Origin of the sequence: Cupriavidus sp. NPDC089707 (genome assembly GCF_044748965.1) — a bacterium.
In the GTDB taxonomy this organism is placed as follows: domain Bacteria; phylum Pseudomonadota; class Gammaproteobacteria; order Burkholderiales; family Burkholderiaceae; genus Cupriavidus.
Map to the genome: position 1 here is coordinate 1 of NZ_JBIVHB010000001.1, position 222,131 is coordinate 222,131.

At 66.7% G+C, this 222,131-nt stretch carries 210 protein-coding genes, 1 tRNA gene, 1 other RNA gene and 2 pseudogenes (1 of these 214 running past the window's edge); 123 read left to right on the forward strand and 91 right to left on the reverse strand.

The annotated features are described in order from the left end of the window. Positions 1–133: 133 nt before the first annotated feature. From ACIP1U_RS00005 to ACIP1U_RS00015, 3 genes are all read right to left on the reverse strand, one after another. The gene (locus tag ACIP1U_RS00005; RefSeq protein WP_400311692.1) at positions 134–2,245 is read right to left on the reverse strand and encodes an ATP-dependent helicase; all 2,112 of its coding nucleotides are present in this window, start codon (positions 2,243–2,245) and stop codon (positions 134–136) included. Positions 2,246–2,398: 153 nt separating this feature from the next. After that, on the reverse strand, positions 2,399–2,932 hold the full coding sequence (locus ACIP1U_RS00010) for a TlpA disulfide reductase family protein (RefSeq protein ID WP_400310171.1): 534 nt from the start codon (positions 2,930–2,932) through the stop codon (positions 2,399–2,401). Between the two features lie 132 nt (positions 2,933–3,064). Beyond that, positions 3,065–3,574 carry a SoxW family protein gene (locus tag ACIP1U_RS00015; RefSeq protein WP_400310174.1) on the reverse strand — a complete coding sequence of 170 codons (510 nt, stop codon included), beginning with the start codon at positions 3,572–3,574 and terminating at the stop codon, positions 3,065–3,067. A 140-nt stretch (positions 3,575–3,714) separates the two neighbouring features. On the opposite strand from ACIP1U_RS00015, the gene ACIP1U_RS00020 reads away from it, so the two are divergent. The 5 genes from ACIP1U_RS00020 to zwf all read left to right on the forward strand — a co-directional run bounded on the left by ACIP1U_RS00020 (position 3,715) and on the right by zwf (position 8,432). Continuing rightward, positions 3,715–4,335: a hypothetical protein gene (locus ACIP1U_RS00020; RefSeq protein ID WP_400310177.1), complete on the forward strand. Its 621-nt coding sequence runs from the start codon at positions 3,715–3,717 to the stop codon at positions 4,333–4,335. Positions 4,336–4,422: 87 nt separating this feature from the next. Then, positions 4,423–5,064 (forward strand): LysE family transporter, encoded by a 642-nt coding sequence (locus ACIP1U_RS00025; protein WP_063236625.1) that lies wholly within the window; start codon positions 4,423–4,425, stop codon positions 5,062–5,064. Between the two features lie 72 nt (positions 5,065–5,136). Next, the gene (locus ACIP1U_RS00030) at positions 5,137–5,307 is read left to right on the forward strand and encodes a hypothetical protein (RefSeq protein ID WP_400310181.1); all 171 of its coding nucleotides are present in this window, start codon (positions 5,137–5,139) and stop codon (positions 5,305–5,307) included. 380 nt (positions 5,308–5,687) lie between these two features. After that, on the forward strand, positions 5,688–6,791 hold the full coding sequence (nagA, locus tag ACIP1U_RS00035; RefSeq protein ID WP_400310184.1) for an N-acetylglucosamine-6-phosphate deacetylase: 1,104 nt from the start codon (positions 5,688–5,690) through the stop codon (positions 6,789–6,791). A 153-nt stretch (positions 6,792–6,944) separates the two neighbouring features. Beyond that, positions 6,945–8,432 carry a glucose-6-phosphate dehydrogenase gene (gene zwf / locus ACIP1U_RS00040; protein WP_400310186.1) on the forward strand — a complete coding sequence of 496 codons (1,488 nt, stop codon included), beginning with the start codon at positions 6,945–6,947 and terminating at the stop codon, positions 8,430–8,432. A gap of 67 nt (positions 8,433–8,499) precedes the next feature. On the opposite strand, the gene ACIP1U_RS00045 is transcribed toward zwf, so the two are convergent. Both ACIP1U_RS00045 and ACIP1U_RS00050 read right to left on the reverse strand, forming a co-directional pair. After that, positions 8,500–10,044, reverse strand: a complete 1,545-nt coding sequence (locus ACIP1U_RS00045; RefSeq protein ID WP_400310189.1) for a YifB family Mg chelatase-like AAA ATPase — start codon at positions 10,042–10,044, stop codon at positions 8,500–8,502. A gap of 106 nt (positions 10,045–10,150) precedes the next feature. Continuing rightward, a complete protein-coding gene (locus ACIP1U_RS00050) occupies positions 10,151–10,429 on the reverse strand; it encodes an accessory factor UbiK family protein (RefSeq protein WP_029046713.1) in 279 nt (92 codons plus the stop codon). A 390-nt stretch (positions 10,430–10,819) separates the two neighbouring features. Here ACIP1U_RS00050 and ACIP1U_RS00055 point away from each other — a divergent pair, with 390 nt between their 5' ends. The 3 genes from ACIP1U_RS00055 to ACIP1U_RS00065 are packed head-to-tail and all read left to right on the forward strand — an operon-like array spanning position 10,820 to position 13,589. Then, on the forward strand, positions 10,820–11,605 hold the full coding sequence (locus ACIP1U_RS00055) for a TorF family putative porin (protein ID WP_400310193.1): 786 nt from the start codon (positions 10,820–10,822) through the stop codon (positions 11,603–11,605). Between the two features lie 53 nt (positions 11,606–11,658). Beyond that, complete coding sequence (locus tag ACIP1U_RS00060; protein ID WP_010814843.1) at positions 11,659–11,997, forward strand: P-II family nitrogen regulator; 339 nt, start codon at positions 11,659–11,661, stop codon at positions 11,995–11,997. A gap of 32 nt (positions 11,998–12,029) precedes the next feature. Beyond that, positions 12,030–13,589 carry an ammonium transporter gene (locus ACIP1U_RS00065; RefSeq protein ID WP_400310199.1) on the forward strand — a complete coding sequence of 520 codons (1,560 nt, stop codon included), beginning with the start codon at positions 12,030–12,032 and terminating at the stop codon, positions 13,587–13,589. Between the two features lie 245 nt (positions 13,590–13,834). On the opposite strand, the gene ACIP1U_RS00070 is transcribed toward ACIP1U_RS00065, so the two are convergent. Continuing rightward, the gene (locus tag ACIP1U_RS00070; RefSeq protein WP_400310202.1) at positions 13,835–13,975 is read right to left on the reverse strand and encodes a hypothetical protein; all 141 of its coding nucleotides are present in this window, start codon (positions 13,973–13,975) and stop codon (positions 13,835–13,837) included. Positions 13,976–14,130: 155 nt separating this feature from the next. Between ACIP1U_RS00070 and gshA the strand changes: the two genes are divergently transcribed. The 9 genes from gshA to mnmH all read left to right on the forward strand — a co-directional run bounded on the left by gshA (position 14,131) and on the right by mnmH (position 22,518). Continuing rightward, a complete protein-coding gene (gene gshA / locus ACIP1U_RS00075; RefSeq protein WP_400310204.1) occupies positions 14,131–15,426 on the forward strand; it encodes a glutamate--cysteine ligase in 1,296 nt (431 codons plus the stop codon). Positions 15,427–15,449: 23 nt separating this feature from the next. After that, positions 15,450–16,403 (forward strand): glutathione synthase, encoded by a 954-nt coding sequence (gene gshB / locus ACIP1U_RS00080; protein ID WP_400310207.1) that lies wholly within the window; start codon positions 15,450–15,452, stop codon positions 16,401–16,403. A 78-nt stretch (positions 16,404–16,481) separates the two neighbouring features. Next, the gene (locus ACIP1U_RS00085; protein WP_063236634.1) at positions 16,482–16,937 is read left to right on the forward strand and encodes a PTS sugar transporter subunit IIA; all 456 of its coding nucleotides are present in this window, start codon (positions 16,482–16,484) and stop codon (positions 16,935–16,937) included. Further along, a complete protein-coding gene (locus tag ACIP1U_RS00090; RefSeq protein ID WP_029046719.1) occupies positions 16,906–17,175 on the forward strand; it encodes an HPr family phosphocarrier protein in 270 nt (89 codons plus the stop codon). Before ACIP1U_RS00085 ends, ACIP1U_RS00090 begins: the two co-directional genes overlap by 32 nt. Positions 17,176–17,233: 58 nt before the next feature. Continuing rightward, a complete protein-coding gene (gene ptsP, locus ACIP1U_RS00095; protein WP_400310211.1) occupies positions 17,234–19,024 on the forward strand; it encodes a phosphoenolpyruvate--protein phosphotransferase in 1,791 nt (596 codons plus the stop codon). 224 nt (positions 19,025–19,248) lie between these two features. After that, entirely contained in the window at positions 19,249–19,554 is a 306-nt protein-coding gene (locus tag ACIP1U_RS00100) for a bacterioferritin-associated ferredoxin (protein ID WP_400310213.1), read from the forward strand. Positions 19,555–19,681: 127 nt separating this feature from the next. Beyond that, positions 19,682–20,161, forward strand: a complete 480-nt coding sequence (gene bfr / locus ACIP1U_RS00105) for a bacterioferritin (RefSeq protein WP_061957256.1) — start codon at positions 19,682–19,684, stop codon at positions 20,159–20,161. Between the two features lie 195 nt (positions 20,162–20,356). After that, entirely contained in the window at positions 20,357–21,403 is a 1,047-nt protein-coding gene (gene selD, locus ACIP1U_RS00110) for a selenide, water dikinase SelD (RefSeq protein ID WP_400310215.1), read from the forward strand. Positions 21,404–21,414: 11 nt separating this feature from the next. Further along, a complete protein-coding gene (gene mnmH / locus ACIP1U_RS00115) occupies positions 21,415–22,518 on the forward strand; it encodes a tRNA 2-selenouridine(34) synthase MnmH (RefSeq protein WP_400310218.1) in 1,104 nt (367 codons plus the stop codon). A gap of 21 nt (positions 22,519–22,539) precedes the next feature. Here mnmH and ACIP1U_RS00120 read toward each other — a convergent pair whose 3' ends face one another. The 3 genes from ACIP1U_RS00120 to gpmA form a co-directional block, all read right to left on the reverse strand. Next, positions 22,540–23,316 carry a HesA/MoeB/ThiF family protein gene (locus tag ACIP1U_RS00120; protein WP_400310220.1) on the reverse strand — a complete coding sequence of 259 codons (777 nt, stop codon included), beginning with the start codon at positions 23,314–23,316 and terminating at the stop codon, positions 22,540–22,542. 257 nt (positions 23,317–23,573) lie between these two features. After that, positions 23,574–25,163 (reverse strand): S41 family peptidase, encoded by a 1,590-nt coding sequence (locus tag ACIP1U_RS00125; protein WP_400310223.1) that lies wholly within the window; start codon positions 25,161–25,163, stop codon positions 23,574–23,576. Positions 25,164–25,363: 200 nt separating this feature from the next. Then, the gene (gene gpmA / locus ACIP1U_RS00130) at positions 25,364–26,110 is read right to left on the reverse strand and encodes a 2,3-diphosphoglycerate-dependent phosphoglycerate mutase (protein WP_400310226.1); all 747 of its coding nucleotides are present in this window, start codon (positions 26,108–26,110) and stop codon (positions 25,364–25,366) included. A 180-nt stretch (positions 26,111–26,290) separates the two neighbouring features. Between gpmA and ACIP1U_RS00135 the strand changes: the two genes are divergently transcribed. The 5 genes from ACIP1U_RS00135 to ACIP1U_RS00155 all read left to right on the forward strand — a co-directional run bounded on the left by ACIP1U_RS00135 (position 26,291) and on the right by ACIP1U_RS00155 (position 29,919). Further along, the gene (locus tag ACIP1U_RS00135) at positions 26,291–26,704 is read left to right on the forward strand and encodes a rhodanese-like domain-containing protein (RefSeq protein ID WP_342916706.1); all 414 of its coding nucleotides are present in this window, start codon (positions 26,291–26,293) and stop codon (positions 26,702–26,704) included. Between the two features lie 103 nt (positions 26,705–26,807). Continuing rightward, positions 26,808–27,065 carry a glutaredoxin 3 gene (gene grxC / locus ACIP1U_RS00140; protein ID WP_063236644.1) on the forward strand — a complete coding sequence of 86 codons (258 nt, stop codon included), beginning with the start codon at positions 26,808–26,810 and terminating at the stop codon, positions 27,063–27,065. Between the two features lie 181 nt (positions 27,066–27,246). Then, positions 27,247–27,765: a protein-export chaperone SecB gene (gene secB, locus ACIP1U_RS00145; protein ID WP_029046730.1), complete on the forward strand. Its 519-nt coding sequence runs from the start codon at positions 27,247–27,249 to the stop codon at positions 27,763–27,765. 120 nt (positions 27,766–27,885) lie between these two features. Further along, positions 27,886–28,902 (forward strand): NAD(P)H-dependent glycerol-3-phosphate dehydrogenase, encoded by a 1,017-nt coding sequence (locus ACIP1U_RS00150; RefSeq protein ID WP_400310229.1) that lies wholly within the window; start codon positions 27,886–27,888, stop codon positions 28,900–28,902. Positions 28,903–28,941: 39 nt separating this feature from the next. Further along, complete coding sequence (locus ACIP1U_RS00155; RefSeq protein ID WP_400310231.1) at positions 28,942–29,919, forward strand: Bug family tripartite tricarboxylate transporter substrate binding protein; 978 nt, start codon at positions 28,942–28,944, stop codon at positions 29,917–29,919. Between the two features lie 37 nt (positions 29,920–29,956). On the opposite strand, the gene trmL is transcribed toward ACIP1U_RS00155, so the two are convergent. Beyond that, complete coding sequence (gene trmL / locus ACIP1U_RS00160; protein ID WP_029046733.1) at positions 29,957–30,427, reverse strand: tRNA (uridine(34)/cytosine(34)/5-carboxymethylaminomethyluridine(34)-2'-O)-methyltransferase TrmL; 471 nt, start codon at positions 30,425–30,427, stop codon at positions 29,957–29,959. A gap of 63 nt (positions 30,428–30,490) precedes the next feature. Continuing rightward, a complete protein-coding gene (locus ACIP1U_RS00165) occupies positions 30,491–31,198 on the reverse strand; it encodes a ComF family protein (RefSeq protein ID WP_400310234.1) in 708 nt (235 codons plus the stop codon). Between the two features lie 117 nt (positions 31,199–31,315). Between ACIP1U_RS00165 and ACIP1U_RS00170 the strand changes: the two genes are divergently transcribed. From ACIP1U_RS00170 to ACIP1U_RS00205, 8 genes are all read left to right on the forward strand, one after another. Continuing rightward, positions 31,316–32,302, forward strand: a complete 987-nt coding sequence (locus tag ACIP1U_RS00170; protein WP_400310236.1) for a methyltransferase domain-containing protein — start codon at positions 31,316–31,318, stop codon at positions 32,300–32,302. A gap of 261 nt (positions 32,303–32,563) precedes the next feature. Continuing rightward, a complete protein-coding gene (locus tag ACIP1U_RS00175) occupies positions 32,564–33,073 on the forward strand; it encodes a DUF2244 domain-containing protein (RefSeq protein WP_400311695.1) in 510 nt (169 codons plus the stop codon). Positions 33,074–33,131: 58 nt separating this feature from the next. Next, the gene (gene coxB, locus ACIP1U_RS00180) at positions 33,132–34,391 is read left to right on the forward strand and encodes a cytochrome c oxidase subunit II (protein WP_400310239.1); all 1,260 of its coding nucleotides are present in this window, start codon (positions 33,132–33,134) and stop codon (positions 34,389–34,391) included. Between the two features lie 38 nt (positions 34,392–34,429). After that, complete coding sequence (ctaD, locus tag ACIP1U_RS00185; protein WP_400310242.1) at positions 34,430–36,037, forward strand: cytochrome c oxidase subunit I; 1,608 nt, start codon at positions 34,430–34,432, stop codon at positions 36,035–36,037. A 68-nt stretch (positions 36,038–36,105) separates the two neighbouring features. Further along, a complete protein-coding gene (locus tag ACIP1U_RS00190) occupies positions 36,106–36,237 on the forward strand; it encodes a cytochrome oxidase small assembly protein (RefSeq protein WP_400310245.1) in 132 nt (43 codons plus the stop codon). Positions 36,238–36,254: 17 nt separating this feature from the next. Next, entirely contained in the window at positions 36,255–36,887 is a 633-nt protein-coding gene (locus ACIP1U_RS00195) for a cytochrome c oxidase assembly protein (protein ID WP_400310247.1), read from the forward strand. Between the two features lie 13 nt (positions 36,888–36,900). Next, the gene (locus ACIP1U_RS00200; RefSeq protein WP_342916718.1) at positions 36,901–37,125 is read left to right on the forward strand and encodes a DUF2970 domain-containing protein; all 225 of its coding nucleotides are present in this window, start codon (positions 36,901–36,903) and stop codon (positions 37,123–37,125) included. Positions 37,126–37,265: 140 nt separating this feature from the next. Beyond that, on the forward strand, positions 37,266–38,126 hold the full coding sequence (locus ACIP1U_RS00205) for a cytochrome c oxidase subunit 3 (RefSeq protein WP_400310250.1): 861 nt from the start codon (positions 37,266–37,268) through the stop codon (positions 38,124–38,126). Positions 38,127–38,252: 126 nt separating this feature from the next. Here ACIP1U_RS00205 and ACIP1U_RS00210 read toward each other — a convergent pair whose 3' ends face one another. Continuing rightward, positions 38,253–38,462 carry a twin transmembrane helix small protein gene (locus tag ACIP1U_RS00210; RefSeq protein WP_029046742.1) on the reverse strand — a complete coding sequence of 70 codons (210 nt, stop codon included), beginning with the start codon at positions 38,460–38,462 and terminating at the stop codon, positions 38,253–38,255. A gap of 117 nt (positions 38,463–38,579) precedes the next feature. On the opposite strand from ACIP1U_RS00210, the gene ACIP1U_RS00215 reads away from it, so the two are divergent. The 5 genes from ACIP1U_RS00215 to ACIP1U_RS00235 all read left to right on the forward strand — a co-directional run bounded on the left by ACIP1U_RS00215 (position 38,580) and on the right by ACIP1U_RS00235 (position 42,926). Then, a complete protein-coding gene (locus ACIP1U_RS00215) occupies positions 38,580–39,362 on the forward strand; it encodes an SURF1 family protein (RefSeq protein WP_400310253.1) in 783 nt (260 codons plus the stop codon). Between the two features lie 73 nt (positions 39,363–39,435). Next, the gene (locus tag ACIP1U_RS00220) at positions 39,436–40,113 is read left to right on the forward strand and encodes an SCO family protein (RefSeq protein WP_400310256.1); all 678 of its coding nucleotides are present in this window, start codon (positions 39,436–39,438) and stop codon (positions 40,111–40,113) included. An 18-nt stretch (positions 40,114–40,131) separates the two neighbouring features. Beyond that, positions 40,132–41,244, forward strand: coding sequence for a heme A synthase (locus ACIP1U_RS00225; RefSeq protein WP_400310258.1), 1,113 nt, complete (start codon positions 40,132–40,134; stop codon positions 41,242–41,244). Continuing rightward, the gene (gene cyoE / locus ACIP1U_RS00230; protein ID WP_400310261.1) at positions 41,241–42,185 is read left to right on the forward strand and encodes a heme o synthase; all 945 of its coding nucleotides are present in this window, start codon (positions 41,241–41,243) and stop codon (positions 42,183–42,185) included. The genes ACIP1U_RS00225 and cyoE overlap by 4 nt, the downstream gene beginning before the upstream one ends. A 126-nt stretch (positions 42,186–42,311) precedes the next feature. After that, complete coding sequence (locus ACIP1U_RS00235) at positions 42,312–42,926, forward strand: SCO family protein (protein ID WP_400310264.1); 615 nt, start codon at positions 42,312–42,314, stop codon at positions 42,924–42,926. A 107-nt stretch (positions 42,927–43,033) separates the two neighbouring features. Here ACIP1U_RS00235 and rpoH read toward each other — a convergent pair whose 3' ends face one another. Next, entirely contained in the window at positions 43,034–43,963 is a 930-nt protein-coding gene (gene rpoH, locus ACIP1U_RS00240) for an RNA polymerase sigma factor RpoH (RefSeq protein ID WP_400310266.1), read from the reverse strand. Positions 43,964–44,314: 351 nt separating this feature from the next. Here rpoH and ACIP1U_RS00245 point away from each other — a divergent pair, with 351 nt between their 5' ends. After that, positions 44,315–45,190 (forward strand): pirin family protein, encoded by an 876-nt coding sequence (locus ACIP1U_RS00245; RefSeq protein ID WP_400310269.1) that lies wholly within the window; start codon positions 44,315–44,317, stop codon positions 45,188–45,190. Between the two features lie 10 nt (positions 45,191–45,200). Here the strand turns inward: ACIP1U_RS00245 and ybiB are convergent, their stop codons facing one another. The 5 genes from ybiB to ACIP1U_RS00270 all read right to left on the reverse strand — a co-directional run bounded on the left by ybiB (position 45,201) and on the right by ACIP1U_RS00270 (position 50,440). Beyond that, a complete protein-coding gene (gene ybiB, locus ACIP1U_RS00250; RefSeq protein WP_400311697.1) occupies positions 45,201–46,193 on the reverse strand; it encodes a DNA-binding protein YbiB in 993 nt (330 codons plus the stop codon). 94 nt (positions 46,194–46,287) lie between these two features. Beyond that, positions 46,288–47,091, reverse strand: coding sequence for an ABC transporter ATP-binding protein (locus ACIP1U_RS00255; protein ID WP_400310272.1), 804 nt, complete (start codon positions 47,089–47,091; stop codon positions 46,288–46,290). Between the two features lie 18 nt (positions 47,092–47,109). After that, positions 47,110–48,021, reverse strand: a complete 912-nt coding sequence (ntrB, locus tag ACIP1U_RS00260; RefSeq protein WP_400310275.1) for a nitrate ABC transporter permease — start codon at positions 48,019–48,021, stop codon at positions 47,110–47,112. Between the two features lie 56 nt (positions 48,022–48,077). Next, positions 48,078–49,418, reverse strand: a complete 1,341-nt coding sequence (locus ACIP1U_RS00265) for a CmpA/NrtA family ABC transporter substrate-binding protein (RefSeq protein WP_400310277.1) — start codon at positions 49,416–49,418, stop codon at positions 48,078–48,080. A 392-nt stretch (positions 49,419–49,810) separates the two neighbouring features. Next, positions 49,811–50,440 carry an ANTAR domain-containing response regulator gene (locus ACIP1U_RS00270; protein WP_400310280.1) on the reverse strand — a complete coding sequence of 210 codons (630 nt, stop codon included), beginning with the start codon at positions 50,438–50,440 and terminating at the stop codon, positions 49,811–49,813. Positions 50,441–50,683: 243 nt separating this feature from the next. Between ACIP1U_RS00270 and ACIP1U_RS00275 the strand changes: the two genes are divergently transcribed. Both ACIP1U_RS00275 and maiA read left to right on the forward strand, forming a co-directional pair. Then, positions 50,684–51,385 carry a fumarylacetoacetate hydrolase family protein gene (locus ACIP1U_RS00275; RefSeq protein ID WP_400310282.1) on the forward strand — a complete coding sequence of 234 codons (702 nt, stop codon included), beginning with the start codon at positions 50,684–50,686 and terminating at the stop codon, positions 51,383–51,385. A gap of 4 nt (positions 51,386–51,389) precedes the next feature. Further along, a complete protein-coding gene (gene maiA / locus ACIP1U_RS00280) occupies positions 51,390–52,037 on the forward strand; it encodes a maleylacetoacetate isomerase (protein WP_400310285.1) in 648 nt (215 codons plus the stop codon). 283 nt (positions 52,038–52,320) lie between these two features. Here the strand turns inward: maiA and ftsY are convergent, their stop codons facing one another. Further along, positions 52,321–53,478: a signal recognition particle-docking protein FtsY gene (gene ftsY, locus ACIP1U_RS00285; protein WP_400310287.1), complete on the reverse strand. Its 1,158-nt coding sequence runs from the start codon at positions 53,476–53,478 to the stop codon at positions 52,321–52,323. A 228-nt stretch (positions 53,479–53,706) separates the two neighbouring features. On the opposite strand from ftsY, the gene ACIP1U_RS00290 reads away from it, so the two are divergent. The 5 genes from ACIP1U_RS00290 (at position 53,707) to ACIP1U_RS00310 (ending at position 58,515) form a co-directional block, all read left to right on the forward strand. Then, entirely contained in the window at positions 53,707–55,257 is a 1,551-nt protein-coding gene (locus ACIP1U_RS00290; protein ID WP_400310290.1) for a M16 family metallopeptidase, read from the forward strand. A gap of 9 nt (positions 55,258–55,266) precedes the next feature. Then, positions 55,267–56,658: a M16 family metallopeptidase gene (locus tag ACIP1U_RS00295; protein ID WP_400310292.1), complete on the forward strand. Its 1,392-nt coding sequence runs from the start codon at positions 55,267–55,269 to the stop codon at positions 56,656–56,658. Between the two features lie 88 nt (positions 56,659–56,746). Next, on the forward strand, positions 56,747–57,463 hold the full coding sequence (rsmD, locus tag ACIP1U_RS00300) for a 16S rRNA (guanine(966)-N(2))-methyltransferase RsmD (protein ID WP_400310295.1): 717 nt from the start codon (positions 56,747–56,749) through the stop codon (positions 57,461–57,463). A gap of 238 nt (positions 57,464–57,701) precedes the next feature. After that, positions 57,702–58,187 carry a pantetheine-phosphate adenylyltransferase gene (coaD, locus tag ACIP1U_RS00305; protein ID WP_029046761.1) on the forward strand — a complete coding sequence of 162 codons (486 nt, stop codon included), beginning with the start codon at positions 57,702–57,704 and terminating at the stop codon, positions 58,185–58,187. Between the two features lie 67 nt (positions 58,188–58,254). Next, positions 58,255–58,515, forward strand: a complete 261-nt coding sequence (locus ACIP1U_RS00310) for a YfhL family 4Fe-4S dicluster ferredoxin (protein WP_209756388.1) — start codon at positions 58,255–58,257, stop codon at positions 58,513–58,515. A 144-nt stretch (positions 58,516–58,659) separates the two neighbouring features. Here ACIP1U_RS00310 and ACIP1U_RS00315 read toward each other — a convergent pair whose 3' ends face one another. The 8 genes from ACIP1U_RS00315 to ACIP1U_RS00350 all read right to left on the reverse strand — a co-directional run bounded on the left by ACIP1U_RS00315 (position 58,660) and on the right by ACIP1U_RS00350 (position 66,969). Next, positions 58,660–60,510 (reverse strand): PhoX family protein, encoded by a 1,851-nt coding sequence (locus ACIP1U_RS00315; RefSeq protein ID WP_400310299.1) that lies wholly within the window; start codon positions 60,508–60,510, stop codon positions 58,660–58,662. Positions 60,511–60,715: 205 nt separating this feature from the next. Continuing rightward, complete coding sequence (gene pth, locus ACIP1U_RS00320; RefSeq protein ID WP_400310301.1) at positions 60,716–61,312, reverse strand: aminoacyl-tRNA hydrolase; 597 nt, start codon at positions 61,310–61,312, stop codon at positions 60,716–60,718. A gap of 150 nt (positions 61,313–61,462) precedes the next feature. After that, positions 61,463–62,077 carry a 50S ribosomal protein L25/general stress protein Ctc gene (locus ACIP1U_RS00325; RefSeq protein ID WP_400310304.1) on the reverse strand — a complete coding sequence of 205 codons (615 nt, stop codon included), beginning with the start codon at positions 62,075–62,077 and terminating at the stop codon, positions 61,463–61,465. A 133-nt stretch (positions 62,078–62,210) separates the two neighbouring features. After that, positions 62,211–63,164, reverse strand: a complete 954-nt coding sequence (locus ACIP1U_RS00330; RefSeq protein WP_171514278.1) for a ribose-phosphate pyrophosphokinase — start codon at positions 63,162–63,164, stop codon at positions 62,211–62,213. A 97-nt stretch (positions 63,165–63,261) separates the two neighbouring features. Further along, positions 63,262–63,338 (reverse strand) — tRNA-Gln (locus tag ACIP1U_RS00335). Positions 63,339–63,412: 74 nt separating this feature from the next. Next, complete coding sequence (ispE, locus tag ACIP1U_RS00340; RefSeq protein ID WP_400310307.1) at positions 63,413–64,297, reverse strand: 4-(cytidine 5'-diphospho)-2-C-methyl-D-erythritol kinase; 885 nt, start codon at positions 64,295–64,297, stop codon at positions 63,413–63,415. Continuing rightward, on the reverse strand, positions 64,294–64,902 hold the full coding sequence (lolB, locus tag ACIP1U_RS00345; RefSeq protein WP_400310309.1) for a lipoprotein insertase outer membrane protein LolB: 609 nt from the start codon (positions 64,900–64,902) through the stop codon (positions 64,294–64,296). Before lolB ends, ispE begins: the two co-directional genes overlap by 4 nt. A 105-nt stretch (positions 64,903–65,007) precedes the next feature. Next, positions 65,008–66,969 (reverse strand): tetratricopeptide repeat protein, encoded by a 1,962-nt coding sequence (locus ACIP1U_RS00350; protein WP_400310311.1) that lies wholly within the window; start codon positions 66,967–66,969, stop codon positions 65,008–65,010. A 152-nt stretch (positions 66,970–67,121) separates the two neighbouring features. Between ACIP1U_RS00350 and mutM the strand changes: the two genes are divergently transcribed. The 3 genes from mutM to mutY all read left to right on the forward strand — a co-directional run bounded on the left by mutM (position 67,122) and on the right by mutY (position 71,576). After that, positions 67,122–67,997, forward strand: coding sequence for a bifunctional DNA-formamidopyrimidine glycosylase/DNA-(apurinic or apyrimidinic site) lyase (gene mutM / locus ACIP1U_RS00355; protein ID WP_400311701.1), 876 nt, complete (start codon positions 67,122–67,124; stop codon positions 67,995–67,997). Between the two features lie 292 nt (positions 67,998–68,289). After that, positions 68,290–70,239 carry a dynamin family protein gene (locus ACIP1U_RS00360; RefSeq protein ID WP_400310314.1) on the forward strand — a complete coding sequence of 650 codons (1,950 nt, stop codon included), beginning with the start codon at positions 68,290–68,292 and terminating at the stop codon, positions 70,237–70,239. A 152-nt stretch (positions 70,240–70,391) separates the two neighbouring features. Continuing rightward, positions 70,392–71,576 (forward strand): A/G-specific adenine glycosylase, encoded by a 1,185-nt coding sequence (gene mutY, locus ACIP1U_RS00365; protein WP_400310317.1) that lies wholly within the window; start codon positions 70,392–70,394, stop codon positions 71,574–71,576. A 24-nt stretch (positions 71,577–71,600) separates the two neighbouring features. Here the strand turns inward: mutY and ACIP1U_RS00370 are convergent, their stop codons facing one another. The 11 genes from ACIP1U_RS00370 to ACIP1U_RS00420 form a co-directional block, all read right to left on the reverse strand. After that, a complete protein-coding gene (locus ACIP1U_RS00370) occupies positions 71,601–72,269 on the reverse strand; it encodes an LON peptidase substrate-binding domain-containing protein (protein WP_400310320.1) in 669 nt (222 codons plus the stop codon). A gap of 109 nt (positions 72,270–72,378) precedes the next feature. Beyond that, entirely contained in the window at positions 72,379–73,266 is an 888-nt protein-coding gene (gene rapZ, locus ACIP1U_RS00375) for an RNase adapter RapZ (protein WP_400310322.1), read from the reverse strand. 124 nt (positions 73,267–73,390) lie between these two features. Next, positions 73,391–73,723, reverse strand: coding sequence for a PsiF family protein (locus tag ACIP1U_RS00380; RefSeq protein WP_400310325.1), 333 nt, complete (start codon positions 73,721–73,723; stop codon positions 73,391–73,393). Between the two features lie 207 nt (positions 73,724–73,930). Next, on the reverse strand, positions 73,931–74,902 hold the full coding sequence (hprK, locus tag ACIP1U_RS00385) for an HPr(Ser) kinase/phosphatase (RefSeq protein WP_063236682.1): 972 nt from the start codon (positions 74,900–74,902) through the stop codon (positions 73,931–73,933). 79 nt (positions 74,903–74,981) lie between these two features. Then, entirely contained in the window at positions 74,982–75,437 is a 456-nt protein-coding gene (gene ptsN, locus ACIP1U_RS00390) for a PTS IIA-like nitrogen regulatory protein PtsN (RefSeq protein ID WP_029046777.1), read from the reverse strand. A gap of 367 nt (positions 75,438–75,804) precedes the next feature. Beyond that, positions 75,805–76,155: a ribosome hibernation-promoting factor, HPF/YfiA family gene (gene hpf / locus ACIP1U_RS00395; protein WP_029046778.1), complete on the reverse strand. Its 351-nt coding sequence runs from the start codon at positions 76,153–76,155 to the stop codon at positions 75,805–75,807. Positions 76,156–76,203: 48 nt separating this feature from the next. Further along, on the reverse strand, positions 76,204–77,682 hold the full coding sequence (locus ACIP1U_RS00400; protein ID WP_400310330.1) for an RNA polymerase factor sigma-54: 1,479 nt from the start codon (positions 77,680–77,682) through the stop codon (positions 76,204–76,206). Between the two features lie 154 nt (positions 77,683–77,836). Further along, on the reverse strand, positions 77,837–78,637 hold the full coding sequence (gene lptB / locus ACIP1U_RS00405) for an LPS export ABC transporter ATP-binding protein (RefSeq protein ID WP_400310333.1): 801 nt from the start codon (positions 78,635–78,637) through the stop codon (positions 77,837–77,839). 53 nt (positions 78,638–78,690) lie between these two features. Next, a complete protein-coding gene (gene lptA, locus ACIP1U_RS00410; RefSeq protein ID WP_400310336.1) occupies positions 78,691–79,338 on the reverse strand; it encodes a lipopolysaccharide transport periplasmic protein LptA in 648 nt (215 codons plus the stop codon). Positions 79,339–79,465: 127 nt separating this feature from the next. Next, positions 79,466–80,095: an LPS export ABC transporter periplasmic protein LptC gene (gene lptC / locus ACIP1U_RS00415; RefSeq protein WP_209756422.1), complete on the reverse strand. Its 630-nt coding sequence runs from the start codon at positions 80,093–80,095 to the stop codon at positions 79,466–79,468. A gap of 22 nt (positions 80,096–80,117) precedes the next feature. Further along, on the reverse strand, positions 80,118–81,101 hold the full coding sequence (locus ACIP1U_RS00420; protein WP_400310338.1) for an SIS domain-containing protein: 984 nt from the start codon (positions 81,099–81,101) through the stop codon (positions 80,118–80,120). A gap of 150 nt (positions 81,102–81,251) precedes the next feature. Here ACIP1U_RS00420 and ACIP1U_RS00425 point away from each other — a divergent pair, with 150 nt between their 5' ends. After that, positions 81,252–83,231, forward strand: a complete 1,980-nt coding sequence (locus ACIP1U_RS00425; RefSeq protein ID WP_400310341.1) for a monovalent cation:proton antiporter-2 (CPA2) family protein — start codon at positions 81,252–81,254, stop codon at positions 83,229–83,231. 19 nt (positions 83,232–83,250) lie between these two features. Here the strand turns inward: ACIP1U_RS00425 and ACIP1U_RS00430 are convergent, their stop codons facing one another. Together ACIP1U_RS00430 and ACIP1U_RS00435 are read right to left on the reverse strand one after the other, a co-directional pair. Next, positions 83,251–83,640 (reverse strand): ribbon-helix-helix domain-containing protein, encoded by a 390-nt coding sequence (locus tag ACIP1U_RS00430; RefSeq protein ID WP_400310344.1) that lies wholly within the window; start codon positions 83,638–83,640, stop codon positions 83,251–83,253. 86 nt (positions 83,641–83,726) lie between these two features. After that, complete coding sequence (locus tag ACIP1U_RS00435) at positions 83,727–84,305, reverse strand: DJ-1/PfpI family protein (protein WP_400310346.1); 579 nt, start codon at positions 84,303–84,305, stop codon at positions 83,727–83,729. Positions 84,306–84,457: 152 nt separating this feature from the next. Between ACIP1U_RS00435 and ACIP1U_RS00440 the strand changes: the two genes are divergently transcribed. From ACIP1U_RS00440 to ACIP1U_RS00450, 3 genes are all read left to right on the forward strand, one after another. Next, a complete protein-coding gene (locus ACIP1U_RS00440) occupies positions 84,458–85,030 on the forward strand; it encodes an adenine phosphoribosyltransferase (RefSeq protein WP_400310350.1) in 573 nt (190 codons plus the stop codon). Positions 85,031–85,076: 46 nt separating this feature from the next. Continuing rightward, positions 85,077–85,688 (forward strand): LysE family translocator, encoded by a 612-nt coding sequence (locus ACIP1U_RS00445; RefSeq protein WP_400310353.1) that lies wholly within the window; start codon positions 85,077–85,079, stop codon positions 85,686–85,688. Between the two features lie 182 nt (positions 85,689–85,870). Then, positions 85,871–87,550 (forward strand): Na/Pi cotransporter family protein, encoded by a 1,680-nt coding sequence (locus ACIP1U_RS00450; protein WP_400310356.1) that lies wholly within the window; start codon positions 85,871–85,873, stop codon positions 87,548–87,550. Between the two features lie 9 nt (positions 87,551–87,559). On the opposite strand, the gene ACIP1U_RS00455 is transcribed toward ACIP1U_RS00450, so the two are convergent. Further along, on the reverse strand, positions 87,560–88,045 hold the full coding sequence (locus ACIP1U_RS00455) for an adenosine-specific kinase (RefSeq protein WP_400310358.1): 486 nt from the start codon (positions 88,043–88,045) through the stop codon (positions 87,560–87,562). 114 nt (positions 88,046–88,159) lie between these two features. Here ACIP1U_RS00455 and ACIP1U_RS00460 point away from each other — a divergent pair, with 114 nt between their 5' ends. Next, complete coding sequence (locus ACIP1U_RS00460; RefSeq protein WP_400310360.1) at positions 88,160–88,753, forward strand: histidine phosphatase family protein; 594 nt, start codon at positions 88,160–88,162, stop codon at positions 88,751–88,753. Positions 88,754–88,779: 26 nt separating this feature from the next. Here the strand turns inward: ACIP1U_RS00460 and uvrA are convergent, their stop codons facing one another. After that, positions 88,780–91,644, reverse strand: a complete 2,865-nt coding sequence (gene uvrA, locus ACIP1U_RS00465) for an excinuclease ABC subunit UvrA (RefSeq protein ID WP_400310362.1) — start codon at positions 91,642–91,644, stop codon at positions 88,780–88,782. Between the two features lie 408 nt (positions 91,645–92,052). Between uvrA and ACIP1U_RS00470 the strand changes: the two genes are divergently transcribed. Together ACIP1U_RS00470 and ACIP1U_RS00475 are read left to right on the forward strand one after the other, a co-directional pair. Beyond that, positions 92,053–93,303 (forward strand): MFS transporter, encoded by a 1,251-nt coding sequence (locus ACIP1U_RS00470; protein WP_400310365.1) that lies wholly within the window; start codon positions 92,053–92,055, stop codon positions 93,301–93,303. 265 nt (positions 93,304–93,568) lie between these two features. Continuing rightward, entirely contained in the window at positions 93,569–94,129 is a 561-nt protein-coding gene (locus ACIP1U_RS00475; protein ID WP_400310368.1) for a single-stranded DNA-binding protein, read from the forward strand. A 216-nt stretch (positions 94,130–94,345) separates the two neighbouring features. Here the strand turns inward: ACIP1U_RS00475 and ACIP1U_RS00480 are convergent, their stop codons facing one another. From ACIP1U_RS00480 to ACIP1U_RS00505, 6 genes and pseudogenes are all read right to left on the reverse strand, one after another. After that, positions 94,346–95,338, reverse strand: coding sequence for a Bug family tripartite tricarboxylate transporter substrate binding protein (locus tag ACIP1U_RS00480; protein WP_400310370.1), 993 nt, complete (start codon positions 95,336–95,338; stop codon positions 94,346–94,348). Positions 95,339–95,382: 44 nt separating this feature from the next. Next, entirely contained in the window at positions 95,383–96,669 is a 1,287-nt protein-coding gene (eno, locus tag ACIP1U_RS00485; RefSeq protein WP_400311704.1) for a phosphopyruvate hydratase, read from the reverse strand. 10 nt (positions 96,670–96,679) lie between these two features. After that, positions 96,680–98,098 (reverse strand): pyruvate kinase, encoded by a 1,419-nt coding sequence (gene pyk / locus ACIP1U_RS00490; RefSeq protein WP_400310373.1) that lies wholly within the window; start codon positions 98,096–98,098, stop codon positions 96,680–96,682. A 12-nt stretch (positions 98,099–98,110) separates the two neighbouring features. Beyond that, a complete protein-coding gene (locus ACIP1U_RS00495; RefSeq protein ID WP_400310376.1) occupies positions 98,111–99,340 on the reverse strand; it encodes a glycerate kinase in 1,230 nt (409 codons plus the stop codon). A 199-nt stretch (positions 99,341–99,539) separates the two neighbouring features. Then, a pseudogene (locus tag ACIP1U_RS00500) lies at positions 99,540–100,127 on the reverse strand (cation:dicarboxylate symporter family transporter); the annotation flags it as partial. A 168-nt stretch (positions 100,128–100,295) separates the two neighbouring features. Then, entirely contained in the window at positions 100,296–101,384 is a 1,089-nt protein-coding gene (locus tag ACIP1U_RS00505) for a tartrate dehydrogenase (RefSeq protein WP_400310378.1), read from the reverse strand. Between the two features lie 142 nt (positions 101,385–101,526). Between ACIP1U_RS00505 and ACIP1U_RS00510 the strand changes: the two genes are divergently transcribed. Further along, entirely contained in the window at positions 101,527–102,450 is a 924-nt protein-coding gene (locus tag ACIP1U_RS00510; RefSeq protein WP_400310380.1) for a LysR family transcriptional regulator, read from the forward strand. A 48-nt stretch (positions 102,451–102,498) separates the two neighbouring features. Here ACIP1U_RS00510 and arsH read toward each other — a convergent pair whose 3' ends face one another. Both arsH and ACIP1U_RS00520 read right to left on the reverse strand, forming a co-directional pair. Next, positions 102,499–103,263 carry an arsenical resistance protein ArsH gene (gene arsH / locus ACIP1U_RS00515; protein ID WP_400310383.1) on the reverse strand — a complete coding sequence of 255 codons (765 nt, stop codon included), beginning with the start codon at positions 103,261–103,263 and terminating at the stop codon, positions 102,499–102,501. Positions 103,264–103,280: 17 nt separating this feature from the next. Next, positions 103,281–103,610: an ArsR/SmtB family transcription factor gene (locus tag ACIP1U_RS00520; protein WP_400310386.1), complete on the reverse strand. Its 330-nt coding sequence runs from the start codon at positions 103,608–103,610 to the stop codon at positions 103,281–103,283. 260 nt (positions 103,611–103,870) lie between these two features. Here ACIP1U_RS00520 and ACIP1U_RS00525 point away from each other — a divergent pair, with 260 nt between their 5' ends. Both ACIP1U_RS00525 and kdpE read left to right on the forward strand, forming a co-directional pair. Then, the gene (locus ACIP1U_RS00525) at positions 103,871–106,780 is read left to right on the forward strand and encodes a DUF4118 domain-containing protein (protein ID WP_400310388.1); all 2,910 of its coding nucleotides are present in this window, start codon (positions 103,871–103,873) and stop codon (positions 106,778–106,780) included. Next, positions 106,781–107,476, forward strand: a complete 696-nt coding sequence (gene kdpE, locus ACIP1U_RS00530) for a two-component system response regulator KdpE (RefSeq protein WP_400310391.1) — start codon at positions 106,781–106,783, stop codon at positions 107,474–107,476. It begins immediately after the preceding gene. A gap of 87 nt (positions 107,477–107,563) precedes the next feature. On the opposite strand, the gene ACIP1U_RS00535 is transcribed toward kdpE, so the two are convergent. After that, on the reverse strand, positions 107,564–108,481 hold the full coding sequence (locus ACIP1U_RS00535; RefSeq protein ID WP_400310394.1) for a LysR family transcriptional regulator: 918 nt from the start codon (positions 108,479–108,481) through the stop codon (positions 107,564–107,566). A 102-nt stretch (positions 108,482–108,583) separates the two neighbouring features. On the opposite strand from ACIP1U_RS00535, the gene ACIP1U_RS00540 reads away from it, so the two are divergent. The 4 genes from ACIP1U_RS00540 (at position 108,584) to ACIP1U_RS00555 (ending at position 113,332) form a co-directional block, all read left to right on the forward strand. Next, positions 108,584–109,558, forward strand: coding sequence for a tripartite tricarboxylate transporter substrate binding protein (locus ACIP1U_RS00540; protein WP_400310397.1), 975 nt, complete (start codon positions 108,584–108,586; stop codon positions 109,556–109,558). Positions 109,559–109,586: 28 nt separating this feature from the next. Continuing rightward, complete coding sequence (gene leuC / locus ACIP1U_RS00545) at positions 109,587–111,017, forward strand: 3-isopropylmalate dehydratase large subunit (RefSeq protein WP_400310400.1); 1,431 nt, start codon at positions 109,587–109,589, stop codon at positions 111,015–111,017. Then, complete coding sequence (gene leuD / locus ACIP1U_RS00550) at positions 111,010–111,654, forward strand: 3-isopropylmalate dehydratase small subunit (protein WP_400310403.1); 645 nt, start codon at positions 111,010–111,012, stop codon at positions 111,652–111,654. The genes leuC and leuD overlap by 8 nt, the downstream gene beginning before the upstream one ends. Before the next feature lie 187 nt (positions 111,655–111,841). Next, positions 111,842–113,332 (forward strand): ATP-binding protein, encoded by a 1,491-nt coding sequence (locus ACIP1U_RS00555; protein WP_400310406.1) that lies wholly within the window; start codon positions 111,842–111,844, stop codon positions 113,330–113,332. A 137-nt stretch (positions 113,333–113,469) separates the two neighbouring features. Here the strand turns inward: ACIP1U_RS00555 and ACIP1U_RS00560 are convergent, their stop codons facing one another. Then, positions 113,470–114,651, reverse strand: a complete 1,182-nt coding sequence (locus tag ACIP1U_RS00560; protein WP_400310408.1) for a diguanylate cyclase — start codon at positions 114,649–114,651, stop codon at positions 113,470–113,472. A gap of 382 nt (positions 114,652–115,033) precedes the next feature. On the opposite strand from ACIP1U_RS00560, the gene ACIP1U_RS00565 reads away from it, so the two are divergent. Next, a complete protein-coding gene (locus tag ACIP1U_RS00565) occupies positions 115,034–115,378 on the forward strand; it encodes an RcnB family protein (protein WP_400310410.1) in 345 nt (114 codons plus the stop codon). 93 nt (positions 115,379–115,471) lie between these two features. Here the strand turns inward: ACIP1U_RS00565 and ACIP1U_RS00570 are convergent, their stop codons facing one another. Further along, on the reverse strand, positions 115,472–115,720 hold the full coding sequence (locus tag ACIP1U_RS00570; protein WP_400310413.1) for a hypothetical protein: 249 nt from the start codon (positions 115,718–115,720) through the stop codon (positions 115,472–115,474). Positions 115,721–115,895: 175 nt separating this feature from the next. Between ACIP1U_RS00570 and ACIP1U_RS00575 the strand changes: the two genes are divergently transcribed. The 3 genes from ACIP1U_RS00575 (at position 115,896) to ACIP1U_RS00585 (ending at position 118,168) form a co-directional block, all read left to right on the forward strand. Beyond that, the gene (locus tag ACIP1U_RS00575; protein ID WP_400310415.1) at positions 115,896–116,390 is read left to right on the forward strand and encodes a two pore domain potassium channel family protein; all 495 of its coding nucleotides are present in this window, start codon (positions 115,896–115,898) and stop codon (positions 116,388–116,390) included. A gap of 133 nt (positions 116,391–116,523) precedes the next feature. Continuing rightward, positions 116,524–116,877, forward strand: coding sequence for a hypothetical protein (locus ACIP1U_RS00580; RefSeq protein ID WP_400310418.1), 354 nt, complete (start codon positions 116,524–116,526; stop codon positions 116,875–116,877). A 331-nt stretch (positions 116,878–117,208) separates the two neighbouring features. Beyond that, positions 117,209–118,168 (forward strand): glutamate/aspartate ABC transporter substrate-binding protein, encoded by a 960-nt coding sequence (locus tag ACIP1U_RS00585; protein ID WP_400310421.1) that lies wholly within the window; start codon positions 117,209–117,211, stop codon positions 118,166–118,168. A gap of 32 nt (positions 118,169–118,200) precedes the next feature. Here ACIP1U_RS00585 and ACIP1U_RS00590 read toward each other — a convergent pair whose 3' ends face one another. Further along, positions 118,201–119,130 (reverse strand): MurR/RpiR family transcriptional regulator, encoded by a 930-nt coding sequence (locus tag ACIP1U_RS00590; protein WP_400310424.1) that lies wholly within the window; start codon positions 119,128–119,130, stop codon positions 118,201–118,203. A 307-nt stretch (positions 119,131–119,437) separates the two neighbouring features. On the opposite strand from ACIP1U_RS00590, the gene ACIP1U_RS00595 reads away from it, so the two are divergent. From ACIP1U_RS00595 to ACIP1U_RS00620, 6 genes are read left to right on the forward strand one after another with little or no spacing between them, the layout of a single operon-like run. Next, positions 119,438–119,956 carry a type IV pilin protein gene (locus ACIP1U_RS00595; protein WP_400310427.1) on the forward strand — a complete coding sequence of 173 codons (519 nt, stop codon included), beginning with the start codon at positions 119,438–119,440 and terminating at the stop codon, positions 119,954–119,956. Positions 119,957–119,958: 2 nt separating this feature from the next. Continuing rightward, on the forward strand, positions 119,959–120,456 hold the full coding sequence (locus tag ACIP1U_RS00600; RefSeq protein WP_400310430.1) for a GspH/FimT family pseudopilin: 498 nt from the start codon (positions 119,959–119,961) through the stop codon (positions 120,454–120,456). Between the two features lie 17 nt (positions 120,457–120,473). After that, positions 120,474–121,121 (forward strand): type IV pilus modification protein PilV, encoded by a 648-nt coding sequence (locus tag ACIP1U_RS00605; protein WP_400311707.1) that lies wholly within the window; start codon positions 120,474–120,476, stop codon positions 121,119–121,121. Further along, the gene (locus tag ACIP1U_RS00610) at positions 121,118–122,161 is read left to right on the forward strand and encodes a PilW family protein (protein ID WP_400310431.1); all 1,044 of its coding nucleotides are present in this window, start codon (positions 121,118–121,120) and stop codon (positions 122,159–122,161) included. Before ACIP1U_RS00605 ends, ACIP1U_RS00610 begins: the two co-directional genes overlap by 4 nt. Before the next feature lie 23 nt (positions 122,162–122,184). Next, positions 122,185–122,736, forward strand: coding sequence for a pilus assembly protein (locus tag ACIP1U_RS00615; protein ID WP_400310433.1), 552 nt, complete (start codon positions 122,185–122,187; stop codon positions 122,734–122,736). 48 nt (positions 122,737–122,784) lie between these two features. Next, positions 122,785–126,036 (forward strand): pilus assembly protein, encoded by a 3,252-nt coding sequence (locus ACIP1U_RS00620; protein ID WP_400310436.1) that lies wholly within the window; start codon positions 122,785–122,787, stop codon positions 126,034–126,036. A gap of 15 nt (positions 126,037–126,051) precedes the next feature. Here the strand turns inward: ACIP1U_RS00620 and ACIP1U_RS00625 are convergent, their stop codons facing one another. From ACIP1U_RS00625 to ACIP1U_RS00645, 5 genes are read right to left on the reverse strand one after another with little or no spacing between them, the layout of a single operon-like run. After that, the gene (locus ACIP1U_RS00625; protein ID WP_400310439.1) at positions 126,052–127,542 is read right to left on the reverse strand and encodes an efflux transporter outer membrane subunit; all 1,491 of its coding nucleotides are present in this window, start codon (positions 127,540–127,542) and stop codon (positions 126,052–126,054) included. A gap of 12 nt (positions 127,543–127,554) precedes the next feature. After that, positions 127,555–128,733 carry an ABC transporter permease gene (locus ACIP1U_RS00630; protein WP_400310442.1) on the reverse strand — a complete coding sequence of 393 codons (1,179 nt, stop codon included), beginning with the start codon at positions 128,731–128,733 and terminating at the stop codon, positions 127,555–127,557. After that, positions 128,730–129,716, reverse strand: coding sequence for an ABC transporter ATP-binding protein (locus ACIP1U_RS00635; RefSeq protein WP_400310445.1), 987 nt, complete (start codon positions 129,714–129,716; stop codon positions 128,730–128,732). The genes ACIP1U_RS00630 and ACIP1U_RS00635 overlap by 4 nt, the downstream gene beginning before the upstream one ends. Then, positions 129,713–130,699, reverse strand: a complete 987-nt coding sequence (locus ACIP1U_RS00640; RefSeq protein ID WP_400310447.1) for an HlyD family secretion protein — start codon at positions 130,697–130,699, stop codon at positions 129,713–129,715. The genes ACIP1U_RS00635 and ACIP1U_RS00640 overlap by 4 nt, the downstream gene beginning before the upstream one ends. Continuing rightward, a complete protein-coding gene (locus tag ACIP1U_RS00645) occupies positions 130,696–131,439 on the reverse strand; it encodes a TetR/AcrR family transcriptional regulator (RefSeq protein ID WP_400310450.1) in 744 nt (247 codons plus the stop codon). Before ACIP1U_RS00645 ends, ACIP1U_RS00640 begins: the two co-directional genes overlap by 4 nt. A gap of 117 nt (positions 131,440–131,556) precedes the next feature. Here ACIP1U_RS00645 and ACIP1U_RS00650 point away from each other — a divergent pair. Continuing rightward, positions 131,557–131,981: pseudogene (locus ACIP1U_RS00650) on the forward strand (carbohydrate porin); the annotation flags it as partial. A 210-nt stretch (positions 131,982–132,191) separates the two neighbouring features. Here ACIP1U_RS00650 and queF read toward each other — a convergent pair. Further along, positions 132,192–133,025: an NADPH-dependent 7-cyano-7-deazaguanine reductase QueF gene (gene queF, locus ACIP1U_RS00655; protein WP_400310452.1), complete on the reverse strand. Its 834-nt coding sequence runs from the start codon at positions 133,023–133,025 to the stop codon at positions 132,192–132,194. Positions 133,026–133,064: 39 nt separating this feature from the next. Beyond that, a complete protein-coding gene (gene ilvA / locus ACIP1U_RS00660; protein ID WP_400310454.1) occupies positions 133,065–134,603 on the reverse strand; it encodes a threonine ammonia-lyase, biosynthetic in 1,539 nt (512 codons plus the stop codon). 299 nt (positions 134,604–134,902) lie between these two features. Between ilvA and otsB the strand changes: the two genes are divergently transcribed. The 4 genes from otsB (at position 134,903) to ACIP1U_RS00680 (ending at position 139,431) form a co-directional block, all read left to right on the forward strand. Next, positions 134,903–135,730, forward strand: coding sequence for a trehalose-phosphatase (otsB, locus tag ACIP1U_RS00665; RefSeq protein WP_400310457.1), 828 nt, complete (start codon positions 134,903–134,905; stop codon positions 135,728–135,730). 13 nt (positions 135,731–135,743) lie between these two features. Then, positions 135,744–137,609: a glycoside hydrolase family 15 protein gene (locus tag ACIP1U_RS00670; RefSeq protein ID WP_400310460.1), complete on the forward strand. Its 1,866-nt coding sequence runs from the start codon at positions 135,744–135,746 to the stop codon at positions 137,607–137,609. A gap of 61 nt (positions 137,610–137,670) precedes the next feature. After that, positions 137,671–139,062 carry an alpha,alpha-trehalose-phosphate synthase (UDP-forming) gene (otsA, locus tag ACIP1U_RS00675; RefSeq protein WP_400310463.1) on the forward strand — a complete coding sequence of 464 codons (1,392 nt, stop codon included), beginning with the start codon at positions 137,671–137,673 and terminating at the stop codon, positions 139,060–139,062. 33 nt (positions 139,063–139,095) lie between these two features. Next, positions 139,096–139,431, forward strand: a complete 336-nt coding sequence (locus ACIP1U_RS00680; protein WP_400310466.1) for a 4a-hydroxytetrahydrobiopterin dehydratase — start codon at positions 139,096–139,098, stop codon at positions 139,429–139,431. A 70-nt stretch (positions 139,432–139,501) separates the two neighbouring features. On the opposite strand, the gene ACIP1U_RS00685 is transcribed toward ACIP1U_RS00680, so the two are convergent. The 8 genes from ACIP1U_RS00685 to ACIP1U_RS00720 all read right to left on the reverse strand — a co-directional run bounded on the left by ACIP1U_RS00685 (position 139,502) and on the right by ACIP1U_RS00720 (position 147,755). Next, positions 139,502–140,107, reverse strand: coding sequence for an NTP transferase domain-containing protein (locus ACIP1U_RS00685; protein ID WP_400310468.1), 606 nt, complete (start codon positions 140,105–140,107; stop codon positions 139,502–139,504). 23 nt (positions 140,108–140,130) lie between these two features. Beyond that, positions 140,131–141,168, reverse strand: a complete 1,038-nt coding sequence (locus ACIP1U_RS00690; RefSeq protein WP_400310470.1) for an XdhC family protein — start codon at positions 141,166–141,168, stop codon at positions 140,131–140,133. Next, entirely contained in the window at positions 141,141–141,698 is a 558-nt protein-coding gene (locus tag ACIP1U_RS00695) for a CoxG family protein (protein ID WP_400310474.1), read from the reverse strand. The genes ACIP1U_RS00690 and ACIP1U_RS00695 overlap by 28 nt, the downstream gene beginning before the upstream one ends. After that, the gene (locus ACIP1U_RS00700) at positions 141,689–142,939 is read right to left on the reverse strand and encodes a VWA domain-containing protein (protein ID WP_400311708.1); all 1,251 of its coding nucleotides are present in this window, start codon (positions 142,937–142,939) and stop codon (positions 141,689–141,691) included. Before ACIP1U_RS00700 ends, ACIP1U_RS00695 begins: the two co-directional genes overlap by 10 nt. Positions 142,940–142,948: 9 nt before the next feature. Next, positions 142,949–143,845: an AAA family ATPase gene (locus ACIP1U_RS00705; protein ID WP_400310477.1), complete on the reverse strand. Its 897-nt coding sequence runs from the start codon at positions 143,843–143,845 to the stop codon at positions 142,949–142,951. Between the two features lie 190 nt (positions 143,846–144,035). Next, on the reverse strand, positions 144,036–144,836 hold the full coding sequence (locus tag ACIP1U_RS00710; RefSeq protein WP_400310479.1) for an FAD binding domain-containing protein: 801 nt from the start codon (positions 144,834–144,836) through the stop codon (positions 144,036–144,038). Positions 144,837–144,863: 27 nt separating this feature from the next. Beyond that, positions 144,864–147,245, reverse strand: coding sequence for a xanthine dehydrogenase family protein molybdopterin-binding subunit (locus tag ACIP1U_RS00715; protein ID WP_400310481.1), 2,382 nt, complete (start codon positions 147,243–147,245; stop codon positions 144,864–144,866). A gap of 12 nt (positions 147,246–147,257) precedes the next feature. Then, entirely contained in the window at positions 147,258–147,755 is a 498-nt protein-coding gene (locus ACIP1U_RS00720) for a (2Fe-2S)-binding protein (RefSeq protein ID WP_400310484.1), read from the reverse strand. Positions 147,756–148,100: 345 nt separating this feature from the next. Between ACIP1U_RS00720 and ACIP1U_RS00725 the strand changes: the two genes are divergently transcribed. The 17 genes from ACIP1U_RS00725 (at position 148,101) to ACIP1U_RS00805 (ending at position 167,758) form a co-directional block, all read left to right on the forward strand. Then, the gene (locus tag ACIP1U_RS00725; RefSeq protein ID WP_400310487.1) at positions 148,101–148,679 is read left to right on the forward strand and encodes a YqaA family protein; all 579 of its coding nucleotides are present in this window, start codon (positions 148,101–148,103) and stop codon (positions 148,677–148,679) included. A 181-nt stretch (positions 148,680–148,860) separates the two neighbouring features. Further along, entirely contained in the window at positions 148,861–152,835 is a 3,975-nt protein-coding gene (locus ACIP1U_RS00730) for a DUF3683 domain-containing protein (protein ID WP_400310489.1), read from the forward strand. A gap of 190 nt (positions 152,836–153,025) precedes the next feature. Then, the gene (locus ACIP1U_RS00735) at positions 153,026–153,463 is read left to right on the forward strand and encodes an HIT family protein (RefSeq protein ID WP_400310492.1); all 438 of its coding nucleotides are present in this window, start codon (positions 153,026–153,028) and stop codon (positions 153,461–153,463) included. Positions 153,464–153,595: 132 nt separating this feature from the next. Continuing rightward, entirely contained in the window at positions 153,596–155,461 is a 1,866-nt protein-coding gene (locus ACIP1U_RS00740; RefSeq protein ID WP_400310495.1) for an ABC transporter ATP-binding protein/permease, read from the forward strand. Between the two features lie 92 nt (positions 155,462–155,553). Continuing rightward, positions 155,554–155,979, forward strand: coding sequence for a gamma-butyrobetaine hydroxylase-like domain-containing protein (locus ACIP1U_RS00745; RefSeq protein ID WP_400311710.1), 426 nt, complete (start codon positions 155,554–155,556; stop codon positions 155,977–155,979). Between the two features lie 30 nt (positions 155,980–156,009). Next, complete coding sequence (gene ubiE, locus ACIP1U_RS00750) at positions 156,010–156,741, forward strand: bifunctional demethylmenaquinone methyltransferase/2-methoxy-6-polyprenyl-1,4-benzoquinol methylase UbiE (RefSeq protein WP_400310497.1); 732 nt, start codon at positions 156,010–156,012, stop codon at positions 156,739–156,741. 62 nt (positions 156,742–156,803) lie between these two features. Continuing rightward, a complete protein-coding gene (locus tag ACIP1U_RS00755) occupies positions 156,804–157,775 on the forward strand; it encodes a Tim44 domain-containing protein (protein WP_400310500.1) in 972 nt (323 codons plus the stop codon). A gap of 141 nt (positions 157,776–157,916) precedes the next feature. Next, positions 157,917–158,621: an SCP2 domain-containing protein gene (locus ACIP1U_RS00760; protein ID WP_400310502.1), complete on the forward strand. Its 705-nt coding sequence runs from the start codon at positions 157,917–157,919 to the stop codon at positions 158,619–158,621. A gap of 75 nt (positions 158,622–158,696) precedes the next feature. Next, positions 158,697–160,274, forward strand: a complete 1,578-nt coding sequence (gene ubiB / locus ACIP1U_RS00765; RefSeq protein WP_400310504.1) for a ubiquinone biosynthesis regulatory protein kinase UbiB — start codon at positions 158,697–158,699, stop codon at positions 160,272–160,274. Positions 160,275–160,315: 41 nt separating this feature from the next. Beyond that, positions 160,316–160,936: a methyltransferase domain-containing protein gene (locus ACIP1U_RS00770; RefSeq protein WP_400310507.1), complete on the forward strand. Its 621-nt coding sequence runs from the start codon at positions 160,316–160,318 to the stop codon at positions 160,934–160,936. Positions 160,937–161,226: 290 nt separating this feature from the next. Then, positions 161,227–162,135, forward strand: coding sequence for a hypothetical protein (locus tag ACIP1U_RS00775; protein WP_400310510.1), 909 nt, complete (start codon positions 161,227–161,229; stop codon positions 162,133–162,135). A 194-nt stretch (positions 162,136–162,329) separates the two neighbouring features. Then, positions 162,330–162,677: an FmdB family zinc ribbon protein gene (locus ACIP1U_RS00780; RefSeq protein WP_400310512.1), complete on the forward strand. Its 348-nt coding sequence runs from the start codon at positions 162,330–162,332 to the stop codon at positions 162,675–162,677. A 13-nt stretch (positions 162,678–162,690) separates the two neighbouring features. Next, complete coding sequence (locus ACIP1U_RS00785) at positions 162,691–163,398, forward strand: DUF502 domain-containing protein (protein ID WP_400310515.1); 708 nt, start codon at positions 162,691–162,693, stop codon at positions 163,396–163,398. A gap of 66 nt (positions 163,399–163,464) precedes the next feature. Next, positions 163,465–165,270: an aspartate--tRNA ligase gene (gene aspS / locus ACIP1U_RS00790; RefSeq protein WP_400310518.1), complete on the forward strand. Its 1,806-nt coding sequence runs from the start codon at positions 163,465–163,467 to the stop codon at positions 165,268–165,270. Between the two features lie 219 nt (positions 165,271–165,489). Continuing rightward, positions 165,490–166,404: a hypothetical protein gene (locus ACIP1U_RS00795; protein WP_400310521.1), complete on the forward strand. Its 915-nt coding sequence runs from the start codon at positions 165,490–165,492 to the stop codon at positions 166,402–166,404. Positions 166,405–166,493: 89 nt separating this feature from the next. Next, the gene (gene nudB / locus ACIP1U_RS00800; protein WP_400310524.1) at positions 166,494–166,976 is read left to right on the forward strand and encodes a dihydroneopterin triphosphate diphosphatase; all 483 of its coding nucleotides are present in this window, start codon (positions 166,494–166,496) and stop codon (positions 166,974–166,976) included. Then, a complete protein-coding gene (locus ACIP1U_RS00805; protein ID WP_400310527.1) occupies positions 166,973–167,758 on the forward strand; it encodes an endonuclease/exonuclease/phosphatase family protein in 786 nt (261 codons plus the stop codon). Before nudB ends, ACIP1U_RS00805 begins: the two co-directional genes overlap by 4 nt. A 69-nt stretch (positions 167,759–167,827) precedes the next feature. Here ACIP1U_RS00805 and mobB read toward each other — a convergent pair whose 3' ends face one another. After that, entirely contained in the window at positions 167,828–168,337 is a 510-nt protein-coding gene (mobB, locus tag ACIP1U_RS00810) for a molybdopterin-guanine dinucleotide biosynthesis protein B (RefSeq protein ID WP_400310530.1), read from the reverse strand. Between the two features lie 59 nt (positions 168,338–168,396). Here mobB and clsB point away from each other — a divergent pair, with 59 nt between their 5' ends. From clsB to ACIP1U_RS00845, 7 genes are all read left to right on the forward strand, one after another. Next, positions 168,397–169,752, forward strand: coding sequence for a cardiolipin synthase ClsB (clsB, locus tag ACIP1U_RS00815; protein WP_400310532.1), 1,356 nt, complete (start codon positions 168,397–168,399; stop codon positions 169,750–169,752). 349 nt (positions 169,753–170,101) lie between these two features. Continuing rightward, complete coding sequence (locus ACIP1U_RS00820; RefSeq protein WP_209768496.1) at positions 170,102–170,692, forward strand: TetR/AcrR family transcriptional regulator; 591 nt, start codon at positions 170,102–170,104, stop codon at positions 170,690–170,692. Positions 170,693–170,768: 76 nt separating this feature from the next. Next, on the forward strand, positions 170,769–172,556 hold the full coding sequence (locus ACIP1U_RS00825; RefSeq protein ID WP_400310535.1) for an acyl-CoA dehydrogenase C-terminal domain-containing protein: 1,788 nt from the start codon (positions 170,769–170,771) through the stop codon (positions 172,554–172,556). Between the two features lie 220 nt (positions 172,557–172,776). After that, positions 172,777–175,245 (forward strand): 3-hydroxyacyl-CoA dehydrogenase/enoyl-CoA hydratase family protein, encoded by a 2,469-nt coding sequence (locus ACIP1U_RS00830; protein WP_400310538.1) that lies wholly within the window; start codon positions 172,777–172,779, stop codon positions 175,243–175,245. Between the two features lie 20 nt (positions 175,246–175,265). Further along, complete coding sequence (locus ACIP1U_RS00835; RefSeq protein ID WP_400311713.1) at positions 175,266–176,465, forward strand: acetyl-CoA C-acyltransferase; 1,200 nt, start codon at positions 175,266–175,268, stop codon at positions 176,463–176,465. Positions 176,466–176,583: 118 nt separating this feature from the next. Beyond that, positions 176,584–177,540, forward strand: coding sequence for a DegV family protein (locus ACIP1U_RS00840; protein ID WP_400310541.1), 957 nt, complete (start codon positions 176,584–176,586; stop codon positions 177,538–177,540). A 20-nt stretch (positions 177,541–177,560) separates the two neighbouring features. Further along, positions 177,561–178,337 carry an enoyl-CoA hydratase gene (locus tag ACIP1U_RS00845; RefSeq protein ID WP_400310543.1) on the forward strand — a complete coding sequence of 259 codons (777 nt, stop codon included), beginning with the start codon at positions 177,561–177,563 and terminating at the stop codon, positions 178,335–178,337. 170 nt (positions 178,338–178,507) lie between these two features. Here the strand turns inward: ACIP1U_RS00845 and ACIP1U_RS00850 are convergent, their stop codons facing one another. Further along, a complete protein-coding gene (locus ACIP1U_RS00850; protein WP_400310546.1) occupies positions 178,508–178,912 on the reverse strand; it encodes an acyl-CoA thioesterase in 405 nt (134 codons plus the stop codon). Between the two features lie 112 nt (positions 178,913–179,024). Here ACIP1U_RS00850 and ACIP1U_RS00855 point away from each other — a divergent pair, with 112 nt between their 5' ends. From ACIP1U_RS00855 to ACIP1U_RS00900, 10 genes are all read left to right on the forward strand, one after another. Beyond that, positions 179,025–180,926 carry an ABCB family ABC transporter ATP-binding protein/permease gene (locus ACIP1U_RS00855; RefSeq protein WP_400310547.1) on the forward strand — a complete coding sequence of 634 codons (1,902 nt, stop codon included), beginning with the start codon at positions 179,025–179,027 and terminating at the stop codon, positions 180,924–180,926. Between the two features lie 216 nt (positions 180,927–181,142). Next, complete coding sequence (locus tag ACIP1U_RS00860) at positions 181,143–182,243, forward strand: ABC transporter substrate-binding protein (RefSeq protein ID WP_400310550.1); 1,101 nt, start codon at positions 181,143–181,145, stop codon at positions 182,241–182,243. After that, positions 182,240–183,106 carry an ABC transporter ATP-binding protein gene (locus ACIP1U_RS00865; protein WP_400310553.1) on the forward strand — a complete coding sequence of 289 codons (867 nt, stop codon included), beginning with the start codon at positions 182,240–182,242 and terminating at the stop codon, positions 183,104–183,106. Before ACIP1U_RS00860 ends, ACIP1U_RS00865 begins: the two co-directional genes overlap by 4 nt. A 12-nt stretch (positions 183,107–183,118) precedes the next feature. Then, positions 183,119–183,892 carry an ABC transporter permease gene (locus ACIP1U_RS00870; RefSeq protein WP_400310555.1) on the forward strand — a complete coding sequence of 258 codons (774 nt, stop codon included), beginning with the start codon at positions 183,119–183,121 and terminating at the stop codon, positions 183,890–183,892. 55 nt (positions 183,893–183,947) lie between these two features. Then, a complete protein-coding gene (locus ACIP1U_RS00875; RefSeq protein WP_400310558.1) occupies positions 183,948–184,895 on the forward strand; it encodes a LysR family transcriptional regulator in 948 nt (315 codons plus the stop codon). 150 nt (positions 184,896–185,045) lie between these two features. Next, entirely contained in the window at positions 185,046–186,353 is a 1,308-nt protein-coding gene (locus ACIP1U_RS00880; protein WP_316152923.1) for a Glu/Leu/Phe/Val dehydrogenase, read from the forward strand. Positions 186,354–186,642: 289 nt separating this feature from the next. Further along, positions 186,643–187,542 carry a glutamate/aspartate ABC transporter substrate-binding protein gene (locus ACIP1U_RS00885; protein WP_400310561.1) on the forward strand — a complete coding sequence of 300 codons (900 nt, stop codon included), beginning with the start codon at positions 186,643–186,645 and terminating at the stop codon, positions 187,540–187,542. A gap of 75 nt (positions 187,543–187,617) precedes the next feature. Next, positions 187,618–188,346, forward strand: a complete 729-nt coding sequence (locus ACIP1U_RS00890; protein WP_400310563.1) for an amino acid ABC transporter permease — start codon at positions 187,618–187,620, stop codon at positions 188,344–188,346. Positions 188,347–188,355: 9 nt separating this feature from the next. Beyond that, entirely contained in the window at positions 188,356–189,039 is a 684-nt protein-coding gene (gltK, locus tag ACIP1U_RS00895) for a glutamate/aspartate ABC transporter permease GltK (protein WP_400310566.1), read from the forward strand. After that, the gene (locus ACIP1U_RS00900; RefSeq protein WP_400310567.1) at positions 189,036–189,770 is read left to right on the forward strand and encodes an amino acid ABC transporter ATP-binding protein; all 735 of its coding nucleotides are present in this window, start codon (positions 189,036–189,038) and stop codon (positions 189,768–189,770) included. The genes gltK and ACIP1U_RS00900 overlap by 4 nt, the downstream gene beginning before the upstream one ends. A gap of 64 nt (positions 189,771–189,834) precedes the next feature. On the opposite strand, the gene ACIP1U_RS00905 is transcribed toward ACIP1U_RS00900, so the two are convergent. Beyond that, positions 189,835–190,665 (reverse strand): class II glutamine amidotransferase, encoded by an 831-nt coding sequence (locus tag ACIP1U_RS00905; RefSeq protein WP_029048545.1) that lies wholly within the window; start codon positions 190,663–190,665, stop codon positions 189,835–189,837. A 144-nt stretch (positions 190,666–190,809) separates the two neighbouring features. Here ACIP1U_RS00905 and ACIP1U_RS00910 point away from each other — a divergent pair, with 144 nt between their 5' ends. From ACIP1U_RS00910 to rnpB, 5 genes are all read left to right on the forward strand, one after another. After that, entirely contained in the window at positions 190,810–191,883 is a 1,074-nt protein-coding gene (locus tag ACIP1U_RS00910) for a tartrate dehydrogenase (RefSeq protein WP_400310570.1), read from the forward strand. Continuing rightward, the gene (locus ACIP1U_RS00915) at positions 191,880–193,187 is read left to right on the forward strand and encodes a glycerate kinase (protein WP_400310572.1); all 1,308 of its coding nucleotides are present in this window, start codon (positions 191,880–191,882) and stop codon (positions 193,185–193,187) included. The genes ACIP1U_RS00910 and ACIP1U_RS00915 overlap by 4 nt, the downstream gene beginning before the upstream one ends. A gap of 49 nt (positions 193,188–193,236) precedes the next feature. Beyond that, positions 193,237–194,271, forward strand: coding sequence for a dihydroorotase (pyrC, locus tag ACIP1U_RS00920; RefSeq protein ID WP_400310575.1), 1,035 nt, complete (start codon positions 193,237–193,239; stop codon positions 194,269–194,271). A gap of 29 nt (positions 194,272–194,300) precedes the next feature. Further along, positions 194,301–195,122: a DUF3025 domain-containing protein gene (locus ACIP1U_RS00925; RefSeq protein ID WP_400310577.1), complete on the forward strand. Its 822-nt coding sequence runs from the start codon at positions 194,301–194,303 to the stop codon at positions 195,120–195,122. 23 nt (positions 195,123–195,145) lie between these two features. Then, an RNA gene (gene rnpB / locus ACIP1U_RS00930) (RNase P RNA component class A) lies at positions 195,146–195,486 on the forward strand. Between the two features lie 64 nt (positions 195,487–195,550). Here rnpB and ACIP1U_RS00935 read toward each other — a convergent pair. Next, on the reverse strand, positions 195,551–195,973 hold the full coding sequence (locus tag ACIP1U_RS00935) for an OsmC family protein (protein ID WP_400310580.1): 423 nt from the start codon (positions 195,971–195,973) through the stop codon (positions 195,551–195,553). A gap of 727 nt (positions 195,974–196,700) precedes the next feature. Here ACIP1U_RS00935 and rplM point away from each other — a divergent pair. The 4 genes from rplM (at position 196,701) to erpA (ending at position 198,753) form a co-directional block, all read left to right on the forward strand. Continuing rightward, entirely contained in the window at positions 196,701–197,129 is a 429-nt protein-coding gene (gene rplM / locus ACIP1U_RS00940; protein ID WP_010813907.1) for a 50S ribosomal protein L13, read from the forward strand. Positions 197,130–197,141: 12 nt separating this feature from the next. Beyond that, a complete protein-coding gene (gene rpsI, locus ACIP1U_RS00945) occupies positions 197,142–197,534 on the forward strand; it encodes a 30S ribosomal protein S9 (protein WP_018312775.1) in 393 nt (130 codons plus the stop codon). Positions 197,535–197,785: 251 nt separating this feature from the next. Further along, complete coding sequence (locus ACIP1U_RS00950; RefSeq protein ID WP_400310585.1) at positions 197,786–198,283, forward strand: polymer-forming cytoskeletal protein; 498 nt, start codon at positions 197,786–197,788, stop codon at positions 198,281–198,283. A gap of 101 nt (positions 198,284–198,384) precedes the next feature. Further along, positions 198,385–198,753, forward strand: a complete 369-nt coding sequence (erpA, locus tag ACIP1U_RS00955; protein WP_010813904.1) for an iron-sulfur cluster insertion protein ErpA — start codon at positions 198,385–198,387, stop codon at positions 198,751–198,753. 58 nt (positions 198,754–198,811) lie between these two features. Here the strand turns inward: erpA and ACIP1U_RS00960 are convergent, their stop codons facing one another. Next, complete coding sequence (locus tag ACIP1U_RS00960) at positions 198,812–199,621, reverse strand: phytanoyl-CoA dioxygenase family protein (RefSeq protein ID WP_400310588.1); 810 nt, start codon at positions 199,619–199,621, stop codon at positions 198,812–198,814. Between the two features lie 89 nt (positions 199,622–199,710). Here ACIP1U_RS00960 and ACIP1U_RS00965 point away from each other — a divergent pair, with 89 nt between their 5' ends. Further along, a complete protein-coding gene (locus ACIP1U_RS00965; protein ID WP_400310590.1) occupies positions 199,711–200,628 on the forward strand; it encodes a LysR family transcriptional regulator in 918 nt (305 codons plus the stop codon). Here ACIP1U_RS00965 and ACIP1U_RS00970 read toward each other — a convergent pair. Both ACIP1U_RS00970 and ACIP1U_RS00975 read right to left on the reverse strand, forming a co-directional pair. Beyond that, on the reverse strand, positions 200,616–201,701 hold the full coding sequence (locus ACIP1U_RS00970) for an anhydro-N-acetylmuramic acid kinase (protein ID WP_400311716.1): 1,086 nt from the start codon (positions 201,699–201,701) through the stop codon (positions 200,616–200,618). The genes ACIP1U_RS00965 and ACIP1U_RS00970 overlap by 13 nt on opposite strands. A 52-nt stretch (positions 201,702–201,753) precedes the next feature. Then, positions 201,754–203,148 carry a M23 family metallopeptidase gene (locus ACIP1U_RS00975; protein ID WP_400310592.1) on the reverse strand — a complete coding sequence of 465 codons (1,395 nt, stop codon included), beginning with the start codon at positions 203,146–203,148 and terminating at the stop codon, positions 201,754–201,756. Between the two features lie 282 nt (positions 203,149–203,430). Between ACIP1U_RS00975 and tyrS the strand changes: the two genes are divergently transcribed. The 4 genes from tyrS (at position 203,431) to ACIP1U_RS00995 (ending at position 206,575) form a co-directional block, all read left to right on the forward strand. Continuing rightward, positions 203,431–204,672 carry a tyrosine--tRNA ligase gene (gene tyrS, locus ACIP1U_RS00980; protein ID WP_400310595.1) on the forward strand — a complete coding sequence of 414 codons (1,242 nt, stop codon included), beginning with the start codon at positions 203,431–203,433 and terminating at the stop codon, positions 204,670–204,672. A 10-nt stretch (positions 204,673–204,682) separates the two neighbouring features. Then, positions 204,683–205,144, forward strand: coding sequence for a D-aminoacyl-tRNA deacylase (dtd, locus tag ACIP1U_RS00985; RefSeq protein ID WP_400310597.1), 462 nt, complete (start codon positions 204,683–204,685; stop codon positions 205,142–205,144). A gap of 79 nt (positions 205,145–205,223) precedes the next feature. Next, entirely contained in the window at positions 205,224–205,871 is a 648-nt protein-coding gene (locus ACIP1U_RS00990) for a YbhB/YbcL family Raf kinase inhibitor-like protein (RefSeq protein WP_400310600.1), read from the forward strand. Positions 205,872–205,900: 29 nt separating this feature from the next. Then, positions 205,901–206,575, forward strand: coding sequence for a histidine phosphatase family protein (locus tag ACIP1U_RS00995; RefSeq protein WP_400310603.1), 675 nt, complete (start codon positions 205,901–205,903; stop codon positions 206,573–206,575). 39 nt (positions 206,576–206,614) lie between these two features. Here ACIP1U_RS00995 and ACIP1U_RS01000 read toward each other — a convergent pair whose 3' ends face one another. The 15 genes from ACIP1U_RS01000 to murU all read right to left on the reverse strand — a co-directional run. Further along, positions 206,615–207,340 (reverse strand): queuosine precursor transporter, encoded by a 726-nt coding sequence (locus ACIP1U_RS01000; protein ID WP_400310606.1) that lies wholly within the window; start codon positions 207,338–207,340, stop codon positions 206,615–206,617. A gap of 176 nt (positions 207,341–207,516) precedes the next feature. Continuing rightward, entirely contained in the window at positions 207,517–208,101 is a 585-nt protein-coding gene (locus ACIP1U_RS01005; protein ID WP_400310608.1) for a YSC84-related protein, read from the reverse strand. A gap of 45 nt (positions 208,102–208,146) precedes the next feature. Then, positions 208,147–208,761 (reverse strand): hypothetical protein, encoded by a 615-nt coding sequence (locus tag ACIP1U_RS01010; protein ID WP_400310610.1) that lies wholly within the window; start codon positions 208,759–208,761, stop codon positions 208,147–208,149. 218 nt (positions 208,762–208,979) lie between these two features. Further along, positions 208,980–210,038, reverse strand: coding sequence for a Holliday junction branch migration DNA helicase RuvB (gene ruvB / locus ACIP1U_RS01015; protein WP_400310612.1), 1,059 nt, complete (start codon positions 210,036–210,038; stop codon positions 208,980–208,982). A 34-nt stretch (positions 210,039–210,072) separates the two neighbouring features. Further along, positions 210,073–210,654, reverse strand: a complete 582-nt coding sequence (ruvA, locus tag ACIP1U_RS01020) for a Holliday junction branch migration protein RuvA (protein WP_400310615.1) — start codon at positions 210,652–210,654, stop codon at positions 210,073–210,075. Positions 210,655–210,728: 74 nt separating this feature from the next. Beyond that, complete coding sequence (locus tag ACIP1U_RS01025; protein WP_400310617.1) at positions 210,729–211,958, reverse strand: glycerophosphodiester phosphodiesterase; 1,230 nt, start codon at positions 211,956–211,958, stop codon at positions 210,729–210,731. Between the two features lie 55 nt (positions 211,959–212,013). After that, positions 212,014–212,559, reverse strand: a complete 546-nt coding sequence (gene ruvC / locus ACIP1U_RS01030) for a crossover junction endodeoxyribonuclease RuvC (RefSeq protein ID WP_209756628.1) — start codon at positions 212,557–212,559, stop codon at positions 212,014–212,016. Positions 212,560–213,004: 445 nt separating this feature from the next. Further along, the gene (locus ACIP1U_RS01035) at positions 213,005–214,126 is read right to left on the reverse strand and encodes an IS110 family transposase (protein ID WP_400310620.1); all 1,122 of its coding nucleotides are present in this window, start codon (positions 214,124–214,126) and stop codon (positions 213,005–213,007) included. Between the two features lie 825 nt (positions 214,127–214,951). After that, entirely contained in the window at positions 214,952–216,526 is a 1,575-nt protein-coding gene (gene purH, locus ACIP1U_RS01040) for a bifunctional phosphoribosylaminoimidazolecarboxamide formyltransferase/IMP cyclohydrolase (RefSeq protein WP_400310622.1), read from the reverse strand. Positions 216,527–216,548: 22 nt separating this feature from the next. Continuing rightward, complete coding sequence (locus ACIP1U_RS01045; RefSeq protein WP_019447044.1) at positions 216,549–216,782, reverse strand: Fis family transcriptional regulator; 234 nt, start codon at positions 216,780–216,782, stop codon at positions 216,549–216,551. Further along, positions 216,779–217,846 (reverse strand): tRNA dihydrouridine synthase DusB, encoded by a 1,068-nt coding sequence (dusB, locus tag ACIP1U_RS01050; protein ID WP_400310625.1) that lies wholly within the window; start codon positions 217,844–217,846, stop codon positions 216,779–216,781. The genes ACIP1U_RS01045 and dusB overlap by 4 nt, the downstream gene beginning before the upstream one ends. A 399-nt stretch (positions 217,847–218,245) precedes the next feature. Beyond that, positions 218,246–219,475, reverse strand: coding sequence for a UbiH/UbiF/VisC/COQ6 family ubiquinone biosynthesis hydroxylase (locus tag ACIP1U_RS01055; protein WP_400310627.1), 1,230 nt, complete (start codon positions 219,473–219,475; stop codon positions 218,246–218,248). Next, complete coding sequence (locus ACIP1U_RS01060; RefSeq protein ID WP_400310629.1) at positions 219,456–219,938, reverse strand: hypothetical protein; 483 nt, start codon at positions 219,936–219,938, stop codon at positions 219,456–219,458. Before ACIP1U_RS01060 ends, ACIP1U_RS01055 begins: the two co-directional genes overlap by 20 nt. Continuing rightward, complete coding sequence (locus tag ACIP1U_RS01065) at positions 219,935–221,326, reverse strand: aminopeptidase P N-terminal domain-containing protein (RefSeq protein WP_400310632.1); 1,392 nt, start codon at positions 221,324–221,326, stop codon at positions 219,935–219,937. Before ACIP1U_RS01065 ends, ACIP1U_RS01060 begins: the two co-directional genes overlap by 4 nt. A gap of 117 nt (positions 221,327–221,443) precedes the next feature. Continuing rightward, positions 221,444–222,131 carry the 3' portion of an N-acetylmuramate alpha-1-phosphate uridylyltransferase MurU gene (gene murU, locus ACIP1U_RS01070; RefSeq protein WP_400310635.1) on the reverse strand. Its footprint extends 50 nt past the window's final position, so the window shows 688 of its 738 coding nt (coding positions 51–738); its start codon lies beyond the right edge, outside the window — the gene reads right to left on this strand; its stop codon occupies positions 221,444–221,446.

Genomic DNA, 222,131 nt, shown 5'->3' on the forward strand with positions numbered 1-222,131 from the left:
TGAATGCGATGGCCAGAGACGGCGCAATGTGGGACCCGGCTAAGCATGTTCTGCCTTCCGTTACGCCTTGACTTTAAACACAGTTGCTCTCCCGCAAGCGGGAAAGGGGAGCAAACCGGCGCGAAGGCACAACTCACCGCCACATATTCCGCATCCGGCTGGCCAGATCCACCGGCGCCAGCGCCGGTTTCACCGTCCCTTCGCCAGGCATCGGCGGCGGCGGCCATGACCGGCTGTGGAAATTCGGCATCACGCGATTCGGAATGAATCGCGTACGCGACGCATACACATGCCGGTCGCCAAATCCCACCTGCTGGTGCACGTAGAACCGCTGCGGCACGATGACGTCCAGATGATCCTTGGCCCGCGTCATCGCCACATACATCAGCCGCCGTTCTTCCTCGATCTCTTCCGTCGTGCCCGTCGCCAGGTCGCTCGGCATGCAGCCATCGACGGCATTCAGCACATACACCGCCTTCCACTCCTGCCCCTTGGCCGAGTGGATGGTCGACAGGATCAGGTAGTCCTCGTCGCGCGAAGGCACGCCGGATTCATCGCTCGACGCACTGGGCGGGTCCAGCGTCAGTTCGGTCAGGAAGCGCTCGCGCGCGCCGTAGGTGGCGGCGATGCGTTCCAGTTGCTGCAGGTCGGCCTGGCGCGCTGCGGCGTCGTCGTGCAGGCGTTCGAGGTGCGGCGTGTACCAGGCCAGCACCTGCTCGAATTCCGAAGGCCACGGCGAGGCCGGCGCCATCAGCGCGCGCGCCAGCGTCAGCAGGTCGGCCCACGCGGGTGCGGCGGCCGGCGGCGGTTCGAATTCCTGCAGCGAGAACAGCGGCTCGGTGGCCAGCGCCAGCGCATCGAGCACGCGTGCCGCGGTCTTGGGGCCGATGCCCGGCAGCAGTTGCAGCGTGCGAAAGCCTGCCATGCGGTCGCGCGGGTTTTCCAGCCAGCGCACCACGGCCAGCACGTCCTTCACGTGCGTCGATTCCAGGAACTTGAGCCCGCCGAACTTCACGAACGGGATGTTGCGGCGCGCCAGTTCGATCTCCACCTGCGCGCTGTGGTCGGCGGCACGGAACAGCACCGCTTGCGCCATCAGCGCCAGGCCGGCCTCGCGCCGCGCCAGCACCTGCTCGACCACGTAGCGCGCCTGGGCGGCCTCGTCGTTGACGACGATGATGCCGGGCTTCTCGGCTGACAGCCGCTCGGACCAGAGATCCTTGGTATAGCGCTCGGCCGCCAGTCCGATCACGGCGTTGGCGGCCTGCAGGATCGGCTGCGTCGAGCGGTAGTTCTGCGACAGCGTCACCTGCTGCGCGGGCGGCGTGAACTGCTGCGGAAAATCGAGGATATTGCGCACGGTCGCGCCGCGGAACGCGTAGATCGACTGCGCATCGTCGCCGACCACGGTCAGGCCGCGGCCATCGGGCCGCATCGCCAGCAGGATCGACGCCTGCAGCGCGTTGGTGTCCTGGTATTCGTCGACCAGGATATGGTCGAAGCGCGCGCCAATGTCCTGCGCGATGGCCGGTTCGGCCATGGCCTGCGCCCAGTACAGCAGCAGGTCGTCGTAATCGAGCACGTGCTGCTTCTGCTTGGCCTCGACATAGCCGGCAAACAGCGCGCGCAGCGCATCGGCCCACATCGCGTAGCGCGGGAACTGCTGCTTGAGCACGTCCTCCAGCGGCGCCTGCGTGTTGACCACGCGCGAGTAGATCGACAGGCAGGTCTCTTTCTTGGGGAAGCGGCTGGCGGTCTCGGACAGGCCCAGGTCGTGGCGCACCACGTGCATCAGGTCGGCCGCATCGCCGCGGTCGCTGATCGTGAAGGCGGGCGACAGGCCCAGCGTCTCGGCGTATTCGCGCAGCAGGCGCGCGCCGATGGCATGGAAGGTGCCCGACCATTGCATCGCCGCGCGGCCCGCGCCGGTCTGCGTGCCCAGCGCCTGGTCGACGATGCGCTCGACGCGCCGGCCCATTTCGGCGGCGGCGCGGCGCGAGAAGGTCAGCAGCAGGATGCGGCGCGGATCGGCGCCGCCCAGCACCAGGTGCGCGACCCGGTGCGCCAGCGTGTTGGTCTTGCCCGATCCCGCGCCGGCGATGACCAGCAGCGGCCCGTCGCTGCCATGCTCTACCGCGGCGCGCTGCTCCGGGTTGAGTCTTGACAGGTAGGTGGGGCCTTTGTCGGCCGCATCGGGGGCAAGGGCGGATTCAAGATCCGCGGCGGGGGCAAGGTCCAGTGACACAGGCAGCAAAGAGGATTGGGCTGGCAAAAAAGCTGGCGCTAACTGTATATCCATACAGCCCGGCAGTGCAAGCCGCTTCGCGCGGGATCGGGCACGAACCAACAAAAAAGGTGCTCGATGAGCACCTTTTCCTGAATGTTGCGGGCGACAGCGTTACGCAGACTTTGCCAGCGCGCCGTCCAGCAGCTTGTGCAGCGCATCCCACTCGGGCTCGCCCACATAGCGCTTGAGGATGCGTCCGTCCTTGTCGACCACGAAGGTGGTCGGCGTCAGCTGCACATTGCCGAAGGCCCTAGCAGCGGAGCCATCCGAATCCATCGCGACTTTGAATGGCAGCCCACGCGTTTTGGCGTAGTTCATCACGTACATCGGCGGATCATAGTTCATCGCCACGGCGACGAACTCCAGCCCCTTGCCCTTGAACTGCTCGTAGGTCTTGACCATGTCGGGCATTTCCTTGATGCAGGTGGCGCAGCTGGTGGCCCAGAAATTGACCAGGTAGACCTTGCCCTTCAGGTCGGCGGTGCTGAGCTTTTCCCCCGACAGCAGCGTGAACGTGGCGGCCGGCGCGGCATTGGCCGGCGCCAGCGCGCGGTAGCCAAACCAGCCCAGCAGCGCCAGCACGACGACGGCGGCGACGATGGGCCAGGGCTTGCGGGAGGACTCGGCGGAAGCGGAAGTGGTCATGGGAAGGGGGAAGGCGGAAGGCGGGAAAGCGAATTCTCTTCGGGCAATGCCACATTCTAATGCCGCAGGCGCCGCCGTGCTGCCCGGAGTGTACTGCGGCAATCTGCCGCGATGCCGGCGCCGCGGCGCGGTTCAGCGCCGGGTGGCGATGGCGGCGCGTGCCTGGTCCAGCGCCTGCTCCAGGTAGGCGCCGTAGAAATCGGGCTGCATGCCGCGCAGCGGACTGGCGGCGGCGCGGCCCTGCCGATCGAGGAACAGCACCGTCGGCGCCACCCGCACCTGGTGCGCCCGCGCCCAGTCGCGCGCGGTGGTCACGCTGCCGTCGGCATCGCGCAGCGGCGTGGCGGCGGTCAGGTCCAGCTCGCGCACCGCGATTTCGCCGGCGGCGGCCTGCGGGCCGAGATAGTTGCGGCGCACCGCGTCGCAATAGCCGCATCCCGGCATCGACACCAGCACCACCAGCGGCTCGCCGCGCCGCGCGGCCTCTGCACCGTGCGCGGCCAGGTCGGTGGCGGCAGGCAGGTGCGCCGTGCCCGCGGCCTGCGCCGTGCCGGCGGCCGTTGCCAGCAGCGCGCAGGCGGCCACACGGAACAGGGCGGTCCGGGCTGGTACGGCGAGGCGGGGCAGGGCGGGAGCAGGCATGCGGTCAGGAAAAAGCTGTCAGGCGGCGCACCATGCACCGGGACGCCGCTTCCGCGATAATACCGGTTTCCGCCCGAAGGCGACGGCGGCCGCCAGAGCCGCTCCATGGCCTGCGCGCGCTGTCCGCCACACGCTTCCCCATGCGTCCTCTTTCGCCCCCGTCGAGCCCTGCCGCTGCCACCCGCAGTCTGGCCCGCAGTCCCATGTTGCGCCGCGCCGCCGCATGCGTAGCGCTGGCGCTCTGCGCCTGTTCGCCCCGCTATGACTGGCGCACGATCCAGTCCGGCGAGGGCGCCTATGCCGCGCTCTACCCCGGCAAGCCCAGCAGCGCCGCTCGCGATGTCACCATCGCCGGCCGCAAGCTGCCGATGACGATGGATGCCGCGCGCGTCGACGACACGCTGTTCGCCGTGGGCGTGGTCACGCTGCCCGCCGACGACGAAGCGCTGCGGCGCGAGGCGTTGGCGGCGATGCAGGCGGGCCTGCTGGCCAATCTGGGCACGGCGTCGGGCGAGCCGCCGCGCACGCGACCGGTCACGATCACGACCGCCGACAAGCCGGGGCGGCCGCTTGCCGGCGTGGAAATGCAGGCCAGCGGCGTGTCGCCGCAGGACCAGTCGCCACGGCGGCTGACCGCGCGGCTGGTGGCGGTGGGCACGCGTGCCTACCAGGCGGTGGTGCTGGAGTCCGGCGACGCCGCGCGCAACCAGCGCCAGGCCGAGCAGGTGGAGCAGTTCCTCGGCGGCTTCCATCCGTTCTGACGTCCCGAAAGGCGCCGCAGGAAAACAGGGTTTGCGCCGAGGCCGCGTCAGTGCGGCGGCGGCAATTGTCGTCAAAGGAGAATCGAAATGCGTTGGGAAGTGTGGCTGGCTTATTTCGCCGCGTGCTGGGTGATTGCGGTGTCGCCGGGATCGGGGGCGGTGCTGTCGATGAGCCACGGCCTGTCGTATGGCCTGCGCAAGACCACCACCACCATCTTCGGGCTGCAGACCGGGTTGGTGATCGTGCTGCTGGTGGCCGGCGGCGGGCTGGGCGCGCTGCTGCTGGCTTCAGAGCAGGCCTTCATGGTGGTGAAGACCGTCGGCGCGCTGTACCTGATCTACCTGGGCTTGCAGCAGTGGCGCGCGAAGGTGCAAAGCAGCGAGGGTGCCAGCGAGGGCCCCGCACGCGTGGCCGTGATGAGCCCACGCCGGCGTTTCGCCACCGGCCTGCTGACCAACGTGACCAATCCCAAGGGCATCATCTTCATGGTCGCAGTGCTGCCGCAGTTTATCGACCCCAACCACCCGCTCGCGCCGCAGCTTGCGATCCTGGCGCTGACCATGTGCTGCGTCGACCTGGTGGTGATGCACGGCTACGCGCTGCTGGCCTCGCGCATGCAGGGCCTGTTCCGCAACGCCCGCGCGGTGCGCTGGCAGAACCGCTTCTTCGGCAGCGTGCTGATGGCGGTTGGCGCCGCGCTGTTTTTCGTGCGCCGGCAGCACGCCTGAGCCGCAGCACTGGCGCGTGCGCGCCGGGTTTGCTTCAATGAGGGGGTGCCCCCGGTCACGGAGATCCCCCATATGCCCGTTTCGCCGAACCCCCGCGCCGGCGCGCGCGTGATGCCGCGCCATACCGTGCCCCCGGTGGAGGAACCGTTGCCACCTGGCGTGCCGCCTGACTTGCCCCTGCCGCCAGAAGAGGACCCGATCCCGCCGCCGGTCGAACCGCCCGTTGCCGCACCTTACCGCTGAAACTACTGCTTCAGTTCGTAGCAGCCGTTCAGGCAGTACCCGTCGGTCAGCTCGACCGGCTCGTCGCCATTGTGTAGCCGGTGCGCCGCGCGATGCCGCAGCGGCTAGCCCGCGGCGTTTTCAGGCGCGCGGCCAATCCTTCGCCGGCGATGACGGCGCGCAGCACCGGCTTGCCGATCGGTCAGAGGCAGCCGGGCCGGCCTGGCGATTCTTTCCCCTCCTGCAATTGGCGCGCCAAGGCCTGCCCCGGCGTGGCGCGGCGGCGCTCGAAATGCACGCTTGTCACACTGGGCGCAAAGTATGACTTGTCGAAGTTGTCGAAGCGCACATTGCTGTACGGCACGTCGAGTCAGTTCGCCGGTGATGTGGAGAGGACTGCCATGAAAGGAAACATCCTGACGCCTGCCGGCTGGGTTCTCGGCGAGATCCACGCCGGCCCGGACGGACGGATCGAGCGCATCGACGGCGTGTCCGCCACGCCAAAGGGCAACGATGCTCCGTATGTGCTGCCGGGGTTTGTCGACCTGCTTAACCACGGCGGCGGCGGCAAGGACTTCATGGACGGTGAGGCAGCGGTCCCGGCGATCCTGCGCACACACGTGCGCTTCGGCACTACCAGCCTGCTGGGCAGCACCATGACCGCTCCGCCGGAGGTGCTGCTGCCGGCACTGCAGGGGCTGGAGCGTGCCAGCCGCGGGCGGCCGCCCGGCGCGGCGCGCATGCTCGGGGTGCATCTGGAGGGGCCGTATATCAATCCCGGCAAGCTCGGCGCGCAGCCCGACGCATCGGCAATCGCCACGCCGGGTCAGCTGGAGCAGTATCTGGACGCGGCGCCGATCCGCGTGGTCACGCTGGCGCCTGAACTGCCTGGCCACCTTGACATCATCCGCACGCTGGCCGCGCGCGGCGTGCGCGTGCAGCTGGGCCATACGCTGGGCTCGTATGAGGACGCGGTCGCCGCGCTCGAGGCCGGCGCGTCTGGTTTTACCCACCTGTTCAACGCCATGACGCCGCTGCAGCACCGCGCGCCGGGCATGGTCGCGGCGGCGCTGGCGCATGCCGAATTCGCCGAGTTGATCCCGGACCTGCTGCATGTGCATCCCGGTGCCATCCGCGCCGCTTTGCGCGCGATCCCGCGGCTGTATGCGGTGACCGATGCCACCGCCGCGGTGGGCATGCCGGACGGCGTGTACCACCTCGGCAGCCAGACCGTCTACAAGTTGGACGGCAGCGTGCGGCTGGCCGATGGCACGCTGGCCGGCAGCGTACTGACGATGGACCAGGCGCTGCGCAATTTCGTGGCGATCGGACTCGACCTGGCGGATGCCGCCCGGCGCGTGTCGCTGTATCCGGCGCAGTACCTTGGCTTGACCGACCGTGGCGCGCTCGCCGCTGGCTGCTGGGCCGACGTGGTCGTGCTGGACCGCGCGCTGTCGGTGCGCAGCGTGCATGTCGAAGGAGAATGCTGTGTCGGCAACGATTGAAGAAGCGCATAGCGCGCCCGCGAAGGTCGCAGCGCAGCTGGCCCGATGCCGCGCGGCATCAATCCTGATCAGTCGCAATTCCTGCGCAAGGTGACCGTGACACGCTGAGCCTTTCCCATTCCGCCGATGCCCCCCGCATGCAAGGAGCCCGCCATGCAATCCACCCGTTCCGCCTCTTCCTTCGGCAGCGCCGACCCGCGGCCGCTGGATCTCGTCATCTTCGGCGGCGCCGGCGACCTGTCGGCGCGCAAACTGCTGCCTTCGCTGTATATGTGCCATCGCGACGGCAACCTGCCCGACGGCACCCGTATCATCGGCGTCGGCCGCCATCCGTGGAATGCCGACGCCTTCGTCCACTTCGCCGACGAGAGCGCGCAGGGCTTTGTCGATGCGCGCTATCTCGATCCGGTCAAGTGGCAGGCCTTCCTGCAGCGGCTCGACTACGTACGCCTGGATGCATCGCAGCCTGGCGACTATCCCGCGCTGGCCGCGCAGCTGCGCAACGACGCGCTGCGCATTTTTTACATGGCAATGCCGCCGGGGCTGTTCGCCGCGACCTGCGACAACCTCGCCGGCCATAGACTGATCGCCGACGACTCGCGCCTGGTGCTGGAGAAACCGCTGGGCGTTGACCTGGCCTCCGCGATCTCTATTGGCGAAGTGGTCAGCCGCTACTTCAGCGAAGACCGCACCTACCGCATCGACCATTACCTCGGCAAGGAAACGGTGCAGAACCTGATGGCGCTGCGCTTCGGGAATTCGATCTTCGAGCCGCTGTGGCGCGCGCCGTTCGTATGCAGCGTGCAGATCACCGTGGCCGAGACGGTCGGCGTGGGCTCGCGCGGCGGCTTCTATGACGAGGCCGGGGCCATGCGCGACATGATCCAGAACCACCTGCTGCAACTGGTCAGCATCCTGGCGATGGAGCCGCCCGCATCGCTCAACTCGGACGCCGTGCGCGACGAGAAGCTCAAGGTCTTGCGCTCATTGCGCCCGATGTCGCCCGAGGACGTGCGCCGCAATACCGTGCGCGGCCAGTACACCGCGGGTGCCATCGGCGGCGAGCTGGTGCGCGGCTACCTGCAGGAAGACGGCATCCCGGCGGACAGCCGCACCGAGACCTTCGTCGCGATGCGCGCGGAGCTGAGTACCTGGCGCTGGAACAAGGTGCCGTTCTACCTGCGCACCGGCAAGCGCATGCAGGAACGGGTGACCGAAGTGGTGATCCAGTTTGCCGGCGTGCCGCACTCGATCTTCGATCCCGGCAGCACGCTGCGCGCCAACCGCATGGTGATCCGGCTGCAGCCGGAGGAGTCGGTGCGGCTGATGCTGATGGTCAAGCAACCGGGCGAAGGCATGAAGCTCAAGCCGCTGAGCCTGGCGCTGGACCTGGACTCGGCCTTCACCACGCGGCGCGCCGAGGCCTATGAGCGGCTGCTGCTCGACGTGATCCGCGGCCGGCTGGCGTTGTTCGTGCGGCACGACGAACTGCAGGCCGCATGGACCTGGGTCGACCCGATCCTGGAGGCGTGGCGGCAGCAGGACGAAGGGCCGCGGCCTTATACCTCAGGCACATGGGGACCGGCGGCGTCGTCGGCATTCATGGCGCGCGAGGGCGTGCAGTGGTCGGAGGAAGCTTGATCGGGCGGACGGTGTGGGTGGGCACGCAGCAAGGCCCGGCGCATGCCAGTGCCGCTTTGCTGCTCGCCTAGCCTGACACTGTCCGCAACGCGCGCCGGTACTGGATTGCCTCGGCCACGTGCCCGGCGGTCGGCACCGCCGCGCCTTCCAGGTCGGCAATCGTGCGCGCCACCTTCAGCACGCGGAAGTACGAGCGTGCCGACCACGCCAGCCGCGTCATCGCCCCGCGCAGCAGCGCCTGTGCCTGCGGCTCCGGCACGCAGTGCTGCTCGATCTCGCGCCCGCCCAGCTCGCTATTGGGCTTGCCTTGCCGCGTCAGCTGCAGCATGCGCGCCGCCAGCACGCGCTCGCGTACCGTGGCGCTGGGTTCGCCGGGCGGGCCGTCGAGCATCTCGCCCTGGTCCTGGGCGGGTACTTCGATCTGCAGGTCGATCCGGTCGAGCATCGGCCCGGAAATGCGCGACTGGTAGCGGCGCACCTGGTCGGGGGTGCAGCGGCAGGGGCGGTCGGGATGGCCAAGGTAGCCGCACGGGCACGGATTCATCGCCGCCACGAACTGGAAGCACGCGGGAAAGTCGACGTGCCCGTTGGCACGCGAGATGGTGATGCGCCCGGACTCCAGCGGCTCGCGCAGGACTTCGAGTACCCGGCGGTCGAATTCTGGTAACTCATCCAGGAACAGGACGCCGTGGTGCGCCAGCGAGATCTCGCCCGGCCGCGGATTGCCGCCGCCGCCGACCATGGCCGGGCCCGACGCGGTGTGGTGCGGCGCGCGGCAGGGCCGCTGGCCCCACAGCGCGGTATGGAAGCCGCCCGGCGTCAGGCTCATGACCGCGGCGGATTCCAGTGCCTCCTGCAGCGACATCGGCGGCAGCAGGCCCGGCAGCCGCTGCGCCAGCATCGACTTGCCGGTGCCGGGCGGGCCGACCAGCAGGGCCGAGTGCCGGCCGGCGGCTGCCAGTTCCATGGCGCGGCGCGCCTGCGCCTGGCCGCGAACATCGCGCATGTCGGGGCCGCTGGCGATTGATTCCGGCAGCGCGGCGGGGACGGCACGCGGCAGACGGGCGTCGGACCGGGCGCCGAGGTGGTCGCATACCTCGCGCAACGTGACGGCGGCGTGGACCGCCAGGTCTTCGATCAATGCCGCTTCGGGACCGTTGTCGCGGGCCACCAGGAAAGCGCGTGGGCCGGCGCCGGCAGCGTGGCGCGCGGCGTTATCCTGCGCCAGGCCCATCGCCATGGCCAACGCGCCACGCACCGGCCGCAGTTCGCCGGACAGGGACAGCTCGGCGGCGAATTCATGGTGGTCGAGCGCATCGGCGGGAATCTGGCCGCTGGCGGCCAGGATGCCCAGCGCGATCGCCAGGTCGAAGCGGCCGGACTCTTTGGGTAAATCGGCCGGGGCCAGGTTGACGGTGATGCGGCGGTTGGGGAACTCGTAGCCGCTGTTGAGGATGGCGGCGCGCACGCGCTCGCGGCTCTCGCGTACGCCGGTGTCGGCCAGGCCGACGATCATGAATACCGGCAGGCCGTTGGCCAGGTGGGTTTCGACGCGCACCGGCGGCGCCGCTATGCCAGTCAGCGCCCGGCTGCCCAGGACGGCGAGGCTCATGCCGGGCCTCCCACGAAGTCGGACTGTCTCCGATTTGTTAACGAAAAAGGCCGCCAGGATTGGCGGCCTTCAGACAGGCTGGTGAAGCGATGCCTGACCGGCGGCCTCATGCGCCTCCGGTCGAGTCCACCGCACCGGCGCCCGGCGGGATCCCGGCACGGCGCTCCAGCTCGGCCACGCGGGCCTCGAGTTCCTCGAGCCGCGAGCGCGTGCGGGCCAGCACCTGCGACTGGACGTCGAATTCCTCGCGGGTGACCAGGTCGAGCCGGGCGAAGCCCTGCGTCATCATGCTGCGCACGTTCTTCTCGATATCCCTTGCCGGCGAATTGCGCAGCGCCTCGCTGACCTTGTTCTGCAGGTCGTTGAAGAGATCGGTCGGTTTCATGGTTTCTCCTTTGTGCACCTGACTGGTGCCAATCCCGGTGGGCATCTGGCGTATAGCGCGCTTTCGCACAGGTTTTGGGCGCCCCCAATGCGGGCGGAACCCCGTGGCAGGGCCGCACGCAGCCACCGTCAGGACTCGATTATCGCCCGTGCGGCACGTGGACGAAAGCTCCGGCGTGCCCGCCTTTACACCTTTTAACGTGATTTGCCTTTGGTGAAAGGCAGATTCAAGCGTGGATTGGGTCACCGCGGTTCACTGCGACGGTGGGACGCCTGCCTGCGCCGGGAACTTTTCAAACGGCTGGCACGGCAGTTGCAGTAGTGATGCCGCCTGCCTCACCGAAATTCAAATAAACGAAATCCGAGCCACAAGGAAAAGGAGAAAAAATCCATGAAGAAGTTGGCCCTTGCAGTCAGCGCGGTCGTCCTGTCCAGCGCCGCCGCCACCGCCGTCGCGCAGAGCACCGACGCGGCCCCGGCGCCCGCTGCCGAGCCGGCATCGCCGCACACCTTTACGGCCAACGTATCGCTGGTCTCTGATTACCGCTATCGCGGCATCAGCCAGACCAACCTGCGTCCGGCCATTCAGGGCGGCTTCGACTACGCGCATGAGAGCGGCTTCTACGTGGGCAACTGGAACTCGAGCATCAGCTGGCTCGAGGACGCCAATCCGGCCGTGTCGGCGCCGGTCGAGATGGACTTCTATGGCGGCTTCAAGAACACGTTCAAGGTGTCGGGCGTGGAACTGAGCTACGACCTGGGCGTGCTCGAGTACTACTACCCGGGCGGCTACAACAACCCGCGCCCGTACACCACCGAGCTGTATGCCGGCATCGGCTGGGGTCCGGTGTTCCTGAAGTACTCGCACTCGGTCACCAACCTGTTCGGCTGGGCCGACAGCAAGAACAGCTACTACGTCGACCTGACCGCCAACGTGCCGCTGAATTTCTGGGACCTGACGCTGAACGCGCACGTCGGCTACCAGGGCGTCAAGCACAACAGCGACGCGTCGTACACCGACTGGAAGATCGGCCTGACCAAGGACCTGGGCAAGGGCTTCGCGCTGGCGGTGGCCTATGTCGACACCAACGCCAAGGAAGTGGCGTACACCAGCGTCAACCGTGGCCGCTACCTCGGCAAGGCGACGGCCTGGGCCTCGATCACCAAGACTTTCTAATCACCGCTGCAGGCCGGGCAGGCTGAAGCAGGCCTGCCCCAAGGAGAATCCGGATGAAACTCATCATCGCAGTCATCAAGCCGTTCAAGCTCGACGAAGTGCGCGAAGCACTGTCGGACGTAGGCGTGTCCGGCATCACCGTCACCGAAGTGAAAGGCTTCGGCCGCCAGAAGGGCCATACCGAGCTCTACCGCGGCGCCGAGTACATCGTCGACTTCCTGCCCAAAGTGAAGATCGAGGTGGCGGTGCCCGACGACGTGGTCGAGCGCGCCATCGAGGCGGTCGAGAAATCGGCCCGCACCGGCAAGATCGGCGACGGCAAGATCTTCGTGGCACCGATCGAGCAGGTCATCCGCATCCGCACCGGCGAGACCGGCGGCGACGCCCTGTGACCCAAGACAGCATAGAGACAGAGGTTAATCACATGAAAACCTGGATCAAGCGATTCCTGACGGCGGGCGCAATGGCGCTGGCCATCGGCACGGCCGGCGTGGGCATGTCCGCGCCGGCCGCCGCACAGGACAAGCCGGCGCCGGAGGCTTCGGCCCCGGCCGCCTCGGCGGCCCCCGCTCCCGCTCCTGCCGCCGCTGCGGCGGCACCCGCGCCCGCTGCCGCCCCCGCGGCGGCGGCCCCGGCCGCTCCAGCCGAAGCCGCCGCCGCACCGGCAGCCCCGCAGCCCAACAAGGGCGACGTGGCCTGGCTGCTGGTGGCCACCGCCTTCGTCATCCTGATGACGCTGCCGGGCCTGGCGCTGTTCTATGGCGGCCTGGTGCGTTCCAAGAACATGCTGTCGGTGCTGATGCAATGCCTGGTGATCTTCTCGCTGGTGGCGCTGCTGTGGGCGATCTACGGCTACAGCTTCGCCTTCACCGAGGGCAACGCCTTCTTCGGCGGCACCGACCGGCTCTTCATGAAGGGCCTGACGGTGGAAGCCATGGCGGCCACCTTCAGCAAGGGCGTGGTGATCCCGGAACTGGGCTTCTTCGCCTTCCAGTGCGCCTTCGCCTGCATCACCTGCGGCCTGATCATCGGCGCCTTCGCCGAGCGCGCCAAGTTCTCGGCCGTGCTGGTGTTCGTGGTGCTGTGGTTCACCTTCGCCTACATCCCGATGGCGCACATGGTCTGGTTCTGGCCGGGTCCTGACGCCTACACCGACGCTGCCGCCGGCGCTGCCGCGACGGCCAAGTCGGGCTGGCTGTTCCAGAAGGGCGCGCTCGACTACGCGGGCGGCACCGTGGTGCACATCAATGCCGCCGTGGCGGGCCTGGTAGGTGCGTACCTGTTCGGCAAGCGCATCGGCTTCGGCCGCGAGGCGATCCGTCCGCACAGCCTGACCTTCACCATGGTCGGTGCCTCGCTGCTGTGGTTCGGCTGGTTTGGCTTCAACGCCGGCTCGGGTCTGGAGGCCAGCGCCGGTGCCGCCCTGGCCTTCGTCAACACCCTCCTGGCGACTTGCGCCGCGGTGCTGTCGTGGACCTTCGGTGAGTGGATCGGCAAGGGCAAGCCGTCGATGCTGGGCGGCGCCTCGGGCGCGGTGGCCGGCCTGGTGGCAATCACCCCCGCAGCCGGCTTCGTCGGCCCGATGGGCTCGATCGTGATGGGGCTGGTGGCTGGCCTGCTGTGCCTCTGGGGCGTGAGCGGCCTGAAGCGCATGCTGGGCATGGACGACTCGCTGGACGTGTTCGGCGTGCACGGCGTGGGCGGCATCGTGGGCGCGCTGCTGACCGGCGTGTTCGCGGCGCCGAGCCTGGGCGGCACCGGCATCTACGACTATGTGGCCAACAAGGTGGCGGAAGACTATTCGATTGCCGGCCAGTTGTGGATCCAGTTCGAGGGCGTGCTGACCACGGTGGTGTGGTCGGGCATCGTGTCCTTCGTGGCCTACAAGCTGGTGGACATGCTGATCGGCCTGCGGGTGCCGGAAGACGAAGAGCGCGAGGGCCTGGATATCACCTCGCACGGCGAGACCGCGTATGAAGCCTGATCGCAAAGGTGTTGTGCTGGAGAGCTGATTGGGAATCGTCTCTCAGGAGTTTTGCCCGGCCGCGTGCCGGGCTTTTTTCCTTGTCTTATCAAGCGGGCATTATGACCGGACGCAACGCTATCCCGGACCGCAAGGCGGCGGGCCGGAGAAAACTCGCAAAAGGCGCCAGCCCAATGCCGGCGCGGGCTGGCGGCCGATCTCCCCGGCACGCGTGCGGGCTTTTCGCAAAGTGCTTAACTCCGATCTTAAAAAGCTTCAATTGTCTTTAATGTGCGGGGCACATACATTGCCAGTGAGGCAGTTTCCTCCACCTGCAGAACGCTCCCCGTATCTGTCAGGCCATTTAAAAGCGCGGCGATGCCGCGCTTTTTTTTGCCCGCTGCCATTGGCCTTTCCCCGGCCCTTTATTTCCCACGCGGCGTCCCCATATCGTTATCCCCTTATGCCATGGCCTGCATATCCTTATCAGGGGGGTGCCAGCGCCTGTTTGGCCGTTCCTCTACAATCGGGGCGAACGATAAAGACGATCTATAGGATGGATATGGTCCCGCATCTCATCACCGCGCTGAACGGTCCTCTGCTCGAACTGGAGAAGAAGGTCCTGGACGCCACCCCGTCGATCGAGCGCTGGTTCAGGCTGGAATGGCAGGAACATACGCCTCCGTTCTATTGTTCGGTGGACCTGCGCAACGCTGGCTTCAAGCTGGCGCCGGTCGACACCAACCTGTTTCCGGGCGGCTTCAACAACCTGGCCCCGGAAATGCTGCCGCTGGCCGTGCAGGCGGCGATGGCGGCGATCGAGAAGATCTGCCCCGATGCCAAGAACTTGCTGCTGATTCCGGAACGTCACACGCGCAACATGTTCTACCTGCAGAACGTGGCGCGGCTGTCGCTGATCATGCGCCAGGCCGGGCTGAATGTGCGCCTGGGCTCGCTGTCCGAGGAAATCACCGAGCCGACCCCGATCGAGCTGCCCGACGGCCAGACCCTGGTGGTCGAGCCACTGGCGCGCCTGGGCACCAAGGGCCGCCGGCTGGGGCTGAAGGACTTCGATCCCTGTTCGATCCTGCTGAACAATGACCTGTCGGCCGGGATCCCGCCGATCCTGGAAAACATCAACGAGCAGTACCTGCTGCCGCCGCTGCATGCCGGCTGGTCGACCCGCCGCAAGACCAGCCACTTTGCCGCCTATGACGAGGTGGCAAAGAAGTTCGCCAAGCTGATCGACATCGACCAGTGGATGGTCAACCCGTACTTTGCCCGCTGCACCGGCGTGGATTTCCACGAGCGCGTGGGCGAGGAAGAGCTGGCCGACGCGGTCGAGGGCGTGCTGAAGAAGATCGCCAAGAAGTACCGCGAGTACGGTATCAAGGAAACGCCGTACGTGGTGGTCAAGGCGGATGCCGGCACCTACGGCATGGGCATCATGACCGTGCGCGACCCGTCCGAGGTCAAGGGCCTGAACCGGAAAGAGCGCAACAAGATGAGCGTCGTCAAGGAAGGCCTCGAGGTCAGCGACGTCATCATCCAGGAAGGCGTGCATACCTTCGAGAAGGTCAACGAGGCGGTGGCCGAACCGGTGGTCTACATGATCGACCGCTACGTGGTGGGCGGCTTCTACCGCGTGCACACCGGCCGCGGCAACGATGAAAACCTGAACGCCCCGGGCATGCATTTCGTGCCGCTGGCGTTCGCCCCCAACGGCATCCCTGACAGCCATGCCAAGCCGGGCGCGGCGGTGCCGAACCGCTTCTATATGTACGGCGTGGTGGCGCGGCTGGCGCTGCTGGCGGCGTCGATCGAACTTGAAAAGACTGACCCGAACCCGATCCTGTGACGAGCCCTGACGAGTCCTGACTGATGCGCATCCTCTTCATCACCGATCCGCTGGAGACCTTCAAGACCTACAAGGACTCCACCTACGCCATGATGACCGAGGCCGCCGCGCGCGGCCACGAGCTGTACTGGTGCCTGCAGCCGCAGCTGTGCCTGTCGGGCAGCACCGTCGAGACGCTGGCCACGCGCCTGCACCTGACGGGTGACGACAAGGTCTGGTACCGCGAAGGCAACAGCGCGCTGGAGCCGCTGTCGGCCTTCGACGCGGTGCTGATGCGCAAGGACCCGCCGTTCGACATGGAGTACGTCACCAGCACCTGGTTGCTGGAGCTGGCCGAGCAGCAGGGCGCGCGCGTCTTCAACAAGCCGCGCGCGATCCGCGACCATTCCGAGAAGCTGGCGATCGCCCAGCATCCGGAATTCATCACGCCGACGCTGGTCACGCGCGACCTGGCGCGTATCCGCGATTTTCATGCGGAGCACCGCGACATCATCGTCAAGCCGCTCGACGGCATGGGCGGCATGGGCGTGTTCCGGGTGGGCGCGGACGGCATGAACCTTGCCGCCATTGTCGAGACGCTGGGCCAGGACGGTGCTCGCACCCTGATGGTGCAGCGCTATATCCCGGCGATCAAGGACGGTGACAAGCGCATCCTGCTGATCGGCGGCGTGCCGGTGCCGTATTCGCTGGCGCGCGTGCCGATGGCCGGCGAAGTGCGCGGCAACCTGGCCGCCGGCGGCAGCGGCCGCGCGCAGGAGCTGAGCCAGCGCGACCGCGAGATTGCCGAGGCGCTGGCGCCAGGGCTGTGGGAGCAGGGCCTGCTGCTGGTGGGCCTGGATGTGATCGGCGACTACCTGACGGAAGTCAATGTGACGAGTCCGACCTGCTTCCAGGAAATCACCCAGCAGACCGGGTTCCACGTCGCGGCGATGTTCATCGACGCGCTGGAACACGCCGTGGGTGCCGCCGGCAGCTGACCGGCAACCATTCCGGCTGGCAGCGGGAGCGCGGGGGGCCGCCTGCTACAATCTGGGCAATCCAACGGATTCACCATCATGGCAGGCATCCTGATCATCGCGCACACCCCGCTGGCTTCGGCCTTGCGCGATTGCGCCGCCCACGTCTACTGCGGCCAGCCGCAGCGGCTGGAAGCCATCGACGTCCTTCCCGACGCGGACCCCGCCGCGGTGCTGGCCGAGGCCAGGCGCCGCCTGGCCGCCGTTTGCGAAGACAACGGCGCGCTGGTCCTGACCGATATCTTTGGCGCGACCCCGGCCAATATCGCCGCGCGCCTGGCCGAGCCGGGCCGCGTGCGCGTGCTGGCCGGCGTCAATCTCCCCATGCTCGTGCGCGCCATCTGCTACCGCACCGAAAAGCTCGACCAGCTCGTCAACAAGGCGCTCGCGGGCGGCTCACAGGGCGTGCTGCAGGTCGGCACCACCACCGTACAGAACCAAACCGCCAACCATCCCGACAAATATGCTGCAGAGGGACACCACCATCATCAATAAGCTCGGACTGCATGCACGCGCGTCCGCAAAGCTGACTCAGCTCGCAGGCAGCTTCGTCAGCCAGGTCAAGATGTCCCGCAACGGGCGCCAGGTCGATGCCAAGAGCATCATGGGCGTGATGATGCTGGCGGCCGGCATCGGCTCCACGGTGACCCTCGAGACCGACGGGCCCGACGAGCAGGAAGCCATGGACGCGTTGCTGGCGCTGATCGCCAACCGGTTTGGTGAGGGGGAGTGAGGCCGGCGGCCCCGATCCCGCAACTCCGAATTCTTAAACGTTCCTGACGGAGCGGTACATGCCTTTCGCCCTGCACGGCATCCCGGTCTCGCGCGGCGTCGCCATCGGGCGCGCGCACCTGCTCGCGCCCGCGGCGCTGGACGTGTCGCACTACCTGGTCGATGAAGACCAACTCGATGCCGAGGTCGAGCGGCTGCGCTCCGCTCGCGCCGCGGTGCGCGCGGAACTGGCGGCGCTCAAGCGCGACCTGCCGCGCGACGCGCCCGAGGAGATGGGCGCCTTCCTTGACGTGCACGCGATGATCCTCGATGACGAGGCGCTGGCACGCGAACCCGAGGCGCTGATCCGGGGCCGCCGCTACAACGCAGAGTGGGCACTCACCACGCGGCTCGAAGAACTGATGCGCCAGTTCGACGAGATCGAGGACGAATACCTGCGCGAGCGCAAGGCCGATATCCAGCAGGTGGTCGAGCGCATCCTGAAGGCGCTGGCCGGCGCCCCCGTGCTGGTGCCCGCGCCGGTGCCGGCACTGGCGGCGGACGGCGAGCCGGCGCCGGGCGTGATCGTGGTGGCCCACGACATCGCCCCGGCCGACATGCTGCAGTTCCGCCACACCGTGTTCCACGGCTTCGTTACCGACCTGGGCGGGCGCACCTCGCACACCGCCATCGTCGCGCGCAGCCTGGACATCCCGGCCGCGGTGGGGGTGCAGAGTGCGAGCGAGCTGATCCGCCAGGACGACTGGATCATCCTCGACGGCGATGCCGGCCTGGTGATCGTCGACCCGACCGCCATCATCCTCGAGGAATACCGCCACCGGCAGAGCGAGCGTGCTCTGGAGAAGAAGCGCCTGCAGCGGCTGCGCCATACCCCGGCGGTGACGCTGGACGGGCTCGAGATCGAGCTGCTGGCCAATATCGAGATGGCCGAGGACGCCGGCGCCGCGCTGTCTGCGGGCGCGGTGGGCGTCGGCCTGTTCCGTTCCGAGTTCCTGTTCATGAACCGGCGTGGCGATTTGCCGGACGAGGAAGAGCAGTTCCAGGCCTACCGCGGCGCGGTGGATGCCATGCACGGGCTGCCGGTGACCATCCGCACCATCGATATCGGCGCGGACAAGCCGCTCGACGGCCGCGACGGACGCGATGGCCGCGGCGACGGGCGGGGCGATGACTTCGAGACGGCGCTGAACCCGGCGCTGGGGCTGCGCGCGATCCGCTGGTCGCTGTCGGAGCCGACCATGTTCCTGACCCAGTTGCGGGCGCTGCTGCGCGCCTCGGCCTTCGGCCCGGTGCGGCTGCTGGTGCCGATGCTGGCGCACGCCAGCGAGATCGACCAGACCCTGGCGCTGATCGCCAAGGCCAAGCGCCAGCTGGACGAGCGTGGCGAGCCGTACGACCCCGGCATGAAGGTCGGCGCCATGATCGAGATCCCGGCGGCGGTGCTGCTGCTGCCGTTGTTCCTGCGCAAGATGGATTTCCTGTCCATCGGCACCAACGACCTGATCCAGTACACACTGGCGATCGACCGCGCCGACAATGCCGTGGCGCACCTGTTCGATCCGCTGCACCCGGCCGTGCTGCAGCTGGTGGCGCGCACCATCCGCGAGGCCAACCGCGCCGGCGTTCCGGTGGCCGTGTGCGGCGAAATGGCGGGCGATCCTTCCATGACGCGGCTGCTGCTGGGCATGGGCCTGCGCGAATTCTCGATGCACCCGGCGCAGTTGCTGCGGGTCAAGCAGGAAATCCTGCATGCCAATTGCCAGCACCTCGAGCCTCTGGTCGACCAGGTGCTCAATGCCTATGATCCCGAGGACCTCGCGGCCGCGCTGAGCCAGATCGCCAGACCCTGACAACACCAGGGTTTTCTAAGCGGCAAGGTGGCAAACAAGGCACTTAACTGGATCAATGAGTGCCGCTTCCGCCGCCTTCTTTTCACGCCTCATGCAGTTTGCCGATCCGATGTGCAGAGACGTTCCCATGGTGCTAATGGGAATTGTTATCATTTTCGATCTCTGATATTCTGACGTTCATTCGCAGTGGCATGCCGGTGCCACGCGCCCCAACGGAGGGATTTGTGTACGTCTGCATCTGCAACCAGATCACCGATCGTGAGATCCACGGTGCCGCTCACCTGGGCATCGAGACCCTCGACGAACTGGCCGAGACGCTTGGCGTCGGCACGTGTTGCGGACGCTGCCGCGACTGCGCGCAGCAAGTGTTGCAGGAGGGTGTCGCAGCGGTGCGCAACGTTACCGTGGCCACGCTCGCCAGCATCCAGGTTGTGGAGATTTCTTCCTGTTCCGTGTCGGCCCCATGTACCATAATGGACACTCGGGACCCGGCAGTCGCGAACGACCAGCGCAAGGCGTTGGTTGCCTGAACGCGCCTATGTGAACTGAAAGTCAGTTCGCGGCGCGTTTTGCGCATTTCTATTCTCACCGACTGCACGCGGCGCCAATGGCGCCGCTTCGTGTTTTTGCGCGGGCCCGATGCAACAGGAGCCGCCAATGAAAGGTGACAAGAAGGTCATCCAGCATCTGAACGCCCAGCTCAAGAACGAGCTGACCGCGATCAACCAGTATTTCCTCCACGCTCGCATGTATCGCCACTGGGGCCTGAAAAAGCTCGGTGACGTCGAGTACAAGGAGTCGATCGGCGAAATGAAGCACGCCGACCGCCTGATCGACCGCATCCTGATGCTGGACGGCCTGCCCAACCTGCAGGACCTGCACAAGCTGCTGCTGGGCGAAGACACGCCCGAGATGCTCAAGTGCGACCTGAAGCTGGAGCAGACCGCGCACCAGACCGTCAAGGAAGGCATTGCCTACTGCGAATCGGTCGGCGACTACGTCAGCCGCGAAATCCTGGTCGATATCCTCACCGACACCGAGGAACACATCGAATACCTGGAAACGCAGCTGGACCTGATCGACAAGGTCGGCCTGCAGAACTACCTGCAGTCGCAGATGGAGCCGGGCGAGCAGTAAGCCGTCCGTCCCAGGCGCGGCCGCCGCTGCAGTATGCTGCAAAGGCGGCCAGTCCCACCGCGCGGCGCCACCCGGCGCTGCCACGTTGTCCGGCTGCAGGCAGTAACCCTTCTCATTCCAATTCCTTTCTTCATCCAGGCGTGCCTGGCCGGGTAGTGGCTCCTCCCCGGCCGGCGCGCTGCGACGGAGCCAGCTATGACCACCGGTCCAATCCGCCTGACGCAGTACAGCCACGGGGCTGGCTGCGGCTGCAAGATTTCCCCGAAAGTGCTCGATGTGATCCTCGCGGGCAGCGGTGCGCAGCACCTCGATCCGCGGCTGTGGGTCGGCAATGCCTCGCGCGACGATGCGGCGGTGTATGCGCTCGATGGCACGGATAGCGGCAGGGGCGTGGTGTCGACCACGGACTTCTTCATGCCCATCGTCGACGACCCGTTCGATTTCGGGCGCATCGCCGCCACCAATGCGATCAGCGATATCTATGCAATGGGTGGCGCCCCGCTGATGGCCATCGCCATCCTCGGCTGGCCAGTCAACGTGCTGCCGCCCGAGGTGGCGCGCGAGGTGGTGGCGGGCGGGCGCCGCGCCTGCGACGACGCAGGCATCCCGCTTGCCGGCGGACATTCGATCGATGCGCCGGAGCCGATCTTCGGGCTAGCCGTCACCGGCATCGTCGAGCACGCCCACATGAAGCGCAACGACACCGCTACGCCTGGCTGCCGGCTGTACCTGACCAAGCCGCTGGGCATCGGCGTGCTGACCACGGCCGAGAAGAAGGGCCTGCTGCGGACCGACAACCGCAATCTCGCGCGCGACTGGATGTGCGTGCTGAACCGTCCCGGCAGCGCCTTCGGACGCCTGCCCGGCGTGCGCGCGATGACCGACGTGACCGGCTTCGGGCTGCTCGGCCACCTGGTCGAGATGGCCGACGGCAGCGGACTGACCGCGCGGCTGGATTACGCCGCGGTGCCGGTGCTGGACGACGTGGTCGACTACATCGGCCAGGGCTGCGTGCCGGGCGGCACGCAGCGCAATTTCGACAGCTACGGCCACCGCATCACGCCGTTGACGGAGGTGCAGCGAGCAGTGCTGTGCGATCCGCAGACCAGCGGCGGGCTGCTGGTGGCGGTCGAGCTGGCCGGCGAAGCGGAGTTCGCGGCCGAATGCCAGCGCCTCGGCCTGTCGCTCGCGCCCATCGGAGAAATGGTGGCACGTGCCGCGCTGGCCGTGGAGGTCGCCTGAGGCCGGCTGATATGCGTGCTGATACCGAGGACTTTCGCAGCCTGTTTCTCAGTGGCGTGCCGATGCTGGATGTGCGAGCGCCGCTGGAGTTCGCGCGTGGCGCTTTTCCCGGCGCGGTCAACCTGCCGCTGATGGATGATGCCGAGCGGCACGCCGTCGGCCTGTGCTACGCCCAGAAAGGACAGCAGGCCGCGATCGTGCTGGGGCACCAGCTGGTGTCGGGCGAGCGCAAGGCGGCCCGCATCGCCGCGTGGTCGGACTTTGCCTGTGCGCATCCGGACGGCTACCTGTATTGCTTCCGCGGCGGGCTGCGCTCGCAGCTGGTGCAGCAATGGCTGCATGATGCAGGCGTCGACTATCCGCGCGTGGCTGGCGGCTACAAGGCGATGCGCGCCTTCCTGATCGCCACCCTCGATGCCGCGGCCGCCGAGCAGCAGTGGCTGGTGCTGGGCGGCATGACCGGCAGTGGCAAGACCGACGTGCTGGCCGACGTGCCGGCCGCGCTCGACCTCGAGGGCCATGCGCGGCACCGCGGCTCGGCCTTCGGCAGGCGCGCGCTGGCGCAGCCGCAGCAGGTGGACTTCGAGAACGCGCTGGCGATCGATGTGCTGCGCCGTATCGACGCTCGTTTCCGCGCGCTGGTGGTGGAAGACGAGGGCCGTTTTATCGGCAGCCGCGATGTCCCGAAGGCGCTGACGCAGCGCATGCAGGGCAGTCCGCTGGTGTGGCTGGAGGCGTCTTTCGAGGAACGCGTGGAGCGCGTGCTGCGCGACTACGTGCAGGGGCTGGCGGCGGAATTCATCGCCGGGCATGGCGAAGGCACGGGTTTCGAAGCTTATTCCGCCCGGCTGCGCGACGCCATGGCGGCGATCGCGCCGCGGCTGGGCGGGACGCGCTACGGCAAGTTGTCGGCGTTGCTGGAGCAGGCGCTGGCGCGGCAGGCCGAGTCAGCCGACGTGGCGCTGCACCGCGGCTGGATCGAGATCCTGCTGCGCGATTACTACGATCCCATGTATGCCTACCAGCGCGCGCAGCGCGACGCGCGCATCGTATTCCGCGGCGACCGCGCCGCGGTCACCGACTGGCTGCTCGCGCGCGCAGCGCCGCAGGACTGAGCGTCAGCCCCATTCGAGCGTTCAATGCCCGCCGCAGACCGGGCAATCCGGCGTGCGGGCCAGCCGCATCGTGGTCCATTCCATCGTCAGCGCGTTGACCATCAGCAGTCGTCCCGCCAGGCTCTCGCCCACGCCGGCCAGCAGCTTGAGTGCCTCGGCTGCCTGCACCGTGCCGACCATGCCGACCAGCGGCGCGAACACGCCCATGGTGGCGCAGGCCACTTCGGGCGCGGGCTCTGCCGGCGGGAACAGGCAGGCGTAGCAGGGCGCTTCGGGCTGGCGCCGGTCGAACACGCTAATCTGGCCGTCGAAGCGCAGCGCGGCCCCCGACACCAGCGGCACCTTGTGGTGCACGCAGGCGCGGTTGACCGCCTGGCGCGTGGCGAAGTTGTCGCAGCAGTCCAGCACCACGCTGGCCGAGGCAACCAGCTGTTCCAGCTCGGTATCGCCCACGCGCGCCGGCACCGTGACGATGTCCAGCCCCGGGTTGATGCGCAGCATGCCTTCGCGCGCCGAGTCGACCTTGGGACGGCCCACGTTGGCGGTGGTGTGGATGATCTGGCGCTGCAGGTTGGTCAGATCGACCTCGTCATTGTCGACGATGGTGATGCGGCCCACGCCGGCCGAGGCCAGGAAGGGCAGCGCGGCGGCGCCCAGGCCGCCGGCGCCGATCACCATCGCATGGCCGGACAGCAGGCGCCGCTGCCCTTCGATGCCGAGCTCGTCCAGCAGGATGTGCCGGGAGTAGCGCAGCAATTGTTCGTCGTTGAGGCCGTCGGACTGGTCGTCGTCGCTCATGATTTCGTCCCGCAACAAGTCAAAGGGGAGAGCGGTGTTGGGTGCGCCTAAGCCGTGCGAGCTAGCCTAAGCAAGGTGTTCTCCCTCTCCCCTCACGGGGAGAGGGTTGGGGTGAGGGGTGGTCTGGCTGGGAGCCACATCAAGCGGGGCCAACGGTTTTAGCCCACAGGCGCCAGCCTTTGACACTCCTGCCCTCTCCCCCGGCCCCTCTCCCGCAAGCGGGAGAGGGGAGCACACCGGCGGTGTAAATCAGCGCCTCAGGGCGCCTTGCCCGTCGGCGTCCCCAGCGGCTCGCCGATCGGCGCGCTCGCCGGCGGCTGCTTGCCCGGGGCCGGAGCGGCGGGTTTGGCGGCCGGCTTGGCGCCGCCCTTCGGCTTCGCTGCCTTGCCATTGTCGGCCGGCGGGTTGGTCTCCAGCTTTGACTTGGAGCGCTTGACCGGCTGGCCGTTAAGCTGCGCGATCGCCTGCTGCAGCATGAAGTCTTCGGCCGAGCCGAATTCCACAGGCTTCTTGCGGCGGTCCTTCTCGCGCTCTTCCGGGGTCTTCTTCGCGTTCTCTTCTTCGAGGCGGCGCAGTTCCTCGACACGGCGCTGCTCGCGCTCGGTCATCTCCGGCTCTTCCGATTCCTGCTTGTTGTGCAGGTGGCGCTCGGTATCGATCTCACGCGTGATCAGCGCGTCGTCCGGATCGCCCTCGGGGTTCTGGTCGACCGGGATATCCGGGCGGATGCCCTTGGCCTGGATCGACTTGCCGCTCGGCGTGTAGTAGTACGCGATGGTCAGCTTGATGCCGGTGTCGTTGGTCAGCGGGCGCACGGTCTGCACCGAGCCCTTGCCGAAGGTGGTCTTGCCCATGATCTGGGCGCGGTGGTGGTCCTGCAGCGCGCCCGCGACGATCTCGGAAGCCGAGGCCGAGTAGGCGTTGGTCAGCACCACCATCGGGATCTTCTTGTACAGCGCGGGCAGGCTCTTGAGCGGGTCGTCTTCCAGCGACGACAGGCGGTAGTTGTTGTACGACGCCTTGTAGGTGCGCTTGGCATCGGGCACCTGGCCGTTGGTCGAGACCACGGTGGCGTCTTCCGGCAGGAAGGCCGCGGCCACGCCGACCGCGCCCTGCAGCACGCCGCCGCCGTTGTTGCGCAGGTCCAGCACCAGGCCCTTCATGTTGGGGTTCTTCTGCGCCAGTTCGACCAGCTTGCGCGACAGGTCGGCGACGGTGCGTTCCTGGAAACTGGTCAGGCGCACCCAGCCGATATTGTTGTCGAGCATCTTGGCCTTGACCGACTGCACGCGGATCTCGGCGCGCGTGATCGAGACCGGGAAGGTGCGTTCCTCGCTCTTGCGGTAGATGGTCAGCGTGACCTTGGTGCCCGGCTCGCCGCGCATGCGCTTGACCGCCTGCTCCAGCGGCAAGCCGCGCACCGGCTTGTCGTCGATGCGGGTGATCAGGTCGCCCGGCTGGATGCCGGCGCGGAACGCGGGCGTGTCCTCGATCGGGTTAATCACCTTGACCAGGCCTTCCTCCTGCGAGATCTCGATGCCCAGGCCGGCAAAGCGGCCGCGGGTGCCTTCCTGCAGTTCCTTGAAGTCCTTCTCGTCCAGGTAGGACGAATGCGGGTCGAGGCTGGCGACCATGCCCTTGATGGCTTCGGTCAGCAGCTTCTTGTCATCGACCGGCTCGACGTATTCGCGCTTGATCTGCCCGAAGATATCGGCCATCAGCCGCAACTGGTCCAGCGGCAGGGGGCCCGATGAGTTCTGTGCGGTCGCCGAGATCTGCAGCGTGGCGAGCACGCCGGCGACGAGGCCGACAGAAACTAGACTGATGTTCTTGAGCGTCTTGCGCATGAGGGCTGCCTGAACGTGTACGGATTGTACGTATGGGGATTATGCCGGCTGCGGGCGCCCGGCGCCGGGGAGACCGGAATCGCGGGCGCTTGTGTCCGACAGTATAAGGGCGAGTGGAGAAATGGACCTGCCACGTCCCGGTTCAGGGTGGGCGGCCGCACACCGGCGCTCCGGCGCCGGCGCGGCTGCCCGGGCGGGCGTCAGCGCGCCTTGCCCTGGTTGGCCACGGCCGCCAGCGAGGCGGCGATGGCTTCCTGGTCGCCCAGGTAGTAGTGGCGGATCGGGCGCAGGTCTGCGTCCAGTTCGTACACGAGCGGGGTGCCGTTGGGGATATTGAGTCCGACGATATCGTCATCCGAAATCTGGTCCAGGTACTTCACCAGCGCGCGGATGCTGTTGCCGTGCGCGGCAATGACCACACGCTTGCCGGATTGGATGTCGGGAGCGATCGATTCGTTCCACAGCGGCATCACGCGGGAGACCGTGTCCTTCAGGCATTCGGTCAGCGGGATCTCGTTGCGCGGCACATTGGCGTAGCGCGGATCGTCGAACGAGGCGCGCGGATCGGCCGGCTCCAGCGCCGGGGGCGGCGTGTCATAGCTGCGGCGCCACACCAGCACCTGCTCGTCGCCGAACTTGGCGGCGGTCTCGGCCTTGTTCAGCCCGGCCAGCGCGCCGTAGTGGCGTTCGTTCAGGCGCCATTCGTTGCGCACCGGGATCCACATCAGGTCCATTTCATCCTGCACGTGCCACAGGGTGCGGATGGCGCGCTTGAGCACCGAGGTGTAGGCGATGTCGAAGCCGAAGCCGGCTTCCTTGAGCAGCTTGCCGGACTGACGGGCCTGGGCAGCACCGGTTTCGGTCAGGTCGACGTCGACCCAGCCGGTGAAGCGGTTTTCAAGGTTCCAGGTGGATTCGCCGTGGCGGATAAGGACGAGCTTGTACATGCTGCTGCTTCCAGAGAGTAGGTAACCTGCGTGCGTCCGCGCCGTCACCTGATCCGAAGTGCTTCATGGGGCGTTCATGTCTCGGACAGGCGACAATGACGGGTGGCCCGCTGTGGCAGGGCCCGGACACCAAACCGCGTATTTTATAATGCCGCCGACCCAACCTACCGGAAAGCCAACGTGAATTTCTTTGCCGACTACAACAACCTCGCCCTGATCGCCCTGGCCGTGGTCTCCGGCGGCCTGCTGGCCTGGCCTGCGATCTCTCGCAGCACCGGCGCCAAGTCCGTCAATACGGCCGCCGCCACGCAACTGATCAACAAGCGCGGCGCCGTCGTGGTCGACATCCGCGAGCCCGCCGAGTACGCCAAGGGCCATTTGCCGCAGGCCAAGAGCGCCCCGCTGGCTGACCTGGCCTCGCGCGCAGCGGGTCTTGCAAAGGACAAGGCGGCCCCCATCATCGTGGTATGCCAGAACGGCCAGCGCTCAGGCAAGGCTCAGGCAGCGCTGAAGGAAGCCGGTTACAGTGAGATCTATGCGCTCGAGGGCGGCATCGCCGCCTGGCAGCAGGCGGGGCTGCCGCTGGTCAAGTAAGCGCTGGCTAGTAAGCCCCGGATCCCGCAGGCAATTCCGCCGCATCCGTCACAGCGCGCCCGGTCCGCCTGGCGCGCCGCACTCGCATTGAAGGAGAACCCACATGGCCCGCGTCGTCATGTACAGCACCATGGTGTGCCCGTATTGCAACATGGCTGAACGCCTGCTCAAGTCCCGCGGGGTCGAGGCGATCGAAAAGATCCTGATCGACCGCGAACCGGGCAAGCGCGAAGAGATGATGTCGCGCACCGGGCGCCGTACCGTGCCGCAAATCTACATCGACGAGACCCATGTGGGCGGCTTCGACGACCTCTCGGCGCTGGACCGCAAGGGCGGCCTGATGCCGCTGCTGGCGGCCTGATCGCGCTGCCGGTCAGATCTCTCTGATTCCTGGCCGTCCCGAGCGCCGGCGCGGGTGAAATCGCCACCCGCGTCATGTACCATATGCGCTTTCCACTTTTCCAACCGGGCACCGGCCAGTCCTTGCGCCTCGCAGGCGCTGCCGCCGCCACGCCCAACGCCCATCCTCCCGGAAGCCTTACATGAGCGACCAGCAAAACACCCAGCAGGACGATCAACCCTTCTTCAATATCCAGCGCGTCTACCTGAAGGACATGTCGCTGGAGCAGCCCAATTCGCCCGGCATCTTCCTGGAATCGGAAGCCCCGTCGGTGGAAGTGCAAGTCAACGTTGGCGCTTCGCAGCTGCAGGAAGGCATCTTCGAGGTGGTCGTGACCGGCACCGTGACGACCAAGGTGCAGGACAAGGTGGCATTCCTGGTGGAAGCGCACCAGGCCGGCATTTTCGATATCCGCAACGTGCCGGTGGAGCAGCTGGATCCGCTGCTGGGCATCGCCTGTCCGACCATCCTGTACCCGTACCTGCGCGGCAACATAGCCGACGTGATCACCCGTGCCGGCTTCCAGGCCATCCACCTGTCGGAAATCAATTTCCAGGCCCTGTATGAGCAACGCCTGCAGGCGGCCATGCAGGAAGCCCAGGCGGCCGAAGGCGGCAACAGCGGCATCGTGATGCCCGACGGCAGCCAGGCTCGCCACTGAGCGCCACTGAGCGCCACTGAGCGCCACTGAGCGAGCGGCCTGCCGCGCCATGCTACGGAACGGGGCTGCGGCCCCGTTTTGTTTGTGCGCATGTTCTGATTTCTCTCCGATCGAGCTGCCATGAAACTGACCTTCCTCGGTGCCGGTGCCTGGGGCACCGCTCTCGCCAGCCATGCCGCGGCCACCAATGACGTGGTGCTGTGGGGGCGCGATGCCGCGCAACTGGCTGCCATCGCCGCGACGCGTGAAAACGCGGCCTACCTGCCTGGCGTGAAGCTGTCCGGGCGGCTGGCGGTGCAAGCCGATTTCGAGCAAGCGGTGGCCCATGCCGCGGACGACCCGGACGGCATCGTGGTGGTCGCCACGCCGGTCTCCGGGCTGCGTGAAATGACGCGCCGGCTGGCCACGCGCAGCGCCCGGCCTGTGTCGATGCTGTGGCTGTGCAAGGGTTTCGAGGCCGGCACGCACCTGCTGCCACACCAGATGGTGCGTGCCGAACTGGACGCCGCCGGCCGCACGGAAGGCTTCGACTACGGCGTGCTGACTGGTCCCAGCTTTGCGCGCGAAGTCGCGCAGGGCCTGCCGTGCGCGCTGACGGTGGCGGGCAGCGTGCCGTCGCTGGCGGACCGGGCCCAGCAGGCCTTCCACCACCACGCCATGCGCATCTACGGCAGCGACGACCTGACCGGGGTCGAAGTCGGCGGTGCGGTCAAGAATGTGCTGGCGATCGCCACCGGGGCCAGCGACGGGCTCGGCCTCGGCCTGAATGCGCGGGCCGCGCTGGTGACGCGCGGGCTGGCCGAGATGACGCGGCTGGGGCTGGCGCTGGGCGGACGGGTCGAGACCTTCATGGGCCTGGCCGGCGTCGGCGACCTGATCCTGACCGCGACCGGCGACCTGTCGCGCAACCGCAAGGTCGGGCAGCAGCTGGCCGCCGGGCAGAGCCTGGAGCAGATCCTGGCCGGCCTGGGACACGTGGCCGAAGGCGTGCGCTGCGCGCAGGCCGTGGCCGAGCTGGCCGCCGCGCATGGCGTCGAGATGCCGATTGCGCGCGCGGTGTGCGCCGTGCTGTTCGATGGCCTGGGTGCCGCCGATGCGGTTGCGCAATTGCTCCAGCGCGATGCGCGCGATGAATGACGCCTCGCGCGCTCCAATCTTCCTGACGATATTTTTCGCATGCCTACCCGCCGACACGCGCTGATCGCGCTTGCCGCCGCCTGCGCTGCCGGCGCTTCCGCCGGCGTGCTGGCCCAACCCTGGCCCGCGCACCCGATCCGCATGGTGGTGCCGTTTCCGCCGGGCTCGTCGCCCGACCTGATCGCCCGCATCGTCACCGAGAAGCTGGCCGCCGCGCTGGGCCAGCCGGTGGTGATCGAGAACCGGCCCGGCGCCGGGGGCAATATCGGCACCGGCATGGTGGCGCGCGCCGCGCCGGACGGCTATACGCTTTTGTTCACCATCAACGGCCCGCTGGTCACTGCGCCAACACTGTCGCGTAACCTCAATTACGACCCGTTCCGCCAGCTCTCCCCGGTAACGCTGGTGGCCACTTCGCCCAATGTGCTGGTGGTCGACGCGCGGCTGCCGGTGCATAACCTGCGCGAGTTCGTCGCGCTGGCCAGGTCGAAACCGGGGGCGCTGAACTATGGCTCGCCCGGCAATGGCAGCGCGTCGCACCTGGCGATGGAGCAGCTCAAGGCCATGGCGGGGATCGACCTGCAGCACGTGCCGTATCCCGGCTTCCCGCAGATCACCACGGCGATGGTGGGCGGGCAGGTGCAGGCGGGCTTCATGGTCCCGGCCATCGCGATGCCGCAGGTCAATGCGGGCAAGCTGCGCGTGCTGGCGGTGACGACGACCGGCCGCACCGCGGTGCTGCCGTCGGTGCCGACGGTGGCGGAGTCAGGCTATCCGGGCTTCGAGGCGATCTCCTGGCAGGCCGTGCTGGCGCCCGCCGGTACGCCGCAGCCGGTGATCGATCGGCTTTACCGCGAACTGGTGGCGATCATCGGCAGCGCCGACGTGCGCGACAAGATGCGGGCGCAGTATTTCGTGCCCGCGGGAACGGCGCCGGCGTCGCTGCGCCAGACCATGGTTAGCGAGAAGGCGCGCTGGGACAAGGTCATTCGCGCGGCTGGCGTTCAGCCGGAGTAAACGGGGGCCAGGCGCGGGTCCGGGCGGGGCCGGGTGCTTAGCTACCGCCCGCGAACCCGTTCTGCCGCCACGCTTCGAACACCACCACCGCCACCGTATTCGACAGGTTGAGGCTGCGATTGTCCGGCCGCATCGGCAGCCGGATCCGTTGCGCCGGCGGAAACCACTCGCGCCGCTCCGGCGACAGCCCGCGCGTTTCCGAGCCAAACACGAACCAGTCTCCCGGCCGGAATTCCACCTGGCCGAATGGCGTCGAACCGCGCGTGGTCAGCGCGAACATGCGCGCCGGATCGGGTTGCTCGCTGGCCATCAGCGCATCCCAGTTTTCATGCACCCGCATGGCCGCATACTCGTGGTAGTCCAGACCGGCGCGGCGCATGCGCGCGTCGTCGAGCGGGAACCCCAGGGGTTTGACCAGGTGCAGTTGCGCGCCCGTGTTGGCGCACAGGCGGATCACATTACCGGTATTGGGCGGGATTTCGGGTTCGACCAGGACGACGTTGAACATGATGCGGAGCTTCTTGAGAACGGTGCGCAGCTTAACGCGCGTACCGGGCGGCTGTCATCCGGGCTAGGGCGTACGCAGCGCGACGATGACGCTGACACGTGCCGCGCCGTGCGCCTTGAGCGCAAGCGCCGCCTCATGCAGTGTCGCGCCGGAAGTCATCACATCGTCCACCAACGCCAGATGCAGCCCATCCAGCCGCGCTGGCCGCGTCAGCCGGAATGCATCGCGCAGGTTCACCTGCCGCGCGGCCAGGTCGAGCGCGCGCTGGCTGCCGGTATCGCGCCGGCGCCGCAGCAGCACGGGGTCGGCGCGCAGGCCGAGCCGGCGCGCCAGCGGGCGCGCGATTTCCCAGGCCTGGTTGAAGCCGCGCGCGGCCAGCCGTTGCGGCGCCAGCGGAACGGGGGCGAGCAGGTCGGGCGGCGCCAGCCGCTGCGCTGCCCAAGCCGCCGGCAGTACGGCAGCGAGGCGGGCCGCCAGCCAGTCGGCCAGCGGCAGCGCGTGGCCGAACTTGAGCGACAGCACCAGGTTGTCCTGCGGACTGGCGTAGTCGCCCAGCGTGCAGGCATGGTCGAACGCCGGCGGCATGGCGGCGCAGGCCCGGCAACCGGCATGGCGGCCCAGCACCAGTGCGCAAACGGGACAGCGCCGTACCGGCTGCAGCAGGTCGGCGGCGCAGGGCGCGCACACGACATCCCGCTGCACGCTGCCGCACAGCGCGCAGGCGCTTGGCAGCAGCGCTGGGAGAGCGGCCCGCCAGGCGCCTAGGGCCATCCTGGCACCCGTCTCGGCGCCCATCGCGACGCGCGCGTATACTTGCCGTCCGGCCGCGGCCCATCGGGCGCGGCGGCCGCGTTCGTCCGGCGCGCGCGCCGTTTCCTGGTCTTTTTGATGCCCTGCCTGTCCGTGTCCCTGCATGCCGCCGATCTCCCCGATAGCTCCGCTGGTCCCGATGCCTTCCTGCCGCCCGCGCGCCTGACCCGGCTCGCCTTCGACCGGCGCAGCCGCCATTTCGGCCAGCTGGACTTCCTGCTGGGCGAGATCGGCCGCCGCATGCAGGAGCGCATGGAGGTGATCCGGCTGGCGCCGCAGCGTGCACTGGACATTGGCTGCGGCCATGGCCAGGGACTGGCGGCGCTGCGCGCCCGCTTCCCGGATGCGCAGATCGCTGGCCTGGACATCTCTGGGGCGATGCTGGCCGAAGCCGGCCAGCGCGACCCGCAGCGCCGCCCGGGCTGGCTTGGCCGCATGCTGGGCAAGCGGCCGCTGTTCGACCTGGTCCAGGGCGATCTTGCCACACTGCCGTTTGCGCCCGCGAGCTTCGACTTGCTGTGGTCCAACCTGGCGTTGCACTGGCATCCGGAGCCGCACCGCGTGTTTCCGGAATGGCACCGCGTGACGCGCGAAGAAGGGCTGGTGCTGTTCTCGCTGTTCGGGCCCGATACCCTCGGCGAATTGCGCGCGGCCTTCGCCGAAGTCGACGACGCGCCTCATACGTTGCGCTTTGTCGACATGCACGACATTGGCGACATGCTGGTCCACGGCGGCTGGTCCACGCCGGTCATGGACATGGAAACGGTGACCGTGACCTACGAGTCGCCCGCCACGCTGCTGCACGAGGTACAGGCTTTCGGCGGCCTGCGTGGCCCGGCCGGCGCCCTCCCGCAGGGCCTGCGCGGCCGCCGCTGGCACCAGGCGCTGACGCAGGCGCTGGAGCGGCGCCGCAACGCCGAGGGGGTGATCCCGCTGACCTTCGAGATCGTCTACGGCCATGCGTGGAAGCTGGCGCCGCGTGGCGGCCAGGCGCTGGACGACCAGGGTCGCGCCGTGGTGCCGCTGGACCAGATCGGGCGTGCAAAGCCCCGTCGGGCAGGTTAAAACAGAGTTAACTTGCGCGTGCGACAGATTGCCGCAGACTGAGGGCTGGCGCGGCATTCCGGGCTATTTCCCATGCACAGAATCGAGCGGCGCGCAAGCGCCCTGGTCAAGAACCGCCCTTGTCCGTGTATGGGAAGCGCCCTATAATGCGCCAGTTTGTCGCAGTGGTCCCCTGGCACAAGAACGTCCTGGTTTTGCACCTGCACTGTGCAGCCCGGGCGCCATCGTCCCGGGTGTGCATCCGATGCAGAGTGGTTGGCGATGCAAGACTTGGGTATCGCATTCCAGACGGCAGGTGGTGACTCCGGCGGAAATCACGACGGACCTCCCCCCGCGCCCCACGACTGGCTGATGAAGCGGAATTGCTCGCTGAGTCCACGCCAGGTCGGCTGGTTTTACCTCTCGATCCTCACGGTCTCGCTTGCCATCGCGTTGTTTTTCGCGTGGCAAGGGTCCTGGCTCGTGCTGCCGTTTGCCAGCATCGAGCTGGCCGGGCTGGGGATCGCCCTGCTTGTGTATGCGCGCCATGCGACAGACTATGAGCGCGTCAGCATTACCGACGGCATGCTGGTCGTGGAGACAGCCAGCGGCACGCAGGTGACGCGCCACGAATTCAACCCGCGCTGGGTGCGGGTCGAACTGGGTGAATCGCTACGCGCGCTGGTGACGCTGCGCTCGGGCGGGCGTGAGGTACAGGTGGGGTGTTACGTGGACCCGTACCGGCGACGCAAGTTCGCGCAGGAGCTCGCAGCGGCCTTGCGCCACCTCTGAGAGGGGGCAGGGGCGGCGGCGGGGACAGATTTGAATCTGTAAATTGGGTAGATAACAAATGAAAATGTGGAAGAAGGCATCCGCAGTTTGTCTGGCAGGTGCGTCCCTGCTTGCCAGCCACGCGGCGTTCGCGGTCAGCGACATGCCCGGCGGCCCCGCCGTGCGCCAGCTCAACCTGACCGAGCCCGTTACCAAGATCGCCGAACAGATTCACTGGCTGAACTGGATGATGTTGATCATGTGCACCGTGATCTTCGTCGCGGTGTTCGCGGTGATGTTCTATTCCATCTTCACGCACCGCAAGGCCAAGGGCGCCAAGCCCGCTTCCTTCCACGAAAGCATCACGGTCGAGGTGGTCTGGACCATCGTCCCGTTCCTGATCGTGATCGCGATGGCGCTGCCGGCGACCAAGACCGTGGTCGCGATGAAGGACACCACCAACTCCGACATCACCATCAAGGCCACCGGCTACCAGTGGAAGTGGGGCTATGACTACCTGAAGGGCGAAGGCGAAGGCATCTCCTTCGTGTCGACCCTGACCACCCCGCGCGAGCAGATCAACAACGAGCAGCCCAAGGGCAACACCTACCTGATGGAGGTGGACAACGATCTGGTCGTGCCGGTCAACAAGAAGATCCGCATCGTCACCACCGCCAACGACGTGATCCACGCCTGGATGGTCCCGGCCTTCGGCGTCAAGCAGGATGCGATCCCCGGCTTCGTGCGCGACACCTGGTTCAAGGCAGAGAAGATCGGCGTGTACCGCGGCCAGTGTGCCGAGCTGTGCGGCAAGGAACACGCCTTCATGCCGATCGTGGTGCGCGTGGTTTCCGATGCCGACTACACCAAGTGGGTCGACGGCAAGAAGAAAGAGCTGATGGCCAAGGCCGACGATCCCAACAAGACCTGGACCCTGGACGAGTCCAAGGTCCGTGGCGAGAAGGTCTACGCCGCCAACTGCGCGGTCTGCCACCAGCCCAACGGCAAGGGCGGCGGCGCGTTCCCCGGGCTGGACGGCTCCAAGATGGTCAATGGCCCGAAGGCCGCACAGATGCACATCCTGCTGGAAGGCAAGGGCGGCATGCCATCGTGGAAGCAGCTGTCTGACACCGAGCTGGCCACGGTCATGACCTATACGCGCAACGCCTGGAGCAACAAGACGGGTGAAGTGATCCAGCCGGGCGACTTCGTGGGTGCCCGCGCGGGCAAGTTCCCCGAAGGCGGCGCAGGCGGCGAGGCGCCCAAGGCCGATGCCAAGCCCGCTGACAAGAACGGCGCCAAGCAGGCCAGCCTCGCGGGCGACCGCGTCGCAGGCTGACCCGCTGAAGACAGAACAGGATTAGAGGAGCATTTGCGATGAGTACTGCTACCCCGGACGCGCTCGCCCATCCGCACGATCACGCGCATGACGACCACGCGCACGATCACCCGCATGGCTGGCGCCGCTGGCTGTTCGCCACCAACCACAAGGACATCGGCACGCTGTACCTGCTGTTCTCGTTCATCATGCTGCTGTCGGGCGGCCTGCTGGCGCTGCTGATCCGCCTGGAGCTGTTCGAGCCGGGCCTGCAGTTCTTCCGCCCCGAGCTGTTCAACCAGTTCACCACCATGCACGGCCTGGTGATGGTGTTCGGCGCGATCATGCCGGCCTTCGTCGGCTTCGCCAACTGGATGATCCCGCTGCAGATCGGCGCGTCCGACATGGCGTTCGCGCGCATGAACAACTTCAGCTTCTGGCTGATGCCGCCGGCTGCGCTGCTGCTGGCCGGCTCGTTCCTGGTCCCGGGCGGTGCCACTGCCGCTGGCTGGACCCTGTACGCGCCGCTGTCAGTGCAGATGGGCCCGGGCATGGACATGGCCATCTTCGCGATGCACATCATGGGCGCGTCGTCGATCATGGGTTCGATCAACATCATCGTGACCATCCTCAACATGCGCGCCCCCGGGATGACGCTGATGAAGATGCCGATGTTCTGCTGGACCTGGCTGATCACCGCCTACCTGCTGATCGCCGTGATGCCCGTGCTGGCCGGCGCCATCACGATGGTGCTGACCGACCGCCACTTCGGCACGAGCTTCTTCTCGGCAGCCGGCGGCGGCGACCCGGTGATGTACCAGCACATCTTCTGGTTCTTCGGCCACCCCGAGGTGTACATCATGATCCTGCCGGCGTTCGGGATCGTCTCGCAGGTGGTGCCGGCGTTCGCGCGCAAGCGCCTGTTCGGCTACAGCTCAATGGTGTACGCCACCGCCTCGATCGCCATCCTGTCGTTTATCGTGTGGGCCCACCACATGTTCACGACCGGCATGCCGGTGACCGGCCAGCTGTTCTTCATGTACGCGACCATGCTGATCGCGGTGCCGACGGCCGTGAAGATCTTCAACTGGATCGCAACGATGTGGCGCGGCTCGATGACCTTCGAGACCCCGATGCTGTTCTCGATCGGCTTTATCTTCGTGTTCACCATCGGCGGATTCACCGGCCTGATGCCGGCGGTGGCGCCGATCGACATCCAGCTGCAGGACACCTACTTCATCGTGGCGCACTTCCACTATGTGCTGGTGGCCGGCTCGCTGTTCGCGCTGTTCGCGGGCTTCTACTACTGGGGTCCGAAGTGGAGCGGGTTCATGTACAACGAAGCCCGCGGCAAGGTCCACTTCTGGGGTTCGCTGATCTTCTTCAACGTGACCTTCTTCCCGATGCACTTCCTGGGCCTGGCCGGCATGCCGCGTCGCTATGCCGACTACCCGACCCAGTTCACCGACTTCAACGCGATCGCGTCGATCGGTGCGCTCGGCTTCGGCCTGATGCAGGTGTATTTCTTCTTCTTCGTGGTGCTGCCGTCGTACCGTGGCGGCGAGAAGGCCGCGGACAAGCCGTGGGAAGGCGCCGAAGGGCTGGAATGGACCGTGCCGTCGCCGGCGCCGTTCCACACCTTTGAAACGCCCCCGCAGGTCCGCTAACGCGGTATTGCGCAACAGGCAGCGGGAGGCGGCAGCGTCCGCCTCCCGCGCCGGCAGGTAAGCAAACGATGCAGGCTCCAGACAAAAACCCATCACACCCGGATCCGAAGGCTGCCAACCGGCGCCTTGGCCTGATCCTGCTGTCGATCGTGGTGGTTTTCTTTTTGGGGTTCTTCGCCAAGATGATGTTCCTTGGCTGAGGTGGCAGGGTAGCGAGATGAGCGTCGACCAGCAGGGTAGGGAAGCGCAGGCAGCGCAGGCAGCAGACAGGCGCTTCAACCGCGGCATGATGGTGCGATTGACGGTGATCGTCGCCGTGATGTTCGGCTTCGGCTATGCGCTGGTTCCGCTGTACAAGAAGATCTGCGACATCACCGGCATCAACGTGGTGACCACGCGTGAGCTGCATGGCGGCTCGGTGAAGAATACGCAGGTCGACAAGAGCCGCACGGTTACGGTGGAGTTCGACTCCAACGCGCGCGGGCCCTTTGCCTTCCGTCCGGTGAAGAGCAGCATGGAAGTGCATCCGGGCGAGATGATGACCATCGTCTACGAGGTGGCCAACGGGCAGCCGCGCGATATCTCCGCGCAGGCCATCCCGAGCTACGCCCCCAAGCAGGCGACCCAGTATTTCAAGAAGCTGGAGTGCTTCTGCTTCAAGCAGCAGACGCTCAAGGCGAACGAGGCGCGCGAGATGCCGGTGGTGTTCGTGATCGATCCCGCGCTGCCCAAGGATGTGAAGAGCATTACGCTGTCGTACACCTTCTTCGAGGTGGGCACGCCGGTGGCGCAGGCTCCTGAAGGCCAGTTGGCACCGGCACAACCGGTACCGGCGGGCAAGGGCAGCTGAGGCGAGGGGCGCGATGGACGAGCTGAAGGACGCCGTCAAACGGAAGATGTCCTTCGCGCAGACGATGCGCGCGGTGCTGTGGTCGTTTATCGGCCTGCGCAAGGGCGCGGAGCACGAGCGCGACATGGCGCGGCTGAACCCGGTGCATGTGGTCATCGCCGGGCTGATCGCCGCGGCAGTCTTTATCGCGGTGCTGATCGTCATTGTGCGGATGGTGGTCAGCCAGGCGGCAGGGTAGCAGGGCAGGAAGGGTAGACAACAAGGCAGTCGCAGAAAAACAACCGCGCCGGCGCGGCCGTCCACAGGAGGCGGGCGGCCCCGGGAAACCGGCACGGATAACGAATACTGAATCAAAGACTCTGAGCTGGAGATAAAAGAATGAGTGCGAATCGCGCAAACGCTCCGTACTACTTCGTACCGGGCCCGTCGCGCCACCCGATCACGGCTAGCTTCGGCCTGCTGTTGACAGGTGCGGGCGCCGCCGGTTGGGTAAACGGGCAATCCTGGGCGCCGTACGTGTGCGTCTTCGGCCTGCTGTGGTTCCTGTTCGTGCTCAAGAGCTGGTTCGGCGACGCCATCAGCGAATCCGAAGGCGGGATGTACGGCAAGAACATCGACCTCTCGTTCCGCTGGTCGATGGGCTGGTTCATCTTCTCCGAAGTGATGTTCTTCGCGGCCTTCTTCGGCGCGCTGTTCTATGCCCGCGCCATCGCCATGCCGTGGCTGGGCGACCTGAACAACAAGATCCTGTGGCCCGACTTCGCCGCGGTGTGGCCCAACCTGGGGCCGGCCGGCGTGGTGGAATCGTTCCAGACCATGGGTCCGTGGCCGATCCCGACCATCAACACCGCGCTGCTGCTGATGTCGGGCGTGACGCTGACCTGGGCGCACCACGCGCTGCTGGCCGGCAAGCGCAGCCAGCTGATCCAGGGCATGGTGCTGACCATCCTGCTGGGCGCGATCTTCATGTGCATGCAGGTGTACGAGTACATGCACGCCTACCAGGACCTGAACCTGAAGCTGACCTCGGGCATCTACGGTTCGACCTTCTTCCTGCTGACCGGCTTCCACGGTTTCCACGTGACCATGGGCGCGATCATGCTGGCGGTGGTGCTGGGCCGCGTGCTCAAGGGCCACTTCACGCCCGATCACCACTTTGCCTTCGAAGGCGCGGCCTGGTACTGGCACTTCGTTGACGTGGTGTGGCTGTTGCTCTACGTCGTGGTGTACTGGCTGTAAGCTGCCGTACCCGCCGGTCGTCCCAGCAGTGGGGCGCCTGGCGCCGACGCAAAAGAGAAACGCCGCAGGAGGCCCGGCAGCCTGCGGCGTTTCTCTTTTGCGAAGGCAACCAGCCAGGCGGCCCCGTCAGGGTGCCATGCGGATGCCCGTGCTGTGGATCCAGCCCATCCAGCTCGAGAACAGGATGAACAGGAACAGCGCCACCGAAAAACCTACGCGCAGCATCAGCGAGCGCATCATGTTGGGCGTCTTGCCGCGGTCGCGCATCATGAAGAACAGGGCGGAGGCCAGGCTGGCAATGATCAGGATGAAAGCGACGATGATGACGAAGCGCATGGCGGGGCGGATTGGCAGCGGAGCTTGCCGCAGTCTCGTAGTGGTGGCCGCAATGGATGACGGTTCGGCACATTATCGCATCGGCCTCGCACGCATGCCGCTGGGCGCGTCGACGCAATGAAGGCAGGCCGTATCCTCGGTGTGCTGCCGCTGGCCGCCGCGCTGGTGGTGATCGCCGTGACCGCGGCGCTCGGCAACTGGCAGCTCAACCGCGCGCACGAGAAAGAGGCGCGCGCCGCGCGGCTGCAGGCCCTGGCGGCGCAGCCGCCGGTGGTGCTAGGCACCGCGCCGCTGTCACAAGTTGTGACGGACCGAAGGGTGCGGGTAAGCGGGCGATTCGACACGGCCCGCACCGTATTGCTGGATAATCGCCCCCACGGCTCCGGTGGCCGCAGCGGCGACAGCCGTGCCGGCTTCCTGGTGGTCACGCCGCTGGTGATCGGCCCGGCACAGGACGCTGCCGGCGCCAGGCGGGCGGTGCTGGTGCTGCGCGGCTGGCTGCCGCGCGATGCGCAGGACCGCACCCGGATCGCGCCGTTTCCGACGCCCGAGGGCGAGGTGACCATCGACGGCACGGCACTGGCGACCGTGCCGCGGGTCTATGGCCTGGGCCAGGCGGCCAGTGCCGAAGCCGGCAGCAAGATCCGCCAGAACCTGGAAATCGCCGACTACGCCGCCGAAACCGGGCTGGCACTGCAGCCGCTGGTGGTGGCGCAGCGCAACGATACCGGCGATGGCCTGGCGCGCGACTGGGCGCCGGCCGACGCGGGCGCGGATCGGCACTACGGCTACGCCTTCCAGTGGTTCGGCCTGGCCTCGCTGACGGTGGTGCTGATGGCCGTGCTGGGCTGGCGCGCGCGCCGCCGCGCGGCATCGTCCGCGGCCCGCAACAACGCATGAACGGATGGCAGGCACGCCCGGGCAGGTTCCCGGACGGCTCTGACTGCAGATGAAAAAGGACAGACATACTCCCATGGCACAGCAAGACTCCGCCCCGGCGCCCGCCAGGACTCCGGCGAACCCGGCGATCCCGGCCTCGCCGCAGGATCCCCGCATCGACGCGCGCACGCGCCGCGGCCGCCTGCAGATGCTGATGCTGTTGCTGGTGTGCGCCTCGCCGGTGATCGCCTCTTACTTCACCTACTACGTCATCAAGCCCAGGGGCGGCGCCACCAACTACGGCGCGCTGGTCGATCCGCAACGGCCGATGCCGCCGGTGCGCGTTACCGACGAGCAAGGCAACGCCGTGCCGCTGGAGCAGTACCGCGGCAAGTGGCTGCTGATGACGGCCGACCCGTCTGCCTGCGACGAAGCCTGCGCCAAGAAGCTCTTCACCATCCGCCAGATCCGCGCCGGGCAGGGACAGGACCGCGAGCGCATCGTGCCGGTGTGGCTGATCACCGATGACGGCAAGGTCGACGAGCGCCTGAGCGCCGCCTACAACGAGCCCTACGCCGGCGTGCGCTTCCTGCGCATCGACCGACAGGTGGCGCAGCAATGGCTGCCGGCGGAGCCGGGCAAGCGTGCCGAGGACACCATCTTCCTGGTGGATCCGCTCGGCAACCTGATGATGCGCTTCCCGCAGGATCCGGACCCCAAGAAGGTGAGCGGCGACCTGAAGAAGCTGCTCAAGGTCTCGCGCATCGGCTAAGGGGAGAGGGGGAAGGGCATGCTGCTGCAACTGGCCATCATCGGCGTCCTGATCGCACTGCTGCCGCTCAGCTATGTGCTGGTCAAGGGCGATCGCAACAAGTACCGCAAGCTGGTCTGGATCACCGCGTTCCTGACGCTGGACCTGATCATGTTCGGCAGCTTCACGCGGCTGACCGACTCCGGCCTGGGCTGCCCGGACTGGCCGGGCTGCTACGGCCACTCCAACCCGCACGCCGCGATGGAGCCGATCCGCGCGGCCGAGACCGCGCTGCCCAGCGGCCCGGTGACGCTGATGAAGGCATGGATCGAAATGATCCACCGCTACTTCGCCATGGCGGTGGGCGTGCTGATCATCGCGCTGATGGTGCTGGCCTGGGTCAAGCGCCGCGAGCTGAAGCAGTCGCCGTGGTTTGCCACCGGCGTGCTGGTGCTGGTATGCGTGCAAGGCGCGTTCGGCGCGTTCACCGTGACCATGAAGCTGCAGCCGATCATCGTGGTCACGCACCTGATGCTGGGCATGGGCCTGCTGGCGGCGCTGATCTGGCTGGGCTCGCGCAGCGATCCGCCGCACCCGGTTGCACCCCAGGCGGCGCGGCTGCACTGGCCGGTACGCATCGGCCTGCTGCTGCTGGTGATCCAGATTTTCCTGGGCGGCTGGGTCAGCACCAACTACGCGGTGCTCGCCTGCACGGACTTCCCGCTGTGCAACGGCCAGCTGGTGCCCGAGATGGACTTCCGGCACGGCTTCACGCTGTGGCGCCAGCTCGGCATGACGGCCGATGGCGACTACATCCCGCACGCGGCGCTGGTGGCGATCCACTGGGTGCACCGCGGTTTCGCTTTCGTGGTGCTGGGCTACCTGGCGTGGTTCGGCTTGCGCGCGCGCAGGCTGGAGGGACTGCACCGGCAGGCAGGCTGGCTGCTCGGCATGCTGGTGCTGCAACTGGCAACCGGGATGTCCAATATCGTGTTCGACTGGCCTCTTTTCGCCGCGGTTGCCCACAACGGCGGCGCGGCGGTGCTTCTGCTGCTGCTGGTCCGCCTCCACTACAATATAGGGCTCGCCGGGACCACGATCGGGGCCGCCCGCGCCACTGCCCCCGCACCGAACGCCGCCCGCGCCACATGAAAGACAAGACCCCTTCCGTGGTTACCGCTACACACCCTCATTCGCTGGGCAAGCTGAGCCGGATACGGCACCTGGCCCGGCAATATGCCGCCCTGACCAAGCCGCGCGTGACGCAGCTGGCAGTCTTCTGCGCCATCATCGGCATGTTCCTGGCCACGCCAGGCATGGTGCCGTGGCGCGTGCTGATCGGCGGTGCTGCCGGCATCTGGCTGCTCGCCGGGGCCGCCTTCGCCATCAATTGCCTGGTCGAGCAGAAGGTCGACGCACTGATGCGCCGCACCGCCTGGCGCCCGTCCGCCACGGGCGAGATCACCACCGCGCAGACGCTGGTGTTCTCCGCCATCCTCGGCGGCGCCGGCATGTGGATGCTGCACGAGTTCGCCAACGACCTGACGATGTGGCTGACCTTCGCCACGTTCCTGGGCTACGCGGTGGTCTACACCATCCTGCTCAAGCCGGCCACGCCGCAGAACATCGTCATCGGCGGGCTCTCCGGCGCAATGCCGCCGGCGCTGGGCTGGGCCGCCGTCGCTGGCGAAGTGCCGGCCGAGGCCTGGTTCCTGGTGCTGATCATCTTCACGTGGACGCCGCCGCACTTCTGGGCGCTGGCGCTGTACCGCCGCGCCGACTACGCCAAGTCGGGCCTGCCGATGCTGCCGGTCACCCACGGCGAGCGCTACACGCTGCTGCATATCCTGCTGTACACGCTGATCATGATCGCGGCGACGCTGCTGCCGTTCGTCTACGGCATGAGCGGCTACATCTACCTGGCGGCCGCGCTGGGACTGGGCGGCGGCTTCCTGGCCTATGCCTGGAAGATGTACCGCAACTACTCGGATGAGCTGGCGCAACGGACCTTCCGCTTCTCTATCCTGTACCTGTCGCTGCTGTTCGCGGCGCTGCTGGTCGACCATTACTTCAAGTTCGTGCCGCAGGTCTGACCTGCCTTGCCACGCTGCGGGCTGCGGCATCTTGTCGCGGCCGGCGCAGCGCGGCTGCGCCATCGGCGATACTCGGTGCTTTCGCCGACTTTTCCACTGCTGACCGCTCCACACAAGCTTTCACGCATGCCCAGACCCGCTTCCGGCCTGTTCTCCGCCTTCCGCCGCTTTTCCCTGCTTGCCGCGCTCGCGCTGGCGCTGGCCGCCTGCGGGCAGCAGAAGGCGTCGTTCCGCAATGTCGATATCAGCGGCGCCGCAGATTTCGGCAAGGATTTCTCTCTGCCCGACCACAACGGCAAGGTCCGCACCATTGCCGACTTCAAGGGCAAGGCGGTGGTGATGTTCTTCGGCTACACCCATTGTCCGGACGTGTGCCCGACCACCATGGCCGAGCTCAAGGCGGTGATGGAGCAGTTGGGTCCTGATGCCGACCGGGTCCAGGTGCTGTTCGTCACGGTCGATCCGGAGCGCGACACGCAGGCACTGCTGGCGCAGTATGTGCCAGCCTTCGACCCGCGCTTCCTGGGCCTGCGCCCGGCCGACGACGCCGCGCTGCAGAAGCTGGCCAAGGACTTCAAGGTGTTCTACGCCAAGGTGCCGGGCAGCTCTCCCAACAACTACACGGTGGATCACTCGGCGGGCAGCTATGTGTTCGATCCGGAAGGCCGGCTGCGGCTGTTCATCCGCCACGGCCAGGGGCCGGAGCCGATCGCGCACGACCTGAAGCAGTTGCTTTCCTGACGCCAGACGGTGCGGCATAACGTCGCACTGCTGCGATCACGGACGAAAAATCACGGACGAAAAAAAGCCGGTCCAGTCGGACCGGCTTTTTGCATGGGTGACCCGGATCAGGCAAATGCCTGCAGCGCCCCTTTCATCTTCTTCATCGCCGCGGCTTCGATCTGGCGGATGCGCTCCGCCGAGACGCCGAACTCGGCGGCCAGCTCATGCAGCGTGGCGCCGCCCGAGCCGTCATCGGCCACGTTCAGCCAGCGCGCCTCGATGATGCGGCGACTGCGCTCGTCCAGCCGGCCCAGCGCTTCTTCCAGGCCTTCGACCTGCATGCGGTCCTGGCGCTTGGCTTCCAGCACGCGCGTAGGTTCGTTGTGGTTGTCAGCCAGGTAGGCGATGGGGGCGAATTCCTCTTCGCCGTCGTCGACCTTGCCTTCCAGCGCGAGGTCGCCGCCCGACAGGCGGGTTTCCATCTCCATCACTTCTTCCGGCTTCACGTTCAGCTCGCGCGCCACGGCCTCGACCTGCTCCGGCGTGAACGTGTGCAAACCCTGCTTGTGGCTGCGCAGGTTGAAGAACAGCTTGCGCTGGGCCTTGGTGGTGGCCACCTTGACCATGCGCCAGTTCTTCAGCACGTACTCGTGGATCTCGGCCTTGATCCAATGCATCGCATACGAGACCAGGCGTACGCCCTGCTCGGGATCGAAGCGCTTCACGGCCTTCATCAGGCCGATATTGCCTTCCTGGATCAGGTCGGCGTGCGGCAGGCCATAGCCCAGGTATTGGCGGGCGATCGACACCACCAGGCGCAGATGGGACATCACCAGCTGGCGGGCGGCATCGACAGATTCGTTATCGCGGAGATCGCGCGCCAGGCGCTGTTCTTCCTCCGCGGTCAGCAACGGAATCCGGTGGACAGCCTGGATATAGCTGTCGAGATTGCCCACGGTCGCCGGGAAGGTCAGCGCAAAGCTGTTCCCGCTACGGGGCGCCGTCGGCAGACGGTTGTTAATCAGGGTTTGGTCGGCAGACAACACTGCGTTCACTCAGTCGCTCCTTTCGCATCCGGCGGTTGGATTGCCGGGTCATGCCCCGCGCGCCCTTGTAGGCGCTGCGGCGGCACTGCAACACATCTTAGCACTCCAACCGGGTGAGTGCTAATTGGAGTCCCTATGGCTTTGATAGTTCCCGTTGATTGACTCTACACATTGCATAGCGATAGCGCTATGAAGCGGCGTCCGGGACACTCGAGGCTGGGCACACCTCTGGTTAGAGCCGGTGTGTGGCCGCCGGTTCTGCATGCGAGTGGAATGATCCGTTGCTCCAGCGGCTACACTCGACGCAAGCGGCGGCAAGCTGGCATGCTTGCCAGCCTCTCTTGTATCCCCGGAGGAGTTATGTCTGCTATCGAACACTTGTTGAAGCCGCACGTGCGCGACCTGGGCGATTTCACCGTGCGCCGCCTGCTGCCGGCCGCTGCGACCCAGACGGTCGGGCCGTTTATCTTCTTCGACCATATGGGGCCGGTGCAGATGCCGCCGGGCGAGGGGGCTGATGTGCGCCCGCATCCGCATATCGGGCTGGCGACTGTCACTTACCTGTTCGAAGGCGAGATCATGCACCGGGACAGCCTCGGCAGCGAGCAGGCGATCCGGCCGGGCGACGTCAACTGGATGACCGCCGGCCACGGCATCGTCCATTCGGAGCGCTCGCCCGATTCCGTGCGCGCTGACGGCGCCCGCCTGCACGGCATCCAGACGTGGGTGGCACTGCCGAAGTCGCACGAAACTGCCGAACCGTCCTTTTTCCACCATCCCGCGGCAACGCTGCCGCGCATCGAGCAGCCTGGGGTGCGCATGGTGGTGATCGCCGGCGATGCCTTCGGCAAGACTTCGCCGGTCAAGGTCTTCAGCCGCACCCTGTACGTGGCGATCGAGCTGGAAGCGGGCGCGAGCGTGGAGATCCCCGCCGACCATGCCGAGCGCGGCATCTACCCGGTGGACGGCGCGGTGTCGCTGGACGGCGAGCCACTGCCGGCCGAGCACATGGTGGTGCTGACGCCCGGGCAGCCGGCTACGCTGATGGCGATGGCGCCGTCGCGCGTGATGCTGCTGGGCGGCGATGCCACCGACGGCCGCCGCTTTATCTACTGGAATTTCGTGGCCAGCAGCAAGGAGGCCATTGAGGCCGCCGCCAAGCGTTGGGAGGACGACCAGTTCCCGCGCGTGCCGGGTGAGCGCGACCGCATCCCGCTGCCGGCGCGCAAGCCCTGAACCGCCCGGCTCAGACCGGACTGGCCCAGGTGACGCGGGTGCCCAGCTTCAGGCACTCGCGGATGGCTTCGACCTGCGTGGCGATCGGCGCCGGCAGCGGCACGGCGCCATCGAGCACGCGCCGGATCCATGCTGCCGTCAGGCCGGCATCGTTGCCGGGCGGCAGTTCAGGCACTTCGGCCAGCGAGCCGCCGGTGGGATCGATCAGCGTCTGCTGATGCCCTTCATGCAACCAGTCGATGCGGCTGTTGCGCCGCGCATCGGCGACCACTTCGCCCTCGGTGCCGCGTGCCAGCAGCACGTTGGCCGGCTCGTGGGAGAAATAGTCGGTCAGCGTTTCGCGGTATTCCGGGTGGGTATAGCTGTACAGCCGCAATGCCTCGGCCGGTGTGTGCTCGCCCACCGGCTGCAGCATCTTGGCCACGGTATGCGACGAGTTGCGCAGGCCGATCACGGTGCGCCGCTCCAGCAGCTGCGACAGGCCGGGCGACAGCACATCGACCGGCAGCACCGCCAGCGGACCGTTGCCGCCAGTCTCGCGCAGCCGCGACGAGGCTTCGGCCGTGCTGGCGCACAGGGGGATGCCCAGCGCCTCGAACAGTGTCATGCTGGTGACGCGGTCATTGAAGACGCGCGTCCCGTGCACCAGTACCGGGATGCCTTCGCGAGCCAGCACCAGCGCCAGCAGCGGCACCAGGTTCGGCTGCTTGCGCGCGCCGTTATAGCTGGGGATCACCACCACCGGGCGCTCGGGCGGCGCGGGCAGCGGCTGGCAGTGTTCATGGGCCGCCTCGAGCATGCCGGCCAGCTCGTGCGGGGCCTCGCCCTTGATGCGGTAGGCCATCAGGATCGCGCCCAGCTCGAGGTCGGACACGCGCCCGGCCAGCATCGCGTCGAACAGGGTCTTGGCATCGTCGCGCGGCAGTGCGCGCGCGCCGTTGACGCCACGGCCGACTTCCTTGATATAGCGGGCGGCGGAAAACGGGTTGGCTGGCGTGGTCATGGCGGCGTGGGGAGGAGTCTGTTCTGGGTTCATGATAGCGGAGCAGCGCCGTCGCGCCCATCGCCGCCGATGGGCGCGACGACGGGGAGCACGCTCAGGCTGCCTCCTGGAGCGCGGGATTGCGCTGCTTGCGGTAGAGAAAGTCCAGCACCGCGGTACGGCAGGCGTGGTAGTCCCTGTCGTCGGCCAGCGCCACGCGGTCGCGCGGACGAGGCAAGTCCACTTTGAGGATCTCGCCGATGGTGGCGGCCGGGCCATTGGTCATCATCACGATGCGGTCGGCGAGCAGCACGGCCTCGTCGACATCGTGCGTGACCATCACCACCGTGCTGCGCGTGCGCGCCACGATCTTGATCAACTCGTCCTGCAGGTGCGCGCGCGTCAGCGCATCAAGCGCGCCGAAGGGTTCGTCCATCAGCAGCACCTTGGGCGCCATCGCCAGCGCGCGGGCAATGCCGACGCGCTGCTTCATGCCGCCGGAGATCTCGTGCGGGTACTTGCCCTCGGCGTGCGTCAGGCCCACCAGCGCCAGCGTCTCGTGCGTGCGCGACTTGAGTTGGGCCTTGCTCTCGCTGACGCTGAAAACCCGCTCGACGCCCAGGTAGACGTTCTCGAAGCAGGTCAGCCAGGGCAGCAGCGAATGGTTCTGGAACACGACGGCGCGCTCCGGCCCTGGCCCCGCGATCTCGCGCCCGGCGCAGATCAGCGCGCCGGTGGTTGGCGTGGCCAGCCCTGCGATCAGGTTCAGCAGCGTGGACTTGCCGCAGCCCGAGTGCCCGATCAGCGTGATGAATTCCCCCTCGGCAATCTGCAGGTTGATGTCGCGCAGGGCGACGAACGGCCCCTTGCGCGTCTTGAAGGTCTGTCCGACGTTCTCGATGCTGACGAACTTGTCCATGGCGTCTCTCCCTCGCTCTCAGTTGGCGCCGTAGCTGAAGCGCCGTGCCAGTGCCAGCAATGCATGCTCGAGCATCAGGCCGATGATGCCGATCACGAAGATCGCGATCACGATGTGCTCCACCTTCAGGTTGTTCCACTCGTCCCACAGCCAGAAGCCGATGCCGGTGCCGCCCGTCAGCATCTCGGCCGCGACGATCACCAGCCACGCCGTGCCGATCGACAGCCGCACGCCGGTCAGCATGTAGGGCAGCACCGCGGGAAACAGCACCCGCGTGAACACCTTCCACTCCGACAGGTCGAGCACGCGCGCGACGTTCAGGTAGTCCTGCGGCACGCGCGTGACGCCCACGGCGGTGTTGATCACCATCGGCCAGATCGAGCAGATGAAGATGGCCCAGATCGCCGCCGGGTTGGCGGCCTTGAACAGCAGCAGCCCGATCGGCAGCCAGGCCAGCGGCGAGACCGGCCGCAGCAAGCTGATCACCGGCGCGGTCATCGCGTTCAGGAACGCAAAGCGCCCGATTACGAAGCCGGCCGGGATGCCGATCACCGCCGCCAGGCCGAAGCCAGCGGCCACGCGCGCCAGCGACGCCAGCACGTTCCAGCCGATGCCCTGGTCGTTGGGGCCGTTGCGGTAGAACGGGTCGGAGAACAGCGGCACCGCCGCGTTCCACGTTGCGCCAGGCGAGGGAATCGCCGGGATCAGCGTGGCGATGCCATGCCAGGCCAGCACGAACAGGGCGAAGCCCAGGGCAGGGGGCATGGCTTTGAGCACCAGCGCGCCGAGCATGTCTTGGCGTTGTGCGCGCCGTTCCTGCGCGGCGATTTCCAGCTCGCGCCGCCGTGCGCGTTCCTTGGCATCGGTGTCGGTGGCGGCGACATTGGCGGCATTGGCGCTTTCAGGCGCGGTGTGGGCGATGGCATTCACGTCGGGCTCCTTTATCCAGGGGCGCTGCGGATCAGTGGGGAGGTGGCGGCCTGTGGTCAAGCGTTCTGTGCGCCGGCCTTGATCTTGAAGCCGTCGGCATACGCCTTCGGGTCTTTGGTGGCATCCCAGACCACGCCATCGATCAGCTTCGCGGTACGGAAGTCGCTCTTGGGCAGTGGCACCTGCGCCGCGGTGGCGGCCTGCCTGAAGATGTCGATGCGGTTGACCTGCTTCGCCACGGCAAGGTAGTCAGGGTGGTCCTTGAGCAGGCCCCAGCGCTTGTGCTGGGTCAGGAACCACATGCCATCGGACAGGAACGGGTAGTTGGCGGTGCCGTCCTGGTAGAACTTCATGGCATCGGGGTCGTCCCAGGTCTTGCCCAGGCCGTTGTTGTAGCGCCCGAGCATGCGGTCCAGGATGATGTCCATGTCGGTGTTGACGTAGGACTTGGCGGCGATGGTCTCGGCGGTCTTGCGGCGGTTGGAGGCCGAAGCGTCGATGAACTTCGATGCTTCCAGCACCGCGGCCACCATCGCGCGCGCGGTGTTGGGGTACTTCTGCACGAATTCCGCCGTGGTGCCGAGCGTCTTCTCCGGATGGTTCTTCCAGATCGACTGCGTGGTCTCGGCGGTAAAGCCGATCTTGTCGGCAATGGCGCGCGCGCCCCAGGGCTCGCCCACGCAGAAGCCGTCCATGTTGCCCACGCGCATGTTGGCCACCATCTGCGGCGGCGGCACGGTGATGGCCTTGGCGTCCTGCATCGGGTTGATGCCGTTGGCCGCGAGCCAGTAGTACAGCCACATCGCGTGCGTGCCGGTGGGGAAGGTCTGCGCGAAGGTGTAGTCGCGCTTTTCCTTGACCATCAGCGCCTTCAGGCTGGCACCGTCGCGTACGCCTTTTTCGGCCAGCTTCGACGACAGCGTGATGGCCTGGCCGTTGTGGTTCAGGCTCATCAGCACCGCCATGTCCTTCTTGGGCCCGCCGATGCCGAGCTGCACACCGTAGATCAGGCCGTACAGCACGTGCGCGGCGTCGAGTTCGCCATTGACCAGCTTGTCGCGCACGCCGGCCCACGAGGCTTCCTTGGTCGGTGTGATCTTGATCCCGTATTTCTTGTCGAGGCCGAGTGTGGACGCCATGACCACTGACGCGCAGTCGGTCAGCGGGATGAAGCCGATGCGCACGTCTGGCTTCTCGGGCGCGTCGGAGCCCGCCGCCCACGCCCCCGCGCGCACCAGCGGGTCGACCAGCGTCATCACGCTGGCGCCGGCGATGGTCGCCAGCGCGCGGCGGCGCCCGCTGCTGGCCGGCACCGCGTCGGCTGCGGCCGCCGAGGCGGCTTCAGAGGCGTTCACCGCCGCGTGCAGCGGCTTGGCAATCCTGAGGCGAGAGGGCATTGCGAAACTCCAAGAAAAAAGGCGTCCCAGTCCGTGGCCGGCTTCGCCAGAAGTCCGGTACGGTGCAGGGACGCCGTTGTCCATGGCGGTGACGCAGCCTGCGTTGGCTGTGTCCGCCTAAATTGTGATCGGCCGCCGTTGGCCGATGCCTGCATATCGCAAGGCGTGTGCCAGCCTGTGCGGTGCAGCATTTCGGGGCGGGACCGTGCCAACGGAGTGACGCTTCGGGGCGAAATGAGCGGGCGCGGTGCGTGCTCCGGCTGCGCTGCCGCATCGCGGGGCAACGCCGCGGAGGGTGTTGCGGGGGACGTCTCGATCTGGGGCGGCGCCAGGATCGTGCGTTGCACCAGCCTCGGGCCGGCGCGCCCTTGGTCGGCAGGTGGATTGGGCGATCAGCCCATTACGTCGATCACGCGCTGGGCCGCATCGACCAGCTTCAGCCCGCGCTCCATCGCCATGCTGCGCAGGCGCTTGTAGGCTTCGTCCTCGCTGATGCCGCGTGCCTGCATCAGCAGGCCCTTGGCGCGCTCGACCACCTTGCGCTCGGCGAGCTTGAGGCGGGTGGCGTCGAGTTCGGCGCGCAGTTGCTGGTCCAGCTCGAAGCGGGCGTAGGCGACGTCGAGCACGGTCTTGACGCGCTCGGCGCGCAGGCCGTCGACAATATAGGCGGTGATGCCCGCCGACAGCGCCGCCTTGATGCGCTGGCTGTCGTCGTTGTCGGTGAACAGCACGATGGGCCGCGGCGCATGCTGGGTCGAGACGCAGACGTGCTCGATGGTGTCGCGCGCGGCCGACTCCGAGGCAATGATCAGCATGTCGGGCTGGGTGGCGGTGATCACGTCCGGCAAGTGCAGGTCGGCATCGACGATCTGGATCTCGCTGAAGCCGGCGCTGACCAGTCCGTTGCGGATGGTCTCGACGTTAAGCGGATTGGCGTCAAGGGGATCGCGCACCAGCAGGATGCGCAGCGGCCTGCCGGCGGCTGGCGTCGATGGCGATGGGGGCGGATGGCGTCGGGTCATGGCTTCATTCTGTTGCAGTGCGCCATGCAAGATTCGCGCCGGGTGCGGGCGGTCCACGCCGCACTGCCATGGTGCAGTGTGGTCGCGGGCCCGCCTGGATTCATTGTATGCCGTCGTACGCAGCCCACCGCGCGCGGTGTATCCTGTTGCCCTGCCGCGCCGGGGGCGTCTGCTGGCGACGCCGCAATGCACACCCTCGCATCCCGTGCCGCGGAACCGATCAGAACAAGTCTGGAGAGATGCATGACCGAATTCGTGTTCGCCCCGCCGGCCCCTGTTGGCGTGCCGGTGCGTGGCAGCGACGCTAGCTTCCCGGTCCGCCGCGTGTACTGCGTTGGCCGCAACTATGCTGCCCATGCCCGCGAAATGGGCTCGGACCCCGACCGCGAGCCGCCGTTCTTCTTCTGCAAGCCGTCCGACGCGGTCAGCTACGTCGCCGACGGCACCGAAGGCGCGTTCCCGTACCCGCCGGGCACCAGCAACTGCCACTATGAAGTGGAGCTGGTGGTGGCGATCGGCACGGGCGGGCGCGACATCCCGGTGGAAAGCGCCGCGCAACATGTGTTCGGCTACGCCGTAGGCCTGGACATGACCCGCCGCGACCTGCAGAACGAATCCAAGAAGACCGGCCGCCCCTGGGAAACCGGCAAGGCCTTCGACAAGTCGGCGCCGATCGGCCCGATCGCGCCGGTCTCGGCCATCGGCCACCCGCAGAAGGGCGAGGTGACGCTGTCGGTCAACGGCGTGGAAAAGCAGCGCGGCGACCTGTCCGACCTGATCTGGTCGGTGCCGGAGATGGTGTCGTACCTGTCGAAACTGTTCGAACTGCAGCCGGGCGACCTGATCTTCAGCGGCACGCCCGAAGGCGTGGGCCCGGTGGTCAAGGGCGACGTCATGCAATGCCACGTCGGCGGCGTGGGCGACCTCACCATCAAGGTAGTCTGATCCGATGCTCAAGCTTTACAGCTACTTCCGCAGTTCGGCCTCGTTCCGCGTGCGCATCGCGCTGGAACTGAAGGGGCTGCCGTACGAATACGTGCCGGTGCACCTGCTAAAGGACGGCGGCCAGCAGCTCAAGCCCGAATTTCGCTCGGTGAACCCGGACGGCCTGGTGCCGGCGCTGGCCGACGACGGCAACGTGCTGCAGCAATCGCTGGCCATCGTCGAGTACCTGGACGAAGTCCATCCCGAGCCGAAGCTGCTGCCCGGCACGGCGCTGGATCGTGCCTATGTGCGCGGACTGGCGCAGGAAATCGCGTGCGAGATCCATCCGTTGAACAACCTGCGCGTGCTGAAGTACCTGAAGCACAAGGTGGGCGTGACCGACGAGGTCAAGGACGCGTGGTACCGCCACTGGATCGAGCTGGGCTTCGAGTCGCTGCAGGCCAACCTGGCGCGCGGCGGCAAGGCGGGGCGCTTCTGCCTTGGCGATACGCCGACGCTGGCCGATATCTGCCTGGTGCCGCAGGTGTTCAATGCGCAGCGCTTCAATGTCGACGTGAGCCGCTATCCGGTGATCGCGAAGATCTATGAGGCGTGCATGGAGATGGAGGCGTTCCAGAAGGCCGAGCCGAAGGCGCAGCCGGACGCGGAATAAGCTTTCGCGCGCGCAAGCAAAACGCCCCGGCATTGACCGGGGCGTCAGATTGCTGACAAAGGGAAAATGCCAGGCAGTTTGCTCCCCTCTCCCGCTTGCGGGAGAGGGGCTGGGGGAGAGGGCCGGCGCATGGCAAGCTCCGTGGCGCTTCACTTCGTGGCAACTCCTGCCCTCTCCCACGCCCCTCTCCCATAAATGGGAGAGGGGGAGACAACATTCGCAGCCTTTGACTTTGTCAGCAGCAAAACGCCCCGGCCGGGGCGTTTCCGTTTGATCGCTGTTTTCAGCCCAGCAGCGCTTCGGCGAATTCCTCCGCCTTGAACGGCTGCAGGTCCTCCACCTTCTCGCCCACGCCGATGAAGTACACCGGCACCGGACGCTGGCGCGCGATCGCCGCCAGGATGCCGCCCTTGGCCGTCCCATCCAGCTTGGTCACGATCAGGCCGGTCAGCCCCAACGCATCATCGAAGGCTCGCGTCTGCTGCAGGGCATTCTGGCCGGTATTGGCGTCGATCACCAGCAGCACTTCATGCGGCGCGGTCGGCATGGCCTTGCTGATGACGCGCTTGACCTTCTTCAGCTCTTCCATCAGGTGCAGCTGCGTCGGCAGGCGGCCGGCGGTATCGGCCATCACGATGTCGATGCCGCGCGCCTTGGCCGCATTCACCGCGTCGAAGATCACCGCGGCGGGGTCGCCGCTTTCCTGCGCCACCACGGTGACGTTGTTGCGCTCGCCCCAGATCGACAATTGTTCGCGCGCGGCGGCGCGGAAGGTGTCGCCGGCGGCCAGCAGGACCTTCTGGTCGTAGCGCTGGAAGTGCTTGCACAGCTTGCCGATGCTGGTGGTCTTGCCGGCACCGTTGACGCCCGCGATCATCATTACCAGCGGCTGCTCGCGGCCCAGCGCCATGGTCTTTTCCAGCGGGCGCAGCAGGTCGGTCACCAGCGTCTTGAGCGCGGCCTTGACACCTTCGGCCGATTCGATGCGCTCGGACCTGACCCGCTTGCGCAGTTCGGCCAGCAGGTATTCGGTCGCTTCCACGCCGGCATCGGCCATCAGCAGCGCGGTCTCCAACTCCTCGAACAGCGCCTCGTCGACCTTGACGCCGACGAACAGCGTGCCGATGTTGCGGCTGGTCTTGGACAAGCCGGTGCGCAGCCGGTGCATCCATCCCTGTCGGGCCTCGGCACTGATGGCGGGCGGGGGGACCAGTTCAAGCGTTTCGATGGCGGCGGCCGGTTCGGGCGCTGCCACGGGAGCCGGCGCCGGCGGGGGCACCTGCGCGGGGACCGGCGTCGGCGTCGGGACCGGAACGGGAGCGGGGACCGGGGCAGGCGAGGGCGTGGGGGTGGGCGCGGGCGCCTCTAGCGGCGCGGGTGCCGGGGCTGGCGTCTCGATGGACGCGGGCTCGGCCTTGCGCTTCTTCCAGAAACTAAACATTGGGGAATGGAGTCAATACCGGGGCCGATACCCTGGTGGCACATTGCCGGCAGGCGACCGGTTAATAATCAAGGGCTTACGCTGACATCGCGAAGGTCGGGGAGAACCCGTTGTGGTCCCGGCCAGCGATTGCGTATAGTTCGCTACATCAGTTCGCTACTTGGCTGATCCGCGCGCGCATGACTGCCCGCGCGGGTCGATGGGCAAAATTCTAGCAGACGGGGTCGCATGAACCATTGCGCTGGCCTGACCGCGGCGGGCGCCGAAGGTGCCCAAGCACGCATCCTACGGCACTGCCAACCTACCTCCTCAACACGTCCCGCTGGCGCCGCGCGCCTGGTGCGGCGTATCTTCCCGGCTTTGGTCCCGGCGTTGCTGCTCGGCCTGCTGCCCTGGTCGTTGCCGGCCGGCGCGCAAGGCGTGGTCGGATCGCCCATGCCTTCCGCGCAGACCGCGCCCGCCGGCGCCACCGCGCATGGCACCACGGAATACCGGCTTTCCAACGGCCTGCGGCTGATCGTCAAGGAAGACCACCGGGCGCCCACGGTGGCGCACCAGATCTGGTACCGCGTCGGCGGCATCGACGAGGTCAGCGGCACCACGGGCGTGGCCCACATGCTCGAGCACATGATGTTCAAGGGCACGCCCAAGGTCGGCGTCGGCGAGTTCTCCAAGCAGGTGGCGGCACTGGGCGGACGCGAGAACGCCTTGACCAACCGCGACTTCACCATGTACTACCAGCAGATCGGCAAGCAGTACCTGCCGAAGATGATGGAGCTGGAGGCCGACCGCATGGCCAACCTCATCATCAGGAAGGACGAGTTCGACCGCGAGATGAAGGTGGTGATGGAAGAGCGCCGCCTGCGCACCGACGACTCCTCCCGCGGCACCGTCTATGAGCAACTGCTCGCCACCGTCTATACCGCGGCGGCGTACCGCCATCCGGTGATCGGCTGGATGGACGACCTGGTCAACATGCGCGTCGACGACGTCAAGGACTGGTACCGCCAGTGGTACGTGCCGAACAACGCGCTGGTGATCGTCACCGGCGACGTCAAGGCCGAGGAGGTGCGCGCGCTCGCCGAGCGCTACTACGGCAAGCTCAAGCCGCGCACGCTGCCGCTGCGCAAGGACCAGGAGGAGCCGGAGCAGAAGGGCATCAAGCGCATCTGGGTCAAGGCACCGGCCGAGAACCAGTACATGGTGATGGCGTACAAGGTGCCGCGCCTGCGCGATGTCGAGAAGGACGTCGACCCCTACGCGCTGGAAGTCCTGGCGGCCGTGCTCAACGGCTACGACAATGCCCGCTTGACGCGCGAACTGGTGCGCGAGCAGCGCCTGGCCGACGATGTCAACGTCGGCTACGACAGCATCAACCGCGGCGAGTCGCTGTTCGTCCTCGACGGCACGCCCGCGGCCGGCCACAGCACCGACGAGATCGAGCGCGCGCTGCGCGCCGAGATCCAGCGCATCGCCAAGGAAGGGGTCTCGCCGGCAGAACTCAAACGTGTCAAGGCGCAGGTGGTGGCCGGGCAGATCTACAAGCGCGATTCGGTGTTCGGGCAAGGCATGGAGATCGGCGTTTCCGAGATTTCTGATATCTCGTGGCGCCAGATCGACCGTATGCTCGACAAGATCAAGGCCGTCACGCCGGCGCAGGTGCAGGCAGTCGCCTCGAAGTATTTCAACGACGACAACCTGACCGTGGCCACGCTGCTGCCGCAGCCGATCGATCCGAACAAGCCCAAGATCCAGGCCCCGTCGGGCTTGCGCCACTGAGGAATGACGATGTCCCAGTCCGCCACTTCATTCAACGTGGGGCCCCGCACGCTGCGCACGCTGGCCGGCGCGGCGCTCGGCGCCGCCATGCTGCTGGCCGCGCAACTGGCCCAGGCCGCGATCCCGATCGAGCACTGGACCGCGTCCACCGGCGCGCGCGTGTACTTTGTCCACAGCCCGTCGATCCCCATGCTCGACGTCAATATCGACTTCGATGCCGGCAGCCGCTATGACCCGCCGGGCAAGGCCGGGCTGGCGACGCTGACGGCGGCGCTGCTGGACAAGGGCGCGGGCGCGCAGGACGGCCAGCCGGCACGCGACGAGGCGCAGATCGCCGACGCCTTTGCCGATACCGGAGCGGCCTTTGGCGGCGCGGCAGGCGGCGACCGCGGCGGCATCGGGCTGCGCACGCTGACCGCGCAACCCGAACTGGACCAGTCGGTGGCGCTGGCCGCGCAGCTGATCAAGGCGCCGACCTACCCGGACGCCGTGGTCGGGCGCGAGAAGCAGCGCCTGATCACCGCCATCCGCGAGGCCGACACCAAGCCAGGGGTGATCGCCGACAAGGCGCTGGCCAAGGCCATGTACCCGGACCATCCCTACGGTATCGCGGCCACGCCGGAGAGCGTGCAGTCGATCACGCGCGATGACATCGCCAAATTCTGGCGCGACAACTACGGCGCGCAGCGCGCGGTGGTGACGCTGATCGGCGCGATCGACCGCAAGCAGGCCGAAGCCCTTGCCGAGCGGCTTACGAGCAGGCTGCCGCAGGGCAGTGCCGCCCCGGCGCTGCCCCAGGTGAAGCTCAACATCCCGGCCAGCGAGCAGCGCCTGCCGCATCCGGCGCAGCAGTCCAGCGTGGCAATCGGCCAGCCGTCGATCGCGCGTGGCGATCCTGACTACTTCGCGCTGCTGGTTGGCAACTACGTGCTCGGCGGCGGCGGCTTCAGCTCGCGCCTGACCGACGAAGTGCGCGAGAAGCGCGGCCTGACCTACGGTGTCGACAGCTACTTCGCTCCGTCGAAGCAGCCTGGGCCGTTCGGCATCAGTCTGCAGACCAAGAAAGCGCAGACTGACGAAGCGCTGGCGCTGGTGCGCCAGGTGCTGGCGCGCTTTGTCGTCGAAGGGCCAACCGAGAAGGAGCTGCGCGCGGCCAAGGACAACCTGATCAACGGCTTCCCGCTGCGCATCGACAACAACCGCAAGCTGCTGACCAATGTCGCCAATATCGGCTGGTACGGGCTGCCGCTGGACTACCTTGACACCTGGACCGCGCAGGTCGGCAAGGTCACGCGCGAGCAGGTCAGGGCGGCTTTCCAGCGCCATGTGCGCCCGGACGGCATGGCCACGGTGATCGTCGGCGGCCCGGTCGGCAGCACGCCGACCGCGTCGCGGCAGTGACGCGGGCGCCGCACGGCTCAGGGCGGCCTATGCGTGCCCGCCCACGTGTGGCTGCGGCGAACCGTCCCGCAGGCTCTACAATCACGGGATGAATTCGCGTTCCCGATTGCCTTCGCCCGCTCCAGGCGGGCGTACTCCTTCCTCCGCGCCGGCCGCCGCTGCTGCCGGCGGACGTTCTCCCACAGCGCCTCCGCGTCCGGTGCCGCGCCAGGCGCCGTCCCAGGTCCGCATCATCGGCGGACGCTGGAAGCGCACGCTCCTGCCCGTGCCCGACGCCCAGGGTTTGCGCCCGACGCCCGACCGCGTGCGGGAGACCTTGTTCAACTGGCTTGGCCAGGACCTGGCGGGGCTCGCCTGCCTGGACCTGTTCGCCGGCTCTGGCGCGCTCGGCTTCGAAGCCGCGTCGCGCGGCGCGGCCGCGGTCACGCTGGTGGAGTCCAATGCCCGCGTGGCCAAGCAGCTGCGCGATAACCAGTACCGGCTCGATGCCGGCCAGGTGCGCGTCGTGCAGGGCGATGCCTTTACGGTCGCAGCGCAATTGCCCGACGGCAGCTTCGACGTGGTATTCCTGGACCCGCCCTTTGCCGAGGACTGGATCGGCCCGTCGCTGGAGCACGCCGCGCGGCTGCTGCGGCCCGGTGGCGCCGTCTATGTCGAAACCGACCATGCGCTAACCGGCGTCGACGCCCCGGTTCCGGCATTGCTTGAGATCGTGCGCCACGCGCGCGCCGGCGCGGTGCATTTCCATTTGCTGCAGCACCGCCAGCACCCACAGCACCCACAGCACGGTAGCGGCACGGATTGACGGCCTGCGCCGGCATTGCCCGAAGCACTGTTTCGCCATGGGCTAAGGGCGCCTTTCCGATTGCGAAACGGATTCGTGGGTGCAGTGCCGCAAAACGGTGCGCCGCCCGCCTTCCAAGCGGCGCATTTAGGGTTACACTACGCCGCTGTCACAACGCTCGCGACGCAGCACTCGCGCCGGTCCGGCCGGCGAACGAGGCGGCCACAACGGCCGGCAGCGGGCAGATCAAGGAGGAAGTATGGTCATCGCGGTCTATCCCGGCACCTTCGATCCAATGACCCGGGGACACGAGGATCTGGTTCGCCGTGCGTCGAACATCTTCGACGAACTGGTGGTCGGCGTGGCGCACAGCCCCAACAAGCGCCCGTTCTTTTCGCTCGACGAGCGCATCGGCATTGCCCGCGAAGTGCTCGGGCACTATCCCAACGTGCGTGTGGAAGGATTTGCCGGGCTGCTCAAGGACTTCGTACGCAAGAACAATGCGCGCGTGATCGTGCGCGGCCTGCGCGCGGTGTCCGACTTCGAGTACGAATTCCAGATGGCGGGCATGAACCGCTACCTGCTGCCCGACGTGGAAACCATGTTCCTGACTCCGTCGGATCAGTACCAGTTCATCTCCGGTACCTTCGTGCGCGAGATCGCGGTGCTGGGCGGCGATGTCAGCAAGTTCGTGTTCCCGTCTGTGGAGCGCTGGCTGCAAGAGAAAATCGCCAAACCGGAATAAAATACGGCTTCAGACACGTCAGATCGCGGCCAGTCGGGCGCGGGCGTGTCCGCAGGAAGGAAACACCATGGCGCTGATGATCACCGACGACTGCATCAACTGCGACGTTTGTGAGCCCGAGTGCCCGAACGAAGCCATTTCGATGGGGCCCGAGATCTATGAAATCGACCCCAACAAGTGCACCGAGTGCGTCGGGCACTTCGACGAGCCGCAATGCCAGCAGGTCTGTCCGGTCGCCTGCATCCCCAAGGATCCGAACCGGGTGGAGTCGCAAGACGTGCTGATGCAGCGCTATCGGCTGCTGACTGCGGCCAAGCACGCTGCCTGATCCGCTGACCGTCGGCCTGCGCGGCTTCGCATCACTTCGCACCGCACTCAGAGGTAAAAAAAAGCCCCCGTCACCGAAAGGTGGCGGGGGCTTAACTTTTCCCCAGTTACTACGGTACTACGGCACTACTCGGTCATGCCTCGGTCATGCACCCATCGGCTTGCCGTCCGTGCGGCGCACGACGATAGTCGAGGAGCGCGGCGGCTTGGCGGCGTCCGGCCATTGGCCGGTCGGGTGCTGGATGTTGATGAAGCAGGTGGTCAGGTCCGGCGTGTAGGCGATGCCGGTGATCTCGCAACCGGTCGGGCCGACCAGGAATCGCTTCGACTGCCCGGTCGGCGAGATGTAGTACATGCTGTTGTTGCCGAAGGTGTTGGTGTAGGTCGAACTGGTGCTCGAGTCAGTCTGCACCCACATACGGCCCTTCGGGTCCACGCGCAGGCCGTCCGGGCTCGAGAACGTGTCGCCGTTGATGTTGCCCTTCAGGTTGTCCGTGGCCAGCGACGGGTCGCCGGCCTGCAGCAGGATGCTCCAGGTGAAGGTGGTGGCCAGCGGCGAGTCGCCGGCTTCCTTCCACTGGACGATGTGGCCGTGAAGGTTCTGCACGCGCGGGTTGGCGGCGTCGGTTTGCTGGCGGCCGCTGTTGTTGGTCAGCGTGCAGTAGACGGTCTTGTCCAGGCCGACCGTGATCCATTCCGGGCGGTCCATCAGCGTGCCGCCGGCCACGCGCGCGGCCGCCTTGGTGTTGACCAGCACGTCGGCCTGCGTCGCGAAGTCGACAGTCGTCGGTGCCGGCGAGGTGGCAGACTGGGTCCAGTTGCCCGGATCCGAGGCGCCAACGGTCAGGCCGTTCTTGCCTTGCGTCAGCTCGACCCACTGCCCGCTGCCGTCGGCGTTGAACTTCGCTACGTACAGCGTGCCGCTGTCCAGCAAGTTGGCATTGGCAGCGCGGTTGTTCGGATCGAACGCCGTGGCCGGGATGAACTTGTAGATGCAGCCCGGCGTGCCGTCGTCGCCCATGTAGAAGGCCACGTTGTTGCCGGCATCGGTCATGAAGGCGACGTTCTCATGGTCGAAGCGGCCCATTGCCGTGCGCTTGGCCGGCGCGCCGAGCGTGCCATACGGGTCGATCTCGACGACCCAGCCATACCCCTTCTCGTCCTGGGTTCTATCCAGGTAGTTGTCCGTGCTTTCTTCGCAGGTCAGGTAGGTGCCCCAGGGCGTGTATCCGCTGGAGCAGTTGTTGAGCATGCCGACCACGGTCGAGCCCACCACCGGAGCGGCCGGACCGCCCACGCGGTACAGCGTGTTGCCGGTGTAGCGCTTGTTGTAGATCGAGTCGCGCTTGACCTGCCACTTGCCGCTGGCGGCCAGTTCGACCTCGATCACCGAGATGCCGACCGCCGACAGCGCAATGCGCTTCTGCTCGGGGCTGGCCGTGGCTTCGGCATAGGTGCCGCCGGCGAACAGGATCTTGTAGTCCGGCAGTTCGTGGTTGATGGCGAGCAGGCCGCCCTTCTGCGGATCGACACCCGACAGCGCGAAGAAATGCATGCCGTCATGGTTGCCGCCGGCCTGGCGCTCGGTTTCGGCCGACGACTGAAACGCGCCGGCATAGCCGGTGGCGCCGGCCTCGACCGGATCGCCTGCGGAAAACAGCACGTCGACGCTGTAGCCATTCGGCACGACCACCGTGTCGGCGGTCGACTTGGCGACCGGCTCGAACGTGACTTCATAGCTCGGCGTGACAGCGCCAGGTGCCGGGCCAGGGGCCGGCGCCGGAGCAGGCGCGGGTGCGGGATCGTCATCGCCGCCGCAGGCGGCCAGCAGGCCGCTGCCGAAGGCGGAGAACAGCGACAGGCCCACGCCGCCGCGCAGCACCCGGCGGCGGGCCGGGTTGGCTGCAACGATGTCTTCCAGCCGCTGGCCGGGCACGTCAACGTCAGGCTTGGCAGCACGGCCGGCGGCGCGCGCTTCGTCGGTCAGGTACGACATGGGCTTTCCTCTCTTGTGGGTTTGTCATGCGCGCCGGCTACGATGTGATGCTGGCGCGGTGGAAACCCCGCAATGTAGGGACTGCCCGTGGAAGTTTGATGACAGCTTGTCTGCAACATAAGCGTTGCAGCGCGCCAACGACAAACGGGCCGCGTGTGCGGCCCGTGTCACATGGATGTCGCGGGAGTGTGCCTGCGCCGATAGGTCAGCGCGTGGTGTGCAACTGCGCCATCGCGCGTTCGGCATCGCCGCTCGCCAGCAGGCCCAGCGGATCGATGCTGCGGTCGATGGCCGCGTCGATCGCTTCCTGTTCCTCTTTACGCGGTGGCTTCAGCACGAAGTTGACCACGTCCTCGCGGCCCGCGCCGGCGCCGCCAGGCGCATTGCGCGGATGTCCAACGCCGATGCGCAGGCGCCAGTAGTCCTGCGTGGTCAGGTGGGCCGATATGTCCTTGAGGCCGTTGTGGCCGCCCGCGCCGCCGCCGCGCTTGAGCTTCACGGTGCCGGACGGCAGATCCATCTCGTCGTGGGCGACGACGATCTCGTCGGGCAGGATCTTGTAGAAGCGTGCCAGCGAAACCACGGCCAGCCCCGAGCGGTTCATGAAGGTCGAGGGCTTGAGCAGCCAGATGTCCTGGTCCCACAGCCGCGCGCGCGCGGCCAGCCCGTGAAAGCGGCCTTCCACGCGCGGCGTGGTGCCGCCCATGCGGGCAAGCTGGTCCACCAGCCAGAAGCCGGCGTTGTGCCGGGTGGCCTCGTATTCCGCACCGGGATTGCCGAGGCCGACGATGAGCTTGATCATGCGATTGACTGAGTCGTTGGCGTGCAGGGCTGCGCCACAGGCGCCAAGGATACCGAAAATCCAGGGTTGGGCAGGGTCGAAAAAAAACCGCCGCGGAGGGCGGCGGTTTTCTCCGTGGCGCGGCCCATGGGCCGCGGCCGCAGCAGCAGCTTAGGCAGCCGGCGTTTCGCCTTCGCCTTCGGCGCTTTCGGCGGCCGAAGCAGCGCCAGCCGGCAGCGAGATGCTGGCGATGGCGGGGTTGTCGTCACCGTGGGTGATGACGGTCACGCCCTTCGGCAGCTTCAGGTCGCTCAAGTGCAGGGTCTGGCCCAGCTCCATCGCGCCGACGTCCACTTCGATGAACTCAGGCAGGTCGGCCGGCAGGCACGACACTTCCAGGTCGTTGACGATGTGGTTGACCAGGCCGTGGCCCAGCTTCACGCCAGGAGCGGTTTCCTGGTTCATGAAGTGCAGGGGTACCTTGACGTGGATCTTGTCGTTGGCCGACACGCGCTGGAAATCGACGTGCAGCACCAGCGGCTTGAACGGGTGCATCTGGAATGCGCGCAGCAGGGCCTTTTCCGACTTGCCAGCGACTTCCAGGTCCAGGATCGACGAGTGGAACGCTTCCTTCTTCAGGGCGTGCCACAGTGCGTTGTGATCCAGTTCGATCATCTTCGGCTCGGCGGCGCCGCCGTAGATGATGCCGGGGGTCTTGCCCGAATTGCGCAGGCGGCGGCTCGCACCCGTACCCTGTACGCTACGCTCGAAAGCGACAACTTTCATGATGACTCCAAAAGTAAAGAAGGCTGTCCGCGACCAGACAGCCTCGTTGCGGCGCAAACAAGAGAATCAGCGCCGATCAAGTCACGTTGGCCGCCGCAAAACGGCTGCCAACGCAGTAAAGCCGTAAATTCTATCAGGAACCCGCGAACAGCGACATGATCGAGTCGCCCTTGACGATGCGGGTGAAGGTCTCGGCCAGCAGCGGAGCGGTCGAGAGCTGACGGATCTTGGTGCATTTTGCCGCTTCTTCGGACAGCGGGATGGTGTCGCACACCACCACTTCATCCAGCGCCGAGTCCGCGATGCGGGCTGCCGCGCCACCTGACAGCACGGGGTGCGTGCAGTAGGCGAAGACCTTCAGCGCGCCGCGCTCCTTCAGCACCTGGGCGGCCTTGCACAGCGTGCCGCCGGTGTCGATCATGTCGTCCATGATGACGCAGTTGCGGCCGTCGACTTCACCGATGATGTTCATCACCTCGGCCACGTTGGCCTTGGGACGACGCTTGTCGATGATCGCCAGGTCGCAGTTCAGTTCCTTGGCCAGTGCGCGGGCACGGACCACGCCGCCGACGTCAGGCGACACCACCAGCAGGTCGCCGTAGTTCTTCTCGCGCAGGTCGCCCAGCAGGACCGGCGATGCGTAGATGTTGTCGACGGGAATATCGAAGAAGCCCTGGATCTGGTCGGCGTGCAGATCCATCGTCAGCACGCGCTCGACACCGGCGACTTCCAGCATGTTGGCCACGACCTTGGCCGAAATTGCCACGCGCGCCGAACGCGGGCGGCGGTCCTGGCGAGCATAGCCGAAGTAGGGCATGGCGGCGGTGATGCTGCGTGCCGAGGCGCGCTTGAGCGCGTCGACCATCACCATCAGCTCCATCAGGTTGTCGTTGGTCGGCGCGCAGGTGGACTGCAGCACGATAACGTGCTTGCCGCGAACGTTTTCCTGGATTTCAACCTGGACTTCACCGTCGGAGAAACGACCAACCTGGGCTTTGCCCAGCGGAATGCCGAGGTGCTGTACGACAGCCTCCGCGAGTTTGGGGTTGGCGTTGCCGGTAAATACCATCAAGCCTTCGCTGCTCATTCGGGGCACCTGTCTTGCTGCTGGGGGAGCTTGGTGTCACCGGCGAAGCCGGTGACTTGGAAGATATCGTGTTCCGTTAGGACACTATAGGAAGTAATGGCAGGGGAAGAAGGATTCGAACCTTCGAATGCCGGAATCAAAATCCGGTGCCTTGACCAACTTGGCGACTCCCCTACACAACCGGGCCGTTCTTCGTGGTACCAACCTGCCATGATTGACAGGGCGATACCGCGCCGAACGATAACTTGCTATGCGAACGCTGCGAGCGGGTGATGTGCCAGACTCCTCACACACCTGCCATCCCATTCGGGAGGCAACCTTTCCAGGACCTGCTGCGCTGTCTTTGCGTCATGAAAACGCGCAAACACGCAGGCTCCGGAGCCGGTCATCCTGGCATGCTGATTGTATTGCTTCAGCCATTCCAGGGCTCGGGCGACTTCGCCGAACTTCGCTGTTGCTATCGGTTCCAGATCGTTGCGACCGAAATCGAATTTGTTTGTGCGAGCAGCGAAGACCGCAATTATGGAGATTGGCGTATCCCTTGTCAAGCGAGGGTCCGAAAAAATTTCAGACGTCGGTACATGTTGTTTCGGATGGATGACCACGAACCAGCTCTCGGGCAGTTCCACTGCCGTCAGATGTTCGCCCACGCCCTCAGCGAATGCATTCTGGCCGAACACGAACACGGGCACGTCCGCACCCAACGACAGGCCGATACGCATCAGTTCCTCGCGCGACAGGCCCAGGCCCCAGAGGTGGTTCAGCGCCAGCAGCGTGGTCGCGGCATCCGACGAGCCGCCGCCGATGCCGCCGCCCATCGGCAGCACCTTGTCGATCTCGATGTCGGCGCCAAAGAGGGTGCCCGTAGCCGCCTGCAACGCGCGCGCGGCGCGCACGACGAGGTCGCTGTCGGCGGGCACGCCGGGCACGTCGGTGACGCGCGCCACGATGCCATCGTCGCGCCGGCGGAAATGCAGCGTGTCGCACCAGTCGACCAGCTGGAACACCGTCTGCAGCGTGTGGTAGCCGTCGGCGCGGCGGCCGGTCACGTGCAGGAACAGGTTGAGCTTCGCGGGCGCGGGGCAGTCGCGCAGTTCGGGCGGCGGCAGTGCCGGGGTCCGGTCAGGGGTCATGGCGTGCGGGGATCGATGACGAGCCGCACCGACAGCGGATTGCTGCCGGAGTCGCGCGCGAGGTCGATGCGGCGCGGCAGCGCCGCGGCGGTGCTTGCGGGCTGCGTGTCCTGCCACGTGACGTAGCGCACGGTCCAGCCGTTCTGCGCCAGCGTCGACAGGCGCCCCTGCTCGTCGCGCGTGGTGCGCGCGGGCGATCCCTGCGCGGCGCGGCCGTGCAGCCAGTCGCGCATGCCGGCCACCGGCAGCGCGAACCCGAGGGCCTCTTCCATCAGGGTGTCGACCTCGGGCGCATTGCGCGGCGGCTGGTTGGGCAGGTCCAGCGTGGCGCCGGACGGCGTGGCGGTGACCACCGCCAGCGTCTGGCCCAGCGGCGAGACCAGGTCGAGCCGCACGTTGTGGCCTTGCTCTTCCCAGCGGAAGCTGCCGGCCACGCCTTCGTCGCGGCCGTAGCGCTGGTAGTTGGCCGAGAAGCGGCCGGTGTATTGCTGGCTTGCGCTGGATTCGCCGGCATCAAAGCCGCGCGACGGTGCCACGCTGGCGCACGCCTGCAGCAGCAACGGGGCGCCCAGGCAAAGCAGTGCCAGGCGTCTGGTTCGATTCATGGGCATGGTCGTGGAGCGGCGGCGCGCGGCCGCGGCCGCCGGACTGACGGAAATCCCGTGCCGCGCCTGGCAACCCAAGCGCGTCAAGCGGGGTTACGGGGTTAGTTACTTGGCCAGCTGCACGTCGAACTTGTACCTGCGCAGCGTATCGACCAGGGTTTCGTTCTCGGGATCGATGCGCATGGCTTCGGTCCATGTCTTGCGCGCTTCCTCGTGCTCGCCGAGCTGCCACAGCACCTCGCCCAGGTGCGCGCCGATCTCGGCTTCGGGCGCCTTGGCATAAGCGTTGCGCAGCAGGTCCGCTGCGGGGCGCAGTTCGCCCATGCGGAATTTGACCCAGGCCAGGCTGTCCATGATGTAGGGATCGTCCGGGCCCAGCTCGGTTGCGCGTTCAAGCAGCACGCGCGCTTCCGGTAGCCGCTCGTTGCGATCGGCGAGCGAGTAGCCAAGCGCGTTGTAGCCCTGCTTCTGCTGCGGCTGCAGCGCGATTACGCGGCGCAGGCCTTTTTCCATGCTGTCGTAGCGCTTCTGGCGCTCGTCGAGCATGGCCAGCTCGTAGATCCAGTCGGCGTTTTCGGGCTCGGCGGCGATGCGGTCGTTGAGCAGCTTGCGCGCGCGGTCGTAGGCCTTGGTCTCCATCAGCGTGGCTACCTCGGCCTGGCGGATCGCCATGACGCGCTGCGCGCGCTGGCCCGGGTCGGGGATTTCCTCGGCATCGGCAAGCATCTCGCCGAACAGTGCCTGCGCATCGTCCAGCTTGCCCAGGCGTGCCAGCAACTGCGCGCGCTTGGCGGTGGCCGCGGGGGCCAGGCGGATGTCCTCGATGCGGTCCAGCCACTGGATCGCGCCGGCATAGTCCTTACGTTCCTCGGCGATCTGCGCCAGGTACTGGTAGGCGATGTCGGGATTGGCCGTGGGTTGCTTCTCGACCAGCTGCAGGTACTCCTGCAGATATTGCTCGGCTTCGGTGTAGTTCTTGGCCTGCAGGCTGGTCAGCCCCAGCGCAAGTGGCACGCGCGGATCGGCGGGCGCCACCTTGCGCAAGGTCTCGAACTCTTGCCGGGCTGCCTGCATGTCGTTGCGCAGCAGGTACAGGCGTGCCAGCGTGATATGGCCGTTGACCGATTCTGGCGACTTGTCGAGGAAGCGCTTCAGGATGGCGACGGCTTCGTCGGGCTCCTTTTCGGCGCGCAACTCGGCGGCCATCAGCGCGGCAGCCTCATAGCCCGGGCGCAGCTTCAGCGCCTGGTCGAGCGCGGTGATCGCACCCGGCACGTCGCCGGCGATTTCGCGCGCGCGCGCCAGCGCCAGGTGGGTTTCCGGCAGTTTCGAATCGTTGCGCGTCAGTTCCTGCATCAGCGCGGCCGCACCGGCCGGATCGCTGGTGCGCGACAGTTGCTGCTGCATCTGAAGAATGGCGTCGCCGCGGTGGCTGGCGGGCACGGCGGCCAACTGTTGCTGCAGTAGCGGGCGGGCATCGTCCCAGCGTCCGTTCAGCACCAGCAGCGTCGACAGAACCTGCGCGGCGGCGGGCGAATTGGGCGAGATTTCGCGCCACAGCCGCGCCGCGTCCAGCGCCTGCTGCGGGATGCGCGCGTTAAAGGCGATCTCGGTTGCGCGCTGCGCGAAGCGCGGATCGCGGGTCTGCCGCGCCAGTTCGAGGTAGGTGCGGTAGGCCGGGCCGACCAGGCCGCGCTGCATGGAAATCTCGGCCGCCAGCACCATATAGACAATGTCGTCGGTCAGCTCCAGCGACGGCAGCTGGCTGCGTGCCGATTTGCCGGTGCTGCCGGCGGGGCGCGCGTCGTCGGAGGCGGCGATCTGCATCGGCGCAAGCTGCGGCAGCGGCACGCCGCCGGCTGGAGGTGCCGCATGCGCGGCGCCGGCTACCGCGAGCAGTGCCGCGGCGCCCAGCGCACGTGCGTTGCGGCGGGTCTTGGCAAAGGCTCCTGCGACGCTTGCTGTGCGCGAAAATGCGCCCTCGAGTACGGGGATGCCGCACTTGGAGGCTTGCAATGTGGCGTCCGGTATCAGGTCCGGCGTCAGGTCCAACTTCAGGTCCGACATGTATCGAGTGCTCCGGCGCGCGCTGGCGAAGGAATGGCGAAGGAATGGATAAAGGCATTGTAGCCTGCCGCTACAATGCGCTGCTCGGCGCGCTGGCCCATGGCCAGCAAGGCCGGCAGGAGTTTGGAGCGGTAACCAACGGAGAAGGTTCGATGCCTGAATTGCCCGAGGTCGAGGTGACCCGGCGCGGCTTGCTGCCGCACGTGGTGGGGCGCCGCATTGAAGCGGTGACGGTGCGCCACCGCGGGCTGCGCTGGCCGGTCGAGCCGGACCTCGAAGCCCGCCTGGCGCAGCGCGTGGTGCGCCGGATCGAACGCCGCGGCAAGTACCTGCTGCTCGAGTGTGTCAGCGACGACGCCGCCGAACCGGTCGGCTGGCTGCTGGTGCATCTCGGCATGACCGGCACGCTGAGGGTGTTGCCGCAGGCGCCGCCGCCAGGCGCCCACGACCACCTGGACATGGTGCTGGCCGAGGGTGCCGAGGGTGTAGCGGGCGCCGAGGGCCCGGTGGTGCTGCGCTTCCGCGATCCGCGCCGCTTCGGCGCGGTGCTGTGGACCACGCTGACCGAGCACGAACTGCCATCCCACCCGCTGCTGCGCACGCTCGGCATCGAGCCCTTCGATGCTGCCTTCGACGGCGCCTGGCTGCACCGCCACACGCGCGGCCGCAGTGCTGCCATCAAATCGGTCTTGCTGGCCGGCGGCATCGTGGTCGGGGTCGGCAATATCTACGCGTCGGAAAGCCTGTTCCGCGCCGGCATCCGGCCGACCACGCCGGCCGGCCGCCTCAGCCGCGCGCGTTGCGACCGGCTGGCGCAGGCGGTGCGCGAGACCCTGGCGCAGGCGATCGAGCGCGGCGGCAGCACGCTGCGCGATTTCGTCGGCAGCGACGGCGCCAGCGGCTACTTCCAGCTCGATTGTTTCGTCTACGACCGCGCGGGCCAGCCATGCCGCATCTGCGCCACGCCGGTGCGGCAGATTGTGCAAGGCCAGCGCTCCACCTTCTACTGCCCCAACTGCCAGCATTGACCGGTGATTGCCGTTGCAATGCGCCATTGCGATGCGCCGTGTGGCGCACAATGCGCGCCGCTGGCGATTGTCGATGGCTCGGCGCAACACTCTGCCCGCACGCCGTTCGCAAGGGGCGCGAATTCCACAAAACCGCCGTGGAAACCTGTATCGTGTGCGCAGTTATAAAAAGTTACAAAAATGGAACAGATTGGCTCGTCCGGGGATCGCGGCGGGCCGGCAGTGCGGGAACACGGGCACGCCTCCGCCGGCGGCGGCCCCGAGGCAAAAACCGAGTCAGCCGAACAGCTCCATGACAACGCTCGCCCACCAATTCGAACAATACGGCGCCTGGAGAACGGGGGTCCTCCAGTCCCTGGCCGAATTCCAGTCGTGGCTGCAGCAGCACGACCTGTACGACGCACAGGCCGACGACCGCGTGCAGCGCATCCAGAACGTGCTGCGCAGCGACCGGCTCAAGGTCGCCTTCATTGCGGAGTTCTCGCGCGGCAAGAGCGAACTGATCAATGCGATCTTCTTTGCCGACTATGGGCGCCGCATCCTGCCGTCGTCGGCGGGCCGCACCACGATGTGCCCGACCGAGCTGCGCTACGACGAGGCCGAGTCCCCCTGCATCCGGCTGCTGCCGATCGAAACCAGGCTTCAGGACGCCTCGACCGCGGATTTTCTCGAGGCCGGCCCGTCGGCACACTGGCATACGGTGCCGCTGGACCCGTCCTCTCCCGAGGGCATGCTCGAAGCCTTCCAGCACGTGGTCCAGACCGTGCGCGTGCCGCCGCAGCAAGCCGAGGCGCTGGGCCTTTACCATGAGAGCGACCCCGATGCCGCTTACGCGGTCGATGCCGAGGGCATGGTCGAGATCTCGCGCTGGCGCCATGCGGTGATCAATTTCCCGCACCCGCTGCTGCGCCAGGGGCTGGTGATCCTCGACACGCCGGGGCTGAACGCGATCGGCACCGAGCCCGAACTGACGCTGCGCCTGATCCCCGACGCGCACGTGGTGGTGTTCGTGCTGGCCGCCGATGCCGGCGTGACCAGAAGCGACCTGGAGTTGTGGCGCACCCACGTGGATGCCGGCCACCGGCGCGGTTGCCTGGCCGTGCTCAACAAGATCGACGGGCTCTGGGACCCGTTGCGCCAGCCGTCCGAGATCGCCGGCGAGATCGGGCGGCAGGTCTCGAGTACGGCCCAGGTGCTGGGCATCGAGCAGGCGCGTGTCTATCCGGTGTCGGCGCAGAAGGGCCTGGTGGCCAAGGTCACGCACGACGACGTGCTGCTGGCGCGCAGCGGCTTGCCCGAGTTCGAGCATGTGCTGTCCGACCAGCTGATCCCGCGGCGGCGCGACATCGTTTCCGACCAGGTCCACCGGCAGGCGCAGGACATGGCGCGCGCCGCGCAGCAGCTGCTGCAGAGCCGCCGCCGCGATATCGTCGAGCAACTGTTCGAGCTGCGCGGGCTGCGCGGCAAAAACCACGCGATGGTCAAGCACATGCTGATGCGCGTGCAGGGCGAGAAGGAAGAGTTCGAGCAGAGCATCAGCAAGTTCCAGGCGCTGCGGCTGGTGTTCGGCCGCCACAGCGCCGACATCATCAAGAGCCTGCAGCTGCGCGATGTGCGCCGGACCATGCGGGCCGCGCGCGAGCAGATGAAGGAACGCTTCTTCTCGCGCGGCCTGCGCGAGGACATGGATGCGCTGTTCGCCCAGCTCACCGCGCTGGTAACCGATGCCGACAACAAGATCGGCCAGCTGCACCAGCTGATCGAAAGCATGTACCGGCGCTTCAATGCCGAACACGGCTTCACGCTGCCCGCGCCGATGCAGTTCACCGCCGAGCGCTACGTGGCCGAACTGCAGGAAACGCTGCGGCTGGTGCATGCGCACTTCGGCACGGTCAGCATGCTGACGCGCTCGCGGCCGCAACTGGTGCAGAATGCATTCAGCACCATGGCCAGCCGCGTGCTGGAGAACTTCCGCGACCTGAACCGCGATATCGAAGTGTGGCTCAAGTCGGTGATGACACCGCTGGAAGCACAGGTGCGCGAGCACCAGAAGCAGTTGCGCCGGCGCGTCGATTCGATCGAGCGCATCCATGAAGCGACCGATACGCTGGAAAGCCGTATTGCACAGCTCGAAGAAGTGCTGAACGGGCTGGATGAACGCAGCGGGAAGATCGAGGGGTTTGCGCAGCGGTTGCTGCGGCCGGCGGCCGGGGCAGAGCAAGCGAGCCTGGCGGTGGCGTGACGGGAAGCGGCTGACGGGAATCGGTTTCCGGGCCGGTATATCATGTAGCGCCGCGCATAGCGGCGTTTTTTTTGCTGACAACGTTCGCATCCCCCGAGAGCGATGCAACGCCGGTCGTCAACGCTTACGCTTCACACCACTGGCCGTACCCCATGCCCCGCAAGTCCGCCCCCCGAGCCACCGCAGCCATCCCCGACGACTTCCGCGTGCCCCCCGATTTCGGCGCACGGGTCGTCAACTGGCAACGCGTCCACGGCCGGCACGACCTGCCGTGGCAGAACACGCGCGACGCCTACCGCATCTGGCTGTCGGAAATCATGCTGCAGCAGACCCAGGTCAGCGCGGTGATCGAGTATTTCCAGCGCTTTGTTGCCACATTGCCGACGGTGCAGGCACTGGCCGCAGCGCCTGCGGACCAGGTGATGGCGCTGTGGGCCGGCCTCGGCTACTACTCGCGCGCGCGCAACCTGCACCGCTGCGCCATGCAGGTGGTCAGCGAGCACGGCGGCGTTTTCCCGACCGATCCCGCGGTGCTGGCGACGCTGCCCGGCATCGGCCGCTCGACCGCGGCGGCGGTCGCCGCCTTCAGCGCCGGCGTGCGCTCGCCGATTCTCGACGGCAACGTCAAACGCGTGTTTGCGCGCTGCTTCGGCATCCATGGCCATCCGGGCGAGCGCGCGGTGGAAACGCGCATGTGGCAGCTGGCCGAGATCGCGCTGCCCGCAGCGGGCCCATGCCAGGCCGAAGACATGATCGCCTATACGCAAGGGCTGATGGACCTCGGCGCGACGGTCTGCTCGCGCGGCAAGCCGGCGTGCCTGGTCGATGCCGGCGCGTGTCCGCTGTCCGCCGACTGCGTGGCGCGCCGCGACGGGTTGACCGGCGTGCTGCCCACGCCAAAGCCGCGCGCCGCGATCCCCGAGCGCAACACGGTGATGCTGATGGTGCGGCGCGAGCGTGAAGTGTTGTTGCGGCTGCGCCCCGACAGCGGCATCTGGGGCGGCCTGTGGAGCCTGCCAGAGATGCCGGTCGAAACCGTGCCCTTCGATGCGGAAGCCGCCGAAGCCGCGGCGCTTGACTACGCCCGCGTCTACGGCGCCCCCGTGCGCGCCGCGATGGCGGGCGAACTGACCCATGTCTTCACGCACTTCCGCCTGTTGATCCGCGCGATTCGCGTCGATGTGGGGGCCGGTGACCTGATGGTGCAGGACAGCGCCACGGAAGCCACCACGGAAACCACGCAACGCTGGCTTTCGCTCGACGATCTCGATGCGCTGGGCACGCCCGCGCCGGTGCGCAGGCTACTGGAGGACCAGGCCCGCGGCGGCCTGTTCTGAAGGCTGAAGGCGGCTCCGCGCCGTTCAGACGATGTGGTTCTGTCGCATGTAGCGGTGCACGATCTCGATGCGCATGCCCGCATCGGGCAGCGCCATCAGCATCTGCTTGGCTTTCAGCGGCACCGGCAGCAGTTCGCACAGCCGGTTGGCGACCCAACTGGGGTCGTCCCACAGGTACGGCTCGTCGAACGGCATCCGGTCGGGCTGCTCCGCATGCAGCCGCGTCACGATCCGGCGCAGCGCGTCCAGGCATTCGCCCAGCAGTTCGAGCTTGCAGTCGATGATATCGGCGGGCAGTACTTCGGCACGCGCCACCAGCAGGCCGTCGTCGCGGGTCTCGTGGCTGATGATCTGGAAACGCTCGCGCCCGCGCGCGCGGATCAGCAGCACGCCGAGTTGCTCCATGTTGCAGTCTACGATTTCGGCCAGACAGCCGACTGTTTCCGGCACGGTAGCCTTGCCGGGCCGTGCCACTTCTTCGCCGCTCTCGATCAGGCAGGTGCCGAACGGCGTGCTGTCGCGCAGGCAGTTGCGCACCATGTCGACATAGCGCGCCTCGAACACGCGCAACGGCAGCCGGCCACCGGGAAAGAGCACGGTGTGCAGCGGGAACAGCGGGAGGTTGTCTAGCGTCTGCGGCTCGGGGTCGGACCCGGCGGACGTGGTGGGGCGGTAGAGGTCGGTGGAAGACATGCGGTGCCAGCGTGCATAAGGGGATGCAGGGGGGTGCCAGAATGCAGCAACGGCGCGCCGCCGGACCGTACACCGCGCTGCCGATGCCCGCAGGCACGCGCGCTTGGCGTCAGCCCGCCGGCGCGAGCTCTCGGTGTCTCACCAGCACATTACCATGCGCGCGGAAATAGTTGGCGAGCCTTTCCGCAATATAGACCGAGCGATGCTGGCCGCCGGTACAGCCGATGGCGACGGTCAGGTAGCTGCGGTTGTCGGCGATGAAACTCGGCAGCCACTTTTCCACATAGGCACGGATATCCTCGGCCATCGCCAGCACCATCGGCTGCGCCTGCAGGAAATCGATCACCGGCGTGTCGCGCCCGGTCAGCGGGCGCAGCGCCAGGTCGTAATAGGGATTGGGCAGCGAGCGCACGTCGAACACCATGTCGGCGTCGCTGGGCACGCCGTGCTTGAAGCCGAACGATTCGAACAGCAGTGTCAGGCGCTCGCTGTCGTTGCGGATCAGCTCCTTGATCCAGCTGCGCAGCGTATTGGTGCGCACATTGCTGGTATCGATGCGGTGCGCGGCCTCGGCCAGCGGGCTCAGCAGCTCGCGCTCCATTTCGATCGCTTCCATCAGCGCGGTGTCGTTGAAGGCCGGCTCGCCACCGGGGTTCACCACGCCACTATCGGTGCGGATCGACAGCGGATGGCGCCGGCGCGTCTCGGAGTAGCGCTGTACCAGCGCATCCGAGCTGGCCGTCAGGAACAGCACCTCGACCTGGTGCTCGCCGGCGAGCGTACGCACGGTATCGGGCAACTGGTCGAGCGACTCGCGGCTGCGGATGTCGGTGGCAACGCCCAGGTGCGTATAGCCCTGGCTGGAGAGGTAGCGGACCAGTTCTGGGATGAACTGCGCCGGCAGGTTGTCCACGCAGTAGTACCCCGCATCTTCGAGGACGTTCAGTGCGACGGACTTGCCGGAACCGGAAATGCCGGTGATGAGGATGATGCGCATAGCAACTGAAGCATAGCATCACGTGATGGCCGCGTCATGACAGCGGGACGACTGCTGACCCGGAAACAACGATGGCGAACCTCGCGGTCCGCCATCACTTGGCTTGCTCGGAAGAAGACCTGCCTCAGGCCGACTTCGACAGGCACTCCTTCATGTATGCCTTGTATTCGTCGCCCTTCTTGCCCTTGCCTTCCTTGCTGCAAGCGGCCATCTTTTCCTGCTGGGTCTTGGGCGCCGCGTCCGGCTTGGCCGACAGGCATTCCTTCATGAACGCCTTGCGCTCGTCCCCCTTCTTGTCGCCCGCCTGCGTATTGCAGGTCTTCATCCTTTCCTGCTGCGCGGTGGGCGCCTTGGCGGCGTCCTTCGCCGGGGCCGCCGGTGCCGACGCCGACTGGGCGAAGGCCACGGATGCCAGCAGCGGTGTGACCAGCGCGCACATCGTGATCAGTTTCTTCATGCTTGCTCTCCTTGGTGTGGAAAACATCACGGCCGCACGGTGCGAGTTACCTCGCGGCGGCCTTGGAATGGGCTCGATGCCCATTACAGCACAAAACGGCGCACTGGATGTCGGCGTTGACGGCGGGGGAGGCCGCTGTTGTAAGCAATTGAAAACGCGGGCGTGGGCAATCAGCCGCAATCAGCGCGATCAGCGCGATCAGCGCGATCAGAGCAGGCGGCCCTGGCCGCGCGAGACCGCATCGGCCTGCATCGCGGCGCGCTGGCGGTCCATGAAGTCACGCAGCGTGTCGATGCCGCGCAGGCGCAGGATGGTGTTGCGCACCGCGGCCTCGACCAGCACGGCGAGGTTGCGGCCGGCCGCCACCTGGATCTTGACCATATGGATCGGCAGGCCCAGCACGTCGAGGTATTGCGAATCGAGCGGCAGGCGCTCGAACTCGCCGTCGTTGCGGCGCACCAGCTGCACCACCAGCTTGATCTTCATTTTCCGGCGCACCGCGGTCTCGCCGAAGATGGTCTTGATGTCGAGCAGGCCCAGGCCGCGCACTTCGAGCAGATTCTGCAGCAACGGCGGGCAGCGGCCCTCGATGAAGTCCGGCCCCAGCCGTACGAAGTCAACCGCGTCGTCAGCCACCAGGCCGTGGCCGCGCGAGATCAGTTCCAGGCCCAGTTCGCTCTTGCCCAGGCCCGATTCGCCCATGATCAGCACACCCATGCCGAGGATGTCGAGGAACACCCCGTGCATGGTCACGCGCGGCGCGGAAATGCGCGACAGGTACAGGCGCAGGTGGTCGATCACCGCGGCGGACGACACCGGCGTGGTGAACAGCGGCGTGGAAGAGCGCGTGCAGCGCAGCTCCAGGTCCGGCGGCGGCTCCATGCCGTCGGCCACCACCAGGAAAGGCGGCTCCAGCAGGATTAGCTCGCCCATCTGGCGCTTGCGGATATCGTCGTCCAGCCGCTGGTAGTAGGTAATCTCGGGCTTGCCGAGCACCTGGATGCGGTTGGGGTGGATCAGGTTCAAGTGGCCCACCAGGTCCGCGGCGGAGGTGGCCTCGCGGGCGAATTCCACGTCGAAGGCGCGGTCCGCACCTTCCAGGCCGGCCACCCATGAGAGTTTGAGGTCGGCTGCGTTGTCGTCGAAGATGGACTGGGAGGTGACGCCGGTGAGTTCCATTCGGGTATGACGTGTGGGGCGGTGTGCCAGGCGCTGTGCCTGTCCGGTCTGTGCCGGCCCGTTCAGGACGATCGGTGAATCAGGGATGCCATTCGGTCAGCAGCTGGTGCACGGCTTCGGAAGTGGGCAAGGTGGCCAGCCCTTCGCGCATGTCGCGGTCCGATAGCAGCTGCGCGATCTCGGACAGGATTTCCAGGTGCTGCTGCGTGGCCTGTTCCGGCACCAGCAGGAAAATCAACAGCGATACCGGCTTGCCGTCGGGCGACTCGAACGGGATCGGCTCGGCCAGGCGCATGAAGGCGGCGAGCGGTTGCTTCAGGCCCTTGATGCGGCCGTGCGGGATTGCCACGCCGGCGCCAAGTCCGGTGGAGCCCAACGACTCGCGCGCGAACAGGTTATCCGTCACGGTGGCGCGCGCCACGCCATGGTTGTTCTCGAAAAGGAGCCCGGCCTGCTCGAACACACGCTTCTTGCTGGTGACGCTGACGTCGAGGGTGATATTGCCGGGTGGCAGCAATTTGGCCAAACGATTCATGGGCGATGCGCAGGATTTCAGTTAGCGGGCGGATCCGCCGTTCCGCAGGGCAGTGCGTGGCTCAGAGGCTGCCGGTCGCCGGCAACGCCGAGGCGTCCGGCCATTATAGAGCAGCGGCCTCCCTGTGATTGTGCAGCGCAGCGCCGCGCCTGTGGGCGTCCGCACCTCAACCGGGCGGGGCAGGATGCGGTTCTGCATGTATGGCGCAGCATACACCCTGCCGCGGCCATTGCGAACATTCCGTCTCAAACGGGTGACAGGCCTTTGCGCAGGCGCCACAGCGCCGCGGGCGCAAAAAAGCCGCGCAATGCGCGGCTTGCCTGTTCAGTTTTGATTCAGCAGCCCTCTGCGGAGCCACCGGGCATTCTCATTGCTGCATCTGCGCTGCGGCCATCTGGTACTTGACCGCTTCGCGGTCGTGGCCTTGCACGCGGTCCTTGTAGCGCAGTACCTGACGGTCCAGCTTGTCGACGAGTGCGTCGATCGCTGCATACAGGTCTTCATGATGCGCTTCAACGAAGATGTCCTTGCCCCTGAGATGTAGATTGATTTCCGCGTATTGCCGACGGTCCTTTTCCTTGTGGTTGTCGACAGAGAGCAGCACGCTAACGCCAATGACCTGATCGAAATGCCTGACGATTCGCTCCAGCTTCGTTTCCACGTACTCACGCAACGGCGGCGTGATGTCAAGGTGGTGTCCACTGATCTTGAAGTTCATAGCGCTTCTCCTTCTGAAAGAGCCTCACCAGGCAGGCGGTGGGCTCGGCTACAAAGACTTGCGGAGATTCACTGCGGGGATCTTCAGGGCTTCGCGATATTTGGCAACGGTGCGACGTGCGACAACGAAGCCTTGCTCACCCAGCAGTTCGGCGATGCGACTGTCGGAAAGGGGATTCCTCGGGTCTTCGGCTCCTATCAGTTGCTTGATCAAGGCGCGGATGGCCGTTGATGAAGCCGCGCCACCGGTTTCGGTGGACACGTGGCTGCCAAAGAAGTACTTCAGTTCGAAAGTACCCATCGGCGTTGCCATGTATTTATTGGTCGTCACCCGGGAGATGGTTGACTCGTGTAATCCCAGTGTATCGGCAATCTCCCGCAAAACCAAGGGGCGCATGGCGATTTCGCCGTGCGTGAAAAAGTTCTTTTGACGCTCGACAATGGCCTGTGAGACACGCAGGATCGTGTCGAACCTTTGCTGGATATTCTTGATCAGCCAGCGTGCTTCCTGCAGCTTCTGCTGCAGGCCCGCGGTACCCGACTCGCCCTTGGCGCCGCGCAGGATCTGCGCGTACATGTCGTTGATGCGCAGCCTCGGCATCACATCCGGATTGAGTTGCGCGATCCAGCCGCCGCCGCTCTTGCGCACGAACACATCGGGCACCACGAAGTCGGCCTCGGGGCGGCTGTATGCATGGCCGGGGTAGGGGGCCAGCGAGCGGATCAGTTCGTGGGCGGCCTTGAGTGCAGGCTCGTCTACCTGCAGGGCTTTTTTCAGGCGCGTGTAGTCGCGCACCGCCAGCAGTTCGAGGTGGTTGTGCACGATGTTCAGCGCCAGCTCGCGCTGCGGGTGCTGCAGCCGGCGCAATTGCAGGCCCAGGCACTCGGCCGCGTTGCGCGCGCCCACGCCTGGCGGGTCGAAGCTTTGCAGCAGCGTCAGCATCGCCTGCACTTCCTCGATCTCGAATTCGAGTTCTTCCGGCAGTTCGGCGCAGATCTCTTCGAGCGTCGCGGCGAGGTAGCCGTCGTCGTCGAGCGATTCGATCAGGAAGATGGCCAGGCCCTTGTCGCGCACCGAGATCTTCAGCGGCGTGAGCTGTTCCATCAGGTATTCGCGCAACGTGGGCTCGGCCTCGCGCAGCTGCATCGGCGTCTTCTCATCTTCGTCGCCTTGCGGGCGGCGGGCGAAGTCGTCCAGGCTCCAGTCGCCGCCGTAGTCTTCGCCGCTGTTGCTGTCGCCGTAGCTGTCGTCGTCGCCTGCGCTATCGGTGCGCGCCTCGCCGTTGCCTTGCGGTTCGGCTGGTGCCGGCGCCGGCGCGCTCTGCACGTTGACCGAGCCATCGGCGGCCACGCGCAGCGGGCTGTCGATCCAGTCGTTCTCGCGTTCGAGCAGCGGGTTTTCCGTGAGCGCCTGTTCGACTTCCTGCTGCAGTTCCAGCGTCGAAAGCTGCAACAGCCTGATCGACTGCTGCAGTTGCGGCGTCAGTGCCAGGTGCTGGGAGAGGCGGAGCTGTAGCGACGGTTTCATGCGACCTATTCTATGCGCATCTTTCCGTTGTTGGAACGGAAATTGCTATCGATGTCGCGGCTTGATCGACGCCGGCAGTGGGCGGCCCACATCCAGATCATGGGGCCGGTAGCAGGCAGAATCAATGGCCTGCCGCTGCGGGCAGGCGGGTACATCACATGCGGAAGTTTTCGCCGAGGTAGACGCGCCGCACCGATTCGTTGGCGATGATCTCTTCGGGCCGCCCGGCGGCCAGCACGGTGCCTTCACTGATGATGTACGCGTGGTCGCAGATACCAAGCGTTTCGCGCACGTTGTGGTCGGTGATCAGCACGCCGATGTTGCGCGCTTTCAAGAAGCTGACGATGCGCTGGATTTCGCCCACTGCGATCGGGTCCACGCCGGCGAACGGTTCATCCAGCAGGATGAAGCGTGGCGACGATGCCAGCGCGCGCGCGATTTCCACGCGGCGGCGTTCGCCGCCCGACAGCGACAGCGCCGGGTTGTTGCGCAGGTGCGCAATCTGCAGGTCGTCGAGCAGCGCGTCGAGCCTGCGGTCGATCTCGGCCTTGGCCAGCGGCTTGCCGTTCTCCACCTGCAGCTCCAGCACGGCGCGGATGTTTTCCTCGACGTTGAGCTTGCGGAAGACCGAGGCTTCCTGCGGCAGGTAGGACAGCCCCATGCGCGCACGCTCGTGGATCGGCAGGCCACTGATGTGGTCGCCGTCGAGCACGATATCGCCCTCATCCAGGTTCACCAGCCCCACGATCATGTAGAACGAGGTGGTCTTGCCCGCGCCGTTGGGGCCGAGCAGGCCGACCACTTCGCCGCTCTTCACGTCCAGCGAGACATCCTTGACCACTGTGCGCGAGCCATAGCGCTTCTTCAGGTGGCGCACGACCAGCGTGCTGCCGCCTTCGAGGACGGCTGTGGCTTGGACGGAAGGCTTTTCGGCGATGGTGGCGGTATCGGTCATTGGCACAGTCTGGCGTTCAGCGTTTCAGGCGGGGACGCGGTCCCCGCGAGGCGTCAGGGTTTGTTGGCGGGCGCGGGCGCCGGCTTCAGGTCCAGCGGCGAACCACTGCCCGAACCCTGCGCATTCGGGTCCTGCCGCGGCGACAGCACCGCGCGCACGCGGCCCGACGGATTGGCGGCCGAGGTGTTGTCGCCGCCGCCGGCAGCCGTGTAGAACTCCTTGCGGCTGTCGTAGGTCAGCACCGCGCCGCGGATCTCGTCGAGCATCTTGGCACCCTGCAGGCGCGCCATGCGCGCTTGGCCGATCAGCTTGGACAGCTCCTGCTTGCCGTCGTATTCGATGCGGTCGCCCCAGCCGTCGATGTACTCGTCGACGCCTTCGCGCTTCTGCCGGATATAGGCCTGCTTGCCCGGCTTGGAAGTGGCCACCGCGAACTGGTAGCCCTCGGGGTCGGTGCGCAGCTCGGCCGCATCCGACTTCAGGATCATCGTGCCCTTGGTCAGCACCACGTTGCCGGTCAGCGTATAGATCTGCTTGACGTCGTCGTAGCTGGCGTTGTCGGCCTCCAGCACCATCGGCTTGTCGCGGTCCGCGCGCTCGGCCAGCGCGGGCTGGGCCAGCAGCAGGCCGAAGGCCATGGCCGTGGCGAGCAGGGCCGGGGCGGCGTGTCGACGGGACGAAGTCGTCAGGGATGCAGTCATGTTGGCAGCTGTGGCTAGAGGGCGTGGTGGTGCGGGTTAGGCGGGTATTGCGTGCTTGCGGGTCTTGTGGGGCAGGCAGGGTGCGCAGCGGCATTGCCGTTGCCGGCGGCCGCCCGCGCGGGCCGGGTCAGGGCCCCGGCGTACGGCCAGGGGACGGCCCGGTGACGATGGTGCCGCGTACATTGCCGAGCAATTGTACTTCGCGGGTGACGTTGTTGAAGATCAGCCCGTTCGCGGTCATCACCGAGGGGCCGCGCGTCAGCTTCACCGGCTTGTCGGTCTTGACAATGTCGTCATTGACCAGCAACTGGAAATAGCTTGACGCGGCGGTCAGCTGCGGATCCTTGGACGGGTCGGCGCCCTGCTGGCGCAGCACATGGCCGTTGCCGTACAGGTCGATCACCGAGCCTTCCGCATTCATGCGGCCAAGGTCGGCCCGCGCCGTCACCGGCGGGCGATCCGGCTCATAGGCACGCAACGCGGGGCGAGTGACCTCGTAGGTCTGGTCGTCCTCGAAGTGAACCATGCGCTCGCCGGTAAAGCGGATCTTGGTGCTGCCGTCCTGCGCCAGTTCCGTGGCCGAGAAGCGGTCCATGAAATAGTCCGGCTCGTGCTTCTTGGTCGCCTGCGTGTCCTGGCTTTCCTTGGGCGAGTTGATCTGCACCAGCCAGAAGGTGCTGCCGGCGACGATGGCCATCAGCAGCAGCGGCAGCAGCCGCATGACGATACCGCTGAGGGAGGCGATGAGTGCCTGCATTATGTGCTTGCCCGTGACCCGTTCAGATGACCTTGGCGCGGGTCAGGTCGTGGATATGCAGCGCGCCGACCAGGCGGCCGTCGTCATCGACCACCAGCAACTGGTTGATGCGGTTGGCTTCCATGATCTGCACCGCCTCGACTGCGAGCTGGTTCTGGTTGACCACATGCGGGTTGCGGTGCATGACGTCGCCAATGGGAACGGTCTTCCAGTCGCGCGGGGTTTCCAGCAGGCGGCGCAGGTCGCCGTCGGTGAAGACGCCAATGGCATGGCCGTCGGGATTGACCACCGCGGTCATGGCCATGCCCTTGCGTGTGATTTCCATCAGCGCCTGGGCGAGCGGGGTGTTTTCGCGGACTTCCGGCACCGAATTGCCGGTGCGCATCACGTCGCGCACATGGGTCAGCAGCTTGCGGCCGAGCGCGCCGCCGGGATGCGAACGGGCGAAGTCTTCCTCGCCGAAGCCGCGCGCGTCCAGCACCGCCACTGCCAGCGCATCGCCCAGCGCCAGCGCGGCGGTGGTGCTTGCCGTCGGCGCCAGGTTCAGCGGGCAGGCTTCCTTTTCCACGCCCGCGTCAAGGTGCGCGTCGGCCAGCTTGGCGAGGTTCGATTCAGGATTGCCGGTGACCGAGATCAGCCGCGCGCCGATGCGCTTGACGATCGGGATGATCGACAGCAGTTCGCCGGTCTCGCCGGAATTGGAGAAGGCGATCAGCACGTCGTCGCGCGTGACCATGCCCAGGTCGCCGTGGCTGGCTTCGGCCGGATGCACGAAGAACGCCGGGGTGCCGGTGGAGGCCAGCGTGGCCGCCACCTTGCGCCCGATATGGCCGGACTTGCCGATGCCGGAGACCACCACGCGCCCGCTGCATTGCAGGATCATCTGCACGGCATGGGCAAAGTCGTCGGTCAGGCGGCCGGAAAGTGCGGAAACCGCATCGGCTTCAGTCTGGAGGGTATCGCGGGCGAGCCTGAGTGCTCGATTCGCATCGAAATTGGCTATCATGGCGTCGAAGTATACCAACGAATGCGCTGGCGTCCGGGGCTGCCTCCAAGTGCCCATGCGCCTGCCGTACTCACCGCGCTTGCCACGTTTTCCCGGCAGGGTGCCCGTGCCGGGTCGGACGCGCACCTGGCCGGTCACCCAACCATCTTGATGCATTCACCGCTGGAACTGACCCTGGTGCTGCTGGCCGCTGCCGTCTTCGGCGTGGTCGCTTTCCGCATGCTGCAGCTGCCGCCGATGCTTGGCTACCTGGCCGTTGGCATCCTGATCGGCCCGCATGCGCTGGGACTGGCCAGCGACACCGCGCAGACCAAGTACCTGGCCGAGTTCGGCGTGGTGTTCCTGATGTTCTCGATCGGGCTGGAGTTCAGCCTGAGCAAGCTGCGGTCAATGAAGCGCCTGGTGTTCGGGCTGGGCGGCTCGCAGGTGGTGCTGTCGATGCTGGCGGTGGTGCCCGCCAGCTGGGCCTTCAACTGGCTGTTCCCGCTGTCGTGGCAGGCCTCGGTGGCCCTGGGCGGGGCGCTGGCGATGTCGTCCACGGCGATCGTCTCCAAGATGCTGTCCGAGCGCATGGAGCTGGAGAGCGAGCACGGCCGCAACATCATCAGTATCCTGCTGTTCCAGGACCTGGCGGTGGTGCCGCTGCTGATCGTGATCCCGGCGCTGTCGCGCGATCCCGGCGACCTGGCGATGGCGCTGGGGCTGGCCACGGTCAAGATCGTGGTGGCGCTGGGCGCGATCTTTTTCCTCGGCCAGCGCCTGATGAGCCGCTGGTTCCACATCGTGGCGGCGCGCCGTTCGCAGGAACTGTTCATGCTGAACCTGCTGCTGGTGACGCTGGGCATGGCGGCGCTGACCGAGCGGCTGGGCCTGTCGATGGCGCTGGGCGCGTTCATGGCCGGCATGCTGATTTCCGAGACGCCGTACCGGCATCAGGTGGAAGAAGACATCAAGCCGTTCCGCGACGTGCTGCTGGGGCTGTTCTTCGTCACCATCGGCATGCTGCTCAATATCCGCGTGGTGCTGGACCATCTGTGGCTGGTGCTGGCGCTGCTGGTGGTGCCGATCCTGTTCAAGCTGGTGCTGATCGCGGTGCTGGCGCGGGTGTTCGGCTCGCGCCAGGGGGTGGCGATCCGTACCGGCCTGGGGCTGGCGCAGGCCGGCGAATTCGGCTTCGTGCTGCTGAACCAGATCGACGGCCTGAATCTGGTAGACCCGGTGCTGATCCAGGTGATCCTGGCCTCGATGCTGCTGTCGATGCTGGCCGCGCCGTTCCTGATCCAGTACAGCGATGCCATCGTGCTGCGTTTTGCCGCCAACGAATGGCTGATGCAGTCGCTGAACATGACCCGCATCGCCGCGCAGAGCCTGCAGACGGAAAAACACGCCATCATCTGCGGCTTCGGCCGCAGCGGCCAGAACCTGGCCCATATGATGGAGCGCGAGGGCATTACCTATGTCGCGCTCGACCTCGATCCCGACCGTGTGCGCGAGGCCGCCGCCGCCGGCGACACCGTGGTCTACGGCGACGCCGGCCGGCGCGAGGCGCTGATCGCCGCCGGCATCCACCGCGCCGCGGCGCTGATCGTCACCTATGCCAACACGCCGTCGGCGCTCAAGGTGCTGCACCACGTGCAGGAACTGGCGCCGGCGCTGCCGGTGATCGTGCGCACCGTCGACGATTCGGAGCTGGATGTCCTGCAAAAGGCCGGCGCCACCGAGGTGGTGCCCGAGATCATCGAGGGCAGCCTGATGCTGGCCTCGCACGCGCTGGTGCTGCTGGGCGTGCCGATGCGGCATGTGCTGCGCGGCGTGCAGGAGGCGCGCGACGCGCGCTACAGCCTGCTGCGCGGCTACTTCCACGGCCGCGACGACGATGAAGACATGGTCGAGCGCGATTCGGTGCGGCTGCATTCCGTGTCGCTGGGGCCGCAGTCCACCGCGGTCGGGCGGCGCCTGGGCATGCTCGGGCTGGAGCGGATCGGCGTGGAGGTGACCGCGGTGCGCCGGCGCGGCATCCGCGCCTTCGATCCTGAGCCCGAGACCGTGCTGGAACCGGGCGATATCGTCGTGCTGCGCGGCCAGCCGGAAGCGCTGGAAGCCGCCGAGATGCGGATCCTGAACGGCTAGCCGCCGTGCGGAGCGCCAATCAGTGGGAGAGCGCTTGCCGTGGGCGCGCTTCCACCCAGGACTCCGGCAGGTCGTTCAACACCGCGCGCGCGTCCAGCGAGCGTATCGGCACCGACTGGTCCGCCGGAATCCGCCCCTCGCCCTGCAGCTTCAGGTAGCGCAGGCAGCACACCCGCAGGAAGGAAGAGAAGTTGCCCGCTACCGCTTCGCTGCCGCGGTGGGCGGTCAGCTCGTCATGCAGGCGCGTGATCAACTGGTTGACGGTCATGCCGTCGCGCGTGGCCAGTTCTTCCAGCACTTCCCAGAACAGGGTCTCCAGGCGGATGCTGGTGGCTACGCCATGCAGCCGCAGCGACCGCGCCTGGGTCTGGTACGAGGCCGGATTGGCGCGGATAAAGATCTCACACATCGAAGCTCTCCGTGCTGCGCCACGAGTGGCGCGCGGGTGCATGCCGCGCCGCTTCGTGAGGGCGCGGCACCGCGTGGCGGAAGGCTCTAATGTACGATCCGCGTGCCCAGCACGGCAAGGAACTGCGCCAGCCATGCCGGGTGCGCGGGCCAGGCCGGCGCGGTGACCAGCTTGCCGTCGGTATGCGCCTGGTCGACCGGGATATCGACATAGGTGCCGCCGGCCAGCTTCACTTCCGGCGCGCACGCCGGGTAGGCCGAACAGCCCTTGCCTTCCAGTACGCCGGCGGCGGCCAGCAACTGGGCGCCGTGGCAGACCGCGGCGATCGGTTTGTCGGCCTGGGCGAAGTGGCGCACGATCTCCAGCACGCGGGCGTTCAGGCGCAGGTATTCGGGCGCGCGGCCGCCGGGGATTACCAGTGCGTCGTACCCGGCGGGGTCGATCTCGGCAAAGCTGGCGTTCAGGGTGAAGTTATGGCCGCGTTTCTCCGTGTAGGTCTGGTCGCCCTCGAAGTCGTGGATCGCCGTGGCGCACGCGGCGCCTGCCTTCTTGTCGGGACAGACGGCGTGGACGGTGTGGCCGACCATCTGCAGTGCCTGGAACGGCACCATGGTCTCGTAGTCTTCGGCGTAGTCGCCGACCAGCATCAGTATCTTCTTCGCCATCGCGGTCTCCTGTATGGTTACGGGTGTCCGGCGGCAGCCGGCAGGGCCATTGTGCTGGCCGGCCCGGCGGCGCGGGTGGTAACCCGTTACCGCGGCCGGCGCGGGCATTTTTCACCGGCGCGCGAGGCGCGCTCCTGTTCTTTCCAGACCCTATGGCAGATTCCCTCATCCAGTCCCCCGACCTCGGTGACGTCACCGGCTACCTGCGCGACCGCATCCGGACCGTGCCGGACTGGCCCATGCCGGGCGTGATGTTCCGCGACATCACGCCGCTCTTGCAGGACCCCAAGACGCTGCGTGTGCTGATCGACGTCTTCGTGCACCGCTACATGGACGCCGAACTGGACCTCGTCGCCGGCATCGACGCGCGCGGCTTTATCCTGGGCGCGATCGTCGCGTACGAGCTGAACCTGGGCTTCGTGCCGATCCGCAAGAAGGGCAAGCTGCCGTTCCAGACGGTGGCCGAAGAATATGAGCTGGAGTACGGCAGCGCGACCGTCGAGATCCATGCCGATGCCTGCAAGGCCGGCGACCGCGTGCTGCTGGTCGACGACCTGATCGCCACTGGCGGCACCATGATGGCGGGGCGCAAGCTGCTGGAGCGTCTGGGCGCCACGGTAGTAGAGGGTGCCGCGATCGTCGACCTGCCGGAACTGGGCGGCTCGAAGCTGCTGCAGGACGGCGGGTTGCCGCTGTTCACCGTGTGCCGCTTCGACGGACACTGATCTACGCTTACTGACAGAACGACACGGAGATCGACACGGAGACCATATGCCAGACCTGCTGCTGTTTCTGCTGACCTCGGTCGCGGTCACCGTCGCGCCCGGCCCCGACAACCTGCAGGTGCTGGCGCGCGGCATGGCGCAGGGGCGGCGCGCGGGGCTGGTGGCGGCGCTGGGTTTCTCCGTCGGCTGCCTGTTCCATACCGTGATCGCGGCGGTCGGGCTGGCGGCGGTGCTGCGCTCGTCGCCGCTCGCGTTCCAGCTGATCAAGTATGCCGGCGCCGCCTACCTGATCTGGATCGGCATCCAGGCGCTGCGCGCCAGGGGCGGGCTGGCGCAGGGCGGCGACGTCGACGCGGTGCCGCTGGGCCGCGTGTTCCGCCAGAGCGTGCTCGGCAACATGATGAACCCCAAGGTGACGCTGTTCTTCCTGGTGTTCCTGCCGCAGTTCGTGCGCGCCGATGCCGCGCATCCCGGGCTGCAGTTCCTGCTGCTGGGCATGGTCTTCATGCTGCAGACCGCGGTGGTGTTTTCCCTGTTCGGTTTGTGTGCGGGCTGGCTGGGGGCATGGCTGCGGCGCCGTCCGGCCACGGGGCGCTGGCTCGACCGTGCCGCGGGGGCGATCTTCGTCGGGCTGGGGATCAAGGTCGCGCTGCCCTGAGCGAGTCGACGCGACTTGCCCCCCGCTGCGCCGCGGCATGTGTTGCCTGTTGCCCGCACCCCTCGCCCGGTGCCGTTGCCGCTGCCCCGTGGCGGGCGCATAATGCCCCATTGACAACTACACGATGACCGGGCAGGGCCGCCTCCGGCAGTAATTCGGCACCGGTCACACTGAGGCGCACAATGGGCGTACTTCTTCATCTGCTCTCGGGCGTTGCCCTGCTTGTATGGGGCACCAACATCGTCAAGGTCGGCATCCTGCGCGTCTACGGCGCCAACCTGCGCCAGGTGCTGTCGACCAGCGTCTCAAACCGCTTCACCGCCTTCCTCGCCGGGCTCGGCGTCACCGGGCTGGTCCAGAGCAGCAACGCCACCGCGGTCATCGTCAGTTCCTTCGTCGGCCAGGGCCTGATCGCCGTGGCGCCGGCGCTGGCCATCATGCTGGGCGCCAACGTCGGCACCGCGCTGATGGTGCAGGTGTTCTCGCTGGACCTGTCGTGGCTGTCGCCGCTGCTGATCTTCGTCGGCGTGATCGGCCACCTGACCTGGAAGGGCAGCAAGCCGGGCCACGTCGGGCGCGTGCTGATCGGGCTGGGCCTGATCACGCTGGCGCTAGAGCTGATCTCGATCGCCACGCGGCCGGTGGTGCAGGCCGCTGGCGTCAAGGTGCTGTTCGCCTCGCTGACCGGCGACGCCGGGCTGGACATGCTGGTGGGCGCGTTCCTGACCATCCTGTGCTATTCCAGCCTGGCCGTGGTGCTGTTCTGCGGCGCGCTGGCCTCGGCCGGCGTGGTGTCGATCCACGTGGCACTGGCGCTGGTACTGGGCGCCAACCTGGGCTCGGGCATCTCGGCGCTGCTGACCACTTCGGGCAACAACCAGCCGGGCAAGCGCGTGACGCTGGGCAACCTGCTGTCGCGCCTGCTGGGCTGCCTGGTGGCGCTGCCGCTGCTGAACCAGGCCGAAGAACTGCTGGCGCTGATCGACCATGACCCGCAGCGGCTGATCGTCAATTTCCACCTGCTGTTCAATGTCGCGCTGGCGGTGCTGCTGCTCGGCGCCACCGCGCCGCTGGCGCGCCTGTGCGAGAAGGTGCTGCCCGGGCGCAATACCGGCGACAGCCAGGTCACGCCGCGCCATCTCGACCCGGCCGCGCTGTCAACGCCCACGCTGGCGCTGGCCAATGCCGCGCGCGAGGTGCTGCGCATCGGCGACCGGGTCGAGCAGATGCTCGACAACATGCTGCGCGTGATGCGCACCAACGACGCCAAGCTCGCCACCGCCACCTGCCGCATCGACAACGAGGTCGACGACCTCTACACCGCGATCAAGCTCTACCTGACCCGCATCAGCCTGGAAGCGCTGGACGAGCGCGACGGTCAGCGCTGGACCGAGATCATCTCGCTGACCATCAACCTGGAGCATGCCGGCGACATCATCGAGCGCATCCTGCTGGACACCAAGGACAAGAAGATCGCCCACAACCTGATGTTCTCCGAGGCCGGCATGCAGGAAATCGCAGAGATGCATGCGCGGCTGGTGGCCAACCTGCGGCTGGGTTTGTCGGTGTTCCTCAACGGCGACCTGAAGAGCGCGCAGGCGCTGATGGCGGAGAAGGCCAACTTCCGCGAACTGGAGCGCAAGTACGCGCGCACCCACCTGCAGCGCGTGGCGGTGCAGACGGCGGAAAGCGTCGAGACCAGTTCGCTCCACCTTGATGTGATCAGCGAGCTGAAGCGGCTGAATTCGCTGTTCTGCGCGACGGCCTACCCGGTGCTGGAGCAGGCCGGCGTGCTGAACCGCAGCCGGATGAAGGAAGACGATGTGCCGCCCGTCACGCGCGTACAGGCGGCGCAGCCCTGAGCGGCACGGCTACAGCTTGTAGCCGAACTTGCGCAACAGTTCTTTCCGCTCCGCTACATCCGCCTCGGTCTCGATCCCCAGCGGCGAGGCGCCGTCGATTACGCCCACCACGCCGCGGCCGGCATCGGTCTGCGCGATGATCACCTGCGTCGGGTTCGCTGTCGCGCAGTAGATCCGGCACACCTCCGGCACCGCACGCACCGCGCCCAGCACGTTCATCGGGAAGAACCCGTCTCCCAGGAAGATCAGGAAGCTGTGCCCCGCGCCGATGGCGCGCGCGTTCTCGCAGGCCATGTCGATCAGGTGCTCGTCGGTGCCCGACCAGCGCACCAGTCGCTTGCCCGAGGCCTCGCAGAACGCCAGCCCGAAACGGATGCCGGGCACGGTGCCCACCAGCGCCTCGTGCAGGTCTTCCACGGTCTTGATGAAATGCGACTGGCCGAAGATGAAGTTGGTGGCTTCCGGCTTGGTGACCGGTACGACCGTCAGTTCCATGGCGGGGCTCCTGTGCGATGTGTGTCGCCGTCCGGTTCATGGTAGGGCGCGAGGTGGTGAAAGCAAGCCAGCGCCTGCTATACCGGAGGGGTTGACGCACCACCGGAGCAGCCGATGCCTGCCTTTTGCCGCTTGCTTGCCCTGCTTGCCATTGTCCCCGCGCTTGCCGCCGCGCAGGTCGCTCCGGCATCACAGGGCGAGATCGCGGTGAGCGAGCTGCAGCGCCCGAATGTCCTGGTGGTGCTGCGCCATGCCAGCGCGCCGGGCGTGGGCGATCCGCCCGGGTTCCAGCTGGCCGATTGCGCCACCCAGCGCAACCTCGACGCGCGCGGGCGCGAGCAGGCAGCGCGGCTGGGAACGAGCTGGAAGGCGGCCGGCTTCCGGCCGACGCACGTGTGGAGCAGCGCCTGGTGCCGCTGCCAGGACACGGCGCGGCTGATCGGGCTGGGGCCGGTACAGGTGCAGCCGCTGCTCAATTCGTTCTTCGGGGCGGATGCGCCGCGCCGCGACGCGCAGGTTGCGCAGCTGTCGCGCCTGATCGACGGGCTCGACCCGCGGGGCGGTCCCTACCTGATGGTCACCCACCAGGTGGTGATCACCGCGCTGACCGGCCACGGCGCCGACAGCGGTGGCGGCGTGGCGATCGAGTTGCCGCAGGGCGGCACGGCGCGGCGCACGCGCGTGTTGCCGGCCGGCGGACTCGACTGAGCCCGGCCTGTTGGCCGGTCCGCAGGTCAGCCGCGCTTGAGCAGCGGCGCCAGATACTTGCCGGTGAAGCTGGCCTTGCTCTTCGCCACCGCCTCCGGCGTGCCGCGCGCGATCACCTGGCCGCCGCCGGCGCCGCCCTCCGGGCCCATGTCGATCAGCCAGTCGGCGGTCTTGATGACGTCCAGGTTGTGCTCGATGATGACCACGGTGTTGCCCTGGTCGCGCAGCTTGTGGATGACCTTGAGCAGCAGCTCGATATCGTGGAAGTGCAGGCCCGTGGTGGGCTCGTCCAGGATATAGAGCGTGCGCCCGGTGTCGCGCTTGGACAGCTCCAGCGACAGCTTCACGCGCTGCGCCTCGCCGCCCGACAGCGTGGTCGCCGACTGCCCCAGCCGGATATAGCCCAGGCCCACGTCCAGCAGCGTCTGCAGCTTGCGCCGCACCACCGGCACCGCGCTGAAGAACTCGTGCGCCTGCTCGACGGTCAGGTCCAGCACCTCCGAGATATTCTTGCCCTTGTACAGCACCTCCAGCGTCTCGCGGTTGTAGCGCTTGCCGTGGCAGACGTCGCAGGGCACGTACACGTCGGGCAGGAAGTGCATCTCGACCTTGAGCACGCCGTCGCCCTGGCAGGATTCGCAGCGCCCGCCTTTGACGTTGAACGAGAAGCGGCCCGGGTCGTAGCCACGCTCCTTGGCCGAGGGCACGCCGGCGAACAGCTCGCGGATCGGCGTGAACAGGCCGGTGTAGGTGGCCGGGTTGGAGCGCGGGGTGCGGCCGATCGGGCTCTGGTCGACGTTGATGACCTTGTCGAAATGCTCCAGCCCCTCGATGCGGTCGTGCTGCGCCGGCTCCGGCGTCGAGCCGTACAGGTGGCGCGCCACGGCGTGGTAGAGCGTATCGTTGATCAGCGTCGACTTGCCCGAGCCGGACACGCCGGTGATGCAGGTGAGCAAACCCACCGGCACCTCGGCGGTGACGTTGCGCAGGTTGTTGCCGCTGGCGTTGACGATGCGCAGCAGCCGTTCTTCGTCCGGGGCGGCACGCTGCTTCGGCACTTCGATGCGGCGCTGGCCCGACAGGTACTGCCCCGTCAGCGATGCCGGCGAATCCTCGATCTGCCGCGGCGTGCCCTCGGCCACGATCATGCCGCCGTGCACGCCCGCGCCCGGGCCGATATCGACCACGTAGTCGCAGGCGCGGATCATGTCCTCGTCATGCTCGACCACCAGCACCGAGTTGCCGATATCGCGCAGGTGCTTGAGCGTGCCGATCAGGCGGTCGTTGTCGCGCTGGTGCAGGCCGATCGAAGGCTCGTCCAGCACGTACATCACGCCGGTCAGGCCCGAGCCGATCTGCGACGCCAGCCGGATGCGCTGTGCCTCGCCGCCCGACAGCGTGTCGGCGCTGCGCTCCAGCGACAGGTAGTCCAGCCCCACGTTGTTGAGGAAGTTCAGCCGCGCGGTGATTTCCTTGACGATCTTGTCGGCGATCTCGCGCTTGGCGCCGTGCATGTCCAGCGTCAGGAAGTAGGTCAGCGTGTCGCGCAGCGGCCAGCCGTTGATCTCATAGATCGCGCGCGCCTGCTCGTTCTCGCCCAGCTTGACGTGGCGAGCCTCGGTACGCAGCCGCGTGCCGTGGCAGGCGGGGCAGGGCTGGTTGTTCTGGTACTTGGCCAGTTCCTCGCGCACGGCGACGGAATCGGTCTCGCGGTAGCGGCGTTCCAGGTTGGGGATGATCCCTTCAAACACATGCTCGCGCACCGTGGTGCGGCCGCGCTCGTTGATGTAGGTGAACGGGATCTCTTGCTCGCCCGAGCCATGCAGCACCACTTGCTGCACGTTCTCCGGCAATTCTTCGAACGCTGTCTCGGTATCGAAGTCGTAGAACGCCGCCAGGCTCTGCAGCATCTGGAAGTAGAACTGGTTGCGCCGGTCCCAGCCCTTGATCGCGCCCGAGGCCAGCGACAGGTTGGGGAAAGCCACCACGCGCTTGGGGTCGAAGAAGGTGATCTGGCCCAGCCCGTCGCAGCTCGGGCACGCGCCCATCGGGTTGTTGAACGAGAACAGCCGCGGCTCCAGCTCCTGCAGCGAGTACGAGCAGATCGGGCAGGCAAAGCGCGAGCTGAAGGTGTGCTCCTTGGCGCTGTCCATCTCCAGCGCCAGCGCGCGGCCGTCGGCCAGGCGCAGCGCGGTCTCGAACGATTCGGCCAGGCGCTGCTTGATGTCGGCGCGGACCTTCACGCGGTCGACCACCACGTCGATGCTGTGCTTCTCGGTTTTCTTCAGCTTGGGCAGCTGGTCGACCTCATACACCCTGGCCTCGGCCTCGTGCGCGGTGCCGCCGCCCGAGCGGATGCGAAAGCGCACGAAGCCCTGCGCCTGCATGCTGTCGAACAGGTCCGAATGCTCGCCCTTGCGGTCGACCACCACCGGCGCCAGGATCATCAGCTTGGTGTCTTCCGGCAGCGCCAGCGCCGCATCCACCATCTGCGACACGCTCTGTGCCTGCAGCGGCAGGTTGTGGTCGGGGCAGTAGGGCGTGCCGGCGCGCGCGTACAGCAGGCGCAGGTAGTCGTGGATCTCGGTGACGGTGCCGACGGTCGAGCGCGGGTTGTGGCTGGTGGCCTTCTGCTCGATCGAAATCGCGGGCGACAGGCCTTCGATCAGGTCGACATCCGGCTTTTCCATCAGCTGCAGGAACTGGCGGGCGTAGGCGGAGAGCGACTCCACGTAGCGGCGCTGGCCCTCGGCATAGAGCGTATCGAAGGCGAGCGAAGACTTGCCCGAGCCCGACAGGCCGGTGATCACGATCAGCCGGTTGCGCGGCAGGTCGAGATTGATGTTCTTCAGGTTGTGGGTACGCGCCCCACGGATCTTGATTTCTTCCATATGCCGAAAAGTCGTCGCCAGGCAGGCCGCCCGGGCCGGGCTGGCCGAGGCTGTCTGAAGGAAAGGCGGAATCCAGTGTTCAAGTGCGCTGGCTGGCACTTCCTGCCGCTGGCGACGGCGGAATGCGTATCCGGGCACACGCCCGGGAGCCCTCTGGCAAAGCCAGGTGACCCGGGAAGCGCGAAGGAGCAAACCTGTTAATATACCCAACTTCGGTTTCCGGGGTGGTCGGCCCAGAAAAGGGCGCGTGCCGGGGACCCGGCGCGAAGCCGCCGCCGGCCCGATTCCAGGGCGAACCCGGAAGGCGGGCGGACATCGGCTAAAGGCCATGCCGGCCGAGGCCGTCACAAACGGCCAACCGGCCGGCCCCGCCAGCCGACCCGCTTTCCAGAGATCCTCACGATCGCAATGCCGCCGATCCAGTCTTCTTCCCCGGACGCGAGCCCTGCCGGCGCGTCCCAGGCCCCCGCCCGCGAACGCATGACGCGCACCGAACTGCGCGCCAGCGTGTCGCTGGCCAGCATCTTCGCGCTGCGCATGCTGGGGCTGTTCCTGATCCTGCCCGTATTTGCCGAGTACGCCCGCACCCTGCCCGACGGGCATGACGCCCAGCGCGTCGGCCTCGCCATGGGTATCTATGGACTGATGCAGGCCTTCCTGCATATCCCGCTGGGCTGGCTGTCCGACCGCATCGGTCGCAAGCCGGTCATGGTGGCCGGGCTGCTGCTGTTTATCGCGGGCGGCCTGGTGGCGGCGTTCTCCGATACCCTGACGGGCATCATCGCCGGCCGCGCGCTACAGGGCATGGGGGCGATCTCGGCGGCGATCACCGCCTGCATCGCCGATCTCACGCGCGAGCGCCATCGCACCAAGGCAATGGCGATGGTCGGTGGCAGCATCGGCCTGACCTTTGCGCTGTCGCTGGTGATCGCATCGCCGCTGTTGCACAGCATCGGCATGCCGGGCATCTTCAGCCTGATGTCGGTGCTGGGGCTGGTGGCCATCGGCGTGACGCTGTTCCTGGTCCCGACGCCGCCCGCGCCGCACCCGGTGCGACTGCCGTTCCGCAAGGTGCTGCTCAATGCCGATCTGGCGCGGCTGAATGTCGGCGTGCTGGCGCTCCATGCGTCGCAGGTGGCCATGTTCATGGTGGTGCCGGCGATGCTGACCGATGCCGGCATGCCGCTCGACCAGCACTGGAAGGTCTACCTGCCGGTGGTGCTGGTGTCGTTCGTGCTGATGCTGGGCCCGATGATGGCGGCCGAGCGCTACGGCCGCGTACGCCCGGTGCTGCTGGGCGCGGTGGCGCTGATGACCGCGGTGCAGCTGCTGTTCGCAGCGGTGCATGGCTTGTGGGCCATCGTCGCCGTGCTGTTGCTGTTCTTTGTCGCGTTCAACGTGCTGGAGGCAATGCAGCCCTCGCTGGTGTCGCGCTACGCGGCCGCCGCGCGCGGAGCGGCACTCGGCGTGTACAACACCACGCAGGCGCTGGGCCTCTTTCTGGGCGGCGCCGTCGGCGGCTGGCTGCTCAAGTACGAGGGCCGCAGCGCGGTGTTCGTCGGCTGCGCGGCCGTGCTGCTGCTCTGGCTTATAATCGCCTGGAGCATGAAGGCACCCCCGGCCCGCGGGCAGGAAGCCGCACCGGCGCCGGCTGCATGAAGTTGCCTTGGCATCGCATCAATCCGTAACGCTTTCCGGGCCGAAGATGGCCTAGCATGATCGCGCCACCCGACACCGGCCGGGCGGCGCGATGTTCGTTTACGTTGCTGTGCCTTGGCGGCGCTGCAGTGCGGAACCAGGCAACCAGCCACGGTAGCCGCCGGCGCAGTATCGGATCACACTTGCAGTCAGCTTCACCCTCATCGTATTGCCACCGTATTGCCACGCTTTTCAACACAGCGCGTGGCTTTTGGAGAACATTCACATGGCCTCGGTCAACAAAGTCATTCTCGTCGGCAACCTCGGCGCCGACCCCGAAACCCGCTACATGCCCAGCGGCGACGCGGTCACCAACCTTCGCCTGGCGACCACCGATCGCTACAAGGACAAGCAGTCCGGCGAGATGAAGGAAGCCACCGAGTGGCACCGCGTTTCGATGTTCGGCAAGCTGGCCGAAATCGCCGGCCAGTACCTGCGCAAGGGCTCGTCGGTCTATATCGAAGGCCGCATCCGCACCCGCAAGTGGCAGGACCAGTCCGGCCAGGACAAGTACTCGACCGAAATCGTCGCCGACCAGATGCAAATGCTGGGCTCGCGCCAGGGTGGCGGTGGTGGCGATGAAGGCGGCTACGGCGGTGGCGGCGGGGGTGGCGGTGGCTACAGCCGTGAAGCGCAGGGCGGCGGCGGTGGTGGTTACGGCGGCGGCCGGGGCGGCCAGGGCGGCCAGGGTGGCCAAGGCGGTGGTCAGGGTGGTGGCGGAGCCCGTCGCCCGCAGCAGGCGCCGTCGAATGGTTTCGAGGATATGGACGACGATATTCCTTTTTAATTTAGTGTAAGTAAAAGCTGTAAAGACAAACCCCGCTCAAAGGCGGGGTTTGTCTTTTTAATCAGTACCTTATGGGCAGTGGTGCGTTGGAAGATCCGAGGGCGGTTTTGCGGGGGAGCATGAGATTTCCGTCAGGAAGCGAAAGTGTCACTTCGGCGCCCAGGAGCGAAAATCTCGGACAGGATCCAGTCGGCTTCCTTGGCAAAAAGAACTGAGTTATTCAATGGTGACTTTGCCATCCTTGACCAAGACGGCGAACTTGCTCGTCTCGTCGTTGATGCGCTTGGCAAACGCTTCCGGCGTGCTCGACATGGGCTCCGCGCCTGCGGCCAACATGCGCTGCTGGAAGTCAGGCGAATTCACGATCTTGACGATCTCGGCATTCAAGCGCGTGACCACCGGCTTGGGCGTAGCGGCAGGGGCGAGAACACCGAACCAGGTGCCGATATCGAAACCCTTGAGCCCGGACTCCTCCATCGTCGGTACTTCGGGCAACGCAGTGGACCGCTTCGCTGTGGTCACCGCCAGCGCCTTGAGCTTGCCGCCCTTGATGTGAGGCAGCACCGTGGTCAGTGTGTCGAAGGACATGGACACCTGTCCCCCAAGCAGGTCGGTAGTCAGCGGGCCGCTACCCTTATAGGGAACATGCAGCAACTTCACACCGGTGGTCGCCTGGAACTGTGTGCCGATCAAATGTTGCGCGGTGCCGTTGCCATTCGAGCCGTATGACAGTTCCGGCGAAGCCTTCTTTGCCAGCGCGACCAGCTCGGCCACATTCTTTGCCGGCGTCTTCGCACTGTTGATGACGAGCACGTTAGGCACCATCGCCAGCGTGGAGACCGGCACTAGATCCTTCTGGAAGCTGTAGGGTAGCTTCTTGTAGACGGAAGTGGCGATCGTGTGGTGTACGGCGCCCATCAGCAGCGTATAGCCATCGGGCTTGGCCTTCGCGACATAGTCGGCGCCCACGGTGGCACCGGCACCGGGCCGGTTCTCGACAATGACCGGTTGGTCCAGGGCCTTCGACAACTGGTCGCCGAGCGCGCGCGCCAGCATGTCGGTGGTGCCGCCCGACGGGAACGGCACTACTAGGCTGATCGGTTTGGCCGGCCAGTTCTGTGCCATCGCCGCGGAAGCGCCGCAAAGTCCGATGGCGCAGATCGTCAGGCCACAGATTCGGCGGATAGTCTGGGTGGTGAAAGTACGCATTGTTGTCTCCTTTGCTTGTAGTGATAGGAATGCGTGAAGGGTGGCTATACCGATACGGAGAACGCTGCGCGGCCCGCGAACGTGGCAGCGCAGCCAAGTTCCGCCTCGATGTAGAGCAGGCGGTTGTACTTGGCGACGCGGTCAGAACGCGACAGCGATCCGGTTTTGATCTGCGTGGCGGCCGTGCAGACGCTGAGGTCGGCGATCGTCGTGTCCTCGGTCTCACCGGACCGGTGCGACATCACCGACGCATAGCCTGCCTGCCGGGCCATCTCGATGGCCGCCAGCGTTTCGGTCAACGTGCCGATCTGGTTTGGCTTGATCAGGATGGCATTGGCCACGCCGCTGTCGATGCCTTCCCGGAGGATGGCGGTGTTGGTGACGAACAGGTCATCGCCTACGAGCTGCACCTGGCGTCCCAGACGTTCTGTCAGCACCTTCCAGCCTTGCCAGTCGCCCTCGGCCATGCCGTCCTCGATCGTGACAATCGGGTATTGCGCCACCCAGCCGGCCAGCAGATCGACGAAGCCGACCGCGTCGTAGCTGCGGTTCTCGGAGTGCAGCACATAGCTGCCGTCTCGATAGAATTCGGAGCTGGCGACGTCGAGCCCAAGCGCGATATCGCGGCCTGCCTGAAAGCCAGCGACGTCGATGGCCTGCATGATGACTTCCAGCGCCTGTTCGTTCGACTTCAGGTCCGGCGCAAAGCCGCCCTCGTCACCCACGGCCGTGGAAAAGCCGCGCTGTTTCAGCAGCGCCTTGAGCGTATGAAAGACTTCCGCGCCCCAGCGCACGGCTTCCGAGAACGACGGTGCGCCCACGGGCAGAATCATGAACTCCTGCATATCCACACTGTTGTCGGCATGCGCGCCACCGTTGACGATGTTCATCATCGGCATGGGCAGGCGCATCTGCTGGTTGTCGCCGCCAATCAAGCGGTAGAGCGGCACACCTTCCGATGCCGCGGCTGCCCGCGCCAGGGCAAGCGAGACAGCCAGCAGCGCGTTCGCGCCAAGGCGCGATTTGTCGGTGGTGCCGTCCAGCCGGATCAGGCACTGATCGATTTCCGCCTGCTCCGATACGCGCATGCCAGCCAGCGTGCGTGCGATGTCGACGTTGATGTGGCCTACCGCCTTGCGCACGCCCTTGCCGGAATAACGCTGACGGTCGCCGTCGCGCAGTTCGATTGCCTCACGCGCGCCCGTGGAGGCACCGGAGGGTGCCGCTGCAAAGCCTTCGCTGCCATCGGCCAGCAGCACCTGGGCGGCCACGGTCGGATTGCCGCGCGAGTCGAGGATCTCGTAGCCGCGCACTTCCTGGATCACTGACATATTGCGTCCCTCATTGGACCTGTGCGATGCGCAGCAGATTGGTAGTGCCGGCCACCGTGAAAGGCAGGCCGGCGGAAATGACGATCGACTGGCCGCGCTCGCCAAAGCGCTCCTTGACGACGGTCCGGCTTGCCAGCTCAGTCATTTCCAGCACGTCGACGACTTCATGGCACAGCACTGCGTGGACGCCCCAGGCAAGCGCCAGCCGGCGCGCCGTGGCCATGCGCGGCGTCATGCCCAGAATCGGCACTTCGGGGCGCTCGCGCGCCATGCGCAGCGCGGAGTAGCCTGAGCTGGTGTATGCAACCGTGGCCGGCACTTTGAGCAGTCCCGCCACATGGCGCACTGCGTAGCCGATGGCGTCGGCAGCCTCGGCGCGCGGCGGCGTGTGCGAAGCCTGAATCGCGTCGTGATAGAGCGGATCGGACTCAGTGCGCGTGATGATGCTGTTCATCATCCTCACGGCCTCCACGGGATATCGGCCGGAGGCTGACTCGGCGGAGAGCATTACCGCATCGGCGCCGTCGTAGACGGCCGTGGCCACATCGGAGGCTTCCGCACGCGTGGGCACCGGCGCGGCGATCATCGATTCCAGCATCTGCGTGGCCACGATGACGGGTTTGCCCGCCTTGCGGCAGGCGCGCACGATCTGCTTCTGCAGCGACGGCACTTGCTCGGCGGGCATTTCTACCCCGAGATCGCCACGTGCCACCATCACCGCGTCGGCTTCGGCAACGATGGCATCGAGGCTCTGGATCGCGGCAGGCTTTTCCAGCTTGGCGACGATACCGGCGCGGTCCTGCACGATGGCCTTGATCTCCTGGATGTCTTCGGGGCGCTGCACGAACGACAGCGCAATCCAGTCCACACCGAGCGTCAGGCCAAACTCGAGATCGCGGCGGTCTTTATCGGTCATTGCCGAGAGCGGCAGCACCACGCCAGGCACGTTGACACCCTTGCGGTCGGACAGTGCGCCGCCATTGACGACCGTGGTCTCGGCGAAGTCGCTACCGCAACGGTCCACGCGCAGGCGGATCTTGCCGTCGTCGAGCAGCAGATCGGTACCTTCGCGCAGCGCCGCGAAGATTTCCTGGTGGGGCAAGCTCACGCGGGCAGCGGAACCAGGGAGATCCTTGTCCAGGTCGAGGCGAAACGATGCCTCTGCCGCAAGCTGGATTGGCCCCTCGGCAAACGTGCCGATGCGCAGCTTCGGGCCTTGCAGATCAAGCAGCACGCCGATAGGGCGGCCACGCTCTTGCTCGATGGCCCGGATCGTGTCAAGCCGCTGCCGGTGGTCGTCGTGGCTGCCGTGGCTGAAATTCAGACGGAACACATCTGCGCCCGCGTCAAACAGGGCATCGATGATCTCGGGTGACGTGCTGGCGGGCCCCAGCGTGGCCACGATCTTCGCATTGCGAAGGCGTCTCATGGTGATACTCCATCAGGGCGCGATCAGGATCGCGCGGAAATCGTTGACGTTGGTAAGGGTGGGGCCGGTGATGACGGCATCGCCCAGCGCTTCAAAAAAACTGTGGCCGTCGTTGTCGGTCAGCGCATCCTGCGGGCGGATGCCTAGCGCCCAGGCACGCTGCAAGGTATCGGGCGTCACGATGGCGCCGGCAATCTCTTCCTGGCCGTCGACACCATCGGTGTCGCCCGCCAGCGCATGAATGCGGGCGTCGCCGCGCAGTGTCAGCGCAAGTGCGAGCAGGAACTCCACGTTGCGGCCACCACGTCCCTTGCCCCGTACAGTGACGGTGGTTTCGCCGCCCGATAGCAGCACGCACGGGGTGGGGAATAGCTGGTAGTTGGCCGATTCCAGGGCAAGCGACCCCAGTACTAGCCCGACATCGCGCGCCTCGCCTTCGATGGCATCGCCGAGCAGGTGCACGGGGAACCCCGCGTCCCGCGCGACGCTGGCAGCCGCTTGCAATGCCATGCGGGGCGTGGCGATCAAGGTGGTGTCGATGCGCGGCAGCCGCGCATCGCCGGGCTTGATGGTTTCGGCCACTTCGGATTCCAGCACGCGCATGACGTGCATGGGCACCTCCAGGCCGTAGCGGCGAACGATGTCGAGAGCGTCCTGGCGTGTGGTGGGGTCTGGAACTGTGGGGCCCGATGCGATGTCGATGTGGTCATCGCCCGGCACATCGGACAGCAGCAGATTGCAGACCCGAGCGGGATAGCAGGCCGCGGCCAGGCGCCCGCCCTTGATCGCCGATAGATGGCGCCGGACGCAGTTCATCTCCGTGATCGTGGCTCCCGACTTGAGCAGCGCGCGATTGATGGCCTGCTTGTCTTCGAGCGAAATGCCCGCCAGCGGCAGCGGCAGCAGCGAAGACCCGCCGCCGGAGACCAGGCTGACTACCAGATCGTCTTCGGTCAGGCCGGAGACCAGTTCCAGCATGCGGCGCGCGGCTTCATGCCCGGCGATGTCGGGCACCGGATGCGCGGCTTCCACCACTTCAATGCGCTCGCATGGCACGGCATAGCCGTAACGCGTGACTACGAGACCCTCCAGCGTCCACGGCCAGGCGGCTTCAAAAGCCCGCGCCATGGCCGCCGATGCCTTGCCGGCACCGATCACAACCGTGCGTCCTTTCGGACGTTCGGGCAAGTGGTGCGCCATGGTCAGCGATGGCTGCGCAGCGGCGACGGCGGCGTCGAACATGCGGCGCAACAGTGCTGAGGCTTTTTGGGTATTGATTCTCATCGTCATCGACCTCAGTGCATCAGTCCGGCGTGCGCATTAGCGGCTCGTGACAACCGTTCTCCCAGCGATGGTGCTTCTGCCGGCTCTGCCAGTACCTCGGGGTCATCCACGATCTTGCCGTCGAGTGCGTCCTCCAACTGCTTCGCAGCCAGCGGCGCAGGCGCATAACCATGCCGACGACCGAGAAAATGCCGTGTGTGAACGAATCGAGAAACTCGATCACGGGCTTGGCGCGCGGTCCGATATGGGACAGTGCAATGCCGAACAGCGTAGCGAAGACCAGAATCTGGAGGATGTCGTTACGTGCCAGCGCGTCGATTACGCTCGTTGGCACCATGTTCATCAGGAAATCGATGAACGAGTGTGGCTTCTCGGCCGCATGCGTGTAGTTGGCGATGGCCTTGGTGTCAAGGTGCGCGGCATCGACGTTCATGCCGGCGCCCGGCTGCACCAGGTTCACGACGATCAGGCCAAGGGCCAAAGCAAACGTGGACAGGATCTCGAAATAGAGCAGCGCGCGCACGCCCACGCGCCCCAGTTCCTTCATGTTCTCCATGCGCGCGATGCCGAGTACCACGGTGGCGAAGATGATCGGCGCAAAGACCATCTTGATGAGCTTGATAAATACGTCGCCGAATGGCTTGAGGCTGCTGCCGAGGTCCGGATAGAACACGCCGAGCGCAATGCCGGCTGACACGCCGAACAGTACCTGCACGTACAGCTTGCCCAATAGCCGTTGAATCATTGCTGTCTCCTGCTGATTCGAGATGAGTCGCTTGCGGTCGAAGGCTCTGCTGGCCGTTGTCGGGGACCGTAAGGGCGCAGGCGCACGCACGGCGCGCGCGTCTGCCGGCGGCCCGGTCGCAACCGGGCCGCGAAGGTGCTAAGAGAAGGCGCAGGCTGAGAGGCCGCCTTACGCGGCTTTGGGCTGCCTGTTCGCAGCCAGGAAGTCGCAGACCGCCTTGGTCACGTCGACCGTTTTCGCCTTGCCGCCGAGGTCGCCGGTATGCAGTGCAGGGTTGGCGGTCACGGCTTCGATCGCTGCCATCACGCGTTGCGCGGCTGCGTTCTCGCCCAGGTGCTCCAGCAGCATGACCACCGACCAGAACGTGCCGACGGGGTTGGCCAGGCCCTTGCCCATGATGTCGAACGCGGACCCGTGGATCGGCTCGAACATTGACGGATAGCGGCGCTCCGGATCGATGTTGCCGGTGGGCGCAATGCCCAGGCTGCCGGCCAGCGCGGCAGCCAGGTCGCTCAGGATATCGGCGTGCAGGTTGGTCGCGACGATCGTGTCGAGCGTCTTGGGACGGTTCACCATGCGGGCGGTGGCGGCATCGACCAGTTCCTTGTCCCAGGTGACATCGGGAAAGTCCTTCGCTACCTGCAGGGCCACTTCGTCCCACATGACCATGGCATGACGTTGTGCGTTGGATTTGGTGATCACCGTCAGCAGCTTGCGCGGGCGCGACTGGGCAAGCTTGAACGCGAAGCGCAGAATGCGCTCCACGCCGACGCGCGTCATCATCGATACGTCAGTAGCGGCTTCAATCGGATGGCCCTGGTGCACGCGGCCGCCGACTCCCGAGTATTCGCCTTCCGAGTTCTCGCGCACTATTACCCAGTTCAGGTCTTCCGGCGCGCAGCGCTTGAGCGGGCCATCGATGCCGGGCAGGATGCGCGTCGGGCGTACGTTGGCGTACTGGTCAAAGCCCTGGCAGATCTTCAGGCGCAGGCCCCAGAGCGTGATGTGGTCGGGAATCTGGTTGTCGCCAGCGGAGCCGAATAGGATTGCGTCTTTGCCACGCAGCGCATCAAGGCCATCTGCCGGCATCATCACGCCATGCTGGCGGTAGTAGTCGCCGCCCCAATCGAAGTTCTCGAACTCGAAGCGAAAGTCGGCGCCGGCGGCGGCCAGAGCTTCCATGACCTCACGGCCGGCGGGTACGACTTCCTTACCAATGCCGTCACCGGGAATGGTTGCAATCTTGTACGTCTTCATCATTCGTCTCCTGTCTGGTCTAAAAATTCCGTTTGGTGCGCTTCACCGCTGCCGAGAGCGTTGGACGAATTCTGGTGGGTGGACGAGGTTTTGGATCAGGGCTAAAGTTAAACCATTCTTAACTTTAGGTTGAAGGTGAAATATGGCGGCCAATAGTGCAATCCAGCCCGCAGAGCTGGGCTTCTTCGCCGCCCTCGCTACGGCGGGCAGCCTCAGCGCCGCCGCACGCGACCTCGGTATCACAACGGCTGCGGTCAGCAAGCGATTGGGCCAAATGGAGGCGCGTATCGGCATGCCGCTGGTAATCCGCACTACGCGGCGCATGAGTCTGACCCCGGAAGGCGAGGTGTTGCTCGAGCACGCGCGTCGTATCCTGGGTGAACTGGACGATTTGGAGCAATTGCTAACCAGCGCCAAGGGCCGGCCCAGCGGCCTGCTTCGCGTCAATGCCACGCTCGGTTTCGGACGCATGCATGTGGCGCCGGTCATCTCCGACTACAGCCGGATGTATCCCGATGTGGATGTGCAACTGCAGTTGTCAGCTGACCCACCGCCACTGACGGAAGAGGCGTTCGATGTTTGCGTGCGGTTCGGCGAGCCGCCAGACGCCCGCATCGTAGCGCGGAAATTGGCGCCGAATCGCCGTTTGCTGGTGGCTTCGCCCAGTTACCTGCGCGAGCACGGCACGCCCCAGGTACCGGCGGACCTACCGCGTCACAACTGCATTGGCATCCGTCAGGGTAGCGATGCCTATGGCGTCTGGCGACTCTCGGCGGTTAAGGGAACCAAGGCGCGCACCGAGGCTATCCACGTGCGCGGCAACCTGACGACCAACGATGGCGAGATCGCCGTGAACTGGGCGTTGGAGGGACACGGCATCGTGCTCCGCGCCGAATGGGATGTAGACCGCTATCTCCGCAGCGGAAGACTGGTGCAGGTGCTGCCGCAGTATGTAACACCAGAAGCAAACATCTATGCGGTTTATCAACAGAGACATCAGCTATCGTCGCGAATCCGGTTGTTTGTTGAGTATCTCGCCGACAAATTCGCAGCGTTTGGTCAATGAAACTCTGTGCGGACCATCGCCTGGTCATATGGCCATCCCGCCCGCTCGCTATTCGACTTCGCCGCTATCGGTGTCGCCGACCTGCGCTTCGCGCTCATGGCTCATGGCTGCCGCCGCGAGCGCGGTGGCGTTCGCCGGCGCGGATTCCTTGCGCTCGCTATACCGGTCCGTGAGGTAGTCGCTGCGATCGCGCACCAGCAGGGTGAACTTGTAAAGCTCCTCCATGACGTCGACCACGCGGTCATAGTAGGAGGACGGCTTCATGCGACCGGCCGCGTCGAACTCCTGGTATGCCTTCGCCACGGACGACTGATTCGGAATCGTCACCATCCGCATCCAGCGACCGAGCACGCGGAGCGCGTTGACAGCGTTGAACGACTGCGATCCGCCGCAGACCTGCATGACGGCGAGTGTGCGCCCCTGCGTCGGTCGAATGGCTCCCATCTCCAGCGGCAGCCAGTCGATCTGGTTCTTGAAAACAGCCGTCAGCGTGCCGTGCCGCTCGGGACTGCACCAGACCTGTCCTTCCGACCATTGGGAGAGCTGGCGGAGTTCGACGACTTTGGGGTGATCTGCCGGGACACTGTCGCACATCGGCAGCCCGTGCGGATCGAAGATCCGCGTCTCGGCGCCGAAGTGATTCAGGATTCGTTCGGCTTCGAGTACGAGCAGCCGGCTGTATGACGTCTCGCGCAATGAGCCATAGAGCAACAGGATGCGCGGCGGGTGGGTACTGACGCGTGGTGGTTCGAGCTTCCGCAGATCCGGGGTATCGAGTACCGCCGGCACGACGTTGATCAAGTCCGTGGTCATTGGATCCTCCGGCGGTCTTAGGACTCTGAGGCGAAGGAACAACTGGATATGGGAGAGCACGGATTGCCGCCACAGCAGTTGTCCGTGAGGTAGCCCAGCAGGGCATTCATGGTCTCGAATTGAGCCACGTAGATGATGGAACGGCCTTCCTGGCGGCTGGCGAGCAGGCCTGCGCGGTGCAACTCCTTCAGGTGAAAGGACAGCGACGAGGGCGGCATCTCCATGAGTTCCGCGATGCGCCCCGCGGGCAGCCCTTCAGGACCAGCCTGCACGAGCAAGCGGAATACGGCCAGGCGGATGGCGTGCGCAAGCGCGGCAAGCGCTTCGAGGGCTTTGTCTGTTTCCATTATTCGAAGATAGTCAAATAATGGAAATCTCGCAATACGTCATGCGATCTTTATATGTTCTTTATGCCGGTCTGCTTACTTTCTATCCGGTTTTTACGGCCCCATCGATAAGCTTGCCGGGACTCACTCAAGGATGCCAGCCGTGATCGGGGTCGTCCGTATTTGATCGCCGCCGCCGTCCCCGCGCCGGCGCCAGCCGTGTGCCGTGGCCGTGCGTCGGACAGGCGGCGGTTCTGCTAGCATGGGGCGCGAACTTTCCCATGACTGATACCGAACTCCGCGCCGCCGGTGCACGCCCCGATCCCGATGACCTGCTCAGGCAGGTGCAGGCCGAAACGGCGCGGGCCGCGCGCGGCAAGCTCAGGGTCTACTTCGGCGCATCGGCGGGCGTAGGCAAGACCTTTGCCATGCTTGCCGCGGCGCGCGCGGCGGCGGCGCACGGCGTCGACGTTGTCATCGGCGTGGTCGAGACCCACGGCCGCGCGGAAACCGAAGCGCTGGTCGACGGCATCGGGCGCCTGCCGATGAAAGCCGTGCCGTACCGCGAGCGCGTGCTGAGCGAGTTCGACCTCGACGCGGCGCTGGCCCGCCATCCCGCGCTGGTGCTGGTCGATGAACTGGCGCACGCCAACGCACCGGGCAGCCGCCATCCCAAGCGCTGGCAGGACATCCAGGAGCTGCAGGCGGCCGGCATCGACGTGTGGACCACGGTCAACGTGCAGCACCTCGAGAGCCTCAACGAGGCCGTCGGCGGCATCACCGGCATCCGCGTGTGGGAGACCGTGCCCGACACGGTCTTCGACGGCGCCGACGAGGTCGTGCTGGTCGACCTGCCGGCCGATGAACTGCTGCGCCGGCTGAAAGAGGGCAAGGTCTACCTGCCCGAGCAGGCGCGGCACGCGTCGCGCAACTTCTTCCGCAAGGGCAACCTGATCGCGTTGCGCGAACTGGCGCTGCGCCGCACCGCGGACCGCATCGACGACGATGTGCGCGCCTGGCGCCAGTCCGAAGCCGTGCAGGCGGTCTGGCGCACGCGCGAGGCGGTGCTTGCCTGCATCGGCAGCGGCGACGATGCGGAGCAGGTGGTGCGCAGCGCGCGCCGGCTAGCCGGGCAGCTCGATTGCGACTGGCACGTGGTGACCGTGGCGACGCCCCGGCTCGCACCCCTTTCCGATGCCGCGCGGCTGCGCCTGCAGGCGGCGATGCGTCTCGCCGAGGAACTGGGCGCGCGGACCGAAACACTGGCCGGCAACGACATGGTGCTGGCGATTGCGCGCTACGTGCGGCGCCATAACCTGACCAAGGTCGTGCTCGGCCGCGCGCCGGCGGACTGGCGCCGCGGCGGCTCGGTGGTGGAGCGCGCGCGCGCGCTGCTGGGCCTGGCACTGTCGCCGTTCGTCAGCGGACCGGGCTGGCTGGCCAGCCGCCGCGCCAGCTTTGCCGATGCGCTGGCGCGCGGCTGCCCAGAGATCGATATCATCCGCGTGGCCGCCGACATGACGCGCGCCGATCTGCGTCCGCGCCACGGCGCCGACGGCACGGAAGCTGCGGCAAGCCCCGATGGCGAGAGGCGCAAGGACTACGCCTGGGCCGTGGTGTGGTGCGCGGGCGCGACGCTGCTGTCGGCGCTGGCGCTGCCGTGGTTCGACGTGGTCAACATCGTCATGCTGTTCCTGGTGGCGGTGGTTGGCGTGGCGCTGCGCCATGGCCGCGGGCCGGCGGCGCTGGCGTCGGTGCTGGCGGTGGCGGCGTTCGATTTCTTCTTCGTGCCGCCGCGGCTGTCGTTCGCCGTCAGCGACGTGCAGTACCTGCTGACCTTCCTGGTGCTGCTGTCGGTCGGGCTGGTGATCGGCCAGCTTACCGCCGGGCTGCGCGAGCAGGCACGGCTGGCGGTGCAGCGCGAAGAGGATGCGCGCACGCTGTATGAACTGGCGCGTGAGCTGTCGGCGGCATTGCAGCCCGAACAGATCGTCGCGATCGGCAGCCGCTTCCTGCGCGCCGCCTTCGATGCCAGTTCGGCCTTCTTCCTGGTCTCTGCGGACGGGCGGCTGCTGCCGCCGGTGTCGGATGCCAGCCCGGCGCGCAGCACGGACAACAGCGCCGGGCACACCGACTCGATCGACCGCGTGCTGGCCGAATGGGTCTTCCACCATGGCCAGCCCGCCGGCACCGGCACCGACACGCTGCCGGGCAGCACGGTGCTGTACCTGCCGCTGAAGGCGCCGATGCGCACCCGCGGCGTGCTCGCCGTAGAGCCCGCGGTGCCGCACGCGTTCGCACAGCCCGCGTTGCGCCGCCAGGCCGACGTGTTCTGCACGCTGATCGCGATCGCGATCGAGCGGCTGCACTATGTCGAGGTGGCGCAGCAGGCGCTGTTGTCGATGGAGTCGGAGCGCCTGCGCAGCTCGCTGCTGGCCGCGGTCTCGCATGACCTGCGCACGCCGCTGACCAGCCTGATCGGCATGGCGGAAACCATGCAGCGCGGCATGCCGCCGCTGGCCCCGCCACTGGACGAAACCGTCGCCGCGATGCTGGAGCAGGCGCGCCGCATGCGGACCATGGTGGTGAACCTGCTCGACATGGCCAGGCTGCAGGGCCGCGACGTGCGCATCAGGCAGGAATGGCAGTCGATCGAGGAACTGGTCGGCGCGAGCCTGGCCGCGATGCGCGACGCGCTGGCGCGTCACCGCGTAGTTGTGGCCGACCTGTCGCAAGTGCCGCTGGTGGAGTGCGATGCCGTGCTGGTCGAGCGCGTGCTGTGCAACCTGCTGGAGAATGCCGCCAAGTACACGCCGCCAGGCACCGAAATCCGGTTGTCGGCCATGGCTGCGGGCGGCGAGGTCCGGGTCGTGGTCGAGGACGACGGCCCAGGCGTGCCCCGGGGCAGGGAGCGGCAGATATTCGAGAAATTCACGCGCGGCGAACGCGAGTCCGCGACCGCCGGCGTCGGCTTGGGCCTGGCCGTATGCGAGGCCATCATGCAGGCGCATGGCGGCCGCATCTGGGTGGAACCGGCGCAGCGGCAGGGTCAGCAAGCGCGCCCCGACGACAGCACCGGCGCGCGCTTCACGATCGCGTTGCCGCGCGGCAACCCGCCAACCATCGAGCCCGAGCCGGCCGCTCTGCCTGAGCCGCCCGGGCCGTCGCCAACCAAGCAAGGAGAGGCATAGATGCCGTTCGATTTTTCGCCCACGATCCTGCTCGTCGAGGACGAACCGCATATCCGCCGCTTCGTCCGCCTGACGCTGGAGGCCGAGGGCTGCACGGTGCACGAGGCCGAGTCACTCAAGCGCGGCCTGGTCGAGGCCGGCACGCGGCAGCCGGACCTGGTCATCCTCGACCTGGGCCTGCCGGACGGCGACGGGCTCAAGCTGATCGGCGAGGTGCGCACATGGACCGCCGTGCCGATCCTGGTGCTGTCCGCGCGCAGCGGCGAAGCCGACAAGGTCGGCGCGCTGGATGCGGGGGCCGACGACTACCTGACCAAGCCCTTCGGCGTCGCCGAGCTGGTGGCGCGGCTGCGCGTGCTGCTGCGCCGGCATGCCCGCGCCAACGCGCAGGGTTCCATCCAGGTCGCGTTCGGCGATATCCAGGTCGACCTCGCCAACCGCGTGGTCACGCGCGGCGGGCAGGCGGTGCACCTGACGCCGATCGAGTACCGGCTGCTGGCCGTGCTGATCGCGCATCGTGGCAAGGTCATGACGCACCGCGAACTGCTGCGCGAGGTATGGGGACCCGCGCATTCGGAAAGCAGCCAGTACCTGCGCGTCTACATGGGACACCTGCGGCACAAGCTTGAAGCGGACCCGGCGCAGCCAGCCCACCTGCTGACCGAAGTGGGGCTGGGCTACCGGTTCGCCGGATAAGGCCGCGCCGTGACGAGACCCCGCACCGGGGTCCCTGCTGAGCGGGGGCGCAGCGGTGCTTTCAGCCGGTAGTCGCGCTACCACGCGCTACCACGCGCCTCCCGGCCCGCGGGCGCGGTGGCCGGCAAACCGCTCCAGCATGAAATCCACCAGCGCCCGCACCTTGTCGGGCCGGTGGTTGCGCGCCGGGAACACCAGGTAGATGTCCGCCGGCGCCAGCTGCCACTGCGGCAGCACGCGGCGCAGCGCGCCGCTGCGCAGGTGCCCGGCCACGTCCCATTCGGAGCGCACCAACAGCCCTTGCCCGTCGAGCGCCCACGCCAGCGCCGATTCGCCGTCGTTGGTGCTCATGGTGCCACGCACCTTGACCGTTTCCTGGTGCGCGCCGTTGCGCAGGTGCCAGGTGCCAAAGGTCTCGTCGGCCTCGCGGATAAAGATGCAGTTGTGCCGTGCCAGCTCGCGCGGATTCGCCGGCTCGCCGGCGGCCTGCAGGTAGGACGGCGCGGCGCACAGCAGGCGGCGGTTGTTGGCGAGCAGCCGCGCGGTGAGCCGCACGTCGGGCAGTTCGCCGAAATGGATCAGCGCGTCCAGGCCCTGTTCGACCAGGTTGAGCGGCCGGTCGCTCAGGTGCAGCTGCACCTCGATCCTGGGAAACGCGCGCGCGAATGCCGACAGCGCCGGCGCGATATGGCGGCGGCCGAAACCCAGCGTCGCGCCGATCTTCAGCAGGCCGTGCGGCGTGCTGCTGCTGCCGGCGATGGCGCGTTCCAGCGCTTCCATTTCCGCCAGGATGCGCGCGCCTTCGACCAGGTAGCTTTCGCCCTCCGGCGTCAGGCTGATGCGCCGCGTGGTCCGGTGCAGCAGCCGCACGCCCAGCCGCGCTTCCAGCGCGGCCAGCCGCTTGCTGACCGCGGGCGGCGTTACGCCCAGCTCCTGCGCCGCCGCGGCCAGGCTGCCGTGCTTGTTGATGCACTGGAAAAAGGCCAGGTCGGAGAAGTTGTCCATTGCTGAATTACAGGAACTAAAGAAGTAACGGAGTATGAATTATGTATCTCCGGGGCAATGATACGATCGTTTCCACAACAATTCATCCCACAGGAGACGCCCGTGAAACTTGTCCGCCTGACTGCCTTGCTGGCCTGTGCCGCGGCTTTCGCCGCCACCGCTGGCACCGCCGCCGCCCAGTCCTATCCCCAGCGCCCGGTCCGCCTGATCGTGCCGTATGCCCCCGGCGGCAGCGCCGACATCGCCGCCCGCCTGGTCGCCGATGCCTGGGCCAAGAGCCTCGGCGGCACCATCGTGGTGGAGAACCGCGCCGGCGCCGGCGGCAACATCGGCGTCGACGCGGTCGCCAAGGCGCCCGCCGATGGCTACACCGTCGGGTTGCAGACGGTGTCGCTGGCCATCAACCCCGGCCTGTTCCCGCGCATGCCGTATGACACGCTGAAGGATCTCGCGCCGATCGGCATGGTCGCAAGCTCGCAGCACGTGCTGGTGGTCAACAACAACATCCCGGCGAAGACGCTGCCGGAGCTGATCGCCGCGGCGAAGGCCCAGCCGGGCAAGCTGACCTACGGCTCGGCCGGCAATGGCAGCACCTTCCATATGTCGGCGGAGCTGTTCAAGTCGGTGGCCAACGTGTCGATCGTCCACGTGCCGTATCGCGGCGGTGGCCCGGCGCTGGTCGACACCATTGCCGGCCAGGTCGACATGAGCTTCCCGGTGGTGTCCGCGGCCCAGCAGCATGTGCAGGGCGGCAAGCTCAAGGCGCTGGCCGTGACCGGTTCGAAGCGCTCCGCCCAGCTGCCGAACGTGCCGACGGCGGCGGAGGCCGGTTTGCCGGGCTACAACTTCGAAACCTGGTTCATGGTGTTCGCGCCCACGGGCACGCCCACGTCGGTCATCGACAAGCTGAACACCGCGCTGAATGCCGCGCTCGCGACGCCGGCCACGCGAGACCGGATGCTCAAGGAAGGCTTCGAGCCGACGCCGACCACGCCCGCGGCCGCCCGGCAGCGGCTGGAGAAAGAAATGCCCGTGTGGGCCAACCTGATCAGGCAGCGCGGCATCACCGCGGAATGACCGTCATACCGTTTCCAAGGCTCGTGCCATGACACCCCGCACCCTGTACCAGAAGCTGGTCGATTCCCATACCGTCGCCAGGATCGACGACGACAACGTGCTGTTGTATTGCGACCTGCACCTGATGAACGAATACACCAGCCCGCAGGCCTTCGCCGGCCTGCATGAGCAGGCGCGCGGCGTGCTGGTGCCGGGGCAGAACGTGGCCGTGGTCAGCCATATCATTCCCACACACCCTGGCGCGATCCGCGTGATCGCCGATCCGGCGTCGGCGCTGCAGGCCACCAACCTGCACGCCAACTGCGAGCGTCACGCGATCCCGCTGTTCGATACCAACGACACGCTGCAGGGCATCGAGCATGTGGTGGCGCCCGAGCACGGCATGATCCGCCCGGGCACGGTGGTGATCTGCGGCGACAGCCACACCACCACGTACGGTGCGCTCGGCGCGCTGGGTTTCGGCATCGGCACGTCAGAGGTCGAGCACGTGCTGGCCACGCAGACGCTGGTCTATCGGATGGCAAAGACCATGCGTATCCGCGTGGACGGCAAGCTGCCGCTCGGCACCACCGCCAAGGACCTGATCCTGCGCATCATCGGCGCGATCGGCGCGCAGGGTGCGCGTGGCTACGTAGTCGAGTACTGTGGCTCGGCCATCCGCGACCTGAGCATCGAAGCCCGCTTCACGCTGTGCAACATGACGGTCGAGGCCGCCGCGCGCGGCGCGCTGATCGCGCCGGACGAGGCCGCCATCGAATACGTGCTGCGCCGCGCGCCGGATATTGGTGGCGATGACGGTGGCGCCTGGCGCGACGCCGCGCTGCAGTACTGGCAGACGCTGCACAGCGATGCCAGCGCGCGGTTCGACATGGAATACGTGTTCGATGCCAGCCAGGTCGAGCCGCACGTGACCTGGGGCACCAGCCCCGACCAGGTGTTGCCGGTATCGGGCCAGGTTCCGTTCCCGGAAGACCAGATCGACGAAGCGGAGCAGCGCTCGGTCGAGCGCGCGCTGGCCTACACGCACCTGCAGCCGGGCGCGATGCTGGCCGGCACGCCGATCCAGCACGTCTTCATCGGCTCATGCACCAACGGCCGCATCGAAGACCTGCGCGCGGTCGCCGGCGTGGTGCGCGGCAAGACCGTCGCCGCGGGAGTGCGTGCGATGGTCGTGCCGGGATCGGGCGCGGTGAAGGCACAGGCCGAGCGCGAAGGGCTGGCTGGCATCCTCATCGCGGCGGGGTTCGAATGGCGCCAGCCCGGCTGCTCGATGTGCCTGGCCATGAACGACGACGTGCTCGCCGACGGCGTGCGCTGCGCCTCCACCACCAACCGCAATTTCGAAGGCCGGCAGGGGCGGGGTGCCATCACCCACCTGATGAGTCCGGCCATGGCTGCCGCGGCGGCCATTACCGGCGCGATCACCGACGTCCGCAAGCTGGAGCTGTCCCATGCCTGAACTTTCCTGCCTCACCGGCAAAGCCGCCGCGATCCGTTTCGAAAACCTCGACACCGACCAGATCATTCCCAAGCAGTTCCTGCGCGGCATCGACAAGTCGGGCCTGGCTGAAGGCATTCTCTATGACCACCGCTTCGACGCCACCGGCGCGCGACGGCCTGATTTCGTGCTGAACCGGCCGGAGTACGCCGGCACCAGCATCCTGGTGGGCGGCGCCAACTTCGGCTGCGGCTCCAGCCGCGAGCATGCCGTATGGGGCCTGCAGCAGCTCGGCATCCGCGCAGTGATCGCGCCCAGCTTCGGCGAGATCTTCTACTCGAATGCGATGAACAACCGGCTGCTGCTGGTGATGCTGCCGCGCGGGGTGATCGAGCGGCTGATGGACGCGGTCGATGCCGACAGCGTTAATGAGCTTCGCATCGAAGTCGAAGCCATGCAGGTGCGCACGCCGGTAGGCGACTTCCCGTTCGAGCTGTCGGCGCGGCATCGCCGCATGTTCCTGGAGGGACTCGACATGATCGGCCTGTCGTTGAAGCAGCGCGACGAGATCGAGCAGTTTGCGCGCCGCTACTGGGATGCGTTCCCGTGGGCGAAGGATGTAGCCCGGCGCACGCGCGACCGGCTGGGCACGACCTGAGTCTTCAGGTGCCGCGCCATCCCCGGCGCGGCAAGATCCGCATGTGACGTCATGCGGACACATTCGTATGCGGATCTGAGCACCTGCCGCCATGCGCAAACCGAATTCCATGCGCCCGCGGCGCCGCGTGGCTATGCTTGGCATATTTCCGCCAGCTTCAGGCAGGCATGCAGCTCCGGACAATGCCATGACGACGAACGACGACAGCGCGGGCCCCGCGCCGGCCGACGCGGCCCGCCCCGCCAACCCGCGCCTGCTGGCCGCGATGAGCCACGAGATCCGCACGCCGCTGTATGGCATGCTCGGCACGCTGGAACTGCTGTCGATGACCGAGCTGGGTGCGGCGCAGCGCCAGCAGGTGGCGACCATCACCGCGTCGTCGCGCGTGCTGCTGCAGATGCTCGACGACCTGCTCGACTTCTCGCGCATCGAAGCCGGACAGATCAGGCTGGACGCGGTGCCGTTCGACCCGGTGGCGCTGGCCAAAGCCGTGGCGCGCGCGCAGGAGCCGCTGGCCATGCGCAAGGGTGTGGCCCTGGACTGCGACCTGCGGCCGGGCGTGCCGTGGCTGCTGGGCGATCCGCTGCGCGTGCGGCAAGTGCTGGCCAACCTGTTGCGCAATGCGATCAAGTTCACCGCGCAAGGGCGCGTCACGCTGCGCATGTGGCAGGAACCGCAGCCCTTGGCGGAGCAGGTCAGGTTGATGCTGGAAGTGGCCGACACCGGCCCGGGCATCGATGGCGCGCTGCTTCCGCACCTGTTCGAGCCCTTCACGCAGGGCGATGTACCGCGCGCGGACGGGCACGGCGGCGCCGGGCTCGGGCTGGCCGTCTGCAGGCACCTGGCCAGGCTGATGGGCGGCGACATCACTGTCGAGAGCACATCGGGCGAGGGCAGCCGCTTTACCGTGGCGCTGCAGTTGCAGGCCACCGCATCACGACCGCCGCCTGCTGGCGCCGCCCGCGCCGATACGGCGCCAGCGATGCCGACGCTGCCGCAGCTCGGGCTGCGCGTGCTGGTCGTGGAGGATCATCCGCACAACCGGGAACTGCTGCGTGGCCAGCTGGAGCGGCTTGGCTGTTCGGTGCAACTGGCGAGCGACGGCGCGCAGGGGCTGGCGGCCTGCACATCAGGGACCTTCGACGTCGTGCTGACCGATGTGCAGATGCCGGTCATGGATGGCTACACGCTCAGCCGCCGGCTGCGCGCGGCAGGTAACCGGGTGCGCATCGTCGCGCTGACCGCCAACGCGGGCGATGGTGAAGCCGGTCGCTGCCACGCCGCTGGCATGGACCGCTGCCTCGTCAAGCCGGTGCTGCTGCAAGCGCTGGCGGTGTGCTTGCAAGAGGTGGCGCCAAAGGGCGCGCAGACGTCGCCGCTTGCCAGCGACGACGCCGATGCCAGCGCCGCGCTGCTGTCGCAGCGCGTGCATGCCGACCTCGATGCCTTGCTTGCCGCTGCCACCAGCGGCGACCTGGGCGCGGTACAGACGCACGCGCATCGCATGCGCGGCGCGCTGGCGAACATCGATGCCGCGCGCGACGCGGCGGAGCTGTGCCGCGAACTGGAGGCTGGCGCTGCGTGGGCGGTGCAGGCGGCGCAGGACAGCATCGGCGATCTCCGTCTGATACTGGATGCCTGCTTTCCTGGCCAGCGCAATTCGCGCTTCTCGCCATGATCCGGATCTCGATCGCGGATGAAAATGAAGCGTCAATGGATCGCAGCGGCGATCGCCATCGGCGTCGGGGCCGCATGGGCGAGCTCGACTGTCGCAGCTTCTCCGGTGTATCGAGGTGATTTGCCTGTAGCCGTGCTTCAAGCTAGAGCGCCGAGCGCCTGCAGGGCTTCGTCCCGCTCCCAGGCGACGCAATTGCGGCCGCGGCTCTTGGCCGCGTATAGCACGTGGTCGGCACGCATCAGCAGCGTGTCCAGGTCTTCGCCGGGCCGCAGCGTCGCCACGCCGAAGCTTGCGGTCACGCGGTGCACGCCGGGCAGTACCGTCATCGGCGTGTGTTCGAGCGTATGGCGCAGGCGCTCGGCCAGTTGCAGCGCGGCGTCGGGCGCGGTATCGGGCAGCAGCACGACAAACTCCTCGCCGCCCAGCCGCGCCGCGATATCGCGCCGGCGAATGCCGCCGGCGATGATCTGGCCGAACTGCGCCAGCACCGCGTCGCCGGCGCTGTGGCCGTAGTTGTCGTTGATGAACTTGAAGAAGTCGAGGTCGCACACCAGCAGGCTGAGCGGCTGCCCGGGCGGCGGCGGGATCTGCTGCATGGCGAGCGCGGCCAGGCCGCGGCGGGTATGCAGCAGCGTCAGCGGGTCGGTGTCGCGCTCGTGCCGCAGGCCGACGATGATGTCCTGCACCGTTGCGGCCAGCAACGCCAGGGCCAGCGCCATCAGCAGCAGCGCCAGCGTGGCCTGCAGCCACAGCCAGTAGGCCGTTTGGATAAAGGTGGCTGGATCGTGCGATGCGGCCGGCACCACGGTCAGTACGGTGCGCGGCAGGAAATGCAGAGCGAACAGCAGGTAAACCCAGAACAGCATGCGGTCCGCCAGGCGCCCGGTGCGCAGCCGTGACAGTGTCGGCATGCCCAGCAGCAGGATCATGGCGATGCCGACGTTCAGGATGTAGATGCGCGCCACCAGCCGCGGCTGCACCAGGTCGAACCACGCGATCGCGCCGAGCAGCGCGAGCGGCAATGCCACCTGCGCGCAGGTATCGACCCGCGCACCGAAGCGCCCCAGCATGCCGCGCAGCAACAGCACGCCGCTGCCCAGGTACAGCATGCCGGTCACCGTGGCCTGTCCGCCGCCGGGGCGCGGTGGCCAGACGATCTGCAGGGTGATGGCGATCGCGTACATGCCGTACGCGGCAGCCGGCAGCAACAGGTAGTGCCGGGTGCGCTCATAGCGCCAGGCGAGCACGAAGCACAGCGAGAATGCGATGGCGATGGCGGGATTGACCAGTGCCAGGAATCGACCAGCGTCTTGCAACACGAGAGTCCCCTGTTCTTGTTGTTCTCTGGCAGGGGTGGGTTGCAAGCCCCCGGCGATGCCGCGCATGCGTCGCGGCATCGCGTGGCCTGAGGGAGCATGGCCAGGGAACATTATGGGGCGCATGCGCGCCCGGGCAGGCGCGGCGCTTGCCGCGGCTTGCTGAGTGTTTCCGTCAGGTCTCATTCTAGCCACCACCGCGGTACGCGGCGCATGGTGCCTGCTGCTTCCGGGCAAACAATTGTGAACGTTCGGGACGTGACGGGACGTGACGGGACGTGGCTGCCGGGCCACGGTTGCCACGGTTTCCCGCTTTTGTGACTAATCTGGTAGATGCTGTCCGGATCCTCCGGCAGTTCGGTTTTCCGTACGCAAGGAGATCACGATGAATACCAAGAAAGCGATGCCGGTTCTGCTGCTGGCGGCAAGCGTGCTGGCGGCGCCGTTTGCCATGGCGCAAGGCAGTGGCCCGACCACCCGGCCGATGACGGAACCCGCGGCGTCAGCGCCGCCGCCAGCCCCGCAAAGCTCGCCGTATATGCAGGTGCAGCAATGGAAGAAGGGCGATCGCCTGCCGACCGAGTTCAGGGACCGCCAGTATGTGATCGACAATTACAAGCAATACAACCTGCCGGCGCCGCGCAAGGGCACGCGCTGGGTAGGGGTTGGCGCCGAGTATTATCTGGTGGCGCCCAATGGCGTGATCCAGCAGGTCGGGTCGGGCTCCTGACCCACATCGGCGGGGGCGCCCACCCTGGGCCGCAGCAAAGCCAAAGCCGCCGCGCGGGGTACGCGGCGGCTCTTTCTTGTGCAGTGCGCCGCTTCAGATGCCAAGTATCTTCTTGGCCTCGAGCAGCGACTTCATCGCTTCGTCATGCTTGCCGGCCTTGTGGTAGGTCGCGCCGTCGGCACGCAGCTTGGCCACCTTGGCGGCATCTTCTGGCGACAGCGCTGGCTTGGTCGAGAGCTTGGCGTCGATGGTCTTGATCTCGTTGGGGCAGTTGTGGGCGAGTGCCAGGCCGCTGGCGCCGCACAGCACCAGCGCCGCTAGGATCGGGATGGATTTACGCACGTCGGCCTCCGCTTGGGGATGGTGGGATTTCCAGCATAGTGCATGGCCCGCGTGGCGGGCATGCCCGCTGCCGGCTGGCGGCCGGTGCCAGTACTGCTGGTTTTCCCACGCGCCTTCCGATGTTATGTTGGAGGCCGTCCTTTTTTGCCCGCCAGGAGCCGGACGCCGGTTGCGCATGGAAAACTCTGCCGAGAATTTTTTGCTGGCCCTGCTGTGCGCCGCGGTGCTGACCGTGACCGTGGTGGGCATTCACTACGAAGCCCTGCGCGTGCTGTCGTCGCTGCATCCGCGGCGCTGGAGCGGGCGCGTCAATATCGGTGTGCTGATCGTCTGCATCATCCTGGTCCACTGCCTGGAAGCGATGGTGTTCGCGTTCGGCTTCTGGTTTGCCGACAACGTGCTCGGCCTCGGCTGGCTGGCGGGATCGACCGCGCCCGGCATGCCGACCCGCCACGGCCAGCCGTCGCTGCTGGTCTATGCCTACTTTGCGCTGGAGACCTTCACCACCCAGAGCCTGGGCGACCTCTACCCGGTCGGCGCGACCCGGCTGATCGCGACCATCGAGCCGCTGGTGGGCCTGATCCTGATCGGCTGGTCCGCGTCGTTTACCTATGTGGTGATGCGGCGCGACTGGCAGCTCGAGGAGGAAGGCGAGCACCGCGGGCGCTAGCGCAGCGCACGCCGCGGCCGGCGCCGGCAACAAATGCCGGAAGTGCCGCAGATGCCGCTAGTGCCAGACGAGCCGCGAACGTTTAAGCTGGCGACTTCAGCAAATCAACCAGCACATCTGCCGAGGAGCCACCATGCCGAGCCGCCAGCTCACCCTGATCCGCGTAGCCGCAATTGCCACCCTTGCCGTGGCTTGCAGCGCCCACGCGCAGAAGCAGGACGGCCAGGCCGCCGCCGCCGCCGCCATCAACGAGGCAGTCCAGGAGGGCACTACGCCCTACCGCCCCGATCCGGCCGCGACGCCGGCCAGCATCGAGTCGGCGGAATGCCGTGAGCTCGCCGCCCAGATCGCCACCGCGCCCAAGCGCGAGTACCGCACCACCGACTCGACCATCGAGACCGCGCAAGGGCGGCAGGTGCCCGAGCTGGAACGCGAGCGGCCGCGCAAGTCGCTGCAGCAGGCGTACCAGGAGAAGTGCATCCGCTAAGCCGGTTGCGCCGCGGAAGGCCGCGCCAGGCGCGGCGTCCGCGCGCCTCTTCGTCCCCCACCTCCCGGCGCGGTTCCGCGCCGGATTCCCCCGCCTCCTTTGTTCGTTCCTCTGCTGCGCCGCACAAGCCTGGCGCGCCGATGCCCCGCGTTCGCGCACATCCTTCCACTGTGCCAATAGCCGTTTCACCACGCCGGTGAAAAATACATATGTTTCATGGTTATCCATGATGGAACAATTGTTGCTGGTTGCCTAGCATTGGCGATGTGATGGCGCATCGCCGACCGCCACCCCGACAACCAAGCTACCCACGCATCCAAGGAGAGCCTGTATGAAAGCAGCAGAAGTCACGCGTCCGTGCGACGGTTCATCGACCCCGCGCCGGTCCACGGCCGCAGCGGCTGCCGCCGCGGCGCTGGTGCTCTGCAGCGGTGCGGCCGGCACGGCGCATGCCGCCGACGTTGCCGCCAGCCCGACCCTCGGCAAGATCAAGTCGTCAGGCTCGATCGCCATCGGCCATCGCACCTCGTCGATCCCGTTCTCGTACTACGACGCCAACCAGAAGGTGATCGGCTTCTCGCAGGACATCTGCGACCGGGTGATCGATGCGGTCAAGCGCGAGACCGGCGTGCCGGCGCTGCAGGTGCGCATGGTGCCGGTGACCTCGCAGAACCGGATCTCGCTGGTGCAGAACGGGACCGTCGACCTGGAGTGCGGCGTCACCACCAACCTGAAATCGCGCCAGCAGCAGGTGGCGTTCTCGACCACGTTCTTCGTCGCCGGCACGCGGTTGCTGGTGAAGAAAGGCAGCCCGGTGCGCGACTTCGGCGACCTCTCGGGCAAGGCGGTCGTGACCAATGCCGGCACCACGTCGGAGCGCATCCTGCGCCGGCTCAACGACGAGAAGCACGCCAACATCACCATCCAGAGCGCCAAGGACTATGGCGAGTCGTTCCTGATCCTGCAATCCGGCCGCGTGGCGGCGTTCATGATGGACGACGTGCTGCTGTCGGGCGCGCGCACGCTGGCGCCCAACCCCGCCGAGTGGGCCGTGGTGGGCACGCCGCAGTCGTTCGAGGCCTATGCGTTCATGCTGCGCAAGGACGATCCCGGCTTCAAGCAGGTGGTCGACGGCGCCATCAGCGGGCTGATCCGCAGCGGCGAGATCAACAAGCTCTACAACAAGTGGTTTGCCGCGCCGGTGCCGCCCAAGCAGGTCAATTTCGAGCTGCCGATGAGCGAGCCGCTGAAGAAGGCCTACGCCAGCCCCAGCGACGAGGCCTTCGAATAATTTCCTTCAGCCGTCCCCCTCAGCCATCTCCATCAGCCGCGGCCGGCGGGCACGTAGGCGCCGGTGCGGTGCAACTCGCCCTCGGCCTGCTCGAGCGCGCGGATCGCGCCCTTGCCCTTGCGCGCCAGCAGTTGTTCGACCAGCGCCTCGACCACGGCCACGCCGGCCGTGATCGACGGGAAGAACGACGGGCTCTCGACCGAGAACAGCAGCGTGCAGTCCGCCGCCAGGGCGATCGGCGCCACGGTGCTGTCGGTCAGCGCGATCACCTTGCAGCCGCACTCGCGCGCGGCCGCCGCCACGCGGATGCTTTCCTGCGAATACGGGGCAAAGCTGGCCACCACCACGGCGTCCCTGGGCGCCAGCCCGCGCAGCTCCATTTCCAGCGTGCCGGCATCGGCGCGGATCAGCTGCACTGAGCTGCGGAACAGCCGGTAGACATAGTGGAAGGTGAACGCGATCGGGAAGCACGAGCGAAACCCTGCCACATGGACGTTCTGCGCGTGCGACAGCAACTCCGCCGCCTGCTGCAGCGTCTTGTCGTTGTTGGCGGCGATCAGGTCGAGATTGTGGTGCTGCGCGTCGAGCATCTCGCCCAGCATGCGGCTGGCGCTGCTTTCGCGCACCACCTTGCGCGCGCGGCGCGCATAGGGCTGGCTGCCGCCGCGCAGCGCATCGACAAAGAGTTCGCGCAGGCCCTGCCAGCCTTCGAAGCCAAGGTGCTGCGACAGCCGGACCAGCGTGGCGGGCTGCACGCCGGCGCTGGCGGCGATCTTGCGCATGGACAGCACCGGCACGTCCTGCGGGTGGTCGAGCAGATAGCGCGCGCCGCTCTGGAACTGCGTGCTCAGGGTCGGGAAGCTGGCGCGGAGCAAGGCCAGCAGCGCGTCGAGGTCCTGGGGCGGCGGCGTGGAATCGGCCTCGGTAGGTTGCGGCGGATGGGTGGGGCTGTCGGACGGCATGGGCACTCCGGATTCGTGGTTGTAACGATTGTTGCACAGCCGCGCTCAGGCGGGCCGGCCGGTGCCTCGTATGACGCTGTGCCAAAGTCGTCACGTCGATAGCTGACGGGCAGAAAGCTCGGTTAACGTCCGCGTGCTGTCAAAGCTGTACACGGCGGTTCAGACAAGCCCCCGATTGTGGGATTGCCGCAACGCAGGCTCACTGTCATCAGAATTTCTTTACCCACTTAAAAGGCGGTGACTTACACTCCGCGCCATAACCTCCGGAAATCGGTCATCCGGAACATAATTGGTACGGAGCGCGAGCATGGGACATAGAAGCCCGGCAGTGCGACACGGCGGCTCGGTCAAGCCGCCGTTTCGGGTCAAGGGTCAAATCGGATCAGGCACAGACACGGCGGGCGCCATGCCGGGCCGTGGCGCGCCCGCGCGCGGCTTCACGCTGGTCGAGCTAATGATCGCCGTGGCGATCATCGCCATTCTGGCCGCCATCGCCATTCCCAACTACAGCCGCCATGTGGTGCGATCGCACCGCGCCGCGATCGAGTCGTTCATGCTCGAAGTCTCCGGCGCGCAGGAGCGGTTTCTCGTCGACAACCGCGCCTATGCCGCCAGCCTCGGCGCGCTCGGCATGTCGGTGCCGGCCGCCCAGAGCACGCGCTACAACGTCACCGTGACCCCCAATGGCGCGCTGCCGCCGGGCTACAGCATTGTTGCCACGCCCACCGGCAGCCAGCTGAGCGCCGACACCGGCTGCGGCACGCTGACGCTGACCAGCGCTGGCGCCAAGTCGGCGTCCGGTGGCGGCACCGACTGCTGGAACTGACCATGACATCCACCTACCGGATTCGCCAGCGGCACCCGCAGCATGGGGCGCTGCGTGGCTTCACCCTGGTCGAACTGATGTGCACGCTGGCCGTGCTGGCGATCCTGGCGTTCGCCGCCGCGCCCTCGTTTGCGTCGCTGATGGCGGGGCAGCGCGTGCGCAGCGCCTCGCTCGACCTGAGCTCGGCGCTGCTGCTGGCGCGCAGCGAGGCGGTCAAGCGCAATGCCACCGTGACGCTTGCGCCCGCCGGCGCAGCCTGGACCGCGGGCTGGTCCGTCAGCGCCGGCGCGCAAACGGTGCGCACCTTCGGGCCCTACGGCGACCTCACCATCACCCCCAGCGCCGCCGGGGCGGTGTCGGTCGGCAACGACGGCCGGCTTGCCGGCGCGGCGATGCGCTTCGAGCTGGCTCCCGCCAATGACACCACGGCCGCGCTGCGCGTGTGCGTGCAGGTCAGCGAGACCGGCCGCGTCGCCTCCGAAACGGGAGCCTGTACATGACCAGCATCCTTGACCGCATGGATCGCGCTGCCCGCACTGCCAGCACGGCCCGCCGCCACGGGCAACGGCCGGCGCGCCTGCCGCGACGCACCGCGCAGCGTGGCCTGCTGCTGATCGAAGTGCTGGTGGCGGTGGTGATCCTGCTCGCCGCGCTGCTGGGCACGGCGGGCCTGGTGGCGCGCTCGGGCCAGAACGAGATGGAGTCCTACCAGCGCGTGCAGGCGCTCGCGCTGCTGCAGGACATGGCCGCCCGCATCAATGCCAACCGCCAGGTGGCGCAGTGCTATGCCAATGGCGCCAACGGCGTGCGGCTGGGCACCGGCAGCGCCGCGCCGGCGGCCTGCACGCTGGGGACGGCCGCGCAGAACGCCACCGCCAACGGCGACCTGCTGGCATGGAATACCGCGCTGCTGGGCAGTGCCGAGATGACGGCCGCGGCCAGCGGCGTGGCGGCGCAGGCGGTCGGCGCCATGATCGGTGCGCGCGGCTGCATCGACACCGTCGACGCAGCCGCCAACGTTTACCGCATCACCGTCGCCTGGCAGGGCCTGGCTGCCACCGGCGTCCCTGCGCTCGGCTGCGGCCAGAACCAGTACGGCAGCGAGGCCCACCGCCGCGCGGTCAGCACGCAAATCCGCATCGGCTCGCTGGGGACCGTGTCATGAAGCGCTTGCCTTCGCGCATCGCACAAGGCCGCCTGCGCCAGCGCGGCGTGTCGCTGGTCGAGCTGATGATCGGCATCACCATCGGCCTGCTGATGCTGACCGCGCTGGCCAGCCTGTACTACGCCAACAGCCTGTCGCGAACAGAATTCGTCAAGTCGGCCGAGCAGGTCGAGAACGGCCGCTATGCGCTGGAGCAGATCCGGCGCGAGGTGGAGCTGGCGGGATTTTTCGGGGCGGGCAGCATCGCGCGGGGCGCCACGGTCGCCGGCCCGGCGCTGTGCGCGACGGACCCCGCGGCGCTCGGCTTCGCCGCCGGCGGCACCGTGCCGCTGCCTCTGGCAGGCTATGTGGCCGGCGTGGTCGCGCCTTGCCTGCCGGACCTTGCCGCCACCTCAGAGGTGTTGGTGGTGCGGCGCGTGTCGACCACGCCGGTCGCGGCCCCGACGCCGGGCGTGCCTTACCTGCAGGTGTCGGCCTGCCCGGACGACAGCACTGCCTTTGTCTTCGATGCCAGCTCGGCGGCGGCTTTTCCGCTGCGCACCAAGGCTTGCGATGCGGCGGTACCGGCAGCGCTGCGCGAGGCGGTAGTGCGCGCGTTCTACGTCGCGCCCTGCGACCGCTGCAGCGACGGCGGCGACGGCATCCCCACGCTGAAGATGGCCGAGCTGGTCAATGGCGCGTTCCAGTCGCGTTCGCTGGCGCAGGGCATACAGGACATGCACCTGGCCTACGGCGTGGACCTGGACAGCAACGGCTCCGCCGACTGCTATGTGGACGATCCCGGCGCCAACAATGCCGCCGCCTGCCCCATCGTGCCGGGCTACGACTGGACGAATGCGCTGACCAACTGGAGCAATGTGACCACCGTGCGCGTGAACCTGCTGGCACGCACGCTGCGGACTTCCGGCGGCAAGGTGGACACCCGCACCTATGACCTGGGGCGTGCCGCCGCCAGCGGCCCGTTCAATGACGGCTACAAGCGCCATGTCTACGCCCAGGTGGCGCGGCTGGTCAACGTGGCCGGACTGCGCGAGCAATGATGCGATACCGCGAAGGGCAAGCAATGACGATGTCATCCGGCCAGGCGCTGCGCCGCAGGCAAACCGGGGTCACGCTGGTAGTGACGCTGGTGTTCATGGTGCTGTTCCTGTTGATCGCCGTGGCGCTGGTCAATTCGGGCCTGGTCAACGTCAAGGTCGCGGCCAACCAGCAATACACGGCCGAAGCGCGCGACGTCGCGCAGCAGTCGATTGAGCAGGTGATCTCCGACGACTTCACCAAGGCACCGGCTGCCATCAGCGTGCCGGTGGATGTCAGCGGCGACGGCAAGGCCGACTACGTGGCCCAGGTGGCGAAGCCGGAATGCATGGCAAGCAAGCCCATCAAGAACGTCGAGCTCGACCTGAAGGATCCCGACGACGTGTCGTGCATGATCGGCAGCGGCGTGCAGAACACCGGCATCGTCACGGCCGGCAACAACGCGGGCAACTCGCTGTGCAACGCCACCCAGTGGGACGTGTCCGCCACGGTCGACGACAGTGCCGGCACCGGCGCCGTGGCAACCGTCCACCAGGGCGTGGCGGTGCGCATGCCGACCGGCTCGGCCTGCCCCTGACCACACCGGCGTTGCCAACCATTCACCATTGATCGCACAGGAAACCGGATGACGAGCCCAGCCCGCCGGAATCGGCGCCATGCCGCCTTCGCTGCAGCCCTGCTTGCCCTGGCCGGATGGCAGGGTGCGCATGCCGAAGACATCGACCTGTTCACCGGCCTGCAGAGCAATGCCGGCACCAAGCCCAATGTGTTGCTGCTGCTGGACAATGCGTCCACGTGGAATGCGGCCACGACCATCCGTGGCTGCGATGTCCCCGATGTGGTCAGCGCCAACAACGCCGGCACCGACGTCGGCGCGATCCAGTGCGCGCTGTACCGCGCGGTGAGCACGCTCGTGACCAACCCGCAGCTGTCCGGCAATATCAACATGGGGCTGATGATGTTCGGCACCGGCACCAACCCCGGCGGCAAGTTCCGCTATCCGTCGGCGGCGCCGTACACATTGCCGCTGATGGACGCGGGGGACAATGGCAACGGCGCGAAATTCCTGGAGTACATCAAGAGCATCGACCGCCAGGCCGACAATTCGAACAACTCCCAGGTGGGCGGCGGCATGCAGGAGGCCTGGGCATTCTTCAGCGGCAAGAAGGGCTTGTCAGGTACGCAGTACGCGTCGCCGATCACCAACCCGTGCCAGAAGAACTTCGTCATCTACATCGCCAACGCGGTCAACAACGGCAAGCCGCAGGACACCGGCACCGAGCCCAAGGACGCGCTGGCCGCGGCGGGCGCCAGCACCAGGCAGATGACTCAGCTCAAGCTCGACACGGCGGCCAACAAGTACGAAAGCAACTGGGGCGACGAGTGGGCGCGGTTCATGTACGAAACCGACGTGAACGGCAATCTCGACAATAACCAGAACATCATCACCTATACGATTGCCGTCACGGACGGCAAGAATCCTGACTATGTCGAGTCGACCCGCAGCATGGCCGACAACGCCGGCGGCAAGCGCTACGTGGTCAGCCTGGGCGACGTGGATGCGCTGGTGCAGGCACTGCTGCAGATCTTCAACGAGATGCAGGCGGTCAACAACGTGTTCTCGTCGGTGAGCCTGCCGGTCAGCGTGAACGGGCAGGGCTCGTACCTGAACCAGATCTACATCGGCATGTTCCGGCCCGACGCCACTGCGGCGCCGCGCTGGATGGGCAACCTGAAGCAGTACAAGCTGGGCTACGACAACAAGAACCAGATCGTGGTGCTGGACGCCAACCCCAGCGGTCCCAACCAGCAGAGCGCGATCAGCAACGCCGGCACGGGCTTTATCTCGCCCAACGCCAAGAGTTTCTGGACCGCCGAGCCGCCACTGGGGTTCAGTGGTTCGAGCTATACCGGCAGCCCGGTAAGCGGCTGGCCCGCCAAGGGCTTCTGGGTCAACAGCCCGACCGGCGCCGCGGGTGCGCTGGATTCGGCCGACGGCGTGGCGGGTGTGGTCGGCGGCGACGGCGAAATCGTCGAAAAGGGTGGCGCCGGCGAAATGCTGCGCAGCCAGTTCACCACCGACCAGGGCGGGCGCAAGCTCTACACCTGCCCGTCGGGAGCATGCAGCGGCAAGACCCTGGCCTCGTTCGATACGTCCAACGGCTGGCTGGCCGGCACCAGCGGGCAGGCCGCGCTCAACACCACGGCTGCCGACGTCAACAACCTGATCAATTGGGTGCGCGGCCGCGACGTGCGCGCGCTGAGCGAAAGCACGATCGCCGGAGCGGAGTTGCAGAAAGGCCCCGGCGGCAGCGTCACCGTGCGCGGCTCGGTGCATGGCGACGTGCTGCATTCGCGCCCGGTGGTGATCAACTATGGTGGCGCGACCGGCGTGGTGGTGTTCTATGGCGCCAACGACGGCGTCTTCCATGCGGTCAATGGCAACCAGACCACCGGCATCGGTGGCGTGCGGCCTGGCGGGGAACTGTGGGGCTTCATTCCGCCGGAGTTCTATAGCAAGCTCGGCCGTCTCTACACCAATACGCCCGAAGTGCAGCTGAGCGGATCGCCTACCGGTTCGGGCGCGAAGGCGCGCGACTATTTCTTCGATGGCACCACCACCGTGTTCCAGGACCTGCGCGATCCGGCCAAGCCGCGCGTGGTGATCTACCTGACCGCGCGCCGCGGCGGGCGCCTGACCTACGCGCTGGATGTGACCGATCCGCTGGCGCCAGAATTCCTGTGGAAGGCCGACAGCACCAGCATCGCGGAACTGGGCCAGACCTGGTCGCAGCCGCGCGTGATCCGCGTCAAGGGTTATACCAACCCGCTGGTGGTGATGGGTGCCGGCTATGATCCCGCCGAGGATGCCGAGCCTTCCCAAGGTGGCGGCAGTTCGGGGCAAGGGCGTGGCGTGATCGTGTTCGATGCCTTCGAGGGCAACGTGGTGCGCGCATGGCTGGCCGACTGCACCGGCCTGTCCGCGACGGTGTGCACGACGCCTTCCGGCATGAACCGCGCGATCCCGTCCGACGTGGCGGTGGTGGACCGCAATGGCGACGGACTGGTAGACAAGGGCTATGTCGGCGACGTCGGCGGCAATGTCTGGCGGCTGGACTTCGAGCCGGCGGCCGGCACCGGGTCGGATGCCTGGACACTGCAAAAATTTGCGTCCCTGGGCGGCGCGCAGGGCACCAACGATGCGCGCAAGTTCATGTATCCGCCGGATATCATCACCACCGGCAGCTACGATGCGGTGATGATCGGCAGCGGCGACCGCGAGCATCCGCTGTACACCACCAGCACCACGCCGGGCCTGGCCTACAACGTCAGCAACCGCTTCTACATGCTGAAGGACACGACGCTCACCGGCGGGCTGCCGTCGACATGGACGCCGCTGACCGAGGCCGACCTGTTCAACGCGACTTCGACCGCATACGCCGACACGACTGCCGGCAAGGGCTTCTACCTCGTGCTGGGCACCGGCGAGAAGGTGGTCAACGCGCCGCTGACCGTGGCCGGCTACACCTACTTCGGCACCAATCAGCCGAGTGTGCCCAAGTCGGGGGTGTGCTATCCGGATCTGGGCAAGGCGCGTGGCTATGCGGTCTCGTTCCTTACCGGCAAGGGCCTGAACAACGACCGCCATGTCGTGTTCAACAACGGTGGGCTGCCGCCGTCGCCGGTGTTCGGGGTGGTTGCCGTCACGGATGCGGCAGGCAACACCAGCAACGTGCCGGTGCTGATCGGCGGCGGCAACCAGACCGGTCCCGGGGGCGGCGACAATACCTCGTCGCTGGGCGCGCAGAAAATCTCGCCGCCCGGAATCGGCAAGCGCAAGCGCACTTACTGGTACACGCAGACCGACCGGAAGTGACCGGCAGCGGCACGCCTACCGGGGTGCCGCCACCATCGTAGCTTCGTCCTCCTGCCACCACCCGCCGCCCAGCGCCTGCATCAACGCCGCCGAGTCCGCCAGCCGGTCGGCGCGCGACTGCGCCAGGTCCAATGAAGCCTGTCGCGCCTCGCGCTCGGCATCGAGCACGGCCAGCTGGCTGACGCCGCCGAGGCGGTACTGTTCCGACACCACCGCCAGCGTGTCGCGTGCCTGGCGCGCGTTGTCGGCGCGTTCGCGCAGCGTGGCGGCGTCGGCTTCGAGCGCGCGCAGGGAATCCGCCACGTCCTGCAAGCCTTGCAGCACGGCCTGCCGGTAGGCGGCCAGCGCCTGCTCGTACGCCGCTTCGGCGGCGCGCTTGCGGGCCTGCAGCTCGCCGCCGCGGAACACCGGTTGCACCAGCCCGGCGGCCAGGCTCCACACGTTCAGACTGCTGAACAGGTCGCGCGCGGCGGTGGCCTGGGTGCCGCCGCTGGCGCTCAGCGTGACCTGCGGATAGAGATTGGCGGTGGCCACGCCGATATCGGCGCTGGCCTGGTGCAGCAGCGCTTCGGCCGCGCGGATGTCGGGCCGGCGCCGCGCCAGCGTGGCGGGCAGGCTGACCGGCAGCGTGTCGGGCAGGTGCAGTGCGTCCAGCGTGAATGTCGGCAAGGACGCCGCCGCCGGGGTCTGGCCGGTGTAGACGGCGAGCTGGTGCCGCGTCGCTTCCAGCTGGCGCTGCAAGCCCGGCACCAGCGCCTGCGTCTGCGCCAGCTGCGCGCGCTGGCGCTGCACGTCGATGCGCGCAACGCCGCCGGCGCGCAGGCGTTCCTCGGTGATGCCGAGCTGGCGCCACTGGGCTTCCGCCAGCGCCACGGTGTCGGCCAGCTGCGCGCGCAGTCCGGCCTCGCGGATCGCCGCGGTGGCGACGTTGGCGGCCAGCGCCAGCCGCGCCGCTTCCAGTTCGTAGCGCTGATAGTCGACCGCTGCCTGGAGCCCTTCGAGTTCGCGCCGCTGGCCGCCGAACAGGTCGAGCACATAAGACACTTGCACCGTTGCGCCGTACAGCGTGAATGGCCCCGGGCTGGGGATCGACGAAATGCCCATCGACTGGAAATCCACCTGCTGGCGCGTGGTATTGAGCTGGGCGTCGACCGCGGGCCAGCGCGTGGCGCCGGTGCGCGCGGCGAGGTTTTCCTGCGCCTCGCGCAGCCGCGCGCGTGCCTGCGTCAGGGTGGGGCTGGCGTGAAGCGCCATGCGGATGGTGGTGTCCAGCTCGGCGCTGCGGAACAGCGTCCACCATTGCGCCGGCACGTCTGCGCCGGCGGCGAGCGTCTGCGCATGCGATTGGGCGTGCTGATCGCCGCTGTCGGCCGCCACGGTGGCAACCGGTTGCGGGCCCGGCACGTAGCCGGCATCGCCGGTCGGCGCGGGGCTGCGGAAATCGGGGCCGACGGCACAGCCGGCCAGCAGCGCGGCCGCAGCCATCCAAGGAAAAAGTCGGGTCATGGCGGCAATCCTTCAGTCCAGCGTGCGGCGGTAGAAGCGCACCGCGATCGTCATCACCACCACGATGAACAGCGCCATCGGCCACACCTGCGGCCAGAGCTCGGCCCAGCCGCTGCCCTTGAGAAGGATGCCGCGCACCATGCGGTTGAAATACGTCATCGGCAGGATGTTGCCGATCGCCTGCGCCCAGCCGGGCATGCCCGCGAACGGGAACATGAAGCCCGACAGCAGGATGTTGGGCAGGAAATAGAAGAACGTCAGCTGCATCGCCTGCAGCTGGTTCTGCGCCAGCGACGACAGCGTGATGCCCACCGTCAGGTTGGCCGCGATAAACAGCAGTGCAGCCAGGTACACCGCCGTCACCGAGCCGACGAACGGCACGTCGAAGACCCAGCGGGCGGCCAGCAGCACGATGGTCGACTGGATCAGCCCGATGAAGATGTAGGGCACGATCTTGCCGGTCATGACTTCGAGCGGCCGCACCGGCGTGGCCAGCAGGTTTTCCATGGTGCCGCGCTCGCGTTCGCGCGTCATCGCCAGCCCGGTCATCATCACCATGGTCATCGACAGGATCACGCCCATCAGGCCGGGAATGATGTTGTACTGGGTCAGCCCCTCGGGGTTGTACAGGCGCTGCACCTGTACGTCGAACGGCGCCTTGCCGCCCGCCAGCGGCGCCAGCGAGCCTTTCAGGTCATGCGTGCCGACGCTGAACGGCAGCTGCGGCAGCGCGGCGATCGCCTGGCCCGTCGCCGAGGGATCGGTGGCATCGGCCTCCACCAGCAGCGCGGGGCGTTCGCCGCGCAGCAGCTTGCGCGTGAAGTCGGGCGGGATGCTGAGCACGAACTGCACGTCACCCTTCATCAGCGCCTCTCTGCCGGCGGCTTCGTCGGGCAGCGTCGCGACCACCTTGAAGTAGGTGGAGTTCTGCATGCTGGCAATAAAGGTGCGCGTGAATTCGCTCTGGTCGGCGGCGATCACCGCGGTCGGCAGGTGGCGCGGGTCGGTGTTGATGGCAAAGCCGAACAGCAGCAGCTGCATGATCGGCAGGCCGACGATCATGCCGAAGGTGACGCGGTCGCGGCGCAGCTGCAGGAATTCCTTCAGCACGATGCTCCACCAGCGCTGGATCGAGAAGCGCGTGGCGTTGGCGCGTGGCTTGCGGGAGTTCTGGATTGCGGCGGCGTTCATGTCGGCTCCTTCGCCTTGCGCGTGCCCATGTTGTCCTCGGCCCGGCTCATCATGTGGATGAACACGTCTTCCAGGCTGGTCTCGGTCTGCGCCACGCGGCGCCCCGGTCCTGCCAGGCGTTCAAGCGTGGCGGCCAGCGCCCGCGCATCGCGGCCGGTGACGTGCAGCGCGGTGCCGAATGCCACGGTCTGCTCCACGCCGGGCGCACCCTGCAGTTGCTCCGACAGCGTGGCGAGGTCGTCGCCTTCCACGCTCCATGTCGACAGCTGCTGGCTGGCCACGACTTCGTCGGCGGTACCTTGCGCCAGCAGCTTGCCGTAGGCGATATAGGCGAGCTTGTGGCAGCGCTCGGCCTCGTCCATGTAGTGCGTGCTGACCAGCACCGAGATGCCGCGCGCGGCAAGCAGGTGCAACTGCTCCCAGAAGTCGCGCCGCGCCTTGGGATCGACACCGGCGGTAGGTTCGTCGAGCAGCAGCAGTTCCGGCTCGTGCAGCAGGCAGGCCGCCAGCGCCAGCCGCTGCTTCCAGCCGCCCGACAAGGACCCCGCCAGCTGTGCCGAGCGCGTCGCCAGGCCCAGGTCTTCGAGCGCGCGGTCGACGGCATTGCGCCGGTCCGGCATGCCGTACATGCGCGCGACGAAGTCGAGGTTCTCGCGGATGGACAGGTCGTCCCAGTACGAGAACTTCTGCGTCATGTAGCCGACGCGGCGCTTGATTTCGTCGGACTCGGTCAGGATGTCGAAGCCGAGGCAGGTGCCCTTGCCCGAATCCGGCGTCAGCAGGCCGCACATCATGCGGATGGAGGTGGTCTTGCCGCTGCCGTTGGGGCCGAGGAAGCCGAAGATCTCGCCGCGCGCGACCTGCATGCTGAGGTCGTTGACCACGTGCTTGTCGCCGAAGTGCTTGTTCAGCCCGCGCACGTCGATGGCGAGTCCGTGCTCGGCGCCGTTGGCGTTGGCGTTGGCGTTGGTGTCCGCATTCATTGCCGCACCACCTCGACGGGCTGGCCGGGCCGCAGCTTGATGGCATCGGCGGCAGACGGGCGTGCTTCCACCAGGAACACCAGCTTGCTGCGGGTCTCGTTGCTGTAGATCACCGGCGGCGTGTATTCGGCTTCGTTGGCGACATAGGTGATGCTGGCCGCCACCGGCGCGGCGCAGCCATCGCAGCGCACCTGCACCGCCTGCCCGTTGCGCAGCGCGCCGACCACGGCCTCGGGCACGTAGAAGCGCACCTTGACGTTGCCGGGCGGCAGCATGCGCACCACCGGGCTGCCGGCGGGCACCCATTCGCCGAGGCGATAGGGCGTGTCGTAGACCAGACCGGCCTGCGTGGCGGCCACGGTCTTGCGCGACAGCTTCCAGTCCGCCTGCGCCAGCGCGGCGCGCGCTGCAGCCACTTGCGCGGCCTGTGCGGCCTGTTGCGCGTCGCGCCCGGGCAACCGTGCCACGTCGATATCGCGCTGCAGCTCGCGCACGCGCGCCGCATCGCTGCGGGCCTGGGCGCGCGATTCGTCGAGCTGCGCCTGCGCAATGCCGCCGATCTCGAACTGGCGCTCGTCGCGCCGCAGCGCGGCGGCGCTGCGTTGTGCCTGGGCCTGCGCCTGCGCCAGCTGGGCGCGGCTCACGTCGACTTCGACCGGTCGCTTGCCGGTTTTCATGTCCTGCAGCTGCGCTTCGGCGGCGCGCAGCTGGTCTTCGGCCTGCTGGCGCGCCGCGCGTTCGTCGTCGGATTCGAGCGCGAACAAGGCTGCGCCCTGCGTGACCTGCTGGCCGCGCTGCACGGAGAGCGTGTCGAGGCGGCCGGCAAAGGGCGAGGCGACGCTGACGAACTCGCCTTCGACGTAGCCTTGCCAGGTGTCGGGGCCGGCCTTGCTGCAGGCGGTGGCCAGCAGCGTGGCGCCGAGCAAGGCAGCGATGGAGCGCGCGCGTGGCAGCGCGGGAAGGAAGGAAACAGCGGTGTTCATGCAGCGGACTCCGGGGAATGCCTGGGCACGCGGCCCTTCTTTTTCGATGCGGGTGCAGGCGAGGCTTCGGCGCCGGCAGCCGGCGCGGGGGCCAGCCCGTGCGTGAGCAGGGCCGAGACATGGCGCACCAGCGCGTCGGTATCGACCGCCTCGGCACCCGGCAGCCGGCGCCAGATATGCGTGGTGGCCAGCGGCAGCAGCGTCAGGCCTACCAGCGACGGTATTACCAGCGCCGGCTCCAGCCCGCGGTTGAGCTGCCCGTTGGCGATCGCCGCCGCCAGCGGCGCCATCATGGCGCCGGCACGCTGCAGCGCGAACCGCTTCAGCACGCGCTCGCGCAGCGCACCGTCGTCGCTGGCGACCTCGCGGATCCACAGGCCGGGAAACCAGGGCGTATCGGCCACGGTGCGGACGAGCCGGGTGGCGATGCCGACCAGCATCGCAAGCGGCTGCTCGTCCTGTGGGCCGGCGGCGAAGAACTGTGCCACCAGCGGCTGCACCTTTTCCTCGATCACGGCATCGAGCAGCAGCTCGCGGTCGCTGAAGTAATAGTGAACCAGCGCGGGCGTGACGCCTGCCTGCAAGGCGATGGCCTTGACCGGCGTGCCGGCGACGCCTTGCCGCGAGAACAGGTCGGTGGCGGCATCGAGGATGCGCTCGCGCTGGCCGGGTTGGCCCGCGGCGGGGCGGCCGGGCGTGCGGCGCTCCGGCGGCTTCGGGGTGGCGGGTTTGCGTGGCATGGGTGTGCATCGAACCGTGTCTAGAACAATATTAATTTTCTAGTTAATTAATTCAAGCCCGGTTACAACGTCGGCATTCCCGCACCTGGCTCGCGGTGGACATGCTGTTCCGCAACAAGGACGGGCGTCGGCGTGACGCTGCTGCAGGAGGTGACGGATTCGCTGGGAGTTCGCGCGGGAGGCTGTCGGACGACAAGACTGAGACCTATGCCTTTACCGAGATCGGCAGGCAGGTGTCAGCGGGCGGCGTGCTGAAGGGGGATGCGTGGGGACGTGCCCACGATGCGCCGGGCGTGGCGGTGGCGATCAATATGCTGGGCTGCCAGCACCGCGACTATCTGGCCGCGGGCGGGCAGGGCGCGTTTCCTGGCGACGGCGCGTAGCGCTACGGGCCCGAGCAGATCCTGGAGATCTACTACAGCTTGCAGCCGGTGAAGTACCTGAGCATCAGCCCGGACTTCCAGTTTGTGCGCAATCCCGGGTACAACCGGGATCGCGGGCCGGTGAAGTTTTATGGGGTGAGGTTTCACGGGGAGTTTTGAACCGCGTCCGCATTCGGTGATGCCGTTTCAAATCCCGCGGGCCGGTCCCCTTTCCCGCTTGCGGGAGAGGGTTAGGGAGAGGGCCAGAGCGTCGCGGGCTGACACCGCTTGCCGCGAGGCACGCGCCTGCCCTCTCCCCCGGCCCCTCTCCCGCAAGCGGGAGAGGGGAGCAAACAAGCGATAGCTTCGACGTTATCGCCAGTTCAAACGCTACTGCCGCGCGTTGCGCTTGTTATCCGGCCACGCCGTATTGAAGTTGGTCCGGAACGGATTGATATCCAGCCCCCCACGCCGCGTATAGCGCGCATACACCGCCAGCTTCACCGGCTTGCATTGCCGCAGCACGTCCATGAAGATCCGCTCGACGCATTGCTCATGGAACTCGTTGTGGTTGCGGAACGAGATCAGGTACTTGAGCAGCGCTTCCTGGTTGATCGGCGCGCCGACGTAGCGGATCTGAACGCTGCCCCAGTCGGGCTGGCCCGTGACCAGGCAGTTGGACTTGAGCAGGTGCGACACCAGCGTTTCTTCCACCGGCGTTTCTTCCTGGTCGGCAAACAGCAGTTCGGGCGCGGGCTCGTAGCGGTCGACTTCAATGTCGAGCCGGTCCAGCAGCAGGCCGTCGAGCTCGCCCATCTGCTGCTTGCCGAGATCCGCCTCGGTGACCAGCCGCACCTGCACCGTGCCGCCGGTGGCTTCGGACAGGTCGTGGTGCAGCAGCTGCTGCATCGCTTCCGGCGAAGCGATCCTGGTCTGGTTGAACGAGTTCAGGTACAGCTTGAACGACTTGGACTCGACGATGTTGGGCGTGTCCGAGGGGATGATGAAGGTGGCCAGCGCCACCTGCGGCTTGCCCTTCAGGTTCAGCCACGACAGTTCGTATGCGTTCCAGATGTCGACGCCGAAGAACGGCACCGGCTTGCCTTCGGGCAGGCCGATCTCGGTGCGCTTGGGCTGGCGCGGGATCGGGAACAGCAGCGAGGCGTCGTATTCGGTCTTGTAGGCCGAGGGCTTGCCCAGCGGCGAGTGTTCGGGGAGGCTCATGGGGCGCTCAGCAGATTCAGGCAGCAATCAGGACAGCAATCAGGACAAGAACAGCTTGTACACCGGGTTGTCCGTTTCGTCCCAGTGTACGTAGCCCAGCGTCGAAAGGAACGCGCGGAAGGCGCGCTTTTCGTTCTTCGGCACCTGGATGCCGACCAGGATGTTGGAGGTGTCCGCCCCCTGGTTGCGGTAGTGGAACAGGCTGATGTTCCAGTTCGGGCTCATGCTCGACAGGAACCGCATCAGCGCGCCCGGGCGCTCCGGGAACTCGAAGCGGTACAGCAGTTCGTCATGCGCCAGCGCCGAGCGGCCGCCCACCATGTAGCGGATGTGCTGCTTGGCCAGTTCGTCGTTGGACAGGTCGAGCGTGTCGAAGCCGTGCTTGCGGAAGCTGGCGGCGATCTTGTCGTTCTCGGCGCGGCTGGCGATCTGCACGCCGACGAAGATATGCGCCACGTCGGTATCGGCGATGCGGTAGTTGAACTCGGTCACGCTGCGCGTGCCCACCAGCTCGCAGAAGCGCTTGAAGCTGCCGCGCTCTTCGGGGATGGTCACGGCGAACACGCCTTCGCGCGCCTCGCCCACCTCGGCGCGCTCGGCGACGAAGCGCAGGCGGTCGAAGTTCATGTTGGCGCCGCACGCGATCGCGACCAGGTGCTGGCCCTTGAGCTTCTCGCGCTCGGCATACGCCTTCAGGCCCGCCACCGCCAGCGCGCCGGCCGGCTCCAGGATGCTGCGGGTGTCCTGGAACACGTCCTTCACGCCGGCGCAGATGGCATCGGTGTCGACCAGGATGATGTCATCGACCAGCTCGCGCGTGATGCGGAAGGTCTCCTTGCCGACCAGCTTGACCGCGGTGCCGTCCGAGAACAGGCCCACTTCCTTCAGCTCGATGCGCTTGCCGGCGTCGACCGAGCGCTTCATCGCATCCGAGTCGACGGTCTGCACGCCGATCACCTTGATCTCGGGGCGCACCGCCTTGATGTAGGCAGCGATGCCCGAGATCAGCCCGCCGCCGCCGATGGCGACGAACACGGCATGGATCGGGCCCGGGTGCTGGCGCAGGATTTCCATGGCGATGGTGCCCTGGCCCGCGATCACCTCGGGATCGTCGAACGGATGGATGAAGGTCAGCTTGTGCTTCTTCTCCAGCTCGGCGGCGTGGTGGTAGGCATCGCTGTAGGACTCGCCGTGCAGCTCGACCTGGACCCACTGGCCGCCGCGTTCGCGCACCGCGTCGATCTTCACCTGCGGCGTGGTCACCGGCATGGCGATGATGGCCTTGCACTGCAGCCGGGCCGCGGACAGCGCCACGCCCTGGGCATGGTTGCCGGCCGAAGCCGCGACCACGCCGCGCTTGAGCTCTTCTGCCGACAGCGACGCCATCTTGTTGTACGCGCCGCGCAGCTTGAAGGAGAACACCGGCTGGGTGTCTTCTCGCTTGAACCAGACCGAGTTGCCGGTGCGCGCCGACAGCTGGTGCGCATAGGTCAGTTCGGTTTCCTGCGCCACGTCGTAGACCTTGGCGGTCAGGATCTTTTTCAGGTAATCGGGGCGGGCGGCGGACGAGCGGGTCATGGTGTCAGGGCAGGGGCCGCGGGGGCGGCGCAAAAAAACCGGAAATTCTGGCGGAAACCGCCAATGATAAAGGATGGCGGCGCTGCGACCACACCGGGGCGGCTCCACCGTCGCCCGCGGGAAGTCGCGCGGGATGGCCGTGGGCGTGCCTTGAAGTGGCTGGGAATGCACTGGCGGCAGGGCTTGGCACGATGCACAGGGGCTGGCCCCGGACTTGCATCGGCTGACGATTGCGCTGCCGCCATGTAGGACGGAGCCCGGTGGACGCCGGTCAAAACGACGTGTTACGGTGTAACGCGATGCCTCAGCTACCGCTTATCGAACCCAATACCGCCCTGTTTCTCGACTTCGACGGCACGCTGGCCGACCTCGCGCCGCGGCCCGAACTGGTGCAGGTTGAACCTGAACTGGTCGGTACGCTGCGCACGCTGTACCAGCGGCTGGACGGCGCGCTCGCCGTCATCTCCGGCAGGCCGATCGTCGAGCTGGACCATTTCCTGCAGCCCCTGCAACTGCCGGCGGCCGGCATCCACGGGGCTGAATTCCGCACCGACGGCGGCATGGTGTCCAAGACACCCGCGCCGGGCCTCGAACCCCTGATCCCGCACCTTGAAGCGCTGGTGCACGCCTACCCGGCGTTGCGGCTGGAGCGCAAGTCCGTTGCCGTTGCCATCCACTACCGCCAGGCACCCGAGCTGGCCGGCGTGGTCGATGCCGCGGTCACTGACGTATTGCGCCACGCGGTCGGGCTGGAGGCCCTGCCCGGCAAGATGGTGGTCGAGATCAAGCCCGCCGGCGTCGACAAGGGCGACGCCATCGCCGCCTTCATGAAGTCCGCACCGTTCTGCGACCGCACGCCGCTGTTTGCCGGCGACGACATGACCGACGAGCCCGGTTTTGCCGCCGTGCGCAAGCTCGGCGGGCTGGGCGTGCTGGTGGGCCGGCGCGAGTCCGTGGCCGGCGTCAGCGTGGAGGGGCCCGCTGCGCTGCGCAGCTGGCTGCACCGCTCGGCGCGGGCGCTGGATCAATCCGCGCGCGCCGCCGGCCAGCCCGGCGCCGTGCCGCACGAGGCCGAGCCAGGCCGCCATGGCGCACCGCGCCACAACCCGCATCCGACAGCATCCTGAGGGAGGTACTGCTGTGACCAATACGAGCAGCCCCAGCGAGCTGGGCAAGCCGCCCAGCGAAGGCGTGAACAAGACCGTCGACGGCAGCAGCCGGTATGCCGAGCCGTCGCTGTCGCTGGGCATGATCGGCAATTGCGCGATCTCCGCGCTGGTGGATGGCCGCGGGCGCATCGTCTGGTCGTGCCTGCCGCGCTTTGATGGCGATCCGGTCTTCAACGCGCTGCTGGACCCCAGCGAGAACGCGGGCCAGTTCTCGATCGAGATCGAGGACTTCCACAGCGCCAGCCAGTGGTACGAACCCAATACCGCGGTGCTGCGCACGCGGCTGACCGACACCCATGGCAACTGCCTGGAAATCACAGACTTCGCGCCGCGCTTCTTCCGGCTGGGCCGTTATTTCCGCCCGACCACGCTGGTCCGGCGCATCCGTCCCGTGCGCGGTGCGCCGCGCGTGCGGGTGGTAGTGGCGCCGCGCTTCGAATGGGGCCGCAAGAAGCCGGACATCACGCGCGGCAGCAGTCATGTGCGCTACATCGGGGAATCGATGACGCTGCGCATGACCACCGACGCGCCGCTGGCCTACGTGCTGTCGCACACGCCGTTCCTGGTCACGCGCGGGCTCAACTTTATCCTGGGCCCCGACGAGACCCTGGCGCATGGCGTGGAAGAGATCGCGCGCGATTTCGAGCAGGAAACCACCGCTTACTGGCGCCTGTGGAGCCGCCGGCTGGCGGTGCCGCGCGAATGGCAGGACGCGGTGATCCGCGCCGCCATCACGCTGAAAATGTCGCTGTACGAAGAGACCGGCGCCATCGTCGCGGCGATGACCACCAGCATCCCCGAGGCGCCCGGCAGCGGCCGCAACTGGGACTACCGCTTCTGCTGGTTGCGCGACGCGTTTTTCGTGGTGCGCGCGCTCAACAGCTTGTCCGAGGTCGGCACCATGGAGGACTACCTGCGCTGGCTCTCCAACGTGGTGATGCAGTCGCAGGACGGGCATATCCAGCCGCTGTACGGCATTGGCCTGGAACGCGAGTTGCCCGAGAGCATGCTCGACCACCTGTCCGGCTACCGCGGCATGGGGCCGGTGCGCGTGGGCAACCAGGCGCAGGAACACTTCCAGCATGACGTCTACGGCAACGTGGTGCTGGGCGCGGCGCAGGCCTTCCATGACCACCGGCTGCTGCACCGCGGCGGCCCGGCCGAGTTCCGCCGGCTGGAAGAAGTAGGCGAGCAGGCGGTGAAAGTCTTTGGCACGCCCGACGCCGGCATGTGGGAGCTGCGCACGCGCGCCCGCGTGCATACCTCGTCGGCGCTGATGAGCTGGGCCGCTTGCGACCGGCTGGCCAAGGTCGCCGAGAAGCTTCAGATCGCGACGCGCGCGGCGTACTGGCACGATCATGCCAACCGCATGAAGGAACAGATCCTGGCCGAGTCGTGGAGCGAATCGCGCCAGGCCTTTGCCGAAAGCTTTGGCGGACGCGAACTCGACGCCAGCGTGCTGCTGATGGCCGAGGTCAACTTCATCGATCCGGGCGACCCACGTTTCATCGCCACGGTGAAGGCGCTGGAGACTTCGCTGTGCGACGGGCCGTATATGCGCCGCTACGAGGCGCCCGACGATTTCGGCAAGCCCGAGACCGCGTTCAATATCTGCACCTTCTGGCGCATCGACGCGCTGGCGCGCATCGGCCGGCGCGAAGAGGCGCGCGAGATCTTCGAGGCGATGCTCGCCGCGCGCAATCCGCTTGGCTTGCTGTCCGAGGACACCCATCCCGTGACCGGCGAGATGTGGGGCAATTTCCCGCAAACCTACTCGATGGTCGGGCTGATCAACGGCGCGATGCGGTTGTCGGCGCCGTGGGACACGGTGATCTGACCGCGCACCCGCGCTCCGGGAATCCCGCACGACAAGAACAAAGGAATCCAGAAAACAACATATGCCAAGACTCGTAGCGGTATCCAACCGTGTCGCAGATCCGCGCAACGTGGCCGCCGGCGGCCTCGCCGTGGCGCTTTCCGAAGCCTTGCGCCAGACTGGCGGGATGTGGTTTGGCTGGAGCGGCAAGGCGCTGGACTCTGCCCAGGGCGGCACCCCCGGCGAAGGCGAGCTGCACTTGCAGCAGGCCGGCAACGTGACGCTGGCTACGGTGGACCTGAGCCGCGAAGACCACGACGCGTATTACGTTGGCTACAGCAATGGCGTGCTGTGGCCGGTGTTCCACTACCGGCTCGACCTCGCCGACTTCGATTCCAACTTCCTCAACGGCTACCGCCGGGTGAACCAGCTGTTCGCGCGCAAGCTGGCGCCGCTGCTCAAGCCCGACGACGTCATCTGGATCCACGACTACCACCTGATCCCGCTGGCGTCTGAGTTGCGCGCGATCGGATGCGGCCAGAAGATCGGTTTCTTCCTGCACGTGCCGCTGCCGCCGCCGCTGATTTTGGCGGCCATCCCTCAGCATGAGTGGTTGATGCGCGCGCTGTTTGCGTACGACCTGCTCGGCTTCCAGAGCCACGCCGACGTGGAGCATTTTTCGCGCTACGTGCAGGCCGAGGCCCAGGCTGAGCCGATGGGCGAGCACCGTTACCGCGCTTTCCATCGCACGGTGCGGGCGCAGGCCTTCCCGATCGGGATCGACGTGGATGAGTTCATTGCACTCGGCCGCGGCGAGGAGGCGCAGGAAACCTACGAGATGATGTGTGCCCAGTACGCGCGTCGGCGGCTGCTGCTTGGCATCGATCGGCTCGATTACTCCAAGGGTTTGCCGCAGCGGCTGAAAGCGTTCTACCGGCTGCTGGCGGAATATCCGGAAAACCGGATGAGCGCCACGCTGGTGCAGATCGCCGCGCCGTCGCGCGAGTCGGTCGATGCCTATGTAGACCTGCGCAGCGCGATGGAGCAGTTGACTGGCGCGATCAATGGCGAGTTCGGCGAGCTGGACTGGATGCCGGTGCGGTATATCCATCGCACTACCGCGCGCAAGCGGCTGCCTGGGCTATGCCGCGCGAGTCGCGTGGCGCTGGTGACGCCGCTGCGGGATGGGATGAACCTGGTGGCCAAGGAGTTTATTGCCGCGCAGGATCAGGAGGATCCGGGGGTGCTGGTGCTGTCGCGCTTTGCCGGGGCGGCGGAGCAGTTGAAGGAGGCGCTGCTGGTGAATCCCTACGATACCCGCGCGACTGCGCAGGCGATCCAGCAGGCGTTGCATATGCCGCTGGCCGAGCGCCAGTCGCGGCACCAGAAGTTGCTGGAGCGTATTCGGGCGCAGGATGTGCACTGGTGGAGTAGTGAATTCCTGCGCGCGCTGGCTGAGACCGAGGGCGGTTGATGGCTTCGTCGCCCGCCGGTCGGGGAGAGGACCATGAGTGAAGATCTGGCATCGCAAACATGCACGCCATGCCGTGGCGGTGTCCCGCCCCTGACGCCTGATGAGGCTGAGGCGTTATTGCCGCAGGCGGTGGGGTGGGACTTGGTGGATGGGGCTACGCGGTTGGAGAGGCGGTTTTCATTTGCCAATTTTGCCGAGGCGTTGGCGTTTGTTGGCCGCGTTGGGCAACTGGCGGAGGAGCAGGGGCATCATCCGGAGATCAGTTTTGGGTGGGGGCATGCCACGGTGTCGTGGCGGACCAAGAAGATCAAGGGGCTGCATCGGAATGATTTCATTATGGCGGTGAAGACGGGGGAGTTGGTGGGGTAGGGTGTTTATTTTGGTAGTGCCTTGCGGCTGGCAGGCAAAGACACAGACACAGACACATAGGCAAAAAAACTCACCCCAAATCCCCCGGCGTATCAATATCCCGAAACGCCCCCTCATCCTCAGTCAATATTCGCGTCACCGGCTTCCCCTGAAGAAAACCCCGCGCCCCTTCATCCCCATCGAGCTTCAGCAGGTCGTCCCGCCAGGCAGCACCGAAGCCCACGGGATGCCCCCGCTGGCCATTGCGCCATGGCGCGGCAATCGTTCCAGGGGTGGTGATCGTCAGCGCCACCGCGCGTACCAATTCCATCGGCAGCCAAGGCATATCAGCAAGCGCAACCACCCATCCCCGCGCATCTGGCGTCGCCGCTATCGCCGCGCGCAGCGCGGCCCCCATGCCCTGCTCGGCGTCGGCCGATTCGAGCACACGGCAACCCCCGCGCCTGAGTTCTTCCGCCAACGCCGGATTACCCGGCCGAATCACCGCAACCGAATCCGGCAACGCCGCAGCCAACGTACGCGCACTGCGCCAGGCAACGGTGCGTCCACCAGGCAACACTTCAAGCAACTTGTTCCGCTTGCCGGCAGCATCGAAGCGTCGGCCAAAACCCGCCGCCAGCAAAATCCCGGTAGGCAGGTCGGTGCGAAGCAAGGGAGCATTGGGGGCGGCAGTCATGGCGGGCACTCGGTTATCACGCGTCAGGTCGACGGAGGAGAAACATCGCAGCTGCTGCCGGTGCCAGCAGCCATCTCGCGCGCGGCCTTGGCGCCTTCCACTTGCAGGATGTCAGGCAGCGACACATGGTTCTTGGCCGCAACCACTTCCGCCAGAATCGAGATGGCGATTTCCGGCGGCGTACGGCTGCCAATATAGATGCCAACCGGCCCATGCAGCCGCGCCAGCTGCAACTCGGTCAGATCGAATTCCTTCAGCCGCTCGCGGCGCGCCTGGTTGTTGCGGCGCGAACCCAGGGCCCCCACATAGAAGGCCCTGGTGCGCAGCGCTTCCATCAGCGCCAGGTCATCCAGCTTGGGGTCGTGCGTCAGCGCAATCACCGCACAGCGCTCGTCCAGCTTCATGTCCGTCACGGTATCGTCGGGCATGGTGCGCACCATGGCCACGCCGGGGATATCCCACGTCTCCGTGTATTCCTCGCGCGGATCGCACACGGTGACCTGGAAGCCCAGCCCCACGGCGATCTGGCACAAGTATTTCGACAGCTGTCCCGCGCCGATCACCAGCATGCGGTAGCGCGGGCCGTGGATGGTTAGTAGCGTGTGGCCGTCAAACACCAGCCCGTCGGTGGCACTGGCCGGCCCCAGCGTGGCTACACCCGTAGCCAAGTCAAGCGTGCGCGCGACCAGCCGGCCGTTTTCCACGGCATCGAGCAATTCAGCAATGCCGCTCGCCGGCTTGAGCGGCTCGGTGACCAGTTCGATGGTGCCGCCGCAGGGCAGCCCGAAGCGGTGGGCTTCCTCGGCGCTGATGCCGTACTTGATGGCCTCGGGCTGGGCCGACGTGATGCCTTGCCGGCGCACGCGGTCTATGATGTCGTCTTCGATGCAGCCGCCCGAGACCGAGCCGACCACCAGGCCATCATCGCGCACCGCCAGCATCGCGCCCTCAGGGCGGGGCGACGAGCCCCAGGTGCGCACTACCGTGACCAGCAGCACGCGATGGCCCTGTTGCTGCCAGTGCACGCTGTTCTTCAGGACTTCGAGATCCACGCTGTCCATGATCGTTTCCGCTTCGGTTCCTCTGTCTGTTCATTCTCGCCAGCGGCTGCGGCGGGGGCGCCCTCGGCCGCTGGCGTTTCATCTGTGGTGTCGGGCGTTACCGCCTCGGCGAAGCGCGCAAAGAAGCTATCGGCCATCTTTCGTGCCGCGGCGTCCACCAGCCGCGAGCCGATCTGCGCGATCTTGCCCCCCACATGGGCGTCGACGGTGTAGCTCAGCACGGTCTCGTCGCCGTCGGGGTCGAGCCTGACGCGGGCGGTGCCCTTGCCGAAACCGGCAGCGCCACCCTGGCCGTCGAAGCGGATGGTGTAGCTGTCCGGGGCCTGGATGTCCTCCAGCGCCATGCGGCCCTTGAAGCGCGCCTTGACCGGGCCTACCGCGGCCATCAGGACCAGCTGGTAGGCGTTGTCGCCGTCGGGCTCGATACTCTCACATCCCGGGATGCATTGCTTGAGCAGCTCGGTATCGTTGAGCGCTTCCCATGCCGCTTGCTGGGGAATCGGCAGGCGCTGGCTCTGGTTCATTTCCATGGCGGGGCTTCCTTTCTTGGTGGGTGGGGGGCGCCGGCCCGCGCGGGGCCGCCCTGGTCGGACAGCAGGGATTCGAGCGCCAGCAGGCTGTCCAGGTTGTGCGCCGGGCGCAGCGCGTCGACATGCGGCAGGATCGCCTGCACGCCGCGCGCCTGCGGCGTGAATCCAGGGTAGCGCAGCAGCGGGTTGAGCCAGACGATGCGGTGCGCAAAGCGGCGCAAGCGAGCCATTTCGCCGCCGAGCAGGTCGATATGCTCGTGGTCGAGCCCGTCGGTGACCAGCAGCACGGTGGCGCGGCCGGACAGGGCGCGGCGTGCCCAGTGGCGGTTGAAGTTCGCCAGCGCGGCGCCGATGCGGGTGCCGCCGGCCCAGTCGCGCACCTGGCCTGTGATCACGGCGACGGCTTCGTCGGGATCGCGTTCGCGCAGCGAGCGGGTGATGTTGGTCAGCCGCGTGCCGAACAGGAACACCGACAGCCGCTCGCGCGACTGCATCAACGCGTGGCAGAAGTACAGCACCGCGCGCGAGTACTGGCTCATCGAGCCGGAGATGTCGAGCAGCAGCACCAACGGCGGCTTGCGCTCGGCGTGCTTGCGGTACTTCCAGCGCAGCCATTCTCCATGCTGGCGCACCGCCAGGCGCGCGCTGGCGCGCAGGTCGGCATGGGTGCCGCAAGTGGCGGCGCGCAGCCGGCGCGTGCGCTGCAATGCAAGGTGGGTGCGGCGGGTGCGCACCAGATGCTGCAGGGCACGCCACTCCTGCGCGGTCAGGGTTTCGAAGTCACGCTGCGCCAGGCGTTCCTGGTCGGAGAAGGTCAGCGGCACGTGGATGCGTTCCGCCTCTGTCTGCGCCGGGCGCGATGGCATTTCCGGCTGGCGCGCGGCCAGCGCATCGGCAAGACGGTTGCTGCGCCTGGGCGGCGGCGCGCCCGCGTCGACACGCGGCAGCAGCAGCGCACGCAGCTTGCCTTCCCAGTCGGGGTCGCGCCAGAACAGGTCGAAGGCGGCGTCGAACAGGGGCCGCTGGTCGGGGCCGGACAGCACCAGCGCCGCCAGCGCGGCACGCACGTCGTCGCGCCGGCCGATGTCGACCAGGCGCAGTGCGGTCAGTGCATCGACAGTGTGCGCCGGCGACAGGGCGAAGCCGCCGTCGCGCAGCAGCCGCATGAAGTGGGTGACGTTGCGCGCCAGCACCGGCAGTCCTGCTTGCGGACCGCCGCTGCGCGTCCCGGCGTGCAGCATGGGCACGGTTCAGCCTCCGGGCGCGGCGCCCGCCAGCAGCTCCGCCACGGTGGGGCCGTCGACGCGCGCCAGGTCGTCCTGGTATTTGAGCAGCACGCCCAGCGTGTCTCGCACCGATTGCGGGTCGAGTTCGGTCACCCCCAGCGCCGCCAGCGCGCGGCACCAGTCGATGGCCTCGGCGATGCCAGGCGCCTTGAACAGGTCGATGCCGCGCAGCCGGTGCACGAAGTCGATCGCCTGCGCTTGCAGCGCGGCGGCGGCCCCGGGCGCGCGCGCGGCGACGATCTGCAATTCACGGTCGCGGTCCGGATAGCCAACCCATTGATACAGGCAGCGGCGCTTGAGCGCATCGTGGACCTCGCGCGTGCGGTTGGAGGTGATCACGATCAGCGGCGGACGCTCGGCGCGGATCACGCCGATCTCGGGGATCGAAACCTGGAATTCGGACAGCACTTCCAGCAGAAAGGCCTCGAACGGTTCGTCGGCGCGGTCGATCTCGTCGATCAGCAGCACGCGCGGCACGCCCGGCGCGGCGGGATCGGGCAGCAGCGACTCCAGCAGCGGGCGCTTGAGCAGGTAGTCGTCGTGGTACAGCGATTGCGCCTCGGGCCGCTCGCCGCGGGCCTCGGCCAGGCGCAGCGCCATGATCTGGCGAGGGTAGTCCCATTCGTAGAGCGCGCTGGCGGCGTCGAGTCCCTCATAGCACTGCAGCCGCAGCAGACGCGTGCCGAGCACGCCCGCCATCGCCTGCGCCAGGGCGGTCTTGCCCACGCCGGGCTCGCCTTCGAGGAACAGCGGGCGCTGCATGCGCAGGGCAAGGTAGAGCACCGTGGCGGTTTCGCGGTCGGCGAAGTATTGCTGGTGTTCAAGCTGTGCGAGGGTGTGATCGATGGAGGTGGGGAGCATGGGGCGTTCTTGTGTGCCGACGCGCCTCGCACGCCAGCGGTTTGCTCCCCTCTCCCGCTTGCGGGAGAGGGGCGGGGGAGAGGGCAGGAGGTTCGCTCGCGACAACGCCTGATTCAGGCGCCGGCCCTCTCCCCCAACCCCTCTCCCGCCAGGCGGGAGAGGGGGGACAACATGCGGCAGTGGAGAAACGCTAGTTCTTCAGCACCGCCTCCACTGCCCTCGCCGCCAGCACCGGAATCAAATGCGCCCGGTATTCCGCCGACGCATGCAGGTCGGCATTCAGCTTCCCCGCATCGACCTTCACCCCACGCGCCGCCTGTGCGGTGAAGCTGGCAGAAAGCGCCTGCTCCAGCGGCTGGCACCGGAACACGCTGTCGGCAGCTCCGGTGACCGCCACGCGCACCGTATTCCCGGAGCGCGCCACCATCACCCCCACCAGCGCAAAGCGCGATGCTGGATTGCGGAACTTCACATATGCCGCCTGCTCCGGCATCGGGAAGCGCACCGCGGTGATCAGTTCGTCCGGCTCCAGCGCGGTCTCATACAGCCCCTTGAAAAAATCATCCGCCGCGATGCTGCGCCGGTCGGTGACCACCGTAGCGCCCAGCCCAAGCACCGCCGCCGGATAGCAGGCCGCCGGATCATCATTCGCCAGCGCGCCGCCGATGGTCCCCATCGCGCGCACCTGCCGGTCGCCGATGCCGCCGGCCAGCGCCGCCAGCGCCGGGATACGCTGGCGTACCTGGGCGTTCTCGGCCACGTCGGCATGGCGCGCGGCAGCGCCGATGACGATGTCGTTGCCGTCGACGCGGATCTCGGCCATGCCGGGAATGCGCGCCACGTCGACCAGCGTGGACGGCGACGCCAGCCGCAGCTTCATCGCCGCCAGCAGGCTCTGGCCGCCGCCGAGGAACTTGGCGTCGGGATCGGCCTTGAGCTTGGCCACGGCCGCCTTGGCATCCGCGGCGCGTTCAAAGTTGAATGCGTACATGTCGGTTTCCTTTGCCGTGTGGATGGATCAGGGCTGAGGCCGCGCGGCCTGGATCGCCTGCCATACGCGATGCGGCGTGGCGGGCATCTGCATATCCTTCACGCCCAGCGGCGACAGCGCATCGACCAGCGCGTTGATGAATGCCGGCGGCGAGCCGATCGCGCCGGCCTCGCCGCAGCCCTTCACGCCCAGCGGGTTGTGCGTGCACGGTGTGCCGCTGGCGGTCTCGACGGTGAAGTCGGGCAGGTCGGCGGCGCGCGGCATGGCGTAGTCCATGTAGGAGCCGGTCAGCAACTGGCCGCTGTCGTTGTCGTACACGCACTGCTCCAGCATGGCCTGGCCCAGCCCCTGGCCGATGCCGCCATGCACCTGGCCCTCGACGATCATCGGGTTGATGATGTTGCCGAAATCGTCGACCGCGGTGAACTTGACCACCTGCGACTCGCCCGTGTCGGGATCGACTTCCACCTCGCAGACATAGGCGCCGGACGGGTAGGTGAAGTTGGTCGGGTCGTAGAACGCGTTTTCGTTCAGGCCCGGCTCCAGCTTGTCGAGCGGGTAGTTGTGCGGCACGTAGGCGCTCAGCGCGACCTCGCCGAAGGTCTTGGTCCGGTCCGTGCCCGCCACGCGGAACACGCCGTTGCTGAACTCGATGTCGTTGTCCGACGCCTCCAGCAGGTGCGCGGCGATCTTCTTGGCCTTGGCCTCGATCTTGTCGAGCGCCTTGACGATGGCCGAGCCGCCCACCGCCAGCGAGCGCGAGCCGTAGGTGCCCATGCCGAAGGGCACGCGCCCGGTGTCGCCGTGCACGATCTCCACCTGCTCGAGCTGCAGGCCAAGCCGGTCGGCCACCACTTGCGCGAAGGTGGTCTCGTGTCCCTGGCCGTGGCTGTGCGAGCCGGTGAAGACCGTCACCGTGCCGGTCGGGTGCACGCGGATCTCGCCCACCTCGAACAGCCCCGCGCGCGCGCCAAGCGCGCCGGCGATATTCGACGGGGCCAGCCCGCACGCCTCGATGTAGCAGGAGTAGCCCAGGCCGCGCAGCTTGCCGCGCTGCTTTGCTTCATCGCGCCGTGCCGGGAAGCCCTTGATGTCGGCCAGTTCCTGCGCGCGCGCCAGGCATGGCTCGTAGTCGCCGGTATCGTAGGTCAGCCCCACCGGGGTGGCATACGGGAACTGCCGGATGAAATTCTTGCGGCGCAGTTCGGCCGGATCCGTGTTCAGCTCGTGCGCGGCGGTCTCGACCAGCCTTTCGACCACGAAGGTCGCTTCAGGCCGCCCCGCGCCGCGGTAGGCGTCGACGGGCGCGGTGTTGGTGAACACCGCCTTGACCTCCGCATAGATCGCCGGAGTGGAGTACTGGCCGGCCAGCAGCGTCGCGTACAGGATGGTCGGCACGCTGCTCGCAAAGGTCGACAGGTACGCGCCCATGTTGGCGACCGTATGCACGCGCATCGCCAGGAACTTGCCGTCGGCGTCGAGCGCCAGCTCGGCCTTGGTCACGTGGTCGCGGCCATGCGCGTCGGTCAGGAAGGACTCGGAACGGTCCGCGGTCCACTTGACCGGCCGGCCGACCTTCTTCGAGGCCCAGGTCAGCGCCACGTCTTCCGGATACAGGAAGATCTTGGAACCGAAGCCGCCGCCCACGTCGGGCGCGATGATGCGCAGCCGCGATTCCGGCAGCCCCAGCACGAACGCGCCCATCAGCAGGCGTTCGACGTGCGGGTTCTGGTTGGCGACGTAGACGGTGTAACTGTCGTCCTGGCGCGTATAGCTGGCGTTGACCGCGCGCGGCTCGATCGCGTTGGGGATGAGCCGGTTGTTGACGATCTCCAGCGTGGTCACGTGCGCGGCCTTGGCAAAGGCGGCGTCGGTGGCGGCCTTGTCGCCGTGGCCCCAGGTGTAGCAGGTGTTGGCCGGCACGTCGTCGTGCACCAGCGTCGACGCCGACGCGGCATCCGGGGCGCGGACCACGGCGGGCAACTCTTCGTAGTCGACGTCGATCTTCTCGGCGGCGTCGCGCGCCTGCAGCAGCGTCTCGGCGATCACCAGCGCCACCTGGTCGCCCACGTGGCGCACCTTGCCCTGTGCGATCACCGGGTGCGGAGGCTCCTTCATCGGCGTGCCGTCGATGCTGTGGATCAGCCAGCCGCAGGGCAGGCCGCCCACCTTGTCTGCGGCGAGGTCGTCGCCGGTCAGCACGGCGATCACGCCGGGCGCGGCCAGCGCCTCGGTCTTGTCGATCGAGCGGATGCGCGCGTGCGCATACGGCGAGCGCAGGAAATACGCGTAGCTCTGCTGCGGCAGCACGATGTCGTCGGTGTACTGGCCGCTGCCGGTCAGGTAGCGGTAGTCTTCCTTGCGCTTGACGGGTGCGCCGACCAGGCGTTGATTCTCGGGTGCGTTCATGGCCGGTCCCCCTTATTCAGCGCTGGCGGCGGTGCCCTGCATGGCCGCCTGGCCCTGCTGCACCGCCCGCACGATGTTGTGGTAGCCCGTGCAGCGGCACAGGTTGCCTTCCAGGTGGGCGCGGATGGTGGCGGCGTCGGCGTCGGGATGCTGCTGGACCAGCGCGGTCGCGCTCATCACCATGCCCGGCGTGCAGAAGCCGCATTGCAGCCCGTGGCATTCGCGGAATGCCTCCTGCATCGGGTGCAGCCCGTTGCCGACCCGGTCGCCGGCCAGCCCTTCGATGGTGGTCACGGTGGCGCCGTCCGCCTGCAGCGCCAGGATGTTGCACGACTTGACCGCCCGGCCATCCAGGTGGACCGTGCAGGCGCCGCATTGCGCGGTGTCGCAGCCGACGTGGGTGCCGGTCAGGCGCAGCTGTTCGCGCAGGAACTGGACCAGGAGGGTGTTGGGTTCTACCTGCGCGTCAACGGGCTTGCCGTTGACCGTCAGGCGGATCGGAATCGCCATGCTTGTCTCCATGTGGGGTGGACGCGCATGACCAATTCCCAAATCCCGAAGCAACTGCGCGGGACTGGCCACGACGCGGTACTGCCGCTTGGTATTGCCGCTCAGGACGGCTATAGGACGGCTAATTCGTGATATTGGTGCTGCTGCTGCAACTGCTCCAGGTGCGCCAGCGAACGCTGGGGCCGGCGCATTGGCACGGCCGGCGAACGTTTGGCCGCGACAGGCTCTAACAGTTAATCACAAATCCCTGACAGGTGCCATGAGGTTTGCCCGCGCCCCAACCGGGGTAGGGCGCCCTCGGAGGGGCCGCTGCTAGAATGGCCCGGCCCCTCCGCCTGCCCCGACATGGAAGCCTTCTTCGACTGGCTGTTTCAAACCGTCGCCTTGCCCAATGTGGGCCTGCCCGCGATCTTCGTGGTCAGCCTGGTGTCGGCCACGCTGCTGCCGCTGGGCTCGGAGCCGGCCGTGTTCGGCTACGTCAAGCTCAATCCCGAGATGTTCTGGCCGGCGATCCTGGTGGCCACCGCCGGCAATACCGTCGGCGGCGCGATCGACTGGTGGCTGGGCTATGCGGCCAAGCTGGCGCTGGTGCGCTATCACCTGCGGCGCCGGGCGCGCGAGCACGAGCTGGAACACGAACAGCACCGCGCGCACGCGCGCAAGCCGCCCAAGCCCAAGCTGGACGCCAAGTATTTCCGCTGGATGCGCCGGCTGGGGCCGCCCACGCTGCTGCTCTCATGGCTGCCGGGGATTGGTGATCCTTTGTGCACGCTGGCTGGATGGCTGCGGCTGTCGTTCTGGCCCAGCCTGGCCTGGATGGCGGTCGGCAAGTTCCTGCGCTACCTGGTGATGACTGCCAGCCTGTTATGGATCCCGGACACTTTTTGGCAGAACATTGCGCAAACGGTCAAGTCATTCTTTTGATATAAGCGCCTCATAAGGCGCATTCAGCGTGATGTCGCCACCGCCTGGTCACACCTAATCCCTTGTTCCGACAAGGATTCCGCTTTGCTGCAGTGCGGCGAAACCGGGCCTTGCAGTACAATCGCCCTTTAATGAACGATTCGCGCACTGTCCCCGTGCGCAGCAGGAAGCGGTCCCCCCAATGAACGCCCCACTCGTGCTCGACGCCAAGCTCGCCGCGCAGGACGCCCCGCCGCGCCTGCGTGAAATTCCCTATAACTACACGTCCTTCTCGGACCGCGAGATTGTCATCCGCCTGCTGGGCGAAGAGGCCTGGCGCATCCTGGACGAGTTGCGCAGCGAGCGCCGCACCGGCCGCTCCGCGCGCATGCTGTACGAGGTGCTGGGCGATATCTGGGTGGTTCGCCGCAATCCCTACCTGCAGGACGATCTGCTGGAAAATCCCAAGCGCCGCCAGATGCTGGTCAGCGCGCTGCACCACCGCCTGAACGAGATCGAGAAGCGCCGCGCCGCCGACCGTGCCGAGCACGCCGAGCCCGCCGCCGAGGATCGTTCGCACCGCGTGGAGCAATTGGTCGCCTTTGCCAAGCAGGCGATCGAAGACTTCAAGAACGAGTTCGCCGCCGCCTACGACCTGCGCAAGCGCGCGCAGCGCGTACTGGGCCGCGTCACGCAGAAGGACAACATCAAGTTCGATGGCCTGTCGCGCGTGTCGCACGTGACCGACGCCACCGACTGGCGCGTGGAATATCCGTTCGTGGTGCTGACGCCGGATACCGAGGAAGAGATCGCCGGCCTGGTCAAGGGCTGCTTCGAACTCGGCCTGACCATCATCCCGCGCGGGGGCGGCACCGGCTATACCGGCGGCGCCGTACCGCTGACGCCGATGAGCGCGGTGATCAATACCGAGAAGCTGGAACAGCTGGGGCCGGTCGAGCAGACTGACCTGCCGGGCGTGTCGCACAAGGTCGCGACGATCTTCTCCGGAGCCGGCGTGGTAACGCGCCGCGTGGCCGATGCAGCCGACAAGGCTGGCCTGGTGTTCGCAGTAGACCCGACTTCGATCGACGCGTCGTGCATCGGCGGCAATGTCGCCATGAACGCCGGCGGCAAGAAGGCCGTGCTGTGGGGCACCGCGCTGGACAACCTGGCCTGGTGGCGCATGGTGGACCCGGAAGGCAACTGGCTGGAAGTCAGCCGGATGGACCACAACCTGGGCAAGATCCACGACGTGCCGGTCGCCACCTTCGAACTGAAGTGGTCGGACGGCAACCGCGCTCCGGGCGAGAAGGTGCTGCGCACCGAGACGCTCGCGATCGAAGGCCGCAAGTTCCGCAAGGAAGGCCTGGGCAAGGACGTCACCGACAAGTTCCTGGCCGGCCTGCCCGGCGTGCAGAAGGAAGGCTGCGACGGCATCATCACCAGCGCGCGCTGGATCCTGCACCGCATGCCGAAGTTCATCCGCACCGTGTGCCTGGAGTTCTTCGGCCAGGCGCGCGACGCCATCCCCAGCATCGTCGAGATCAAGGACTTCCTCGATGCCGAGACCAGGAAGCCCGGCGGCGCCATCCTGGCCGGCCTGGAGCACCTGGACGAGCGCTACCTGCGCGCGGTCGGCTATGCCACCAAGAGCAAGCGCAACGCCTTCCCGAAGATGGTGCTGATCGGCGATATCGTCGGCGACGATGAAGACGCCGTGGCGCGCGCCACCTCGGAAGTGATCCGCATGGCCAACGGCAAGAGTGGCGAAGGCTTTATCGCCGTCAGCCCCGAGGCCCGCAAGAAGTTCTGGCTCGACCGCTCGCGCACCGCCGCGATCGCGAAGCACACCAACGCCTTCAAGATCAACGAAGATGTGGTGATCCCGCTCAACCGGATGGGCGAGTACACCGACGGCATCGAGCGCATCAATATCGAGTTGTCGATCAAGAGCAAGCTGCAGCTGGTCGACGCGCTGGAAGCGTTCTTCGCGCGCGGCAACCTGCCGCTGGGCCGCAGCGACGACGCCAACGAAATCCCCAGCGCCGAGCTGCTGGAAGATCGCGTCCAGCACGCGTTGACGCTGCTGCGCGAAATCCGCGCGCGCTGGCGCTACCTGCAAGACCACCTGGATACACCGCTGGTGCGGGCCAAGGCCTCGCTGATCGGGCACGGGCTGGGGCTGCTGGGGCAGGAATTCGAGGCGCGGCTGCAGCAGCAGCCGGACGCCAACGTGTTCCACCTGCTGCAGGACCGCACCATCCGCGTGTCGTGGAAGAACGAAATCCGCGCCGAGCTGCGCAAGATCTTCAACGGCGGCGAGTTCAAGCCGATCCTGGACGAAGCCCAGAAGATCCACAAGCAGGTGCTGCGCGGCCGCGTCTTCGTGGCGCTGCACATGCACGCCGGCGACGGCAACGTGCACACCAACATCCCGGTCAACTCCGACGACTACGACATGCTGCAGGACGCGCACCGCGCGGTGGCCCGCATCATGGACCTGGCGCGTTCGCTGGACGGCGTGATCTCGGGCGAGCACGGCATCGGCATCACCAAGCTGGAGTTCCTGACCGAGGAAGAAATCGGCGACTTCCGCGCCTACAAGGCCAAGGTCGACCCGCAGGGCCGCTTCAACAAGGGCAAGCTGTTGCCTGGCGCCGACCTGCGCAATGCCTACACGCCGTCGTTCGGCCTGATGGGGCATGAGTCGCTGATCATGCAGCAGAGCGATATCGGCGCCATTGCCGAGAGCGTCAAGGACTGCCTGCGCTGCGGCAAGTGCAAGCCGGTGTGCGCCACGCACGTGCCGCGCGCCAACCTGCTGTACAGCCCGCGCAACAAGATCCTGGCGACCTCGCTGCTGGTCGAGGCCTTCCTGTACGAAGAGCAGACCCGCCGCGGCATCTCGGTCAAGCACTGGGACGAGTTCTCCGACGTGGCCGACCACTGCACCGTCTGCCACAAGTGCGTGACGCCGTGCCCGGTCAAGATCGACTTCGGCGACGTTTCGTTGTTCATGCGCATCGTGGTTCGCAAGATGGGGCAGAAGAAGTTCAACCCCGGCACCGCGGCGTCGATGTTCTTCCTCAACGCCACCAACCCCGAGACCATCAACCTGACCCGCAAGGTCATGATCGACTGGGGCTACAAGGCGCAGCGCCTGGGCAACGAGGTGCTGAAGAAGCTGGCGAAGAAGCAGACCGCGCATCCGCCCGCCACCGTGGGCAAGCCGCCGGTGCGCGAGCAGGTGATCCACTTCATCAACAAGAAGATGCCGGGCAACCTGCCCAAGAAGACGGCGCGCGCGCTGCTCGACATCGAAGACAACGAGATCGTGCCGATCATCCGCGACCCGAAGGCGACCACGCCGGAATCGGAAGCGGTGTTCTACTTCCCGGGCTGTGGCTCGGAGCGGCTGTTCTCGCAAGTGGGCCTGGCCACGCAGGCGATGCTGTGGCACGTCGGCGTGCAGACCGTGCTGCCGCCGGGCTACCTGTGCTGTGGCTATCCGCAGCGCGGCAGCGGCCAGTACGACAAGGCAGAGAAGATCGTCACCGACAACCGCGTGCTGTTCCACCGCGTGGCCAATACGCTGAACTACCTCGACATCAAGACCGTGGTGGTCAGCTGCGGCACCTGCTACGACCAGCTCGCCGGGTATGAATTCGAGAAGATCTTCCCCGGCTGCCGCATCATCGACATCCACGAGTACCTGCTGGAGAAGGGCGTCAAGCTGGAGGGCGTGACCGGTACGCGCTACATGTACCACGATCCCTGCCATACGCCGATCAAGACCATGGATCCGACCAAGCTGGTCAACGACCTGATGGGCGGCAACACGGGGCTGGGCAAGATCGAGAAGAACGAGCGCTGCTGCGGCGAGTCGGGCACGCTGGCGGTGACGCGTCCGGATATCTCGACGCAGGTCCGCTTCCGCAAGGAAGAGGAAATGACCAAGGGCGCCGACAAGTTGCGCGCCGACGGTTTCACCGGCGACGTCAAGATCCTGACCAGCTGCCCGTCGTGCCTGCAGGGTCTGTCGCGCTACAAGGAAGATGCATCGGTGCAGGCGGACTACATCGTGATCGAGATGGCCAAGCACCTGCTGGGAGAGAACTGGATGCCTGAGTACGTGGAGAAGGCCAATGCGGGTGGGATCGAGCGGGTGCTGGTGTAAAGCCTGACGGCGCTGGCTTTTGCCACCGGTTTTCTCCCCTCTCCCGCGAGCGGGAGAGGGGCGGGGGAGAGGGCCGGCGCATCGCATGGCGACGGCAGTCACTTTGTGGATGCTCCCGCCCTCTCCCCCAACCCCTCTCCCGCAGGCGGGAGAGGGGAGACAACACTCAGCGTGAAAGGTAGCGCGCCGCATGATCAAGAGCCCCAACTGCCCCCTCTGCGAAACCGACGGCGGCGAACTGGTCTGGATGGGCGACCGCGCCCGCCTGATCCTGGTCGAGCATGACCGCTTTCCCGGTTTCTGCCGCATCGTCTGGAACGACCACGTGGCCGAGCTCACCGACCTGGACGAGGCCGACCAGGCCTGGCTGATGCGGCTGGTGGCGCGCGTGGAGCGCGTGGTGCGCGAGGTGATGGCGCCCGACAAGGTCAACCTGGCGGCGTTCGGCAACATGGTGCCGCACCTGCACTGGCACATCATCCCGCGCTACCGCTGGGACACGCATTTCCCCGAGGCGATCTGGGCGGCGCCGCAGCGCGCGGCGGACAGCGTGCGCGTGCAGGAGCTGGCCAGCCGGCTGCCGGCGCTGCGTACGGCACTTTCGCTGATCGAAGCTGACGACGCCTGAAGCCGGGCGCGGAACCCGCGCCGGCCCGCAACCGTCTGAATCCTGTTGCCGCCGCGGTCGCGCCCGCGCGCCGCGGCACGAGAACAACAAGCCCGGCCACGCATTCCGCTGGCGGGCCAGAAAGCTGCCGCTATGTCCTCGACCCCGACTTCCGTCACCGTACCGGGCCCGGCCGTTCCTGCCAAGGCCCTCAAGATCCAGAGCCGGCTGCGCATGGCCGCGACCTGGGCGCTGATCAAGCCCTACTGGAAATCCGACGACCGCGTCGCCGGCCTCGGCCTGCTGGCGCTGGTGGTGGTGCTCAACCTGGGCATCGTCTATATCAACGTGCTGCTCAACGAGTGGAACCGCGTGTTCTACAACGCGCTGGAGCAGCGCGACTACGCCTCGTTCAAGGTGCTGCTGCTGCGTTTCTCGTGGATCGCGGCGTTCTTCATCGTGGCGGCGATCTCGCGCCAGTACTACACCATGATGCTGCAGATGCGCTGGCGTACCTGGATGACCGGCCGTTTCATGGGCCATTGGCTCGGGCACCAGGCCTACTACCGCATCGAGCAGACCCATACCACCGACAACCCCGACCAGCGGATCGCCGACGACCTGCGCCTGTTTACCGACGGCGCGCTGTCGCTGTCGCTGGGGCTGCTCAATTCCGTGGTGACGCTGCTGTCCTTCGTCGGCATCTTGTGGGCGGTGTCGGGGCCGATCAGCTTTGCGCTGGGCGGCAAGGAATGGACCATCCCCGGCTACATGGTCTGGTTCGCGGCCGGCTATGCGGTGATCGGCTCGCTGGTGGCGCATCTGGTAGGGCGCCCGCTGATCGGGCTGAACTTCCAGCAGGAACAGTACGAAGCGGATTTCCGTTTCACGCTGGTGCGCCTGCGCGAGAACAGCGAGCCGGTGGCGCTGTACCGCGGCGAGGCGACCGAGCAGGCCGGCCTGCGCGCGCGCTTTGACCGCATCCGCGCCAACTGGAACCAGCTGATGCGCTATACGCGGCGGCTGACCTTCGTCAGCTCCGGCTATGCGCAGTTCGCCATCATCTTCCCGATCCTGGTGGCGGCGCCACGCTACTTCGCCGGCAAGATGACGCTGGGCGGGCTGATGCAGACCAGTTCCGCGTTCGGGCAGGTGCAGGGAGCGCTGTCGTGGTTCGTCGACAGCTATGCCACGCTGGTGGGCTGGAAGGCCGCGGCCAACCGCCTGATCGATTTCCAGGAAGCGATCCGCGTGGCCGAACGCCAGGACCTGGCCCCCGGCGGCACGCGCGACGTCGAGGTCGAGCATACCGGCAAGCCGCAGGAAGGCATCGTGATCGACGGCCTCGCGCTGGCGCTGCCGGTGCGCGCCGCGCGCGGCAGCGCGATCGGCCAGCGCCAGCTGGTGGCGCCGTTCTCGCTGTCGGTCGCGCCGGGCGAGCGCTGGCTGGTCAGCGGCCCGTCCGGCTGCGGCAAGAGCGTGCTGTTCCGCGCGCTCGCCGGCATCTGGCCGTATGGCAGCGGCACCGTGACCATGCCGGAGGGCAAGCGCATGCTGTTCCTGCCGCAGCGCAGCTACCTGCCGATCGGCACCCTTGCCGACGCGCTGGCCTACCCGGACGCCGGCACCGAGCACAGCTCGGAATCCCTGCAGGCGGCGCTGCGCCAGGCGCGGCTGGCGGCGCTGACCGACCAGCTCGACGTGTTCGACAACTGGTCGCTGCGGCTGTCGCCTGGCGAGCAGCAGCGGCTGGCGTTCGCGCGCGCGCTGCTGCAGAAGCCCGATTACCTGTTCCTGGACGAAGCCACCAGCGCCCTCGACGAGGACACCGAAGGCGCGATGTACCGGCTGATGGTCGAGGCGCTGCCGGACGCGGCCATCATCAGCATTGCGCACCGCAGCACGGTGGCGGCCTTCCATGGCCGGCGCCTGCGCTACGTGCCGCAGGATGCGGAGGCCGCGCGGGCTGCGCAAGCCGGCGAGCCTGGGGTAAGCTATCGGGTCGTAAGCGAAGCGTGATGCGGCGCGAGGCGGCGCCTGGGGCGCCGCCTCGCGCATGCCGCTGCGCCGGATTCCCCTACAGAGCGCCCGTGAAGCGGGCCGCGATCATCATGGCTGGCCTGGAAAAAGACACTCCCCATCCCACCGCGCTGACCGTCCACACGCAATCGCGCGTGCTGGAGGTCGGCTTCGACAACGGCCGCAGCTTCCGGCTGCCGTTCGAGCTGCTGCGCGTGTATTCGCCTTCGGCGGAAGTGCAGGGCCACGGCCCCGGGCAGGAGATCCTGCAGACCGGCAAGCGCGACGTTGGCATCAGCGCCGTCGAGCCGGTGGGCAACTACGCCATCCTGATCCGCTTCAGTGACGGCCACGACACCGGCATCTATTCGTGGGAATTGCTGTACCGGCTGGGCGACCAGCAGGACGCGCTGTGGCAGGACTACCTGGAGCGGCTGGAAGCCGCCGGCGTCGATCGCGATACCCCCATGCCTGGCGCCGGCGCGGCCGGCGGCCACGGTTGCGGCCACCACCATTGAGCCGCCCCCGACAACCCTGGAGTCTGAGAAATGAGTGAAACCCACTTCGGGTTTGAGAAAGTCGACGAAATGGAAAAGGCCGGCAAGGTCGCCGGCGTGTTCCATTCGGTGGCGAGCAAGTACGACGTGATGAACGACCTGATGTCGGGGGGCATGCACCGGCTGTGGAAGATGTTCACCATCGCCCAGGCCAATGTGCGGCCCGGCCACAAGGTGCTGGACATCGCCGGCGGCACCGGTGACCTGGCCAAGGCGTTCGCGAAGCAGGCCGGCCCGACTGGCCAGGTCTGGCTGACCGACATCAACGAGTCGATGCTGCGCGTCGGCCGCGACCGGCTGCTGGACAAGGGCATCGTCACGCCGGTGGCCCTGTGCGACGCCGAGAAGATCCCGTTCCCCGATAACTACTTCGACCTGGTCACGGTGGCCTTCGGCCTGCGCAACATGACGCACAAGGAGGCCGCGCTGGCCGAGATGCACCGCGTGGTCAAGCCGGGCGGCAAGGTCATGGTGCTGGAGTTCTCCAAGGTGTGGAAACCCCTGGAGAAGGCGTACGACGTCTATTCTTTCAAGGTACTACCCTGGTTGGGCGAGCGCGTGGCAGGGGATGCCCCCAGCTATCGCTATCTCGCGGAATCGATCAGAATGCATCCAGACCAGGTTTCACTTGTACGCTTAATGGAACATGCGGGCCTGGAGAATGTCGAATACTTCAATCTGACGGCCGGAGTGGTGGCGCTCCACGTCGGGCGGAAGTATTAAGAACACTTGAAATCGCCATGCTCACCCTAAGATGGGGTGAAACTGACAGGGGATAACAGCATATGTCGTCAATTCGTGGAAAATTCCTGATGGGGTCGCTGGTCACCGCGCTAGCCTTCGGGATGGCGTTGGACGCCGAGGCCAAGCGCATGGGCAGCTCGCGCAGCGTTGGCAAGCAGTCTGAATCGGTGACGCAGCGCCAGCAGACGCAGCCCACCTCGCCCACGCAGCAAGCGCAGCAACCTGCACAACAGGCGGCACCGGCCACGGCCGGGGCGGCCGGCGCGGCTGCGGCCGCGGCGCCCAAGCGTAACTGGGGCGGCATCCTGGGCGGCATCGCAGCCGGCCTGGGTATCGGCTGGCTGCTGTCGCACTTCGGCCTGGGCGGCGCTGCGCTGAGCTTCCTGTCGAATCTGATCCTGATCGCGATCGTCGCCTTCGCGGTGATCTGGCTGATCCGCAAGTTCCGCGGTGGCAGCCAGCGCACCCAGCAGCCGGCGTATGCAGGCGCGGCAGGTGCCGGCAATGCCGGTGGCATGGGCCGCAGCGCCGAGCCGATGCTGCGCCAGCCGACGGCGACCCCGGCCTCCAACCCGGTGATGCCGGGCGCGGCGGCAGCACCGGTGGCAACCGATGCCGTAGCCCCGCAGCCGTGGGGCGTGCCGGCCGACTTCGATACCGAAAACTTCCTGCGCAACGCCAAGGTCCACTTCGTGCGCCTGCAGGCAGCCTGGGACGCCGGCAATCTCGACGACATCCGCGAATTCACCACGCCGGAAATGTTCGCCGAGATCAAGATGGACCTGTCCGAGCGCGGCGCCGAAGTCAACAAGACCGACGTGGTCACGCTGGAAGGCCAGTTGCTCGGCATCGAGTCGACGCCGGCCCAGCATATCGCCAGCGTTCGCTTCTCCGGCATGATCCGCGAGAAGGCCGGCGAGGCAGCGCAGCCGTTCGCCGAGGTCTGGAACCTGGCCAAGCCGGCGACCGGCACCGGCGGCTGGCTGCTCGCCGGCATCCAGCAGGAGTCGTGATGCCGCGCCTCCGTGGCGAGTGATGCGCCCGGGGGAGTAGCTTAGAATGGAGGCCCACGTGAAAACGTGGGCCTTTTTTGTTTTTGGGCGCCCGGCCTGCAACCTCGCCGGATGCCTCACCGCCAGCCAACCCGCGCTGCCATGAACACTCTGCCTTCCGCCCTGGCCACTCCCGCGATCTCGGCTCTGAACCACCTGCTCGAGCAGGAGCCATGGGCCCGCAACCAGCTCGCGCCATTTGCCGGGCGCGTGATCCGTTTCGATGCCGCCGCCTTCGTCCTGTCGCTGAAGGTGACAGAACACGGTGGCACCGAGCAGGCCCCGGAAGCCGAGGCCCCCGCGGTGACGCTGCGCGTGCCGGTGCAGCAGTGGCCGCTGGTTGCGGCGGACGTTGCCGAAGGCGGCCAGGCCGCGGCCATGCGCCATGTGCGCATCGAAGGCGATGCCGAACTGGCCAACACCGTGTCGGCGCTGGCGCGCAACCTGCGCTGGGATGCCGAAGAAGACCTGTCCCTCGCCCTGCGCGGCATCCTGGGCGGCCCGCTCAGCGACAGCGTGGCGCAGCGCATGGTCGGCAGCGCGCGCCAGGTCCACGAACAGGCCACGCGCATCGGCCGTGCGCTGGTCGACAATGTCACCGATTACCTGCTTGACGAGCAGCCGACGCTGGTGCGCCACGCCGCGCTGGATGCCTTCGGCGCCGACGTGGGCCAGTTGCGCGACAGCCTGGCCCGGCTGGAGAAGCGGCTGGAAAAGCTCGAGCGCGCCGGTGCCTCAGCCAACCCGGCCGCCAACCCGGCCGCCAACCCGGCCGCGCCCGGCCAGCTGCCGTCGCCGCACCGCTGAGTTCGGCCCCGCCCGTATCCACCCCATGCCAACCGCTACCCTGACTGCCTGCCCCGGCCCCGAGAAGACTCCCGAATGACCCGCCTCCTGCGCCTTGGCAAGATCCTCTTTGTCATCCTCTATTACGGCCTGGACGAGCTGGTGCTGTCTGGCTTCAGCAACCGCAAGATCCGTTTCCTGGTGCGCGTCATCACCATCGGGCGCAAGCTCGACATGCCGCGCGGCGAGCGCCTGCGGCGGGCGCTGACGGCGCTGGGGCCGATCTTCGTCAAGTTCGGCCAGGTCCTGTCGACGCGGCGCGACCTGATGCCGCCCGACATTGCCGACGAGCTGGCCAAGCTGCAGGACCAGGTGCCGCCATTCGACTCGGCGGTGGCGGTCAGGATCATCGAGCGTTCGCTGGGGCGGCCGATTGCCCAGCTGTTCGAGACCTTCGAGCACCAGCCGGTGGCCAGCGCCTCGATCGCGCAGGTCCACTTCGCCACGCTCAGGGGCGGCCCCAACCACGGCCGCGAGGTCGCGGTGAAGGTGCTGCGCCCGGGCATGCTGCCGGTGATCGACAGCGACCTGGCGCTGATGCGCGACATGGCCACCTGGCTGGAGCGCTTCTGGGCCGACGGCAAGCGCCTGAAGCCGCGCGAGGTGGTGGCCGAGTTCGACAAATACCTGCACGACGAGCTCGACCTGATGATCGAGGCGGCCAACGCCAGCCAGCTGCGCCGCAACTTTGCCGACACCAGCCTGCTGCTGGTGCCCGAGGTGTTCTGGGACTGGTGCAGCACCTCGGTGTTTGTGATGGAGCGCATGCACGGCATCCCGATTTCGCGCACCGAATCGCTCAAGGCGGCCGGCGTCGACATGCACCAGCTGGCCGAGGAGGGGGTCGAGATCTTCTTCACCCAGGTGTTCCGCGACGGCTTCTTCCATGCCGACATGCACCCGGGCAACATCCTGGTGTCGGTGCAGCCGGAGTCCTTCGGCCGCTATATCGCGCTGGACTTCGGCATCGTCGGCGCGCTGTCGGAGTTCGACAAGAACTACCTGGCGCAGAACTTCATTGCCTTCTTCCGCCGCGACTACCACCGCGTGGCGCTGCTGCACGTGGAATCCGGCTGGGTCCCGCCCGAGACCCGCGTGGAAGAGCTGGAAGGCGCGGTGCGCGCCTGCTGCGAGCCGTACTTCGACAAGCCGCTGAAGGAAATCTCGCTGGGCATGGTGCTGATGCGCCTGTTCCAGACCTCGCGCCGCTTCAATGTCGAGATCCAGCCGCAGCTGGTGCTGCTGCAGAAGACGCTGCTCAATATCGAAGGGCTGGGCCGCCAGCTCGATCCGGACCTGGACCTGTGGAAGACCGCCAAGCCGTTCCTGGAGCGCTGGATGTACGAGCAGGTCGGCTGGAAGGGCGCCTGGGAGCGGGTCAAGGTGGAAGCGCCGCAGTGGGCCAAGATGCTGCCGGACTTCCCGCGGCTGGCGCACCAGTTCCTGGAGCGGCGCGCGCTGGCCGGCAACGGCGAGCAGGACAAGCTGCTGGCGCAGCTGGTGGCCGAGCAGCGCCGCACCAACCGGCTGCTGGGCACGGCGCTGCTGCTGGTCGGCGGTTTTATCGCCGGCATTGTGCTCACGCACGTGCTGGCGTGGGGCGCCTACTGGTAGGCGACACCGGCTATATAAACAAGCAGGCAAACGAGGAGACCATGACCGCCGCGCCCAAGCCCGCTCCGGCATTCAGCACGCGCAACGCCGCCGACCCATCGTTCTGGGATGAACGTTTCGCGCAGAGTTACACGCCCTGGGACGCCGGCGGTGTGCCGGAGGAATTCCGCCAGTTCATCGCTGACCGCGCGCCGTGCCCGACACTGGTGCCCGGCTGCGGCAACGGCTGGGAGGCAGCCTGGCTGTTCGAGCAGGGCTGGCCGGTGACGGCGATCGATTTTTCGGCGCAGGCGGTGGAATCGGCCAAACGCGCGCTGGGCCCGGCCGGGGTGGTGGTGCGGCAGGCCGATTTCTTCACCTTCACGCCCCAGCCGCCGTGCCAGCTGGTCTACGAGCGTGCCTTCCTGTGCGCGCTGCCGCCGGCGATGCGTGACGCGTATGCCGTGCGCGTGGCCGAGTTGCTGTCGCCGGGCGGCTTGCTGGTTGGTTACTTCTACCTGGGCGAGAACCGCGGCGGTCCGCCGTTCGCGATGCCCGAGGCCGAACTGGCGGCTCTGCTGGGAACAGCCTTCGAGCGCCTGGAAGACCGGCCCTCGGCCGCGCCGCTGCCCGTGTTCCAGGGGCAGGAGCGCTGGCAGGTGTGGCGACGGCTGGGCGGCTGAGCGTACGCTTCCGGCGCCTTGTGGCGCCCCGGATGCATCCGCGTGGCGCTTTTGCCCCACCCGGGAATTTTTTTCGCCCGCGCTGGTCTGCGTCGCTATAATCCGCGTTTTGATTCGGCTACGACCGCAGGCCCTGCCGCGCGCTCCCGCTCCGGGAACTCGCCAAGAAGCTCCTCACGCGGCCCCGACCGATGAATTGGACTCCGGGCAGGTGTGCACCTGACGTATCACGCAAGCCGCCCGGCATTCGGTTTTTCGCCACAAGGGCACTTTCTGCATAGGGCAGCGGCATGCTGATCTGGTTCGTCATCATCTACTGGGTAATCTCGGTCGGCATCGGCCTGTGGGCGGCGCTGCGCGTACGCAACACCACCGATTTCGCCGTCGCCGGGCGCAGCCTGCCGTTCCACATCGTCACCGCCACCGTCTTTGCCACCTGGTTCGGCTCCGAGACCGTGCTGGGCATCCCGGCCGTGTTCCTCAAGGAAGGGCTGTCCGGGGTGGTGTCCGACCCGTTCGGCTCGTCGCTGTGCCTGATCCTGGTGGGCCTGTTCTTCGCCCGGCCGCTGTACCGGATGAACCTGCTGACGATCGGCGACTACTACCACAACCGCTACGGCCGGCTGGCCGAGGTGCTGACCACCCTGTGCATCGTGGTCTCGTACCTGGGCTGGGTCGCGGCGCAGATCAAGGCGCTGGGGCTGGTGTTCTATACCGTGTCGGACGGCGCGCTGCTGTCGGCGATCAAGAGCTGCGCCTCGGCAACGCTTCTGGCGCCGTCGGTGACCTTTGCCGAGAACATCCTGCGCCCGTACTTCCGCCATCTCGACGACAGGCAGTTCCTGCGCGTGATGCAGGCCGTGGTGCTGGTGTTCACCACGCTGGTGACGCTGTTCGCGCTGAACTCGCACCTGTCGATCTTCCATATGGTCGAAAATGCCTACAAGGTCACGTTGGTGTCGTCATTCGTGCCGCTGGCCTTCGGCATGTTCTGGAAGCACGCCACCCGCCAGGGCGGACTGGCCGCGATCCTGCTGGGCCTGACCTCGTGGCTGACCTGCGAGGTCGCCTTCGCCGATGCGGTGGTGCCGCCGCAGATGGTGGGCCTGCTGTTCTCGATCGGCGGCATGGTGGTCGGTTCGCTGCTGCCGCAGTGGATCGCGGATCACGCGCCGGTCAAGGAAGTGCATATCGCCTGACCCGGCGCGATCGCCACCCTCAGGCGGGGCTCCGATAGCCCTCCATTTCCGGCCATCAGCCAGCCACAGAACGGTTTATAATTCAAGGCTTTGCATCGCCTGTGGGGCCGCCTGCGCGGGTTTCCGTGCTCCTGGCACCGGCGGCGATGCCCGCCTTTATACCGATTTCCGTAGTTTTCTCGCGAAAAGACACCATGCCGATCTATGCCTACCGTTGCGACGCCTGCGGCCACGGGCGCGATGTGCTGCAAAAAATGAGCGATGCCGCGCTGACGGACTGCCCGTCGTGCGGCGCCGCCGGTTCGTTCAAGAAGCAGTTGACCGCGGCCGGCTTCCAGCTCAAGGGCTCGGGCTGGTACGTGACCGACTTCCGCGGCGGCAGCAGCGGCACCAGCGCGCCGGCCGCGGGCGGTGCGGCTGCCGGCGCGGCAGCGACCAGCGCCCCGGCCGCTGCCACTGCCGCCGCCGAATCTTCTTCGGCCAGCACGGCCGCCGCCGCACCTGCCGCCGGCGGTTGCGGCAGCGCCTGCGCCTGCCACTGATCCGGATCGCCACGTGGTCGCCAAGAAGACTTCCGCCCTCAAGACCTGGTTCCTGACCGGTCTGCTGGTGCTGGTGCCGCTGGGCATCACGCTGTGGGTGCTCAGCCTGATCATCGGTACGATGGACCAGAGCCTGGCACTGCTGCCCGAGACCTGGCGCCCGGACCGGCTGATGTTCGGCAAGCGCGTCACCGGCCTCGGCGCCATCCTGACGCTGCTGTTTATCCTGCTGGTCGGCCTGCTGGCGCATAACTTCATCGGCCAGCGCCTGGTGCGCTGGTGGGAAGCGCTGCTGGGCCATATCCCGGTGGTTGGACCGATCTACACCAGCGTCAAGCAGGTGTCGGACACGCTGCTGTCGTCGTCGGGCAATGCTTTCCGCAAGGCGCTGCTGGTGCAGTATCCGCGCGAGGGCTCGTGGACCATCGCCTTCCTGACCGGCCGCCCCGGCGGCGATGTGCAGAACCACCTGCAGGGCGAGTACGTCAGCGTCTACGTGCCGACCACGCCGAATCCGACTTCGGGCTTCTTCCTGATGATGCCCAAGGCCGACACCATCGAACTCGACATGACGGTCGACGCCGCCCTCAAGTACATCGTCTCGATGGGCGTGGTGGCGCCGGCCGAACTGACCCGCAAGAGCGACAGCGGGCCAGCGCCGCAGCGGCCGCCGGCCAGCCGCGCCAGCAGCGGGGAAGCGGTCGAGACGACCGATCCTTAAGCATTCAAACAGATACGAGCCCGCCCGATCTGCTTCGGGCGGCAGCGTTTTACCGGGAATCTCCTTATGTCCTCCATGCGTACTCACTACTGCGGTCTGGTGACCGAACAATTCTCGGGCCAGGAAGTGGCCCTGACCGGCTGGGTCCAGCGCCGCCGCGACCATGGCGGCGTGATCTTCATCGACCTGCGCGACCGCGAAGGCCTGGTGCAGGTGGTGTGCGACCCGGACCGCCCGGAGATGTTCAAGGCCGCGGAAGAGATCCGCAATGAGTTCTGCATCCGCGTCACCGGCAAGGTGCGCCCGCGCCCGGCCGGCACCGAGAACGCCAACCTGACCTCGGGCAAGATCGAGGTACTGTGCCACGAGTTGACCGTGCTGAACCCGTCGGTCACGCCCCCGTTCCAGCTCGACGACGACAACCTGTCGGAAACCACCCGCCTGACGCACCGCGTGCTGGACCTGCGCCGCCCGCAGATGCAGTACAACCTGCGCCTGCGCTACAAGGTGGCGATGGAAGTGCGCAAGTACCTGGATGCCCAGGGCTTTATCGACATCGAGACCCCGATGCTGGGCAAGAGCACGCCTGAAGGCGCACGCGACTACCTGGTGCCGTCGCGCGTGAACCCGGGCCACTTCTTCGCGCTGCCGCAGTCCCCGCAGATCTTCAAGCAGATGCTGATGGTCTCGGGCTTCGACCGCTACTACCAGATCACCAAGTGCTTCCGCGACGAAGACCTGCGCGCCGACCGCCAGCCCGAGTTCACGCAGATCGACTGCGAGACCTCGTTCCTGAGCGAGCAGGAGATCCGCGACCTGTTCGAGGACATGATGCGCACGGTGTTCAAGAACGCCATCGACGTCGACCTGGCCGCCTTCCCGGTGATGGAGTTCCGCGAGGCCATGGCCCGCTTCGGCTCCGACAAGCCTGACCTGCGCGTCAAGCTGGAATTCACCGAGCTGACCGAGGTGATGAAGGACGTCGACTTCAAGGTGTTCTCGGGCCCTGCCAACAGCGACAACGGCCGCGTGGTCGGCCTGCGCGTGCCGGCCGGCGGTGCCATCTCGCGTGGCGAGATCGACGCCTACACCCAGTTCGTCGGCATTTACGGCGCCAAGGGCCTGGCCTGGATCAAGGTCAACGAAGTGGCCAAGGGCCGCGACGGCCTGCAATCGCCGATTGTCAAGAACCTGCACGACGCCGCCATTGCAGAGATCCTGAAGCGCACCGGCGCCCAGGACGGCGACATCATCTTCTTCGGCGCCGACAAGGCCAAGGTGGTCAACGACTCGATCGGCGCGCTGCGCCTGAAGATCGGCCACTCCGACTTCGGCAAGGCCAACGGCCTGTTCGAGGACGCCTGGAAGCCGCTGTGGGTGGTGGACTTCCCGATGTTCGAGTACGACGAGGAAGACGCCCGCTGGGTCGCCATGCACCACCCGTTCACCAGCCCCAAGGACGAGCACCTGGAATACCTGGAGACCGACCCGGGCAAGTGCATGGCCAAGGCCTACGACATGGTGCTGAACGGCTGGGAAATGGGCGGCGGCTCGGTGCGGATCTTCCGTTCGGAGATCCAGAGCAAGGTGTTCCGCGCACTCAACATCAATGACGAGGAAGCCCGCGCCAAGTTCGGCTACCTGCTGGACGCGCTCCAGTACGGCGCGCCGCCGCACGGCGGCCTGGCCTTCGGCCTGGACCGTATCGTGACGATGATGGCCGGCGCCGACTCGATCCGCGACGTGATCGCCTTCCCCAAGACCCAGCGCGCCCAGGACCTGCTGACCCAGGCCCCGAGCTCGGTCGACGAGAAGCAGCTGCGCGAGCTGCATATCCGCCTGCGCGCTGCCGAGCCGAAGCCGAACGCCTGAGCTGCTCAAGCTCCCGGGTAAAGAAAGCCGCGCCAATGCGCGGCTTTTTTGCTTTTTGCGCAATACTGGTTCCGCGGTGCCGCCAACTAGCGCTTTGGTTTCGATTTGTTACTGGTCGGAACGAAGCCCGCGACGGCCGTGTCTCCTTTCTTTGACACGTAATTTGCCGAGGGGCCCCCGCGATGAAGGCTCCCGGCGCTCGGGAGGAAATTCGTGAACATGAACCTGGATACCGAACTGATCCGCCAGTTCCTGCTGGCTCACCAGGAAACCATCCTGACCTGGCTGGTGGCAGGGCTGGTGATGATGCTGCTGGCCCGCTTCGAGCTGCGCCGCGCCCAGCGCCGCGCGGCGCTGGCCATGTCCGAATCGGTGGCGACCACGGTGGCAGCCTGCGTGCCCGATATCGCCCATGCTGTGCAGGCGGCGTCGCCGCAGCCGCTGGCCGAGCCGGTCGAGATGCAGCGCGCCGAAGCGTTGCGCCGGCTGGCGCTGGACACCGTCGGCGCGGTCATGACGCGCGGGCGCTGGCTCGATGAACTGGGCAACCTGCGCCTGGCGGACGACGCGCTGCTGGACGGACAGCGAGCCGGCGGCGCCGATCCGCTGCTGGTGGTGGCGCCGCAGCCGGCGGTGCAGGCCTACCTGGCGGCCCAGCGCGTGTTCGAGGACGAGGCCGCGCAGGTGCAGGCGCTGCGCCGCGATGCCCAGCGCCACCAGGAAGCGCTGCAGGCGCTGGACGCCGAGGCGGCGCATATCGAGCAGGAAACCGGCAGCATTGTGCTGCGCTTCGAGCAGGTCAATGCGCAGGCTGCGCAGGGCGTCGATGGCGGCGACTACCAGCGCTTCCTGATCCAGAAGTACAACGCTCTTGGCCAGCGTGAGAAGGAAATCGCACAGGAGCGCGTACACCTGCAGGCCCAGGCGCGGCTGAGCGCCGACGTGCTGGCCGAACGCGCCCATGCTGCCTCCCGGCGCTACCGCGAGTCACTGGCGCCGCTGATGGAGCAGCTGCGTGCCGCCTGGGGCCATGGCGATTCGCCGCAGGTGTTCGATACCTGGCAGCATAAGGTCACCGGGCAGGGCCCCGAACCGTACCTGGCGCCCCACGCCCCCGCGCGCAACGCCGCTTGAAGCGGGGCCATCGGACCGGGGAATAGCGCTTTCGCGTGGCAAGCTCGCGCGCCTGCGCTATCCTTGGGTTTGTCCTTTCGCCCAGTCCCATGCCCTACAAGATTCCGGAATCCGTGCTGGTCGTGATCTACACGCCAGATCTTCAAGTCTTGCTGCTGGAACGCGCCGATCGCCCGGGGTTCTGGCAGTCCGTGACCGGCAGCCTCGATACCCTGGACGAACCCCTGGCAGTGACCGCAGCGCGCGAGGTGGCAGAGGAAACCGGCATCATCGCCGGGGAGCACCTGCTGGCCGACTGGGGCCATTCGATCCAGTACGAGATCTACCCGCAGTGGCGGCACCGCTATGCCGAAGGCGTCACGCGCAATACCGAGCACTGGTTCGGCCTGCGCGTGCATGAAGCGCTGCCGGTAACGCTGGCGCCTCGCGAACACCTGCAATATAAGTGGCTGCCGTGGGAGCAGGCCGCCGGGCAGTGCTTTTCCAGCAGCAACGCCGAGGCCATCCGGCAACTGGCCTGGCGTACCACCGGGGCGGCCGGAAAGCAGGCACTGTGCGGAGCGCAGCCATGAAGCTGCGCGTGGTCACCTACAACATCCACAAAGGGGTGACCGGCCTGTCGCGGCGCCCGCGCATCCAGAACGTGCGGGCCGGCCTGCATGCGATGGATGCGGACATCGTCTTCCTGCAGGAAGTGCAGGACCGCAATGACCGCCTGGTGGCGGCGGCGCTGTTCGATCCCGACCATACCCAGCTCAATTACCTGGCGACCGATGCGTACCCGCATTCGGTCTACGGGCGCAACGCGGTCTATGACTACGGCCATCACGGCAACGCGATCCTGTCGCGCCATCCGATCCTGATGTCCGAAAACCTCGACATTTCCGACCATCGTTTCGAGCAGCGCGGGCTGCTGCATGCGGTGGCGGACATCAAAGGCATCGAGACCCACCTGATCTGCGTGCATTTCGGCCTGTTCGCCCGCAGCCGCGCCCGCCAGGCCGAGGCGCTGGTCGAGCGCGTGCGCAACGTGGTGCCCGAGGGGGTGCCGCTGGTGATCGCCGGCGATTTCAACGACTGGAACCACCGGCTCGATGCGCAGATCTGCAATACGCTGCATGCGGTCGAGGCGTCGCACGCGCGCGGCGCGCGGCTGCACACTTTCCCGAGCCATATGCCGTGGTGGCAGCTTGACCGGATCTACGTGCGTGGCTTCGAGATCGAGCGCGCGCACGCGCTGACCGGGCGGGACTGGGCGCAGCGGTCGGATCATGTGCCGCTGGTGGCGGAGCTGGGGCATCCGCTGGGTGAGGCGATGGAGGCGGTGGCGGAGCAGCGGGACAAGGCTGCCTGAGGGTGTCCTGCACGACACTGGCTTTCTCCCGTCTCCCACAAGGCTGGAGACGGGAAGCACCTTCCGCAGTCAGCGGCTTGAATAGTCGCGGATAAAGGCGAAGACGGCGTCCGCGTTGTTCAGGTCCAGCACCGGCAACGACGTCATCGCCGCGGTGGCCGCCACGTCGTCGCTCGCTACCGCGACCACGCCGGGCACCTCGTCCCACAGCGGCGTACGCCCCAATCCGGGCCGGAACACCTCAAGCTTGGGAAAATCGCTGCGCTTGTAGCCCTCCACCAGCACCAGGTCGGTGTCGGCCGGCAGCACCGCCAGCGCATCGTTCAACTCAGGCGACGGCACTGCCTCGGGGTAATGTCGCATCAGCGTCAGGTGGCGCGCGCCGACCAGCACGACGTTGGCGCAGCCAGCCTCGCGCATGCGCCAGGAGTCCTTGCCCGGCGTGTCGGGATCGAAGCCGTGGTGGGTGTGCTTGACGCCGGCCACGCGCAGGCCAGCAGCGACAAAACGGGAGATCAGCTGGTCGAGCAGCGTGGTCTTGCCGCTGCCGGACGAGCCGGTGATGCCGAATACCTTCACGATCGGTTCCGTGGGGGGCGCGTCGATGATGGCAAGGACGATAGCAGAGATCGGCGCACATGTGCACGCGGCGCCTTCCGGGCAGCATTCTGTCCGATAATCTCGGCATGTCACGGATATCCCACTCCGAGCGGCCGGATGCGACCGCCGCTGGCACCGCCGAACACACCGCCGAACACACCACCGACGGGCAACGCCACCGCATGCTGCGCTGGACATGGCGCCGCGGCAAGCCGACCAGCGGCAACACCGTGCGCTTGCTGCACAGCGGGCAGGATTTCTTTCCGGCGCTGATCGAAGCGATCGACCAGGCCGCATTCCAGGTGGTACTGGAAACCTATATCTATGCCGACGACGATATCGGCCGCGCCGTCAGCGACGCGCTGGTACGCGCCGCCGCGCGCGGCGTCTCGGTGCGCGTCACCGTCGACGGCTTCGGCGCCGGCGACATGCCCGCCGCAATGGCCGAGCGCCTGAGCGCAGGCGGCGTGCAGCTGCGGGTCTACCGCAAGCTGCGCGGCTTCCGGCTGGCCCGGCGCCACCTGCGCCGGCTGCACCGCAAGCTGGCCGTGATCGATGGACGGGTGGCCTTCGTCGGCGGCATCAATATCATCGACGACCTCAACCACGGCCCGTTCGAAGGCGCCAACCTGGGACCGCGCTACGACTTTGCGGTGCAGGTCAGCGGCCCGCTGGTGGACCGCATCGCGCTGACCGCCGAACGGCTCTGGTGGCGGCTGGCGCTGCGCGATACGCACGGCGGCGGCCGCGCCGCAGCGGTGGCGGACTACCCGCTGCTGACCGACCTGCCACCACGTGCCGAGCCCACCGGCGGCGTGCGTGCCGCGCTGCTGCTGCGCGACAACCTGCGCAACCGCCGCACCATCGAACGCGAATACCTGCGCGCGCTCGGCGCCGCGCGCCAGGACGTGATCCTGGCCAACGCCTACTTCCTGCCCGGCCACAAGATGCGCCGTGCGCTGCTGGCCTGCCGCGAGCGTGGCGTGCGCGTGCGGCTGCTGCTGCAGGGCATGGTCGAATACCGGCTGCAGCACTACGCCACGCACGCGCTTTATGCCTCCTTGCTGGAAGCCGGCGTGGAGATCTACGAGTACGCGGAGAGCTTCCTGCACGCCAAGGTCGGCGTGGTCGACGAAGCGTGGGCCACGGTGGGTTCGAGCAACATGGACCCGTTCAGCCTGCTGCTCGCGCGCGAAGCCAACGTGGCCGTTTATGATGCTGCCTTCGCCGCCGAACTGCGTACGGCGCTGGAACGCGCCATTGCGCACCGCAGCGTGCGCGTCATGCCGGAAGTCCATGCACGGCGCTCGCCGCTGCACCGCGTGGCGAACTGGACCGCATATATGCTGCTGCGGCTTGGCGTGATCATCGCCGGCGTCACGGGGCGCTACTGAAACGAAACGGTTGACACTGTGCGTTTGCTGCCATGCGGCAACGCACGGCTTGCAACCCGTTGCATCGCCTTGCGTGACGGGCATGCTGCATTGCGGCCCGTTTAGAAACACAGGTCTAATTAAAAGCTTGAAGGTCGACTGCTGCGCCAGAATAATCTGAACGACCGTTCTTTTTTGGCTTAGACTGCGTGCATTCGCGGTATGCAGCGGCAAATTCGCCGGCTGTCCGCAAACAAAATGCAACGTCAGGGTCATACGCACAGGCCGCAGCAGGGCCTTTGCAGAACGGAGAAATAACATGCGACACCAGTCAGCCCGTCTCGAATCCGCCGCCGCTTCCCCCGCGCCCATGCGCAAGGGTGAGATGACGCGCGTGGCGATTCTGGATGCCGCACTGGAACTGTCGTCCCGCGACGGGCTTGAAGGTCTGACCATCGGCCTGCTCGCGGAACGCATGCAGATGAGCAAGAGCGGCGTCTTCGCGCACTTCGGTTCGCGCGAAGACCTGCAGGTAGAGGTGGTGCGGGAGTATCACCGCCGGTTCGAGCAGGAGGTCTTCTATCCCTCCCTGCAGGAGCCGCGCGGACTGCCCCGGCTGTGGTCGATGGTGCGGCGCTGGATGGAGAAGCGCATCCAGGAAGTGACGACTGGGTGCATCTACATCAGCGGCGCCGTGGAGTATGACGACCGCACCGGCAGCCTGGTGCGTGACGAGCTGGTCAAGAGCGTCACCATCTGGCGGGCAGCGCTGAATCGCGCCATCAACCAGGCCAAGGAGGAGGGGCACCTGCGCGCGGATTGCGATCCGCGCCTGATGCTGTTCGAGATGTATAGCCTTGAACTAGGCTTGCATCATGACGCCCGTTTCCTGCGCCTGCCTGACAGTGCCGAGCTTGCCATGGTCGCGCTCAACAAACTGATTCAGTCTTACCGTACCTGAGGCCGTCGGGTCGGACCGGATCGCGAGAAGCGAGGCGGGCGGCGTGGCGGCATCGTATAACTCCAAGGAGTCTCTGATGGGCCAGTACACCGCACCGTTGCGCGACATGCAGTTCGTGCTCCATGAACTGCTCGGCGCCGAAGCCGAACTCAAGGCGATGCCGCCGCACGCGGACATCGACGCGGACACCATCAACCAGGTCATCGAGGAAGCCGGCAAGTTCTGCTCGGACGTGGTGTTCCCGCTCAACCAGGTGGGCGACCGCGAGGGCTGCACTTATGTTGGCGACGGCGTGGTCAAGGCTCCCACCGGCTTCAAGGAAGCCTACCAGCAGTACGTCGAGGCCGGCTGGCCGGCGCTGGCATGCGATCCGGCCTTTGGCGGCCAGGGCCTGCCGATCGTGGTCAACAACGTGGTCTACGAGATGCTGAATTCGGCAAACCAGGCGTGGACCATGTACCCGGGCCTGTCGCACGGCGCGTATGAGGCACTCCATGCGCACGGCACGCCCGAGCTGCAGCAGGCCTACCTGCCCAAGCTGGTGTCCGGCGTCTGGACCGGCACCATGTGCCTGACCGAGCCGCACTGCGGCACCGACCTGGGCATCCTGCGGACCAAGGCTGAACCGCAGGCCGACGGCTCCTACCTGATCACCGGCACCAAGATCTTCATCTCCGCCGGCGAGCACGACCTGGCCGAGAACATCATCCACCTGGTGCTGGCACGCCTGCCGGACGCGCCGGGTGGGACCAAGGGCATCTCGCTGTTCGTGGTACCCAAGTTCATCCCCGATGCCAGCGGCAACCCGGGCGAGCGCAACGGCATCAAATGCGGCTCGATCGAGCACAAGATGGGCATCCACGGCAACGCCACCTGCGTGATGAACCTGGACGGCGCGCGCGGCTGGCTGGTGGGCGAGGCCAACAAGGGCCTGAACGCCATGTTCGTGATGATGAACGCCGCGCGCCTGGGCGTGGGCGCGCAGGGCCTGGGCCTGACCGAGGTGGCGTACCAGAACTCGGTCGCCTACGCCAAGGACCGCCTGCAGATGCGCGCGCTGACCGGCCCGAAGGCGCCGGAAAAGGCCGCCGACCCGATCATCGTGCACCCCGACGTGCGGCGCATGCTGCTGACCCAGCGCGCCTACGCCGAAGGCGGCCGCGCCTTCAGCTACTGGACCGCGCTGCAGATCGACCGCGAGCTGTCGCACCCGGACGAAGCCGTGCGCAAGCAGGCCGGCGACCTGGTCGCGCTGCTGACGCCGGTGATCAAGGCTTTCCTGACCGATAACGCGTTCACCTCGACCAACGAAGGCATGCAGGTGTTCGGCGGCCACGGCTACATCTCCGAATGGGGCATGGAGCAATACGTGCGCGACGCCCGCATCAACATGATCTACGAAGGCACCAACACGATCCAGTCGCTGGACCTGCTGGGCCGCAAGATCCTGGGCGACATGGGCGCCAAGATGAAGGCCTTCGGCAAGATCGTGCAGGAGTTCGTGGAAGAAGAGGGCACCAACGAAGCCATGCAGGAGTTCGTCAACCCGCTGGCCGACCTGGGCGACAAGGTGCAGAAGCTGACCATGGAAATCGGCATGAAGGCGATGGGCAACGCCGACGAGGTGGGCGCCGCCGCGGTTCCGTACCTGCGCGTAGTGGGTCACCTGGTGTTCTCGTACTTCTGGGCACGGATGGCCAAGATCGCGCTGGAGAAGGAAGCCAGCGGCGACAAGTTCTACACCGCCAAGCTGGCCACGGCGCGCTTCTACTTTGCCAAGCTGCTGCCGGAAACGGCTGGCGAGATCCGCAAGGCGCGCGCTGGTTCGGCTTCGCTGATGGCGCTGGACGCGGATTTGTTCTGATTCGGCAAGGCGGCTTTCCATGCCGCCGGTTTGCTCCCCTCTCCCGCTTGCGAGAGAGGGGCCCGGGGGAGAGGGCCGGAGGTCGATATGCCGAGGCACTTCGTCGACACGCCCGCCCTCTCCCCCACCCCTCTCCCAGAGGGAGAGGGGAGCAAACCGACCGCCAACGGAAGCGCCTGTAAAAACTCTCACCTCAACGCTCACTGACCTAGGAGCGAGCATGTCCAATTTCATCGTCAAGAAAGTCGCCGTGCTGGGTGCCGGCGTCATGGGGGCGCAGATTGCCGCCCACCTGATCAACGCGCGCGTGCCCGTGGTGCTGTTCGACCTGCCTGCAAAGGACAAGGACGGGGGAGGGGCCCCGTCCGCTTCCCCGGTCGCGAAGAACGGCATCGCCCTGCGCGCCATCGAGAACCTGAAGAAGCTGTCGCCCGCGCCGCTCGGCATCAAGGATGAGGCCGGCCTGATCCAGGCGGCCAACTACGAAGACGATATTGCGCTGCTCAAGGAGTGCGACCTGGTGATCGAGGCGATCGCCGAGCGCATGGACTGGAAGCACGACCTGTACAAGAAGGTCGCGCCGTACCTGGCTTCGCACGCGATCTTCGCCACCAACACCTCGGGCCTGTCGATCACCGCGCTGTCCGACGGGTTAGGTGGGGAAAATGCGGACAACCTGAAGTCGCGTTTCTGCGGCGTCCACTTCTTCAACCCGCCGCGCTACATGCACCTGGTCGAGCTGATCCCGACCGCGACCACGCAGCCGGAGATCCTCGACAAGCTGGAGGCCTTCCTGACCACCACGCTCGGCAAGGGCGTGGTGCGCGCCAAGGATACGCCCAACTTTATCGCCAACCGCGTTGGCATCTTCTCGATCCTGGCCGTGTTCGCCGAGGCCGAGAAGTTCGGCATCCCCTTCGACGTGGTCGACGACCTGACCGGTTCCAAGCTGGGCCGCGCCAAGTCCGCCACCTTCCGCACCGCGGACGTGGTCGGCCTCGACACCATGGCGCACGTGATCAAGACCATGCAGGACAACCTGCACGACGACCCGTTCGCGCCGGTGTACAAGACCCCGGCCGTGCTCAAGGGCTTGGTCGACGCGGGTGCGCTGGGCCAGAAGACCGGCGCCGGTTTCTACAAGAAGGAAGGCAAGGCCATCAAGGTGCTCGACGCCAAGACCGGCCAGTACGTCGAGTCGGGCAAGAAGGCCGACGAGATCGTCGTGCGCATGCTGAAGAAGGACCCCGCGGAGCGCATCAAGCTGCTGCGTGAATCGACCAATCCGCAGGCGCAGTTCCTGTGGGCGGTGTTCCGTGACGTGTTCCACTACATCGCCGTGTACCTGGAGCAGATTGCCGGTTCCGCCGCCGACATCGACCTGGCGATCCGCTGGGGCTTCGGCTGGAACTCGGGCCCGTTCGAGGACTGGCAGTCGGCTGGCTGGAAGCAGGTGGCCGAGTGGGTCAAGGAAGACGTGGTTGCGGGCAAGGCACTGTCGGCCGCGCCGCTGCCGGCATGGGTCTTTGACGGCCCCGTCGCCGAGCGCCAGGGCGTGCATACCGCCGAAGGTTCGTGGTCGCCGGCGACCCAGGCGTTCGTGGCCCGCAGTACGCTGCCGGTGTACCAGCGCCAGGTATTCCGTGCCGCGCTGAAGGGCAGCGAAGCGGTCGATCCGCGCAAGGCGGGCCGCACCGTCGAGGAAAACGACGCCGTGCGCATCTGGGTGAGCGAAGGCCAGGACGACGTGCTGGTGGTCTCGTTCAAGAGCAAGATGAACACCATCGGGCCGGACGTGATCGACGGCCTGACCCGTGCCATCGACCTGGCCGAGGCAGGCTACAAGGGCCTGGTGGTATGGCAGCCGACCTCGCTGCAGCTCGGCGCGCCGGGCGGGCCGTTCTCCGCGGGCGCGAACCTGGAAGCGGCGATGCCGGCCTTCATGATGGGCGGCGCCAAGGGCATCGAGCCGTTCGTGAAGAAGTTCCAGGACGGCATGATGCGCGTGAAGTATGCGTCTGTGCCGGTGGTGTCGGCGGCGTCCGGCATCGCGCTGGGCGGCGGTTGTGAACTGATGCTGCATTCGGCGGCACGTGTGGCTGCGCTCGAAACGTATGTCGGCCTGGTTGAGGTCGGCGTGGGCCTGGTCCCGGCTGGCGGTGGGTTGAAGGAAGCCGCGCTGGCCGCTGCACGCGCTGCGCAGGCGGCAGGCAGCACCAACTACCTGCAATTCCTGACCGGTCGCTTCCAGAGCGCGGCGATGGCCAAGGTATCCGCCTCGGCGCTGGAAGCGCGCCAGATGGGCTACCTGCAGCCGTCCGACAAGATCGTCTTCAACGTGCATGAGCTGTTGCACGTGGCGCAGAACGAAGTGCGCGCGCTGGCCGACGCCGGCTACCGTGCGCCGCTGCCTGCGCTGATCCCGGTGGCTGGCCGCTCGGGCATCGCCACTATCAAGGCGTCACTGGTCAATATGCGAGACGGCGGCTTTATCTCCGCGCATGACTTCCTGATCGCCACCCGCATCGCCGAGGTGGTGTGCGGCGGCGACGTCGAGGCCGGCTCGCTGGTCAGTGAGGACTGGCTGCTGGCGCTGGAGCGGAAGGCCTTCGTCGACCTGCTCGGCACCGGCAAGACGCAGGAGCGCATCATGGGCATGCTGCAGACCGGCAAGCCGGTGCGTAACTAAGAGGCAAGCGAGGAACCGACATCATGAAACAACTGCAAGACGCATACATCGTTGCGGCCACCCGCTCGCCGATCGGCAAGGCCCCCAAGGGCGCGTTCAAGAACACGCGCCCGGACGACCTGCTGGCCACCATCCTGAAGGCCGCGGTGGCGCAGGTGCCTGACCTGGACCCGAAGCTGATCGAGGACGCCATCGTCGGCTGCGCGATTCCTGAAGCGCAGCAGGGCCTGAACGTGGCCCGTATCGGCGCGCTGCTGTCGGGCCTGCCCAATACCGTGGGCGGCATCACCGTCAACCGCTTCTGCGCCTCGGGCGTCAGCGCGGTGGCAATGGCGGCCGACCGCATCCGCGTGGGCGAGTCCGACGTGATGATCGCCGCCGGCATCGAGTCGATGAGCATGGTGCCGATGATGGGCAACTCGCCGTCGATGTCGCCGTCGATCTTCGAGCGCGACGAGAACGTGGGCATTGCCTACGGCATGGGCCTGACCGCTGAAAAGGTGGCGCAGCAATGGAAGGTCAGCCGCGAGGACCAGGATGCGTTCTCGCTCGCTTCGCACCAGAAGGCCATCGCCGCGCAGCAGGCTGGCGAGTTCAAGGACGAGATCACGCCGATCGAGATCGTCGAGCGCTTCCCCGACCTCGCCAGCGGCCAGGTCGGCGTGAAGACGCGCACCATCTTGCTGGACGAAGGCCCGCGTCCTGAAACCTCGCTGGAAGGCCTCGGCAAGCTGCGCCCGGTGTTTGCCAACAAGGGCAGCGTCACCGCCGGCAACAGTTCGCAGACCTCGGACGGTGCCGGCGCGCTGATCCTGGTTTCGGAAAAGATCCTCAAGCAGTTCAACCTGGTGCCGCTGGCGCGCTTCGTCTCGTTCGCGGTGCGCGGCGTGCCGCCCGAGATCATGGGCATCGGCCCGAAGGAGGCGATCCCGGCCGCGCTGAAGGCAGCGGGCCTGACGCAGGACCAGATCGACTGGATCGAGCTGAACGAAGCGTTTGCCGCGCAATCGCTGGCCGTAATGCGCGACCTGGATCTCGATCCCGCCAGGGTCAACCGCATGGGCGGCGCGATCGCGCTGGGCCACCCGCTCGGCGCGACCGGTGCGATTCGCTCGGCCACGGTGGTGCATGCGCTGCGCCGCCACAACCTGAAGTACGGCATGGTGACCATGTGCGTTGGCACGGGCATGGGGGCTGCAGGAATCTTCGAGCGCGTCTGAACGCGCCTGCGGGACGGTTCTCCGGAGGAGACCGTCCCGCCCTTCTGTCAGGTGAAGAGAGCAGTACCGGGGGCTGCCGCCCGCGAGCGCGGGTCACCAGCAGGGAGGAGACAACAATATGCAGGAGACAGCCATCCTGGCCGATGCCGCGTGCGATTTGCCGCGCGACATCATGGCCGCGCTGAAGGTCCACACCATTCCGTTCCGCATCCGCGCGGGCGAACGCTTTGTCGCCGACACGCGCGACGAAGACGCGCTGCCCACGCTCTACCGGCAATACCTGGTCGGCCGCCAGGATCACTACGCCGAATCCATTCCGCTGCTCGAACGCGAGCTGGAAGAACACCTGCTGCGCAATGTGGTCACGCAATGCGACCGCGCCATCCTGCTCACCATCGCCAGCGCGCGCAGCAAGCTGTATGCGCATGCGAGCGGCGCCGTGATCGGCACCGTGGCCCGCAGTGTGCGGTTGCGCAAGGAAGCTGGACGCTCAGGGTTGTTCGACCTGACCGTGATCGACACTGGCGCCATTGGTCCGGGCCAGGCGCTGATCGTGCGAGAAGCCGCGCGCATGGCTATGAGCGGCGCCAGCCCGCAGGCAGTGCGCGAGGCTGTTGAAACTCGCCTGCGCGATGCCGCCCACATGTTCCTGGTGCCGGACGAACTGCTCTACATGTACACCCGCGCGCGCCAGAAGGGCGAGGGCAGCATCACCTGGGGCCGCTACGTGATGGGCAGTGCATTCAATATCCGGCCGGTGGTGCGCATGCATCGCGGCCATACCGAAGCGATCGCCAGGGCGCGCGGCTCGGAAGAGGGCGCACGCCGCGTGCTGCAGCATGCCGAGCAATGCATCCGCGCCGGCGACCTGCTGGTGCCGGCGATTTCGGTCTGCTACGCCGGTCCCCTCGACGACGTGCGCGCGATGCCGGCCTACCAGTCGCTGGCACAGGTCGCGCGCAGCCACGGCGTCGAGCTGATGCTGGCGCCGATGAGCCTGACGGTGGCGCTGAACGTCGGTGCGCGGGCATTCGGCCTGAGCTATCTTTCCGCATCGCCGCCACCTTTCGAATAAATCCCACAGACGAGGACACCATGAGCATCCGTACCAGCATCGAGCAGGGCATCCTGACGCTTGAGTTCGACCGCATCGACAAGAAGAACGCCATCACCGCGGCGATGTACCAGGACCTGGCCGACGCGCTGCGCGCGGCCGAGGCCGACCGCAATGTGCGCGTGATCCTGCTGCGCGGCAAGCCTGAGATCTTTACCGCCGGCAATGACCTGGAAGACTTCATGCAGCGCCCGCCGACGGCAGGCGAGGGCGCGGAACAGGCGCCGGTGTTCCAGTTCCTGTACCAGATCAGCCATGCCAGCAAGCCCATCGTCGCGGCGGTCAGCGGCGCGGCGGTCGGCGTGGGCACCACCATGCTGCTGCATTGCGACATGGTTTATGCGTCGGACACGGCCAAGCTGTCGCTGCCGTTCGTGCAGCTGGGGCTGTGCCCCGAGGCGGCATCGAGCCTGCTGCTGCCGCGCCTGGTCGGCTACCAGCGCGCCGCCGAGAAGCTGATGCTGGGCGAGGCGTTCAGCGCGCAGGAAGCGCTGGAGATCGGCCTGGTGACGCGCGTGCTGCCGGTGGCGGAACTGCACGACGTCGCGCTGCAGCAGGCGCGCAAGCTGGCGGCGCTGCCGGCTTCGTCGCTGCGCGAGACCAAGCGGCTGATGAAATCGGGCGCGGTGGCCGAAGTGGAAAAGCAGATGGCCGACGAAGGCGCGGTGTTCCGGCGCATGCTGGTGGCACCGGAGGCGAAGGAGGCGTTCAGCGCGTTCTTTGAAAAGCGGAAGCCGGATTTCTCGAAGTTTGAGTGAGGGGCTGAGAGACTTCGCCTTGTTTGCTCCCCTCTCCCGCGTGCGGGAGAGGGGTTGGGGGAGAGGGTCGGCGCTCGGCAAGCACGATGGCGCCTCACTTCGTGGGGACGCCCGCCCTCTCCCCCGCCCCTCTCCCAGAGGGAGAGGGGAGAACACAGTCGGCTATTGTCTCAAGCTGTCGGCAACACCCGCGGCTGCCGCGACTCATCCGTCGCCACATACGTCAACGTAGCCTCGGTCACCTTGACGATCTCATTGCTGTGCCGCATCCGCTGCGCATAGACCTCCACCTCGACCGTGATCGAGGTACGCCCGGTCTTGACGATCTCGGCATAGAAGCTCACCAGGTCGCCGACAAACACCGGATGCTTGAACAGGAAGGAATTGACCGCCACGGTCGCGACACGGCCTTGCGCGCGCTCGACCGCCGGGATCGACCCCGCGATATCCACCTGCGCCATGATCCAGCCACCGAACACGTCGCCGTGCACGTTGGCGTCGGCAGGCATCGGCACCACGCGCAGCGCGGGATTCTTGCCGGCGGGCAGGGCGGAGACGGTATGGGGAGCGTTCATGACAGTATGCGGGTGGACTTCTGGAGAGGGGCGCGGGCCGCAAGAAACAACCCTTCGCCTGCCGCGCAATGCGATTCCTGCGACAATCGCGCATTGGCCCGAATTCTAACGTATGCGCCGCTATTCCACGACCGCCGAGCAGGCCCCCGATCCCACCTCGGTCAAGCTCTTTCCCGGCCAGCGCGCCCCCCGCAGCGACTGGCAAACCGTCCGCAACCTGCTGCCCTACGTCTGGCACTACAAGTGGCGGGTGATGCTGGCACTGGCGTGCCTGGTCGCGGCCAAGGTGGCCAACCTGGGCGTGCCGGTGCTGATGAAGCGCCTGATCGACAGCATGAACCTCACCGCCGGCGACCCGCGCGCCCTGCTGGTGGTGCCGGTCGGGCTGATTGTCGCCTACGGCATGTTGCGGCTGTCGGCGACGCTGTTCACCGAGTTGCGGGAAATCCTCTTTTCCAAGGTTACGCAGAGCGCCGTGCGCGAGATCGCGCTGCAGGTGTTCCGGCACTTGCATGCGCTGTCGTTGCGCTTCCACCTGGACCGGCAGACCGGCGGCATGAGCCGCGACATCGAGCGCGGCACACGCGGCATCCAGTCGCTGATCTCTTACTCGCTGTACAGCATCCTGCCCACGCTGGTGGAGATGGGGCTGGTGATCGGCTTCTTCATCCTGCACTACGACATCTGGTTCGCGGCGATCACCGGCTGCGCGCTGGTGAGCTATATCGTCTTCACCATCGTCGTGACGGAATGGCGCACGCATTTCCGCCGCAAGATGAACGAGCTGGATTCGCGCGCCAACCAGAAGGCGATCGATTCGCTGCTGAACTTCGAGACCGTCAAGTACTTCGGCAATGAAGAGTACGAGGCCCGGCGCTACGACGAAAACCTGCTCAAGTACCGTGCCGCGGCGATCCACTCGCAGAACTCGCTGTCGTTCCTGAACTTCGGCCAGCAGGTCATCATCGCCGTCGGGCTGATCCTGATCCTGTGGCGCGCTACCGTCGGCGTGGTCGAGGGCAAGCTGACGCTGGGCGACCTGGTGCTGGTCAACACGCTGATGATCCAGCTCTACATCCCGCTGAACTTCCTTGGGGTGATCTACCGCGAGATCAAGCAGGCGACGACCGACATGGACCGCATGTTCGTGCTGCTGGGCACCCACCAGGAAGTGGCCGATACGCCCGGCGCGCAACCGCTCAAGGTCAACGGCGCGCAGGTGCGGTTCCGCGACGTGCGCTTCGGCTACGAGCCGGACCGCACCATCCTTGACGGCGTGGATTTCAACATCGCGGCCGGCACCACCACCGCGGTGGTCGGCCACAGCGGCTCGGGCAAATCGACGCTGGCGCGGCTGCTGTTCCGCTTCTATGACGTCAACAGCGGCGCGATCGAGATCGACGGGCAGGATATCCGCGCGATCACGCAAGACAGCCTGCGCCGCGCCATCGGCATCGTGCCGCAGGACACGGTGCTGTTCAACGACAGCATCTACTACAACATCGCCTATGGCCGCCCGGAGGCCACGCGTGAGGAAGTCATCGCCGCGGCGCAGGCGGCGCAGATCGACACCTTTATCCGCGAGCTGCCGCAGGGCTACGACACGCCGGTGGGCGAGCGCGGCCTGAAGCTGTCTGGCGGCGAGAAGCAGCGCGTGGCGATCGCGCGCACGCTGCTGAAGAACCCGCCGGTGCTTGTCTTTGACGAGGCCACCTCCGCGCTGGACTCACGCACCGAGCAAGCAATCCAGGCCGAGCTGATGCGGCTGGCGCAGAACCGCACCACGCTGCTGATCGCGCACCGCCTTTCCACCGTGGTGCATGCCGACCAGATCCTGGTGATGGACCATGGCCGCGTGGTCGAGCGCGGCACCCATGCCGAGCTGATGCGCGCGCGTGGCCGCTATGCGGAGATGTGGGACATCCAGGCCCGGGCCGCCGCGCAGGGCGGCGAGGCCGAACGCAGCACGGACGCACTTGCCGTCGACGTGGGCGACGCCACGCAGGACGCATAACGCCACGCAGGACGCATAACGCCGCGCACGCACCAAAAGCACGGCAGGCATCGCCGGTATCGTCGACAATCCTGGTCGACGATGTTCCGCCGGCAATCGTGTCGCACGATTTTGGTTCGGCAATCGGCTGCGGGCACGCCCTGAAACAAGGCCGAAAGCGCTGGCACGCCCCTTGCGGACGAATCCCTCCGAGATCACTGATACCGGAGAGATTCAATGCCCCAATCCCACGCTGCCACAATGCTCACTGGCGCGCCAGGCGCGCGCACCGCGGCGCGGCGCCGCCTGCTGAAGCTTGGCGTGATGATTGGCACCAGCCTGGTGCTGTCGACACAATTTGCTGGCGCAGCCCACGCGCAGGCGGCCACCAAAGTCCGCTTCCAGCTCGACTGGCGTTTCGAAGGCCCGTCCGCGCTGTTCCTGCTCGGCGAGCAGAAGGGATACTACAAGGCCGAGAAGCTCGACGTGTCGATCGACGCCGGCAACGGCTCGGGCAACGTGGTCAACCGCGTGGCTTCCGGCACCTATGACATGGGCTTCGCCGACATGGCGTCGGTGATGGAATTCTACGGCAACAACCCGGACGCGAAGAACAAGCCGGTGGCCGTGATGATGGTCTACAACAACACCCCGGCAGCGATCCTGGCTCTGAAGAAGTCCGGCATCCGCGCGCCGAAGGACCTCGCCGGCAAGCGCATGGGTGCGCCGGTGTTTGACGCCGGCCGCCGCGCCTTCCCGATCTTCGCCAAGGCCAACGGCCTGCAGCCGGCGTCGTTCAACTGGCAGGCGATGGACCCGACGCTGCGCGAGACCATGCTCGCGCGCGGCGACCTCGATGCCATCACCGGCTTCTCGTTCACGTCGATCCTGAACCTGAACGCGCGTGGCGTGAAGGATGAGGACATCGTGGTGCTGCCGTACCCGCAGTTCGGCGTGAAGCTGTACGGCAACGCAGTGATCGCCTCCGAGGAATTCCTGAAGAAGAATCCCGAGGCGGCAAAGGCCTTCCTGCGCGCCTTCGCCAAGTCCGCGCGCGACGTGATCGCACGGCCGGAGGAAGGCATCAAGGCGGTCAAGGCGCGCGACGGCATCATCGACGAGAAGCTCGAAGTGCGCCGCCTGAAGATCGCGCTCGACAGCGTCGTCAAATCTCCCGACGCGAAGGCCGAGGGCTTTGGGCGTGTCAACAAGCCGCGCCTGTCGCTGATGGCTTCGCAGGTGGCTGATGCCTTCGGCACCAAGGGCCGCATCAACCCCGATGTGTTGTGGACCGACGCGTTCCTGCCGAGCAGCGCTGAACTGGATGTGCTGCGATGATGACGCGCCAGGCTGCCTTGATCCCCGCCTCCGGCGGCAGTGCCGCGCCGGGTGCACGCGCCGAAGCCGAAGAGCCCTTTGTCGATTTCAACCGCGTCTGGCTGGCCTATAACGACGAGCTCGCGCAGAAGGGCGAGTTCGCCGTTGAAGATATCTCGCTGCAGGTGGCGCCCGGCGAGTTCATTGCCATCGTCGGACCGTCCGGCTGCGGCAAGTCCACCTTCATGAAGCTGGCGACCGGTCTCAAGCCCGCCACGCGCGGCACCGTGAAGGTCGCCGGCCAGAAAGTCACCGGCCCGCTCAAGCAGGTCGGCATGGCGTTCCAGGCGCCAACGCTGCTGCCTTGGCGCACCACGCTGGACAACGTGATGCTGCCGCTGGAGATCGTCGAGCCGTACCGCTCGACGCTGCGGGCGAAGCGCGAGGAATATGTCGACCGCGCCCGCCGCCTGCTGCATACCGTGGGTCTGGCAGGCTACGAGGACAAGTACCCGTGGCAGCTTTCCGGCGGCATGCAGCAGCGCGCCTCGATCTGCCGCGCGCTGGTCCACGAGCCGCGCATGCTGTTGCTCGACGAGCCCTTCGGCGCGCTCGACGCCTTTACCCGCGAAGAACTGTGGTGCGTGCTGCGCGACCTGTGGCAGGCCCAGCGCTTCAACGTGATCCTGGTCACGCACGACCTGCGCGAGGCCGTGTTCCTGGCCGATACCGTCTACGTGATGAGCCAGCGCCCGGGCCGCATCCTGATGCGCAAGGAGATCGACCTGCCGCGTCCGCGCGAACTGGAGCTGACCTATACCGAACCGTTTGCCGACCTGGTGCATGTGCTGCGCGAAAAGATCGGCCATGTACGGCAACACTGAGGCGACCGAACCATGATGACTCTCACTTCCGCGCAGGAGCGCCGCGTGCAGCGCGTGGCGCCGTGGCTGCTGCTGGGCGCGGTGCTGATACTGTGGCAGGGCGCGTGCATGGCCTTCGGCGTGTCGGACTTTATCCTGCCGACGCCGTCGGCGATCGTGGCCTCGCTGGTCGAATACGCCGACGTGATCGCCGGCCATGCCTGGCGCACCTTCTGGACCACGATGGTCGGCTTTGCCGTGGCCATCGGCGTGGGCGTGCTGCTGGGGCTGGCGATGGGCTCGTCGCGACTGCTGTATGCCGCCAGCTATCCGCTGATGACGGCGTTCAATGCGCTGCCCAAGGCGGCCTTCGTGCCGATCCTGGTGGTGTGGTTCGGCCTGGGCGCGGGCCCGGCGATCCTGACTGCGTTCCTGATCTCGTTCTTCCCGATCATGGTCAATATCGCCACCGGGCTGGCCACGCTGGAGCCGGAACTGGAGGACGTGCTGCGCGTACTCGGCGCCAGGCGCCGCGACGTGCTGTTCAAGGTCGGGCTGCCGCGCGCGATGCCGTACTTCTTTGCCTCGCTCAAGGTAGCGATCACGCTGGCCTTTGTCGGCACCACGGTGTCGGAGATGAACGCCGCCAACGAGGGCATCGGCTACCTGCTGGTGTCGGCCGGCTCGGCGATGAAGATGCCGCTGGCCTTTGCCGGACTGGTGGTGATCGCGGTGATGGCGATGGCGATGTATGAGCTGTTCGCCGTGATCGAGAAACGCATGACGGGCTGGGCCCACCGCGGCTGACCGCCGCGCGCCGGGACAGGTGACGCGCCCCGGCGCGCGGTGGATAATCCGCGTCATGGAAATCAAATGGCTTGAAGACTTCGTCAGCCTGGCCGAGACGCACAGCTTCTCGCGCTCGGCCGAGCTGCGCCACGTGACGCAGCCCGCTTTCTCGCGGCGCATCCAGTCGCTGGAGGCGTGGGTCGGCACCGAGCTGATCGACCGCTCCAGCTATCCCACCAGCCTGACGGCGGCCGGCAAGGTGTTCTACGAGCAGGCGCTGGCCATGCTGGCGCAGGTCAGCGAAACACGCGCGCTGATGCGCGGGCAACGGTCGGCCAACGCGCAGGTGCTGGAGTTCGCGGTGCCGCATACGCTGTCGCTGACGTTCTTCCCGGAATGGCTCAAGGCGCTGGAGCGCAAGATCGGCACGCTGCCGTGCCGGCTGCGCGCGCTCAACGTCCATGATGCGGTGCTGATGCTGGTCGAGGGCGGCTGCGACCTGGTGATGGTCTACCACCACGCGCGCCAGGCCATCCAGCTCGATCCGGCGCGGTATGACATGCTGGTCCTGGGTACTGAGCGGTTGTCGCCGTACAGCGTGCCGGACGCCGCCGGCAAGCCGCAGTTCCGGCTGCCCGGCACCGACAAGAAGCCGGTTCCATTCCTGAGCTACACCCCCAATGCCTTCCTCGGTCGCATGGTCGACCTGCTGCTGTCCGATACCGCTGAAGCGCTAAAGCTCGACAAATGCTACGAGACGGACATGGCCGAGGCGCTCAAGGTCATGGCGTTGTCCGGCCATGGCATGGCGTTCCTGCCCGAGAGCGCGGTGCGGGAGGACGTGGCGCAAGGCAAGCTGGTGCGGGCCGAGTCGGCGCGCGGGCTGCCGTTGTCGATCGACATGGAGATCCGCTTGTATCGGGAGAAACCGGGGGAGAACGGCGGAGAGCGGCGCGGTGCGGGGGCACGGCGCAAGCGGCAACTGGTGGACCGGGTGTGGTCCACCTTGTCGGAAGCCTGACCCGCAGCAGAACACAGCGTTGATCAGTCACCCATGACCTCACCCCCGGATGTTATGCACATTTTGCATAACCGGATGAGCAAACGGCATTGGATTCCGACTGGCCGCCAAGCCTAAGCTTGCGGCCATCCTCCACCCCGGAACCAACCGATGTCTTCCGCAGCACCGACCAACATTGCTGGCCAAAAGCACGCACTCCCGTCCTACCTCAACGCCGACAACCTCGGCCCCTGGGGCATCTACCTGCAGCAAGTCGATCGTGTCACGCCCTACCTGGGCTCGCTGGCACGCTGGGTTGAAACCCTGAAGCGCCCCAAGCGCGCGCTGGTCGTCGATGTTCCCATCGAGCTGGACAACGGCACCATCGCCCACTTCGAGGGTTATCGCGTGCAGCACAACCTGTCGCGCGGTCCGGGCAAGGGCGGCGTGCGTTTCCACCAGGACGTGACGCTGTCGGAGGTGATGGCGCTGTCGGCGTGGATGTCGGTGAAGAACGCCGCGGTGAACGTGCCCTACGGCGGTGCCAAGGGCGGCATCCGCGTTGACCCGCGCACGCTGTCGCACGCCGAGCTGGAGCGCCTGACGCGCCGCTACACCAGCGAAATCAACATCATCATCGGGCCGAGCAAGGACATCCCGGCGCCGGACGTCAACACCAACGCCCAGGTGATGGCATGGATGATGGACACCTACTCGATGAATTCGGGCAGCACCTCCACCGGCGTGGTGACCGGCAAGCCGATCTCGCTGGGTGGCTCGCTGGGTCGCCATGAGGCGACCGGCCGCGGCGTGTTCGTGGTGGGTTCGGAGGCTGCGCGCAATATCGGCCTGGAAATCAAGGGCGCGAGCGTCGCCGTGCAGGGCTTCGGCAACGTGGGCGCAGTGGCCGCCAAGCTGTTCCATGAGGCCGGCGCCAAGGTGGTCGCGGTGCAGGACCATCGCACCACGCTGTTCGACCCGGCTGGCCTGGATGTGCCGGCGATGATGGAATACGCGGCGCACAGCGGCACCATCGAAGGCTTCCGCGGCGAGGTCCTGCGCACCGAGCAGTTCTGGGAAGTCGACTGCGACATCCTGATCCCGGCCGCGCTGGAAGGCCAGATCACCGCCAAGAACGCACCGCTGATCAAGGCCCGCCTGGTGATCGAGGGCGCCAACGGCCCGACCACTCCGGAAGCCGACGATATCTTGCGCGAGCGCAATATCCTGGTGGCGCCGGACGTCATCGCCAACGCCGGCGGCGTGACCGTTTCCTACTTCGAATGGGTGCAGGATTTCTCGTCGTTCTTCTGGACCGAGGAGGAAATCAACCAGCGCCTGGTACGAATCATGCAAGAGGCGTTCCGCGCAATCTGGCAGGTGGCGCAGGACAACAAGGTAACCCTGCGCACGGCGGCGTTCATCGTGGCCTGCTCGCGGATCCTGCAGGCGCGCGAAATGCGCGGCCTGTATCCCTGATCGCAGGGTAAGGGCAAACCGGATCGAGGCGCGTGGCACTGGCATGGTGCAATGCAACAACTCATCCGGTTCCCAAGGTTCATGACCGCCAGACGCGGTCTCCGGCAAGCGCCGGAGACCGCGTTGTCGTATCCGGACGATGAGCGGACGACGTGCGCACCGATTGCCCTGAATAAGGGTTCTAGGAGAAAACCCAGTTGTATTGCGACGGATGCTGCGCAATACTGTTTCACCAGAGGGGGTTTTGTCTCTAGAATCCCGCTTTCTCTTCTATGGTCAAGGAGATGTTATGAATTTTGCCAAGTTGGCTTCCCTGATGATTGCCGCCGGCGTGATGTGCGGAACGGCCCAGGCAGCCGAACAACTGACGGGCACGCTGAAGAAGATCAAAGACACCGGCGTGATTACGCTTGGCGTGCGCGAGTCGTCGATTCCGTTCAACTACAACCTCGGTGGTGTGCGCCAGGTCGGCTATTCCTACGATATCAACATGAAGATCGTGGAAGCCATCAAGGACCAGCTCAAGCTGCCGAGCCTGCAGGTCAAGGAAATCCCGATCACCTCGCAGAACCGCATTCCGCTGCTGCAGAACGGCACCATCGACATGGAGTGCGGCTCGACCACCAATAACCTGGAACGCCAGAAGCAGGTTGCCTTCACCAACTCCATCTTCATCATCGGCACGCGCATCATGGTGAAGAAGGACGCCGGCATCAAGGACTGGGCCGACCTGAAGGGCAAGAACGTCGTCACCACCGCCGGCACCACGTCGGAGCGCCTGCTGCGCAAGATGAACGACGACCAGAAACTGGGCGTGAACATCATCAGCACCAAGGACCATGGCCAGTCGTTCCTGACGCTGGAATCGGGCCGCGCTGTGGCGTTCATGATGGACGACGCGCTGCTGTACGGCGAGCGCGCCAAGGCCAAGAACCCGGCCGACTGGATCGTGGTGGGCAAGCCCCAGTCGCGCGAGTCGTATGGCTGCATGATCCGCAAGGACGACCCGCAGTTCAAGAAGCTGTCCGACACCGTGATCTCCGGCATGATGAAGGACGGCGCGGTCAACACCCTGTACACCAAGTGGTTCATGCAACCGGTTCCGCCCAAGGGCCTGAACCTGGACTTCCCGCTGTCCGAAGACATGAAGGCCCTGATCAAGGCGCCGAACGACAAGGCGCTGGACTGATCTGACCGGGACAGCAGTGCGCGACGGAAGGGCATGTGGAAGGCATGTCCTTCCGTTTCTTTTTGAGGATGCAACATGAACTACAACTGGCATTGGGGAGTTTTCCTCGAACAGGCCGCCCAGAACGAGACCTACCTGGACTGGATGATCTCCGGCCTGCAGGTCACGGTCGCGCTGGGGCTTTCGTCCTGGGTCATTGCCTTGATCATCGGCTCGGTGCTGGGGGTGCTGCGCACTGCGCCCAACAAGTGGCTGTCGGGGTTCGCCGCCACCTACGTCGAGATCTTCCGCAACATCCCGCTGCTGGTGCAGCTGTTCATCTGGTATTTCGTCGCGCCCGAGCTGCTGCCCGGCGGCGAGGCGATCAAGCAGATGAACCCGTTCGCGCAGCAGTTCCTGGCCGCGATGCTGTGCCTGGGCACGTTTACCGCCGCGCGGGTCTGCGAGCAGGTGCGCTCGGGCATCAACTCGCTGGCGACCGGACAGAAGAACGCCGGCCTGGCGATGGGCTTCACGCTGCCGCAGACGTACCGTCACGTGCTGCTGCCGATGGCGTTCCGCGTGATCGTGCCGCCGCTGACTTCCGAGTTCCTGAACATCTTCAAGAACTCGGCGGTGGCGTCGACCATCGGCCTGCTGGAACTGGCCGCGCAGGGGCGCCAGCTGGTGGACTACACCGCGCGTCCGTATGAATCGTTCATCGCGGTCACGCTGATGTACGCGCTGATCAACGTCACGGTGATGCTGATCATGCGCTGGGTGGAAGCCCGCACGCGCGTGCCCGGCTTTATCGGCGGCAAGTAAGGGGGCGCCATGGCTTATTCCTTCGATTTCACCTCGATCAACCCGAGCACGCTGCACGTGCTGGGCGAGGGCATGATGGTCTCGCTCAAGATCACCGTCACCGCGGTGGTGGTCGGCATCGTCTGGGGCACCATCCTGGCGATGATGCGGCTGTCTTCGTTCAGGCTGCTGAACTGGTTCGCGCAGGGGTACGTGACCATCTTCCGCTCCATCCCGCTGGTGATGGTGCTGTTGTGGTTCTTCCTGATCATTCCGCAGGTGCTGCAGGGCATCTTCAACCTGTCGCCCGCGACCGACCTGCGCATGACTTCGGCGCTGGTGGCGTTCGCGCTGTTCGAGGCGGCGTACTACTCCGAGATCATCCGCGCGGGGATCCAGAGCGTGTCGCGCGGGCAGATGTTCGCGGCGCAGGCGCTGGGCATGACCTACGGGCAGTCGATGCGGCTGGTGATCCTGCCGCAGGCGTTCCGCAACATGGTGCCGCTGCTGCTCACCCAGGGCATCATCCTGTTCCAGGACACGTCGCTGGTGTACGTGAGCGCGCTGGCTGACTTCTTCGGGCAGGCCTATGGCATCGGCGAGCGAGACGGGCGCATTGTCGAGCTGCTGCTGTTCGCCGGCCTGGTGTACTTCATCATTTGTTTCTCCGCTTCGCTGCTGGTCAAGCGTTACCAGAAAAAGGTGGCTGTATGATCGAAATCAACAATGTTTCAAAGTGGTACGGCTCCTTCCAGGTGCTGACCGAATGCACCACCAAGGTTGCCAAGGGTGAAGTGGTGGTGGTGTGCGGCCCGTCGGGTTCGGGCAAGTCCACGCTGATCAAGACCGTCAACGCGCTGGAGCCGTTCCAGAAGGGCGACATCCTGGTCGACGGCACCTCGGTGGGCAATCCCAAGACCAACCTGCCCAAGCTGCGTTCGCGCGTGGGCATGGTGTTCCAGAACTTCGAGCTGTTCCCACACCTGTCGATCACCGAGAACCTGACCATCGCGCAGATGAAGGTGCTTGGCCGTTCGAAGAACGAGGCGATGGCGAAGGGCATGAAATACCTGGAGCGCGTGGGCCTGAAGAGCCAGGCGGAGAAGTACCCTGGCCAGCTTTCGGGCGGCCAGCAGCAGCGCGTGGCCATTGCGCGCGCGCTGTCGATGGACCCGATCTGCATGCTGTTCGACGAGCCGACCTCGGCGCTGGACCCGGAAATGGTCAACGAAGTGCTGGACGTGATGGTGCAGCTGGCGCAGGAAGGCATGACCATGATGTGCGTGACCCACGAAATGGGCTTCGCGCGCAAGGTGGCCAACCGCGTGATCTTCATGGACCAGGGCAAGATCGTCGAGGACGCCGACAAGGAAGAGTTCTTCGGCGATATCGAGCACCGCTCGGAGCGCGCCAGGCAGTTCCTGTCGAAGATCCTGCATCACTGATCCGGACTGCCAGCCATATGAAAAGGGACGCCTCGGCGTCCCTTTTTCCTTTGTGCCGGATGGCTCAGGTACAGGCTGTGTTGGCGGCGTTCTTGGCCTGGACTTCCGGCGGGATCGGCACGGTCAGCGTCATCACCGGGCGCCCGTGCTCGAACATGATCAGCTCGCCGGGGGCGAACTGGGTCCAGGTCTCGTTGTCGGTCAGCGGGGCGGTGGCGATCACGGCAACGCGGTCGTCCGGCGTGGTCACCTGGGCAAAGTCGATCGACAGGTCTGCGTCGATCAGATGCGCGGTCGAAAACGGCCACTCCCGCACGATGTAGTACAGGCGGGTAGAGCAGTGGGCAAACAGGGCCTGGCCGTTGCTCAGCAGGAAGTTGAACACGCCATGCAGCGTGATATCGCGTGTGATATCGGCCAGCGCATGGCCCAGCTCATTCAGCGGCGGCTGCGAGCCCGGGAAGCGCTTGCGCAGGCCTTGCATCAGCGTGCAGAAGGCCAGTTCGCTGTCGGTATCGCCCACCGGCTGGTACACGCCCGACAGGAACGGCGAAAAATTCAGCAGGTCGCCGTTGTGGGCGAAAATCCAGTGCCGGCCCCACAGTTCGCGCATGAATGGGTGGCAGTTCTCCAACAGCACCGTGCCCTGCGTCGCCTTGCGGATATGCGAGATGACGTTCTTGGACTTGATCGGGTAGCGCTTGATCAGGTCGGCCACCGGCGAGGTGCCGGCGGACTGGTTGTCGATGAACAGGCGGCAGGCCTTGTCTTCAAAGAAGGCGACGCCGAAGCCGTCGGCATGGTGGTCGGTCACGCCGCCGCGGGCGGCGAAGCCGGTGAAGGAGAACGTCACGTCGGTCGGCGTGGCGCAGTTCATGCCTAGCAACTGGCACATATCGGGGCACCGGTCGGCAGCGGGCTGCCGCTTTGCAATAGAATGCAGACATTATCCCGCGCGCCCGGGCCGCTGCCAAGCAACCGCGGGCGCTCCAGTGCGGTGCCAACGACGCCACCCTACCTGTTAGCAATCCCGAGAACGATGAGCCAATACAAGATCGCCGTGATTCCCGGAGACGGAATCGGCACGGAAGTCATGCCCGAGGGCATACGCGTGATGGACGCCGCGGCACGCCGCTTCGGCATCGACTTCCAGTGGGATCACTTCGATTTTTCCAGCTGCGACTACTACGCCCGCCACGGCAAGATGCTGCCTGACGACTGGTTCGACACGCTGGTCAAGTACGACGCCATCTACTTCGGCGCGGTCGGCTGGCCGGATACGGTGCCCGACCACGTCTCGCTGTGGGGCTCGCTGCTGCAGTTCCGCCGTTCGTTCGACCAGTACGTCAACTTGCGCCCGGTGCGGCTGATGCCCGGCATCAGGAGCCCGCTGGCGGGCCGCAAGCCCGGCGACATCGATTTCTACGTGGTGCGCGAGAACACCGAGGGCGAGTACTCCAGCATCGGCGGCCGCATGTTCCCCGGCACCGACCGCGAGATCGTGGTGCAGGAAACAGTGATGAGCCGCACCGGCGTCGACCGCATCCTGAAGTTTGCCTTCGAACTGGCCCAGAAGCGGCCCAGGAAGCACCTGACCTCGGCGACCAAGTCCAACGGCATCTCGATCACGATGCCGTACTGGGATGAGCGAGTCGAGGCAATGACTGCGAATTACCCTGGCCTCAAGGTCGACAAATACCACATCGACATTCTGACCGCCCATTTCGTCCAGCATCCTGACTGGTTCGACGTGGTGGTCGCCAGCAACCTGTTCGGCGACATCCTGTCCGACCTGGGGCCGGCCTGCACCGGCACCATCGGCATTGCGCCGTCGGGCAATATCAACCCGGACCGGACCTTCCCCAGCCTGTTCGAGCCAGTGCACGGCTCGGCCCCGGACATTGCCGGGCGTGGCGTGGCCAACCCGATCGGCCAGATCTGGTGCGGTGCCATGATGCTGGAACACCTGGGCCATGACGAGGCCGGCGCCGCCGTGCTGGGCGCGATCGAGAAGGTGCTGGCCGCCGGGCCGGAGCACGCGCCGCTGACGCGCGATATCGGCGGCAAGGCCGGTACCGCCGACCTGGGCCGCGCCATCGCGGAGGCGCTGTGAGCGCCGCGTTCGCGGGGGACGCCCGCGCACTGCTGCTCGAGACCTTCCACGCCGCCGTGGCGGCGGCGGACCCGCTGCAGATCGTCGCCCAGCATCTGCCGCCGCCGCACGCCGGCGGTCGCACGCTGGTGGTGGGCGCGGGCAAGGCCGCCGCGTCGATGGCCGCGGCGGTCGAGCGCGCCTATGCCGGCAAGGCGACGCTGGAAGGGCTGGTGGTCACGCGCTATGCGCACGGCATGCCAACCGACCATATCCGCGTGATCGAGGCTGGCCACCCGGTGCCGGACGAGTCGGGCGAGCAGGCCGCGGCGGAGATCCTGGCCGCGGTGCAATCGCTGACGCCGCGGGACCGGCTGCTGGTGCTGGTCTCGGGCGGCGGCTCGAGCCTGCTGTCGTTGCCGGCCGAGGGCATTCCGATGGCCGACCTGAAGGCGACCACCAAGGAATTGCTGCGTTGTGGCGCGCCGATCACAGACATGAACATCGTGCGCAAGCACATCTCGCGCATCCAGGGCGGCCGCCTGGCGCAGGCAAGCCAGGCGCCGGTGACCACGCTGATCGTCTCGGACGTGGCTGGCGACGATCCCAGCGCGATTGCTTCAGGCCCGACCGTGGCCGATCCCAGCACCTTCAATGACGCGCTGGAGATCCTGCGCCGCTATGGCGCGCAGGTGCCGGCGAGCGTGCAGTCGCACCTGGAACGCGGCGCGCGTGGCGAGGTGGCGGAGACGCCCAAGCCTGGCGATCCGTTGTTCGATCGTGTCGACAACGTCATGATTGCCACCGCCCACGGCAGCCTCGAGGCCGCCGCCGCGCTGTTCCGCCAACGGGGCATCACGCCGGTGGTACTGGGTGACACGGTGACGGGTGAGGCGCGCGAAGTGGCGCGGGTCTATGCCGCGCTGGTACGCGAGATTCGCGCGTACAATGCGCCGTTCGCCACGCCCGTGGCGCTGATTTCCGGAGGTGAGTGCACGGTCACTTTGCCGGCCGGCGGCGGCGCGAGCAGGGCGCGCGGCGGGCGCTGCTCGGAGTTTCTGCTGTCGCTCGCGGTCGAACTGGCAGGTATGCCAGGCGTGCACGCGATCGCGGCTGACACCGACGGCATCGACGGCTCGGAAGACAACGCCGGCGCGCTGGCCGACCCGACCACGCTGGCGCGCGCCGAAGCCGCCGGACTGCCGGGCCAGCGCCAACTCGATGCGCACGACGCCTGGGGTTTGTTCGATGCCATCGGCGACCTGGTTGTCACCGGACCCACGCGCACCAACGTGAACGATTACCGCGCCATCCTGATTCTCTGATTCTGAAAAAGCGCCTGCCGCCGTCCCCCGCGGCGGGCCCAAGCAAGCCATGACCCAGAAGCTCACCATCACCCGCCCGGACGACTGGCACCTGCACCTGCGCGACGGCGCGGCCCTGGCCGCCGTGCTGCCTGACACCGCCCGTCAGTTCGCGCGTGCGATCATCATGCCGAACCTGAAGCCCCCCGTGACCACGGTCGAACAGGCTCAGGCTTACCGTGCGCGCATCCTGGCGGCGCTGCCGGCCGGCATGCAGTTCGAGCCGCTGATGACGCTGTACCTGACCGACAACACCAGCCCCGAAGAAATCGTCGCGGCCAAGGCCAGCGGTTTCGTGCACGGCGTCAAGCTGTACCCGGCGGGCGCCACCACCAACAGCGACGCCGGCGTGACCGACATCCGCCGCTGCTACGCCGCGCTGGAAGCGATGCAGCGCGAAGGCCTGCCGCTGCTGGTGCACGGCGAAGTCACCGACCCGGCCATCGATATCTTCGACCGCGAGGCCGTGTTCATCGAACAGGTGATGACGCCGCTACGCCGCGACATGCCCGAGCTGAAAGTCGTGTTCGAGCACATCACCACCAAGGATGCAGCCCAGTACGTGCTGGAAGCCAGCGGCCCGGTCGGCGCCACCATTACCGCCCACCACCTGCTGTACAACCGCAACGCGATCTTCACCGGCGGCATCCGCCCGCACTACTACTGCCTGCCGGTGCTGAAGCGCGAAACCCACCGCGAGGCGCTGGTCGCGGCCGCCACCTCTGGCAACCCGCGCTTTTTCCTCGGCACCGACAGCGCGCCGCACGCGCGCGGCCTGAAGGAACACGCCTGTGGCTGCGCCGGCTGCTACACCGCGCTGCACGCGATGGAGCTGTATGCCGAGGCCTTTGACGCCGCCGGCGCGCTGGACAAGCTGGAAGCCTTCGCCAGCTTCAATGGCCCGGCCTTCTACGGCCTGCCGCGCAACACCGGCACGCTGACGTTGGAGCGTGAAGACTGGCAGTTGCCGGCCGAACTGCCGTACGGTGACACCACGCTGGTGCCGTTGCGCGGCGGCGAAACGCTGCGCTGGAAGGCGCGCTGATCGCTTCGGCGTTGCAAGGCGGAACAACCGTGGCGGCCGAGTCCTTCGCCGCCGCGCTGGCCGGGATCGATTGGTCCCGGCCGTGGTTCCAACCCTTTGCCCCGCGTGGCGCGGCGCTGGCCGCGGCAGTGCGGGGCGGCGCCGACCTGCGCGCGCTGCTCGATGCCCAGGCTGACGCGCTGGGCTTGCAAAACGCGCGCGGGCTGCCGCTGCGCTTTATCCCGCAGCAGGCCCTGCCCGAGGACAGCGCCTATGAAGCGCATATCCACGCTACGGGCGAAGTCCCGACGCGCGACAACCTACACGATTTCTTCAATGCGCTGGTCTGGCTGTATTTCCCGCAGGCCAAGCGCGTGCTCAATCAGATCCAGGCCACCGTGATCGCGCGCGAAGGCGTGCGGACCACGCGCGGCGGCGTGCGCGATGCGGCCACGCTGTTCGACGAGAATGCGGTGCTGTTCCTGAGCGAGGGCGGCGAATATGCCGAAGCGCTGCGAGGGTTTGCCTGGCAGCAGCTTTTTGTCGCACAGCGCCACGCGTGGGGCGTCGCGTGCAGGGTGGTGCCGTTCGGCCATGCACTGCTGGAAAAGCTGGTGCAGCCGTACAAGGCCGTGACCGCGCATGCCTGGACGCTGCCGTTGGTGCCGGGTGGCGCCCTGGATAAGGCGGTGGTGTTGTCGCTGGAAGAGGCTGCTGAAGCCGGCACGCTGCGTGGCGGCCGCTGCTTTGCGCCGGTTCCAGTCATGGGAATCCCGGGATGGTGTGCCGAGAACGCCTCACCTGATTTCTATGCCGACACCACGGTGTTCCGGCCCGGACGCATGCGGGATTTACGCCGGCAACCGGATTGAATCGGTGTTAGACTGCGGCCCGCAAAGCAGGCCAGGCAACCGCTGCCTGCACCGCAAGGTGCAGGGGGAGGAAAGTCCGGACTCCACAGGGCAGGGTGTTGGCTAACAGCCATCCACGGCAACGTGCGGAATAGGGCCACAGAGACGAGTCTTGCCGCCGGGTTCGCCCGGCGGGAAGGGTGAAACGCGGTAACCTCCACCTGGAGCAATCCCAAATAGGCAGGCGATGAAGCGGCCCGCTGAGTCTGCGGGTAGGGAGCTGGAGCCGGCTGGTAACAGCCGGCCTAGAGGAATGGTTGTCACGCGCCGCTGGCCGCAAGGCGGGCGGTGCGCACAGAATCCGGCTTATCGGCCTGCTTTGCTTCAGTCTTCGGCATGACCCGGCGCCCGCGCGGCGTACCGGGTCTGCAAGCTTCCATCTGGCTTTTTCAGCCTTCGACGATTTCCAGCGTGTGCGTGATCTCGGCCGTCTTGGCCAGCATGATCGACGCCGAGCAGTACTTCTCGTGCGACAGCTTGATCGCGCGCTCGACTGTGGCGGGGTTGAGATTCCTGCCAGTCACCACAAAGTGGAAGTTGATGCGGGTGAACACCTTGGGGTCTTCGCTGGCGCGCTCGGCCTGGAGCTGCACGCTGCAGCCGCGCACCTCCTGGCGGCCACGCTTGAGGATCAGCACCACGTCATAGGCAGTGCAGCCACCAGTGCCGACCAGCACCATTTCCATCGGCCGCGGCGCAAGGTTATGGCCACCGCCCTCGGGAGCGCCGTCCATCGCAACGATATGGCCGCTGCCGGTCTGGGCCACGAAGCTCATGCCGTCGGCGCCCATCCATGTTACTTTGCATTCCATTTTGTTCGTTCCTGTCGCTTATGTTGTGGGATTGCGACCACTATCGCGTGATCTCGCCTCTTGCAATTCTCAGTATATGGCATCATCAAGTTCGGGTTCGTGATCCCTATATCCTTATGAAACCTGAGGGTTTCCTCTAATGTGACGGTTCGGTGACAGTGCCTGATGATGTGTAAGTCATTGTTTTTAAATAAAATTATTGAGTATGGAGGGGAGGGTTTGTCATCCCGCTATGCGAAATGGCATTTCGCAGTACAAATTTCCCTTGCATCCGGGAAAACCCCATGTATAATTCCAATCATTGAACGACGGCGCTAACAGCGCGCCAGAGTGCGAAAGCGAAGCCTTCCCCGGATACGCCAGCCGCACCGCCCGCAGTTCCCCGTCGATCTCCAAGTGTCTCCTCCACCCTCCTCCTTTGGTGGATTCAAACCCAAGCTCAACCAGCTTGGGTTTTTTTTCGCCTGTACGCGGCAGCGGTCTACGCAAGCAGAGTGATGAACGCTGCTCCAGGCAGCCGATTTGTGGCAACGATCTTGACGAAAACCTCAGTCTTTGCTTGTGCCAGTCCAACAGCCGCCATTATAATCGTGGGCTTTTCCGTCATGCCCGCGGGAAAGAGACGCAGCATCCGGCCAGTCCCCAGGATGGGCCACAAGACTTGCAGGGGCGAGCACAAGCCTTCGCGAGTCGGATTTCGGGCACGAACTAATAGTCAGGAAAAATCATGAAGACCTTTTCCGCCAAGCCTCATGAGGTAAAGCGCGACTGGTACGTGATTGACGCGACGGACAAAGTCCTCGGCCGTGTCGCCAGCGAAGTGGCACGCCGTCTGCGCGGCAAGCACAAGCCGGAATTCACTCCGCACGTCGACACGGGTGATTACATCATCATCGTCAATGCAGCCAAGCTGCGTGTCACGGGTACCAAGGAAACGGACAAGAAGTACTATCGCCATTCGGGTTACCCGGGCGGTATCTACGAAACGACGTTCGGCAAGATGCAGCAGCGTTTCCCGGGCCGTGCCCTGGAAAAGGCTGTGAAGGGCATGCTGCCGAAGGGTCCGCTGGGCTACGCGATGATCAAGAAGCTGAAGGTTTACGCCGAAGCCGAGCATCCGCACGAAGCGCAGCAGCCCAAGGCGCTGGAAATCTAAGGAGGCCAATCCATGATCGGTAACTGGAATTACGGTACTGGCCGCCGCAAGAGCGCTGTGGCTCGTGTCTTCATCAAGTCGGGCAAGGGCGACATCGTCGTCAACGGCAAGCCCATCAAAGAGTATTTCGCTCGCGAAACCTCGCTGATGATCGTGCGCCAGCCCCTGGAACTGACCGCCCACGGCGAAACGTTCGACATCAAGGTCAACGTGACCGGCGGTGGCGAAACGGGCCAGGCCGGCGCAGTGCGCCACGGCATCACCCGCGCCCTGATCGACTACGATGCGACCCTGAAGTCGGCCCTGTCGAAGGCTGGCTATGTCACGCGCGATGCACGTGAAGTCGAGCGTAAGAAGGTCGGCTTCCACAAGGCGCGTCGTCGCAAGCAGTTCTCGAAGCGCTGATGCGTTTTCGCGGTTCCGGTTCTGCCGGATGCCGCGAAATGCAAAAAACCGCACGCTGGCCGTGCGGTTTTTTTTCGTCTGTGCCCTACGGATTCGCATCACGCTGCCGAAATAGCGGTCGGGCCACCAGACTTTTGTGGGGTATGCGCTGCGCGCGGATACAATCACGCCCTGTCGCCTTCGGCAAGCCGTCTGCCATGGCGACGCGACCCGGGCCCTCGGGCCTGGTACGAACGAGAGAGGAGTGAGCGATGCTGTTTTCGAAGAAGAAGGGCCTTTCGATCGATACGCTGATCGGCGCAGACACCGCCATTGACGGCGACCTGGTGTTTGCCGGCGGACTGCGGCTGGACGGGCGCGTGCGCGGTAACGTTTCCGCCGCGCCGGGCAAGGCGAGCATGCTGGTGATCAGCGAGAAAGGCATGGTCGAGGGCGAGATCAGCGTCGGCCACCTGGTGCTGAATGGCACGGTGAAGGGGCCGGTTCACGCGACTGACCTGCTGGAACTGCAGCCACAGGCCCGCGTGCTGGGCGACGTGCGTTACGCGGCGCTGGAAATGCACCAAGGGGCACTGGTTGAGGGGCGGCTGGTGCCGCTGGCACAGGGCGCGGCCGGTGAAATCAAGGCATTGCCTAACGTGGTCGATGCCGGACCGGTGACGGAAGTGGCGGGAAAGACGGCCGAGGCCGATGCCACGGACGAGGAAACTCCGCCAGACGCAGCCAGTCCCACCGAAAAGGCGGCCTGAGCGGCCTGTCGCACATCCGGAAACCCTTGAAAACAAAGGGGTTCGGCACGATCTTCCAGTAGCGCTTAGAATACAGGCGTATCTAAACAGGAGAACACCCCATGAACGCAGTCGCAGAGGCACCCGTTACCGAGGACGTGCCGGCACCGTTCGTCTTTACCGACAGCGCAGCCGACAAGGTCAAGCAGTTGATCGAGGAAGAGGGCAATGCCGAACTGAAACTGCGCGTGTTCGTGCAGGGCGGCGGCTGCTCAGGCTTCCAGTATGGCTTCACCTTCGACGAGGAAGTCAACGAAGACGACACCACCATGGTCAAGAACGGCGTCACCCTGCTGATCGACTCGATGAGCTACCAGTATCTGGTCGGCGCCGAGATCGACTACAAGGAAGACATCAACGGCGCCCAGTTCGTGATCAAGAACCCGAATGCCTCGACCACCTGCGGTTGCGGCTCGTCGTTCTCGGTCTGAGCGGTTCCGGCCCAAGAAAACGCACCTTCGGGTGCGTTTTTTTGTTTTGGGATCGTGATTACTGGCAGGCGCGCCAGACCACCGGAAACCAGTCCTCGCGCAACCGCTCGCCGGTCTGTTGGCCGATGCCGGGAAACGGGGGCGAGGTACGTCCCGGCCGCTGCATGAAGCGCACGTCATCGCCCAGGAAACGCGCCGAGAACGCGCGCCGGCGGCCGGTGCCGGTATTGCCCGCAGCGCCGTGCACGGTGCGAAAATCGAATACCACCGCATCGCCCGGTTCCAGTTCCGGCGCAAGCAGCGTGTGGCTGCCGTCCTCGACGTCCGGCATATCCATGAACGCACTGTCATCGTCACCCCGGCCGCCATAGAAGTTTTCGTTGCTGGCCCAGCGCTTGGGCCGCACCAGCCGCGGCCAGCGATGCGAGCCGGCCACTACGCGCAGCGTGTTGGCCTGCGTGACGGGATCCAGCGGGATCCAGTAGCTCGCGGTCTGGGCGCCGTCGACGCAGTAATAGGGCAGGTCCTGGTGCCACGGCGTGGGCTTGGCCGTGCCCGGCTCCTTGACCAGGATATGTTCGTGGAACACCTGCACGGCCTGCGATTGCATGATGCGGCCAGCGATGGACGCGGCCGGGGATTGGCGGATAAATGCATCGAACGGCGCGATGCGCTGCCAGTTGCAGTAGTCCTCGAAAAAGCGCCCGCCTTCGCCGGACCCTACATTCTCGATGGCGAAGGGGCCGGGCTCGGCCAGGTTCTGCGCGAAACCTTCGCGCAGGGGCTCGACCCACTCCGCGAACGCGCCGCGCAGCACCAGCACGCCGTCGCGCTGGTAGGCCTCGATCTGTTCCTTGGTGATTTCCATGCGGGGGCTCCGTTTGCCGATGTTCGCAGTATCGGCATCCGCCATGGATAGGAAAAGCATATATTTCCTATGGTGTGATATAGGAAAATATGATCCCTTTCTCTTTCCGCCAGCTCGAGTACTTTGTCGCCGCCGCCGAGCGCGGCAGCATCAGCGCGGCGGCGCGCGCACGCCATGTTTCGCAGCCTTCTGTGTCGACCGCGATCGCACAGCTGGAAGACGCGCTGGGAGAGCCGCTGTTCCGGCGCCAGGTCAGTCGTGGCCTGGCGCTGACGCCGGCCGGCCAGCGCCTGCTTGGCCGTGCGCGCGACATCCTGGCGCTGGCGGCGGGCCTGGCCGCGGACGAAGCCGACGAGCGCGGCTTGAGCGGCCAGTTGTCGCTGACGTGCTTCCAGGACCTGGGGCCGTATTTTGTGCCGCGCCTGCTGGCCGGCTTCCGCGAGCGGCACCCCGGGGTCTTGGTGACACTATTCGAGGCCGATCTCGCCACGGTGCACCGTGCGCTGCAGGTCGGCAAGGCGGAACTGGCGCTGACCTACGACCTGGGCCTGGATGCGCGCATCGAGCGCTGCACGCTTGCGCAACTGCCGCCTTACGCGCTGCTGCCCATGGGACACGCGCTGGCGCGCAGCGCGGACGTGAGCCTGGCCGACCTTGCCGGCGAGCGTCTGATCCTCGAGGACATCCCGCAGACACGCGAATACTTCCTGTCGCTGTTCTGGGCACATGGCCAGCATCCGGCGCTGCACCAGTACACGCAGACTTTCGAAATGCAGCGCGGACTGGTCGCGCACGGCTACGGCGTAGCGCTGTCCTGCACACGGCCGGCCGGCGACCACAGCTACGACGGCATGCCGATCGCCTGCCTGCCGCTACGCGAGCCGGTGACGCCGCAGCGCGTGGTGCTGGCGCGCTCGCCGGCCATGCGGGCGTCGCCGCTGGCGCAGGCATTCATGAAGTATGTGGAGGAGGGCACCGCCGACGCGGAAGCCGTTCAGCGCGGATAGATCGCGCCCAGCACGCGCTGCCCGGCGGCGCCGGTCACGGTAGGCATGTTTCCAGGCAGGCGCAGCGCGCACTGGCGCGCCAGCCAGGCAAAGGCGATGGCTTCCACCTGCGAGACCGGCACGCCGTAGTGTTCCGATGTTTCGATGGCCACGCCAGGCAGCGCCTGCGCCAGCCGCGCCATCACGAAGGCGTTACGGGCGCCGCCGCCGCAGACCACGAGGCGCCTTGCGTCACGCGCGTGGGTACGCACGTCGCCCGCGATGGCTTCGGCGGTCAGCGCCGCCAGCGTCGCCTGCACGTCGTCAGGCGCGAGGTGCCCGAAAGCCTGCAGTTGGAGATCCAGCCAGCCAGGATGAAACAGGTCGCGGCCGGTGCTCTTGGGCGGCGGCGCGCTGAAATAGGGATCCGCCAGGCACCGCGCCAGCAGCGCATCGTCGACGCGCCCGCTGGCCGCCCAGTCGCCATTGCTGTCGAACGGCAGCCCGCGGTGGCGCTGGATCCAGTAGTCGAGCAGCGCATTGCCCGGGCCGCAGTCGAAGCCACTGACGGCGCCGGCGGCAGGCAGGATGCTGATATTGGAAATGCCGCCGATATTGCAGGCGACGCGGGTCTCGGCGTCGCTGCCGAACAGCGCATGATGCAGGGCCGGAACCAGCGGTGCGCCCTGGCCGCCGGCGGCGACGTCGCGGCTGCGGAAATCCGCCACCACGTCGATGCCGGCGAGTTCGGCCAGCCGGGCCGGATGCTGGCTCTGCCGCGTGTAGCCGATACCGTCGTACAGGCCGGGCCGGTGACGGATGGTCTGGCCATGCGCGCCGATGGCGGCGACCGAGGCGGCTGGCACGCCGGCATCGCGCAGCAGCGTGGCCACGCAAGTGGCGTAGACCTCGGCCAGCGCATTGGCCGCCAGTGCCTCGCGGTGGATCTCGTCCGCGCCCGGCTGCTGCAGGGCGCCGTATGCCGCGCGCAGCGCCTCGGGGAAGGGTTCGCTGGCGGCGGCCAGTACCTCCGGCCGCGCGCCGCTGAAGTCGACCAGCACCGCATCGGCACCATCCATGCTGGTGCCGGACATGATGCCGATATAGCGTTCGCTGCCTGGCACGGGCTGGGTCACGGTCGGCGCGTCAGTTGGAAGCGGTCAGCACGTTGTAGGCACGCAGCGCATTGATGCGGCTGAGCAGCCCGCTGGTGTAAGTCTGGAATTCCTGGCGCGACTTGCCGCTCAGCGGCGGGGATTCCATCAGCGTGATCGTCAGCGGGTTCTGCGGCACGTCGTTGAAGCGGAACTCATAGTGCAGGTGCGGCCCGGTGGCCCAGCCGGTCGAGCCGACATAGCCAATCAGCTGGCCTTGCCGCACCGGCTGGCCCTGGCGCATGCCGGCAAAGCCGGACAGGTGCGCGTAGTAGGTCGAGTAGCCGTTGGCATGGCCCAGGATGACGATGTTGCCGTAGCCGTTCTGCTGGCCGACGAATTCGACCACGCCGTCGCCGGTGGCCAGCACCTTGGTGCCGGTCGGGGCGGCGAAGTCGACGCCCTTGTGCTGCGCCCAGTCGTGGTGCAGCGGATGCTCGCGGCCGCCGAAGCCCGACGACACGCGCGAGAACTCCACCGGCGAGCGCAGGAATGGTCGCTTCATGCTGCGCCCGTCGAACGTGTAATAGGCGCCGGCGCCATCCTTGCTGTCTTCCGGCGAGAACCACAGCGCCTGGTGCAGCTGGTTGCGGTTGATCAGCTCGATCGCGATCACGCGCCCGTTGCGCACGAAGGTGCCGTCGCGGAAGCCCGCCTCGTAGATGATGCGGAAGCGGTCGCCGCTGGCGATATCGTGGTGGAAGTCGATCACGCCGGAGAAGATCGACAGCATCTGCTGCACGACCTCGTCGGGGACGTTGGCCGCGTCCATGGCCTTGAAGAAGCCGGCGCCGGAAATCGCGCCCGACGCCATCTCGTAGTGCACGTCGTTGTCAACGCGCTGGACCTTGGCCTTGTAGCTGGCGGTGCCGTTGCCGGCGGCCGCGCCCACGCGCTCGATCACCAGCTCGCGCGAGGCCGCGGCGTCGCCGCCGAGGTTGGCCTGCAGCGACACCAGCATGTTGCTTTCATCGATCTCCGCCTGCACCGCCTGGCCGGGGTTCAGGCTGAACAGGCCGCGCGCGGTGGGGTTCTTGACGATAAAGGCTTGCGCGTCGGGATCGTCCACGCCGAGACGGCGCAGCAGGCTGCCGATGGTGTCGCCGCGCTGCATGCGCTCTTCGCGCACGTACACGGCCTGGCTGTCGGTCAGCAGGTCGAGCTGCTCGCGTACGTCGGGCATGCGCAGGGCCTGCTCGGTGCGCGGGGCGAGCGGATCATCGAAGGCGCTGCGCGGCGCGACGCCCATCGCCGCGGCCATGCCGAGCGTGAAGATCGCGCCCACCGAGGCAGTGAGTTGCTTGCGCCGGCGCGCATGCTGGGGGTTGGTAGGGTCAACGAGAACCACCAGCTCGCGCGCGAAAACTTCGCGGAGTCTTGACCACATCACGTAAAATTCAACCTTGGTCTGAGCACCGCTGCCGGGACGATGTGTCTCGTCTGCCTTCCTCCCCCGAGGTGCGGCGCGTGCTGTTCACTTTATCGGGCCACCTGCATCGGATCGCGGCCTCGATTCGGATCTGAGTTCGGATCGAGCGCTGCGGCAGGTGACGGGTGGCGCACAGGAAAGGGTCCTGATGGCGCCCGGAAGCGCGGATTATACCAAAATCCGCTGCTCGCGGCTGTCGGAATCTTTCCTAAAATTTCATGTATTTCAAAGACTTACGTCATGACTGAAGTTTCCACGGGCCCCGCGGCCAAATTCCCCCTCACGCCGTCGGTGATGCACGCCCTGGAGGTCTCCAAACGTGGCTGCGACGAACTGCTGATCGAATCCGAATGGGCGCAGAAGCTGGCGCGCAGCGAGGCCACCGGCGTGCCGCTGCGCATCAAGCTGGGCCTGGATCCGACCGCGCCCGACATCCATATCGGCCACACCGTGGTGCTGAACAAGCTGCGCCAGCTGCAGGACCTCGGCCACCAGGTGATTTTCCTGATCGGCGATTTCACCTCGACCATCGGCGATCCGTCGGGCCGCAACAGCACGCGCCCGCCGCTGACGCGCGAGCAGATCGAGGCCAACGCGCAGACCTACTACCGCCAGGCCAGCCTGGTGCTGGATCCGGCCCGCACCGAGATCCGCTACAACAGCGAGTGGTGCGACCCGCTGGGCGCGCGCGGCATGATCCAGCTGGCCGCCAAGTACACCGTGGCACGGATGATGGAGCGCGACGATTTCACCAAGCGCTTCCGCTCTGGGATTCCAATCTCGGTGCATGAGTTTCTTTACCCGCTGATGCAGGGCTACGACTCGGTCGCGCTCAAGTCCGACCTGGAACTCGGCGGCACCGACCAGAAGTTCAACCTCCTGGTCGGCCGCGAGCTGCAGAAGGAATACGGCCAGGAGCCGCAGTGCATCCTGACCATGCCGCTGCTGGTGGGCCTGGACGGCGTCGAGAAGATGTCCAAGTCCAAGGGCAACTACGTCGGCGTGACCGACGCGCCCAACGACATGTTCGGCAAGCTGATGAGCATCTCGGACGACCTGATGTGGCAGTACTACACGTTGCTGTCGTTCCGCCCGCTTGCCGAGATCGACCTGATGAAGCAGGAAATCGCCGCGGGCCGAAACCCGCGCGACTGCAAGGTGCTGCTGGCGCAGGAGATCGTGGCGCGCTTCCACAGCCAGTCCGATGCCGAGAAGGCGCTGGAAGACTTCAACCACCGCGCGCGCGGCGGCGTGCCCGACGATATCCCCGCGGTCAGCCTGGACGGTGCGCCGCTGGGCATCGCGCAGTTGCTCAAGCAGGCCAACCTGGTGCCGTCCACGTCCGAAGCCAACCGCAATATCGAGCAGGGCGGCGTCAAGATCGACGGTGCCACGGTCAGCGACAAGGCGACCAAGGTCGCCGCCGGCACCTACGTCGTGCAGGTCGGCAAGCGCCGCTTCGCGCGCGTGACGCTGTCCTGAGGCGGCGGGCATGATCGCACTGATCCAGCGTGTATCGCAGGCCCGCGTGACCGTCGAAGGCCGCACTACCGGCGAGATCGGCGCCGGCCTGCTGGCACTGGTCTGCGCCGAGCGCGGCGACACCGAGGCACAGGCCGAGCGGCTGCTGGCCAAGACGCTGTCGTACCGGGTGTTTTCGGATGCCGCCGGCAAGATGAACCTGCCGGTGCAGAACATGGATGGCAACGGCAATGCCGGCGGCCTGCTGGTGGTGTCGCAGTTCACGCTGGCGGCCGACACCAACAGCGGCACGCGGCCCAGCTTTACGCCGGCGGCGTCGCCGGAGGACGGCAGGCGGTTGTACGAACATTTCGTGGCGAAGGCGCGCGCCGCGCATCCGCAGGTGCAGACCGGCGAGTTCGGCGCGATGATGCAGGTCAGCCTGGTCAACGACGGGCCGGTCACGTTCTGGCTGCGGGTGCCGCCGGCTTGAAGCAGATCGCCAGACTGCAGATCGCAAGACAAATCCCAAGCTGCCGCGTCCCGGCGCGGCACCAAGACAGGAGAGACAAATGAAACTCTGGAGCAAGTCCTTCAACGACAACGCGCCGATCCCTGGCGAGTTTGCTTTCTGCGTGCCCGACGCCGCCAGCCACGTGGCCTTGTCGACCAACCGCAATCCCGACCTGCACTGGGAAGACGCACCAGCCGAGACGCGCTCGTTCGTGCTGATCTGCCACGACCGCGACGTGCCCAGCAAGGGCGACGACGTCAACCAGGAAGGCCGCGAAGTGCCGGCCTCGCTGCCGCGCGTGGACTTCTTCCACTGGGTGCTGGTCGATGTTCCGCCGGGCCTGAGCTCGATCGCCGCCGCCTCGCACAGCGACGGCGTCATCGCGCGCGGCAAGCCGGGCCCCGAGGCCACTGGCGGCACCGCCACCGCGGGCGGCCTGCGCCACGGCATCAACGACTACACCGGCTGGTTCACCAGCGATGCCGACATGAAGGGCGACTACTACGGCTATGACGGCCCGTGCCCGCCGTGGAACGACACGCTGCTGCACCACTACGTGTTCACGCTGTATGCGCTGGACATCGACCGCCTGCCGCTGGATGGCACCTTCACCGGCGCGCAGGTGCGCGACGCGATCCACGGCCACGTGCTGGCGCAGGCCAGCCTGACCGGCACCTACACGCTCAATCCCAAGCTGGCGAAGTAAGCGGCTTCAAGGAAACCGAAGGAATCGGCATGTCGCTAAGCCCCGGGCTGCAATCGTTGGCCTTTACCCACCTGATCGTAATCCGCCATGGCGAAACGGCCTGGAACCGGGAGCGCCGGCTGCAAGGCCAGCTCGATATTCCGCTGAACGAGACCGGCCGCGCCCAGGCGCGCGCGCTGGCGGCCGCGCTGGCCGGCGAGCCGATCGACGCGGTGTACTCCAGCGACCTGTCGCGGGCCATGGAAACCGCGGCGCCGCTGGCCGAGGCGCTGGGGCTGCAGATTCGCCCCGACCCACGACTGCGCGAACGCAGCTATGGCACCCTGCAGGGCAAGACCTACGCCGAAGTGGCCGAAGACCTGCCCGAAGACTTCGCCCGCTGGCAGGCGCGCGTTCCGGACTACGCACCGCCCGAGGGAGAATCGCTGCTCGGTTTCCATGAGCGCACCGTCGACGCCGTGCTGGCGCTGTCGCGCCGCCACCCCGGCGAGCGTATCGCGCTGGTCGCGCACGGCGGCGTGCTCGACTGCCTGTACCGCGAGGCTACCGGCATGACGCTGGAGGCGCCGCGCCAGCATGAGCTGCTCAATGCGAGTGTCAACCGGCTGCGCAGCGACAGCTCGCACCTGACGCTGGCAGCGTGGGGAGATGTGAGCCACCTGGAAAACCTGGCGCTGGACGAGGTAGACCGGCGGGTGCCTTGAATCTTTGGTTATCCCTCTCCCGTCCGGCGGGAGCGGGCTTCAGACCCTCACGCGGAACGGCGTGAAGTTGGTATGCCGGTCGAAGTAGTCCTCGTTCTCCGCCCGCTTCAAAAACCCCACCACCTTGTACGTTACCGGCGTCATCACGACTTCCCAGCCGGTCTTCAGCACGTACTGCGCCACGGCGACCTGGACTACCTTTTCCAGCGGCCAGATGCCATAGAAGGCGATCACGTAAAACAGCGATGAATCCACCAGCTCGCCCGCCAGGGTCGAGCCGATCGTGCGCGTCCACAGCCACCGCCCTCCCGTCCACAGCTTCATCTTCGCCAGCACATAGCTGTTGGTGAAACTGCCGCAGCAGAAGGCGATCAGCGACCCGAGCGCGATGCGCCAGGTGTTGCCGAATACATCCTGCAAGCTCTTCTGGTAGTCCGCCATGAACGGCGCCACCGGCATGTTCAACACCACCAGGCTCATGAAGGTGGCGAACGCCAGTGCGGCAAAGCCGGCCCAGACCACGCGCCGGTCACGGCCATAGCCGTAGACCTCGGTCAGCACGTCGCCGAAGATGTACGAAATCGGGAAGAACAGCACGCCGGCGCCGAAGGTAACCGTGCCGATCACGGGCAGCGTCATCTGCGCCGCCTTGGCCGCGCCGATCAGGTTCGAACACAGCAGCACGGTGACGAATGCCACCATGACGAAGTCATAGTAGCGGTAGACGCGGCCCGGTTGGGTCGTGCTGGCGGGGACGGCGGACATGGGGCTCCCGGTCGGACGCGCTGGCGCGCGGTGTTTTGGGCGCGATTATGCCAGCGGGCCTCGGAATCTGCCGCGCTTGCCGCAGCGTGCCCCCGCGTTGCTGCGGCAGCCCGAAATGAAAATTCCCGGCCGAAGCCGGGAATTTCGGGGCATTGCGGCGCAGCTGAATGTCCGCGTCAGAGATCCAGCTTGCTGATCTTGGAGCCGTTCACCGAGACGTCGAACATCAGGCCGGCGTTGGTCTGCACGAAGGCAATCACTGGCTGCTGGCTGGTCAGGGTGTCGAGCCTGCCATCCGCGCCGATTTTCGCCACCGCCACGTTGGCATCCGCGCCCGCGGTCCAGCCCTTGCTGGATACGAACTTGTTGTAGGCCTCCGGCGTCATGAACATGATGATGATGGCCTTGGATTGCCCGCCGGCGGTCAGTCCGACCGAGGCCTGCGTCGTGCTGTAGTAGCCGACCGTCGAGCCCTTCGAGCGCAGTGCGCCCTCTCCGTATTCGCCGCCCACCACCAGGCCGGCCGAGATGACGCGCGGGAATACCAGAATCCCCTGCGCACGTTGCGCCAAGTCCCGCGCGCCGGTGGTAGCGGAGTACAGGCGGTTCAGCGCACCGTCTACACCAGCATCGATTTCTTGCTTCTTGGCGGTCGGGTCCTTCGAGGCGCTGGTGCCGGTGGTGGTGCAGCCTGCCGCCATTGCGGTGGCGACGAGCAGGCCCGAGCCGGCAACCCGGGTAACAAAATGGCGACGATTCATAGGTAACCTCCTGGTGGGGAAAAGTACCGCGCCCGGCACAGCGGCTTAGTTGGCAGCGGCCGCCGCGGGTGCCTTGACCGTAATGGCCACGACTTCGCGGTAGACAAGCTTGGCCATCTGTCCGCGCTTGATCTGGTTCAGGTCGATGGCGGGATCCTCGACCTTGACGGTGCGCAGCGTTTCGCGCGGTCCGCGGAACGTGACCAGGCGCTTGGCCGGATCGACCTTGGTGATCTCGGCGGTGACCGTGGTGGTGATCTCGCGTGCGATGCCGGGCTTGCCGCCATCGGCGGCGCGCGTGGTGCGGTCAACCTGTTCAGCCATGGCCGTGGCCTTGCTGTCGAGCGGTTCCAGCGATGCCACCAGGGCCGCGCCTCGGGTCACGGTGACGATGTCGCCCTTGCGGACCTGGCCGAAGTTCTTCGCTTCGTCGCCCGCGACCAGCTCGACCACATTGCCGCGCGGGCCTTGCACCAGCACGGCCTTGGAGTTGGGGTCGATATCAATGACCTTGCCGCTGATCACGGCTTCTTCGGCGACGCCGACGGGACCCTGCGCACGCTGGGCGTTGGCGTTCCCGGCAGCCAGTAACGCGAATGCGGCGCTGGCCAGGGTGGCGGCGAGCAGGGACGAGGTGGAACGGCGCGGGCGACGGCTCATGGCATTCCTTGCAAAGGTCGGAAACCGGTTCACAATGGCGCCGCAACCGTGGGGCAACCCTTGGGCTTGCCTCCTGGGCGGTCATCGGCGGGCACCAGGCAGGTGCCGATGCAGCCATTGTGGACAATGGGCCATGGGCCAGCAATCCACTTCGAAAAAATTTGGGGGGCGAGATTAAAACGTTTAATTGGCTGATGCCGGTGCGCCGGCGCCGCGCCTTACTGCCCGTCGAACAACTCGCCGCCGCCGCCAGACTGCGGCGACGCCAGCCCGAAATGCCGGTAGGCTGCCGCCGTGGCTACGCGCCCGCGCGGCGTGCGCTGCAGGTAGCCCTGCTGGATCAGGTAGGGTTCGAGCACGTCCTCGATGGTGTCGCGCTCCTCGCCGATGGCCGCGGCCAGGTTGTCCACGCCCACCGGCCCGCCGCCGAACTTGTGCAGCACCGCTTCCAGCAGCTTGCGGTCCATCAGGTCAAAGCCGACCCGGTCGACGTCGAGCATGGCCAGCGCGGCATCGGCCATTTCGCGCGTGATGGTGCCGTCGCCTTTGACCTCGGCATAGTCGCGCACGCGGCGCAGCAGCCGGTTGGCGATACGCGGGGTGCCGCGCGCTCGACGCGCGATCTCCAGCGCGCCCTGCGGATCGATGCTGGCGTGCAGCAACTGCGCCGAACGCGTGACGATGCGGGCCAGTTCCTCGGCGTTGTAGAACTCCAGCCGCGCCACGATGCCGAAGCGGTCGCGCAGCGGATTGGTCAGCATGCCGGCGCGCGTGGTGGCGCCCACCAGCGTGAACGGCTGCAGGTCGAGCTTGACCGAGCGGGCCGCCGGGCCTTCTCCGATCATGATGTCGATCTGGTAATCCTCGAGCGCCGGATACAAAATTTCCTCGACGACCGGCGACAGCCGGTGGATCTCGTCGATGAAGAGCACGTCGTTGGCTTCCAGGTTGGTCAGCAGCGCCGCCAGGTCGCCCGGGCGCTCCAGCACCGGCCCGGAAGTCTGGCGCAGGCCCACGCCCATCTCGCGCGCGATGATATGGGCCAGCGTGGTCTTGCCCAGCCCCGGCGGGCCGAACAGCAGCACGTGGTCAAGCGCCTCCTGCCGCTTGCGCGCAGCGTGCATGAAGATATCGAGCTGCCCGCGCACCTTTTCCTGGCCGACGTACTCGTCCAGCAGCTTGGGCCGCAATGCCCGCTCGTACGCCTCCTCCTGCGACGAGGCGGGGGTGGCGGAAATCACGCGGGCGGGGGCGGAAAGCTTGTCGGTCTCGATCATGGCGTCAACAAAGGGTACCCCGCCATTCTACGCTTCAGCCCTTGGACAAGGCCTTCAGCGCCAGCTTGATGCCCTCGGACACGCCGGTGCCGGCCGGCACCTGCTTGATCGCCGCGCCGGCTTCCTTCTCCGAGTAGCCCAGCGCGAGCAGCGCGTTGAGCACATCGACGGCGTTGTCAGGCACGGCCGCGGTGCCTGGCGCATGTCCCAGTTCCGCGCCCAGCTTGCCTTTGAGTTCGAGCAGCAGCCGCTCGGCGGTCTTCTTGCCGATGCCCGGCACGCGCGTCAGCCGGCCCGCTTCCTGCAGCGTGATCGCCTGCGCCAGCTCGGATACCGACATGCCCGACAGCACCGCCAGCGCCATGCGCGCGCCGATGCCGCTGATCTTGATCAGCTCGCGGAAGGTATTGCGCTCGGCCGCCGTGCCAAAGCCATACAGCAGGTGCGCGTCCTCGCGCACGATCAACTGGGTCAGCAGCGCGACCGGCTGGCCCGCCGCCGGCAGGTTATAGAAGGTGCTCATCGGTACGTCGACCTCATAGCCGACTCCCTGGCAGTCGACCAGCAGGTGCGGGGGGTTCTTCTCGATGAGGGTGCCGGCGATGCGTCCGATCATGTCTGGGTTCGTTGGGTAGGGGATGAGGCGGCCGCAAGTGTACCCCGCAGCCGTATTGCCGCCATACAGCAGCCTCAGCGATTTGTATCGACCGCGCGGCGTCCCAGCGCCGGATCGTCGGTGAAAAAGCCATCGACACCGGCCGCGATAAACGCTTCCAGCTCGCGTACCATGCCCAAGGGGCTGCGCGTGGCCTCGTCGCCGCCGGTCTGCAGCGCCTTGGGGAGGAAACTGTTCTCCGGGCGGAAGGTGTAGGGATGGACGAACAGGCCGGCGGCATGGGCCTGGCGGACCACCGCGGTCGGCGCGGCCAGCGCGCCCTGGGCGTCACGCGGCACCACGCTGCTCTTCTCCGGGCCGATGCCGTCGGCGTAGGTCGCCACTTCGCGCAGGCCGGTCGTATTCAGCATGTCGCCGAAGGTGCGGGTGTCGCCGGTGAGCTTCCAGTCGGCGGGGCTCTTGCGCGGGTTGCCGACCAGTTGCACCAGTTTGACGTTGGGCTGCGCGTGGCCGAACGTGCGCCGCAGCGTGCGCCGCAGCGTGCGCAAGCTGGCGCCCTCAAAGCATTGGATGAACAGCGGTGCCTGGCCGAGGTAAGGCTGGGCGCGCACCGCGGCGGCGAGTTTGTCTTCCAGGGGCAGGCCGATGCCGCGGAAATAGCTCGGATGCTTCAGTTCGGCGTAGATGCCGATCGGCCTGCCGGTGCGAAGCGACGCCTGCTCGGCAAGGCGAACAATCTCATCGAAGGTGGGAATCTCGAACTGGTCGTTCAGGCGCGCATTGGCCGGGCGCAGGCGCGGGATGCGCTCGCGCGCGCGCAACGTCTTGAGTTCGGCCAGCGTGAAGTCCTCCGTGAACCAGCCGGTCAGGCGCTCGCCGTCGATGACCTTGGTGCGCTTGCGGTCGGCAAACTGCGCCAGGTCGGCGATGTTGGTGGTGCCGGTGATGTCGTTCTCGTGGCGAGCTACCAGTACCCCGTCGCGGGTCATGACGAGATCGGGTTCGATGGCATCGGCGCCGTCCTCGATCGCCTTGGCGTAGGCGGCCAGCGTGTGTTCGGGGCGCAGCGCGCTGGCGCCGCGGTGGGCGATCACCAGCGCCTTGGGTTTTTCTGCGGCGGAGGGCTGCGGCGCGCCTGATGCCGGGGCCGGCGCCGGTGCTGGCGATGCAGGCGGCTTTGGCCGGGGCGCGGTGACGCAGCCGGCGACCAGCATGGCGCAGGCCGCGGCCGTGGTGACGGGGAACCGCCAGCGCCGCAAGGCAAGCATTACGAGGCGGGCGAGGACATCGATCTGGCTTGGCATTCAGTATTCCTGCGGGAAGACGAATGCCCGATTGTAAGAGATGCGGTTGGCTAACCTAGCCGACCAGCCGGCCGCGTCGCACGCGCATGCCCTTGCGCACCAGTTCAGGGGCCATGCCTGCGAGCGTGCCCAGCGTATCGCCGCCATTGGCATGGCAGATCGCCACGCCCAGCGCGTCGGCCGCATCGCTGCCGGGTTGGCCGGGCAGCATCAGCAGGCGGGTCACCATTTCCTGGACCTGGGCCTTGTTGGCGCGGCCGTAGCCGACTACCGCCACCTTCAGTTGCAGCGCGGTGTATTCGAATACCGGCAGGCCATAGCCGACCAGCCCGCAGATCGCGGCGCCGCGGGCCTGGCCGAGCAGCAGCGTGGATTGCGGGTTGACGTTGACGAACACCTTTTCGATCGCGGCGCAGTCGGGGGCATAGGTGCGAGATACCTCGCTGATGCCGTCGTAGAGCGTCTTCAGCCGTTCCGGCAGGCTCTCGTTGCCATTGCTCTTGATCGTGCCCGAGGCGATGTAGGCAAGCTTGTTGCCTTGTTTCTCGATCACGCCAAAGCCGGTGGTGCGGAGGCCGGGGTCGATGCCTAGGATTCGCATATGGGGTTGGTGTAGGGTTTTGTCGCTGTTGTCGCTGTTGTCGCTGTTGGTGACATGCTGTCAGCCGTTGAACCGCCTGGTTCCGCCCTGCTGGGCGGGTAACTTTTTGTCCGAGCGACAAAAAGTCACCAAAAAGCGCGTTGATATGACTCCCCGTGTCAATAGGAGGATGGTTTTCAGTTTTTTAGGGTCATAGGCGCACACGAATTTCCTGAGGGGCGGCGTAGCAGTAAAAATCGACGGTGGATCACGCTGATATTCGCGGGTTGGCTACCGCATTACAGAGGTCCGTCACATGAGCCTGCCGCTGCCTTACTGCGCAAGTCGGGTGGATGCCCCGTTGCCAAACGCGATCGCGGGTTGCTCGAATACCGGGCTACGCTCGCCCCTCAGGAAACTCTCTCCGATTCAAATGTTTGTCAACTATGTTTCGGCTGGGCTGCTGCTAGGCGCTGCGCGGTAGGGCCAGGTTCATGCCCAATCGCCCGATGTCCCAGATGAAGCCGGCCAACTCGCGGGCGACGGCAATGGCCGCCACGTGTTCGGTCTTCCCTCGGGCCACGAGTCTGCGGTAACGTCGACACAGGCGCTGTTGTGCGTCCCAGGCGCGATCTATGATTGCCTTGGGAATGCCTTCCTGGCGGCGCTGAATGTCAACGCTCACGCGGGCCGGATGTCGGTAAGTCCAGGCTGATTCGACTAGGAGCTTTCTGGCGTAGCTGTTGCCAGTCTTGGTGATGCTGCCCTGACGTCGCTTTGCACCAGAGGAATGTTCCGACGGGGTGACACCGATCCACGCCATCAATTGCCGTGGATGGTCAAAGCGCGAGAGGTCGCCAAGTTCCGACACCAGGCCTATTGCCGACGTGAACTGGATGCCGCGCATGGCCTGCAAGGCGAGTACCACCGGATAGAAGCGCCAGTCGACAACTGCCTCATGTAAGGCTGCCTCCAGACGTTCGCACTGCGCCAGCCGGTCCTCGATGGTGCGTCGGTGTTCGTTGAATGCCAGTTGTTGCCAGGGACTATCGAACGAAAATGTGCTTATCCAGCGACGGTGGGCTGGGCCCCAGTTCGCACGACCGACATAACGGACGCCGTGCAAAAGCAGGAACGACTTCAGGCGCTGTCGTGCCTGCTTGAGATCCTGCCTGGCCGAGGCCCAGGCGCGTGCGAGGTCGCGAAAGGCTTCGTCTTCGATGGTCGGTACATGGACAGCGGAGAGATCGCCCGCTCGCAGCGAGCGCACCAGCTTGATCGCGTCACGCCGGTCTGTCTTGACACGCTCTCCAGGCTTGCGCGGGATCATTGATGGCGCGCACACCATGCAATCGAACCCCTTCGCAACAAGTTGCCGATGCAAACCGTATCCGCACGGACCTGCTTCGTAGACCAGGCAGATATGACTGGCCTTTGACTGCAGTCGTTTGCACAAGCGATCAACCTCGATCTGCGTGGTGCCGATCTTGCCCAAGACCTCTACTTCGCCCGGGCCTATCGCATAGGCAACCGTGATCGAGTCCTTATGGACGTCCAGACCGACATACAGCGTGCTATCGTGTTCCATGCTGGCCTCCGCGCTGGAAATCGCCGGGTGTGGCACTGTCCACACCGTGCGGCTCTGGCAGTCATGCTAACCCGCGTTTGATTCCTTCGCGGCGGGCCAGCCCTCTTCCCCCAGGGGAGTCATACTGACTTACGGCCCTGCGGGCGGCACACTCTTATCGTAGTGTGCCGGGGTTCTCGTACGGGGCTTTGCTTCCTCACAAAGCGGGGCTGCCTGCCGCCGTGGTGCGCCACGGTGGCTCGGGATTGAAGCGATGTTTGAACGAGCCCGGAGCTGTGGGTGGCCCCTGCTGCTGGCGGCGTTGTAGGAACGCCTACGGCTGGCTGCGCCGGGCCCAAACGTGGCAGAGCTGGCCACCACATTCCGACCCGCGCTGAGGCCGGCATCGCACGCGATATCGCCGGTGCGAGCGCAGTGACGCACTCCGTGCCCGAGCCCCCGACCTACGATACTGAGCGCGCGCAGCGCAGCCGAAGGCGTCCCACCGATAACGCGTTTAGCAGGCTGCCAATCCCCTGCTTCGGGTTCGTTCAACAGTCCGTGGCAGCAGGCACAGACAGGGTGCGTAGCAGGCCCAAACCACCAAGCCGATCAAACGGAAATCACCGCCGCCCGAACCACCAACACCGGGAAATTGATAGCCAGCCGCTCAGGCGACGCGTTTTTTGGTTACTTTTTGTCGCTCGGACAAAAAGTGACCCGCCCAGGAGGGCGGAACCAGGCGGTTCAACGGCCGACAGCATGTCACCAATGGCGACAACTAGCGTTTCAAAACCCGCCAGCATGTCACCAACAGCGACAAGCCCCAGCCGTCAAACAAAACCCTTAATGCCTGAAATGCCGCGTCCCAGTCAGCACCATCGCAATCCCCCGCTCATCCGCAGCAGCAATCACCTCATCATCCCGCACCGACCCACCCGGCTGGATCACGCAGGTAGCACCCGCATCCACAACCACATCCAACCCATCACGGAACGGGAAGAACGCATCCGACGCCACAGCGGAACCAGCCAGCGTCAGCCCGGCATTCTGCGCCTTGATGCTGGCGATGCGAGCCGAATCCACACGGCTCATCTGCCCGGCACCGACACCCAGCGTCATGCCACCACCACAGAACACGATGGCATTGGACTTGACGAACTTCGCCACCCGCCAGGCAAACATCAGGTCATCCATCTCCTTGGGCGTCGGATGACGACGCGTCACCACCCGCAATTCCGACGGCTGCACATTCTTGGCATCGGGGCTCTGCACCAGCAGGCCACCACCGACACGCTTGAAGTCATGCTGGTTGATCCCCTTGCCCAGCGGAATCTCCAGCAGGCGCACGTTCTGCTTGGCCGCGAATACGGCGCGCGCGGCGGCGCTGAACGACGGCGCGATCAGCACTTCGACAAACTGCTTGGCCACTGCCTGCGCAGAGGCTTCATCCAATTCCACGTTGAAAGCGATGATGCCACCGAAGGCCGAGGTGGAGTCGGTCTTGAACGCCTTCTCATACGCTTCCAGCGCGTTGGCGCCCAGCGCCACGCCGCAAGGGTTGGCGTGCTTGATGATCACGCAGGCAGCCCCATTGGCCGCATCGAACGACTTCACGCATTCCCATGCCGCATCGGCATCGGCGATGTTGTTGTACGACAGTTCCTTGCCCTGCAGCTGCACGTAATTAGCCAGCGCGCCATCCACTGCCTTCAGATCACGGTAGAACGCCGCCGACTGATGCGGGTTCTCGCCGTAGCGCATTTCCTGGACCTTGTCGAACGCCAGGTTCAGCGTCTGCGGATAGGCGCTGCGGGCCTGGTGCGACTTGTCGGCACCCAGGCTGGTCAGGTAGTTGGTGATGGCACCGTCGTACTGCGCCGTGTGCGCGAACACCTTGGTCGCCAGGCGGAAGTTGGTGTCGTAGCCAACGGCGTTGGCATTGGCGCGCATTTCGTCGAGCACCACGGCGTAGTCGGCCGGATCAACGATCACGGTCACGTCACGGTGGTTCTTGGCCGCCGAGCGCAGCATGGTCGGGCCGCCGATATCGATGTTCTCGATTGCGTCCGGCAGCGTGCAGTCATCCTTGGCCACGGTCTGCTGGAACGGGTACAGGTTCACCACCAGCAGGTCGATGGTGGGGATGTTGTGCTCGGCCAGAGCGGCCATGTGTTCGGGCAGGTCTCGGCGCGCCAGGATGCCGCCGTGGACCTTCGGGTGCAGCGTCTTGACGCGGCCGTCGAGCATTTCCGGAAAGCCGGTGTAGTCGGCCACCTCCGTCACGGGCAGGCCGCTGTCGGCCAGCAGCTTGGCGGTGCCGCCGGTGGAAAGCAGCGTCACGCCGAGCGCGTTCAGTTCGCGCGCGAAGTCGACGATGCCGGTCTTGTCGGAAACGGAAAGGAGGGCTTGCTTGATCATGGCTGTGGGAAACGCTTCAAATTCAAAGTAAACCGTGCTGCTGCAACTTCTTGCGCAGCGTGTTGCGATTGATGCCCAGGTAAGCGGCCGCCAGCGACTGGTTGCGCTCCGCGCGCACCATCACGGCTTCCAGCAGCGGCCGTTCGACGGCCTCGAGCACCATGTTGTACATATTGGAAGGCTCTTCACCGTCCAGGTCGCGAAAATACGTGTCCAGGCTATCCCGGATGCACTGGTCGATAGCGTTGCGGCTCATGCGGCAAGCAACTCCCCGTTTTTGTTGTTGTTCGCTTCGTCTTTATCTTGTTTGCCCTGGTCGTCGTCCACGTACACCAACCGGTCCGAGAACGCCGCCTGCTCGTCGAAGAAGGCGTTGACCGCCGCCAGTTGCTCGGTGGTGGATTCCAGCGTGTTCATCCGATGCCGGAACAGGTTCGCGCCGCGCAGGCCGCGCGTGTACCAGGCAATATGCTTGCGTGCGGTGCGCACGCCGGTGAACTCGCCGTAGAAGGCGTAGTGGTCTTCCAGGTGCGCGTTCATGATCGCGCGGATCTCGGCCACCTCAGGCGACGGCAGCATTTCGCCGGTCTTCAGGAAGTGCTCGATTTCACGGAACAGCCACGGCCGGCCCTGTGCCGCGCGGCCGATCATGATCGCGTCCGCGCCGGTCAGTGCCAGTACTTGCTTTGCCTTCTGTGGCGTCGCGATGTCGCCGTTGGCGACCACCGGGATCGAGATCGCTGCCTTGACCGCGGCAATGGTCTCGTACTCGGCGTCGCCGTGGTACAGGTCGGCACGGGTGCGCCCGTGGATGGTGAGCATGCTGATGCCCGCGTCCTCGACCATGCGCGCGATGCGCAGCGCATTGCGGTTCTCGCGGTTCCAGCCGGTGCGGATCTTCAGCGTGACCGGCACACGCTCGCCGACGGCGGCGACCACCGCCTCGACGATGCGCACCACCAGCGGCTCGTTCTGCAGCAGCGCCGAGCCGGCGGCCACGTTGCACACCTTCTTGGCCGGGCAGCCCATGTTGATATCGATGATCTGCGCGCCGCGGTCGACGTTGTAGCGCGCCGCCTCGGCCATCATCGACGGCTCGGCGCCGGCGATCTGCACGGCGATGGGCTCGACCTCGCCGGCGTGGTTGGCGCGGCGCATGGTCTTTTCACTCTTCCACAGCTGTGCATTGGACGCCACCATTTCCGACACCGCATAGCCGGCGCCGAGCTGCTTGCACAGCTGGCGGAACGGCCGGTCCGTCACGCCCGCCATGGGGGCGACAAACAGGTTGTTGCGGAGTTGGTGAGGTCCGATCTGCACGATAGGGCGGCGGTTCTGCTTGGGGGCCCCGCGGCCCTGGCGGCGCGCGCGCCGGGAAGGGAACGGGATGGCCTGCTCTGATTCGGGAGACCTTGTACGCTCGGGCGAAACAGAGACGAAACGGAAAACATGCCCCTGCCGAAACTGCAGCCGGCAATGGATCGGGACATGTGCGAGGGCGAGATTCTACCGCCAAACGGGAGCGACTGCCCAAGATTTGAGCATCGACGGCGCGTTTTGCCAGGGACAACCTATGCAAATCCCGCCATGACGCTCCGTGACACGGCTGCGGGCCCCAACAGGCATGCGGGGCGGAGCGGAGCGGACCATTGCGTACCGGCGCAATGGTCCGATTCCTGTGTTGCGCCCGCGCCACTCAGGGGGCCGTCGCCGGGACGCTCAGCGGCGCATGCCGAACATCATGTGGCGCGCCAGCGCGTGCCGCAGCGGTGGCAGGCAGGCCAGCGCCGCCAGCGACGCCCCGCGGGCATGCGCGGCAAGCGGGTAGGGCACGCCGAACAGGCGCGGCAGCAGGTCGGTGACGCCGATGGTGACCGCGCGATCGAGCCGATGCCGGCTGGCAAAGGCTTGCAATGCCTGCGGCGTGCAGGCGGCACGCAGCGAGTCGGCCAGCGCGAAGGCGTCGCGCAGGCCCAGGTTGAGGCCCTGGCCAGCCACCGGGTGCAGCGTCTGCGCCGCATTGCCGACCGCCGCGACGCGGCCACTGACCGTGACCGGCGCGGCGTTCAGCCCCAGCGGGAAGGCATGGCGCTTGCCCGCCAGCGTGAAATAGCCCATGCGGTCGCCAAAGGCGCGGCCGAGTTCCAGCGCGAACTCCGCGTCGGGCAGTGCCAGCCGCCGTGCCGCCTGTTCCGGCGGGCAGCACCACACCAGCGCGTAGCCGGCAACGCCATGCTCGTCGTGCGGCAGCAGCGCCAGCGGGCCTTCCTCGGTAAAGCGCTCCCAGGCCCAGCCCGGCTGAGGGCGCGAGCAGGCCACATGAGCGATTACGGCGGTCTGCCCGTAGTCGCGCGTGCGCGCGCCGCGGCCCTGGTGCCGAGCCTGCTCGTGGAACAAGCCGCCCTCGGCCTGTATCGCCACTCTGGAGGTAAAGCGCGCTACCTGCCCGTCATGGGCGGTGCCGGTCAGCTGCACTGTGCCGCCGTCGGCATCGTCGCCGGTGCTGGCTGATGGCGGCTGCTCGATCTGGTCGATTCGTGTCTCGAATATGCGCTGCAGCCGGTCCGCCGGGCAAGCCTGCACGGCGCGCGCGAGGGCGCGTTCGAGCACATCGCACAGATCACCGTAACGGACCACATAGCCCAATGCCGGCACGCCGTAGTCGTCATGGTGCAGCCGAACATGGCCGAAGCGGCCGCGCTGCGACACGTGGATATGTTCGATCGGGCTGCCGGGCACGGGCCAGGCGCCGATCTGCTCGAGCAACTGGCGGCTGCCGTGCGACAGCGCGATCGCGCGCGGGTCGCGCGCGGCGCGCGCCGGCGTGGCCGCGTCGATCAGCGCGATGCGCCAGTCGGTGGTGCGCAGCAGCTGGCAGGCCAGCGCCAGCCCCACCGGGCCGCCGCCGACGATGGCGATGTCGTGGAGATCAGCTGGTGCGGCCGGCATCGTCACTGCCTCCGGTATTGCCGCCCGGGGCATCGCTGCCGCCGCCAGTCTCGCCGGCCCCGCGCTTCCAGCAGATCGCGTCAGTGCGCGACTTGCCGGCCGCGGCGTCGCGCAGCGCATTGTCGAGCTTCTGCTGGTTGAAGCCAGGCAGCGCGCGCAATTGCTCAAGCAGCGCGGCATAGTTGGCGGCATCGGCCGGGACCACACAACCCTGGCCGCTGTCGGGCGCGCCGACCAGGATCAGCCAGGCAGCGCCGGTCCAGGGCTCGCGATTGGAGACGCGTACCACGACGCGCTCCAGCGTATCCCACGCGATTTCCTCGCGCTGGCCATCAGGGCGGTGCACCACGACGCGGTCGTCGAACAGGTTGATGATGAACGGTTCTGATGGGTCGCGCGGTTGCGCGGCCGCGGTTTGGGCACGGCCGTGGCCGGGAAAGAGTCTGCGCAGCCAACCGATCATCGCCGGCCTCCGGCATCGCGCATCAGCGCCTCGATCTCGTCGGCATGCACCGGCACGCCGCGGGTGATCAGCTCGCAGTCGCCATCGGTCACCACGGCGTCATCTTCGATGCGGATGCCGATATGCCAGTAACGCTCCGGCACGTCCTCTGCCGGACGCACGTAGATGCCAGGCTCGATGGTCAGCACCATGCCCGGCTGCAGCGGCCGCCACGGACGCTCGCCTTCGCCGCTATGGCTGGCGACGCGGTATTCGCCCACGTCGTGCACATCCATGCCAAGCCAGTGCCCGGTGCGGTGCATGTAGAAGCGGCGATAGCTGCCGCTGGCCAGCACGTCGTCGAGCGTGCCTTCCTTGTTGCGGTCGAGCAGGCCGGTATCGAGCATGCCTTGCGCCAGCACGCGCACGGCGGCATCGTGCGGCACGTTGTAGGGTACGCCAGCGCCGGTTTCGGCGATCGCGGCTTCCTGCGCCGCCACCACCAGGTCATACAGCTCGCGCTGCGCGGGCGAAAAGCGTCCCGACACCGGGAAGGTGCGGGTGATGTCCGAAGCGTAGCCGTCAAGCTCGCAGCCGGCGTCGATCAGGCACAAGTCGCCATCCTTCAGCTCGGCCGGGCCGGCGCGGTAGTGCAGCACGCAGGCGTTGGGACCGGCGGCGACGATCGAGTTGTAGGCCACGCTCTGCGCGCCGTGGCGGCGGAATTCATAGAGCAGCTCGGCTTCCAGGTGATATTCGCGCAGGCCCGGGCGCGTGGCTTGTATTGCGCGCACGTGGGCCCCGGCGGAGATTTCGCCCGCGCGGCGCATGATTGCCAGTTCGCCCGCGTCCTTGAACAGCCGCATCTCGTCAAGCAGCGTGCGGATATCGATCGCCACCGACGGCGCGGACACGCCGGCGCGGCCCTGCATGCGCACGGCGTCGAGCCAGCGGCGCATCTGCATGTCGGTGCGGGTCGACTCTGCCAGCGGGTAAGCGACCTGCGCGCGATTGGCCAGCAGCGGCGGCAGCGTCGCGTCGATCTCTTCGAACGAATGCGCTTCGTCGAAGCCGAACGCGGCGCGCGCCCCTTCAGGGCCGTAACGGAAGCCGTCCCAGATCTCGCGCTCCTCGTGCTTGGGGCGGCAGAACAGGATGCTGCGATCCGCATCGGCCGGGTCGCCCGGCGCGCCGGCCACCAGCACCAGCACGGCCTCGGGCTCGGTGAAGCCGGTCAGGTAATAGAAATAGCTGTCGTGCCGGTACGGATAATCGCTGTCGCGGTTGCGCATGGCTTCCGGCGCCGTAGGCAGGATCGCCACGCCACCGCCGCTGGCGCGCAGGTGCTGAAGCACACGGGCGCGGCGTTCGCGGCAGGCGGCGAGGAGGGCGTTGTCGGGTGCGGACATGATGTGGCCTGGGGAAGAGGGGATCAGGCCGATTCTAACGCCGGTAGGCGCGTTGCAGCGTCGGTGAAGCAAAAGGCGCGTCGCGCCACTGCCATGGCACTGCTCCGATTCCCTCGACTAGCGGCCGATAGAGGCGGCCGGCGCAGGCGCAATACTGGCGTTCAGCTCATCCAGCTGTGCCGGCGTTCCCACGTTCTCCCAGCGCCCGTCGAAACGCTCGCCGGTAGCAGTGCCCGCGGCGATCGCGGCGCGGTAGAGCGGCGTCATGGCGACGCGGCTGCCGGGTGCGATGCCAGTGAACAAGCGCGTGTCGTACAGGCCGATATTGCCGAAGGTAAGGCGCTCGCCGTGCGTCGGACGTTCGTCCAGCGACAGTCGGCCCTGAGCATCCATCGTAAAGTCGCCGCGCGGGTGGAATGCCGGGTTGGGCACCATCACCAGGTGCATGCGCGGCTCGGCCTGGCCGGCCAGCGCGGCGGCCCGGGGCAGCAGGGTGCGGAAGTCGTAGTCGCAGAAGATGTCGCCCGACACGGCCAGGAAGATCTCGCCGCGGGCCGGGTCGTGCGACAGCAGCGGCAGGGCCTTGGCGATGCCGCCGGCGGTTTCCAGCGCCTCGGTTTCGGGCGAGTACGCGATGCGCACGCCGAAGCGGCTGCCGTCGCCGAGCGCGGCTTCGATCTGCTCGCCGAGCCACGCGTGGTTGATGACGATGTCGCGCAGGCCGGCGCGCGCCAGCGCCTCGATCTTCCAGGCGATCAGCGGCTTGCCGCCCACGGCCAGCAGCGGCTTGGGGCAGGTATCGGTC

What these genes read in the sequence shown, in the direction of transcription:
- ACIP1U_RS00010 (WP_400310171.1), bottom strand. Translation starts at nt 2,932, where the DNA reads ATGACCACTTCCGCTTCCGCCGAGTCCTCCCGCAAGCCCTGGCCCATC.
- ACIP1U_RS00015 (WP_400310174.1), bottom strand. Translation starts at nt 3,574, where the DNA reads ATGCCTGCTCCCGCCCTGCCCCGCCTCGCCGTACCAGCCCGGACCGCC.
- ACIP1U_RS00020 (WP_400310177.1), top strand. Translation starts at nt 3,715, where the DNA reads ATGCGTCCTCTTTCGCCCCCGTCGAGCCCTGCCGCTGCCACCCGCAGT.
- ACIP1U_RS00025 (WP_063236625.1), top strand. Translation starts at nt 4,423, where the DNA reads ATGCGTTGGGAAGTGTGGCTGGCTTATTTCGCCGCGTGCTGGGTGATT.
- ACIP1U_RS00030 (WP_400310181.1), top strand. Translation starts at nt 5,137, where the DNA reads ATGCCCGTTTCGCCGAACCCCCGCGCCGGCGCGCGCGTGATGCCGCGC.
- nagA (WP_400310184.1), top strand. Translation starts at nt 5,688, where the DNA reads ATGAAAGGAAACATCCTGACGCCTGCCGGCTGGGTTCTCGGCGAGATC.
- zwf (WP_400310186.1), top strand. Translation starts at nt 6,945, where the DNA reads ATGCAATCCACCCGTTCCGCCTCTTCCTTCGGCAGCGCCGACCCGCGG.
- ACIP1U_RS00045 (WP_400310189.1), bottom strand. Translation starts at nt 10,044, where the DNA reads ATGAGCCTCGCCGTCCTGGGCAGCCGGGCGCTGACTGGCATAGCGGCG.
- ACIP1U_RS00050 (WP_029046713.1), bottom strand. Translation starts at nt 10,429, where the DNA reads ATGAAACCGACCGATCTCTTCAACGACCTGCAGAACAAGGTCAGCGAG.
- ACIP1U_RS00055 (WP_400310193.1), top strand. Translation starts at nt 10,820, where the DNA reads ATGAAGAAGTTGGCCCTTGCAGTCAGCGCGGTCGTCCTGTCCAGCGCC.
- ACIP1U_RS00060 (WP_010814843.1), top strand. Translation starts at nt 11,659, where the DNA reads ATGAAACTCATCATCGCAGTCATCAAGCCGTTCAAGCTCGACGAAGTG.
- ACIP1U_RS00065 (WP_400310199.1), top strand. Translation starts at nt 12,030, where the DNA reads ATGAAAACCTGGATCAAGCGATTCCTGACGGCGGGCGCAATGGCGCTG.
- ACIP1U_RS00070 (WP_400310202.1), bottom strand. Translation starts at nt 13,975, where the DNA reads ATGGCAGCGGGCAAAAAAAAGCGCGGCATCGCCGCGCTTTTAAATGGC.
- gshA (WP_400310204.1), top strand. Translation starts at nt 14,131, where the DNA reads ATGGTCCCGCATCTCATCACCGCGCTGAACGGTCCTCTGCTCGAACTG.
- gshB (WP_400310207.1), top strand. Translation starts at nt 15,450, where the DNA reads ATGCGCATCCTCTTCATCACCGATCCGCTGGAGACCTTCAAGACCTAC.
- ACIP1U_RS00085 (WP_063236634.1), top strand. Translation starts at nt 16,482, where the DNA reads ATGGCAGGCATCCTGATCATCGCGCACACCCCGCTGGCTTCGGCCTTG.
- ACIP1U_RS00090 (WP_029046719.1), top strand. Translation starts at nt 16,906, where the DNA reads ATGCTGCAGAGGGACACCACCATCATCAATAAGCTCGGACTGCATGCA.
- ptsP (WP_400310211.1), top strand. Translation starts at nt 17,234, where the DNA reads ATGCCTTTCGCCCTGCACGGCATCCCGGTCTCGCGCGGCGTCGCCATC.
- bfr (WP_061957256.1), top strand. Translation starts at nt 19,682, where the DNA reads ATGAAAGGTGACAAGAAGGTCATCCAGCATCTGAACGCCCAGCTCAAG.
- selD (WP_400310215.1), top strand. Translation starts at nt 20,357, where the DNA reads ATGACCACCGGTCCAATCCGCCTGACGCAGTACAGCCACGGGGCTGGC.
- mnmH (WP_400310218.1), top strand. Translation starts at nt 21,415, where the DNA reads ATGCGTGCTGATACCGAGGACTTTCGCAGCCTGTTTCTCAGTGGCGTG.
- ACIP1U_RS00120 (WP_400310220.1), bottom strand. Translation starts at nt 23,316, where the DNA reads ATGAGCGACGACGACCAGTCCGACGGCCTCAACGACGAACAATTGCTG.
- ACIP1U_RS00125 (WP_400310223.1), bottom strand. Translation starts at nt 25,163, where the DNA reads ATGCGCAAGACGCTCAAGAACATCAGTCTAGTTTCTGTCGGCCTCGTC.
- gpmA (WP_400310226.1), bottom strand. Translation starts at nt 26,110, where the DNA reads ATGTACAAGCTCGTCCTTATCCGCCACGGCGAATCCACCTGGAACCTT.
- grxC (WP_063236644.1), top strand. Translation starts at nt 26,808, where the DNA reads ATGGCCCGCGTCGTCATGTACAGCACCATGGTGTGCCCGTATTGCAAC.
- secB (WP_029046730.1), top strand. Translation starts at nt 27,247, where the DNA reads ATGAGCGACCAGCAAAACACCCAGCAGGACGATCAACCCTTCTTCAAT.
- ACIP1U_RS00150 (WP_400310229.1), top strand. Translation starts at nt 27,886, where the DNA reads ATGAAACTGACCTTCCTCGGTGCCGGTGCCTGGGGCACCGCTCTCGCC.
- ACIP1U_RS00155 (WP_400310231.1), top strand. Translation starts at nt 28,942, where the DNA reads ATGCCTACCCGCCGACACGCGCTGATCGCGCTTGCCGCCGCCTGCGCT.
- trmL (WP_029046733.1), bottom strand. Translation starts at nt 30,427, where the DNA reads ATGTTCAACGTCGTCCTGGTCGAACCCGAAATCCCGCCCAATACCGGT.
- ACIP1U_RS00165 (WP_400310234.1), bottom strand. Translation starts at nt 31,198, where the DNA reads ATGGCCCTAGGCGCCTGGCGGGCCGCTCTCCCAGCGCTGCTGCCAAGC.
- ACIP1U_RS00170 (WP_400310236.1), top strand. Translation starts at nt 31,316, where the DNA reads ATGCCCTGCCTGTCCGTGTCCCTGCATGCCGCCGATCTCCCCGATAGC.
- ACIP1U_RS00175 (WP_400311695.1), top strand. Translation starts at nt 32,564, where the DNA reads ATGCAAGACTTGGGTATCGCATTCCAGACGGCAGGTGGTGACTCCGGC.
- coxB (WP_400310239.1), top strand. Translation starts at nt 33,132, where the DNA reads ATGAAAATGTGGAAGAAGGCATCCGCAGTTTGTCTGGCAGGTGCGTCC.
- ctaD (WP_400310242.1), top strand. Translation starts at nt 34,430, where the DNA reads ATGAGTACTGCTACCCCGGACGCGCTCGCCCATCCGCACGATCACGCG.
- ACIP1U_RS00190 (WP_400310245.1), top strand. Translation starts at nt 36,106, where the DNA reads ATGCAGGCTCCAGACAAAAACCCATCACACCCGGATCCGAAGGCTGCC.
- ACIP1U_RS00195 (WP_400310247.1), top strand. Translation starts at nt 36,255, where the DNA reads ATGAGCGTCGACCAGCAGGGTAGGGAAGCGCAGGCAGCGCAGGCAGCA.
- ACIP1U_RS00200 (WP_342916718.1), top strand. Translation starts at nt 36,901, where the DNA reads ATGGACGAGCTGAAGGACGCCGTCAAACGGAAGATGTCCTTCGCGCAG.
- ACIP1U_RS00205 (WP_400310250.1), top strand. Translation starts at nt 37,266, where the DNA reads ATGAGTGCGAATCGCGCAAACGCTCCGTACTACTTCGTACCGGGCCCG.
- ACIP1U_RS00210 (WP_029046742.1), bottom strand. Translation starts at nt 38,462, where the DNA reads ATGCGCTTCGTCATCATCGTCGCTTTCATCCTGATCATTGCCAGCCTG.
- ACIP1U_RS00215 (WP_400310253.1), top strand. Translation starts at nt 38,580, where the DNA reads ATGAAGGCAGGCCGTATCCTCGGTGTGCTGCCGCTGGCCGCCGCGCTG.
- ACIP1U_RS00220 (WP_400310256.1), top strand. Translation starts at nt 39,436, where the DNA reads ATGGCACAGCAAGACTCCGCCCCGGCGCCCGCCAGGACTCCGGCGAAC.
- ACIP1U_RS00225 (WP_400310258.1), top strand. Translation starts at nt 40,132, where the DNA reads ATGCTGCTGCAACTGGCCATCATCGGCGTCCTGATCGCACTGCTGCCG.
- cyoE (WP_400310261.1), top strand. Translation starts at nt 41,241, where the DNA reads ATGAAAGACAAGACCCCTTCCGTGGTTACCGCTACACACCCTCATTCG.
- ACIP1U_RS00235 (WP_400310264.1), top strand. Translation starts at nt 42,312, where the DNA reads ATGCCCAGACCCGCTTCCGGCCTGTTCTCCGCCTTCCGCCGCTTTTCC.
- ACIP1U_RS00245 (WP_400310269.1), top strand. Translation starts at nt 44,315, where the DNA reads ATGTCTGCTATCGAACACTTGTTGAAGCCGCACGTGCGCGACCTGGGC.
- ybiB (WP_400311697.1), bottom strand. Translation starts at nt 46,193, where the DNA reads ATGACCACGCCAGCCAACCCGTTTTCCGCCGCCCGCTATATCAAGGAA.
- ACIP1U_RS00255 (WP_400310272.1), bottom strand. Translation starts at nt 47,091, where the DNA reads ATGGACAAGTTCGTCAGCATCGAGAACGTCGGACAGACCTTCAAGACG.
- ACIP1U_RS00265 (WP_400310277.1), bottom strand. Translation starts at nt 49,418, where the DNA reads ATGCCCTCTCGCCTCAGGATTGCCAAGCCGCTGCACGCGGCGGTGAAC.
- ACIP1U_RS00270 (WP_400310280.1), bottom strand. Translation starts at nt 50,440, where the DNA reads ATGACCCGACGCCATCCGCCCCCATCGCCATCGACGCCAGCCGCCGGC.
- ACIP1U_RS00275 (WP_400310282.1), top strand. Translation starts at nt 50,684, where the DNA reads ATGACCGAATTCGTGTTCGCCCCGCCGGCCCCTGTTGGCGTGCCGGTG.
- maiA (WP_400310285.1), top strand. Translation starts at nt 51,390, where the DNA reads ATGCTCAAGCTTTACAGCTACTTCCGCAGTTCGGCCTCGTTCCGCGTG.
- ftsY (WP_400310287.1), bottom strand. Translation starts at nt 53,478, where the DNA reads ATGTTTAGTTTCTGGAAGAAGCGCAAGGCCGAGCCCGCGTCCATCGAG.
- ACIP1U_RS00290 (WP_400310290.1), top strand. Translation starts at nt 53,707, where the DNA reads ATGAACCATTGCGCTGGCCTGACCGCGGCGGGCGCCGAAGGTGCCCAA.
- ACIP1U_RS00295 (WP_400310292.1), top strand. Translation starts at nt 55,267, where the DNA reads ATGTCCCAGTCCGCCACTTCATTCAACGTGGGGCCCCGCACGCTGCGC.
- rsmD (WP_400310295.1), top strand. Translation starts at nt 56,747, where the DNA reads ATGAATTCGCGTTCCCGATTGCCTTCGCCCGCTCCAGGCGGGCGTACT.
- coaD (WP_029046761.1), top strand. Translation starts at nt 57,702, where the DNA reads ATGGTCATCGCGGTCTATCCCGGCACCTTCGATCCAATGACCCGGGGA.
- ACIP1U_RS00310 (WP_209756388.1), top strand. Translation starts at nt 58,255, where the DNA reads ATGGCGCTGATGATCACCGACGACTGCATCAACTGCGACGTTTGTGAG.
- ACIP1U_RS00315 (WP_400310299.1), bottom strand. Translation starts at nt 60,510, where the DNA reads ATGTCGTACCTGACCGACGAAGCGCGCGCCGCCGGCCGTGCTGCCAAG.
- pth (WP_400310301.1), bottom strand. Translation starts at nt 61,312, where the DNA reads ATGATCAAGCTCATCGTCGGCCTCGGCAATCCCGGTGCGGAATACGAG.
- ACIP1U_RS00325 (WP_400310304.1), bottom strand. Translation starts at nt 62,077, where the DNA reads ATGAAAGTTGTCGCTTTCGAGCGTAGCGTACAGGGTACGGGTGCGAGC.
- ACIP1U_RS00330 (WP_171514278.1), bottom strand. Translation starts at nt 63,164, where the DNA reads ATGAGCAGCGAAGGCTTGATGGTATTTACCGGCAACGCCAACCCCAAA.
- ispE (WP_400310307.1), bottom strand. Translation starts at nt 64,297, where the DNA reads ATGACCCCTGACCGGACCCCGGCACTGCCGCCGCCCGAACTGCGCGAC.
- lolB (WP_400310309.1), bottom strand. Translation starts at nt 64,902, where the DNA reads ATGAATCGAACCAGACGCCTGGCACTGCTTTGCCTGGGCGCCCCGTTG.
- ACIP1U_RS00350 (WP_400310311.1), bottom strand. Translation starts at nt 66,969, where the DNA reads ATGTCGGACCTGAAGTTGGACCTGACGCCGGACCTGATACCGGACGCC.
- mutM (WP_400311701.1), top strand. Translation starts at nt 67,122, where the DNA reads ATGCCTGAATTGCCCGAGGTCGAGGTGACCCGGCGCGGCTTGCTGCCG.
- ACIP1U_RS00360 (WP_400310314.1), top strand. Translation starts at nt 68,290, where the DNA reads ATGACAACGCTCGCCCACCAATTCGAACAATACGGCGCCTGGAGAACG.
- mutY (WP_400310317.1), top strand. Translation starts at nt 70,392, where the DNA reads ATGCCCCGCAAGTCCGCCCCCCGAGCCACCGCAGCCATCCCCGACGAC.
- ACIP1U_RS00370 (WP_400310320.1), bottom strand. Translation starts at nt 72,269, where the DNA reads ATGTCTTCCACCGACCTCTACCGCCCCACCACGTCCGCCGGGTCCGAC.
- rapZ (WP_400310322.1), bottom strand. Translation starts at nt 73,266, where the DNA reads ATGCGCATCATCCTCATCACCGGCATTTCCGGTTCCGGCAAGTCCGTC.
- ACIP1U_RS00380 (WP_400310325.1), bottom strand. Translation starts at nt 73,723, where the DNA reads ATGAAGAAACTGATCACGATGTGCGCGCTGGTCACACCGCTGCTGGCA.
- hprK (WP_063236682.1), bottom strand. Translation starts at nt 74,902, where the DNA reads ATGGAACTCACCGGCGTCACCTCCCAGTCCATCTTCGACGACAACGCA.
- ptsN (WP_029046777.1), bottom strand. Translation starts at nt 75,437, where the DNA reads ATGAATCGTTTGGCCAAATTGCTGCCACCCGGCAATATCACCCTCGAC.
- hpf (WP_029046778.1), bottom strand. Translation starts at nt 76,155, where the DNA reads ATGAACTTCAAGATCAGTGGACACCACCTTGACATCACGCCGCCGTTG.
- ACIP1U_RS00400 (WP_400310330.1), bottom strand. Translation starts at nt 77,682, where the DNA reads ATGAAACCGTCGCTACAGCTCCGCCTCTCCCAGCACCTGGCACTGACG.
- lptB (WP_400310333.1), bottom strand. Translation starts at nt 78,637, where the DNA reads ATGACCGATACCGCCACCATCGCCGAAAAGCCTTCCGTCCAAGCCACA.
- lptA (WP_400310336.1), bottom strand. Translation starts at nt 79,338, where the DNA reads ATGACTGCATCCCTGACGACTTCGTCCCGTCGACACGCCGCCCCGGCC.
- lptC (WP_209756422.1), bottom strand. Translation starts at nt 80,095, where the DNA reads ATGCAGGCACTCATCGCCTCCCTCAGCGGTATCGTCATGCGGCTGCTG.
- ACIP1U_RS00420 (WP_400310338.1), bottom strand. Translation starts at nt 81,101, where the DNA reads ATGATAGCCAATTTCGATGCGAATCGAGCACTCAGGCTCGCCCGCGAT.
- ACIP1U_RS00425 (WP_400310341.1), top strand. Translation starts at nt 81,252, where the DNA reads ATGCATTCACCGCTGGAACTGACCCTGGTGCTGCTGGCCGCTGCCGTC.
- ACIP1U_RS00430 (WP_400310344.1), bottom strand. Translation starts at nt 83,640, where the DNA reads ATGTGTGAGATCTTTATCCGCGCCAATCCGGCCTCGTACCAGACCCAG.
- ACIP1U_RS00435 (WP_400310346.1), bottom strand. Translation starts at nt 84,305, where the DNA reads ATGGCGAAGAAGATACTGATGCTGGTCGGCGACTACGCCGAAGACTAC.
- ACIP1U_RS00440 (WP_400310350.1), top strand. Translation starts at nt 84,458, where the DNA reads ATGGCAGATTCCCTCATCCAGTCCCCCGACCTCGGTGACGTCACCGGC.
- ACIP1U_RS00445 (WP_400310353.1), top strand. Translation starts at nt 85,077, where the DNA reads ATGCCAGACCTGCTGCTGTTTCTGCTGACCTCGGTCGCGGTCACCGTC.
- ACIP1U_RS00450 (WP_400310356.1), top strand. Translation starts at nt 85,871, where the DNA reads ATGGGCGTACTTCTTCATCTGCTCTCGGGCGTTGCCCTGCTTGTATGG.
- ACIP1U_RS00455 (WP_400310358.1), bottom strand. Translation starts at nt 88,045, where the DNA reads ATGGAACTGACGGTCGTACCGGTCACCAAGCCGGAAGCCACCAACTTC.
- ACIP1U_RS00460 (WP_400310360.1), top strand. Translation starts at nt 88,160, where the DNA reads ATGCCTGCCTTTTGCCGCTTGCTTGCCCTGCTTGCCATTGTCCCCGCG.
- uvrA (WP_400310362.1), bottom strand. Translation starts at nt 91,644, where the DNA reads ATGGAAGAAATCAAGATCCGTGGGGCGCGTACCCACAACCTGAAGAAC.
- ACIP1U_RS00470 (WP_400310365.1), top strand. Translation starts at nt 92,053, where the DNA reads ATGCCGCCGATCCAGTCTTCTTCCCCGGACGCGAGCCCTGCCGGCGCG.
- ACIP1U_RS00475 (WP_400310368.1), top strand. Translation starts at nt 93,569, where the DNA reads ATGGCCTCGGTCAACAAAGTCATTCTCGTCGGCAACCTCGGCGCCGAC.
- ACIP1U_RS00480 (WP_400310370.1), bottom strand. Translation starts at nt 95,338, where the DNA reads ATGCGTACTTTCACCACCCAGACTATCCGCCGAATCTGTGGCCTGACG.
- eno (WP_400311704.1), bottom strand. Translation starts at nt 96,669, where the DNA reads ATGTCAGTGATCCAGGAAGTGCGCGGCTACGAGATCCTCGACTCGCGC.
- pyk (WP_400310373.1), bottom strand. Translation starts at nt 98,098, where the DNA reads ATGAGACGCCTTCGCAATGCGAAGATCGTGGCCACGCTGGGGCCCGCC.
- ACIP1U_RS00495 (WP_400310376.1), bottom strand. Translation starts at nt 99,340, where the DNA reads ATGTTCGACGCCGCCGTCGCCGCTGCGCAGCCATCGCTGACCATGGCG.
- ACIP1U_RS00505 (WP_400310378.1), bottom strand. Translation starts at nt 101,384, where the DNA reads ATGAAGACGTACAAGATTGCAACCATTCCCGGTGACGGCATTGGTAAG.
- ACIP1U_RS00510 (WP_400310380.1), top strand. Translation starts at nt 101,527, where the DNA reads ATGGCGGCCAATAGTGCAATCCAGCCCGCAGAGCTGGGCTTCTTCGCC.
- arsH (WP_400310383.1), bottom strand. Translation starts at nt 103,263, where the DNA reads ATGACCACGGACTTGATCAACGTCGTGCCGGCGGTACTCGATACCCCG.
- ACIP1U_RS00520 (WP_400310386.1), bottom strand. Translation starts at nt 103,610, where the DNA reads ATGGAAACAGACAAAGCCCTCGAAGCGCTTGCCGCGCTTGCGCACGCC.
- ACIP1U_RS00525 (WP_400310388.1), top strand. Translation starts at nt 103,871, where the DNA reads ATGACTGATACCGAACTCCGCGCCGCCGGTGCACGCCCCGATCCCGAT.
- kdpE (WP_400310391.1), top strand. Translation starts at nt 106,781, where the DNA reads ATGCCGTTCGATTTTTCGCCCACGATCCTGCTCGTCGAGGACGAACCG.
- ACIP1U_RS00535 (WP_400310394.1), bottom strand. Translation starts at nt 108,481, where the DNA reads ATGGACAACTTCTCCGACCTGGCCTTTTTCCAGTGCATCAACAAGCAC.
- leuC (WP_400310400.1), top strand. Translation starts at nt 109,587, where the DNA reads ATGACACCCCGCACCCTGTACCAGAAGCTGGTCGATTCCCATACCGTC.
- leuD (WP_400310403.1), top strand. Translation starts at nt 111,010, where the DNA reads ATGCCTGAACTTTCCTGCCTCACCGGCAAAGCCGCCGCGATCCGTTTC.
- ACIP1U_RS00555 (WP_400310406.1), top strand. Translation starts at nt 111,842, where the DNA reads ATGACGACGAACGACGACAGCGCGGGCCCCGCGCCGGCCGACGCGGCC.
- ACIP1U_RS00565 (WP_400310410.1), top strand. Translation starts at nt 115,034, where the DNA reads ATGAATACCAAGAAAGCGATGCCGGTTCTGCTGCTGGCGGCAAGCGTG.
- ACIP1U_RS00575 (WP_400310415.1), top strand. Translation starts at nt 115,896, where the DNA reads ATGGAAAACTCTGCCGAGAATTTTTTGCTGGCCCTGCTGTGCGCCGCG.
- ACIP1U_RS00580 (WP_400310418.1), top strand. Translation starts at nt 116,524, where the DNA reads ATGCCGAGCCGCCAGCTCACCCTGATCCGCGTAGCCGCAATTGCCACC.
- ACIP1U_RS00585 (WP_400310421.1), top strand. Translation starts at nt 117,209, where the DNA reads ATGAAAGCAGCAGAAGTCACGCGTCCGTGCGACGGTTCATCGACCCCG.
- ACIP1U_RS00590 (WP_400310424.1), bottom strand. Translation starts at nt 119,130, where the DNA reads ATGCCGTCCGACAGCCCCACCCATCCGCCGCAACCTACCGAGGCCGAT.
- ACIP1U_RS00595 (WP_400310427.1), top strand. Translation starts at nt 119,438, where the DNA reads ATGGGACATAGAAGCCCGGCAGTGCGACACGGCGGCTCGGTCAAGCCG.
- ACIP1U_RS00600 (WP_400310430.1), top strand. Translation starts at nt 119,959, where the DNA reads ATGACATCCACCTACCGGATTCGCCAGCGGCACCCGCAGCATGGGGCG.
- ACIP1U_RS00605 (WP_400311707.1), top strand. Translation starts at nt 120,474, where the DNA reads ATGGATCGCGCTGCCCGCACTGCCAGCACGGCCCGCCGCCACGGGCAA.
- ACIP1U_RS00610 (WP_400310431.1), top strand. Translation starts at nt 121,118, where the DNA reads ATGAAGCGCTTGCCTTCGCGCATCGCACAAGGCCGCCTGCGCCAGCGC.
- ACIP1U_RS00615 (WP_400310433.1), top strand. Translation starts at nt 122,185, where the DNA reads ATGACGATGTCATCCGGCCAGGCGCTGCGCCGCAGGCAAACCGGGGTC.
- ACIP1U_RS00620 (WP_400310436.1), top strand. Translation starts at nt 122,785, where the DNA reads ATGACGAGCCCAGCCCGCCGGAATCGGCGCCATGCCGCCTTCGCTGCA.
- ACIP1U_RS00625 (WP_400310439.1), bottom strand. Translation starts at nt 127,542, where the DNA reads ATGACCCGACTTTTTCCTTGGATGGCTGCGGCCGCGCTGCTGGCCGGC.
- ACIP1U_RS00630 (WP_400310442.1), bottom strand. Translation starts at nt 128,733, where the DNA reads ATGAACGCCGCCGCAATCCAGAACTCCCGCAAGCCACGCGCCAACGCC.
- ACIP1U_RS00635 (WP_400310445.1), bottom strand. Translation starts at nt 129,716, where the DNA reads ATGAATGCGGACACCAACGCCAACGCCAACGCCAACGGCGCCGAGCAC.
- ACIP1U_RS00640 (WP_400310447.1), bottom strand. Translation starts at nt 130,699, where the DNA reads ATGAACACCGCTGTTTCCTTCCTTCCCGCGCTGCCACGCGCGCGCTCC.
- ACIP1U_RS00645 (WP_400310450.1), bottom strand. Translation starts at nt 131,439, where the DNA reads ATGCCACGCAAACCCGCCACCCCGAAGCCGCCGGAGCGCCGCACGCCC.
- queF (WP_400310452.1), bottom strand. Translation starts at nt 133,025, where the DNA reads ATGAGCCTCCCCGAACACTCGCCGCTGGGCAAGCCCTCGGCCTACAAG.
- ilvA (WP_400310454.1), bottom strand. Translation starts at nt 134,603, where the DNA reads ATGACCCGCTCGTCCGCCGCCCGCCCCGATTACCTGAAAAAGATCCTG.
- otsB (WP_400310457.1), top strand. Translation starts at nt 134,903, where the DNA reads ATGCCTCAGCTACCGCTTATCGAACCCAATACCGCCCTGTTTCTCGAC.
- otsA (WP_400310463.1), top strand. Translation starts at nt 137,671, where the DNA reads ATGCCAAGACTCGTAGCGGTATCCAACCGTGTCGCAGATCCGCGCAAC.
- ACIP1U_RS00680 (WP_400310466.1), top strand. Translation starts at nt 139,096, where the DNA reads ATGAGTGAAGATCTGGCATCGCAAACATGCACGCCATGCCGTGGCGGT.
- ACIP1U_RS00685 (WP_400310468.1), bottom strand. Translation starts at nt 140,107, where the DNA reads ATGACTGCCGCCCCCAATGCTCCCTTGCTTCGCACCGACCTGCCTACC.
- ACIP1U_RS00690 (WP_400310470.1), bottom strand. Translation starts at nt 141,168, where the DNA reads ATGGACAGCGTGGATCTCGAAGTCCTGAAGAACAGCGTGCACTGGCAG.
- ACIP1U_RS00695 (WP_400310474.1), bottom strand. Translation starts at nt 141,698, where the DNA reads ATGGAAATGAACCAGAGCCAGCGCCTGCCGATTCCCCAGCAAGCGGCA.
- ACIP1U_RS00700 (WP_400311708.1), bottom strand. Translation starts at nt 142,939, where the DNA reads ATGCTGCACGCCGGGACGCGCAGCGGCGGTCCGCAAGCAGGACTGCCG.
- ACIP1U_RS00705 (WP_400310477.1), bottom strand. Translation starts at nt 143,845, where the DNA reads ATGCTCCCCACCTCCATCGATCACACCCTCGCACAGCTTGAACACCAG.
- ACIP1U_RS00710 (WP_400310479.1), bottom strand. Translation starts at nt 144,836, where the DNA reads ATGTACGCATTCAACTTTGAACGCGCCGCGGATGCCAAGGCGGCCGTG.
- ACIP1U_RS00715 (WP_400310481.1), bottom strand. Translation starts at nt 147,245, where the DNA reads ATGAACGCACCCGAGAATCAACGCCTGGTCGGCGCACCCGTCAAGCGC.
- ACIP1U_RS00720 (WP_400310484.1), bottom strand. Translation starts at nt 147,755, where the DNA reads ATGGCGATTCCGATCCGCCTGACGGTCAACGGCAAGCCCGTTGACGCG.
- ACIP1U_RS00725 (WP_400310487.1), top strand. Translation starts at nt 148,101, where the DNA reads ATGGAAGCCTTCTTCGACTGGCTGTTTCAAACCGTCGCCTTGCCCAAT.
- ACIP1U_RS00730 (WP_400310489.1), top strand. Translation starts at nt 148,861, where the DNA reads ATGAACGCCCCACTCGTGCTCGACGCCAAGCTCGCCGCGCAGGACGCC.
- ACIP1U_RS00735 (WP_400310492.1), top strand. Translation starts at nt 153,026, where the DNA reads ATGATCAAGAGCCCCAACTGCCCCCTCTGCGAAACCGACGGCGGCGAA.
- ACIP1U_RS00740 (WP_400310495.1), top strand. Translation starts at nt 153,596, where the DNA reads ATGTCCTCGACCCCGACTTCCGTCACCGTACCGGGCCCGGCCGTTCCT.
- ACIP1U_RS00745 (WP_400311710.1), top strand. Translation starts at nt 155,554, where the DNA reads ATGGCTGGCCTGGAAAAAGACACTCCCCATCCCACCGCGCTGACCGTC.
- ubiE (WP_400310497.1), top strand. Translation starts at nt 156,010, where the DNA reads ATGAGTGAAACCCACTTCGGGTTTGAGAAAGTCGACGAAATGGAAAAG.
- ACIP1U_RS00755 (WP_400310500.1), top strand. Translation starts at nt 156,804, where the DNA reads ATGTCGTCAATTCGTGGAAAATTCCTGATGGGGTCGCTGGTCACCGCG.
- ACIP1U_RS00760 (WP_400310502.1), top strand. Translation starts at nt 157,917, where the DNA reads ATGAACACTCTGCCTTCCGCCCTGGCCACTCCCGCGATCTCGGCTCTG.
- ubiB (WP_400310504.1), top strand. Translation starts at nt 158,697, where the DNA reads ATGACCCGCCTCCTGCGCCTTGGCAAGATCCTCTTTGTCATCCTCTAT.
- ACIP1U_RS00770 (WP_400310507.1), top strand. Translation starts at nt 160,316, where the DNA reads ATGACCGCCGCGCCCAAGCCCGCTCCGGCATTCAGCACGCGCAACGCC.
- ACIP1U_RS00775 (WP_400310510.1), top strand. Translation starts at nt 161,227, where the DNA reads ATGCTGATCTGGTTCGTCATCATCTACTGGGTAATCTCGGTCGGCATC.
- ACIP1U_RS00780 (WP_400310512.1), top strand. Translation starts at nt 162,330, where the DNA reads ATGCCGATCTATGCCTACCGTTGCGACGCCTGCGGCCACGGGCGCGAT.
- aspS (WP_400310518.1), top strand. Translation starts at nt 163,465, where the DNA reads ATGTCCTCCATGCGTACTCACTACTGCGGTCTGGTGACCGAACAATTC.
- ACIP1U_RS00795 (WP_400310521.1), top strand. Translation starts at nt 165,490, where the DNA reads ATGAACCTGGATACCGAACTGATCCGCCAGTTCCTGCTGGCTCACCAG.
- nudB (WP_400310524.1), top strand. Translation starts at nt 166,494, where the DNA reads ATGCCCTACAAGATTCCGGAATCCGTGCTGGTCGTGATCTACACGCCA.
- ACIP1U_RS00805 (WP_400310527.1), top strand. Translation starts at nt 166,973, where the DNA reads ATGAAGCTGCGCGTGGTCACCTACAACATCCACAAAGGGGTGACCGGC.
- clsB (WP_400310532.1), top strand. Translation starts at nt 168,397, where the DNA reads ATGTGCACGCGGCGCCTTCCGGGCAGCATTCTGTCCGATAATCTCGGC.
- ACIP1U_RS00820 (WP_209768496.1), top strand. Translation starts at nt 170,102, where the DNA reads ATGCGCAAGGGTGAGATGACGCGCGTGGCGATTCTGGATGCCGCACTG.
- ACIP1U_RS00825 (WP_400310535.1), top strand. Translation starts at nt 170,769, where the DNA reads ATGGGCCAGTACACCGCACCGTTGCGCGACATGCAGTTCGTGCTCCAT.
- ACIP1U_RS00830 (WP_400310538.1), top strand. Translation starts at nt 172,777, where the DNA reads ATGTCCAATTTCATCGTCAAGAAAGTCGCCGTGCTGGGTGCCGGCGTC.
- ACIP1U_RS00840 (WP_400310541.1), top strand. Translation starts at nt 176,584, where the DNA reads ATGCAGGAGACAGCCATCCTGGCCGATGCCGCGTGCGATTTGCCGCGC.
- ACIP1U_RS00845 (WP_400310543.1), top strand. Translation starts at nt 177,561, where the DNA reads ATGAGCATCCGTACCAGCATCGAGCAGGGCATCCTGACGCTTGAGTTC.
- ACIP1U_RS00850 (WP_400310546.1), bottom strand. Translation starts at nt 178,912, where the DNA reads ATGAACGCTCCCCATACCGTCTCCGCCCTGCCCGCCGGCAAGAATCCC.
- ACIP1U_RS00855 (WP_400310547.1), top strand. Translation starts at nt 179,025, where the DNA reads ATGCGCCGCTATTCCACGACCGCCGAGCAGGCCCCCGATCCCACCTCG.
- ACIP1U_RS00860 (WP_400310550.1), top strand. Translation starts at nt 181,143, where the DNA reads ATGCCCCAATCCCACGCTGCCACAATGCTCACTGGCGCGCCAGGCGCG.
- ACIP1U_RS00865 (WP_400310553.1), top strand. Translation starts at nt 182,240, where the DNA reads ATGATGACGCGCCAGGCTGCCTTGATCCCCGCCTCCGGCGGCAGTGCC.
- ACIP1U_RS00870 (WP_400310555.1), top strand. Translation starts at nt 183,119, where the DNA reads ATGATGACTCTCACTTCCGCGCAGGAGCGCCGCGTGCAGCGCGTGGCG.
- ACIP1U_RS00875 (WP_400310558.1), top strand. Translation starts at nt 183,948, where the DNA reads ATGGAAATCAAATGGCTTGAAGACTTCGTCAGCCTGGCCGAGACGCAC.
- ACIP1U_RS00880 (WP_316152923.1), top strand. Translation starts at nt 185,046, where the DNA reads ATGTCTTCCGCAGCACCGACCAACATTGCTGGCCAAAAGCACGCACTC.
- ACIP1U_RS00885 (WP_400310561.1), top strand. Translation starts at nt 186,643, where the DNA reads ATGAATTTTGCCAAGTTGGCTTCCCTGATGATTGCCGCCGGCGTGATG.
- ACIP1U_RS00890 (WP_400310563.1), top strand. Translation starts at nt 187,618, where the DNA reads ATGAACTACAACTGGCATTGGGGAGTTTTCCTCGAACAGGCCGCCCAG.
- gltK (WP_400310566.1), top strand. Translation starts at nt 188,356, where the DNA reads ATGGCTTATTCCTTCGATTTCACCTCGATCAACCCGAGCACGCTGCAC.
- ACIP1U_RS00900 (WP_400310567.1), top strand. Translation starts at nt 189,036, where the DNA reads ATGATCGAAATCAACAATGTTTCAAAGTGGTACGGCTCCTTCCAGGTG.
- ACIP1U_RS00905 (WP_029048545.1), bottom strand. Translation starts at nt 190,665, where the DNA reads ATGTGCCAGTTGCTAGGCATGAACTGCGCCACGCCGACCGACGTGACG.
- ACIP1U_RS00910 (WP_400310570.1), top strand. Translation starts at nt 190,810, where the DNA reads ATGAGCCAATACAAGATCGCCGTGATTCCCGGAGACGGAATCGGCACG.
- pyrC (WP_400310575.1), top strand. Translation starts at nt 193,237, where the DNA reads ATGACCCAGAAGCTCACCATCACCCGCCCGGACGACTGGCACCTGCAC.
- ACIP1U_RS00935 (WP_400310580.1), bottom strand. Translation starts at nt 195,973, where the DNA reads ATGGAATGCAAAGTAACATGGATGGGCGCCGACGGCATGAGCTTCGTG.
- rplM (WP_010813907.1), top strand. Translation starts at nt 196,701, where the DNA reads ATGAAGACCTTTTCCGCCAAGCCTCATGAGGTAAAGCGCGACTGGTAC.
- rpsI (WP_018312775.1), top strand. Translation starts at nt 197,142, where the DNA reads ATGATCGGTAACTGGAATTACGGTACTGGCCGCCGCAAGAGCGCTGTG.
- ACIP1U_RS00950 (WP_400310585.1), top strand. Translation starts at nt 197,786, where the DNA reads ATGCTGTTTTCGAAGAAGAAGGGCCTTTCGATCGATACGCTGATCGGC.
- erpA (WP_010813904.1), top strand. Translation starts at nt 198,385, where the DNA reads ATGAACGCAGTCGCAGAGGCACCCGTTACCGAGGACGTGCCGGCACCG.
- ACIP1U_RS00960 (WP_400310588.1), bottom strand. Translation starts at nt 199,621, where the DNA reads ATGGAAATCACCAAGGAACAGATCGAGGCCTACCAGCGCGACGGCGTG.
- ACIP1U_RS00965 (WP_400310590.1), top strand. Translation starts at nt 199,711, where the DNA reads ATGATCCCTTTCTCTTTCCGCCAGCTCGAGTACTTTGTCGCCGCCGCC.
- ACIP1U_RS00970 (WP_400311716.1), bottom strand. Translation starts at nt 201,701, where the DNA reads ATGTCCGGCACCAGCATGGATGGTGCCGATGCGGTGCTGGTCGACTTC.
- ACIP1U_RS00975 (WP_400310592.1), bottom strand. Translation starts at nt 203,148, where the DNA reads ATGTGGTCAAGACTCCGCGAAGTTTTCGCGCGCGAGCTGGTGGTTCTC.
- tyrS (WP_400310595.1), top strand. Translation starts at nt 203,431, where the DNA reads ATGACTGAAGTTTCCACGGGCCCCGCGGCCAAATTCCCCCTCACGCCG.
- dtd (WP_400310597.1), top strand. Translation starts at nt 204,683, where the DNA reads ATGATCGCACTGATCCAGCGTGTATCGCAGGCCCGCGTGACCGTCGAA.
- ACIP1U_RS00990 (WP_400310600.1), top strand. Translation starts at nt 205,224, where the DNA reads ATGAAACTCTGGAGCAAGTCCTTCAACGACAACGCGCCGATCCCTGGC.
- ACIP1U_RS00995 (WP_400310603.1), top strand. Translation starts at nt 205,901, where the DNA reads ATGTCGCTAAGCCCCGGGCTGCAATCGTTGGCCTTTACCCACCTGATC.
- ACIP1U_RS01000 (WP_400310606.1), bottom strand. Translation starts at nt 207,340, where the DNA reads ATGTCCGCCGTCCCCGCCAGCACGACCCAACCGGGCCGCGTCTACCGC.
- ACIP1U_RS01005 (WP_400310608.1), bottom strand. Translation starts at nt 208,101, where the DNA reads ATGAATCGTCGCCATTTTGTTACCCGGGTTGCCGGCTCGGGCCTGCTC.
- ACIP1U_RS01010 (WP_400310610.1), bottom strand. Translation starts at nt 208,761, where the DNA reads ATGAGCCGTCGCCCGCGCCGTTCCACCTCGTCCCTGCTCGCCGCCACC.
- ruvB (WP_400310612.1), bottom strand. Translation starts at nt 210,038, where the DNA reads ATGATCGAGACCGACAAGCTTTCCGCCCCCGCCCGCGTGATTTCCGCC.
- ruvA (WP_400310615.1), bottom strand. Translation starts at nt 210,654, where the DNA reads ATGATCGGACGCATCGCCGGCACCCTCATCGAGAAGAACCCCCCGCAC.
- ACIP1U_RS01025 (WP_400310617.1), bottom strand. Translation starts at nt 211,958, where the DNA reads ATGCCAAGCCAGATCGATGTCCTCGCCCGCCTCGTAATGCTTGCCTTG.
- ruvC (WP_209756628.1), bottom strand. Translation starts at nt 212,559, where the DNA reads ATGCGAATCCTAGGCATCGACCCCGGCCTCCGCACCACCGGCTTTGGC.
- ACIP1U_RS01035 (WP_400310620.1), bottom strand. Translation starts at nt 214,126, where the DNA reads ATGGAACACGATAGCACGCTGTATGTCGGTCTGGACGTCCATAAGGAC.
- purH (WP_400310622.1), bottom strand. Translation starts at nt 216,526, where the DNA reads ATGATCAAGCAAGCCCTCCTTTCCGTTTCCGACAAGACCGGCATCGTC.
- ACIP1U_RS01045 (WP_019447044.1), bottom strand. Translation starts at nt 216,782, where the DNA reads ATGAGCCGCAACGCTATCGACCAGTGCATCCGGGATAGCCTGGACACG.
- ACIP1U_RS01055 (WP_400310627.1), bottom strand. Translation starts at nt 219,475, where the DNA reads ATGCCGGCCGCACCAGCTGATCTCCACGACATCGCCATCGTCGGCGGC.
- ACIP1U_RS01060 (WP_400310629.1), bottom strand. Translation starts at nt 219,938, where the DNA reads ATGATCGGTTGGCTGCGCAGACTCTTTCCCGGCCACGGCCGTGCCCAA.
- ACIP1U_RS01065 (WP_400310632.1), bottom strand. Translation starts at nt 221,326, where the DNA reads ATGTCCGCACCCGACAACGCCCTCCTCGCCGCCTGCCGCGAACGCCGC.